This window comes from Winogradskyella wichelsiae (assembly GCF_013403925.1).
Lineage (GTDB): Bacteria > Bacteroidota > Bacteroidia > Flavobacteriales > Flavobacteriaceae > Winogradskyella > Winogradskyella wichelsiae.
Genome location: NZ_JABFDJ010000004.1, coordinates 230,685 through 410,713, shown reverse-complemented (window position 1 = coordinate 410,713; position 180,029 = coordinate 230,685). Strand labels below are relative to the sequence as shown.

Sequence of the window (180,029 nt, the reverse complement as noted above, 5' to 3'; positions counted from 1 at the left end):
CCAGAAATTACAAACCTTGAAAACGGTAAGAAAGTTGCAAAATTTTCAATCGCCACCAATGAATCTTACAAAGATTCCAAGGGAGAAAAAGTGACAGACACCCAATGGCACACTATTTTAGCATGGGGAAAGATTGCCGAAATCGTAGAGAAATATGTAGGCAAAGGAAAAGAGGTAGCACTAGAGGGGAAATTAACCTCACGCTCTTATGAAACCGCAGTCAGAGAAAAGAGGTACGTTACCGAAGTGGTCGTAGATGAAATCTTACTTTTAGGAATTAAAGGCGATAACGCTACGGAATAATTGAAAATTAAAAGAGAGCGTTCCTGTGGAAAGATGCGCTCTCTTTTTCATTATTAATCTTACTAAATAGTAATTACAATGAAGACACAAGTTAACAAAATAAAAGCCGATTTACAACATTTTTGCGGTACCGAAATGGTCTTTAAAATTCCATTAATTGGAACGCGTTTAACTGACGGATTAAAATATTTGGCTAATGAAGCGGAATGTTTTTGGCTGATAAAAGATGCATCCGTAATTGCAAAAAGTTTATCGCATAGAAGTGAATTTATTACCATTAATTTTAAACGACTTCCTGAAAAAGAACAGTTTGAAAAGCAATGCGAAGCCATCATAAATTATAGTGATGGAAATGGTACTATTTTTGAAACGCATCGCTATAGTGTAACTGATTTTCCTTTGGATGAACTGCGCTTATTTTTCGTAGATAATACACTGGTGCTTCCGAGCGAATATTAACAATTGCATGAGCTCAAAAGGCGGTCTGAAAAGGCAGTCTTTTTTGTTCCGATATTTTATATTCTGCAACAAAAAGAGCGGTTTGCTAAAGATACTTTTAAACTTCAAGAATAACAGTCTTAAAAGATCGTATTACAATTAGCAATCGTTAAAAAGCCATTACATTATGGATTTAATGGTATTTTTTTTGTCCAGCGCGCTGGACGAAAAGGAATAGCAAGAGGGTAACACGCTACGCGATGTTACTGTTTTTCAAATTATTGATTATTAGTGTTTTATATGTAGTTAAAAACTGGTTTAGAAATCATTTTTAGCGTAAAAATGCTCGCAGCCCAGTGAAATCAATAAAAATTTAGCGTAAAAATGGATAAAGGCTATGAAAAAGAACGATTTGAAAGTTTAAGCATCAAAAGTTCTGTAGTGAAGAAATTTAGAGATTATTCTAAATCAATTTCAAAATCGAACTCAATGACTTTGCTTTTGATGGTTGAGTTTTTTGAGCGTAATGAACTTTATCCAGGAGATGATTTGAAACCAGGCTTAATGGAAACTGAAAATCGGATTAAGAAAAGAATCAATGCGCTCATTGCCATTATAAAAGATATAGAAAAGAACCAATCTAAACCGACATTGGCAATGTTGCAATCTCTTTTTGAAGGATCTGAGCCAAAGCAAAAATTAATTCTTGCGAAAAGTTTTGAGGAGTTAGAGAAAGAAAGATTGAATAAAGAATTTAAATTGCGATTTAAAGAAAAAAGTGAATCTAATTTTAAAAATGATAGCGAGGATTTAAATAATTGAAAGCAGATATCAAATTAAATCAATTAGCATCAAATGCTATGAACACCTAAAAACACTTTAAATATGTTAATTTTAAGGGCTTTAAAATCATTTTTTCAAGCCTCGGCAATGTAGTTGTCCAGAATGATGAGATAATTGGTTAAATCATTTGTAAATTATCTTATTTTTGATTCTGAGTTGTAATTATAAACCAGATAAATAATTTAGAGTTTTTTGAAATAAAAAAAAATAATTTTAAATTATTGTTAGCTTAGTTTATAAATGTTTTCTTTTGTTTGTTAATGTTTATATATACATACCAATGCTTGTTCATTGCTTGTCCACTACTTGTTCAGTACTTGTACCGATTTTGATCATGTTCCAATCATATCGCAAAATTAATCATTTGATAGCAAAACTAATTAGGGTTAAAAGCACTATAAATTTCAGCTTTAAAATTGAATGTATTATTGGTTTTCTTTTCGGTCTTTTCTCTGGGTTTTCAGTTTCTCTTCAAGTATATTCATATCGTCACTCACTTTTCGATCGACTATTTTCGCATAATGTTGAGTCGTTCTTAACGATTTATGTCCAAGCATTTTACTAACGGTTTCTATTGGCACACCGTTCGTTAATGTTACAGTAGTAGCAAACGTATGTCGTGCCAAATGTGTGGTTAGTGGTTTTGTGATACCGCAGAGCATCGCTATTTCTTTTAAATAGGCATTAGATTTCTGGTTACTAAATACAGGAATTAAACGTTCACTTTTTAGCACTTGTGGGTCGTAGGCATACCGATTTAAGATCTCTTTCGCTATGGGTAACAACGGAATACTACTTCGTGTATTTGTTTTGGTTCGTTTGATATTTATCCACTGCTTGCCATCAATGCCAATAGTAATATCTGATTTTGAAAGTTTCTCAACATCAGAATAGGCGAGACCTGTGTAGCAGGAAAATACAAACATGTCTCTAACGACTTTCAGCCTATCAAAATGTAATTCTTTAGTGTAAAGTGTTTCTATTTCTTCAGTAGTTAGATATTCACGTTCTACAGCTTCAAATTGGACTTTGTAATTATAAAATGGATCGCGATCCATCCATTGATTGGCTAAAGCAATGCGAATGATTTTTTTGAAATTATTAATATATTTCAATGCCGAATTATGATTGCACTTTCTAGTCGTTTTTAAAAAGAACTCAAATTTGGTAATGAATCGATAATCTATATCTTTTAGTTTGTAATCTTCCAGTTTGTATTCCTCTTCAATAAATTGTTTTACATGATCGTAACACGTCCAATAGCGTTTTGCAGTACTGACAGAGATATTTTTCCCTGCTAATAAATCGGTTCTTTCATTATGTTCTTTGAATACTTCAAGAATAAATCTAATTTTCTTTCCACCACCTTTTAAAAGATTCATCATAGACCTAGCAGATATCAAATTATTCTCGTCCATGCATCTTTGATGAATTTTATATAGCTTATGTTTTAGATTATCAATGTGGTTATTAATTTCGATAGCCTCACGATTTGTACCCATAACTTTTTGGGATTTAGTACTCCAAAATTTTGGATCAATCTTCCTGCTAATACTATATTCAATGCGTTTATTGTCAACTGTTAATCGTAAATAAATGGGTGCTAATCCTCTACTATTTATCTTTGAATTGACAAGATGAAAATGGATAGAAAAGTCTGTTCTCATAATTATACAAATTTTAGGTCTCGCTAAAGTCCTAAAAGGTAGTAAATTAGAACTTAAAAACCTAATTCTTTTTTTTGTAAATAACTGAAAATGAGTAAATTATTGTGCATAGCGAGACCTATTTTAAAAATCGAAAAGGGGTCACCGAATTGGTCTCGATTGAGATGGTTTTAAATGATATCATTTAATATCAAATAAAATAAAAAACCCTGTAAATCAAATTATTACAGGGTTTTTGATGGGTTTTGATACCCAGTAAGTGGAGTCGGAGAGAATCGAACTCTCGTCCAAACAAGTAACCAAAAGGCTTTCTACACGTTTATTCTTTTCTTAGATTTTCGACTTGAAGCTGGTTAAAGACAACCCACTTTTAGCTTAGCTTCTTAATCTCGAAAAGGTATCGAAGCACTACCTAATCTAAGTCAATTTTTACGATGCCTAATAAAGAACGCCATTAACTAAGGCTTTCTCGAGACATTTAGCACTCCTACCTAGTAGGACGAGGCTTAATCTTACTATAATTCAGATTATGCAGCTAAAGCGTAGTTATTCTCGCCGTTTAAAATTTGGTCTAGCCTTTTACGTGTCTCAATGCCATTACACGACGTGCTTACCATTCGCTTAATCTCGCTGTCAAAACCAGTCGACCCCAATTTAATAGAATAGTATTTGCCAAGAAACAGATAATAAAGTTTCGAGGGCTGCAAATTTACTAAAAATACTAACGCAAAAGCTATATCAAATCCATTTTATAAACTTCTTAACTAATATTGTCAGCTTATAACATTCCAAATAGGCACTCTTTTTTGCATTTTTCTACATTTTCACCTAATATTTGTGTTGTATTGCCTACGTTCTATATAAAGTTTTTAGACTTAAAATTCAGTGAATTTTCATTTACTTTTTTGTTTGTTTTTACGCTTCAAGTCAGAGGCTTATAATCTTCTTTTTTTGATTTCAAAAATGACTCCTTAACAATTAGAATACATTATTAACAATGCCTTGGTGATCATTTAAAGTAATCTTAATAAGGTCTGTTAAGTTATTGTTTTTTAGGTTTTTGACAAAATACAAGAAACGAAAAAACGCACTTTAACGATGTTTTTTGCTTTTCAGTGGGGTCTCAATTTAATGCAGGAAGACGATGTTTTGTTAGAATTTCTACATTTGTTTCGAACTAAAAATAAGTGTTCTCGTGAAAAGAAAATTACATACTTTACTCTTAAATAATAGTATTTTTTTAAGTACAGTTTTATTCAAAATTATACTATCTATTGTTGTATTTATAAGCTTGTCTACAAAAGCATCTGCTCACGGAGATTTAACAAAACAAATAGCAATAAAGACACACCAAATTTCAGAAAGTCCAAACAATTTTAAACTGTATTACGAAAGAGGGTTATTATATCAACAGCATGTTGAATATCCAAAAGCAATGGAAGATTATTTAAAATCTAAGTCTTTAGGAAATACTGATAATGCATTACAATACCGAATTTCTGAACTTAATTATCTATCTGAAGATTATCCAATAGCTTTACAAAACATAACTTCTTATTTAGATATTACACCTACGGATGTAAAAGCTAAAAAGCTTGAAGCACAAATATTGTTTCATTTAAAATCTTACCAGAAATCCTTAAGTGCCTATAAATATGTTATGGAGCATATGGTTGATTTAAGACCAGAGGATATTTTAGAATATACAGACATAATTCTAGCCGAAAATAATGAAAATTATAAAGTAGCCTTAGAGGTTATAGAGTTAGGTTTAAAGAAGCTAGGTTCAAATACGCTAGCACTTCAACTTAAAAAACTAGACTATCTCAAGGCAGATCATCAAATAGAGGAAGCTTTAAAACAATACGATTATTTCATTTTAGAATACAAGAGGAAAGAGTTTTGGTACTATAAAAAAGCCAATTATTTAGCCCAATTAGATAGATCTAACGAAGCGAATATTGCTCTAAAACAAGCAAAGATTGCTATAGATCAATTGGATAACAAGTTTAAAAAAATGAAATCGATTACAGAATTAGAAGTCAAAATACAAGATTTAGAAAACACAATTAACAACTAAACAAATTATGATTAAGAAAAGTACTTTTATGTTAATGATGCTGCTGGTTACGGCGTATTCATTTTCTCAAACCGTATCGGTAGATATTCCCATTAATGGGAGTGCGGGTTCTGCTGAAGAAAATTTTAGTGGTAGTGGTGAAGTCTACACTGGTAGTTCGGATTTAGAATTATACCACGACGGAACGGATGAACAAGTCGTTGGTCTTTATTTTCAAAACATAGAACTTCCTCAAAATGCAGTTATTACTAATGCATACATTCAATTTCAAGTAGATGAAAATGGCGCAGGAGATGTTACTGTAAATGTAACAGGAGATGATACAGATAATGCATCAAGTTTTGTTGGTAATGCTGCTTATGGTGTTTCTTCAAGACCCTCTACAACAGCAAACGTAGATTGGGCTATTGCGAGTTGGGATGGACAAATTGGTCAGGCATCAACAGATCAAAGAACACCAGATATCAGTGCTATACTTTCAGAGATTACCTCAAGAAGTGGTTGGGCAGAAGGAAATAGTATGGTTTTTAAATTTACAGGAGTTTCCAGATCAGATGGTGCTTGGAGAGAAGCTGAAAATAATTCAGGAGGCACACCTTCATTACATATTGAATACACAGTTGAGCCTTCAGACGTTGTTATTTCTACAGTAAATATTACAGCTAATGAAGATGATGGTACGGCTGAAGAAGCGTTTAGCGGTAGTGGTTTTGTAAGTACTATTAGTTCCGATTTAGAATTATATTATGATGGAACTACAGAACAAGTTGTAGGGGTCCGTTTTGAAAATATTAATCTTCCACAAAATGCTGTGGTAACCAATGCTTATGTTCAGTTCGAAGTGGATGAAAACGGAAATGGAGATGTCACTGTAAATGTTACAGGAGATAATAGTGACGATGCTTCTGTGCTTGGATCTAATGGTAATTTTGGCCTTTCAACCAGAACAGCAACAACGGCAAATGTAGATTGGGCTATTGCGAGTTGGGTAGGGCAAATAGGTCAGGCTTCAACAGCGCAGAGAACACCAGATATTAGTGCTATTCTTTCTGAAATTACAGCAAGAAGTGGTTGGGAATCAGGGAATAGTATGGCATTTATGTTTACAGGAATTTCGAGATCTGATGGAGCTTACAGAGAAGCTTCTAGTGCATCAGTTTTGTTACATATTGAATATGAAACACCACCAGTTGAAATCGATATTACAGGAAACTCTATTTCTATTGAAAATGGAGATACAACACCAGATCTTTCAGATTTTACACAATTTGAAAACACAGGAATTAATGAAACATTAACCAGAACGTTTTCTATTACAAATTTAGGGGAGCAAGATCTAAACTTAACAGGTTCACCATTAGTTTCTATAACTGGTGATGCTGAGTTTACTATTCTTACACAACCAAGTTCTTCTATTGTAAGTGCTGGCGGAAGTTTAGATTTTGTAGTGCAATATGCACCAACTGCAGCAGTAACTAACACGGCAATGATTTCAGTTGCTAGTGATGATGCCGATGAAAATCCTTATACGTTTAGTTTACAAGCTACTGGTGAAACTGCTGTTATCGATTTAGATGTTTTAGGAAACGGAACATTAATTTCTAATGGAGATACGACACCAGATGTTTTAGATCATACAGATTTTGGTCCTACTTTTATTTCTATAGGAACAACAAAAACTTATACAATAGCAAATACAGGAAATAGTGTAATTACAATAGCTTCTATAATTAGTGACAACCCAGAGTTTGTGATTACTAATTCAGAGTCGACTATTAATGGAGGAATGTCTTCAACTTTTAATATCACTTTTATACCTACAAGTTCAGTTTCATCTACAGCGACAATCACTATAGAGAGTAATGATACGGATGAAAATCCATTCACATTTAATGTGCAAGGTGAAGGAGAAGAGGCTTCTTTCCCTGCTACAATTATGGCTGGTGATGATTGGTTCTACTTAAATGATGGTAGCGATCAAGGTACAGCATGGAGAACCTTAACGTTTGATCAAAGCAATTGGGAAGAAGGAGCTACGGAAATTGGTTACGGAGATGGAGATGAAGTTACCGATTTAGGAGTGCCTGCTACACCAAGACCTGTTACAACCTATTTTAGAAAGTACATTGATATGGAAAATATAGGAATGTATAATAGTCTAGATTTAGAAGCCGTTAGAGATGATGGGATTGTGGTTTATGTTAATAATGTTGAGGTTTGGAGAAATAACATGCCAACGGAAGGTCCTATAGCATTCGATGATGAGGCAATCACAGGAATTAGTGGGTCTGATGAAGATTTTTGGAATACACAAAATGTAAATTCTTTCCCGTTAGTTGAAGGAGTTAATATTATAGCCGTAGAAATTCACCAGAGTAGTGTAAATAGTGGAGATATTAGTTTTAATTTTAAATTAACACCTAGCACATCTATTGCACCAACTATTGAAGTAGAAAGAGGCCCTTATTTACAAAGTGGAACACCTACAAGTGTGGTTGTAAAATGGAGAACAGCAGTAGAAACGCAATCTGCGGTTAAATACGGAACAGCTTTAGATATGTTAACTTCAGTAGTTTCTAATTCAGAATTAACTACGGAACATGAAGTGACTTTAACGGGGTTAGATCCTAACACTACATATTACTATAATATTGGTAATGAAGATGAAGTACTTGCACAAAGCGAAACTGGAGATATGTTCATTAAGACAGCACCAGTTGCAGGAACAGATCAATTTGTAAGAGCATGGATTTTAGGAGATCCTGGAACAGGAAGTATTAATCAAAGAAATGTTAGAGATGCTTATTACAATTACGTTTCTACAGTAGAAACAAATACAGGTCAAACGGATATGATGTTGTTTTTAGGAGATAATGCTTACAGTAATGGTACTGATGCACAGCACCAAAGTTATTTCTTTAATGTGTATGACGACATGTTGAAAAAGGCCGTAGCTTGGTCTTGTTTAGGAAACCATGATGGTTTTACTTCAGATTTAGAAACTCAGTCTGGTCCTTATTATGACATATTTACATTTCCAACAGCTGCTGAAGCTGGTGGAGTTGCATCAGGGACGGAAGCTTATTATTCTTTCGATTATGCAAACATTCACTTTATAGTATTAGACTCTCATCAATCAGGTAGAGAAGTAGGAGGTAGCCAATACCTTTGGGCTCAAAATGATATTCAGAATACAACACAAGATTGGATCGTCACTTTATTTCATCACCCAGCATATTCTAAAGGATCTCACGATTCGGATTGGGAAGATAGATTGATTGAAATGAGAGAAAATTTTATGCCAGTATTAGAAGCTAACGGTGTAGATTTAGTATTAAATGGGCATAGTCATTCTTATGAGCGTTCTTACTTTATCAATGGGCATCAAGGATTTGCAAACACTTTTAACATCGATAATATAACTAATGGAGGTCATACTGTTGGAGCAACAGGAGATGGAGATGGTAAAGTTGATGGCGATGGTGCATACCAAAAAACTAGCGATGCAACAGAAGGAGCTGTTTATATTACTGCAGGTTCATCAGGGCAAATATCAGGAGGAGATTTAGATCATGAAGCCATGTTTTTATCTTTAAATCAACTTGGATCTTGTGTGATGGAAATTGAAAGTGATGGTAATGGTGGACAAAACTTAACGGTTAAGTTTGTAAGAGATACTGGTGCTATTGATGATTATTTTACCATCAGTAAAACAGGAGTAACACTTAGTGTTGATGATAACGAAACAGTAGAGAAAACGATAAAAGTTTTCCCAGTACCAGCTAACGATTTACTTAATATTAAAGTAAACCTTAATGAGCATGTTACAAATGTTAAATTTTATAACAGCACAGGAAAGTTAGTTAAAGAAAGTGATAACGAAACGATCAATGTAAGTAATATGGCAACAGGAATGTATGTTATTGAAATTGCTACAGATAAGAATACGTATTACAAGTCTATAATTATTGAATAATTTACCTAACTAAATTATTTATTAAACCTCAACACAATGCTGTTAATAGCAGATTGTAGTTGGGGTTTTTAATTTATCTATAAGTTGATAAAATTTAAAGGATTTCTAAGTTGAAAATCTAAGTGTAAAATGAAAAAAATAATCTTTTTAATCATCTCTGTTTTAATTTGTTCTTTAGTATTGTCTGGGAAAGAAGGCACAGAGCCTTTTGAAACCAATGCCATTACAGAAAATATAGGAGTCTTATACGCTTCTAATTTTTATAAATTTCAAACAGAAGTCAATACCTTGGTGAAGTTGACTAGTAATTCTAATAGTTCGAGTGAATTAAAAGCAATTAAAACTCAAGTTGAAAAGACAAGATTAGTCTATAAAAAAATCGAATTTATTTTTGATTACTACCAAACCTTTTATAACGGCACTTATATAAACGGAGCACCTTTACCTAAAGTTAGTGAGTATTATGAAGAAGGAAAAATTATTGAACCTTCAGGATTACAAGCCTTAGATGAAGCTGTAAATGAAGAGGCTTCAATTGAAAATATAGATTACATAAAAAATTTAGCAAACGAACTTAAAGCACATGTAGATTATGCTTCTGAGATTCATTTGCCAATTCGTCTAAAATCAAGTCAGGTTATAGAATGTATGCGTTCTGGTATGGTTAGGATTTTTACATTAGGTGTTACAGGTTTTGATACACCAGGTTCTGTAAATGCTTTAAAAGAAAGTTATGTGAGTTTGCAAAGTATGGAAACTGCATTTTTATATTTTGAAGAAGACATACAACCCAAAGCTAAATCTAAGTTCAGATCTATAAAAAAACATTTTAAAAAAGGGAAAAAGATACTTAGTGATAATGTTAGCTTTAATGATTTTGATAGAATGACATTTCTAAAAGAAGTCATTAACCCTTTGTATGCAGAATTGTTAGAGTTTCAAAATTTAAATAAAATTACACTTGAACCTTATAAAAAACACGCTCAGAATTATAAAGCGGTTAACCTTTTTCAATCCGATTTTTTAGATACTAAGTTTTATTCAGAATTGGTGTATTTACCATTAGATAATCCTAAAACTATTCAGTTGGGTGCGTTGTTGTTTAAGGACACTAAGCTTTCTAATGGTAATATAATGTCTTGTGTTAGTTGTCACCATCCTAACAAAGGTTTTACAGATGGTTTACCAAAAAGTTTAGCCAATAAGAAAGGGTTTTATACATCTAGAAATTCACCTACCGTTATTAATTCAGGTTATGCGTCGCGTTATTTTTGGGATTTGCGATCTTATGATTTAGAACGACAAGTCGGTCATGTTATAGATAATGATCTAGAGTTTAACACCACTTTTAAAGACATTGTAAAGAAATTAAAAACAAATCCTAATTATTTAAAGTTATTTAAAGACGCTTACGGGGGTATTGATAAGCAAGATATTAATGAGCGTTCTATCAGTAATGCAATTGCTGCTTATGTAAATTCTTTAAAATCTTTTGATAGTCCATTCGATAAATATGTTAGAAACGAGAGTAATGATTATCCTAAAGATGCCTTACGTGGATTTAATTTATTTATGGGAAAAGCAGCTTGTGGTACCTGTCATTTTGCACCGATGTTTAACGGAACTGTTCCGCCTTTTTATTTAGAGACAGAGTCTGAAGTTTTAGGTGTTACACAAGGTTTCGATACTATTAACCCTAAATTAGATACCGATATGGGGCGCTATGCTAATGGGTTAGATATTGATAAACAACCTTATTTTAGAAACTCTTTTAAGACCGTTTCTGTTAGAAATATCGCTTTAACAGCACCATATATGCATAATGGTTCTTTTAATACTTTAGAAGAAGTGTTAGAGTTTTATAATCTAGGAGGTGGTGCAGGTATGGGCTTAGATGTAGAAAATCAGACTTTATCTGATGCGCCGTTAGATTTAACAACTCAAGAAATTAAAGATATTATAGCCTTTATGGAATCTCTTACGGATACTTCTAGTTTTAAAACGGATCTTGATTACTAACTATAAAGCAAAATGTAGATATAATAAATTAAAGGGTGTTAGATTTATTTAAAAGTTTGTCAAAACTCCTACCAAAAAGCAAGAATATAATATTGTTGGTATTCTCCTTTGTGTTTTTACGGATAATCGAAAATGCTTTTGTTATTTGAGCTTCTACTGTTTTAATTGAAACGTTTTGGTATTCCGCAATTTCAATATTAGTTAATCCTTCTTGTTTACTTAATAAAAAAGTCTGCTTGCATTTTGGAGGCAGATTTTCTATTTCTGTTTTTACTAAATCAATTAATTTTTCAAAACGAGGTTTATTATCTTCTTCTAAAATAGTATCTAGAGCATCAATATATTTTTTCTCAAGAACCATTGTAGATTTCATTTTACGATATTGATCTATAAATTCATTATAGGTTAATTTATAGAGAAACCGTTGTATAACAAATTCACTTTTAAGCTTATGGCGTTGTTGCCATGTGCGGATGAATACATTTTGAACTATATCTTGAGCCAAATCATGATCATGCGACAAACTAAAAGCATAGACACATAATTTTTGGTTGTACTGCTTCACTAAAAAAGTGTAGGCATTTGTGTTTCCGCTTTTTAGCGCCTTAATTAACTTTGTGTTATCTCTTGAAAAATCTAGCATTATGTAAAATTTCTGCGGTAAATTAATAAAAATATTAAGAATAAGTAAGGGTAGTGAGAATTTCCTTCGTTATAGTATAAAGAAGTTGGAATAGATGATTTCAAAAAAAATAAAAAAGATAATAGTAAAGTACCTTACAAATAAGGCAACTTTAACAGAATTAGATACACTAACATTATGGTTAGATAATCCTGAAAATGTGAAGTTGTTTAATGATTTTGTAAAAGTTAATTATGCTATTAACTATAATATGAAAGCGTATGATTCTAAAAAAACAGAAACGTTTGTTTTAGAGTTTATAAATAAGGATAAACGTATTAAGCGTTTGGTTAAAAGAAAAACACCTTTCTTAAAATATGCTGCATTAATACTTGTTTTCTTGTCTTTAGGTTATGGTTATCTAGAATTGTATTCAACCAAAAATGATAAACTTATTTTTCCAAATGAAGTTATAACGCTTAAGTTAGATAATGGAAAAACTAAGACTATTGATGAAAACGATTCTAATGATATTGTAGATGAAGAAGGTAATGTTATTGGAATACAATCTGGAAAAAAAATAGAGTACTTTACTAAAGAAAAAAAATCAGTATTAGTTTACAATACGCTAACGGTTCCTTATGGTAAAAAGTTCGAAGTTAAATTAGCAGATGGTACAATTGTAAACGTAAACGCAGGATCCTCATTGAGATACCCAGTTAATTTTGTTGAAGGAAAAAACCGAAATGTATTTTTAGAAGGAGAAGCATTTTTTAAGGTTGCAAAAGATGCTAAGCACCCATTTGTAGTTAATGCAAATGAAATAGATGTGCGTGTATTAGGTACAGAGTTTAATATTTCGTCGTATCCAGAAGATGAAAATATAAACACTGTTTTAGTAGAAGGTTCTGTAAATGTTTATAAAGCTAATGCGGTTTACAATGAAGAAAATACAACATTATTAAAGCCGGGGTATAAAGCGGCTTGGAGTAAAGTGGATAGTAAAATACAAGTTTCTGAAACGGATGTAGAGACACATTTAGCTTGGCTAAATGGTAGGCTTATTCTTAAGGAAGTAGAGTTTAAAGCTATTTTAAAAAAACTAGAAAGACAATATAATGTCAAATTTATAAATCATAATAAATCATTAGAAAATAGATTTTTTACGGCAAAATTTGATAACGAGGATATCGAACAAGTTATGGAGAGCCTAAGCTACTCCGGAAATTTTACTTATAAATTCAATAAAGATACAATCATCATTAATTAAAAAAATAAAGCCTATGTAGTCAACATAAAATGTAAATATTACTATTTAAGTAAATCTACTTTTAATTTTATTATAGTAGCTTATTCTTTAGGCGATAATGAAAAAATCGGAAAATGTTGGAGCATTTCCCGATCTTAAAAAAAGTGATTTACATGTCTAACACATTAAAATCAAACCAAAAGTATGCAAAAAATTATCATTGAGATAGGTAAAATGCGATATCTCCCTAAACTAAGTTTAAAAATGAAGCTTACCTCCATTCTGCTTTTTTTAACTTTATTGCAAATCCATGCAACATCAAACTCCCAAAATGTTAAAATTTCTTTGGATTGTAATGCGATGAAATTGGAATCTATTTTAAGTCAAATAGAGAAAAAGACTGATTTTAAATTTTTGTATGAAAAAACTATTTTAGATAAGGATAAACTCCTAAATATTTCTGCAAAAAATGAGAAGCTATCTAGCGTTTTAAGAAAGATATTTAATACAACAGGCATAGACTACCGGGTTGTTAAAAACCAGATTGTTTTACGTAGAAGTCAAAAAAGTCAAAAGCCATTAAACAATACTGTATTTCAGAACCAGGTTACTGGAGTAATCACGGATGAAAATGGTATGCCTTTACCCGGAGCAACAGTACTAGAAAAAGGTACAAAAAATGGAGTAATTACTGATTTTGATGGAAAATACACTTTAAAAGTTTCTAAAACCCCTATAATACTGGTTATATCTTTCATAGGCTACGAAACAAAGGAGGTTGAAGCTAAAAAAGGAGATAATGTAAATATCATATTAAAAGAATCAATAACTGGGCTTGAAGAAGCAGTTATAATTGGTTACGGAAAAGTGAAAAGACAAAATTTAACGGGTTCAGTTGGTACTGTTGATATGAAAAATATTACGAGTCAAGCACCTACAGTAAATCTAGATAATGCTCTGCAAGGACAGATTGCAGGTGTTAATGTCACAAGCTCTTCAGGACAGCCAGGTTCAGCCGCTAAGATAAGAATTAGAGGAACGACGTCTTTACTGGGGTCAAACCAACCCTTATATGTTATTGATGGTATTCCTGTGGCTCCCAATAGTAATATTCCTACAGGAGGCTCTGAAGGTAATAATTTGGGCTCTGAATTAAATCAAGAAGGTATTAGCACACCTATCGGTAATATTAATACTTCAGATATTGAATCTATAAGTGTATTAAAAGACGCATCTGCAGCTGCTATTTACGGATCTAGAGCCGCTAATGGTGTTATTATTATAAACACAAAGCAAGGCGCGTTTTCAAGTAAAACAAAATTTCAATTTAATGTATCAACAAGTACGCAAAGTGCACAAACGTTAGACGTTTTAAACGCGAGTCAGTTTAGAAATGTTTTAACAACTGCTGTAGGGAATGGTACAAGAGATGATGCCTTTACTAGGTCTGTATTAGATGGTTCTTATTTTGGTGATGTAGATACAAATTGGGAAGATGAGTTAAGTCCTGGCGCTCCAATATCTAGCAACTATAATTTAAATGTAAATGGTGGTTCAGAAAAGTCGAGATACTCTGTGTCTTTAGGGGTAAATACTCAAGACGGTGTTTATGAAAATACAGGATTTGATAGATATAATTTCAACATTAATCTCGATACTAAAATTAGCGATAATTGGACCTTTGGTTCTAAGATAAATATTTCTTCTTCTGATCAAGACGCTGCAGATGGTGGGCTTACACAGCTTATTTATGATTTTAGGCCAGATGTTCCCGTTTTTAATACCGATGGAAACTATTCCTTCTCACCGCAGTATTCACAAGAAAATCCAGTAGCCCGTTCTAAGGCACTTAATAATAATAAAACATTCTTGTTATTAGGGTCTATATATACAGAAGTAAAACTAGCAGAGGGCTTAAATTTTAAAACTTTATTTTCTCTAAACTATAATGATGGGAATCAAAAAAGTTTTTATCCCGAATTTACGTTTGTTGGTGGTTGGGACCGTAATATAGGTAATGGAGATGGTTATGCTCAAGAAAGTAGAAGTCGTAGCTCTAGTTCTTTATTTCAAAATACGCTAACGTATGATAAATTAATTGGAAAACATAATGTTAATGCAGTAGTTGGGGCTTCTTTTGAAAAAAATAAAAGTTCGAATGTAAAAGTTTGGGGTGAAGGTTTTTCTAATGCAGTATTAACAAATATATCGAGTGCCTCTGTTTTTTCGGACGGATCATCTTATGAAACATATTCAGGCTTAGCTTCTTATTTTGGACGTGTTAATTATGATTATGATGATAAATATTTACTGACGTTATCTGCAAGAGTAGATGGTTCTTCAAAGTTTGCAAAAGATAATCAATATGCTTTTTTTCCTGCGGCAGCTGCAGCTTGGAGACTTTCGAATGAAGATTTTTTGATGGATGTTGATTTTATTGAAGAATTAAAATTAAGAGCAAGTATAGGAACTACTGGACAACAAGATTTCGGAGATTATGCATGGCAAACGCTTTTTGAAGGAGAAGATTATGGCCCAGACCCTTCAGTTATAATAACACAATTAGGGAATGATAATTTAAAATGGGAAAGAACTGAGCAAATAGATTTTGGCATCGATTTTACACTTTTTAGAGGAAGATTGAGTGGTGGTTTAGGTTATTATTCAAAAGAAACAAAAGATGCTCTATTTACTTCAATTACACCAGGAAATACTGGATATAACAGGATTATTGCTAATATTGGTAATACCAAAAATTCAGGTGTTGAGCTAGAATTAAAAGGAGACGTTATTGTGTCCAAAAATTTTAATTGGAATGTATCATTCAACATCAGTAAAAACGAGAATAAGTTAACTAAAATCTCTGATGATTTTAGAGATGAAGATGGTTTTTTAACAGGTTTTCCAGGAGGAGGACGCTTGAAAGAAGGTAGTCCCATTGGATTAATTTATGGTTATGTGTCAGAAGGAATTTTTCAAGATCAAGGTTCTATAGATGACTTAAATGCAGGTTCGTCTACTGGATTTTATCAAGATATTGAAACAGCTCCAGGTGATTTAAAATTTAAAGATTTAACAGGGCCAGATGGTGTGCCAGATGGTGTAATTACAAACTTAGATCAAACAGTTATAGGAGACACGCAACCAGATTTCTTTGGGGGCTTTAATAACACTTTTCAGTATAAAGGATTTGCATTGTCTACTTTCTTCACATTTTCCATAGGTAATGATATTGAAGCGTTTGGTCTAGCTAGAGGCAACAACTTTGGAAGTACATTTATCGGTGAAAATAAGGAAACTAGTGTTTTAAACGCATGGACGCCAGATAATAGAGATACTAATATACCTAGATCGGTTTATTATGATCCTAATAATAATGATAGAACATCTTCTCATTATGTTTATGATGCCTCATATATTAGGTTAAAAACCTTGAGCTTTAGTTATACGTTTTCAAAAAAAGAAATAGAACAATTGAAATTTTTAGATTCGATGTCTATATTCTTCTCTGCTCAAAACTTATTTACATTAACAGACTATCCAGGTGCAGACCCAGAAGCTTCTAATTTATTTAATAATGATATTAGTTCAGGTAGAGATAATAATCGTTTTCCTATCGCAAAAGTATTCACAATGGGTTTAAATATTGCATTTTAAAAACAATAACATTATGAAAAAAAGAATTTTTTATATCCTATTTATAGGTCTCTTTACATCTTGTGAATTAGTAGATGTTTTAGAAAATGACCCCCCAAATAATTTAGTGGAAGAAAATGTGGTAGAAAGCGAAACAGATGCAAGAGCGTTATTAAATGGTGTTTATACAACAATAACTTCTAATGCTAACGACAAGTATTATATGTTTTCAGAATTAATTCCAAGTGCTATGATAGGCTCTATGAGTGGTTCTGGATTAGGAACAAATCATATCCAATTTTCTAGTAATTCCTTAGTTTTTGATAACATCTATGTGAGAGATTATTGGTTAATGTTTTATAAAACAATGGATATTGCAAATAATACGATAGAACAAACCAACCAACTTTCTGGGGATTTAATTTCAGAATCTTCTAGAAAAGAAATTGTTGGAGAAGCACGTTTTTTAAGAGCAATGAGCACGTTTGATGCCCTTAGATATTATGGTCAGTTTTTTGATGAAAGCAGTAATTTAGGTATTGTTTTGCGTACTGAGCCTAGTAATTTTGTTACTAGAGATAAGGCAAGAAATACGGTTGCAGAATGTTATGAGCAAATACTATTAGATTTAGATGCCGCCATTTTAGATGCCCCAGATTATTCAGTAACCTATCGTGCCTCAAAAACAGCTGCAAAAGCTTTAAAAGCAAAAGTGCTGTTATATCAAGGTAAATATGCAGAAGCCGCAGCTTTAGCAGACCAAGTGATTAACGATGGTACAACAAGCTTAGAGCCCGATTTTGAATCTGTTTTTAGTCAAGGTTTAAATTCTTCAGAAATGATTTTAATGACGTACCGAGATGCAAATTCAGATACAGAAGATAACAATCGTAAACGCTTTTATTCTGGTATTCCTCCAACTGATAATTGGTTCACTACTATTATGGATACGGATCCTAGAAAGGATTTTACTTATAACGATTCTGATATTTTGAAAACAAATAATGAAGCGGTGTTTAGACCTACTTATTTTTTGCGTCTTGCAGAGATGTATTTAATAAAAGCAGAAGGCTTAGCTTTTAGTGGTGCATCTTTAGCTGATGCTAGTGCACCTTTAAATGTTATTAGAAATCGCGCAGGTATTGGTAATGCTTCAGCTGCAAATATCGAGGAACTTAAAGACGACATTTTTAATGAAATAGCAAGAGAGCTTGCGTTTGAGAACGGAAGTGAATGGTTTGCAGCGATTCGTTTTAATAAAGCGATGACGCTTAAACCTTCTATAATAAACTCTAACCAGTATATTCTGCCTATTCCTGAAGAGGAGATAAATGGTAATGGCTCCATTACATTTGCAGATCAAAACCCTGGTTACGAATAACTAAAATTGATTAGTCTCAATAGATTACCCCTAGCAGAGTTTTAATTTTCTTTTCGAAGAATTTAAGGCTCTGTTTTTACAAATGATTTATGTTTTTACTACGATGGATACTTACTAATTAAGCTATCCATTAGAATAATATTGAAAAATTTTAAGGCTTACAAATAATTTTAATAACAACAATTCATGAAAAATAGAACAGTAATTTTAATAACACTTTTGCTCTTTTTAAGTTTTAGTCTGTCGGCTCAAATGAAGGATTTAAAGCGTAAAATACCTACGGACCCAACAGTAAAAATAGGTAAACTGGCAAATGGGTTAACTTATTATATAAAGCAAAACTCAAAACCTAAAAATAAAGCAGAATTAAGACTTGTTATCAATGCAGGTTCTATTTTAGAGGAAGATGACCAACAAGGTTTAGCGCATTTTGTAGAGCACATGGCTTTTAATGGAACTAAAAGTTTCGAGAAAAATGAACTTATTAATTATTTACAAGGCCTTGGTGTTGAATTTGGGGCTGACTTAAATGCGCACACTGGTTTTGATGAAACGGTTTATAAATTATCTGTGCCAACCGATGAAGAAACGTTTAATACGAGTTTACAGGTTTTAAGAGATTGGGCAGATGGTATTACCTTTGAAGATGAAGAGATTGATAATGAAAGAGGAATTGTGGCAGAAGAGCTTAGAGCCAGAAGTGGTGCACCAATGCGTATGTATTATCAGTCTATCCCCAAAATAACCAATAATTCGAGATATGCTCAGCGATTACCAATCGGTACAACAGATGTTATTTTAAATTCTGAATATGATGCCATGAAGCGTTTCTACAAAGATTGGTATCGTCCAGATTTAATGGCTTTGGTATTAGTGGGAGATTTCGATGTGCTTAAAACAGAGAAAAAAGTAAAAGAATTATTCGGAGGTATTCAACTTACTGATACCCCAAAAGAAAGAGTTTATTATGAGATCCCTGATAACAAAGAACCTGTTATTACTGTAATTACAGATAAAGAAGCTTCGGGTGTGAGTATTTCTTTATATAGCAAAAAAGATGAAACAGAAGTAGTAACACTTAATGACTATCGTAATGAGGTCTTAAAATATTTGTATTCCGCAATGTTACGTCAAAGATTAAATGAAATTGGACTACAACCTGATGCACCTTTCTTAAGTGCAATAGCTGGTATTGGTAATTTTTTAGGGAATAAAGATGCTTTTTTATTAAAAGCGAGTCTTAAAGAAAATAATATACCAGAAGGTATCGAAGCATTATTAGTAGAGAGTGAACGCGTTAAAAGGTTTGGATTCACTAATACAGAGCTTAATCGTTTTAAAGAACAGTTGTTAAACGGTGCAGATATGCGTAGAAAAGAGACTGGTAAAATTTCAACAAAATATTATATAGAACAGTATATAGATAATTTTACAGATAATAAAGCCATTCCCAGTGATGAATTTATTTATCAGTTTTATAAAGAAATTTTTCCAACGGTTACAGTTGAAGAGATCAATAATTTAAGTAAAGAATGGATAAAAGAGGATAATGTGGCAGTCGTATTAAATGCTATTGACAAAGAAAATTTGAAATTACCTACCGAAGAAGACATTGAAGATATACTTAAAAAGGTTAGTCTACAACCTCTTGAAGCTTATGAAGACGAGCTTAGTGATATTAAATTAATGACCAATGAGCCAAAGCCTGGAAAAGTTATTAGCGAAACCTATAACGAAGATGTTGATGTTACGACGTGGAAACTAGCAAATGGAATCACTATAATTGCTAAGCCTACTAAATTTCAGAACGACTTAATTTCCATGAGTGGATTTAGACCAGGAGGAAGTTCTTTGGCCCCAGATTCTCTATATGTTTCAGCTAGAAATGCAGGAAATATTATAGGCTCTAGTGGTGTTAATGGAATATCTGAAACAGACCTCAACAAATTGAATATGGGGAAAACAGTAAAAGTTACTCCAAACATTACGTTCTACGATGATTTATTCTCTGGTTCAAGTTCGTCAAAAGACTTAGAGACCATGTTGCAAATGGTCAATTTGTATATCACAAACCCGAACAAGGACGAAGGTGTTTTTAATTCGAAAAAAGCAAACTTAAAATCCATTTATAAAGATCAAGATAAAAGTCCAGGGAATTTCTTTGATAATCAGATAAGTGAAATTATAACCAAAGGCCATCTTAGAGGAATGCCTTTAACAGTACAACAGATTGAGGATGGATTAAATATCGACGAGGCATTTGAGTTTTATAAAGAGCGTTTGGCATCAGCTAATGGGTTTACCTTTGTTTTTGTTGGAAGTTTTGATCTTAAAAATTTAAAAGAGTTTACAACAAAATACTTAGGAAGTCTGCCATCGGATCTAGAAAAAGAGAGCACATGGAAAGATATTGGAATGCGCTATACTAATACAGTTGTTAAAAAGACGTTTTTAAAAGGAGTTGAAGATAAAAGTATTGTAGACATGCGATTTACTAATAATTTTGACTTTTCTCTTAAAGAAAAGACGAAACTAAGTTTACTTGGTAAATTGCTTAAAATTAAACTTACTGAAGAAATGCGAGAAAAAATGTCTGGTGTTTATGGCGTACAAGTTGCTGGTTATGCATCCGACATACCTTACGGTTGGTATAGAATGAATATACGTTTTACTTGCGACCCAAATAATGTAGAGAAATTAGTGAGTAAAGTTTTGGAAGAAATTGAAAAAATCCAAAAAGATGGAGCTACAGAAGCGGATCTGCATAAAATAAAAGAGGCTGAATTAGCTAATTATAAAGAGTTCTTAGAAATCAATGCCTACTGGATAAATAAATTAAGAGAAGCAGTTAAATATGATTTAAAATTAGAATCTATTTTAGACTCTGAAGCAGAAATAAATAATATTGACTCTAATATGTTTAAAGATGCAGCTAATACTTATTTTAATATGAGTAATTATGCTGAGTTTATTTTAAAGCCAGAAGCTTCACAACAAGAATAAAATCATTCAAAAACATATTTTATTAAAAACCCAGTGAATCTAATGATCCACTGGGTTTTCTTTATAAACTCTTCTATAGATATATTTTTGTGTTAATCCTTTGTAACTCTTAACGTCTGTGTGTTATTTCCTGAAGAAACTTTTACTAAATAAAGCCCTTTAGATAACTCAGATAAGTTAACAGATGAATCTGTAATAGCATCTTTATCAAAATGAGCTACTGTTTGCCCTAATAAGTTAAATACAGTAACGTTGTCAATAGCTTCAGAAGATTTAATGTTTAAAATTCCAGAAGTTGGATTTGGATAAATGCTAGTCGCTTCAAATACATTATCCTCAATAGATAATGTGCTGTCCGTAGTGAAACTCCAAACAGTACCAGTAGTTGATCCCATGCAATTGGTGGCATCTACACTCCAATAATATGTTGTATCTGGTTCTAAATTTGAAAAAGAATCACCATTTTCAAAATCAGGGTAAGCTTGTGTTGGAGGATTTACAGTGTCTAAGTAAAATACACTTGTACCTTCAGTCGTAGAAGCTGTCCAATTAAAAGCTACAGAAGCATCAGTTGTTTGAAGTTCTACGTTAGATGCTAAATCAGTAGGACTAGGTGCTGTTGCCAGCTCTGGGGCAGTATCATTAGGGCAACAAGTTACGCATTGAATAGTGGTAAATGTAGATGTATCATCATTACCACAATCAGCATCAATATGCCAATAAATAGTAATTTCTGTCACTCCAGCCGGTGCCGTAAAAACTAAAGGATTCATACCATGAGCAATTACAGTATCATCATTTTCTGTAACAGTTATATGTATAGGGTTATCTCCAGAAATAGAATATTCATAGCCTGGTGTAAGATTTCCAATTAAAGAATACTCAGAATTTGGCCAAGTATCAATTACAATAGTTTCAGCATAACCTGTGTTTTCCATAGCAACAGTTCCGCCTGGCCAATGTCCACCAGAACCATCAAAACATTGTGCATTTGTAGTCAACGTTATTGTAATACATAAGATCAGTAATAAAGTAATTTTTTTCATTTTTTTTGTTTTAGTTAATGAACTCAAAACTACAATTGAGAACAAGCAAAGGGATTACTTTACTATTATATAAATGTTACTTTAACCTTTGTTATTACAGTGTTTTATCTAAATGTTAAGTGTAATTAATTTTGAAATAATGAGGTGTTTTAGTTCTTTTTTTTATTTCGAAATAAATCAACCTATTTCAAGAAATTTTATGTTGTATTCATTTGAATGATAAATGAATAAGAAGATACTTTGTTTATTTAATTGTGTATTGTTATTACTCTTTTTCTATCTCAAAAAAAGTTTTAGAAGTTGCTTTAAAATTGAAATACATTGAGGTAATTAGTATACGATGTTAAATAAGATTAATTTGCTCATAAATATTAATCACATTATTTTCGTGAAAACAATATATTCTATTTAATAAGAATATAAAACTCCATCTTTATATGACATTTGCTATTATAAAAGAACGTAAAAATCCACCAGATAGACGTGTGGTTTTTTCTCCAAAGCATTTAGCTGAAGCTAGAACACATTTTCCTGAAGCTACATTTATTGTTGAGTCTTCTGATATTCGCATATTTCCAGATGAAGCATATAAAGCTTTTGGTTTTGAAGTTTTAGACGATGTATCGTACGCAGATGTAATGATTGGAGTAAAAGAAGTACCGATTGAAAATCTAATTCCGAATAAAAAATATTTCTTTTTCTCACATACAATTAAAAAACAGCCTTACAACAGGGAATTGTTGAAGACTATGTTAGATAAAAATATAGAAATGTACGATCATGAAACTATTGTAAGAAAAACAGGAGCTCGTCTTATTGGTTTCGGTCGTTACGCAGGTTTAGTTGGTGCTTATAATGGTTTTAGAGCATTAGGTTTAAGAGATGGTCTGTTTACATTGCCAAAAGTAGAAACACTTGCAGATTTAGATGCCGTAAAAGCGGAATTAGATAAAATAACAATCCCTAATATTAAGATTTTATTATCAGGTACAGGTAAAGTTGCTAATGGAGCTAAAGAAATTTTAGACCATTTAGAGATTAAACATATTAGTGACGCTTTGTATTTAACATCGCAATTTACAGAGCCTGTTTATGGAACGGCTGATGTTATGGAGTACTCTAAACGCATTGATGGTAAAGTAGGAGATCGTTATAAGTTTTATAAAGATCCCTCGGGTTACGAAAGTAACTTTATGCCTTATGCAAAAGAAACAGATTATTTTATTGCAGGTCATTTTTATGGTAATAATGCACCATATTTTTTTACAAGAGAAGAAGCTAAAGATACTGATTTTAGAATTAATTTATTAGCTGATGTATCTTGTGATATCGATGGTCCTGTTGCAAGCACCTTAAGACCTTCAACAATTGAAGATCCTTTTTATGGTTACGATATTAAAACGGAAAAAGAAGTTGCTTATGATGCCGAAGGTGCTATAACCGTTATGGCTGTAGATAATTTACCATGTGAATTGCCAAAAGATGCGAGTGAAGGTTTTGGTGAAGCATTTTTAGAACATGTAATTCCAGCATTTTTTAATAACGATGAAAGAGAGATATTGAAACGCGCAAAAATGACCGAGAATGGTAAACTCACTAGGCGTTTTAATTATTTACAGGATTTTGTAAATGGAAAAGAGTAATATTTTATTAACAATCTAAAAAAAAAAAGACACCTACTATAACGTCATTCAAAAATTATAAACTTCATTAAAAAGGCTAATTTTTAAAAGACGTTATGTTTTTAAACATCCATAACCCAACCACTAAGAACATTCCAAAACCTAAAGTGAACAACCATGCATTTATGTTTTGAAAAGGTGTTATAATTATATTCAGAATATCCATAAATAAATAATGAGGTTGACTTATAATTTCCCAAGAATTATAACGTAAAAACCGACCTAGATAGACTCCAAATCCACATAGAAAGAGAATAGTTATAGTTATTGTTTTTATAGGAATTTTTTTAAACGTTGAATTCATTAATTTCTGCATATCTATAATAGAAAGATAAAAAAGAAATAAGCCACTCAAAGCAAAAGATAAAACGACTAAGACATCTAGCCATAAAAGAGATTTACTACCAATTCTAATATGAATAAGGTCTGTTATAATATATGGAGCATTAGGTAAAAATAATAACCAAATTACAAACCCAAAGACTAATTTTAATTTACTTAAATGAGTTTTAGTGCCGAGGTACATCGTAATTGTGTACGGTATAATGGCTAAAAATACATTCCAAATTAAAAATAGAAAGAAAAAAGATTTGTTAAGTTTCATACGTATCATTAATAAAATAATACTAAAACTCAGTGCAACAAGAATTAAGGCTAAGGTTTTAAACCGGGTTTGAATTAATGTTTTTAAGGCTTCCATAGTTTTGCGTTTTCTTTAGTTTCTAATTTTAAAACTTTGGTTTCTAGTATTAAAATGGTAATAACACCTAGTGTATAGGCTATTAAATCATTAAATTCAAAAGTGCTACCAAAAATTAATTTTGCAGTAAAACTGCGTTCTAAATTAAAGTAAGTTAGAAATGGTGTGAGTTGAAGACACTCTACAGTATAAGCAAAAATGAGTACTGCTAAGCTTGATGTCCAAACCCCTAAATTAGTACATCCTCTTAAAATAGCGTACAGTAAAATAACCACCAGATAATCGCCAAAGGTGTGACGTATAAAACCAGAATGAAGCGTAAATGCTATGGTTAATTCTATTAAAAATAAAGTAAGTGCTGTGATGAGGTATTTTTTATTGAATTGAAATTTCATATTTATATTTTTTAACTACATCTCGCTTTACTTTGTATGATAGAAGTAGAACGAGATGTTTTATTTATTATCCGTTATTCCAGTCAATTTTACGAGACACAAACATCACTATTGCTAAAATTAAGAATAGACCAACACTACCCACTAATAAAGCATAGTTTTCTAGTTGAATAATGACGTAGATAAAGGCGTATAAAGCTGTAAGTGATAAACCAATTAATGCCGAGAATTTAAAATTCTTGAGAATAGATTTAGAGTATAAGGTTATCAATAGTATTACGGAAACACCTGCAATTAAATAAGCTTTTAAAAAGTTACTATGTTCCGATATAGAAACTAATAAGGTGTAAAACATAATTAACGCCAAGCCTATCATGAGATATTGAAATGCATGAATATGAATTTTACTCATGGTTTGGATTAAGAAAAAGATTAAAAATGTAAGTCCAATGACTAAAAATCCATATTTGGCAGAACGTTCACTTTTTTGATATTCATCTACTAAGACCACAAATTTAGTTCCGAAGGCAAATTGGCTCAAACTCGGTACTTGATTTAAGTATTGTTGCGAAAATGCTCTATTGATCGCTAACACTTTCCAATCCACTTTAAAACCATCTTTGGTAATACTTCTTGTTTCGTCATCTGGTGAATAATTTCCAATAAATCCTGGATCGGCCCAATTAGAAGTCATTTCCATGGTAGTTGTCTTACCAACAGGAATCACTTGTATTTGCTCACTTCCGGCATAGGTTACATTCATATTAAAATTAAAATCACCTTTCAGTAAGTCTTCATTTAAAAATGCTGTTTCTAATTCATCTAAATTGTTTAAAGATGAGTTTTCGTTATAGCTGGTTTCAAAAGCATAAGATTTATCGTTAATAACTATAGCCATTTCGTTTTTAATACCTTTTAGATTACTTGTTTTAAATAGAATACTAGATTTTTCCCAAATAATATCTTCATTTTTAATTCCTTTTCCTTCAAGATTTATGGGGTGGTAACGTCCTGTTAAAGCCATGTCAGACGTAAAAACGGCAGACTCAAAATTACCTAAATACATGGTTTTAGATTTTACAGCGGCATCTACATGTAGTTTTTCTGGAAAAATATAAGCGTAATTAATTAGTGTTTTAGTTTCCTTTAAATAGGTTTTTGTCTTCTCATTAAAAGTAGAAGTTTCTGAATACGATTTGTAAGGTATTTTTATAATTGGACCATAAATTAAGACTTCATTTCCCCATTTCTGATTAATCTCATTAACCACATCTTTTTGTCGGTAAGAGCGTTCACTTATTAAAATATTCACATAACTTAAAGGAATAAGTAATACTAAAATTAAGGCTCCAACCATCATCATTCGGGCAGTAATAGACGTTTTTAGCCATTGCGAGAATTTGTTGGGTTGCTGAATTTGTTTTTGAGGTTCTGGTTTTTGGTTTTCGGTGCTGTTCATTATATATGGTTTTAGTTGTTGTAAAGTACTTTGTTTTTCAAAGTAAATATGTAAAAAAAAGATTTTATAAAAGTGAAAGGGTGCTAAGTTTTTCTGATTAATTTTTCAAGAGCTTCAATATGTTTTTTAAACTCTGCTTTTCCTAATGTTGTGGCGCTGTATCTAGTGTTAGGTTTTCGGCCTATAAATTGTTTTTCAACTAAAACATATTCTGCTTTTTCTAGAGCTTTGGTATGGCTGGCTAAATTACCATCGGTTGCACCCAGCAATTCTTTAAGCATATTAAAATCGGCATACTCGTTTACCATTAAAACAGACATGATTCCAAGTCTTATTCTATGATCAAAAAGTTTATTTATGTTGGTTATAATGCTCAAAATTCAGTATTCAATAGTTGTATTGCGTTCTCTTTATGCTTTTATGTTGAAGGATTATTTTCTGTCATATTTAAAATGCATCCAGGTCCCATAAATAATATGCATAACCCCAAAACCTATAACCCAAAGCCAAAATCCATAGCCAGGATATAACGTTGCAATAAGTCCTAAAGTGATCTGAATAAATCCTAAATATTTAATGTCACCAATACTAAATTTAGCAGCATTGACTAAAGCTAAACCATAGAAAATAAGCATAAGCCCACCAGTTTGTCCGTATCTGCCTTGAGATAAAATAATTAAGATGTATAAACCGCCAGCAATTAAAGGAATTAAGAAATTAAAGATTAGGCGCCTAGAGGATTTATCCCATATTTTCTCACCCGTTTTCTTTGCTTTTCTAGTGGTTAGTAAAATCCCCGTTGCTATACTAAACACTGCGACTAAAATTAAAACTAACATTACCGATCTAAAAATCCAACCGTCTAGCATTAATGTACCATAACTATAAGTGTCTACTAAATAATAAGTAATGGCAGCACCAATTAAGGCATAGATTCCGGCCATGATTCCAGATAAGCCACTCAATGAAATAAATCGAGAAGATTTATTCATCAGGTTTTTAATCTCGCTAATATCTTTTAAGTAATCCTTATCACTCATAATTAAAGTACTTTGAATTGCAAAGTAAATTAAATTATTCTATTGAAGCAAATTTATTTTTAATATTTTATTATTAGCCTGTGTATTTGTAAAAGTATCAGTTTTAAAAACTAAATTATACAAGATTTTAGATTAATTAATGCCTTTTAAAATTTCGCTTTTAGTCATCATGATTCTACAACTTTTTAAATTAATCAACAATCTTTCTCACTTATTAACAAGTATGATTTTTGTCATGTTTTGAGGTTTTATGTTCGCTAGCTTTGTAGTTATTCTAAAAATATTTCAAAATATATTCCGTTATGAATGAAACTGTTTCGTCCACAAAATCAAAGACTTATCAAAATGTTTTAAAAGCTTCTCTATCTTATTTTAATAACGATGAACTTGCTGCAACCACTTGGATTAACAAGTATTGCCTAAAAGATAGGCAGGGCAATTATTTGGAAAAATCACCAGATGATATGCATAAGAGAATGGCAAAAGAATTTGGTAGAATTGAAAATAAATATGCAAAAACAGAAACAATTTTAGAAAGTTTATCAGCGTACGGAAAAAATAGAGACCCATTAGACGAAACTAAAATTTACCAACTTTTTAAAGATTTTAAATACGTTATTCCACAAGGAAGTGTGATGTTTGGTTTAGGAAATAAGCAAGTCATCGCCTCTTTATCTAATTGTATTGTGGTGCCATCGGTTTTAGATTCTTATGGTGGCGTTTGCCATACCGATGAGCAATTGGCACAATTATTTAAAAGACGTTGTGGTGTTGGTGTAGATTTATCAGAATTACGACCTAAAGATGCTTTGGTATCTAATGCCGCTGGTTCTACAACAGGAGCCGTTTCTTTTATGAATCGTTTTTCTAATACAACAAGAGAGGTTGCACAAAATGGAAGACGTGGTGCTTTAATGTTAACTATGGACGTAAAACATCCCGATATAGAAGATTTTATTACCGTAAAACAAGATCTAACCAAAATAACAGGGGCTAATATCTCTATTCGTTTGTCAGACGAGTTTATGGAAGCTGTTGTTAACGATACTAAATTTACGTTGCAATGGCCAATAGATAGTAAAGATCCAAAATATACTAAAGAGATTGAGGCTAAAGATTTATGGAATAAGATTATTACTTGTGCACATAATACAGCAGAGCCAGGATTGATTTTTTGGGACAGACAGCATAAATATTCCACCTCTTCGGTATATCCAGAATTTAAAAATAGCTCTACCAATCCGTGTTCAGAAATTGCCATGCAAGGTGGCGATAGTTGTAGATTAATCGCTATTAATTTATTCAGTTTTGTAGATGAGCCTTTTACAAAACAAGCTAAATTCAACTTTAAGAAATTTTATGAAGTGACTTACGAGTCGCAACGTCTTATGGATGATTTGGTAGATTTAGAACTAGAAGCTGTTGAGCGTATTTTGGCAAAAATCGAAGCCGATCCAGAGCCAGATGCTGTAAAACGAACTGAAAAAGAATTATGGAACCTTCTCTATGAAACAGGAAAAAAAGGAAGACGAACTGGTCTTGGTTTTACAGCTTTAGCCGATGCTGTTGCTGCTTTAGGTCTAAAAATAGATACGGATGATGCGCTAGTTGCTGTAGGTGAAATTATGAAAACTAAAATGACTGCAGAGTTTGATAGCAGTATTGATATGGCGATTACTAGAGGTCAATTTGATGTGTTTAATAGAAATATTGAAGATACTTCAGAATTTGTTCAAATGCTAGCTAGCGAGTTTCCTGAAATCTATAATAGAATGATGGAACACGGTCGAAGAAATATTTCCATAAGTACAGTGGCTCCAACAGGTTCTTTAAGTATGTTGGCACAAGTTTCTTCTGGGATTGAGCCCGTTTTCTTACTCTCTTATGTAAGACGACGAAAAGTAAATACGAATGATGAAAACTCAAAAGTAGATTTTGTTGATGATTTAGGCGATGCGTTTGAAGAATTTACCGTCTATCACAAAAAGTTTGAAACTTGGATGAATGTCACAGGGAAAACTGAAATAGCAGATAGTCCATATGCAGGTGCAACAGCCCCCGAGATAGATTGGAAAAAACGAGTAGAATTACAAGCTTTAGTTCAAAAATATACCACACATTCAATTAGTTCAACTATTAATTTAGCTTCTGATGTTACCGTAGATTTGGTAGGGGATATTTATGTAGATTCTTGGCAAAAAGGGTTAAAAGGAATTACGGTTTATAGAGATGGTTCTCGAAGTGGAATTTTAGTTGCTACAAAAGAAGAAAAGCCAGAAGAAAAAAATAATGCTTCCACTGAAACTTTAATAGCAAAACGACCCGATAAAATAGAAGCAGAGATTGTACGTTTTCATAATGATTCTGAAAAATGGTTAGCTGTTATCGGTTTGGTAGAAGGACGTCCTTATGAAATCTTTACAGGAGAGATGAAAGATGCCTTTAATTTACCTCAATGGGTAGAAAAAGGTTGGGTTATTAAGCAACGAAATGATGATGAATCTTCAAGATATGATTTTCAATATATAGATAATGAAGGTTATAAAATAACGATTCAAGGTTTATCACGATCATTTAACAAAGAATTTTGGAATTATGCTAAGCTAATTTCTGGGGTGTTACGTCATGGTATGCCAATTCCGTATGTTGTTGGCCTAATTCATGATCTAAATTTATACGACGATCATATCAATACATGGAAAAACGGTGTAGCTAGAGCCTTAAAACGGTTTGTACCAGAAGGAACAGAAGCTGTGGATAAAAAGTGTCCTAGCTGTAATGATCCTGAAGGTTTAATATATGAAGAAGGATGTTTAAAATGTAAAAGTTGTGGGTATTCTAAATGCGGATAATAAAGTATTGTAAAAAAGACCTCATTTGTTATAAACTGATGAGGTCTTTTTTTTCTAAAATAAATTAATCCTAAATTTGAAAAGCATAAATAAAAATATAATTTGAATCCAGCAGAAGCACATATCTTAAAACAAGAAGAGCCTTACAAATCTATTTTAATGCATTTGCAAGTTTTAATAACACATACGTTACCTGAAGCAGAGTTGTTATATAAATGGAGATTGCCTTGTTATTATATAGGAAAAAGGCCAATCTGTTATATCAATCAGAGTAGAGATTATGTTGATGTTGGTTTTTGGCATTCGGCACATTTATCTAAAAAGTGGGATAAATATCTTATTTCAGGAAACCGTAAAGTCGTTAAATCATTACGTTACAAAACTGTTGAAGCTATTGATGAAACTAATTTTATTTCAATACTAAAAGAAGTCGAAGCTTTGAAGGAAAAAGGATTTTATAAGAGAGATTAGTTTTTTAGTCCACAGTTCACAGTTCACAGTTCACAGTTGATAAATAAAAGTAAGATTTTAAAGGTTTCCTAAAACGCTCTGTGAATCTCCGTGTAATCTCTAAATTCCTCAGTGTAATAATAGTCTATTTATCAAATCACAATTTCAATAAAATTACTTCACCAAAAACATACCTAAAAACACAGCTAAAAAGCCAACCACAAAACTAGCAATCGTATAAATCGCAAAAGTCATAAAATCACCCGATTTTAAAAACATATGGTTTTCATAAGCAAACGTAGAAAATGTGGTAAATCCACCACAAAAGCCAGTCGCTAAAAGTAAAGTTTGTCCTTGAGATAAAGTTTCATTTTTAGCAGCAAGGCCTAGGAAAATTCCTATTAATAAACTGCCCAAAATGTTAGCAGCAAAGGTGCCGTAAGGTATTCCTGTTTCTGCATTGTTAAGCCATTTTCCTATTAGAAAACGAAGAACACTACCACAACCACCACCAAGAAATACAAGTATAAGATGTTTCAATTTTATTATTAATTAAGGCATTAGAATTAATTGTGATTTTTAAATTTACTTTACTCCAACATAAATTTCAGTGACCCAATTCGCAGGGTTTGGTTCTGCTTGTGGATCTGTAAGATAGGTTTCGAGCATCGGACCACCTTCAATCATTTCTAAATTATTTTCTCCAATATAGTTCATAGTTACACTCCATGCTTCTTTCAAATTAGTGTAATTTCCTTTTAATACCGTTTTTACAGTTTTAAAAGATTCTAATTGACCAGTTAAAATATGTGGTTCTTCAGAAAGAATTCTAGAGTTTGTCGGTATACACGCTGAAAAAATAACAGCATTATTTTCTTCATCCCATTTATGGTACAAAACAAAAGGTTTTCCTGCCATGGTAACGTTGTGCGTTATTGCATAAGAACCTACCTGGCCTAGCATAGCGGTCATGTTATCTTTAAAATCATTAAATTTACAAGAGGTTGTGTTATATAAGTAATAACCACCACTGTGCTGGGTTACTCCTTCAGTCTTAATACTGTAAACTTTCATCTCTGCTTGTACTGCACTGTCTAATTTTTCTAAACTTTTTTCGTAATCCGGACCAATTTGTTTGTCCATTCCTCCAGAAAAAGCAACAAATATTTTAAATCCAAAAGGTAAATCCTTACCAGAAATACTCCAAGTAACATCAGTAGATCCATCTGTATTAGATTTAAATGTCCAATTGACATTAGATTTCGGATAATCGCCAAACTGCATTTCCTGAGTTATTGAAGTTTTTGGTACTGTAGCAGTTGTTTGTATCTGTCCCAACGTTTCATTATCATTCCAATTGTAAGATCCGCCAATACCCTCTGTTGTATCTCCTAATGTAATTTTTATATCGGGTTGTTTTTCTATCCAAGAGCTCCATGATTCCCAATTTTTAAAATCAATAACATTATCATAAATGACAGATTGAGGTGCATTAATCGTTCTAGTTCGTGTAACCTTAAACGAATTAGGTTGTACAGCTACATAAATTGAAACGCCAATAACGAGGATTAGCAGGAGTAACATGATGTATTTTAGAGCTTTCATTATTAGGGAATATTTAGAGGTTTTTCAAAGATAGTCATTTTATGATATGTGATATAAGTATTACATTTGTGAATAACAAAAAACTAATTAAATGAATTTAAAATCATTATTTAAAATTTGTCTTTTTGCCTTATTAATAGTGGCATGTAAAGACGATGTAAAAGTAGAACCTACAGAAGTAGTTGAAACCGTTGAGGCGGATTTTGAGGTTAATGTAGAGGAATTTGCTGATATTAAAATTTTGAGATATCAAATTCCAGGATGGGAAAATTTAAGCTTAAAAGAACAAAAATTAGTATACTACCTTACACAAGCTGGTTTAGCTGGTCGCGATATTATGTGGGATCAGAATTACAGACATAATCTTAAAATTAGACATGCTTTAGAAAATATTTACACCACATTTAATGGAGATAAAACAACAGAAAATTGGACTAATTTTGAAAGTTACTTAAAACGTGTTTGGTTTAGTAACGGAATTCATCATCACTATTCTAACGCTAAATTAAAGCCTGCTTTTGATAAAGCTTACTTAAATGAATTATTAACGGCAACTAACACAACTTTAGAAGGAGAAGCATTTGATATTCTATTTAATGATAAAGATGCTAAAAAAGTAAACCAAGCAAAAGGAGTAGATAATGTATTAGAGTCTGCTGTTAATTTTTATGGTCCAAATGTAACAAATAAAGACGTTGCAGATTTTTACAAAACTAAAGTGTCTCCAAATCCAGAGAAGCCATTATCTTATGGGTTAAACTCACAGTTGGTGAAAGAAGATGGTGTCGTAAAAGAACGAGTTTATAAATCAGGCGGTTTATACGGAGCAGCAATAGACGAAATTATAAAGTGGTTAGAAAAAGCAGAAGGTGTTGCCGAAAATGAAGCACAAGGTAATGCATTAGCTTTGTTAATAAAGTATTACAAAACAGGTGATTTACAAACTTGGGATGATTATAATGTAGCTTGGACAGCAGCAACAGAAGGAAATGTAGACTATATAAATAGTTTTATTGAAGTTTATAACGACCCTTTAGGTTATAGAGGTTCTTATGAAACTGTGGTGCAGATTAATGATTTTGATATGTCTGAAAAAATGGCTGTTTTATCCGAAAACGCACAGTGGTTTGAAGATAACTCACCTTTAATGGAGCAACATAAAAAGGATAGTGTTGTTGGTGTTACTTATAAAGTTGTTAACGTTGCTGGTGAGGCTGGAGATGCATCTCCAAGCACTCCAATCGGTGTTAATTTACCAAACGCTAACTGGATTAGAGCAGCAGTAGGAAGTAAATCAGTATCTTTAGGAAACATAATTAACGCATACAATAATGCAGGTGGTACAGGCCGTTTAGAAGAATTTGCAAACGATGAAGAAGAAATTCAATTAGAAGAAGAATACGGACAAATAGCAGATAAATTACATACAGCATTGCACGAAGTTATTGGTCATGCTTCAGGACAATTAAACCCAGGAGTTGGAGAAACAAAAGAAACGCTTAAAAATTATGCATCTACCCTGGAAGAAGGACGTGCAGATTTAGTAGGTCTTTATTATTTATACGATTCTAAATTACAAGATTTAGGCTTAGTTGAAGATTGGGAAAAAGTAGGGAAAGCTGCTTTTGATGGTTATATTAGAAATGGATTGATGACTCAATTAATTCGTTTAAATCTAGGTGATGATGTTGAAGAAGCACACATGAGAAACAGACAATGGGTTTCTGCTTGGGCTTTTGAAAAAGGAAAGGCAGATAATGTTATAGAAAAAATAACCCGAGATGGCAAAACGTATTATAACATTAATGATTATGAAAAACTACACCAACTTTTTGGTCAGTTACTAAAAGAAACACAACGCATTAAATCGGAAGGAGATTACGCAGCTGTTGAAGCTCTTGTAGAAGGATATGGCGTAAAAGTAAACCAAGATTTACATGCAGAGGTTTTAGAGCGTAATAAGCAATTTCCTTCACCACCTTACAGCGGTTTTGTAAATCCTATTTTAGTTCCTGAAACTAATGAAACTGGCGAAATTACAGCAATTAAAGTAACACAGTCAAAGGCATTTGCAGAACAAATGTTATACTATAGCAAAAATTATAATCATCTTCCAGATGTGAATTAATTTACAGAAATTATATTTTTTTGAAAAGCACTTACAGAAATGTAAGTGCTTTTTTTTTATGATAGAAAATTTGAAGATGATGTTTAATTTTAAAAGAAATTATTATTAAATATTGAGACCTAATTAAATTAGAAGAGCGTGTAGTGATAAAAAAACATTCAATCAACTCTACTTAATCTTTATATATATTATTTAAAAGAGTCTTTGTTATTCTTATAAAAAATCATTGGTTTTTATTCATTAACTTACGTACGACTAATGTGTTGTAATTCATGGGGAAAGAAATGAAGAACGAATATTAAAAGCATTAAGAAAATGATATTAAAGTTAGTTGCTTTGTTTACTAGTCTTAAATTTGTCTTCATAAAATATATAACTTCAAAAACGTAATTTTCAATAGGTATAAGCGTTCTTAGGAAGAAAAAAACAAGTTAAACACTAAATAAGCATTCAGTATTTGAAAATAATGAAAGACATAAAATATTATAATAAGCTAAAAAACTCAAATGAAACTCTTGTAGATTTATTAGCCAATGAATCTTGTTTTTCAGAAGTTCCAAATACTTGGCATGTTGTGGTCGTCGATATTTTAAATTCAACTTTAGCTGTAGATCAAGGAAAGCACCATCAAGTAAACTTAACTGCAACAGGCGCTATAATATCCGTTTTAAATTTTATAAGAAAAGAAAAGCAAAATATTGAAATACCTTATTTTTTTGGAGGAGACGGTGCTACTTTTATTATTCCAACGTTATTTTTAAATAAAATTATAAAGATTCTAGATAATTATAGTCTTCATATTAAAAAGAATACCAATTTAATATTAAGAGTAGGGCATATTTCTGTAGCCTACTTATTGACTCAAAAAACCAGTCTTAAAATAGCTAAACATCAACTAACAGACCAATTGTCAATCCCTATTGTGTTAGGTAATGGGTTGAAAAAAGCAGAAGAAATTATTAAAACTAACTTTGAAGAGAGTTATGCTACTAATTTCGAAAAAGCGCTTTTAAATCTGGAAGGTATGGAGTGTAGATGGAAAGAAATTAATCCTATTCAAACCCAAAAAAAAGTGGTTTGTTTGTTATTAGATGCTATTAATGAAGCAGATCAAAGACTTATTTATAGAGAAGTTATTAGTGAGATGGATACGTTCTTCGGTGCTTTTAATAACAGACAACCTATAAAATCGAATAATTTAAAATTAAATTTTAGTATTCTGAATATCTGGGAGGAGATGAAGATTAGCCTCACCAAACAAAATTTTGGTTATTTATTGAAAAAATGGTTTTCAACACTTGTGGGTAAATTCTATTTAAATCTTTCTAGTAATGGCAAACAATATTTAAAACAAATTGGTCAATTGTCACATACATTTATGCTAGATGGAATGATTAATACTGTTTTTACGGCAGAACAATCTAAAATTGATCTTTTTACAGATTATCTAAATCAATTGGAAAAAGACAAAAAAATCATTTATGGTATTCATATCACGCACGCTTCTGTAATGTCTTGTTATGTCTTAGACAGAAAGACGAAACACTCGCACTTTGTAGATGGAACAGAAGGAGGTTATACGTCAGCAGCCAAAATGTTAAAGCAAAAGTTGAAAAATATTTAATCTCTTTATTAGAAGTAAAAATACATTTAAAATTAGGCTTATTTTAATCAGTATGGGGTTTGTATAAAATTCTTCAGTTTGAATGAATTTTAAAATGGCAATTCAATATATTTTAATCCAGATGCTAAGGTTGGTTATTACAAACATTAAAAAAAAACGTGGATAAGAGAGATTAGATCTAAGTCTATTTTGTAGTTGCTTCAATACTTCTTTCTTTTATTTAAGATATACGTGGTTCTATGTACGGGGTTCTTCTTACTTTTTGTTAATTTTAGGAACTGTAAGAATAAAGTAGAAAAGAGATTATATACCTTATATAGGTTAGAATATCATTTACGTAAGTTTTATATAATGAGTTGTCAGTAATTTTAAAAAACAAATGAAAAAAATCCTAACGTTGCTTATATTTTTTGCTTTTCTATTTTCCTCTGCTCAAAATCCACAATTGGGTAAAACCAAAATAAACCTAAAGAACTTTCCATTACAAATTGACGTACATCACTTTTATAAAGAACAAATAGAAACATACAATAAATCTTTAGAATTATACAATCAAGGTAAAACAGACGAGGCGTATTCAAATAAATTATTAAAAAATTATAAAAATGTTGAAGGTATAGACACCTTATATATTGCTGATAGTGAGTATTTATTGTTATATGAAATGCAAGGAATGGAAACTAAAGACACATTAGCAACTTTTGGTGACATAAAATTTGAACAATTAAATATGATATCCAATAATGATAATGAATTTCAATCCTTGAGAGCTGTATCGTTCTCATATAAAGACGACAAAAAGAATTTTAAAGCGTTAAAAACTGTATTAGAAAAAGAATATGGTAGTCCTAAACTAATTAAAACGCATGAATCCGAGATCTATAGGTGGTTAGATAAAGATTTTATTAGGCTAATTACTTTGGTTACTCAGAAAGAGAATGATATTGAAACCTACTATTACGCTAATTATTTCTTAATTAACAGAAATGAATCAGACAAATTAAAAACAAATTTCAATAAAATTTCTGGATATTGGAATATAGATTGGAATTTAGTATTGTAAAAAATATTGGTAACTCATTATATAAAAAATAGCACGAGTCGTTACTAAAATAAAGGTTTGCGTATTTTTATAAGTCGCCAAAATTTTAAATTTTACAAACCCGCAAAAAATAAAATAATTAATAAAATTTATAAATTCGGCTTGTATTTAATCCGAAAATTATCGTTTATTTTTAGCGCTAGTTTTTATGTCTAAGACAGCCTTATAATAGATCGAGAAAGGCATGAAACAAATTATAGTAATATTATTTAGTCTTACATTATTTTTACTCAGTTGTAATAATTCAACTCAAAATCAAGGTCAACGTGAAATTGTTCCAAATCCTGAAAAATATGTTCAAGACGGATATTTAGAATTGTCCGATTCACTTAAACCTAAATTTAAACCAGACACTTTAATTGGAGAAATCAGTATTAATAATTCTAATCACGTAAATAAATATTTCGGAAAAGATGAATGGAAAAATTGATAGGTCCGTAGTTATGTCTAAAAATTCTCTAATATTTTCTATTAAGCTTGTATTTGCTTAACCACTTTACAAATTATGCACAAAACCGTAGCTAACCAAAAAAATAAAGAAAGATTCATTTTGCAAGCAGAAATAAAAAAGCCAAGACTAGCATGTTACAAATGCATGAACCCCAAAAGCACATGTATTTGTAAATATATTAGTCCTTTGCATACCAAAACGCGTTTTATTATCCTTATGCACCCAAAAGAGTACAAGAAAGAAAAAAACGGAACGGGACATATGACGAAGCTTCAACTTGAAAATTCAGAAATTATAGTTGGTGTCGATTTTACCAATAATAAGCGCGTAAATGACATACTGAATAATGAAAATAATAGTTCTTTTTTATTGTATCCAGGAAAAGATAATTTCAACTTATCTGTAAAAGATAGTTCAGAAGTAAATTCATTTATGGAGAATAATCCACAGCTCTTCATTCTAGATGGTACATGGCCTTGTGCTCGTAAAATGCTAAAACTAAGTAAGAACTTGCAAACTTTAAAACGAGTGAGTTTTGATAATACAATTAAGTCAAAATTTATAATCAAACAACAACCAGAATCACTTTGTTTAAGTACTATTGAGTCTGTATATACCGTCTTAAATTTACTTAAGAAAGGAGATGTTGAACATTGCGAGACCCAGGATTTTCTTATACCTTTTGAAAAAATGATTGCGCATCAACTAGATTATATGCTTAATCCAAACCATAAAAATTATCATTCTAAAGCGAGCAATGAGTTTGTTCCAAAAAACATGTATAAGAAAACTACAGAAAGAAATACTATTTTTGAGCAAAGGCGTTAAGCGTAGTTTTTTTGAGTGTTAGTTGTTAAAGATTTTACGTCTTAAAATCTTCACACAAAAACAAGGAAGTTTTATTAACTTCGCTGATAACTAATAAATTACTATAATGAAACAACCATGATTAAATTTTGATATAAAAGAGAATCATTACATGTATGTACCACATAACTTTAAATAAAGAATAAATAAAAACTCATGAAACTAAACCTATTATCCTGTGACGCACAAAGACCAGATAAAAGAGCAATTGCTAATTGTATTACAGAGATTTCTAATGTTAGTGGTGTTTTGGCTAACGAGTTTACGGATATTCTCTTAGAAGGAGATCCTATAGATATTGAGGTAAGCGACAAAAATTCGGGTTCGGCATTAAGAGCGTTACGTAAACTAGATATTGATTACGAAATTATAGCGTAGTAAAAACTGTATTTACTTTTTTTAAGATTTAAACGACCAATAAATCTTCTAAAGCAGGTTGTAAATTCACAAATTCAAAATTAAAACCTTCAGCTTCTATTTTTTGAGAACTGACACGTTGACTTTCAAATAATAAAATATGCATTTCACCTAATACTAATTTCATTACAAATTTAGGAATATTAGGCAATATTAACGGGCGTTCTAGTAAGGATGCAGCAAACTTCGTTAATTCCTTATTACTTACAGGGTTTGGTGCAACACCATTATAAACACCTTTAAAGTTGTGCTGTACTGCAAATACAAATAATGAAGCTAAATCTCTAACATGTATCCAACTTTGCCATTGTTTACCACTTCCAAAGGCAGCACCGAAACCGTATTTTATAGGTTTTACTATTTCAGGCAATGCACCTCCATCTTTGGCTAAGACTAAACCAATCCTAATTTTAGCAACTTTACATCCTAAGGTTTCAAAACCATCAACAGCAGCTTCCCATTCATGGACAACCTTTCCTAAAAACGTTTCTGAAATTTCGGTATTTGTTTCTTCGTAATAATTAATTAAACTGGTCGGGTAAATGCCTATTGCGCTGGCTGAAACAACTTGGTTAATCTTATAATTATATAAGTTAATGGTGCTTTGTAAAAGTTGAGCAGTCTGTGTTCTGCTTTCAAGAATTTCTTTTTTGTAGCTATCTGTCCATCGTTTAGATATTGATGCACCAACCATATTAATTATGGCATCTACACCTTGAAAGCAAAGATGATCAATCTGATTCTCCTTAGGATTCCAATAAAATCCTTTATAGTTAGGTTCTTTACTAAGTTTAGATTTCGAAGTCGTTAAATAGTGAATATTAATTTTTGCAGCATGACATTGTTTTACAATCTCTTGCCCTATTAATCCCGTTGCACCTGTAATTAAAATAGTCATTTTAGCTTTTAATGTAAAGATACAAAATGGTTATGGCAGATGTATAGAGTTTAATTATGATTTAACGTTTGAATAATCAGCTTTATAAGACTACTCAAACGATATCAAACGAAAAAAAGTCTTATACAAAATTCAGAAAAACGGAATTTTACGCTGAGTGATAATAAAACATCTAATCTTTATCTTATTGTTGGCTCATTGCTAGTTTCGTTGCCCTTAGCATTTCGCGTTTACCTGGAGGTCCAGGAAGGCGTTCTACTGTTAAGCCAACGGCTTGCATGGCACGTCTTACGCTTCCTTTTGCAGAGTAAGTAACTAAAACACCGTTTTCTTTTAAAGCATTAAACATAATTTCGAAAATAGCTTCAGTCCATAAATCAGGTTGAACACGGGCACCAAAAGCATCAAAATAAATAATGTCAAATTCATTTTTAACAGTGATATCTTTAAAGAATTTCTGCTGTTTTTCTAATTGAAAATTAGAGGTGATTGCGCTAGGTTTTTCCCAAGGTGTTTCATGTAGTTTTTCAAAAACAGATTTATGAGTTTCAGAAATAAGCTCTATATAATTAAGTTGCTGTACTTCTTCTAATTGAACGGGGTAAGCTTCAACACCAACATAATTGATGCTCTTGTTTAATTTTTCAGCTTCAATTAATGTTAAAAAAGCATTAAGGCCAGTACCAAAACCAATTTCTAAGATATGGATTTCTTCAGTATTATTTTCAGTTCTAAGATCAGAATAATAAAGCAAACCATGTTTCATAAAAACGTGATTTGCTTCTTGTATGGCACCATGTATAGAATGGTATTGTTCGTTCCATTCTTCTATTTGTATAGTTTTAGAACCGTCTGATGTGGTAATGATATTTCTCTTCAAATTTTATTGAATCATTAATTTTTTAATCTTTGGTATTGGGCCTGTGCACTCTGTTTTGTGACAATTAAGACAGTTGCTAATGGCAGCGTTGTAACGTTCTTTTATTTCAAAATTAGACAATGTATCTACAACTGCTTCTTGAGATGCAATAAATACATTTACAAAATTTTGCCAGTTTTGAGTTCTAGATTTTCCATTACTCATTTCTGCCGAGTGCAATTTAATAAGATCTAATGGTAAAGAACTAGGTTGGTCGCCTGCTATAATTTGTGCTTTTAACTGTAAATTATAAGCATACATAGTATTCATAAAACCAGCCATTTCAGAAGGTTGATACATTTGGTATTCAATATTTGTTTTAATAGGTTCTTTAATTATTTTTTCTTCATTTTTACAACTAGTAAGTATAAAAAGCCAAAACAATAAAACCCAAATAAATCTACTGTTTAAGTAAAACTCCATCAGCTTCAAAACGATATTCAAATTTAGGATCTGTAATTGCTGCGATTTCTTCTTCTGTTTTTCCTGCATCTTGTGCATAATGTCTTAACTCTTCTACAGACGTTTCTGCAACAAAAGCTTTACCATTAATTACAACATCTCCTTCAGCATTTAAAGGCATGAAGAATCCGTAATCTTTAAACTTAACCATTACTTCTTTTTCTCCATCAACATCTAAAGTCATCCAACATCCTTTTTTAGAACAAACTTCAATAATTTTCCCTTTCATTTTAGAATTAACTGTATCACCAGCTTTCAAATTTTTGTAATGTTCCATCATGCGCTCAGAAGATAAGGCATCAGTATCTGTGATTTCTTTACCAAAAGAAGCGTAAGCAATCTCTGGTTTTGTATCTTCAATTTTAGTTTCTACAGTCTTAGATTCGTTTTTACAAGAAAAAATAGTTAAGCTTATCGCTAATAGTAAAATGATTTTTTTCATTTTTAATAGATTTTGAATTGAATTGTTATCGAATCACAAATTTAGACAATTTAACGGAATATAACCTTTTATTAAAGCTGCTGATTACGTACTTTTGTGTGAAAATCATATATAATTATGGCTCAACATACAGAGAAGATTAGCATTGAAAAAGCTAAAACTTCTAAAATTGACACGGTAGATTTCAACAACTTAGACTTTGGTCGTTTGTTTACAGACCATATGTTTGTCTGTGATTATGAAGATGGCAAATGGCAAACACCAAAAGTAATACCATATCAAGCGATGAGTTATGAGCCTTCTGCGCGTGTTTTTCATTATGGACAAGCTGTTTTTGAGGGTATGAAAGCTTATAAGGGAGACGATGGAAAAGTTTTTCTCTTTAGACCAAAAGAGAATTTTGATAGAATTAATAAATCATCGAACCGTTTGGCAATGCCTTCTTTTCCTGAAAATTACTTTTTTGAAGGTTTAGAAGCGTTATTAAATTTAGATAGTGATTGGATTAAGCCTGGTATTGGAAACTCATTATACTTGCGTCCCTTTGTAATTGCAACAGAACCTGCAATTTCTGCTTCTCCAGCAAATAATTATAGGTTTATGATTATATGTTCACCAGCACAATCTTACTATAACTCACCAGTACGTGTTTTAATTGCTGAAGAATTTAGTCGTTCTGCAGATGGAGGTGTCGGTTTTGCAAAAGCAGCCGGAAATTATGCAGCGCAATTTTATCCAACGAGTTTAGCACAAGAAAAAGGTTTTCAACAAATCATTTGGACAGATGCTAGTACACATAGTTTCTTAGAAGAAGCAGGAACGATGAATGTGTTTTTTAGAATTGATGATACATTGATTACGGCACCAACTAGCGATAGAATTTTAGATGGTATTACAAGAAAAAGTATGCTTCAGTTGGCTGAAGATTTAGGAATTACTTGTGAGGTAAGACGTGTTACTGTTGATGAAATAAAAGCAGCAGCTAAAGAAGGTCGTTTGAAAGAGATTTTTGGAACAGGAACAGCTGCCGTGATAAGTATTATTTCTGCATTTGAGCATAAGGAAGAATTATTTGAAATTCCTGAAATAGAAGATTCTTATGCTAAATTATTTAAGAAAACATTATTAGATATTCAACACAATTTATCTGAAGATAAGCATGGTTGGAGACATGAAGTTAAGTAAACTTCTTATAACACAAATAAAAAAAAAGCAGCCAATTGGCTGCTTTTTTTTATGATTCTAATATTTCTTTTATATTCGGTTTAAAGTAATTAGGTCCCTTTAAAACTTTACCATCTTCGCGGTAAATTGGTTCGCCATCTGCTCCTAATTTACTCATGTTACTGCGTTGTATTTCTTCAAAAACTTCTTCGATTTTGTGCTGCATACCATGCTCTATAATGGTTCCGCATAAAATGTACAACATATCACCTAAGGCATCAGCAACCTCGACTAAATCATTAATTTTTGTTGCTTCTAGGTATTCTTCATTTTCTTCGCGCATAAGTTCGTAACGCAATAAGTTTTTGTTTAGACCTAAGTCGGCTTTTGGTGTTTCTCGATATCCTATTTTGTAAGCTGTATGAAATGCTTTTACAGCTTTTATTTTGTCTTGCATAGTTATGGTTTATTAATGTACTAATCCTTATTTTTGCATAAAAATAAGAAGATGTTTAGTACTGGTCAATTGATTTTTGGAATATTATTTTTTATTGCCTTTGTTATTGTTGTTGCTTTTCAGTACCGTAAAGATCTTAAAATTCATAAAAAATATTATAAAGGCACCATTTGGGTTCTTCTTGCTTTTATTGGTTTTATAAGTATGATTGCAGCTATCAAATATGTTTTCATATAATTTCTATTTTTAAATATCCTTCTCATAATCTTAATTTATTTTACTTTTTACGGCTTTTTTTTAAACTAAAATTTAGTGCTTTGTTTATGGTGTCTAAATATTTTAAATTAAAATTTTTAAGAAACTAATTAAGTTAGAATAATTTAGTGTGGTTTGGTTGTTTTAGTTGTAATTGTTTGTTGCTATGGTTTTTAATTTTTTTTAAAAAACTTTAAGAAGTCAATTATAATTTTAACTTCGCCATTAATCAACCCAAATTAAATTATGAAATACACAAAATTATTAAGCTTTTCAGTTCTGCTATTCACACTGAATTTATCTTATGGTCAAAGTTATGTTGGTCATTCTGTAGATAATTATTCAGGTGTTCAAGGTGTTATTTACAATCCATCTAGTATTGTTGGTTCTAATTTAAGAGCCGATGTTAATTTATTATCTGCAAGTGTCTTTGGCGGTAGTGATTATTTCGGAATTAATCTTAGCGATATCATGAGTTCTGATGGTGGCTTCGATTTTGAAGAAGACAGTGAAAAGTTTCCAAGTAATGCTAATAATTTCTTTTTTAATGTAGATGTTTTAGGACCTTCCTTTATGTTTAACATAAATAAAAAAAATAGTATTGGTTTAGTTACTAGAGTTAGAGCTAATATGAATATAAATCATATAAACGGTGAATTATATGAGGCTGTTGTTGATGATTTTGATGTTAATGATGATTTTAATTTCGATTCAAAAAACTTAAATGGTACGATACACGCTTGGTCAGAGATAGGTTTGGCTTATGGAAGAATCTTAATTGAAAAACCAAATCATGTTTTAAAAGGTGGTGTTACTTTAAAATACTTACAAGGTGCAGGTAGTGCGTTTATGAGTAGTCCAGGCTTGCAAGGTCAATTCTCTGCAAATTCAGAAACATTGGTAACTCAAGGGAACTTTAATTATGGTACAAGTCAAGATTTTGATGCAGACGATTTAGATTTTAGTAATTTAACATCTGGTGTAGGTGTAGATATTGGTTTTACATACCAGTGGTATAAAGAGAAGATTAATAATAATTTTCCAATTCATGAAAACCCATATAAACTAAAGGTGGGGGTTTCTATTACAGATATTGGATCTATTAGTTATGATGAAGCTAAAGTAAGTAGATACAATTTAGATGCCTCAGCAAGTACAGCAAATTATGAGGAGGATATAGAAGAGTTCTTGGATAATAATTACTTAGGCGTGGAAACAACCGAAACCGCTAAAATAAAATTGCCAACAGCGCTTCACTTGTTAGTAGATTATAGGTTATCTAAAAAGTGGTTTGTAAGTGCTCAGGCAGATTTATCGATGGTCAAAGATAACTCGGAGTTAAATACTTCAGTAATTAATACAGCAACCATAGCGCCAAGATTAGAAACGAAGTGGTTTAGCTTTTATGCTCCACTTAGTTTTAGACAGTATGGAGATGTGTCCTTTGGAGGCGGATTTCGCTTAGGGCCGTTAACGATAGGTTCGGGGTCTGTGTTTACTAATCTTTTATCAGACAGTTCTAAAACGACAGATGTTTACGTTGGACTTAAAATTCCTATATATAGATAATTAATATTATCTTCTAGTTTCAAAAAAAAACACTCTTATCATCTTATAAGAGTGTTTTTTCTTTATTAAATAAGAGTTAATTTTATTTAATTATTGAAGCATTAATAGCTATTTTTAATTCAATATCATTCTTGATAAACTTATCCCCTAAATCATCAAAAAAAGATTTTGAACCATATTTTACATTCCATTTAGAACGGTCTATAGTAAATGTCTCACTAGTTAAAGTCATAGTTTTATCATTTTCATTATATGTTGTTGTAATAGGAAAGCTAACATTGTTTGTAGTCTCTTTAATAGTTAAATTTCCTGATAATATAGTTGTTCCATTAGTTGTTTCTATTCCTGTAATTTTAAAAACAGCACCAGGATGCGCTTCAGTGTTAAAAAAATCATCGCTTTTTAGATGATTTGTTAACTTAGCATTACCTTCTTCTTCAACAGGAATATCATTTACCACGATGCTATTCATGTCAATTATAAAATTTCCTGCTTCAATGACTCCATTGTTAATGCTCAGTTTTCCTGCTTTTATGTCAATTGTACCGTAATGTGTACCTGTAGGTTTAAAGCCTTTCCATTCAATGGTAGACTTATCAGTGCTTACTATGTAGTTAGAGTCAGAAACAGCAACTTCAGCAGCTTTTTTAGTTTCTGCTTCTTTTGCTTTGTCTCCACAGCTCGTAAATGTAATTAGAGTAATTAAAGTAAATAAATTAAAAATTTTAGTTTTCATATTTGAGTTTTTATGGTTTGGTTTAAAAATACGAAGATAAGAAATAGGAGACTTAGACTGTAGAAAAAAATGTTAATGACATTTTGACATTTTTATAATAATGGCAGTACTTTTGTCAATATAATTGAAAGCAAAAAAAGAACTCAAAATGAGTAAAAAAGATAAAAATACAAATGTAGAAGATCCTAATATTGAGGATCAAACTTCTACTACGGCAGAAGCAGGTGTAGAAGAGCAAGAAGTTGTTAAATCTCCAGAAGAACAAATGCAAGATCAGTTAGTTGCTGAGAAAGATAAATTTATGCGATTGTTTGCTGAGTTTGAAAACTATAAAAAACGAACAACTAAAGAACGCATTGAATTATTTAAAACAGCGAGTAAGGATGTTGTAGTTGCTATGCTTCCTGTACTTGATGATTTTGAACGTGCTTTATCGCATATTGAAGATGACAAAGAAGCAGAAGAGTTAAGAAAAGGTGTTTTATTAATTTATAATAAGTTAGTAAATACTTTAGAACAAAAAGGGCTATCTAAACTAGAAGTAAGACAAGGAGACGTTTTTAACGCAGATATTCATGAAGCGATCACTCAGATTCCTGCACCATCGGAAGATTTAAAAGGAAAAATTATTGATGTTGTAGAACACGGTTATAAATTGGGTGACAAAATAATCCGTTTTCCAAAAGTGGTTATCGGACAATAAAAGTTAATTACAAGTTTGCGAGTTTCTGCAAAATATCACGAATAAATTAGTTGATGAAAGAAGATTATTACGAAATATTAGGAATAAGTAAAGGAGCATCTGATGCCGAGATAAAAAAGGCTTATCGTAAAATGGCATTGAAATATCATCCCGATAAAAATCCAGATGATACAGAAGCAGAAGAGAAGTTTAAAAAAGCAGCAGAAGCTTATGAGATATTAAGTAATGCTGATAAAAAAGCACGTTACGACCAATTTGGGCACCAAGCCTTTGATGGCAGCGGAGGCGGCGGCTTCAATGGAGGTGGCATGAATATGGATGACATCTTCAGTCAATTTGGTGATATTTTTGGCGGCGGCGGCTTTGGCGGCGGAGGCGGATTTAGTGGCTTTGGCGGCGGAGGTAGCAGACAGCGTGTTGTTAAAGGTAGTAACTTACGAATCCGTGTTACATTATCTTTAGAAGATGTCGCTAATGGCGTAGAGAAAAAGATTAAAGTAAAACGTAAAATACAAGCACCTGGTACAACCTACAAAACATGCAGCACTTGTGGTGGTGCTGGTCAAGTAACAAGAGTTACCAATACTATTTTAGGTAGAATGCAAACAGCTTCTGCATGCCCAACTTGTGGTGGCGCAGGACAATCTATTGATAAAAAACCAGCAGATGCTGATGCCCATGGTTTAGTGGCTTCAGACGAGACGGTTACCGTTAAAATACCAGCAGGTGTTGTAGATGGAATGCAACTTAAGGTTACAGGAAAAGGTAACGATGCACCAGGAAATGGTATTGCAGGAGACTTATTAGTTGCTATTCAGGAAGAAGATCATCCAACACTTAAACGTGAAGGTGATAACTTACACTATGATATGTATGTCAGTCTACCAGATGCCGTTTTAGGAAACTCAAAAGAGATAGATACTGTTACAGGTAAAGTTAGAATTAAGATAGAGCCAGGTGTACAATCAGGTAAGATTCTAAGATTGAGAGGTAAAGGTATACCTAGCATTAACGGTTATGGTACAGGAGATCTATTAGTTCATGTAAATGTTTGGACTCCAAAGACCTTAAATAAGAAACAAAAAGCATTTTTTGAAAGTATGAAAGATGATGAACATTTTGTGCCTAAGCCAGAAAGTTCTGATAAATCTTTTTTTGAAAAGGTAAAAGATATGTTTTCATAAACGTTTCTATTGAATAAAAATTAGTATATTTGATTTATCGCTAATTTATTAGCGGTAATTTTTCTTTTTCATAGCAATTTTTTCCCATCCTTATCTAACCATAAGGGTGGGTTTTGTTTTTCTACCAAATTGAGTTTTAAAGCTAACAGTCTTTACTTGTGTTTATTTTTAATGTGATATGAATTTCTCATACGAGTTAAAGAAATATTTTTTATTTACAGAAATAGTAGCGCATTGTTATTTTAAAAACTCTAACATTTAATATATTTACATACTAACCATATCCTTAAAATTAAGATTAATATGAATGACTTATTAGTTGCTAATTCTGTTTCTAAGAGCTACGGAAATTTTAAAGCACTAAATGAAGTATCTATAGCTGTGCCAAAAGGTAGCATCTTTGGTTTACTAGGCCCTAATGGCGCAGGTAAAACCACTTTAATTCGCATTATAAATCAAATTACAATGCCAGACGATGGTAACGTTATGTTAGACGGTCAGCCCTTAACAGCGGAGCACGTTAGAGATATTGGCTATTTGCCAGAAGAACGCGGATTGTACAAATCTATGAAAGTAGGTGAGCAATGTTTGTATTTAGCGCAGTTAAAAGGACTTTCAAAATCTGAAGCCAAAACAAGATTAAAATATTGGTTTGACAAATTAGAAATTGGGGATTGGTGGAATAAAAAAATTCAAGAGTTAAGTAAAGGTCAAGCCCAAAAAATACAGTTTATTGTAACGGTTCTTCATCAACCTAAATTATTGATTTTTGATGAACCCTTTTCTGGTTTCGATCCTATAAATGCCAATTTAATTAAAGACGAAATTTTACAATTACGAGATGAAGGAGCAACTGTCATTTTTTCTACACACAGAATGGAATCTGTTGAGGAGCTCTGTGATCATATAGCATTAATTCATCAATCTAATAAAGTTTTAGATGGAAAGTTGAATGATATTAAGCGCCAGTATAAAACAAATACTTTTGAAATAGGATTGGAATCCCTAGATAAGGAAAAAGTGTTTTCTGAAATTCAAGCTAAATTTGAAGTGCTACCAGCAACTTTTAAAAATTTAAATGATGATATTAAGTTGAATATTAAAACAAATGAACAAACATCGCCTAATGACTTGTTGTCATTCTTAACCTCAAAAGCTCAGGTTAATCATTTTGTAGAAGTTATTCCTTCAGCAAGCGATATTTTTATTCAAACTGTAAAAAACAACTAAATAATGAATCACTTACCTCTAATCATAAAACGTGAGTATTTTACAAAAGTGAAAAACAAATCATTTATTGTAATGACGTTTTTAAGTCCATTAATAATGATTGCGCTTATTGCAGTTGTGGCTTATTTATCTCAATTAAATAATGATAAACATCGTACTATTTCTGTTTTAGATGAAACAGGTTATTTAGAAGATGTATTTCAAGATACAGAAAATACTAATTACACTAACCTAAATGGCTTAAGTTTAGAAGATGCGATTGTATTAGTAAAAGAAAAAGAAGATTATGGTTTATTATATGTTTCTAAAGCGAATTCGCTTGATGATATTGAGGGGCATGTAAAGTTTTATTCAGAAGACTCTCCTTCTCTAAGTATCATATCTGGTATAGAACAACGTATAGAAAAAAGATTGAAAGAAAAGAAACTTGAATTAGACGGAGTTTCTATGGCACAAATAGAAGCCTCTCAGACAAATATTGATATTGCACAAGAAAGTTTTGACGGACAAAAAAGTTCTAAAATAGACAATGTTGTAAAGTTAGCATTTGGTGGAGCTGCCGGTTATTTGCTTTTTATGTTCATCATTATTTATGGTAACATGATTATGCGTAGCGTTATTGAAGAAAAAACAAGTCGAATTATAGAAGTTATCATTTCGTCTGTAAAACCTATTCAATTAATGATGGGGAAAATTATAGGGACGTCATTAGCAGGAATTACACAATTCATTATTTGGGTTATTTTAGGTGGGGTTTTAATGTTTATTGTATCGGCTATTTTTGGTATAGATTTAGCACAAGTACAGTCTCCACAGCAAGAAATGGTTAATCAAGCTATGCAAGCTGGTGACCCACAGGTTATGGCAGAAAACTTAATTACTGCAATAAGTAATTTGCCATTGTTAAATTTAATTATTGCTTTTCTCTTTTTCTTCATTGGTGGTTACTTATTATATAGCTCACTTTATGCGGCTATTGGGGCAGCTGTAGATAACGAAACGGATACACAACAATTTATGTTACCTATATTAATGCCTTTAATGTTAGCTGTTTATGTTGGTGTATTTACGGTAATTGAAGATCCTCATGGTACGGTTTCAACGGTGTTTTCTTTTATACCATTAACATCTCCTGTAGTAATGTTAATGCGTATTCCTTTTGGTGTACCACTTTGGCAGCAAGGATTATCTCTACTCCTATTAATAGGAACATTTGTTTTTGCAGTTTGGTTTGCAGCTAAAATTTATAGAGTAGGAATTTTAATGTATGGTAAAAAACCAACATACAAAGAACTTTTTAAATGGTTAAAATATTAATCGATGATTCAAGATTTAGAAAATATCGGAACTGAGAGTAGTGCCTGGGAATCTACTAAGTATTTTCTCAATCAGAATATGACTATTGGTGAAAACATAAGTATTTCAATACTTGATGTTATCATCGTTATCACTGCTATTTTTATCACTACAATTGTTTTACGAATTGTTCTTAAAATCATTACAAGAAACCTTCCTAATGAGAACAAAGGAAAGTTTAATGTCGTTTACGGTTATTTTCGTTGGTTAATATATGTAATAATTCTCTTTATAACATTAAGTAGTGTTGGTGTAAATGTAACAGCTGTTTTTGCTGCATCTGCGGCATTATTAATAGGGATAGGGTTAGCATTAGAAACATTATTTCAAGATATTATTTCTGGAGTTTTTATCTTAATAGATCAGTCTGTTCATGTAGATGATATTATAGAAATTGAAGGTAAGGTTGGTAGAGTTGTAGAAATAAAATTAAGAACTACAAGAGCGGTAACAGTAGATAATAAAGTACTAATAATACCGAATCATCTTTATTTAACCAACTCGCTCTATAATTGGACTCAAAATGGATCTACTACAAGAGAAAATGTAGAAGTAGGAGTTGCGTATGGTAGCGATGTGCAATTGGTTAAGCAGTTATTGTTGCAAGCAGCAAGTGCTCATGATAAAGTTTTACCAAGTCCCCCACCAACAGTGGTTTTTACAAACTTTGGAGATAGTTCTTTAGATTTTAAACTAGTATTTACATTAGGAGATAGTTTTACGGCACAACATCCTAAAAGTGATATCCGTTTTGAAATTGATCGGCTATTTAGAGAAAATAATATTGCGATTCCTTTCCCTCAAAGAGATATTCATATTATTGGTAATAAATCAATATAAAAACAAACAAATAAATAAATTAATGGCAATGAAGTCTTATAAGTTTCTAATTATTTTATTAACCTTGAGTTTTTCACAACTAGCAATAGGTCAGCTTACTGATTTAGCAAGATTAGAATATTCTTTTATTCCTAAAAGTAAATCAAGTGATCAATATACAAGACTCAGGGCTTTAGTAAATTACCCAATAGAATTTAAAAATGATAGTTATTTAGTTATTGGAGCAGAATACAACCGTGTAATTTTAAATCTAGAAGAGGATTATCCCTTTGATAATTCTTTATTTGAAAGCCTAAATATTATTGATTTAAATATCGCTTATACATTTAAAACTAGTGAACATTGGAGGTATGGAATTAAATTTAATCCACGTATCGCTTCAACATTAACAGACAAGGTTACAGGAGACGATTTATTTCTCAACGGTGGTATCTATACCATAAATGATAGAACAGATGATGAATCTGCAGAGAAACCTTACCGTTTAATATTGGGTATAACTTACAATTCTACAGCAGGAATTCCATATCCATTACCCTTTATAAGTTATTACAGACGCGTTAATGACTATTGGTCTTTTAGTGCAGGTGTTCCAAAATCTAATTTAAAATACTATTTCAATGAACAAAATATGGCACAAGTTTTTGTTGGTTTAGATGGGTATATGGCAAATTTACAACGACCATTAGATGTTAACGGTGAACAAGTAGACCATATATCAATGTCTGTAGCAGTAGCTGGTTTAGGATATGAATATTGTATTACAGACCATATAGTACTTTATGTTTATAGTGGCTATACTGTTAGATTTAAGAATATATTGAGAAATAACGATAGAGATGAAGTTTTTCAATTAGATGATTTAAACTCTTACTATTTAAGAACTGGATTAAAATTTAAAATATAAGTATGCCTAAAATATTAATTATTGAAGACGAAGCGGCTATCCGTCGTGTATTAGTTAAAATTTTATCAGAAGAAAACGATACCTATCAGGTTGAAGAAGCTGAAGATGGATTAGTGGGAATTGAAAAAATAAAAAATAACGATTACGATTTGGTGCTTTGTGATATAAAAATGCCAAAAATGGATGGTGTTGAAGTATTGGAGGCGGCAAAAAAAATTAAACCAGAAATTCCAATGGTTATGATCTCTGGCCACGGCGATCTAGATACCGCTGTAAACACAATGCGCTTAGGTGCTTTTGATTATATTTCTAAACCACCAGATCTTAATAGACTTCTAAATACTGTACGTATTGCATTAGATAGAAAAGAGCTCGTAGTAGAAAATAAAATGCTGAAGAAAAAAGTCAGTAAAAATTATGAGATGATCGGTGAGAGCGATAACATAGCTCGTATTAAAGATATGATCGATAAAGTTGCACCAACAGACGCACGTGTTTTAATTACAGGTCCAAATGGAACAGGTAAGGAACTTGTAGCGCACTGGTTACATCAAAAAAGCGATCGCTCTAAAGGAGCAATGATTGAAGTGAATTGTGCTGCAATACCAAGTGAACTAATAGAAAGTGAATTATTCGGTCATGTAAAAGGAGCATTTACATCAGCAGCAAAAGATAGAGCTGGTAAATTTGAAGCAGCTAATGGTGGAACTATATTTTTAGATGAAATTGGTGATATGAGTTTATCTGCTCAAGCCAAGGTTTTACGAGCATTACAAGAAAGTCGGATACAGCGTGTTGGGAGCGATAAAGACATTAAAGTTAATGTTAGAGTTGTAGCAGCCACTAATAAAAATCTTAAAAAGGAAATTGAAGAAGGTAATTTTAGAGAAGATTTGTACCACAGGTTAGCAGTGATTTTAATTGAAGTTCCTTCTTTAAATGAGAGAAGAGAGGACATTCCTCTTCTAATTAATTATTTCGCTGAAAAAATTTCGAAAGAACACGGAAACATTAAAAAAACATTTTCTGATAAAGCCATAAAATTACTTCAAAATTACGATTGGACAGGTAATATTCGTGAGTTACGTAATGTAATAGAACGTTTAATCATTTTAGGAGGAAATGATGTTAGTGAAAGTGATGTTCAAGCCTTTGCTTCAAAATAGAATTTAGCAGTTATGAAAGATATTAAAATAGAAGATTTCAAAATTTCATCTCAAATTAAGATTGAAGATTTACCTACAACTTATGATTTAGATGAAAGTGAAAAGAAGATTGAAAAGAAATTAAGAAAAGTAAGTGAAGATTTAGCTGAGATACAAAACAAAATGTATGCTCATGGTAAATATTCTGTTTTATTTTGTATCCAAGGAATGGATACAGCAGGTAAAGATAGCCTAATCCGTGAGGTGTTTAAAGAATTTAATGTGAGAGGAATTATTGCTCATAGTTTTAAAAAACCAACAGATTTAGAATTAAAACACGATTATCTTTGGAGGCATATTATAGCCTTACCTGCACGAGGGAAATTCGGGATTTTTAATAGAACACATTACGAAAATGTATTAGTTACAAGAGTGCATCCAGAATATTTAATGTACGAGAACATTCCGAATGTGTCTTCAATTGAACATGTAAATGAAGCTTTTTGGGAGAAACGATTCAATCAAATCAATAACTTTGAAAAACGTATTGCAGATAATGGAACTATAATTTTTAAATTCTTTTTGAATCTTTCAAAAGAAGAACAAAAAAATAGATTGTTAAGACGTCTTAATAAACCTAGTAAAAACTGGAAATTTTCACCAGATGATTTGGATGAACGTGAGCATTGGGATACGTACCAAAAGTGTTATGAAGATGCTATTAATAAAACATCAAAGCCACATGCACCTTGGTATAATCTTCCTGCAGATGATAAACCGACAGCGCGATATATCGTTGCTAAAATTCTTTATGATACCTTAAAAGAATATACAGATATTAAAGAACCTGAATTACCAGAAAGTCAAAAATCTAATATTGATGTATATAAAGCACAATTAGAAAGTGAATAATATTTTTTTGAAACTAAAAGAATTCAGAAACGACAGATAAAACATTAGTATTTACTTGTCGTTTTTTCTTTTATGGATGATTATAGTTGCTCTTCAGATTGACCATCAACAGACTTGCCATATTCTTGAGTATAGATTCTAACCAAAGCCATAAAAATACTTACTAAAAGTGGTCCAAAAATTAATCCAATAAACCCAAAAAGCGGTACACCAACAATAACACCGATAAGTGTAATTAAAGGGTGAACATCATCTAATTTTCTTAGGACATACAATCTAATAATATTATCAGTAGTGCCGACAACAACGATTCCGTAAATTAAAATTCCCCATGCTTGAAAAGTGTTACCTGAAGATAGACTTAATATAAATACAGGTATTATGCCAACAAAGGTTCCGATAAAAGGAATCATAGAGCCAATTGTAACAATAACAAACCAAAAGAATGGTTCTTCTACTCCAAATATTAAAAAACCAATTAAAGCAATAATTCCTTGAGCTATAGCAACTAAAGGAATACCAATAGCGTTAGATTTTACCATGGCTTGTATTTCTGATCCAATTTCACTTATATTATCTGCATTCATAGGAATGTAATCACGCAGAGATTGTCTTAATTCTTTTCTATTTGTTAGCATAAAGTAGAGCATAAAATACATTAAACTTATCGCTATAAATAAGTTAAATGTATCACCAGCCATGCTTTGTACACTTTCAGAAAGCCAAGTGGTTATTGAATCTGTATCAATTTGAGAATTAACGTCAATACCTGTTTCAAATTTTACTCTTCCTACTTGCTCTTTAAAAGCATCTATAACTTTTTCGCTATTGCCTGCTAGATCAGAAATTTTATTGCCCAACATAATTCCGAACCCAGAAAGCGGAATTAAAATAATAATAAAAGACCCAATCATTAATGCTAATGCAGCTAGTGCAGGCTTCCAATTGTACTCAGTAACTAAACGTTTCATTAGTTTTCTAAGCAATATATAAAAGGTAATTGCGCCTAAAACACCGCTCAAATATGGTAGCATTTCACTGAAAATTAAACTTCCTGAAAGAATAATTAAAAGTAAAACGAAAATTTGACGAATAATTTTAGGCGCAATTTGTTTCATATAGATAAGGTTTAAAACTAATCAAAGATAGTTGTAAAGGCCTTATCTAAGTGCTTTAAATAGACAAATAATTAACGCTATTAGTTTATTTTTAAAGTGTAATTTCAACTTGATTATTTATAATGTCATCAAAAGTTTCACGTTTTCTGATAAGTTGGGGTTTTCCTTTATATAATAAAACTTCAGCAGGTCTGTAACGCGAATTGTAGTTACTAGCCATAGAGTAGCAGTAGGCACCAGCATTTTTAAAACCAAGAATATCTCCTTCATTTATTTCTGCAATACGTCTGTTGTTTGCAAAAGTATCTGTTTCACAGATGTAACCCACTACAGAGTAAAAACGTTCTCGTCCTTTAGGATTAGAAATATTTTCAATTTCGTGTTGAGATCCGTAAAGCATAGGTCTAATTAAATGATTGAAACCTGAATCAATCTGAGCAAAAACAGTAGAGGTTGTTTGTTTAACGACATTAACTTTTGCTAAAAAAATACCAGCTTCACTCACTAAAAACTTTCCTGGTTCAAAAGCGAGTGTTAATTCTCTTCCATATTCTTTACAAAATTGATTAAAACGTTTGGATAATTTGTCACCTAATTCCTCAATATTTGTTTCGATATCACCTTCTTTATAAGGAACTTTAAATCCGGATCCAAAATCAATAAATTCTAGAGTTTTGAAATTTTTAGCCGTTTCAAATAAAATTTCACTTGCATATAAGAATACGTCAATATCTAAAATATCGCTTCCAGTATGCATGTGAATACCGTTGATATTCATTTTTGTATTTTCTACAATGCGTAACAAAAGTGGAATCTGATGAATTGAAATTCCAAATTTACTATCTATATGACCAACTGAGATATTAGTGTTGCCACCAGCCATTACGTGAGGATTAATACGAATACAAACAGGGGTTTTAGGATGCTTTGTTCCAAATTGCTCTAATATAGAAAGGTTGTCTATATTAATTTGAACACCAAGTTTAGCCACTTTTTCAATTTCTTCTAACGAAACACCGTTTGGTGTAAAAATAATATTTTCAGGTTTAAAGCCCGCTTTGAGTCCTAATTGTACTTCTTGTATAGAAACGGTATCAATACCAGAACCAAAAGAATTAAACAGTTTTAATATTGAAATATTAGACAGGGCTTTAACCGCGTAGTTTAGTTTTAAAGACTTTACCTTACTAAATGCTTTAGTTAATCGTTTGTACTGAAATTCGATTTTTTCGGCATCATATACATATACAGGACTTCCGAAATCCTTTGCAATTTGTAATAAGGTGTTTTGCTCCATCTTTTATTAAGTATTATTATTGGTTTAAGTTGTCAAAAGTAAATGTAATCCTTATTTAAAACATATAAATGTAAAAAAATAGCTATTTTTACACAAAATGTTAAATAGTTAACAAAATGAAAACCATTGCATCGTGTGTTCAAGAAATTATTATGTCTAGTCCATTTTTAGAAGAAGGCTTATCTCGAGAAATTATTAATTTTTCAGCTTTAGCTAAAGATTTAAATGAGCCTATTTCTAAAATGTTAAGAAAACCTGTTAAAGACGGGGCTATAATGATGGCACTTAGACGCTTTCAGCAGCCATTAAATCTTGAAAATAAAAACCGCCTGCAAAAGGTATTTAATCAATTAGGAGATATTACAGTACGTTCAAATTTAAGTGACTTTACGTTTCAAAATTCAAAAACACTTATAGAAAGTCATTCTAAAATATTAGATAGAATAAGCGCCAATCATCAAATTTTCTATGCCTTTACTCGAGGAATGTTTGAGAGTAATATTATTATATCAACTACCGAAAAGGAAAGTATTTTACAGATTTTTGAAAAAGAAACACAAATAGGATTACAAGATAAATTGTCTGCTATTAGTATTTATCTACCAAATGGCAATTCTAAAGTTGTTGGTTTATACTATCAAATTTTTAAACGTTTGGCCTGGGAAAACATTACATTATATGAAGTAGTTTCTACCACCAATGAATTTACAGTTGTTGTAGAGGATTATTTGGTAGATAAAGCATTTTCTGTGATAAAAGACTTAAAAATATAAAATTTAACTTGGTTAAATAAAAATAGATGGAGTGCTATATTGCAAAATTACAGCAGTTTAAATCTCTAATAAAAACTATTGCTAAAAACTATTAGTATGCTTATTTTTGTTGGACCAATAAATTTCTGATTAAAATGAATTTACACGAATATCAAGGAAAAGAATTATTAAGTAGTTTTGGAGTACGTATCCAACGTGGTATTGTAGCTCACAACGCTAAAGAAGCTGTAGATGCAGCAAAGCAATTAACAGTAGAGACTGAAACAGGTTGGCATGTTATAAAAGCACAAGTTCATGCAGGTGGACGTGGAAAAGGTGGTGGAGTAAAATTAGCCAAAAACCTAAAAGAAGTTGAAGAAATTGCAGGACAAATCATAGGAATGGATTTGGTAACACCTCAAACTTCTGCTGAAGGAAAACGTGTTCATCAAGTTTTAGTTGCTGAAGATGTTTACTATCCAGGTGAAAGTGAGCCAGACGAATTTTATATCTCTGTTTTATTAAACCGTGCTACTGGTAGAAATATGATTGTATATTCTACAGAAGGAGGTATGGATATTGAAACTGTTGCAGAAGAAACACCAGAATTAATACATAACGAAGAAATAGATCCTGCTACAGGAATTTTACCTTTTCAAGCGCGTCGTATTGCTTTTAACTTAGGTTTATCTGGTCTTGCTTTTAAAGAAATGACAAAATTTGTTACCGCTTTATATACAGCTTACGATAAATCTGATGCTTCTTTATTTGAAATCAATCCAGTTTTAAAAACTAGTGATAGCAAAATAATGGCAGTTGATGCTAAAGTAACCTTAGATGCAAATGCATTATATAGACATAAAGATTTAGCGGAATTACGTGACTTACGTGAAGAGAATCCAATTGAAGTTGAAGCAGGTGCTTTAGGTTTAAACTATGTGGATTTAGACGGAAACGTTGGTTGTATGGTAAATGGTGCTGGTTTAGCAATGGCAACAATGGATTTAATTAAGCAAGCAGGTGGAGAGCCAGCTAACTTTTTAGATGTTGGTGGTACTGCTGATGCGGCTAGAGTAGAAGCAGCTTTTAAAATTATATTAAAAGATCCTGCTGTAAAAGCTATTTTAATAAACATCTTTGGTGGAATTGTAAGATGCGATAGAGTTGCACAAGGTGTCATTGATGCTTATAAAAACATGGGTAATATTTCTGTGCCAATCATTGTACGCTTACAAGGAACTAATGCTGACATTGCAAAAGAATTAATTGATAATTCTGGTTTAGATGTGATGAGTGCAACTGAATTCCAAGAAGCTGCTGATAAGGTTCAAGAAGTTTTAGGATAAAATATTTTCTGAGAGGTTTTTTAATAACAAATTAGATATATAAATAAAAAAAAGAGCAACATTTTAATGTTGCTCTTTTTTTTATTTAGGGTTATTGACATCCTTCTTTTTTGGCATCGGACCTCTTAGGTGAATGATTAATCCGTTGAGAAAGTTTCTTAAAACTTGATCTCCACATTCCATGTATTTAGGATGGTCTTCATTTCTAAACATAGCGTTTAGCTCACTCTTTGATATTCTAAAATCTACTAATTCTAGAATTTTTACAATATCATCATCTCTTAGTTTGTGAGCAACTCTTAGTTTTTTAAATATATCGTTATTTGTCATAAGGTTTAATTTTGATTTTAAATTGAATAGAAATCGTATTTAGATTATTATTTTTAATATGTATCTTAAATCAGACTGAATATGCTTTTTCATAATTTTTATAGGTTGTAAAGAAATTCAACTAAATGATTTTAGGTATATAGATCTAGTTATTAATTGTTTTATTTAGTTCAATTGCTTGATTTTTAATTTCTTAAATAGGATGTTCTGTAGGTTTTAAAATGTGCTTTATAAAGAATAATAGCTTATTTGTTATGTTTTAATTACTGTTTTTTTTGACAAACGTTTAATAAAATCGACTAAGTACGTTTAATTTTTCGACAAGATACATTATATCAACGACAATAAAATAATGCACCTCTGTAACTTTACGGTATAATTTAATCCATTAAAATTATGACCAATCGCGTAGAAAAATTGAGTTTACTTTCTGAGATGATTGCATTTGCCCAAACTGAAGATAGCGTAAATTCTATTGAATATAATTTTTTATATAGTATTGCAAAGCAGTTAGATATTACAAAGGAAGATTTTCAATATCTATTTAAACATCCTGTAACTTACTTACATTTAAAATCACATAGTGAGCGTATTGTTCAGTTCCATAGATTAGTTCTTCTTATGAATCTAGATCATAAAGTGGCACCTAAACAATTGGTTAAAATTCATAATTTTGGTTTACGTATGGGCTTGAGTCATGATTCTATAAATAGAGTTCTTGATTTAATGGAGAGTTTTCCAAATAAAATGGTACCACCAGATTTTCTAATTGATATTTTTAAGGTACAATACAATTGATCTTAAAAGTAAAGTGTAAAATGCTCAAAAAATAAAGTGATGAGAGCATTTATTTTACCTGCTCTAGTTTACTCTGATAAGCTGTAATTTGATCTCTAAAATGCGCAGCTTCTAAAAAATCTAAAGCTTTTGCAGCTTGCTCCATAAGTTTACGGTTTTCTCTGATTTTCTTTTCGAGCTCGCCTTTCGTTAAATAATCACTTTCTGGCTCTGCGGCTATTTTGGCATCTAATTCTGTTCTATAAGTACTGACAGAGTTTTGTGTTAGTGCACTATTTAAACTCTTATTTAAAGCTTTTGGTACCTGATTATGTTTGGTATTATACGTAATTTGCTTTTCACGACGATAATTAGTTTCGTCCATAGTTTTTTGCATGCTTTTGGTAATCTTATCAGCATACATAATAGCTTTTCCATTAAGGTTTCTTGCAGCTCTACCAACCGTCTGTGTTAATGAACGTGCAGAACGTAAAAAACCTTCTTTATCTGCATCTAATATAGCAACTAAAGATACTTCTGGTAAATCTAAACCTTCTCGTAATAAGTTAACACCGACTAAAACATCAAAGACTCCTTTTCGTAAATCTTGCATGATTTCTACACGTTCTAAAGTGTCTACATCACTGTGAATATATCTAGTTCGGACTGAAATTCTAGTTAAGTATTTCGTTAACTCTTCAGCCATTCTTTTGGTTAAGGTGGTCACTAAAGTTCGTTCATCTTTTTCTACACGGATTTGAATTTCTTCAATTAAATCATCAATTTGATTTAAACTTGGTCTAACTTCAATAATTGGGTCTAATAAACCTGTAGGACGAATGATTTGTTCAACATAAATACCGTCGGTTTTTTCCATTTCGTAATCTGCAGGAGTTGCAGAAACATAAATAACCTGATTTTGAAGTGCTTCAAATTCTTCAAATTTTAAAGGTCTGTTATCCATGGCTGCAGGTAAACGAAAACCATAATCTACAAGGTTAACTTTTCGGCTTCTATCACCGCCATACATAGCATGAACTTGAGAAACAGTAACATGACTTTCGTCAATGACCATTAAAAAATCATCAGGAAAATAATCGAGTAAACAGAAAGGACGCGTTCCTGGCATTCTTCCATCTAAATATCTAGAGTAATTCTCAATTCCTGAACAATAGCCTAATTCGCGAATCATTTCTAAATCGAATTCTGTACGTTCTTTAAGTCGTTTGGCTTCAAGATGTTTACCTATCTCTTTAAAATAATCATACTGTTTTACTAAATCGTCTTGAATATCTTTTATAGCTCCATTTAAAACATCTGGTGATGTTACAAACATGTTTGCTGGGTAAATATTAAGACGGTCGTAGCGCTCTATAATTTCATTTGTTCGGGCATCAAAGGCTTCAATTTCTTCAATTTCATCTCCAAAAAAATGAACTCTAAAGGCGTGATCTGCGTAACCAGGAAAAATATCTACGGTATCTCCTTTTATTCTAAAGTTACCATTTTTAAACTCAGCTTCAGTCCTAGAGTACAAACTTTGAACCAATTGATGTAATAACTTAGTCCGAGAAATTACTTGATCTCGTTCTATAGAAATGACATTTTTCTGAAATTCTACAGGATTTCCAATACCATATAAACAAGATACAGAGGCAATGACAATAACATCACGACGACCAGAAAGTAGGGAAGAGGTGGTGCTTAAACGCATCTTCTCAATTTCTTCGTTAATAGATAAATCTTTTTCTATGTAAACACCAGAAACAGGAATGTAAGCTTCAGGTTGGTAATAATCATAATAAGATACAAAATATTCAACGGCATTTTCTGGGAAAAACTGTTTAAACTCAGAGTAAAGTTGTGCTGCTAAGGTTTTGTTATGAGCTAAGATTAGCGTTGGTCGTTGCACTTCTTCAATAACATTGGCAACGGTAAATGTTTTACCAGAACCTGTAACACCTAAGAGGGTTTGGTATTTTTCTTTATCTGTGATGCCTTTGGCCAGTTTTTGTATGGCTTGTGGCTGATCACCTGTAGGTTTAAATTCAGATTCAATTTTAAATCGCATAATGCAAAGTTACAATAATGAACTTATACTTTTAATGCAATCTGCGTTACAATGGTGTTAAAACAATTTAGGTATTATTGATTAAGGTTAACCAAACCTGTCATTGGTTTAGAGCTAATAGTTGTGTCGTTTAATTAGAGAACATAGAAATAAGTTACTACAGGTAAAACATGACTTGTTTTTATTAAACCTTTGTTTGCTATTTCGTACCATTTTATATTATGACCTATAAAAAAATAATATACCATAACGTTTATAAATTTCTAATTTGGAAAAATACCATAAGGACCTTTTTTTTGATTCATAAATCTCGTCGGTTATGTTATAATTTGTAGTTAGTTAAGAGTGGCAAAAAGTAAAAGAATAAGCGATTATAGAAAACAGGATTGTATTTTTATATAGTATGAATTCAATCAGTTGATTAATGATTTTTTAACATCATAAAATACTTTTTATTTTGGCTTGATATGTATATTTGCCTTCCCTTAAAAATAAAAATGAAACTAAAGAGCATCTCCCTTTTAATTGCCCTTCTATTTACGTTATTGAATTCTGCACAGAATATTTCGGTAGATAGTCAAACCTATACGCCTCAACAACTTATTGAAAACATACTTATTGATAGTGATTGTATTGACAATGTTATTGTTAATAATGTTTATGGTGGTGATTTTGGTGGTTCTGACCAGAGTTATGGCTTTTTTGATGCATCAGGGACAACTTTTCCTTTTGAAAGTGGTTTGGTTTTAAGCACGGGTAGATTGCAAAATGTTCCAGGACCAAACAATAGCTTAAGTGATGACGATGCCTCTAATTGGATTGGCGATACAGATTTAGAAAATGCATTGAATGAATCGGGTACTATTAACGCAACAATTTTAGAATTCGATTTTACATCAGTAGCTTCACAAATAAGTTTTAGATATCTATTTGCTTCAGAAGAGTATCAAGAAGGAAACCCTAATAGTTGTAATTACTCAGATTTGTTTGGTTTTTTAATTCGGCCTGCTTCTGGTCAAGTGCAGTATGAAAATATAGCATTAGTTCCAGATACAAATACACCGGTAAAAGCAACCACAGTGACGCCAGGGGTTCAAGGTAGTTGCCCACCTTTAAATGAAACTTATTTTGGAAGTTATAACGATACAAATTCTTCCATAAATTTTAACGGACAAACGGCGATTTTAACAGCTACAGCAAATGTTATTCCTAATGAAACATACCATGTAAAACTCGTAATTGCAGATGAGCAAAATTATAGATATGATTCAGCAGTATTTTTGGAAGCGGGGAGTTTTCAATTGTCTACAGATATTGGTCCTAATCGGTTAGTTGCAACGCAAAATTCGCTTTGTGAAGGTGAAACTTTAGAATTAAGTGTTAGTGAACCTGGATCACCATCTTATGATTGGTTTAAGGATGGGGTCCTAGTCGAATCACAACCTAGTAATTGTGTCAATTGTGGAGTTTATACTGTAACTGACGCTGGTACATATAATGTTGAAATTGGTTTAGCAAACGGCTGTATTTCTTATGGTGAAGTTGTTATTGAATATAGCTCAGTACCTGTGGGAGCTGATGCAGTTTTAATTGAATGTGATGTTAACCAAGATGGATTAACAACATTTAATTTATATGAAGCTTCAAATGATCTGACCAATTTTGATAATACTTTAAATGTTATTGATTTCTTTTTAACAGAAACAGATGCTTTAAGCTATTCAAACCCTATTCTTAATGCTAATAATTTTCAAAATACTATACCGTTTCAAAAGGTGTATGGCTATATTGTTAATAATTCTAACTGCTATGATGTCGTAGAATTAGAACTTCAGACGTCTAATAATATATTAGTAATTCCTGATTTAGAAGGTTGTGATGGTGATGTTATCGATGGAATTTCAACTTTTAATTTAAGTGATATAGAAATAGTGATTCAAAATCAAATTCCGTTAGGTGCATCACTATCTTTTTTTGAAACTGAAGCAGATGCTTTTAATGAAACTAATGTATTGGTCAATACATATACTAATACAGCTGTAGATTTTCAAACTATATACGTGAAAGTTAAAGATGGAAATCAATGCTTTAGTATTTCAACTGTTAACTTAATAGTTACTTACACGCCGGCATTAGAAGCAGATGAAACGGTAATTTATTGTGCAGATTTATTTCCTGAAACTATTACACTTTATGGAGGCGTGTTAAATGATTTACCTAATAATTATTATTATGAATGGTTATTTAATGGAGAACCAACAACCGTAAATACGACATTTAATGAGGTGAATGAAATAGGGACATATACCGTTATTGTTACGGATCCTAACGGTTGTTCTTCTAGTCGTACTATTACTGTAAGTCCGTCTAGTAGTGCTGTTATTGAGAATGTAGAAGTTGTAGGTGTTGCTCCCAATAATACAGTAACAATAAATGTTTCTGGAGATGGGGATTATGAGTTTGCAATAGGGGATGGTCTTTACCAACAAAGTAATGTGTTTTCTAATCTTAGAGAGGGCTTTTATTCGGTATTTGTAAAAGACAATAATGGCTGCGAAATTGTAGAACGAGAGATTTCTGTTTTAGGTTTTCCAAGATTTTTCACGCCGAATGCTGATGGTGATTTTGATACTTGGCATGCTATTGGAGAAAATTCACAATTTAGATTATTAGAAACGATTGAAATATTTAACCGCTATGGGAAATTAATAGCAGTACTAACATCAAACAATGAAGCATGGGATGGTTCGTTTAAAGGCAAAGACTTAGCTAGTGACGACTATTGGTTTGTTGCTAAGTTTGTTGAGGGTGATAATTACACAGGACACTTTGCGCTAAGGCGTTAGCTATTTTTTTATCTTATGTGTAATATTAAATTAGATAAGATATAAGAATTAGAACTGTCAAGTGGTGTGATTATTGCGACCAATTCAATTCCTAATAAATTGTGTTATTCTTTAATGCTTTAATGTAAAATGACCTTTAACTTCAAATGCTATTGAGCCACGTTTTACATCAGCAATAAACCAAAAGTCACTTGTTGGAAGTATCTTACCATTATAATAACCATCCCATCCAGGAGAACTAGATGTTAATTGTTTTATCAGTTTTCCGTAGCGATCAAAAATATGAATAACAGTTCCTGGTAATGTTTCTATACCAACAATATGCCAAGTATCAAAATCACCATCAGCATTTGGTGTAAAGAATTTAGGAATATCAACTACTAAAACCTCTTTTGTAATGTTGGCACAACCATCTAAGTCTATTATAGTTACTGTATGGTAACCCATTGCTATATTATTGAAAAAATTAGATTCTTGAGGTTCAAAATCATCCAATTGATATAAGTAATTTCCTATTCCGCTAACAGTAACAGTGATGTTATTTGGGTCTGAAAAATCTAAAATTTCTGTTGTTTCTATTGTTGCAGACTCTGATTCTGTGACTCCAAAATATTTAGTGTTTTCACAGCCAGACTGAGATGTTACTGTAACCCAATAATTACCAACTTCTGTAACGTCTATTTCAGGGGTTGTTTCGCCTGTAGACCATAGATAGAGGTCTGTAGCGTAATTTGTATTTGCAGATATAAGCAAAGGTAGATTATCTATACAGATCACTTGGTCGTCTAAATCTATAACAGGTATAGGGTTTATAATCGCTAAAAACGAAGTAATGCTGTAACAGCCTGTAGTATTATTTTCTATTCTAGAGTAAATCACTTCACCATCAAAAGCCATATAAACCATGTCTAATGGAGAATTACCTGCATTAGCCTGTAGCTCCGTATTATAATAGCTTATTGCAAATAAATTAGGGTTTTGACTCCCTAATATACTAGAATTTTGTTGCGATAAATCGAAATCTAGAATACCATCAAAATCATCATCGCATGCTATTAAATTGTTTGGTTGGTTTGCAACAGGCAAGGGGTCTACTTTTAAATTAAATTGATAATAAGCAGAACAATGTGTGGTACTTAACTCAGTTCTAACATATAAAATATCGTTGTTAGTCTGATAAATGTAATTAGTATCTAAAGCATTTGTGTTTGCTATGGCATCTGCTTCATTAGAAAAATAACTGTATAAAACATTATAGCTATTATCAGTTGCTGTCGAATTGATTTCAGTTAAGTCTATATTATTAGTTTCATTAGCACATATGGCATAGTTTTGAAAATTATTAATGATAGGGGGCTGATTTACTGTTAATAGAATAGGCATTGCAACATTACAACCAGATATAGAATTAGTAACTTTCATATAAACTGTCTGAGGGTTTGATGTATTAATGTAGTTTTCAGGATTTATAATTGGATTACTCTCCGTTTCAGAGTCTTCAAAATTTGCGTAATAGTCTATTACAATATTTTGTTGTCTAACATCTAGTATATTAGATTCCGCTGTAGTTAGGTTAAACTCTTCAAAGCCATCTCTATTATTATCACAAACAGTTATCGGTGGTGCTGTAGAGACATCTGGTATTGCAAAAATATTGATCACAAAAGAGGTTATGGATTGGCAAAGGGAACCATTATCGATATTAACATATATTTGTTGTGGATTTACAATGTTTTCATATTGAAACGGTAAAGCATTAATATTATCCTGAGCATCACTTTCTGAAGCGTAAAAGGTAACATCTTGTATGTCTGGTATTCCTGCAGATATTTCTTCAGCTTTAGAAGATAAATCAAAAAGCATGACTCCGTCATTAGATAAGTCGTCACAGGCAAACCAATTTGTTGGCTCGTTATAAACAGGGTTTGTTCCTACTTCAATTGAGAACGAAGAGGTTGTATAGCAAGTTTCATCTGTAATATTTTCAACTCTAATAAAAATGTTTTGCGGATTACTTGTGTTTTCGTAAATACTCGTTTTATCAATAGGATTCGTTTTATTTAAAGCATCATTTTCATTAACATAATAAGAAACTGTTTTTCCTATTTGATTATCTATAGCTTCACTATCCTTATTTTCAAAAATAAACTCACCAACACCATCGGATGCATTTTCACAGTAAATATAATCATCAATATTATTCGATAAATCTCCTATATATGGTAATGTATTAACTATAATGTCTAATTCTTCTAAACTGTAACAACCAGAATTTGTATTTTCTATGCGTAGATGAACTGTTTCTGTTTGTGCATCATAATTTATAATGTTTGTAATTTCGTTGGTTGCTGACTGTGCATCTTCTATATTATTATAGAAATTAACCGTTCTGTTTGGAGTTATTAGAATTGAATTTGGAATGGTATTATTTAAATTTATCTGAGAAATTCCATCTCTATCTTCATCACAGATAATAATGTCTGTAGGTTTTTCTGTTTCTGGCGCTGGCAAAACAGTAACTTCAAATGAATTATAATCAAAGCAGCCTGTTTGAGCAAATGTAATCCTAGGAAATAGAGTAAATGGATTGGTGGTATTTGTATATTCGTTAGGAACTTGGTTAACATCATCTATTGCATCTTGTTCCGTTAAGAAATAAGTAACATCGTAACCCGCTTCTCCACCTGTAATACTATCACTTAAGTCAGATAAATTAATTGTTGTAAAACCATCCTGATCCTCATCGCAAACAGGTATATCAACTACAGATTCAAATTGAACAATAGGATATAATACCAAATTAAATTGAGCAACCTCTGAACATGTTGGGTTTTCTAAAGTAATATAGATAGTTTGAGGATTACTAATAGAACTGTATCCAACCGTTGGATCTATAGGGTTAATTCCATTATCTCTGTCCGTTTCATTTTCGTAAAATATAATGTCAACATCTGGTAAAAGATTGATAATGCCTACGGCAATGTCATCAAAATTAAAATCTTCAGTACCATCATCATCTATATCACAAGCACTAACTTCTCTAATATTTGTAGCAGTTAGTAATAGATTAGTATGAATTTCGATAGGTGTTGTTGTGGCACAACCAGAAGAGTCATCTTCTACTCTGATGTATATTATTTGTTCTCCTGAGTTAATATTTGCATAATTGCCATCATCAATAATAGCGTTTACTCCTAATAAAGCATCTTCTTCCGTACTATGAAAAGTAACAGAAACTCCAGTTAGACCTTCTAAAACTTCAGGTATAATAGAGGTGAGATCAAAATTAGAGTAGCCATTAAGATCGCTATCACAAGCATCAATATAATGTGGCTCTGTATTTATCACTGGACGGTCTGTAACACTAATGCTTAAAGTAGAAGTACTAATACAACCTGTTTCAATATTTTTAACACTAACAAACAATTGTTCTGTAGGATTAGTATTTGTATAAGGCATTGGGTAAGCATTAATTCCTTGTGCAGCATCTGAAAGTGAACTATGGTAGCTAACAATAAGATTTGGTTGCTCCATTGTAATTTCACTATCAGCAAGTATATTAAGATCCATAGATGTTAAACCATCAGAGATATTATCGCTGTCACATACAGTTAAAGGTTCTGGGTCTACAATTATGGGTGATTCATTTACAACCAAATTAAAATTGGAATATGTTAAACAACCAGTAGCTGTGTCTTCTATTCTTACAAAAATAGGTTGTAGATTTTCTGTATTCTCAATAGGGTTTGCTATAGAGTTATTATGGGTTGTTGCATCGTTATTAGTATAATGATAAGAAATAGTATAGGTCGCTGTTGGCATAGCAGCTAATATTTCATCGTCTTTAATTGTTAAATCAAAAGTTTCAGTACCATCACCACTAGCATCGTCACATAAAAGAAAATCTGAAAGTTCAATAGTACCAGTAGCGTTTAATGTTATACTTATTTCATCTTCAATAACACAAGAACTTCCTGCAAGTGGTAGTTGAATTTCAACACGATAGTCACCAGATAAAGATGCTGTTAACAGTGCTTGGTTTTCATTTGGTAAAAGTGTGTCATTATAATACCATTGGTATGTGGCATTAGCATTGTCTATATTTCCATTTAATTCTACACTAGCGGTACAGGTTGTGTAATCTTCTCCTAAATCGACAGAAGCATCAAAACTATTACCTTCAATAAAAACAGCAGAATCATAATTCTCATCGTTTTGATCCGCAATAACCAGTTTAATTTGATATTGTGTATTAGGTTGAATTGTGGCTGTTGCAGAAAGTACAGTAGTTCTTCCGTTGTAATTGGTATCACCAATGTTATAGCCTTCAAAGTAAGCTTCATTTGAAGCCGAACAGAAACCCGATATTTCGTTGTGAATGGTTTGTGTATTAACAGGAGTTGTTGTTCCTGGTACTAAAGCGATATTAGTATAAGAATTATTTGAGCCAGACTCTCTAATTAAAAAAGCAAAACCATCTGAATTTTCACAAGGAAAATTTCCAAAGTATTCTTCTGAAGCTAGAATATAATTAAATTGAATTTGATTTGAAATTGAAATAAATTCAAATTCTATGGATGTTGCGTTCATTGTACCTGAAATCCCTAAGGCAGTTTCAAGATCTTCATCGGTTAACCAAGTATCGTTTCCTTCATTTAAAATAGTATTGCTTTGTCCATTACCTGCAGAAACTGCATTTCCGGTTGTAAGCACAATACCATTTTCAAAAGGGAAATTTGATGTGTTTCTTTCAAAATATCCATAACTGCCAATTCCGATAGAAGACCCATTGGAAGGAGATGAAATATTAGAAACTTCTACACAGCCTTGTATTAAAGTATTTTGAATTAAATCTTGTGATGAAATAGAATTATCTACAGTAATTTGTTGAGCGTATGAAATACTATAAATTAGACTAATAAATAAGAGGAGGGATTGTTTTAAATAATTCATTTATAGCGGTTAAGTTTAATTAACAAATGAAGGGGGCCATTTGGAGTCAACACAAACATGTATTATAATTTGGTCGAAAGGTAGACCGTATTAAGATGAAACACAAAAAAATACGACGAAAAGCACTAAATGTTAACGTTTAGAGTCTTAAAATGGCCATTTATACTCTAAATAGAAGCGAAAAGATACATTCTGTACTGTTTGATTATCAGATGTTTCCTGATTTTATGTGAGAAAAATCGTAACAATTAGATTTCTGATATCTTATTATTAGACTATAATACTTAATTATTTGATTCAACAGGATTTATAATTTAATTTTTTGAGCGATTTTTAATTGGAGGGGATAAACAGCTAAAACCTATTAACGGTTATAAATTTATAGTTAATGAAGTGTTTGTAAAAAAAAGAAGAACAGATTAAAATTTTTAATAATTTACGTAAACCCAACCTACAAATGGCTTATAATTTGAGTCATTTAAATTTAAAATATAATAATAAGTGCCAACAGGTACTGTATTATCTATATTATTTAAACCTCTATTCGTTTTTCCATCCCAAGGTTGGTTATTATTACCAACAAAGATTAATTCTCCATAACGGTTGTAAATTTGTAATTCATGATTTGTGAAAATATCATACAAGTTTTGAATATTAAACCAATCATTTTTAGTATCACCATTTGGTGAAAAACCTTCAGGAATATGTGGAGGACAATTCTCAGTAGTTAAGTCAAATTGATAAATTTCGTAACATGGTGTACTTTCTAAACGAATAAATAATGTTTCAGGATTGGAAAAGTTATTGTAATTCGTCGGAATATTTATACTATTTAACCCTGATTCTAAATCTTCTATAGACCTATAAAAAGTGATATTTTCTAAGTTATAATCTATAGTTTCAAGGGCATTAAATAAGTTGTATGTTGAAGTTTCAAATCCTTCATTACATCCAAGAAGATTTGGGAGTAATGTTATTTCTGGAATAAGTAGTAAATCAATGTCTGCATATGTACTGTTGTTATTCTCATTAGATTCTGTAACGATACCATTTTGCTCACCATCATCATCTACTACAGCTATAATTATAATAGAAGCGCCTAAATCTTCAGGTATGTCTAGAGTAATTGAGCCGCTTTCATTTGTATTTATCTCTAAATCACCTAATGTTTCACTGCTATCAATAAAAATACTATTACTATAAAAAGCAATGGGAGTATTGGCAGGGAGAACTGCAGTACTATTGTTATTGTAAACGGTATAGAAAACTTCAATAGAATGGTCTCCGCAACTTATAACGTAGCTATCGATAATTATTGTTGCGTCTGGTAATTGACTATTTAAAACAGTAATTATATTATTTATCATTACAAAGTCCTGATCAGAGGTTAAGGCTATAGTTGCAGAGCTGTCTCCAATATTAATCTGATTTTGAATACTATACACATCAATATCCATATTGTAGAGATTAGACGCGCCTGTAAAGGAATTGGTGCCGTTAAATGCATTATTTGCTGGATTTAAAGGATAATTACTAATAACATTTCCATTAATTGTTAGCTGTTCATTTATGGCAATAGAGCTGTCTCCTTCCCATGCAATAAAACCTATTTTAGCATTGTCGTTATCAAGAACATTAAGGTTGTCTAGGGTGATACTTAAATACTCTGGTACACTTTGCAATCCGTCGTAAACATTAAGTTGATTGAGTGGGAGATTGCTGTCTTCATAAATTACTGTAATCGCCCAACCTCCAAAGTTAGTACCTGAAGAGCAGTAAGGAGCAATAACACTATTAAGATCAAAATCAGAGACGGTATAATCAGTACTGCCTTGGTCTAAAATAATTGAGGTTACATCTGCAAAAGCAGCGAAAAAGACACGATCAGCATCTATGGCATCGCTAAAAGTTCGTTCTGCAATGATATTAATATTATTTAATGATATTTCGAAATCTCCAGTATGCGTGCCTGCCCAGTACAAATAGGCTGCAATTACATTTTGATTGGTGTCTAATGATAAACTTGCCGATGATGACGTTAAAATAGTACAAGGACCTGTTGTACCATTCTCTTGGGAGTTCATTGTATTACCCAAAGCTGTATAATCATACCTTCCATTAAATTGTTGGTATAGCGCTATGTCTTGAGCATGTGTTTGAATTATGATGCCAAATAAGAAGCAATATAATATGTAATAGAATCTTTTCAAAAGTAGTGTTTGAGACACTAAAATACATTTTTTTATGTTAGCGTTTCAAAGAAAAATGTCCTGTAAAGGTTCTTTCATCTTGTAATTTAACTTTAAACCAATAATCACTAGTTGGCATTATTTTACCATTAAATGTTCCGTCCCAACCAGCACTTAAGGGATCTAGCTCTTTTATAAGTTTGCCATAGCGATCAAATATTAATATAGATGAATCTGCTTGAAATAATGCAGAAATACCTTTTACTTGCCAAAAATCATTATTGTCATCGCTATTTGGGGTGAAAAATTTAGGAAAACCAATTACAGAAACTAAGGCATCTGTAGTTCCACAATTATTTTTATCTCTAATATAAACAGTATACAGTCCGGGTTGCACGTTATTAAAAACATTAGAATCTTGGTAAGGACCATTGTCATCATCAAGGGCATATTCATAATCACCTTCTCCACTTACTAGAACGGATACCGTATTGTTTTGGGTGGCATCTATTACTTCTATATTAGTTACTGTAGCTATATTTGAAGGGGAAACTGTAATTGTTCGATCTTTAAAACAACCATTAGTATTGGTTACTCTTACGGTATAGATTCCTGGAGCATTAATTTCTATAGTTGATGTGTCCTCTCCAGTAGACCATGAATAATAATAGTTATTTGGTAAGTCGTCAATAATACCTCCGCTCAGCGTCAATGTTTCAGGGGAAAAATTGAGGCAATATTGAGTTTCTAATACAGTTTCAATATTGGGTAATTCAAAAACAGTAAGTGCTATTTCGCTTATACCATAACATGCATTTGCGTTTTCAACACGTCCGTAAATCGTTTGGTTATAGGCTGTAGTATTTGTAAAAGTTGTGCTAAGAGGATTGGTTTCTAATAAAGCATCTTCATACGTTTCGTAGTAATACAAATCTAAACCTGCTGGTGCACCTATTAAAATGTCGTTGTTAGCATCCGTTAAATTAAACTCCGTAAAACCATCTTCAGTACCATCCGTATCACATACTGCTAGGGCTGCATTGTTAGATGATGTAGTACTAACCATTAAACTAACTTCACTAAAATTAATACAGTTTGTGAAGTTGTGAATTACTCTAGTGTAAATTATTTGTGGGTTGAAGAAGTTCTCAAAAGAATTACCATCTATTTCATTTTGTTGATTTTGAGCATCTAATTGAGATAAGTAATACTCAACGGTTGTATCAGGTATTCCTCCTGTTATTTCATCGGCTATTTCAGTAATATTAAAAGTTGTAAAACCTTCAGGGATGCCGTCTTCATCACACTGTAATAATGAAACATCGTTAGCTATCGGTTTTGGCGCTACATTAATATTGAATGAAGTAGTACCTATACAACCTGAACCTAAATCTTGAATTCTAACAAAAATTTCTGTTGGTGTAGGAGCAGTATTGGTATAGTTAATGGGTAAGGGATCAGTTGCCGTTTCGGCATTAGTTTCACTTAAATAATAAGTAATATCATAATTTACGCCAGTTATACCATCAAGAATTTCTTGTGTTTTAATACCAAAATTAAAAGTCGAAATTCCATTTTGGTCATCTCCGTCTAGGTCATCATCACAGATTTCATAATCCGATGCTGCGTTAAAATTGGTTAGAGCGGTAACACTAATAGTTACGTCATTTATAATATAACAACCTGTAGTTGTGTTTTCAACTCTAATATAAATTATTTCATTGCTAGAAGTGTTATTGAAAATTTCATTTATTGGATCTAAACTTATATTAGCATCACTTTCTGAATAATGATAACTAACCACAACGTCAGACTCTCCATTAATGATATCTTGAGATAATTGGGTAAAATCGAATTCTCTAATATTATCATCGTAAGGTGCTAAGTCGTCACAGACATCAATGTTGGGTAAACTGGTGGATATAGCGCTTGTCGTTAAAGTGTTTGATGGCGCATCTGGAAAAGTAGCAGTACCCGTCCATTCTATTGAAAAAGGACTATTTCCTATTGGTCTATCTATAACAATAAAATAGCTATCACCAGCAGAAGCATTGATAGCACTTACAAAGCTATCACCATCTGCACCTGGACCTTCGTCAGGATCAGGATCTGTGGAGTTCAGACCTGTTAAATTATTACCTTGGTTGGCTGCTGCAGGATTTGTTGTAGAACATCTAATAGCTTGTCCGAGGCTTCCACAACTTACATTAGGTCCAAAAATAAAGAAATCATAATCTTCAGTAATGCTTGAGCTACTCGGTGTTAGCGTAAAGGCAAGTGTACCTGCTTCTGCAATATTAACTTCTAGCCAAATACTATTATTTTCTTGACTAGAACACGTGTTCGATCCGTTTAATTCTTGAGTGCCAACACCATTTACATCGAGACTAAAACTAGAACTTCCACAAACAGTAACTGCATATTGACAATCGTTTGGTTGCTGTGCATATGTTATAGAGTTAACAGCAACTAAGCAAAATAATATAATTTTAGTAGAAATAGAGCGAGTTTTTATCATTGTTTTAAGGTAATAAGAATGGTGTATGTTTGTCAGATAATTTACTTGAAGAATCTTCGAAAAGCCTAGTACCACCAAAATAATCTCCATTCTGCATTATTTGATGATTCCTATTCCAAACGGTTCTGCCATCAGAATAAAAAAGTAAGTTTCCGTCTTCGTCAGCGATGGATGTACAGCCTTCTAAAGTATTTATTTGACCATCAGTTATTGCTGTAACAGTGCTCGACTGTGCATTAAAGCGCAAGCCTGCATTGTACCCAAAATACCAAAATGAAGCTTCACTTTGTGCAAATAAGTGGGTACTAGTAGAAAGTACTAGTAAAACTAAAAAGATCTTTTTCATAAGAGCGGTAAGTGCAAAATACACAAAATACAAACAATATTAAGTTAAGAGCTTAAAACTTCTTAACTCTATATTGTTTGTATAGGTCGCAATTATTTCTAGGGTATTATAAATCTCTCTTTTTTAGTAGTTGAAGAGATAAAAAAACAAAAATAGCAGTCCATCCTAAAACAATAACAATCTCATACCAATGGAGAGCAAAGTCGTAAACCATATCTGTATTATCTGGAAATTTGGTCATTATAATTCTTTGAATAGGCTGTTCTATAAGATTCCACATCGATTGTAACGGAAAGAAATCATGAATTTTATCAGCAATATTTCCGTCGATTAGCCATTTCATTAAGCCATAAATAATAGATTCTGAAATGAATAATATAAATAGAAAACCTAAAGCAAAAGCAGATCTTTTTACGAGCATTCCTAAAAATAAACACAAACTAAAGAAACCAACAAGTTTTAGAAAATAAGCAAGTAAGAAATCAACCTCTCTAAATATTATTGAGGCTTCCGTATAGCTTGAATAATACATCCCTATAGCAAATGTTGCTAAACCAATTAAAACGGTAGCACATAATGAAAAGAAAACAATGGTATAGAATTTAGAAAGGATAAATTCTTTTTTACTTAATCCGTCAATAAGATTCTGTTTTAAAGTTTTGTTGCTGTATTCATTACCAATCATACTTACCACAACGATAGCGAAGAAAAATTTAAATTGAGCAGCAAAAAAGGTTGTAATATGCCATATAATCGGGAAATTAAAGATACCTAACTCACCAAGCTCTAAAGTGAAAAAACCAAAGAAATTAATTTTTATTGACGAAAGGATTAAAACGGTAAAAGGTAGAATAAACGATATTATAATTAAGACTCTACTAGCTTTATTAAGCCAAAGTTTTTGTAATTCGAGTTGTATAAGACGTAACATATAGGATGAGTTTTACATATCCCTTAAGGTAAAGGAATGCTATTATTTTTTGGATTGATTTTATTTGGTGTCAGTCAATTGTAAAAATTGTTCTTCTAAACTTTCTTTTCGTTTAACAAGATGAGAAAGTAGAATGCCTCGATCAAACATTAATTTATTAAACTCTGAAGCTGACATTGGCTCATTTAAAAATGCGGTAATTAACTCGCCTTCAACTTTTGTTTTCTCAATATTAGAATGTGTTTCTAAGACCCCTAACAATTCATCATGCTTTTCAGCTTTTAATTCAAAAAAGCCATGACTGTTAATCATTTCGTCTACACGACCAGAATATAATTTTTCACCTTTCCGCAAGACCACAACATGAGTACACACTTTTTCTACTTCATCTAATAAATGAGATGCTAGAAGAATTGTTGTACCATTGGCGGCAATATCCTTTATAATTTGACGTATTTGATGAATTCCTTGCGGATCTAAACCGTTGGTTGGTTCATCTAAAATTAAAATTTCAGGATCATTAAGTAGGGCAGAAGCAATGGCTAAACGCTGCTTCATACCTAAAGAATAAGTTCTGAATTTATGTGTTTTTCGGTCTAATAAACCTACTATTGCAAGCTTTTCGTCAATTTTGCTGTGGTCAACCCCTTTTATACGACAAACAAGCTTTAAGTTTTGTTCAGCTGTCATGTAAGAGTAAAAATTTGGACGTTCTATAATTGCTCCAACCTTTTTTAACGCGTCGTGTGTAGAGATGTTGCCATCAAACCAATGAAAGTCCCCTTGTGTTTTATTTACTACATTAAGAACAATACCTAATGTTGTAGATTTTCCACTTCCATTTGGGCCTAAAATGCCATAGACATTGCCTTTGTTAATGGTGAAAGTTAGATTTTTAACAGCAGTTAAATAGCCGAATTTCTTTGTAAGATTACTAATGGTAAGTATTGGTTCCAAATTGATAAAGATTGGTTAGTTATAAAATAAGACGAACTAATAGTGATATTGTTACAGCATAAAAATAGAAAGTATTAATTTAGTTCTGAATTTAATGTTATGGAAGATTTAAAAATTTCAAAAAAGAAACCGTCATACCCAATAAGCCCTAAGCTGCAATCATATTTGGAAAGATATGACAGAAATATGCGTTCGCCTATTGTTTATGATGATTTAATGCGTTTTCAAGGTTCTATTGTTGTTTATGACGAGGATGATGAAGATACGTTATGGGTTAGAGTGTATTACAATGAATTTGAAAGAGAAGAAATAGATTTTGCCTTAAAACGGGTGTATTCTAACTTGATTTCTGATGGAAATGAATACATTTTTAAGTATTTAAATGTCGATTCTATTGATTTTTGCACCTTCGGTAATTCTCAGCCTTTTAGAATTAAAGTTCGAAATATTTTGAATGATAATTATACTAATTTCTATGTTAAGAAAGCCGATGCATCTCGAGTTTATGGTCTAGAATTAGAACATATGTTGTCGCCTTATTATCTTAACTTTTTGGTATATAAGGATACGCTAGTAGAAGAACATATAGCGGGAATTCCTGGTGATGTTTTTATGAAAGATATGCTGCCAAAATGTACCCCTGGCGAACAATCTCAAATAGCTAAAGAATTTGTGAAGTTTAATGAGCGTTGTTTAATTAGGCTTTTAGGTGATATGAGATCTTATAATTATGTCATTGTGCCAACACATGATTTTGATCATGTTGTTTATAAAATTAGAGCTATAGATTTTGATCAGCAAAATTATGAAGGAAAACTAAATATTTACAGACCTCAGTTTTTTAAAGAGAACTATGACATGGTAAAACTGGTGAGAAATAAAATTCAAAAAGAATCAGTTGATCAATATAAAATTGAAGAGCGCTCTATTGTTGCAAGACGTATGATTAGTTTTAATAGCCGAATAAATTTACTGTTAGATTGTATGATAAATGATACGCTTTCTACGCAAGAACATATTGAAATGTTACGAGAAGAAATTTATAATTTCACTCACGATTTAGAGTTTAGACGAAGTGAAGGTATGGGTAGTATACTAAAAAATGCCTTAGATTTCGTGAAACGAAATTACCAAGGCATTAATATGAAAAATTTTCTTTAGTTTATTTTAATTCCAATTTTCATCAAAATTTAAATTATCGTAATCGTCAAGATCTAAATCATCGTCAAATTCGTTATACTCATCTTCGTCCTCTTCAGCTTCAAAAGTTTTTTCTGGAGCTTCATCAGGGATTTGACCATGTACAAACATTAAATTTGGGTAATCGGTACCTTCAGCTTCTTCTACAATTTCACCTAATTCTACGTAGAATGTCCACATGTTCATAAAATCGTAAACGTATATTAAACGTGTTGCAGCTTCGTGAATCAAAGAATTAATGATGGTTTCGTTCATCATTTTTACTTCATTTCCAGCTTCACTCATGTCCATCATAGCGATTTCTTCACCTTGATTCCATTGGTCATCACTAACATAAAACGAGGCCATTTGCATACCATCAAACCCAAAAGATTGAGTAATAGTATTATGTAGGTCTTCCATGGTATCGCTTTCGCGGATTTCTATATCGCGGAATACATCTTCTTCTGTATCGTTGTCTAGTATAATTCTAAATCTGTAAATCATGCTGCAAAGTTAAATATTTTTTAATTATTTAGTAAAGCGATGTAGGGTAAAAGTCATTGCACTTAATAAAATAAAAGCACCAACTTGATGTAGAACACCTAACATAACCGGAACTGCAAGAACTAAGGTTAAAACCCCTAATAAAAACTGAACACCAACCATTATTAAAAGCAAGTTGATCCCTTTAGTTTGCAAAGCAGTTAATTTAGTTCGTTTTGCCTTATACCAAATTGCTAGGATAAAAATTACCACAACATAAGCCATCGTTCTGTGTACAAATTGAACACCACTTTTACCTTCAAAAAAGTTAAGGTAAACAGGGCTGTATTCAATAAATACAGTTTCGTGTATCCATTTACCATCACTCATTAATGGCCAATGGTTATGAATCCAACCAGCGTCTAAACCAGCGACAAAAGCGCCATAAATAATTTGAATAATAAGAACGCCTAAACCAATTCTTATAAAGTTTCTTAATTTTTTGTCAATCACTTTTTTCTCAGGAAGCATTAAATCTAAAGCAACCCAAAATGTGTAAGCAAAGGTTAAAAATGCTGTCGTTAAGTGTGCTGCTAGTCTAAAATGACTCACATTAGGCTCATCTACTAAACCAGATTTTACCATATACCATCCTAAAAAACCTTGAAAACCTCCTAAAATAAGTAGAATAACAGATTTTTTGACAGTAGATTTAGATAGTCGTTTTTTAATTAAGAAATAAATAAAAGGAATGATAAAAACCATACCGATAAAACGACCAATCACTCTATGAATCCATTCCCAGAAATAAATATCTTTAAATTCTTCTAAGTTGAAGTGATTGTGTAATTTTTGATATTCAGGATACTGCTTGTAAAGTTCGAAGGCTTCATTCCATTCTACTTCATTCATTGGAGGAATTGTTCCTGAAATTAATTTGTAATTGGAGATTGATAAGCCAGAATGTGTTAGTCTAGTGATACCACCGACAATAACCATAATGAAAATTAAAGCACAACCTGTCAATAACCAGTAAATAACTGCCTTATTTTCTTTAGTTTGATGAGCCATAAATACAAGAATTAATATTATTTTACTGTTTACTGTTTACTGCTTACTGCTACAAGTCCTAAATCCTTCCCTCGTTTTAGCATCAACTCAAAAGCGGCTGCATGTTCATTAGGGATTTCACCTTCTAAAATAGCTTCTTTTATAGTCTCTTTAATTAATCCAATTTCTCTTGAAGGTTTTAAATTAAAGGTTTCCATAATTTCTTCACCTGAAACAGGTGGTTGAAAATTTCGAACTTGATCGCGTTCTTCAACTTCAACAATTTTATCTCTAACTTTCTGAAAGTTATTATGATATTTTTTAAATTTCTTTGGATTTTTAGTTGTGATATCTGCTTCACAAAGCGTCATTAAATCTTCTACATTATCTCCTGCATCAAAAACCAAACGTCGTACGGCAGAATCTGTAACTTCTGAAGCTAAGACAATAGGTCGAGAACTCATAAAAACCATTTTCTGAACAAATTTCATTTTGTCATTCAATGGCATTTTTAAACGTTTAAAGAGTTTGTAAACCATTTTAGAACCTACAAATTCGTGCGCATGGAAGGTCCAACCAATTTTTTTATGAAATTTTTTAGTTGGTGCTTTTCCTATGTCATGTAACAATGCAGCCCAACGTAACCAAAGGTTATCCGTAGTTTTAGCAATGTTATCTACAACTTCTAAAGTGTGATAAAAATTATCTTTATGGCGTTGGCCTTCAATTTCATCAATACCTTTAAGCGCTGTTAATTCTGGTAAAATATATTGAAGAAGTCCTGTTTGTTCTAAATGAATAAAACCAATAGAAGGTGTTTTACTTTCTAAAATTTTATGGAGTTCAACAACAATACGCTCTTTGGTAATAATTGTAATGCGATCTTTATTATCAGCAATGGCTTTTAGCGATGTCTCTTCAATTTTAAAATTGAGTTGGGTAGCAAAACGAATAGCACGCATCATGCGTAACGGGTCGTCGCTATAAGTAATATCAGGATTTAAAGGTGTACGAATAATTCCTTTGTCTAAATCACTAAGGCCATCAAAAGGATCTAAAAGTTCTCCAAAATTGTTTTCATTTAAGCTTAAAGCTAAAGCGTTAATCGTAAAATCGCGTCGGTTTTGGTCATCTTTAAGCGTGCCATTTTCAACAACAGGATTTCTACTATTTTCGTTATAACTTTCTTTACGTGCACCTACAAATTCAATTTCAATATCATCATAACGTAACATTGCTGTTCCGTAAGTTTTAAAAACCTGAACTTTAGGATGGTTTGGTAAATTTTTAGCGACTTGTTTAGCTAATTCAATACCGCTACCTACAGCAACCACATCAATATCTTTTGCATCACCTCGTTCTAAAAGATAGTCGCGTACAAAGCCGCCAATGACGTAGCTTTCTACTTGCAATTCTTCTGCAGATTGAGTGATGTATTTAAATATGCTGTGCTTTAATGCTTGTTTGTGATTCATAGGATAATTGAAAGTACAGAGGCTCTAAAATGAATTAAAAAGGAACTGTATTTTTTAGCTGCGCAAAGATACGACACAAGGCCAATTTTTTAAAATGAATATTACCCTTTTTAACATAGAAGAATAAATTAGAATTAAAATATTTTAATAATCCTCAAAAAGACCTGTAAAAAGGCTAAAGTTTTAGACGCTTTATGTCTTCTTGTGCTTTTTTAAAATCGTCGTGTTTACCAATATCTAACCAATAATCTGAAATTTGGTAATTGCTGATTTTTTTACCCTTCTCTAATAAGGTTTCAATGAGATCTGTAGCGTCAAAAAAAGTGTTTTCTGGAATAAAATCTAAACAGTCTTTTTTAAAAATGTAAATACCTGCGTTTAAGTTATACGAGTAAGAATGTTTCTTTTTAAAATTAGTAACTAATCCTTTTTTTATTTCAACCAAATCATGTGGAATAACTACGTTGTAAGGAACAGTTGCGATTAATGCATCACTTCCTTTTGAAATAAAATCTTTAAAAATAGAGTTGAAATTTACATTAGTAAGTAAATCGGCATTCATTACCAAGAGGTAATCTTTACTAAAGTTTTTAATTAATTTTAGGGCACCAATTGTACCTAAAGATTTAGGCTCTTTAATGTAATTAAAGTTAATTTGATGCTTATTGTTTTCTTTGAAATAAGCAATGATTTGGTTGCTTAAATAATTGACGGTAATGTTTATATGTTTAATTCCGTATGAAGCTAAACGGTCGGTGCAGTATTCAATTATAGGTTTGTCTCCAATCTTTAAAAGGGGTTTTGGTGTGTTTGCGGTTAAAGGCATTAAACGCTCTCCTTTACCACCAGCCATAATTACAACTTCTATTTTATGATGCATCCGTTACATTTTATGGTCTAAATATTTACCTGTTTCTTTGTGGGTAAAGTTCGGTAATGTTTTATGGAATAAAGTGATTAAATCTTCCTTTGTCCAACTTTTTTCTGCTTTTAAATGATTTATAGACTTGGTGAATGCTATTATTTTATCATTAATATTCAGTTCCGAATTGGGCTTAATAATCCCTATAGAATTAAAACGATTTAAGTCTAAAGTTTCATTCTCTGTAAAAAATAGTTCTATTTTTTTTTCGCCAGTGGTGTCACTTTTTGTTAATAAATACGGCCATTTACCAGAGAGCGGTAAAGTTTTAGCAAAGGCTCTTGCTTCATCTTCATCTTTGCATAAATAAGGCTCGTAGTCTAAGTTTTTAATAAAGTTTATAGCTATATCGGAGAAGCTAGATAGTTTAAATTTTTCATTCAATTTAGGAAAAAAAATATCGTTATTATTTCCAAATAAACAAGACATTAAGCAGAGTTGACCAGATTCTTCAGGACTTATAAAATAACGCTTAACATCGTTTGGAGCTACAATTGGTTGTTGCTTTTTAATACGTTGTTCAAAACCATGTAATAAAGAACCATCGGAAAATGCTACATTAGCAAAACGAGCTGTAGAAATACTAATTTCTTTACTTTTTTTGAATAAAAAAAGTTCCATAATTCGTTTTGAAGCTCCCATCATATTAACAGGGTCGCTCGCTTTATCTGTAGAAACACAAAAGTATTTTTTTACACCATTTTCAATGGATTGTTGAATGGTTTTTTCGGTATTAAAAATATTCACATCAATCATTCGCATTAATGTAAACGGATCTTCTTCACTCCGAACGTGCTTTAATGCTGAAAGATTAAGAACGTAGTCGTATTTTCCGTCGGCGTTAATAAATGCATCATACGTAATAGAGCCAATATCTAGAGCAAAGGTTTTAAAATCACCATTAATATAGCCGTAAGAACTTCGTAAATCTCTCACTAATTCTACTAAATTGTTTTCGCTAATGTCTACGACATGCAGTTTAGCGGGGTTATGTTTAAAAATTTCCTTAGTAACGGCTTGTCCTATCGAACCAGCTCCGCCAAGCACTAAGAATCTTGAAGATGAGACAATTGTATTTAATTTGTTATGATATTTATTGACATCACTTTTAAACAATTCATCTTCTCTATTGATGAGGTTTAGTATGTTGTTTTTGTTGGCTTGATTGTAATTCATAAGAGTAATTAAAACGACATAACTGTGTTCTATGGTATTGTAAAGATACGATTCGGAACCAATGTTTGAAAATTCATTAATTTATCACCAATCAAATGATATTGATTTGAAAATACTTCATTATTTATAAAATATAGTAAATAACTATTAATATTTTTGTCATTCAACAAATCGAGCTATTTTAATATGAATTTTTTTAAAAAAAAATATTATCAAATACTTACAAAGTATCTGCAGAATAAACCTAATAAAGTTGTGGAGTATTTAAAAAGCTCATATTATTTGAAAAATGAGAAGGATCTCAATATTGAAAACCCAAAAGAGATTTCTGAAAAAATTCAATGGTTAAAATTGAATTTATATACAGAAGCATACAAAGATTATGTAGATAAATATGAAGTTAGGTCTCATATAAAAAAAGTTTTGGGGCCTGAATATCTCGTTGATATCATTGGTGTTTATGATAATGTAGACGATATTGATTTTGAAAGCTTGCCAAATAAATTTGTTATGAAAGGAACACATGGTTCTGGTTATAACATAATCGCAGAGGATAAAACTAGCTTAGATTGGCAGAAAACGAAAAGAGAGCTTAATAAATATTTATCATTGAATTATTACGATAAATATAAAGAGCTTATATATAAAGATATAAAACCTAGAATTCTAGTTGAATATTTTTTAGATCAGCTTGGTGATGCGGCTATTGTAGATTATAAATTTTTGTGCTTTCAAGGAGAACCAAAATATATATATGCTAAAGCAGAAGAGGATGGTATAAGAAAGAGGTCTTATTATGACATGGAGTGGAATAAAATAGAGTTGCCATCTGAAAAATCAAATTATTTAAGGCGCGCATTAGATAAACCAGAGAACTTTGATGAAATGGTTGAGACAGCTAGAAAACTAGCTAAGGATTTTATTTTTATACGTGTAGATTTATACTCTATACAAGGGAAAATATATTTTGGTGAATTAACTTTTTTTCCAAAGAGTGGTATGAAACGCGTTATGTCAGAACCTCTTAATCAAATAATGGGGGACTTGATACAACTGCCTAACGAAGCTCATGCTTAAATAATTCATCAAACATTTTTTTAGCAATAACCGATTTAGTGAAATTATCTAAAAGATACTGGTAACCATTGGTTGTTAACCTGTCTTGAAGTGCTTTATCATTCATTAATAGCGTTACTTTAGAGGCAAAATCTTTTGGATTACCAACTTTTGCTAAAAGACCAGTTTCTCCATCTACAATAACTTCTGATATTCCTCCGGCATCAGCAGCAACAATTGAAACTTTACACGCATAAGACTCTAATAGTACGCCACCGGTAGGCTCATTGTTAGAAGTGAATAGAAACAAATCAAACTCAGGTAAAATCTCAGGAACATCGCGTCTAAAACCAGTAAAGATTATATGCTCTGTTAAGCCTTTTTCATCAACATAATTTTTGATGTCTTGTTCCATGCTGCCTTTTCCAACTAAGATGTATTTAGCTTTAAAGGCATTTTCTTTTGCTAAAATTTCAACAGTATCGACCCAAGTATAGTGATCTTTAAAACCTGTGAATTCAGCAATGTTTCCAATTAATTTATAATCTTCAGAGATATTAAATTCTTTATGTAACAGTCCTGTAGGTGCTTGTTTCTGAAATTTATTAATATCAGTAACACTACCAATAACAGAAAGTCTGCTATGATCTTTAACGGCAAATTTTAAAGATTCTACAACAGGCTGAGACACGCAAATAATTTTTTTAATGCCTTTATAATTGTATTTCCATTTTCTAAAAAAGTTAGTGTCTACACGTTTTATAAGTGTACGACAAAGGACTAGAGGTACTTTCATGCCGTAAATAAAATGAGAAAGTACAGCCAATGTATGTGCCTTACTACTATGAATAAATATAACGGTTGCTCTTTTTTCTTTTGCTAATTTTTTAAATGTTTTTGCATAAGATAAACTGTATTCCGATTTATATTCAAACGGAATAACTTGCATTTCTTTCTCGGTTGCAATACGATATAATTCAGAATCGATAGGGCAAACAATCCATTGATCTTCTACATGTCCTTCAGCTTTAAAAGCTTCATATAAATAGATGATTTTTTGTTCGTGTCCACGCCAACCATTAGAGGCTGTAAATTGTATTAATCGCATTGATGAGATGTTTGATTGTAGTGATTGATGTAAAAATAAGGATTATAAGCTTACTTAATCTTATATAAACCTGCTGCTTTTTTTAATTTTTTACTCATTAAGACGTAATTAACGTAAAGCTTGTTTTTAAAACTTAAGTAGCGCCATTCTTTATGAGGAATAATATTTTTTGAAACCTTTATATTGATTTCATCTGAAACAATAAAGTCGGTTTTTATATCATCCCAACTTACATTATCGTAACCATCAAATTCGTTCACTTTATTTTTTTCGTGAATAATAGACATCCATAAACGTTGATTTGCAATTTCTATACGTCTCGATTCTTTTTTCCACATGTTATGGTCGCTGAACCAAACGGTTTTTGGTGTCTCATTTTTTTCAATCAGACTAATAAAAGGGTTAAAAATATGTTCTTTCTTACCTAACATGATGTCTGGTGAAACTTGAAGCGAATAACCTTTTAATATATCAATAGCCATAAAATCTTGTGATTTAAACTGCTGTTGAATGGTTGAGATATAATCCTTGTGAATACAGTCGTCATTATCAATTCGAGATGTAATAATATAAGGACTGTCTTTACTATCTTCAGTTATATATGATTTTATAGACGAATGAAAAGCATCCATTCCGTCAATATAAAAAGCCTTAAAATGTGGGAAAGGTTTTAAAAGTGCTTCAATTTCAGTCTTAAAATTAGCATCTGTTGTGGCGTCAAAAAAAAGTAACCATTTAAAATTGGTATTGGTTTGACTAGCAACTGAAGGAAGACAAAAATTACTAAATAATCCAATTCTATGCGTCATCCATTCACGTGTTAATAACGTTTCGTTATTCTTAGTGACATCCCAATTTTTATTTTTGAGATTAAAACGAGTGATGAGATAGTGTTTAAACATTGAAAATTATTAAGTGTGGACAAATTTACAGAAATATTTGGAAGTCTTTCGGCTATAATTGAAGCGGCTTTTAATCTTTCGTCCAAAGAATTAAATACCTACTTTTGCAGCCAAAGATTACTATTGTTTATTATATGTCTGTAACCGTAAAAATTCAAGATAATTCAACATTAACGAAAGAACAGTTAATGCACGCCATCGAAAACTTTGACCAACAAGGTGAAATGATTGGTAATGGTTACCGAAATGTCATAAAAATATTGACGATTGGCGGTGAACGCTATAATATTAAGGAGTTTAAGGTGCCTAACTTGGTAAATAAAATTGTTTATCGTTTTTTTAGAAAAAGTAAAGCCGAACGTTCTTTTTTATACGCAAAACGCTTACTTAAGGCAGGGATTTTAACACCAACACCAGAGGCTTTTGTTGAGTATAAATCCGCTTTTACCTTTGGAAGTAGTTATTATATTAGTAAGCAGTTAGAATATGATTTTACAATTAGAAAGCTTGTAGATGATCCAACATGTGATGATTACGATAATATTCTAAGAAAGTTTACACAGTTTACTTATCGCTTGCATGAAAACGGAATTCATTTCTTAGACCATTCGCCAGGTAATACGCTAATTAAAAAAGAAGGTGATGACTATAAATTTTATTTGGTAGATCTTAACCGAATGGATTTTAAAACTTTAAGTTATGATGAGCGTTTAGCTAATTTTGCACGTTTATCACCTAAAGATTATATGCTTGAAGTTTTAAGTGATGAATATGCCAAACTTATTGGTAAACCTCACGATGAAGTTAAAGAACGCATGTTGTTTTTCTCTCAAAAATTTTCACTAAGCTTTAAAAAGAAAGAAGCTTTTAAGAGAAAGTATTTTTTCTGGAGAAAGAAAAAACATTAAGATTTTTTATTCAACTCGCGTAATTTTGCATACTTCAAAAAGCGAATATGAGCAGTTTGTACAGAAATATAGAAACCATTAAAGCCATCTAAAAAGCCTAGTTTTATTACATAAGATTGAAAAAAGGCCCAAGTCGGATTTACAATAATTTTAAAAAGTGATGATTTTTTTCCTTTATCGTAATAAGCTTGAGCAGAAATTGATGTGAATTTTTCAATTTGTTGATTGTGCTCAGAATACGACTGATAATTACTATGTAAAATATCGCCTTTTAATTTTCCGACTTTCGAATCTTTAGAGTTTAGGTTAACCGTTTCGTGTATTTTATAGCCAGACCAAGATGCTTTTGTTTTATCAAAAACACGTATTTTTTTTTCAGGATACCAAGTGGTGTGCTTAATCCATTGACCACAAAAATTATTAAAACGATTAACGTAATACCCATCAAATTTCCAATTAGATTTCAGATTTATAATCGATTCCTGAAGCGTTTCAGATAAGGCTTCATCTCCATCTAAAGCTACTACATGATTATGTGTTGTTTGCGATAAAGCAAAATTCTTTTGTTCTGTATACCCTAAAAATTTTTGCTCAATAAAAGTGACGTTATACTTTTTGCAAATACTTTTAGTTTTATCGGTAGAAAAAGAATCTACAACTATTATTTCATCTACAACATTAGCCAGAGATTTTAAACATTTTTCAATATTTAATTCTTCGTTAAATGTAATTATAACTCCAGATAGTTTAAGCATAGTTGTGTTTTTACAATTGTAAAAATAGTATTTTTGTGCTATGGAATCTAATACTAAAGCTACTGTAATTATAAGTACGTACAATAAACCAAATTGGTTAGCAATGGTGCTTTATAGTTATAGCTTACAAACGATAACTGATTTTGAAATTGTTATAGCAGATGATGGTTCAGATGAAAAAACAAAAACCGTAGTTGACCAATTTTCTTCAGAAACAGAATTAAAAGTGATTCATGTTTGGCATAAAGATGAAGGATTTCAGAAAACTAAAATTCTGAATAAAGCTATTACGGCTTCGAATTCAGATTATCTCATTTTTACTGATGGCGATTGTATTGCAAGACAAGATTTTGTAGAAACACATTTACGTTTGCGCAAAAAAAACAGAGCGCTTTCTGGTGGCTATTTTAAGTTGGTAGAAAGTGTTACAGAATTAATGAGTAAAAGCGTTATTTCTAAACAACATTGTTTTAATAAGTCTTGGCTTATAGAAGTAGGTCAGCCCAAAAGTTTTAAGCTCAATAAGCTAACCAAATCCAGGCAGAAAGCTATTTTTTTAAATACAATTACACCAACAAAAGCCACTTTTGATGGTATGAATGTATCGTGTTACAAAGCAGATATTTTAGCGGTGAATGGTTTTGATGAACGTATGGAATATGGCGGATTAGATAGAGAAGTAGGGGAGCGCATGATGAACAATGGTGTTAAATTTAAACAAGTACGTTATAGTTGTATTTGTGTACATTTGCATCACGATAGACCTTATAAAAATGAAAAAGCTTTAGCTTTAAATCAGCAAATAAGGAAAGAAACAAAACAGAATAAAGCAACCTATACCAATTTTGGTATAATAAAAGCATAGACAATGGCACTACCTAAAATAACAGTGATTATTGCAACCTATAATAAAATAGATTGGTTAGAGAAAGTTCTATACGGTTACAGTGTACAGACTTATAAAGATTTTGATATTATTATTGCAGACGATGGTTCTACCAATGAAACCAAAGTTCTTATTGATAAATTTAACGAAAATTACCCAGTAAATATTACACATGCTTGGCATGAAGATAAAGGATATAGACGTCAAAAAATATTGAACGAAACTATTGTTATGGCTAAAAATGAATATATTTTGTTTACAGATGGAGATTGTATTCCGCGTGAAGATTTTGTAGAAACACATGCCAAATTTGCAGAAAAAGGTTATTTCTTATCTGGCGGATATTGTAAACTTAATATGGATTTAAGTGAAACTATTTCTGAAGATGATATTACATCTCACAATTGTTTTGATGTAAAATGGTTAAAATCTAAAGGAGAATTAGGAAGTAAAAACACGTTAAAATTATCTGTAAAAGATGGTTTAGCTAGTTTTTTAGATGTCGTTACACCAACAGGAGCAACGTTTAATAACTGTAATTCTTCTGCATGGAAAGCAGATTTAATTGCTATTAATGGTTACGATGAGCGTATGCAATATGGTGGGCCAGATAGAGAATTAGGAGAGCGCTTAGTAAATTTTGGAATGAAGACGAAGCAAATTCGTTATAAAGCAATCGTTTTACATTTAGATCACGCAAGAGGTTATAAAACTCAAGAATCTTTAGATAGAAACTTAGCGATTAGAGCTAAAGTGAAAAAAGAAAACTTGAAATGGACAGAATTCGGAATTAAGAAAGCCTAATTCAATCGCTTTAAAAATTCTTTTAATTCACTTTCAAAATAAGAAGGCTTAAAATCTAAATATAATTCTGAAGCTTTTGATTTTAAGATTTTTGGGTGTTTAATATTTTGATAAGGCGCTTTATTATAATCTTTAAGATGGGTAGAAACATGTTTTTGTCCATCATCAAACATATTCCAAGCTTCTTTTTTAATCCAAGGAGAAAATATAGTAAATGTTGGTATATATAATGCTTTTGCCATATTAATTGCGCCACCTTCATTTCCTATTAAAGCATCGCAGTAAGATGTAATTGCTAAAAAGCTTCTTAAACTTTTTCCGAAAACTTTAAAATAAACTTTCTTTTTAGTTTCTGCTGTGCATAAATCTAAAATGGCTTTAGCGTCAGCTTCTTGTTTAGGAATGTAATTAAATAAAATTTGACTATCAGGTTGCTCTAAAACAATCTGATCTATCACTTTTGCCATGTATTCAAAAGGATAGGTTTTGTTACTTCCGCTACCTAAAACGCCAATCATAAATAATAGTTTCTCTAAATCTATATGATTAGATTCTAAAAATAGTTTGGCTTCATTTTTTTCATTCTCTGTAAGATATATTTTTGGCCTTACAATTTTTAAAGGATCAATATCTAAAGGGGTTAGTAGTTGTAATCGATTTTCAATAGCTAAACCAGCATTGGTGTCAGCTTTTAATTTATGTTTAAAAGTGTGATTGTAGATTAAGGATTTTTGACCTTTATTAATTGATATTTTAGTTTTAGCTTTAGATAAAAAAGTGATTAGTTTACTCGATAATTTGATGTAAACATCAATAACAACATCAAAACTTTCTTTGTTTAAATCTTTAGCAAATTTGAAAAGTTTTAATTTACTCTTTTCATGCTCTGGAGTGAAAAAATGAAAGTAATCAACAAAAGGATTATTTTCAACTACAGGAAATGTATGTGAATTAATCACATAATGTAATTCTGAATTTGGATATTTCTGTTTAATGGCTTCAAACAAAATACTTGTTGCCAAAACATCACCAATCATTTTCTGTTGAATAACTAAAATTTTCATACTTAAAGTTAAAAAAAATCCAACTGCAAATCAATTTATCACAGTTGGATTATTATATTTTTTCAATTTAGTAACGTATTATACAGCTACATCATATTCACGTAAAGCATCATTTAAAGAGGTCTTTTTATTAGTGCTTTCTTTACGTTTTCCTATAATTAATGCACAAGGCACTTGGAATTCGCCAGCCGCAAACTTTTTAGTGTAACTACCAGGAATCACTACAGAACGTGCAGGTATAACACCTTTAGTTTCTACAGGTTTGTCTCCAGTAACATCTATAATTTTAGTGCTCATTGTTAAAACAACGTTAGCACCTAAAACAGCCTCTTTTTCTACGCGTACGCCTTCAACAACAATACAACGAGAGCCAATAAATGCACCATCTTCAATAATTACAGGAGCAGCTTGTAATGGTTCTAAAACGCCACCAATACCAACACCTCCAGAAAGATGTACATTTTTACCAATTTGAGCACAACTACCCACAGTAGCCCATGTATCGACCATAGTTCCTTCGTCTACGTATGCACCAATATTTACATAACTTGGCATTAAAATTGTGCCAGAAGAAATGTAAGCACCATGTCTTGCTACTGCGTTTGGTACAACTCTAATTCCTTTAGAGGCATAACCACGCTTTAGTGGAATTTTATCATGATATTCAAAAATGCCAACTTCAAAAGTTTCCATTTTCTGAATTGGGAAATATAAAACTACCGCTTTTTTAACCCATTCATTAACTTGCCAACCATCGGTAGTAGGTTCTGCTACACGTAATGTACCAGCATCAACTAAATCTACGACACTTCTAATAGCATCAATGGTTACTTTATTTGTTAAAAGAGAGCGATCGTCCCAAGCATTTTCTATTACAGACTGTAGTTGTTTCATAAAATCAATAGTTTTTTTGTCAAAGATACTTTTATAATAACTGAAGCTAAAATACTTTAAGAAAAAAATGTGACCCATCAGAAAATGTAGTGTCTTAATAATAGTTAAGAGTATGATTTATTTTTTAGAGGGAGTAGATCATTACATTAATTCGGTTAAATTGATTGTTTAAAAACGCTTCCTTATTATAAGGAAGCGTTTTTTATTACCTTATCTTTGTATAATGGGAAGAATATTAGCTATAGATTATGGTACAAAACGAACAGGATTAGCTGTTACAGATGAAATGCAAATTATAGCATCTGGACTTACTACTGTAGATACAAAACAATTGCTTGAGTATTTAAAAAAATATGTTTTAGCAGAAAAGGTTGAAAAAATTGTAGTGGGTTTACCAAAACAAATGGACAATACACCTTCTGAAAGTGAGGTTTATATTCAAAAATTCTTAAAACAATTGTTAAAAGAAATTCCTCAAATCCCTGTTGATCGCGTCGATGAACGTTTTACATCAAAAATGGCATTTCAGACGATGATTGATAGCGGATTGAAGAAAAAACAACGTAAAAATAAAGCATTAGTTGATGAAATTAGTGCGACGCTTATTTTACAAAGTTATCTTTCTAGTGCACAATAATAAGAGCCTTTGTTATAGCCCTAATTTAAACTTAGAATAATTTCAAATTAAGTTTTAGGCTATTAAGCAGTAATGTTTTAGATATAAAGCTTTAGAATTTAGTTTTTGAAATTCTGAATATTATCAGAGAATTTGGTACTTTTGCACCCGAAAATAAAAGAATTATGATTTTACCTATCGTAGCCTACGGCGATGCTGTTCTAAAGAAAGAGGCTAAGGAAATTGACAAAGATTATCCTAAAATAAATGAACTTATAGACAATATGTACGAAACCATGTATGGTGCGTACGGAGTTGGTTTAGCGGCACCTCAAATAGGTTTAGCAATTCGTTTATTTATAGTAGATACAAGTCCTTTTGCAGATGATGAAGATCTTTCTGAAAAAGAAAGTGAGCAAATGAAGAACTTCAAAAAAACGTTCATAAATGCTCAGATTTTAGATGAAGAAGGTGAAGAATGGGCTTTTAATGAAGGTTGTTTAAGTATACCAGATGTAAGAGAAGACGTTTTTAGAAAACCAAAAATTAAAATTCAATATCAAGATGAAAATTTTGAAACCCATGTTGAAGAATATGATGGTTTAATTGCTCGAGTAATTCAGCATGAATATGATCATATTGATGGTATTTTATTTACAGATAAATTATCTTCATTTAAAAGACGATTAATAAAAGGAAAACTTACCAATATTTCAAAAGGTAAGATTAAAATAGATTACAGAATGCGTTTTCCTGCAATGAGCAAAAAACGCTAATAATATATATATGAGTTTAGACAAAATTTTATCAATATCAGGTAAGCCTGGTTTATACCAAATAGTAGCACAGACAAGATCTGGTGCTGTTGTAGAATCTTTAGTAGATAAAAAGCGTATCACTGTTGGTGCACACAGTAATATCAGTATTCTTAGCGAAATCGCTATTTATACATTAACAGAAGAAGTACCATTAAGAGAAGTTCTTAAAAAAATTAAGGAAAAGGAAAATGGTGAGCCAACTTCTATTAGTCATAAAGATGGTAAAGATGCTTTAGAGGAGTTTTTCTTTGAAGTTTTACCAGATTATGATGAAGACCGTGTATACCCTTCAGATATTAAGAAGGTTATTCAATGGTATAATTTACTTCAAAAAAATGAACTTTTAGGATCATTAGAAGAAATAAAAGAAGAAAAAGAGACTTCAGAAGAAGAATAAAAATGTCTGACAAAAAAGCCCAATTAAAAGCCTTTGAGCGTTTGTTAATTATCATGGATGAGTTGCGAGAGCAATGTCCGTGGGATAAAAAACAAACTATGGAAACCTTACGTCATCTTACTATTGAAGAAGTTTACGAACTTGGTGATGCCATTTTAGATGATGATTTAGAAGAGGTTAAAAAGGAATTGGGAGATGTCTTACTTCATATTGTTTTTTATTCTAAAATAGGAAGTGAAACAAATACTTTTAATATCGCAGATGTTTGTAATAGCATCTGCGATAAACTTATAAGTCGCCATCCTCATATTTACGGCGATGTTGTTGTTAAAGATGAAGCTGAAGTAAAGCGGAATTGGGAACAATTGAAGTTAAAAGAAGGTAAAACTAGTGTTTTAGAAGGTGTACCAAGAAGTTTGCCTGCTATGGTAAAAGCGAGTCGCATACAAGAAAAAGTAGCTGGCGTTGGTTTTGATTGGGAAGAGCCACAACAAGTTTTTGCAAAAGTAGAGGAGGAGCTCGAAGAGTTGCGAGTTGAAATTGAAAAAGGTGATCAAGACGCTATTGAAAGTGAATTTGGGGATGTAATGTTCTCGATGATTAACTATGCACGCTTTCTTAATGTAAGTCCTGAAAATGCATTAGAGCGCACCAATAAGAAATTTATAAAACGCTTTCAATACCTTGAAAGCAAAGCAAAGTCTATGGACAAATCTTTAAAAGATATGACACTTTCTGAGATGGATGTCTTTTGGGAAGAAGCAAAGTTACTCTAATACTTTGCGATTTTTTACTGCTTAATTAGAAACTCAAGCATTTAAAATATACTTATTATTAAGTCTTAAAATAATTATAGATAAAATTCACTTTGAGGTGTTTTATCTATAATTTTAATAAGATGTAGCTTCATATTTAGATGAAATTACAACCTGAATAATTAGTGATTTGTTAAATTCATTAAAAAGTTTCGAACTAAACATCCAAAACTATTTTCTGTACGTAAATACTGTATATAAGAACTACCAAAGTTTTTATAATCTTAGTAGGATATCTTAATTATTATTTAAGCGGTTATAATTAAGATTAATTTAGTTTAGTTAGGGCAAAACCCATCTGTTGAATCAGATGGGTTTTGATATTTTTAACCTTTTTTTATATTAAAAAAAACTATTTTTTATTCAGTGACTTCACCCCAGTTCTCCCCAGTTTTTATTCTGTAGAGTTGCATCTCAGAAATCCCGAATTGCTTCGCTATCATCTTAAGTCTTGTTCTACGATTAGGATCGTTTATCTTCCGTTTTATGAACTTAACTTTAGTCTCTGTTAGTTTAGCTGTTGAAGGCTTTTTTCGTTTAATATTTTTAAATTGTGGGTTTTTAAACTGATGTAATTCTTTCTCTCTTTTGGTAGCCCATTTTAAATTTTCTACACGATTATCAGTTTTATCATAATTTAAATGAATGACAAAAATTCCGTCGTTTTGTTCTAAAAAATGCTGTGCAACAAGCTTATGAACATATCTACTTGTTAATTTTCCATTTTTCTTTTGTTTGAGCGGTAAATTTTGGTAACCATTAATATAGTATTTCTTAACTAGAAAATCCTCTTCAGTTTTACAGTTAATAAGTCTACCATAATTAGAAATTTTAAATTTCTCTTTTTCTGAAATGTTTTCATCAAAAATTATGGTCTTCCATTCCTCTTTCCAGTTGTCTCTTATCATTTTGGTTTTATATTATAGCGCTAATTAAAAAACTAGCTATACATTCCACGTACTTTAGTCAGCTTTGCTTTCCAAGTATCTAAATCAGTTTTATGTTTTGCAATGTTTTTATGAACATCTTTAACTAACGGATTATCTGATTTTACGTTAGAAAAGAACTGTAAGTTATTTTCTAATTGGTTAATTTCAGATTTAATTTCGTCAATACGTTTTTTAATAAAATTATATTCGTTATCAAGTAATCTTGTATCATTAGGATCTGCTAAATTTTCAAGCTTGCTTTCAAATTTAATCATTTCAACTTTAGACTTGTCCATTTTAACTTTGTCAAAAGCGTCATCTATAGCCTTGTAGAATTTACCATCAATATAACGTTTGTTTTGTGGTACATATCCGATCTCTTTCCACTCAGCGATTTTATCTTGTAACGTTTTAATATCAGCTTTAGGATCTTCAGTAAGTTCTAAAGTTTTAAGTTGATCTAAAAGCTTTACTTTTTTATCAAACGCATCAAACAAATGTTGATCTTTTGCTTTACGTTCTTGGTGCATTCTGTCAAAATAATGGTTACAAGCTTTTTTAAACTGTTTCCATATTTTGTCACTATCACGTCTTGGAACATGTCCTATTTTCTTCCATTCATCTTGAATTTTCTTCATTAATGGAGTAATAGTTGCAAAATCTTCACCGTCTTTATTGTCTTCTGCAATTTGAATTAAATCTTTTTTCTTTTTAAGATTATCAAATTGATCTTTCTTTAAATCTTTATAAAAGCTATTTTTTCCTCTATTGAAAGTTCTAACAGCTCCTTTAAATTTAGCCCAAGTACCTTCATTAACTTTTAATGGTACTTTTCCAGCTTTAAAGAAGGCGTCTCTTAAAGTTTCGATTTCTTTAATATTGTTTTGCCAAGCACTATGAGACGTACTTTTCTTTTCTGCGATAGCAGTTATTTGTGCAATAATTTCTTCTTTACGCTCTAGATTTTTTTCGTGCGCTTTATCCATATCAGCAAAATAAGCTTGGCGCTTATCGTGGATTGCTTTGGTGGCTTTACTAAAACGTTCCCAAATTTCTTCTCTATGTTCTTTACCTACAGGTCCAAGTTCTTCTTTCCAAAGTTTATGTAAAACTTGTAATTCCCTAAAAGAACGATTGGTGTTTTCGTCTTCCGCTAATTCTTCAGCACGTTCTATGATTTTTAATTTCTGATCATAGTTGTGTTTGAAATCCATATCTCTCAAATCATTATTGAGATGTAAAAAGTCGTAAAAGCGTTCTACATGATGGTGATAGGTGTTCCAAGCATTGTTATACTTATCTCTAGGAATAGGTCCGGCTGTTCTCCACTTATCTTGTAACTCTTTGAAGTTTTTATAAGTTGTACCCATGTTTTCTTCAACACCAAGTAAACCTTTAATATCTTCAATAATTTGCAATCTATTTTCAAGATTTTGCTTAAGGTTCTGCTCGCGTTCCTTGTAATAAGCATTTATATTTTGCTTATAATCTTTATATAATGAATTGAATTGCTTTTTGGTATCGTTGGTATAATAAAAGTCTATTTCATTACCACCTTCTTCAATGAATTCTTCTTTTTTCTCGTCTAGAAGTTCACTAAATTTAGCATTAAACTCGCTTTTTATCTCATTGATATGTTTAGATATCGTTTGAACTTTGTGTCTTTCTAAAAGTCTACTTGTTTCTGCAACTAACTCATCCATTGTCATGGCATGATAGTCTTTCTCTTCAACTTCATGACGTTCTGCATTAGATTCGTCTTCAGCATCTTCTGCATTAGAAGCTTCAATCTCATCAACTAAATCATCTTTAACGACTTCAGTTGTGTGTTCTGTAACTTGTTCTTCACTGCTCGTTTCTTCTTCTAGTTTTTCAATTTCTGAAGGAACTTCAGTTTTTATTTCAGTTTGTACTTTTGGAGTAGCTTCTGTTGATTCTACTTCTTTTTTTCCATCTGCGTCTTGCAGGTTATCATTCTCAGACATGTGTCAATTTATTTAATAATAAGTTGTTAAAGATACTAACAAGTGGCTTAACTACAAAGGAAATGCCCTATTGGTTATATTTTAGTGTTTATTCCAGATTTGCCAAGATTTTTCGGCTTGTAACTTAAGCATTTCAGCTCCATTTATTGTGGTGGCTTCTTTTAAATGCCCACAAGCTAAAAATTTTGTTTGTTGGGGATTGTATATTAAATCGTACAAAATGTGTTTTTTTGTAATAGCATCATATGGAATGTTGGGACACTCATTAACATTAGGAAATGTGCCAATTGGCGTACAATTAATTATGATGGTGTGTTTAGCGATTATTTTGTCATTTAAATCAGAATAAGTATAAGTGACACCTTCTTTTTTAGTACGAGATACATAATCGAATTTGATTTTAAGTTTTTTAAGCGCATACGCTATGGCTTTAGATGCGCCACCTGTGCCAAGAATTAATGCTCGTTTATGATATTTTTTTAAATGTGGTTTTAATGAGTTTTTAAAACCATAGTAATCGGTATTATAGCCTATTAATTTGTTGTTGCGTGTTATTTTTATAGTGTTAACAGCACCAATTTTTTTTGCACGTTTGTTTAGGTCATCTAATAAAGGAATTACTTCTTCTTTGTAAGGAATAGTAACGTTTATGCCTTTTATATTTGATGTGCTACTCAGAACTTCATTGAGGTCCTCAATATTAGGTAAATCGAAGTTTACGTAAGTGTGTGGTAAATTTTCTTTTTTAAATTTTTCAGCAAAATATCCTCTTGAAAAAGAGTATGAGATATCGCGACCTAAGAGTCCAAATTTATATTTTTTGTTGTTGTCTTGTTTGTTTTCCATACCATTCTAATCCTAAAACTATCAGGATTCCTAGGGCAATATAAGCAATTGCGATATAAGTTTGGGTGTTCAATTCAGGTAAAAAACGACGGTAATTAGTAATGATTTGTCTTCCAGCAGAATCTAGTATTAAAGAACCACTACTTTGTGTCTTGTATATTGTTTCTTTCCATGGCCAAACGACTCCAAGAGATCCTATAATAAACCCCATGATAGCTGCAAGTGTAATATACTTATAATGTTTAAGAATATAATTTAGTATGTGAGAAAATGTTACTAAACCTACCACTGAACCTAAAGTGAATACCGATAAGACTTTGAGCATTCTGATACGGACAACATTATGAATAAATTCAAAATTACCACTAAAAATGTCGAGAATAGTGTCATAAAGTGCATTGACTGAATCGACTAATAATAAAACATAATTGCCTAAAAGAATAAGTATAAATGATCCAGAGAAACCAGGTAAGGTCATTCCTGAAACACTAATAATACCACAGAAAAATACAAAAAATAAATTATCATTTTCTGTTGCGGGGTCTAAAAAACTTGTGCTAATACCTGCTAATACTCCAAGAGTTAAGGATAGAAGTGTTGTTTTATTCCATTCTTTAAAGTCTTTACTGAGGTAGTATATTGAGCCTAAAATCATTCCAAAGAAAGTACTCCAAACATAAAGTTCATAGTGCACAATGAGATAATCTAATAATTTTGAAACACTAAAGTAGCTTACTATCATTCCTAAGAATAATAAGCTTAAAAATTTACCATTTATATATTGATAGAAACTTTTAAATCTAAAGTTAATTAAAAGCTTAAAAGCATTTTTGTTAACGCGTTGCAATGAGTAGATAAACTCTTCGTAAAAACCAGCTACAAATGCCACAACACCACCTGAAACACCAGGGACTTTATTTGCAGCTCCCATGGCCAAACCTTTAATGACCAAAAATATGCGATCTATAAGGGTTCTTGTGCTTTGCATTAAACGTTATTTTTTTGTTTTCCTAAACTTTCTAATACGAGGATTGCAGCAAAACCAATAACAATAAAAACGATGGCCATTGCCAATTCGTTATCTCCGGCGTAAGATGTTGGTAGTATACTTTTATCAAGTAAGGTAACGACCTCTCCTTCAGAATTTATACGTGTTTTTAAAATTTCTTTCCATGGCCAAATTTTATTTAAAGAGCCAATCATAAAACCAGTTAATATAGCTAACGTCAGATTCTTATGATGCTTAAACATCCAATTTAAGGCTTTAGAAAATACCTTAAGTCCAATAATAGCTCCAACGGCTAATAGTAAAAAATTTAAGAATGCGTCTTTAAAGAGTTCCATGTTGGCTGTTAATAACCCGTCTCTTAAATTATTAATGGTATCAATAGCAGTTTGGTAAGCTCCTAAAATCAATAGAATAAAAGCACCTGAAACGCCAGGTAAGATCATTGCTATAATAGCGATAAAACCACAGAATAAAAGATAAAAAGGACTATCTGGTGAGGCAAATGGTTCTGCTAATGTTATGTAAAAGGATAGAATAGATGTGATTATTATAGCGACAACTAATTTTATAGACCAATCTTTAATTTGTTTAGCAATGTAGAGAATACTAGCTAAAACAAGTCCGAAGAAGAAGGACCAAAGTAATATAGGCTCGTTATGTAATAACCATTTTATTAATTTGGCTAAGGATAGTATACTAATAGCAATACCAGAGAAAAGCGCTATTAAAAAATTACCGTTAAAAGAGTTCCAAGCTGCTTTAAAACCCTCTTTTTTCCATATTTTTAAAACGCCTAAGTTAACTTTATCTATGCTTTCAATAAGCTCTTCGTAAATACCAGAGATAAATGCAATTGTTCCGCCTGAAACACCAGGAACAACATCGGCGGCTCCCATGGCGATACCCTTAAAAGTAATGATTAAATAATCTAAAAATCTTCTCTGCATTTTTTATTAAATATGAAATGCTAAGATAAGATTATTTTCTTTTAGTTAGAAGCCTTTTTAGCTTCTGAAATTATAGCTCTAATCATCGGTCTGTCGATTAGTTGAGGGAATAATTCTGAAATTATAAAGTTATAATCAATATTAAGTCGAGTGGCATTCTTTAAATGAAAACGCCCTTCTTCAGATTGATGCGTAGCAAAATATAAACCAGCTAAACGGTATTCTACTTCTGCGCTTTCTGGGTAAAATTCAGAAGTTTGAATTAAATTATAAATTGCAGTATTGTATTCTCCTAAAGTCGTTAATACATCAGATCTGTTTAACCAAGTATCTAGTTCAAAGTTGCCTAAATCTAAAGCTTTTTTGTAACCTCGTTCTGCTTCTTCTAAAAAGTTTAAGCGTTTATTTACCGTAGCATATAGTTTCCAGTAGACCACATTATCTCCATCAACAATCACGGCTTTATTAATGTAATATAAAGCTTTTTGATAATTAAGACGTTTCATGTAAAACTTAGTAATGGCAATCCATCCTTTGTCTAGCATTGGATCTTCATCAATAGTCTTTTTAAAGAATTGTATGGCTAAATCTTCTTGTTCTAATTTAGCATAGCATTGTCCTGTACGCAATAATGCAAAAGAAGTAGGATCATCTAAAGCTAGTGTAATTTTATAGTTTTCAATAGCTTCTTCGTATTTTTTTAACTTCTCTAAAACCTTTCCTTTTTCAATATAAGCACCTACAAAAGTATCATCTGAAATAATTGCAAAGTCAAAAGCAGAACTTGCCTTAGCATATTCTTTTATCGTAAAATACTGTCTTCCTAACTGGTGCCAGGCAACTTCGCAATAAGGATTTAAATCTAAGTATGAATTTAAATATTCTATAGCTTCAGAATTCTGATCTAAAAAATCATAACAATATACTATATTATGAAGAGCAGAATAATCTGCTGTATCGCTTTCTAGACATTTTTTAAAAAATACAATCGCATTTTCAAATTGATCTAAAAATAGATATTCCATGCCAACCAATGCGTATAAATCAGCATCATCTTCTGGCGTATTAGAAAGATCTATGGCAATGAGTAAAGTGTTTATGGCTTTTTGATGCTTATCTTGTTTAGATAATACGTTTGCCTTTTGTATAAAAATTTCTTCGTTTGTCGGTTCTAAATTATGCAAACGATCTAAAAGATCATCAGCTTCCTGAAATTTGTCTCCTAAAATAAAGATTTCAACTTGAAATAATCTAAGGTTTACAGAACTAGGGTGCTGAGATAGACCTAGCTTAATGGCGCGTTTAGCCAATGCAATCTTACCATTTTCTAGGTAATGATGAATAATGTTTTCAAACTCGTTAGAGTCAAAGAACAAAATATTATTTGTCTTTAACATCGACTCGAATCGAGTAAGAGGGAAATTTTCGTCTTCTTGACTATATTGCATAAATGGTTTTATAATTCGCTGAAATAAAATTACAGTTATAGTTTGTGCAACATCGTTTTTTTGATAAATGTTCTTAACAAATTAATTAACACTGTAATATGAAATCTTGTTTTGTGTTTAAGTAGTTGATTTTTATTGTTTTAATGTGTGTTTTTTTTGTTTAAATTTTATCTAAAATAGATTTTATTAAACGACAACCTTCAATAATCTCATCATTAGAAATAGTTAATGGCGGCGTAATACGAATTGCTTTGGGTTCAAACAACAACCAAAATAAAATTAAACCTTCTTTTTGAGCGCTTAAAATAACCTCGCTAGTAATTTCTGTACTTTCTGTAAAAGCAGCCAACATTAATCCTCGACCTCTAATTTCTTCAATATGCTTGTGTTGAAGCTGTTCTCGTATTATTTTTTCTTTTTCTAAGGTCTCAGCTATTAAATTAGACGATGTAATTTCTTTTAATGTTGCTAATGCAGCAGCTGCAATAACGGGATTACCTCCAAAAGTTGTAATATGACCTAGTTTAGGATTGTCACTTAATGAGTCCATCATTTCTTTAGATGCAGTAAACGCTCCTATTGGTAATCCGCCTCCTAAGCCTTTACCTGTAACAACGATATCTGGTTGACAGTTATAATTCTCAAATCCAAAGAGTTTTCCTGTTCTCCCTATTCCTGGTTGTATTTCATCTAAAATAAAAACAGCTCCAACCTCATTACAACGTTTTTGAACTTTTGTTAGATAGTCATCGGTAGGTTCTATAAAACCTGCACCACCTTGAATGGTTTCAAGGATAACGGCAGCTGTTTGTTCTGTGATTTTATTTATATCACTTTCTAAATTAAACGTTATGTGCTTAATATCTGGTATAAGAGGTAAAAAGGGCTTCTTACGTTCGTCGTAATCCATTAGGCTAAGCGACCCCATTGTATTACCGTGATAAGCATTTTTTGCGGCAATAATTTCTGAACGGCCAGTAAAACGTCGTGCTAATTTAAGGCTTCCTTCAATCGCCTCCGTTCCTGAATTAACTAAGTAAGTAACTTCTAAAGGTGCTGGTAAATGGTATGCTATTAATTTCGATAATTCTAAAGCAGGAGTTTGAATGTATTCTCCATAAACCATCACATGAAGATATTGGTCTACTTGATCTTTAATTGCGCTCACTACTTTGGGATGCGAATGTCCTAAACTACACGCTGAAACTCCAGCTACAAAATCGAGGTAAGCTTTGCCTTTGGTATCATAAATATAAGATCCTTTTGCATGACTTATCTCCATAGCTAATGGATGAGGTGTTGTCTGAGCTTGATATTTTAAAAAATCTGTTTTCAATTATTCTTTCTCTTTAATACCGTCGCTTTTTGAAGTTTGACTTTTTAGTGGTATTGTTTTTAAAGGTGCAACTGTTGTGGATTTGGGTAAATTCCTAGCTGCTTTATTCTTTTTTTCTGGTGTTTCTTTTCCTGCTTTTTCAATGCGTTCTGTAGCTTCATCATCAATAAACTCTTCTGAAGGGACATAATCATCTAAACCTTTAATAATAGGTAAATTTAATGGTGGATCATCACTAAATAAATCTTCAACCGAGAGTGGTTGTTCTTCTCCACGCCAATCGAAACCTCTAAATTTTCTTCCACTTTTAGGGAAGTCAGAATCTGGGAAAATATTTCCATCAATCTGATTTATAAATCTTACTTCATCAATGGCCTGATCTATAATTTGAACATTAATACTTCCTGATTTAGATTTTTGAATTCCAATTAATTCAGTGTCGTCATTTCTTAGGTAACGAATCGTTTCTGCATTTTTAATGACATCGACATTATACAGTTCGTTATTTCTAAATAAGCCAATTAATCGTTGTCCTTTTATTTGATTAAAAGCATCATTGCTAATGGTATCTTTATTGATTAAGAATGCGTTTTGAAATACTTTTAATGAATCTAATTGTTCTGTTTTAGGGTTTGAAATTAAATGAATTGTATCACCAGTCATTTGGTTACCAATATTCCAAAGTACAGGTTTACGTTGAAGGGCAAAAGCATCATTAGAATTATATCTACTAAGATTAATCATTTGCGTTAAACCTAATTTATGGTCAACGTGAATGGAATCTGATTTCCCAGCTAAATCACTTTTAAAGAGTCGGGCGTTGTTATAAGCACGTGTAATTCTATTTTCAGGTTTGCCAGTGACCATTAAGGTGTCTGCATGCATGTAAATAGAATCTCTGTCCTGAACTGTGATAGCTAAAGCTCTTTTTGTAATAAACATAGAATCTTTAGCTCTCCAAACTTCGGCGTAATGACCTTTTGCAATACTTTTATTTAAAGTATCTGTTACTGTTATATTATTTGTAGCTGAAGCAAAACTTTTTGCGCGATCAAAATATAGACTATCACCTTCGACGGATCTATTATCATAATCTATTTTTGCATTTCGTTGAAAATTTCCTATATCTTTATTTGTGTCATAAAAACCGCGCTCGCAATATACAGTGCTTGTTTCTCCAACGATAGTTGATGGTCCAAAAAGATAAGCATGTCCATTTTCGGTAAAGAAATCGAGACGTTCAGTATTTAAAGTGTATTTAGGATTTACTAACTCTACATCTTTTACAAATTGATATTTGCTAGCATTCATATAGTAACGGCCAATCTGACTTGTAATTGTTCCTGATGAATCTCTTACTACAGTTCCACCTGTATTATAGTAGGCTTGTTGTTTTATTCTGTCAAAATGAAGTGTGTCTGTTTTAAGTGTAGATTTTGGCTCTGTTAAAACAACATCTCCACTAGCAAAAGCGAGCTGAGATATTCCGCTATATTCTACATATTTAGCCACCATATTAATAGTGTCGCCTTGTTTCATTACTACATTACTATAGGCTTCTATAAAGTCTTGATCTTCATAGTAAACAGCTTTATCGCACCACATGTTAATTCCTTTGTGTACAAAATGAACTTGTTGCGATTTATCTCTAATAAATATTTTTGCACCCGCTTCAAGATCCTTGTCTGTGAATAATTGCCCAGCATATTTAATGGTAATGTTTTCTTTTTCTTGACTAAAACTAAAGAAAGCAATAGAGAAGAAAATTAGGACTAAAAGTTTTTTAAATTGTTTCAAAAGGCATACGTTTTTTACAAAATAACACTTAATAGTATTGCTTTAGTGTGTATTACATTTTCTTTAACAGAAGAGTGTCGTTTACAGACTATTGAGGTGTATAAAAACATTGGTTTTTCCGTGAAATATCTTAAAGCTAAGATGCTATATCTACACTTTAAATTTCACAAAAAAACCAATTAATTTGTAGAACTCTTATTAAACCGTTTTACGGATAATTGTTTGTTTACGGTCTGGACCTACAGATACTATGGTAATAGGTAAATTAAGTTCTTTTTCTAAGAATTCAATATATCCATTTAAGTTTTCTGGCAATTCTGATGCTTCAGTCATTCCTGTTAAATCAGCAGCCCAACCTTTAATTTCTGTATATATTGGTGCAATATTTTCTTCTTCAATATTATAAGGTAGGTGTGTAATTGTTTCTCCTTTATAATTATAAGCAGTACATACTTTTAAAGTTTCGAAACCAGAAAGTACATCTCCTTTCATCATAATTAATTGTGTAACACCATTAACTTGACAAGCATAACGAAGCGCAACTAAATCTAACCAACCACAACGTCTAGATCTTCCTGTTGTTGCTCCAAATTCTTGACCAACACGGCCCATAGTTTCTCCATCTTCATCAAATAATTCAGTAGGGAATGGTCCAGAACCAACACGAGTAGTGTAAGCTTTAAAGATACCGAAGACTTCACCAATTTGGTTAGGAGCAACACCTAAACCTGTACAAGCACCAGCGGCAGTAGTATTAGATGATGTTACAAAAGGATAAGTTCCGAAATCAATATCTAATAAAGAGCCTTGAGCTCCTTCTGCTAAAATTGTTTTACCAGATTGTTGTGCTTGATAAATATATTCTTCAGAATCAATAAATTTTAAAGATTTTAAAGTTTCTATAGCTTCAAAGAAATCTGCTTCTAATTCCTTAAGATCATATTCAATATCAGCATTATAAAATGCAATCATTGCTTCGTGCTTATCTGCTAAAGCTCTGTATTTGTCTTTGAAATCTGCTAATTCAATATCACCAACACGGATACCATTTCTACCAGTTTTGTCCATGTAAGTTGGACCAATACCTTTTAATGTAGAACCAATTTTAGCCTTTCCTTTAGAAGCTTCGCTTGCAGCATCTAACAAACGGTGCGTTGGTAAAATGATGTGTGCTTTACGAGAAATACAAAGTGATTTTTTGTAATCTACGTTTTGCTCTTTTAATTTATCTAGCTCTTTTTTGAAAATTACGGGGTCTATAACAACACCGTTTCCAACTAGATTTACTTTGTCTTCATGAAATATACCAGATGGAATGGTATGTAATACATGTTTTTTGCCGTTAAACACCAAAGTGTGTCCAGCGTTTGGCCCACCTTGAAAGCGTGCAATAATGTCGTAATTAGAGGTAAATACATCGACAATCTTTCCTTTGCCTTCATCTCCCCATTGTAATCCAAGTAGTAAATCTACTGCCATTTTTAAATTGAGTTAGTCGTCCTTTTTACGATTACCGTAAAAATATAATGAATGATTTGTTATCTGAATATCAAAAACCTCTTCTATGGTTTTTTTGATGGATTGAATGCGTGGATCACAGAATTCTATGACTTCTCCTGTATCTGTAAGAATCACATGATCGTGATTCTTATCAAAATAAGATTTTTCATAATGTGCCTGACTTTGTCCAAACTGATGTTTGCGAACCAAGGCACATTCTAAAAGTAATTCTATTGTATTATAAAGCGTAGCTCTACTTACGCGATAATTTTTGTTTTTCATTTTGATATATAAAGACTCAATATCAAAATGTTCTTTGTTATCGTAAATTTCTTGAAGTATAGCGTAACGCTCAGGTGTTTTTCTATGACCTTTATCTTCAAGGAATTGTGTAAATACACGTTTTACAATTTCCTGATTACTTTCTTCTGTGGTTGCATTCATAATAAGGAGCAAATTTAAACAAATTTTATAGGATATGAATTATAAAAAGTAGGATTAAAAAAAGAAAGAAATGAACAAATTTTAAATTAATGGTTGATAACAATTTATACGCGTGTTACTTTGTCAATTCCGTTTATTTTTTTAAGCTTATTAATAAGTTTTTTAAGCATGGCTTGATTTTTTACTTGAACGGTAATTTTTCCTGTAAAAATGCCATCGTCACTAGAAAAGCTAATACTTTTCATATTAACATGCATGTTTTCTGAAATAAGTCTAGTGATTTCATTTACTAAGCCCATATTATCGATACCAGATAAAATAATTTGAGAGGTATAAACTTGTTGTGAAGAATCGATCCATTTTGCCTGCATAATTCTGTAGGCATAATTAGATTGCAAACTTAGCGCATTAGGACAATTCATTTTATGCACTTTTAAGCCATCATTTATAGTTAAGAAACCAAATACTTTATCTCCAGGAATAGGATTACAGCAATTTGCTAATGTATAGTTTAGTTTTTCTTCTTCTTTACCAAACACCAACATATCATATTTAGAAGTTATTTCTTCTTTATGAATATCCTTAGGGACGTTTGGTTTATATATTTTGTTTTTAAAATAACTAACAAAAGCATTACTTCTAGAAGCTGTAAATGCTTTTAATTTAGGGTTGTCAATGGTGCCAATGCCAACACGGTAAAACAAATCTAAGGATGTGTTTAACTTGAAATAACTAACAAGTTCATTTACAGAGGATTCATTTAGTGTAATTTTAAGTTGCTTTAATTTTCGTCTTAAAATTTCTTTCCCTTCTTCTGCTATTAATTTAGTGTCCTCATTTAATGCCGATTTAATTTTAGTTCGCGCTCTAGCTGTGGTAGCATAATCTAACCAATTAACGTTAGGTTTTGCATTATCAGAAGTCATGATTTCTACACGATCTCCACTTTGCAGAATATGGCTTAAAGGAACTAATTTGTCATTCACTTTTGCTCCACGTGTTCTTAAACCAACTTCGGTGTGTATACCAAAAGCAAAATCTAATGGTGTTGCTCCTTTAGGTAAAGATTTTAAATCTCCTTTAGGCGAAAAGACAAAGATTTCTTTAGAGTATAAATTGAGTTTAAACTGCTCTACAAAATCTACAGCATCCGCTTCGTTGCTTTCTAAAGCTTCTTGCAAGCGATTAATCCAAAGGTCTAGATTATCTTCTTTGGCGTCCGCATTTTTGTATTTATAGTGTGCAGCATAGCCTTTTTCCGCAATTTCGTTCATACGTGCACTACGGATTTGAACTTCTACCCAACGGCTTTTTGGTCCAACAACGGTAATGTGTAGAGCTTCGTATCCTGTAGATTTTGGTGATGATATCCAATCTCTAAGTCTAATTGGGTTAGGAGTGAAGTGATCTGTAACTATAGAATATATTTTCCAAGCTAAAAATTTCTCGTTAGCTGTATCGGAGCTATAAATAATTCGGACAGCAAATTTATCATAGACTTCATCAAAAGAAACGCCTTGTTTTAGCATTTTTCTTCTAATACTGAAGATTGATTTTGTTCTTCCTTTTATTTCATAGTTTAGGCCTTCTGTGTTTAACGAGTCTTCTATAACTTTAGAAAAGGCTTTAATATAAGCATCTTGATCTTCTTTACTATCTTGAATCTTTCCTAAAATGTCATTATAAACTTCAGGTTCAGTATATTTTAAACCTAAATCTTCTAGTTCATTTTTAATATTGTAAAGGCCGATTCTATGTGCTAAAGGGGCATAAATGTATAAGGTTTCTGAAGCAATCTTAACTTGCTTGTCAGATCTCATGGAGTCCATCGTTTGCATGTTATGCAAACGGTCTGCTATTTTAATAATGATTACTCTAACATCATCATTTAGAGTTAGTAGCATTTTTCTAAAATTCTCAGCTTGTAAAGAGACATCCATATCTTTCTTTAAAGAAGATATTTTGGTAAGGCCATCTACGATTCTAGCAACAGCTTCACCAAATAACTGTTCCATATCGTCTATGGTATAATTTGGATTGTCTTCAACAACATCATGTAGCAAAGCTGCAGCAATAGATGTTGCATCCATTCCAATTTCTTTTGCTACAATTCTAGCAACGGCAATTGGATGAAAAATATAAGCTTCACCAGATTTTCGTCGTTGATCTTTATGGGCATCAACAGCAACATCAAAAGCATGTCGGATTAATTTTTTATCCTCATCAGTTAAGGTACGATAGCTTACTTTTAGTAATTCTTTATAAGCTTTGGCAATGGCTTTGTTTTCTTGTTCTATAGCTTCCTCTGTCATGTATCTAATGTAGTGAATCCGTTTTTAATGGGCAATAATTTTTTTGAGGATAATGAGAAAAATTAAATATTATAGATCTTTGGTGAATTTTGATTTTAATTTTTTTTCAACCATTGAGATTAAAAATATTATAGCAGAAAGTAATATGCATAAGCCTAATATTGTAGCAATATTTTCTGATGGTTGATAAATCCATCCGATCAAAGCGCTAAAAGCTAGTGAAGTACCAATTTTCATCATTTTCTTAGAGGAATAGATTTGGGCAAAATCCCATCGTTCTTGATTTTTCATTGAGGCATTAGTTCTGTAGCCATAAATACTATTAATTTTTTTTGGTGGAAATTTGAGCATAATAAAGCCCGCAATTATAAAAATGACACCTGAAGAAAAAGGAATTAGGAATAAAGAATTTTCTGGTAGCATTTCTTTTTATTTAAAATTATAATATCAGTTATTGTGGTTTAAGAACTCTAAGATAATTAAAATTATATGATTTATTAAAACAACAAAACCTACAGTTAATGCAGGTTTAATTGTTTTTAATATTTAAAATTAATTACGGGTTAGTAGACCATAATGAAGCATTTGCCATCATAGCTCTTCTTGGTAATTTTAAGCCAGCAATAATTAGTTCTGCAAAATCTTCGGGTTGTAAAACGCTATCTTCAGAATCTTTATTGGCTATTCCCAATTCTATAGACATATCTGAAGCGATTGTACTTGGTGTTAAGGTACAAACTCTAATATTGTTTTTACGAACCTCTTTCATCAATGATTGAGACATTCCTATAACTGCAAATTTTGAAGCAGAATATGCTGAAGTTGTTGCATTTCCGTTTAATCCAGCTGTAGAAGAAACGTTAATAATTTCACCTTCGTTCTTTTCTATTAAATAAGGAAGAACTTCTTTAGTGACATAATACATACCCATAACATTGGTTTGTATAATTTGGCTCCATTGGTCAACTTCCATATCATTTAAAGTTCCAAAGGCAGCGATACCTGCATTGTTAACTAGAATATCGATAGTTCCAAGTGTTTCAACGATAGTTTTTATGCTCTTTTGAACCTCTTCATAATTACTAACATCAAATACAGAATAAATAGCATTTACACCTAAAGCTTTTATCTCAGAAACTGTTTCTTTTAAAACCGCTTCATTTCTACCTGTAATGGCAACGTCAATTCCTTCTTTTGCGAAAGCTAAAGCAGTTGCTTTTCCAAGGCCTCTTCCGCCTCCAGTAATTAGTGCCTTTTTATTTTTTAATTCAGTCATTATTTAATGTTTTAAGTCCTTAACAAAGTTAAGGAAATTCAATTGTTTATAGGATGAAATCAGTGAGATTTACTTTAATAAATTGTTAATACGTTCTAAAAGTGTAGGCGATGATGATTAAATTGAGAGGTTTTAAATAGTGTAAATTAGATGAATTTTTAAAAATTTAATTGAAACATTAAAATGTGATTAACTATGTTTTTCCCAATACGATTCACCATAACCACAAAACAGCTCTTCTCCTGGTTCTATGTTTCTGGAAGCTTTTATGCAAACATTATGATCCTCATCTAAAGTAATTGTAGTGTTGTTCTTAAATTTGCTAGATGTAGATAAACCTTCAGCGTCATTAGCATATTTGGCGTAGCAATCCGTATGCATACTATCCATAATAGTATCATCTAATAGGTTGATGAAATACTTATCGTTATTCTGTTCTGCTCTTAATTTAGCTTCGTCATTGTTTATAATTTCACCTTTAAATAACGAAATGATTTCATCTTCATAGATTTCCATAGCGGTAAATAAACCATTACCTGCATTTTTAATTTGTGAAGGTTGAATATATAAATAATCAGACTCAGGTGCTTCAATAGCATTTGTGTTTACATAAGAATCTTCTATGTCTGTATTATTCAAGATTTTTAATTTTGATGATTTACAAGTATTTTACTTCTTCAAATTTTCAACACGTTCTAAAAGCGTAGGATGCGAATAATGCATAAATACATAAGCTTTATGAGGTGTTAAATTACTCAAGCTATTTTTAGATAGTTTCTTTAAAGATGTAATTAAAGGTTCTGCTTTATAAGTGTTTTTTACATAATCATCAGCTTGGTATTCAAAAACACGAGAGGCGTAATTCATTATCAAACTTGTAAGTTCAGAAATAGGTGAGTAGAGTAACCCAAAAGCAATTAGTCCTACATGAAAACTTGGAACCTCTACACCAATAGCATTTGATAATAAGGGGTTAGAAATAAAGATAGATAAGATGAAAAGTGTGAATCCGGTGAGTAGGATAGAAGTCACCAAATTAAAAATGATGTGTTTCTTTTTATAATGACCAACTTCATGCGCTAAAACGGCAACGATTTCTTCGTCATCTAAATCATTTACTAATGTGTCATAAAGCGTTACCCGTTTTTCGTTTCCAAAACCTGAAAAGTAAGCATTGGCTTTAGTGCTTCGTTTAGAACCATCAATGATAAATATTTTGTCGAGATTAAAACCAACCGATTCGGCATAAGCTGAAATTTTGTTTCGTAAGTCGCCATCTTCTAAAGGTGTTTGTTTATTGAATAGTGGCACAATAAGTTTAGAATAAAACATATTCATAAAGACAGTAAATACGGTTATAATTCCCCAAGCGTATAACCAAAATTGATTTCCTGTAAGTTGATAAAACCAAATGATTAATGAAATAATACCACCACCAATAATAGTCATCATAACTAAACCTTTCAACTTATCTAAGATGAAGAGTTTTTTTGTTGTTTTATTAAATCCAAATTTCTCTTCAATCACAAAAGTTTTATAATATGAAAATGGTGTGGTAATAATATCGCTAGCAATCATAATAATTCCGAAGAAAATTAAAGCGATAAGAATTGGGTTTTCGGTATAACTTCTGGCCATATTATCGACGTATTCAAAACCATCTAAAAGTAAAAAACTTAACGTTAAGGCAAATGAAAACAATGATGTCCAAATTCCAAATTTGTAATTAACGGTTTTGTAAGCTTGCGATTTTTTGTATTCTTCGGTATCGTAAACATCATTTAATATTTCAGGAATTGGGTCACTGTAATGTTTGGCATTTATAGCATCGAGGACTTTATCTTTTATAAAATTGATGATGATAATGGCTATAATGATGTAGAAAAGTATTTGTGCTGTCATTATGATGTTTTATGTGTGTTTCTGTCACTTCAAGTTAAATTCCTTTTTTAGGAATTTTGTATAGAGAAGCTTTCTAGTAATAATGGTTCTCGATACAATTTTCTTATACTTCGAAAATCACTCGAACTGATGTTTATAATTATTTAAAATCGCGTTGTCGCTTAGCTTCAAAAATAAGAATTCCTGCTGCTACAGAGACATTCATAGAGTCAATTTCGCCTTGCATAGGGATGCTAATGTTTTTGGTAGCTGCTTGTCGCCATTCTTCGGTTAAACCTGTTGCTTCTGTACCTACTACAATTGCGGTTGGTAAAGTATAATCTTGGGTATGATACGGTTCCGATTCTTGTAAAATAGCAGAAAAAATATTGAAATTATATTTTTTTAGAAAAGCAATAGCGTCTTCGCTACTTCCCATAGCAATTTCGGTGGTAAATACACAACCCACACTAGAGCGAATGATATTAGGATTGTATAAATCTGATTTAGGATTCGCAATAATAACGGCATCTACATTGGCAGCATCTGCGGTACGTAATATAGCACCGATATTCCCTGGTTTTTCGGGTGCTTCAGCTACTAATATTAATGGATTTTTGTTTTGAAGTTTTAAAGCTTCAAGTGTATGGTCTTTAGTTTTTACTACAGCGATAACACCTTCAGTAGTGTCTCTGTGTGCTAATTTTTGAAATACATCTTTTGAAATTTCAATACAATCTATTTCATGTTGTGATAGCGCATTGGCTTCGCTTTCTGAAAATAATTCAGGATAAAACAATAAGGTATCAATTTTATAATTGCCTTTAATAGCAAGAGATAATTCGCGCTTTCCTTCAATTAAAAACTGTCCTGTTTTTTTACGTTGTCTCGATTTTTCTTTAAGTAAAACAAGTTGTTTTATAAGTGGATTTTGAACGCTAGATATTGATTTATACATTATTATATTATTTAATCTATATTTGAGAAATACAAATTTAACCTATTATGAAACAAAAACTACTTAACCTATTTCTATTCTTAATAATCAGTATAACTTCATTTGCTCAGGTGGCTAATCAACCAAATGATTACGTGGTTTGCGATGATGACAATGATGGTTTTGCTTTATTCGATTTAACTTATGTAGATGTACAAGTTTTAGGAAGTCAAAGTGCCGAAGATTATACGATAACATATCACGAAACGCAGAGTGATGCCATTAATGGAATTAATGCGCTTTATTATCTTTATGTCAATAATACTGATTGGTTACAAATTATATATGTGCGATTAGAAGATAATAATACAGGAAGTTATGATACTACTGAATTATCATTGGTTGTAAATCCAACACCTATAGTTACGGCATCAACGTCTTTGGAGTTATGTGATGATGATGCCGATGAGATTGCTGTATTTGATTTAACGATAAAAGATGCTGAGATTACCAATGGTAATACAGATTGGTCCGTAACTTATTATGAAACCAATGCAGATGCACAAGCACAGACCAACGTTATTACAAATCCAACGGCATATACAAATAATTCAGTAAATGGATATGGAGCTAATCCACAAACTTTATTTGTTGTAGTGACTGATATTAATACAGGTTGTTTAGGTTTTACAACTTTAACTATTAGAGTATTACCAAATCCAACACCTAGTAATACAATACCAGATCTAGTTTTATGTGATGAAATTAATACAGGAGATGAAGTCGAAGTGTTTGATTTAACAGTAAATGAACTTCTTATTTTTAACGGAGAACCAGGAACATCAATTACCTATCATGTCAGTGAGTCAGACGCGTTTTCGGGTTCTAATAGTATTTCAGACCCAACGCAATTTTCTAATACAGTTTCACCACAAACTATTTATGCTAGAGTAACAAACAATACTACGGGCTGTTTTGCAGTAGTTGATTTTGATATTTATGTAGATTCGTTACCTGATTTAAATTTTGAAAGTAGTTATTCTTTTTGTGTCGGAGATACATTGGTAATAGATTCAGAATTATCTACTTTAGATTATAGTTTTCAATGGGCATTAAATGGTAATCCTATACCAGATGAAACGCAAGCGTCTCTTACAGTAACACAATCAGGTTTTTATGAAGTTTCAGTTATTTCTTTATTAGGATGTGGAACAACTATAATTTTGATTAATGTTGAAGAAATAGTTTGTACAGATAGTGATGACGATGGCGTTATTGATAGTGATGAAGATATAAATGGCAATGGAGATTTAGAAGATGACGATACCGATGATGATGGTATTCCAAATTATTTAGATAGTGATGATGATGGCGATAACGTAGAAACCATAGATGAAATTACTTTAATTTCAGGACGATCAAGTAACAATACAATACATCAATTTATCGATACGGATGAAGATAGCATAGAAAACTATTTAGATGACGACGATGATGGTGATGGCATTCTAACGATAGACGAAGATTATAATAATAACGGAGATCCGACGGATGATGATACAAATAGCAACACGATTCCAGATTATCTTGAAAGTTCAGTAGCGCTGAATGTTAATCAATTTAGTACTATTGAATTTAAGCTGTTTCCTAATCCAACTAAAGATGAAGTTTCTATTCAATTTAATATTTCTCAAGTTGAAACTATAAAAATTAAGGTTTACGATGTGCAAGGTAAACGTGTGAATGTTTCTCATAACACAGATGAAAATAGAACAATACTAAACACTTCACATTTAAGCTCTGGTTTATATTTTGTAGAACTTCAAAATGGTGCAATTAAAAGTATTCAAAAACTGATAAAAGAATAAAAAATTAAATTTTATACCTTATTAAAAAGCTTCAAGTAATTCTTGAGGCTTTTTTTTGTAATGCTTTAAAATAAATTTCGTCAAAGACGTCAACTTAAAACTCTATTATGAAAAAAACAATTTACGTATTCCTTTTGGCTGTATTTGCAATGGCTTGCAAAAATGAAACAAAACAAGAAGCAACAAAGTCTGTTGAAGTTGAAGAAATGACAACAGAAGATGTGAGCACAAGTATCTATCCAGAATCTATAACTAAAGTTTTTGATGCACATGGTGGTATTGATACTTGGAATAAAATGGAAACGCTTTCTTTTTCTATTACAAAACCTACAGGAATAGAAAAGACGACTAAAAATTTGAAAACCAGAGCCGAATTAATTGATACACCAACCTATACACAAGGATTTGATGGTGAAACCCTTTGGATTAATGAAAAAGATGGAAATGAATATAAAGGAAAACCTCAGTTTTATAAAGGCTTGATGTTTTATTTCTATGGAATGCCTTTCGTTTTTGGGGATGATGGTATTTCTTATGCAGAGACAGAGCCTTTAGTTTTTGAAGGAAAAACATATTCAGGAATTCTAATTTCTTTTGAAGCTGGAGTAGGAGAGTCTTCAGACGATCAGTACAAGATTTTTTATGATGCAGAAACAGGCCAAATGCAATGGTTGGCTTATACGGTTACTTTTGGAAAAGCAGAAGGAAATCCAGATTTTCATTTTATCAGATATAATAATTGGCAAACGGTTAATGGTTTAGTAATACCTAAAAGTATAGATTGGTATAACGTTGAAAACAACTTGCCAACTGAAAAACGAAATACAGTTGAGTTTACAGATGTAATGCTTTCTGAAAAAACATTAGATAAATCAATGTTTTCGAAACCAGAAAGTGCTAGGGTTATAGATTAGTAATATCAATATTTATAAAACATAAAAAAAGCGAGCCATTTGGCTCGCTTTTTTTATTAATCTACTTGACTAGGTTTCTCAGAATAGCGTTTCCAAAGTTCCGTTTGGTGCGTTTCTAAACTTAGCTCTCTACCATCTATAAATGCTTTGGTTAAAATATTGGTTCGCATATCTAGCGCGTCACCTTCACTTATAAAAAGAGTAGCACTTTTTCCAACTTCTAAAGTGCCGTACAAATCATCTATACCCATTATTTTTGCAGGGTTTTCTGTAATGAGTTGTAAAGCTTGTGCTTTTGTTAAACCATGAGCAACTGTTGTACCAGCATAAAATGGAAGGTTACGAGAATTCATACGTTCCATTTGTCCGCTCGGTTCTAAGGCGACTAAAACGCCAGCGTCGACTAGTTTTTTTGCCAATTTGTAAGGTAAGTCATAATCGTCATCTTCTAATTCAGGTCTAGAGTGTACACGTCTTAAAAATACAGATACCTCATTTTGTTTTAAAAACTCAGCTAAATTTCCAGATTGATAAGCACCAACAATAGTGATATGAGCCACATTTTGAGATTTTGCAAAGTTTACAGCATCTGTAATGGCTTTTTCATCATTGGCATTGATGTATAAATGTTTAGAACCATCAAACAAACCAGCCATAGCTTCATAAGGTAAATGGCGTTCGGCTTTACTACCGTTGTTATAGCTTTTAGATTCGTTAAAGTAATCGTTTAGTTCTTTAACTTGTTTGGCGTAATCGTCATTCGGTTTTAAACCTGGATCTTCTCCCAACCATCTGCGGCCACGTTTAAATGTACTTGGCCAATTAATGTGAATACCATCATCTAATTTAATGGCTGCATCTTCCCAGTTCCAAGCATCATATTGCACTACAGATGAGGTTCCTGAAATTCGTCCACCTCTCGGTACAACTTGCCCAAGCAATACACCATTTGGTCGCATAGATTCTGTGACTTTAGATTCCGTATTATAGGCAATAATACTCCTTATATGTGGATTAAAAGTTCCCATTTCAGATAAGTCATTAGAGGCTTTTACGGCATCTACTTCTACTAATCCTAAGGTTCCATTAGCAACAATAAAGCCTGGGTAAATATGTTTACCTTTTCCGTCAATAATATCCATAGCTTGTTTGGTCAGTGGCGTAGAAGCCTCAGGTCCTATGGTTATAATTTTACCATTACTGACTACAATAATGCTATTTTCTATAGCCTTACCATTTCCTATATGAGCTGTGGCTCCAACAATAGCAAAATCTTTAGTTTGCTTTGGTGCTGGTGTTTGTTGTGCGAATCCTAATGAGATACACAACAAAAACAATAAGGTGTTTATTTTATTTAAGTTTTTCATTTTTAAATAGTTTTAGTTGTGAGAATCCATAGAGTCACAATGTAAATCGTGATGCTCTTTTTTCTTAATAGGTTGCGTTTTTACACCTTTGTTTTTATCTTGAAGCATCAAATTAATAAGCTCACTTTTTTCTTTTTTAATAGCGTCTCGCATTTGCATATCTTTTTCTAAATCAAAATAGGTAACACCTTCAATAATTGTTTTTTCAGCTTTAGCATAGATAGATAATGGGTGGTCTGTCCATAAAACCACATCAGCATCTTTTCCTACTTTAAGACTACCAACTCTGTTATCAAGATGTAAAAGTTTTGCCGGATTTAAAGTCACAAATTTCCAAGCCTCTTCTTCACTAACGCCTCCGTATTTTACAGATTTAGCAGCTTCTTGGTTTAATCGGCGAGACATTTCAGGATCATCACTATTAATTGCTACTGTAATCCCTGCGTTATGCATAATGGCAGCATTGTACGGAATAGCATCATTTACTTCGTATTTATAAGCCCACCAATCACTAAATGTAGATCCGCCTGCGCCATGAGCTTTCATTTTATCTGCTACTTTATAACCTTCAAGAATATGTGTGAAAGTATTGATTTTAAAATCGAATTGATCTGCAACTTTCATCAACATATTAATTTCACTTTGTACGTAAGAATGACATGAAATAAAACGCTCACCGTTTAAAATTTCGGCAAGTGTCTCCATTTCTGCATCGTATCTATAAGGTTTGTCGCTTTTCTTTAATGCATCATAAGCTTTGGCTCGTGTAAAATAATCAATAAAAACTTGTTCTACACCCATACGAGATTGAGGAAAACGTGCATTGGTGCTATATCGAGATTGTTTTACGTTTTCTCCTAAAGCAAATTTTATAAACTTAGGGGAATCATCATAAATTAAACCATTTGCTGTTTCTCCCCATTTTAATTTAATAATAGCAGAGCGCCCTCCAATAGGATTTGCTGAACCATGTAAAACTTGAATAGAAGTTACGCCACCTGCTAAATTGCGATAAATATTAATGTCTTTTTCGTCTAAAACATCTTCAATCGTTACTTCTGCAGAAGAATTCTGACCACCTTCGTTTATAGATGAAGTTGCAATATGCGAGTGCTCGTCAATGATACCTGCGGTAATGTGTTTTCCTGTAGCATCAATAACTTTTGCATTTCTACTAGAAAGATCTTTACCTATTTTTGAAATCTTTCCGTCTTTAATTAAAACATCTGTATTTTCTAAAACCCCCTCTTTTTCATTGGTCCAAACGGTCGCGTTTTTAAATAGTAAAGTTTCAGATTTTGGTTGTTCTGTAAATCCATAAGCTAAATTAGGATAGGTTATAGGGTACATTGAAGCTTTGTTAACAGTTTCATCCTTCTTTGCTTTAGCCCCTTTTTTGTCTGCTGCTTCTTTATCTTTTTTAAGGGCAACAAAAGAAATTTCATTACCATCTGGTAATATTGCTTTTCCGCTTAAGGTTTTTAGATTCGTAATTTTAGCGACAACTCTAGTATATTCATTTTTAGTACTATCAGTTGTTTTAAATATAAGATTTAGCCAATCGTCTGAATAATTGATTTTTGTGCCTAAATTTTTGTCATTGCTTTCTAGTTTAGCTTTAGGCTTACTTGTACTTCCAGAGATGGATAGCTTAAAATCACTTCCTGCAAGTTTAAAGGTGTAATCTCCATCAATATCTTTAGTATTTATATCTTCAAGAATATTTGCTTCTCCTTGTACCCAATTTTCATAAAGCTTTGTTTTCTTTTCAAAAATATCACCATCTGTAATTAAAAAATTAGCGTAGCTTCCTGTTTTTAAAGTCCCTAAAAGATCAGATTTCCCTAATAATGCAGCAGGAACTGTAGTTAATGCCTCAAGTGCTTTTTGTTTAGATAATCCACTTTCAATCGCTTTTATTAAGTTAGAAGAAAATGATTTAGTAGATTTTAATCCGTGTGTTGTTAAAGCAAATTTAATTCCGTTTTCTGCTAATAATCCTGGATTGTGTGGTTCCTGATTCCAAGCACGCATATCACTTAACGTTAATGTGCTTGCTAAAAATGGATCGTCAACATCATAAGCGAGTTTAAAATTGATGGGTAAAATAATTGTAGCATTTGTGCCCTTAACTTCATCAATACGTTCATATTCATCACCACCACCAAGAATAGTGTATTGAATATTAAATGCATCACCCACTTTGTCAGCTCGCATTAAGTTTGCTCTGCTGCCTGCTTCAAAAATTTGAAGTAAGTTTTTATGGGTGTTTAAAGCTTCTAGAGATAAATCTTTAGTGTCAATGTGGCCTGCTTCGTACCATTTGGCATCACTATACATCTGGCGTAATAAGGCCATACTTCCCATAATAGAAGAAGGATAACGTTGTTGTGACTTCACACTTTTGCTGAATGATAAATGCTGCGATGCTTTGCTATCTATAATTCGCATAGAATTATCTGCATTATTATTCAGAGCAATTAAAGCTCCTGTACCACGAACAACACCATCTGGCATATGTGTATTTACCACTCCAAAACCTAATTTTTGTAATTCGGTTGCTGTTTTTTCATCGTATTTAAAACTCGTCATTACGTCTTGTTCTGGCATAATGTGGTCATTCCAATAAAAACCACTTCTGCTCGGGCCATATTGTGGTCCGTTACCACCTCGTTTGGGTTTTTCGACACCAAATGTGGTATGTAAATCAATAAAAGAAGGGTAAATCGTTTTTCCTGAAAGATCTATTTTAGTTGTGTTTTTAGGAATATTTACTGATTTCCCTACGCTAACTACTTTTCCATCTTTAATAAGAAGTGTAGCGTTGTCAATAGTTTCGGTTGGTGATACGTGAATTGTTGCATTAGTAAAAGCCGTATAGTTAGTGTTTTTGGCTATTACTCCAGTATTACTAGGAAAGTAATCTTGTGCAAATAATGAAAAACTGCACATGAAAATGAGCAGCCGTAAATGTACTTTAATCATATTGTGGCTGGTTTTGTTAGAATTTTAAATATAGGAATTTAAGCGTTTCAGTTCTTGTAATCTAAAGGTTTTAACATTTTTAGAACTTTGCTTAATTTGTTTAAAAACACTCAGTTTTATTATTTATAAGCTTTTATCTTCATAATAATTCACTAAAAGTGCAACAACATAGCTATAACTTTTCATGCCTGCAGATTGATTATTCGCTTTTAAGAAATTATCGAATGTTTTTTCAAAAATAGGCTCGATAGGGTTTTCGTAAGATTTCCAAAAATCTTGAGACTCTTGGTAATTTATAAGAATACCTTTGTTTATAGATGGCAAAATTGTAGCATAAACTTCAGGATCGCGTCTAAATATTTCGCCTAAACAATACCGAAGCGCAAAGGTATAACCCGAATATTTAAAATATAAATCATCGTTATGTATAGCTGCTAAACTACCAATAAAATTAGCTTCATTTTCTGCTGCATAACCCAACTGATGTGCTACTTCGTGACAAGATGTTGTTGGATATTTATACGTAGAAATTAATCCGTTGACTTGAGCTTCATTTGTAAATGGGTTTATATATCCCGAAAATCCCATGTAGGTTAAAGGTAAACTGTAAATTGATTTTTTAATACTTACGGGGTCATATTCAAGATGTGGATAAACTTTAGCTAACGATTTATAGCCATTTTCTACTTTATTAAAAATTTCAGATTTTGTATATGGCGATTCAACTTTTAAGGTGTCATTTTTAACCAATTGAAGTTGTAATTGATTCGATTTTTTAATTAAACGTTCCGTAAAAGATAATAATTGCTCGGAAGAATATTCTGCTTCTAGATTTAAAGACTTGTAGAGAGGTTGTCGGTAATAATTAAAAGCCCAAAGCATGTGAAAGGTAAAATAGGCAATAGATAAAGTAGCACCAACGTCTAAAAGCCAGTTTTTTGTGTCTTTAATAATGCGTTTTCGGTTTACAATTATCCATCTTATAATGTAAATCCCACCTAAAGTGTAAAATAGGTCACCAACAGAAAACGGAAGCCAGCCAAAAATATAACGTGATAATTTTGATAAAAACACATAAAGTCCGTTGCTGTAAAATTGCTCAATAAATTCGGGATAATGTTTCAATTGTGATAAGAAGAGTAATTGAATTCCGAAGAAAATAACAAGGATGAGTTTTATGTTTTTTCGCATGTATCAAAAATAGGAAAAAGATTGGACTGGTTAATTATTTTGTACAAGAGAAACAAGTTGTAAATGGCAATAGAGAGATAATCGTATTTTGTACCTTTGCACATCTAAAAACAAGATTTATGAGTTCAGAAATAAGAGCCTTAGAGCCAAAACAACTTTGGAATAAATTCGCAGATTTAAATGCCGTGCCAAGACCTTCTAAAAAGGAAGAGCGTGTGATTCAATTCATGAAAGATTTCGGAGAAAATTTAGGTTTAGAAACGCTAGTAGATGAAGTAGGAAATGTAATTATCCGTAAGCCCGCATCTAAAGGGATGGAAGATCGTAAAGCTATTGTATTACAATCGCATTTAGATATGGTACACCAAAAGAATAACGATACCGTTTTTAATTTTGATGAACAAGGTATTGAGATGTTTATTGAAGGTGATTGGGTTAAAGCAAAAGGAACGACACTTGGTGCAGATAATGGTTTAGGTGTTGCAACAATTATGGCTGTTTTAGAAAGCGATACTATTGTACACCCAACATTAGAAGCTTTATTTACCATTGACGAAGAAACAGGAATGACAGGAGCTCAAGGTTTAAAAGGAGGCATACTTAAAGGTGAAATTCTTTTGAACTTAGATACGGAAGAAGATGACGAAATAGGAGTTGGTTGTGCAGGTGGAGTAGATGTAACTGCAACACGCGAGTATAATGAAGAAGAAACACCTGAGTTTAAAATCGGTTATACTGTTACAGTAAAAGGATTGCAAGGTGGACATTCTGGAATGCAAATTCATGAAGGCTTAGGGAATGCTAATAAATTAATGAACCGTTTATTATTTGATGGGTTTGAAAATTATGGACTTCGTATTTCTGAAATAAATGGAGGTAGTTTAAGAAATGCTATTCCAAGAGAAAGTAATGCTGTGGTTGTGATTGATGCAATACATGAAGCACTTTTTGAAGCAGAGATGAAAACTAAAGCTGATGAGCTTAGATTTGAATTCAAAACAATGGAACCAGATTTAGAAGTTGTTATTTCTAAAACGGAAACTCCAGAAAAAATAATGGACTTAGGTGTGCAAGAAGGTTTAACAAGAGCTTTGTATGCGGCGCATAATGGTGTTTATCGTATGAGTCCAGATATTGAAGGTTTAGTTGAAACGTCTAATAACATTGCAAGAGTTATTATAAAAGAAGGCGCCGTTAAAATTGGTTGTTTAACGCGTAGTTCTGTAGATAGTACAAAACAAGATTTAGCCAATATGTTACGTGCAACTTTTGAATTAACAGGTTGTGAAGTTGAGTTATCAGGTGATTACCCTGGTTGGGCCCCAAATATGGATTCTGCTATTTTAAAAGTATTGGTGCCAATTTACGAAGGTTTAAATAATGGCGAAAAACCTCATGTTGCAGCTTGCCACGCAGGTCTTGAATGTGGGATTTTAGGAACCAATTATCCAGAAATGGATATGATTAGTTTTGGTCCTAATATTAAAGGAGCACATTCGCCAGATGAGCGTGCTCAGATTTCATCAGCACAGAAATATTGGAAATTTGTTTTAGAAATATTGAAGAATATTCCGAAAGCATAAGTTTTATAAATCGATAAGATAATTTTTTTTATTGAGTATATTTCATAAAAAAAGCAGCTATAATTTATAGCTGCTTTTTTGGATTATAATAAGGAGTGTTATTTAATACTTACCAATTCAATATCAAAGATAAGGTTGGCACTTGGTGGAATCACTGGTGGATTTCCTCTCTCTCCATAACCTAAATAGTAAGGAATAAATACTCTTGCTTTATCTCCAATTTTCATGTTAAGCATAGCTTCTTTAAAACCAGCAATTAAACCAGCAGTTTCATTGTATTGCATATCAAAAGGATTATAACGACCAGCTTTATCTTGTCCTTCATCATATTTGCCATTTTTCTCAGCGACTTCTTTTAAAGTCGTCCAGAAAAGATCTCCATTTTCTAAATACCCAGCACAATCAATGTTTACACGATCAGTAGAATTTGGTTTTACACCATTACTTTCATTTAAGAAGATCATAGCCATTCCTGTTGGTGATTCAATTTTTCTACCTTTTAATTCTTCGTTCTTTTTTAAGAACTCAATCTTAGCAGCATCAGCTTTAGCTTTAGCAGCTAATTTAGCTTCTTCAGCTTTTTTATCAGCTTCAAGTTTTGCAGCAGCAGCTCTTTCCTTAATTTTAGGTAATTCTTCTGTAAATACTTTAGGGGCATCAAACTTTTTAGCATCGGTACCAATTCTAATAATATTTAATTTTGTAATTACAACATCTTCTAATGGTTTATTAGAGCCTGGCTGTACTTTTACATTAGAGATTGTATCTAAAACATTTAAGCCTTTTACCAACTCACCAAAAACGGCGTGGCAAGATACTCTTGGATTAGAACAATCTTTTAAATTTCCGTTAGCATCATAGCCATCTAACCAAGGTGTTGCTTTTTCAATAATAAAGAATTGACTTCCGTTAGAGTTAACACCCGAATTAGCCATAGATAACATACCTGGCTTATCATGTTTTAAGTTGTTTACAAGTTCATCTTCAAATTTGTATCCAGGATCTCCAGAGCCCGTTCCTGTAGGATCGCCACCTTGAATCATAAAATTATTCATAACACGGTGAAATGTTAATCCATCATAATAAGGTTTTCCTTTTAATTCATCAGTTATTAAAGGATGATCTCCTTCTGCTAATGCTACAAAATTAGCAACCGTTACAGGTGCTTGGTCGTAAAATAATTTTGCAACCATTGTGTCTTTAGAGGTTATAAATTCGGCATAAATACCGTCTCCTAATTCAGAATAGCGTTCTTGGCAAGATATGTTTACCAATACTAATAGTACAACGAATGCAGTAAGTGCTTTTTTAATCATTTTTTTTGGTTATAGTGTTTAAAGTTACTTTACAAATTAAGGGAATGTTGGTTCCTATTTTATAGTCATCTCCATAATAACCAAAAGCTTTTTGGGATGGAAAAATAAAGGTTGCTGTTTCCGTTGGCTTTAAAAGTTTTAAGCCTTCTCGCAAACCTGTAAATAATTCTTCTTTATCCATTATATAGGTTTTAGAAGTATTATCATAAATTTTATCACCTTCAATATTAGAAACATCAAATGTAAAATGAATTTCGTCTCCAAATTCTGGTTGTATGGTATCGTTTTCAATTTTGGTGTTGTAATGGTACCAAAATCCGCTTTCCGAAGCAATGTATTCTTTATTTGGGTTATCTTTTATGATTTTCTGAATCTGTTTGCGCTCTGATAGGTTTAATTTTTTGTTGCGTTCTACAGATGCTTTTAGAAATGAGCCAGATTGCACGGACTCAGGTAAGCGAGCATCAGGTGATTTGCAACTGAAACATAATAGAGTTAGAATAGCTATTATATGTAGATTTTTCATTTTCTAGGTTGTTATTCGCTGTTAATTCAGCAGTTTTATTGGGACAAATTCTCTTTATACTGCGGTAATATACTAATAAAATTATTTATGGTAGTTTGCATATCTTCTTCGCTACGGCCTCCGGCAGCATTTGTATGACCGCCTCCATGAAAGTGTGCTCTAGAAAATTCATTTACAGAAAACTCTCCTTTACTACGTAGTGATATTTTTATTATTTGATCTTGTTGACTTTCAATAAATATTGCAGCAAAAATGATATTTTTTAATGATAACGCATAATTTACGAAGCCTTCCGTATCTCCTTTTTTATAGTTGAATTGATCCAGTTCTGCCTGAGATAATGTAATGTAAGCAGTTCGTAATTCTGGAATCACTTTTAAGTTCTGTAAAGCTCTACCTAATAATTGTAATCTACTATAACTATTGGTGTCAAAGGTGTTATTATGTATTTCTGAATTATCGGCTCCTTTTGCAATTAAACTTCCAATAACTTCATGAGTTCTACTTGTTGTTGCTGGAAAACGGAAAGAGCCAGTGTCCGTCATAATACCTATATATAGACACGTTGCGATATCGGCATTAATTTTTTCTACATCATTAAGCATTTCAATGAAATTATAAACCATTTCACAAGTAGAAGACATGCTAACATCTGAATAAGTATATTTAGCATAATCATCAGGTTGTTGGTGATGATCTATCATAATCATTGTTGCAGTTGCTTTTTCTAAAGCTTCAGCCATCAGGTTTCCTGTACGATGAAAAGCATTAAAATCTAATGTAAAAATTAAATCGGCATTACCAAGAAGCTTATTGCTTTCTTGTTGTTGCGTTTCAAATTTTAAAACAGCATTTTCACCAGGTAACCACTTTAAAAAATCAGGATAATCGTTAGGCGTAATAATTATAGCATTATGATTATATAATTTTAAGTAATGACACAAAGCAAGTGTAGAACCCATAGCATCCCCATCTGGATTTCTATGTGGTACAATAACAATGTTTTTAGGAGTACTTAATAAGGTTTTTATTTCTGAAATTTGTGCGTCTATCATAGAAAGCGAAGATACGTTTTTTAGCTATTTTGAAAATGGTTTTATCATGAAATTAATAGATTGTTTTAGTTAATCGAAGGGAATACGGTGATAAGTTGTTGAATTATCTTTGGGTAATTTCATACTTTGGGTTGTCTAAATTATCTTAAAATTTAAAAATTATAGTTAATTAACATCTAACTAAAGCGTATAAATACATGTTTTAATATTTGATTACTAGTGAGGTGTGTAAATAGATATTTGTGGGGAAATCTTAGCAGTGACACTTGTTTAGTAACACTAAATTAATAAATGCAGTTGTTGATAAATAAAAGAAATAGATTACTTTTGCACCACATTTAAAAAAAGATACATGGCAACTAACAGAACATTTACAATGTTAAAGCCTGATGCTGTTGAAAAAGGACACATTGGCGCAATATTAGAAAAAATTACAGCTTCAGGTTTTAGAATCGTAGCGATGAAATTAACGCAAATGACTAAAGCTGATGCTGAGGAATTTTACGCAATACATAACGAGCGTCCATTTTTTGGAGAATTAGTAGAATATATGACTCGTGGTCCTATTGTTGCAGCTATCTTAGAAAAAGATAACGCTGTTGAAGATTTTAGAACTTTAATTGGTGCTACAAACCCTGATGATGCAGCTGAAGGTACGATCCGTAAATTATATGCAGCTTCTATTGGAGAAAATGCAGCTCACGGAAGTGATAGTGATGAAAATGCAGCTATTGAAGGTGCTTTCCATTTTTCAGGTAGAGATATGTTTTAAGCTAAAACATTATATTATATTTAAAAGACCATCTTTACGGATGGTCTTTTTTTTGGAATAAACTCAAAGGTTCTATAAGCGTTCATTGCTATTCAAATTAGAAATAATAATAAAAAAAAACACCCACTCTTTCGAGCAGGTGTTTCACCAACAAAAAAACTCAAAAACATCATGAAAACTTCATGATTTGATTAATCTCAAACACAGATCAATCTTTTTCGTTAGCTAACAATCAACAATACTTAATCTGCTTCCCCACAAATTAAGCGTTGAAAGTTTTTAAAATCTGTAGCTAACTGTTCCTTTTATAAAGAAAGGTGTACCAGGTGTAAAATGTATTTCTTCAACAGATTGTGCTTCACCTTGTAAACGAGATTCTGTAGCGAATTGTGTTTCATTCCATTCTACATCAAAAAGATTTTCTATAGCAAGCCCTAGTGTTACTTTATTAAAACTGTAATTCACATTAAAATCTGTTACCATATAACCTTCAGCTACAATTGAATTATCTTCATTAGCGGCTCTGTCATCTAAATATCTAAAACGTAAGCCTCCTGAAAAACCATTAAGATCATCTATAGACACACCACCGACTAAAGTAAAATCTGGTGCTAAAGGAATGTAATCTTGTCCGTCTGCTTCATCAATACTTCTTGCATTGGTAAGTGTAGCATCTGTATCTAAAAATAACCAATCAGTTAACTGGTAACGTAAACCTAAATCTAAGCCAAAACGTCTTGTTTTGCCGCTTGGTTCTACAATACCTGCATCACCTACGTAAACAAATTCTTGTTCTAAAAATAAATACCAAAGTGCAGAGTTTACAACTAACTTAGGGAATGGTTTCCATACGGTTCCTAAATCAGCTCCGTAAGAACGTGGTAAAATATCTTCACCGCCATTGGCTACAACAACTCTTGTGTCGTTAGAGTGAAAACCTAATCCTGATTTAAGATATAATTGTAAATTATCTTGAGCGTTGTAGAAGAAATTTAACTTAGGACTTAAGATTGTTTTAGTTTCAGATAAGGTTGTATAATTAGTTTGAAGTGCATCGTTGTACATAAACTTAAAATAGTCTAAACGCAATGCTGGTGCTACTTTAAATTTTCCGAATTCGAATTCAGCATTTACAAAAGCATCAATATTTGTTTGGTTAATGTCTCCTAACTGAATATTCTCTAAAGTTGTGCTTCTATTTAATGTTCTAGATAATTCTACATCATCAGAAATATCATGTCTTAAGCCAATACCAGACGTTAATGTGAGTTCAGTATCCCCTAAATTAGTATTGTGTGTGATTGCAGTATTTAAACCAATAATATTTCGATCTTCTTTTTGAAAAATTTGATCTCCATTAATAGGGTCTTCTAAAAAGAAGGTAAAGTTTGAATACAACTCAAAAGCATAATGAGAATAAAAAGCATTGGTGCTTAATTTGGTGTTATCATCAATATATTTATCGAAAGTTACATTCAGATTGGTACGTTCTGTTTGCCCTCCTTCAGTATCATCAATAGCACCAAAACGTGTAATGTTTCCGTTGTCAACTTCACGCTGTGGAATTTGGCCTGAAGCATCCCAACGACTCGTAAAATGCGATGCTGTTAAAGTTAGTTTATCATTCTCTGGTGAAAACATAACATACTTACCAAATAGATTAAGTCGGTTAAAATTCTGTGGAGATTCAAAAGGTCCATCAGTGTTTATATATTCTAAAGCGACATAAGCATTTTGATTTTTTGTGTTTTCTAAAAGATCAAACAAACCTACAGTTCTCATGGTGTTGAATTGACCTACTGTAAAAGAAATTTCACTTTCTTTTAAATAGTCTTTTGTTTTAAAGTTAACATAGCCAGCAGTATTAAAATCTCCTTCTTGTGCGTAATAAGCACCTTTTCCGAAATCAATTTTATTTACAGTTTCAGGGATTACAAAATGTAAATCACTATAACCTTGACCATGTGCATGAGAAACCATATTTACAGGCATTCCATCTACAGAGATTGAAACATCGGTTCCGTGATCGATATCAAAACCACGTAAAAATAATTGTTCTGCTTTTCCGCCTCCGGCATGCTGACCAATAAATAAACCTGGTACTTTTCTTAAAACTTCTTGAGTAGAATTTACAGGTGTAATATTTAGATCTAATCTAGAAATTGTACTTACGGTATTTAATTCTTCCGTAATCATCATTTCATCTAATTGAAACGCTTTTTCTTCAAGTGTAATTTTAAAATTCTCAGAAGATTCTAATTTAATAATTCTAGTTTTATAACCTAATAATCCAATTCTTAAAGAATCTCCTACTTTGGTGTCTTTTATTAAGAACACTCCGTTTTCAGTAGAGTGGGCGTGGCTTTCTGTACTTTGGTTGTATATATATGCAGCTTCTAAGGGCTGGTTGAGTTCGTTTTGTACTATTCCTTTTAAATTTTGTGCCCTCGTGACTAATGAGAAGCAGCATAAAATAGTTAATGTTAAGATTTGTTTCATAATTGATAGGTATAGGTTGGTTTATAATTGGTTTATTTTTTGTTCCATTAATGGACCTAATTCATAAAGGCTCGCTAATAATTCTTCTTTTATAGGTTGAATTTTATCTGTTTTACCTGCAGCTTTATAAATTTCTGCTACATGGTATAAAACAGAAGGTTCAAATGTTTTACCGATTACAAACTCTTCAATTATGTTGTTTGCTTTAGTTATTTCACCTTTCTTAAAATAGCTCCATGCTAATAAGTCATAAGATTGTGGTGTTGCTCTATTTTCGATTTCTTTTTTTGCTATTTCTAATGCGCGATCTGGCATAGCTAAATCATCAGTAAAAAGCATAACACTGTACTTGTTATACATTTCACCATACAATTTGTTGTTAGTGGCGGCTAAATAATTTTTTAATGATTGTGATTTTAAAGTTTTATCATTTTTATATTCAGCGATTTCTGCCTTTAGTAAATCATAATCTGGTGAATTATGATAAGTAGTAATATGATTTAAAATGTTTAAAGCTTCTTTTGGATTATTTTCATAAGAATAAGCGATCCAAGCGATTCCTTTTTTTGCATATGCATTATTAGGGTCTAACTCTAAAGATTTTAAATAGTAAGCGTATGATTTTTCTATTTCACCTGCATGACCATAAAAATCTGCAATATTAGTATAAGACCAAAGTTTCATTCCTTTAGTATTTGATGATTCTGCTATTGCCATGGCTTTTTCCATGTTTTCAATAGCTCCATCAAGATTACCTTTATGATCCTCTAATTTTGATAAACGGATGAGGTAATCAAAGTTTGAATTGTTTTTTATTTCATCTAAATAAGCTTCTGCATAGATGTAGTTTCCTAATTCTAAATGAACATCGAATAGCATCTTTTTTGTGCCATTCAATTTTTTACCATTAGCTTCTGCCTTTTTTAATAAAGCTAATGCTTCTTTAAAGCGGTGTTGTGAAATATAATTACCTGCTAGGTTTTTTAGAAGTCCAGCATCAGTATCTTTAACAATGGTATTAGCGATAAGTAAATCTTTTTCAGCTTCAATTAAATAGTTGATTTCTCCTGTGATATTAAATACTTTTGTGTTGGCATTCGCTCTACTTATTAAATAAGAGTAAGAGCTTGAGCTATTTTCAATTTTATTGGTCCAAAAGTTAACGTCTTCTAATAGATCAGGAGTATTAATGTTAGTAGATAGGTATTGGCTGTAATCTGATGCTTTTGTAACTGTTTTAGTATTGCAACTCAGCATTGTTGCCAATAAAAATAGGGGAAGGATGTTTTTAATGTGCATAATAATTTGTTTTTGAGATTTTATTATTGTGTGTTATGCATTTGCAAATAAACTAAAATGAGATGTCATTAATCTCATTTTAGTCTACTAAAAATTTATTTACCAAGGAGACGCTAGGTAAGGGAAAGAAGTTAAAAAGTCTTTGTCGTTAGAAGCTACATTATCGCTTGTTAAACCTGGGAATTCTGGATTAGTTAGTCCTTCTTCTCCACCAAAGATTAATATTAATTCTACATCGATAACATCATCTGTTAAATTTCTACCAGTTAATATGTTAGTTCCGTCAAAAAATGTTGTTGGTGCATCTAATGATACCGTAAGTACATCTGTAGCTAATACACTTGTAAATTGTGCAGCAGTAAACCCTAAAGCATTAGCATCATCTGGAGATGCAGGATCGTAAGCAGGACTTAAAGTTTCTAATTTAGTTTGAAATGCACTTTGAAAAGCTGCACTCATATCTGAAGGAATTGTGGTGTTAAAAGTATCTTTCATACCATCATTTACAAATACCGTGTTAATTGCAGGTCGCCCCATTTGGTCTTCTTGTACATATGTTCCTGTAAAGTTAAGTCCTTCTGGTTCGGTTGTATTGTCATCGTCATTGCTACAGTTAAAAGCCGTCATAGACGCTAAAATTGCAACAGCAAATAATTTTATATTATTGATTTTCATCTTGTTATTTTTTAAGGTTATTTCAATCAATTATAACATGTTTAATTTTCAATACAGGTGTTATAATGTGACTATTTTTTTAAATTAATATTGTTTTAATGTTATGCGTTAAATCTATTTTAGATTTATTGCTTTCTCTTAGATTCTACCCATGTATTAATAGTTCCAGAGGTTCCTATCATAGATTTTGGTACTTCAACAACTACAGATAATACATTACTTCCTGCAAATGTATCGTCACCAGGATTATCAAAACCAGAAGCATCACCAGCAATAATTTCAGTATACTTGTTGAAATCGAAAAAGAAAGGATCATCTCTTGGTCCTGCAAAGAATTTCATACCACCAAATTCTTCAATAATTGCAGTTTCTCCGTAATTTGTAATATCAACAATACCGGCATTAGCAGATGTTGACATAATAGAACTGTTTAAACCTGTTTGTGATGGAGCCGTTGGTCCAAAGAAATACATTTTACCATCTCTTGGAGTTGCTTGTATTACTAAATCTTCAACATTATCGCCATCAATATCAATATTAAATTCTAATAAAACGTTTTCATCAAAAGAAGCACTACTTGTTGCACCAGGTGTTAATAACCCTTGTACGTTAGCAACTAAAACTAAGTTAGATTGATCTTCTCCTCTAAAGGCATAAAAATCTGTAATGTCACTTGTACCTCCTTGTACTGCAGGTGCATCAATATGATCGGCTGCAATGGCAACGAATGTAGCAATACCTAATACTGCTGTTGCGATTAAAATTTTTGTTTTTTTCATAATTTTTGAGATTTAGTTAATTATTTATTTTGTCTCTGGTCTACCTACGACAAAACAAGAAAGATGGTTTTGTTAAAATTTTGTTAACTAAATAAATTCATGATAATTCGTTATAAAAATTTAACTTTGAATTTTTAAATATTACGCTATGAATCCATCAGCAAACGGCTGGATAAAAAAATTGCTTAATGAAGTTTCTGAAACAATGTATTCTCAGACCGAGGATGAAACGTATTATAGAAATCTTAAACGTGCAGGATTTATATACGGAAGTAATATTAGGGTGGTATTAGATATTGTGAAACCCTTTGATCTTACTGAAGAAGAACGATGTAAAACTAATTTGCTACTCACCTTTTATTTTATATATAATAAGGAAAAGCCTGAGGAGGAATTTACAGAGAGTCTTATACGGTATTATAAGACTATTAGTGACCAAAAACGATCGTTTTTTGAGGATTTATTTAGTGACAAAAAAGCTGATAGTTTATTAGAGAAAATCATTCATAAACGAATTCATATCGATGACAATATCATTTCTAAAAGTTTTAATTATTTCTTAATTAATGCACTTTTGTTTGTTGATGTATTAGGTTACCATCGCTTTTTAAAAGAAGAAAAAGATGTTAAATCTTATGTTACTAATATTGAATCTGCTCTTGAAACGATCGTTTTTTCGGTAATTGAAAACAAGTCTGAAAAATCGGAGTATGATAATAACCTTATTCGATTATTTGAAAGTTCTATTCGTAATAAAAATGAAGATCTTTTAACTTATAGAGATGCAATTTCTTTTATAAATCAACCTTTAGAGAAGCTATATGTCATAGATTTAGTTTGTATGGCATCTTGGACCGACAAGGTTATAGATAATGAAGAGCAGAATTTTTTAAATCAACTAAAAATAGATCTGAATGTAGAAAACACGGTGATTGTAAAATCTATAAATGATATTAATCTATTTTACGACGAGCATAAACATGATGTTGCTTTTTTAAGTTCTAAAAATTTAGCACAAAGTTTTTACGACAATAGCACAAAAGTTGTTTTTAAACTTATTAAAAGAAATAGTAAACGATTAATTAAAGAATTATCGGAAAGCAAAGAGGCTTTGTATCTATTAACACAATCTACGCAACGTAACTTAACAGACGAAGAGCAGAAAAAAATTCAGACACAACTCATGGATATTTTTAAATCCATACCAAGTTTGGCTATTTTTATGTTACCTGGAGGTATGTTGCTTTTACCTTTATTTATAAAGTTTATCCCTACTTTATTACCATCTGCTTTTGATGATAATAGAATAGACGATAAGCAATAAACTTATTCTAACCAGGTTTTAAAATCCTTAACACGCTCTCTTGCTACAATAATATTTTGCTCATTAAAACGGTTTAGTTTTATTTGTAATCTAGAATTGGTGTAACTTACCATATCTTTAATAGCATTAATATTTACATAGAATTTTCTACTGATTCTAAAAAAAACATCTGGTTCTAATTCTTTTTCTAATTGGTCTAAAGTAACATCTAAAAGATAGTTTCTTCCTTCATTAGTAAAAGCATAGGTTCCTTTATTTTCACTATAAATGCATTCGATATCTTCTATATTAATAAGTTTTAAATGTTGCCCTACTTTAACTGAGAAACGTTTTTTATATTCTCGTTCAATCGGATTAACTAGCAGGTTTTTAATATCATTAAAGTCCAGTGTAACAGATTTTTTTTGCGGTAATCTTACTTTGTACTTTTCTACAGCAGTTGCTAAATCATCGTCGTCAATTGGTTTTAATAAATAATCTATACTATTGAGTTTAAAAGCTTGTAAAGCATATTCATCATAGGCTGTTGTAAAAATAACGGCCGACTTAATATCTATAGTTTCAAAAATCTCAAAAGATAATCCATCACTCAATTGAATGTCTAAGAAAATTAAATCGGGATGTTCATTGTTATTAAACCACTCTACAGATTCCTCTACAGAATGCAACATCGTTTCTGCTTCTATATCTAAAGCTTTCAACATACGCTGCAAACGTCTTGCAGATGGTTTTTCGTCTTCTATAATAATTACATTCATATGCTTTAAATTATATTATTCTTTATTGAGTCGTAGAGATTTTTATTCCCAGTTCTGTTCTTCTTTGTGTATAAACTCATCGATTTTTCGTTGTTCCCAACTGGTTCCAAAAAAGAAATCTGGACCAAAAACTCCTAAAAAATGAAAGAATAACCCAATTCCCCAAAAAATTGCGGTAGCATAAGTTCCAAAACCTGTAAACCCCTCTTCTGAATTTACACCAATTAGTATAATTAAAAACAAATTTACCACTACATAACTTACCAAATGCCAGTAAAAACCAACTATAGCATCTACTTTTTTCTTTGCTCTTAAATAAGCCTCTTCTTTTCTGAAATCAGAATTGATACTAACATCATTTTCTATATCAGACTCTATATGATACTTTTCCATATTATTTCTTTTTAATTATTAGACAATTCATCATCCATCAACTTTTTAATTTTTCGCTCTCTCCATTCTTCACCAAAAAACACCAAAATGTCAAATGCAGAAAGGCCATGCAACACAATGGCAACTCCCCAAATTAACCATGACATTGAGGTAGATAATTCAAAAAAAGCTTCCATAAAACTTTTTCCATTGTTCATATAACTTATAATCTTAATACCAGAAATAGACGTATTAACAATAAAATAAACCGAAAGATGTGTGTAGAAAGCTTTTAGTTTTTCAACTTTCTTCTTTGCTTTCAAATATTTTAAATCTGAGTTATCTATTTTCATAATTCAATAAATTAATTCCAACGTTTAGTTTCCTCTTCTTTACGCAGGTATTCTTCAATTTTTCGTTCTTCCCATTTAGAACCGAAAGTTCCATCATTTACAAAAACTTTATAAGCTTGAAATGCTAAACCAATTCCCCAACCTGCCATCGGGAACCAAAACCATTGAATGGTATAATAAGAGTATTTGTACCAAATAAAAATTAAAAAAGGAATAACTAAACAATAAGACACTAAACTGTAGTAAAAAGCTTTTAACTCTTCTACACGCTTACGAGCTTTTACATAATGGTCATTAATACGTACTTGCGATTTTTCTATACTTCTCATAACTGTAACTTGTTTTTTTAGCATAGGTATAGCTACTGCAAAATCTTTTTCTCTTTGATTAATTTGCACTTTTTTATTGGTAAGCAGCGCGTACCGCTGTTCAATATTTTCTAAACCAACGCCACTACTTTTTTTTACAATTTGTTTAAGTTGAAGATTATTCATTACCACCAAATTATCTCCATCTTCATAAATTATAATATGTAATGGTTTTGTAGAAGTTACCATGTTATGTTTTACTGCATTTTCCAAAAGTAATTGCAAGGATAATGGCACAACTTTATTTTCAGGATTGGATGCTTTATCCGGAATTTCGAAAATGATACTATCTTCAAATCGCATTTTTAAAAGCGACATATAGGTTCTTGCAAATTTTAATTCTTCATCTACAGTAACTAATTCTTTACTTTTTTGCTCTAAAACATAGCGATAAACCTTAGATAATGATGTTGTAAATTTCTGAGCATTAACAGGGTTTTCTTCAATTAAACTCGTTAATACATTTAAACTATTAAATAAAAAATGTGGATCTAATTGATTTTTTAAAGCATCAAACTTGGCACTTGCCGTACCTGCGATAACCTTTTGTTCTTTAATTTTGTTTTTCTGATAGCGATTATAGTAATAAACCAAATGGAAAACAGTAACTATAACTATAGTAACCCACAGACCAAAAGTATAGCCACGCCAAGATTCACGGCTTAAAAACGACTTTAACTCTAAATCATAAATCACGGTCGCTGTAAAAACTCTTATAAAGAACAAGCCAATTAGCGTAAGTGTTGTACTTCCTATAATTCCATAAATTAAACGTTTTATGGTATCATCAGTTTTCCATTCACGACTTCCCATATAGGCGAAAAACGCCATATTTGAATACCCTAAAACAAAGGCATACAGTTGATAAAACCCAAAGTCAATTAAAAAGTCATTAATCGTTTTGTATTGAAAACCTGAGGAAATTAAATTCCCTACAACATAAACCACAGTCCCAATTCCGAACGTTAAAAGTATTTTTTTTAATGACTTTTTCATATGCTATTAAGCTTTACATTGCTTTGATACAGCTATTGCACGTTCTTTGCCCCAGTTTGGATGAAGTGCACTCTTTGGATTAAAGGTATCAAAAAGTTTAACAGAAGCTTTAATCGCCTTACAATAAGGTGCTGTATCTTTTCCAAAGTATTTTGCGCTTCCCATTGCCCACTCTGCTTTACCAAAAGCAACTCTTGGGTTTATAGCATCTATAAGTGTTGCTTTTGCATACAATTCCGATATTTTTGCGCTATACTTCATACCATAAGTCATACCATCAAAAGCAACCCAATTGGTTAAAATATAAGCTTGCATTACCAATAATTCCGCGTTATTTTCACTTTTAAGCATTGCAGTATCTAAATGCGCTTGCGCCTTATCTAGTTGAGCTTTTAAGACTACTTCATCTTTTTCTCCCCAGCTTTTTAGACTATTAATTTGAGCAATGTAATAATCAGGCAGCCATTCCTTTGGTTCTGCTTTTGCTATGCGCTCAAACATATTTTCGGCTTTGTCTATTTCACCCTGTTCCCAAAGTTTAAAAGCCTTTGTCATTCCTTTTTCAAAATCTGTTTGTGTTTGCGTTACGGTAGCTAGTACAAATAATAAAGCGGTGATGATTGTTTTCATAATAAGATTTTTATGGGATTAAATAGATATGTTTACAGTCTTATTTTCTTTTATCTGAAATTTAGCATCCTCCCATTTTGGTGGTCCCATAAACCCTTTGGCATCATTTGAGCATCCATAAGCTTCTTTGGGGATGTGCATAAAATTAGTATCCATTATTCCGTTATCATTTTCATCATGAAAAACAGAAATAGCGTAAGTTCCTTGAGGAATATTATTAAAAACAACCGTGCTAGAATTGTTTTCAATACTACTTATTGAATTTTTGTAAGGTTTTTTTAAAAAATTAGTTTCGATATTGTAGAGCGCAATAAACATTTTCCTTCATTGCTAGTAGCCTCATCTACACTTATGGTAATGGTGAAATTATTTTGAGCTTCTGTTGAAAAACTAAAAAAACAAATAATTAAAATAGTAGTTAATTTTGCGAGTGCATTCATGATTCTTCCTTTTGTGTCTTACAAATATGTAATACATCTCATCGTTTTGAAAATAGAAAGCACTGAAATGTAATTTTTAAAGGACGAATTGTTGTTTTTTTTAGAAAAAAGAAGAAATACCTAACTTTACTTTAGAAATGATGAAGGTCGGTTTAATGATTCAAAGTACTAGAAATAAACTATCATATAGGTGAGACAATGAAATTCAGCAAAGACAGAATATAATTTTAGTAAATTATATAAAAATTGGTGTTTTCAAAACGATGGGGTATTTTTGTTAGTAGTGATGTACTATCTTAAAACCAATTTCTTTACAACTTCTTTTCTCAATGATTCATTAAGCATTTTAACTATTTTTTCAGTTCCATAACTTAATTCTTCGCGGAGTACACTAGAACTAAGTTGTACGTAAAGTGTATCGTGTTTTAATTCTATAGCTGTAGTATAATTATTAACTCCATTACCCATAAGATTAGCCCATGCTTCTCTCACATCAACTTTATCTAAACCTGATTGTAAATTATTAGTTTTTACAAATTCTTTTAGAACATCTTGTATAGATTGATTATCGTTATTACGTTTAGCCATGTTATATATCTTTACTGTGGTAGCTTATTTCTAATTATATTTTATTCTTCTAAGTCTAAATTTATAGGAATATATCGTTTGTATAAATAGATGTTTTCAGCATCATTCATAATCTTAAGATGCTCTGTAGTTGCTTCTAATACTGTTTCTTTCCAGTTTGCATAAGGTGTAGAATAATAAATATTTAATGCATTATCTTCAATTTTTAATTGAATGTTTTCTGCATCGTCAGAGGTATAATACGTATCGTTTATTCCTGGTGTTAGTTTTTTTCTAAAACCTTTTAAACTATCATTCACACTTATAAAATCGATCGTTTCATTGTATTTGTATTCTTTTTTGCTGCCATCTGCCATAGTAACTTCTTGAATTTCCCAATAACCTTGTAAGTGTTCTATATTAGTCTCTGGGTTTTGAGAACAACTTAAAATAAAGAGACAAATGAGCCAGAAATAGTTTTTCATAATTTAAAAATTTTATAAGACTGATGTGTTTGTTTTATAACGTTTTCTGTACGTTCAGCATGAGTGTCACTAATAAAAATTTGACCGAAATGTTCGTCATCGACTAAGTTAATAATTTGAGAAACTCTACTCTCATCTAATTTGTCAAAAATATCATCTAAAAGTAGAATAGGCGAGACACCACTTTGTTCTTTTATAAAATCAAATTGTGCCAATTTTAAAGCCACTAAAAATGATTTTTGTTGTCCTTGACTTCCAAATTTTTTAATAGGAAAATCATCAATTAAAAAGACCAAATCATCTTTATGCGTACCAACACTAGTGTAGTGTAAAGCTCTATCTTTATTGATATTATTAGTTAGTAGATTTTTTAATTCATTATCAAATAAATCACTTTTATATTGTAAATCGATAACCTCTTTACTTTGGCTAATGGCTTGGTAACGCGCTTTAAATATAGGGATAAAGGTTTTTAAAAAAGCATCTCGTTTTTTAAAAATTTCGGTACCATAGGTATGGAGTTGCTCGTTATATATAGCAAGCGTATCTGTATTAAAAGTATTATTAAGTGCAAAATATTTTAAGAGTGCATTTCTCTGAGATAATACCTTGTTATAATTAATGAGCTCAAGAAGGTAATATTTATCGCTTTGCGAAATAACGCTATCTATAAATTTACGTCGTGTATCACTTCCTTCTATAATAAGGTCACGATCCGCAGGCGAAATAATAACTAAAGGAATAAAACCAATGTGTTCACTAAACTTTTCATAGGCTTTAGCATTTCGTTTAATTACCTTTTTTTGTCCACGCTTTAATGAAACAATAACTTTCTCAGTACGCTCATTTTTTGTGAAATTACCATCGACAACAAAAAACTCTGCATTATGATTTATATTTTGAACAGCAATAGGATTAAAGTAGCTTTTTCCGAAGGCTAAATGATAAATAGCATCAAGTGCATTTGTTTTTCCGATCCCGTTCGCACCAACAAAACAATTTATTTTGACGTCGAAATCGAAAACTTGACTTTCAAAATTTTTGTAATTAACTAAAGATAGTGAGTTTAGATTCATGAAAAGTTAACGTTATGCTTGGTTTTACTACTGTGAAGGTACATTTGAGTGAGTTATTAATTATTCAAAAATAACAAATAAATAGGCTTTTAAATCCCAATAAAAATTTTATTTTTGCGCACGCACAAAATGACAGATTATGGCAACGTATAAGAAAAGAGGCTACAAACCTAAAACGAAAAAAGAGAAAGAGCAAGAGGAAATTATCGATGATAGTGAATCTACAACAGCTGAAGTATTTAATACTTTAGACGAAGGTGCTTCTAGAACAGAGGAATGGGCTGTGGCAAACCAAAAATATATTTTAGGTATTGTTGGAGCAATTGCTGTAATAGTCTTAGGGTTTTTAGGATACAATAAATTAGTTGCAGAACCACAACAAAAAGATGCAATGAATGAAATGTATACTGCTAAAAAGTATTTTGACGATGCTGTTAGTGGTGTATCTTCAGATTCATTATATAGAATGTCTTTAGAAGGTGGTGAAGGTAAATATGGTATGGTAGATATCGTTAATGAGTACAGCGGAAGTCCTGCTGCTAACTTAGCGAACTATTATGCAGGTATGGCATACTTAAACTTAAAAGATTACGAAAACGCAATTACGTATTTAAGTGATTTTTCTAGTGATGATAAAATGTTAAACCCTATTGCTAAAGGTGGTATTGGTGATGCTTTTGTGCAACTAGATCAAGACTCTGATGCTTTAGGTTATTACGAACAAGCTTTTAAAGCTAACGTTAATGATTTTACTACACCTTTATATTTAATGAAAGCTGCACGTGTAGCAATTAGTTTAGGTGAAAATGATAAAGCTTTAGAGTATTTAAAGCGTATTAAGTCTGAGTTCTCTGCCTCAACTGAAGCTGAAAACGTAGATGTTTTAATAGGGAAAGTAGAAGCAAGCTTGTAATATATGGCAACTGCAAATCATAATTTATCGGAATACGATAAAACAACAATCCCAAATGCGAAAGATTTTCGATTTGGGATTGTTGTTTCAGAATGGAATGACGAGGTTACGGAAGGTTTATGGCAAGGCGCGTTTGACGCTCTTTTAGACTGTGGTGCAATTAAACAAAATATTGTTCGTTGGAATGTGCCAGGAGCATTTGAGCTCACTTATGGTGCAGCACGAATGAGTAAGAGTATTTATGCAGACTCTGGAATGTTAGATGCTATAATTGTTATTGGTTGTGTTATTCAAGGAGAAACAAAACATTTTGATTTTGTTTGTGAAGGTGTAACTCAAGGCATAAAAGACCTTAATATGAAAGGAGATATACCTGTTATATTCTGTGTGCTTACAGATAATAATAAACAACAATCTCTTGACCGCTCTGGTGGAATACATGGAAATAAAGGTACAGAAGCTGCGATCGCTGCTATTAAAATGGCCGCTTTACGCAAAGATTCAGAATAAATTAAGTTCCTCTTTATTAATATAAAGATTACTATTTTAAAATAATCCACATCAATTATACTATTGGTGTGGATTATTTAATGTTAGAATACTACGTACTGCCATTCTACTCTTGGCACCCTTTTTGTTAATAATTTTAAGGAATCCTTAAGGGTTATTTCCTTGTATTTTCAGTACTTTTGAGATTAATTAAGTTTAAAATTAAGAGGCATTTGTTTAATCAAAGAAAAAATAAACGTTTTACTTACAAATCGCAACTTCAGGATTCCGATAAAAGCAAGTCGAAAGACGACTTCGAAACACTATGGAATGAAGCTAATGGTGGTAACAAAAAACACGGAAGTGTCTTAAGAACGTTACCGGCTTTAATTATTATATTAGTTTTAATTCTTGTTTTAATTTATGTCCTTAACGGATATATTGAATAAAGATATTATGGGACCAATAAAATTCACTTTAATTAAAAAATTACCTAGAAATAAAAGGTTTAATTATACACCTAGATATTATAAAGGTAAAGAAGAAGTTGAAGGATCACAGTATGCATCAAAATTCGATGCGTATGCGGATACCTATAATAAAAACGACTTTTCTGGAAAATGGCATGAGAACAGAGTTAATTTAAGAAACCGAAATAATACTGGTTTTAATAAAACGATTTACATCTTAATTGCATTTTTTATTTTAGTCTTTCTCTTTATCATAGATTTTGATTTATCTATATTTCTCATCAATCGCTAATGTCAGATATTATACAGCTTTTACCCGACCATGTTGCTAATCAAATTGCAGCTGGTGAGGTAGTTCAACGTCCAGCTTCTGTAGTTAAAGAACTATTGGAAAATGCTATTGATGCTAATTCAACAGAAATAAAACTTATTGTTAAAGACGCTGGTAAAACACTAGTTCAAGTTATAGATAACGGAAAGGGCATGAGTGTTACTGATGCTCGCTTAAGTTTTGAGCGCCATGCGACTTCTAAAATTAAAAGTGCCGAAGACTTATTTTTATTAAATACAAAAGGGTTTAGAGGAGAAGCTTTAGCTAGTATTGCTGCGATTGCACATGTGGAGTTAAAAACAAAACAAGCGGATGATGATTTAGGAACCACTATTGAAATAGAAGGGAGTGTTATTAAAACTCAAGAAGTTTCAGTAACACCTACTGGTACTTCAGTTGCTGTGAAACATTTGTTTTTTAATATTCCAGCAAGACGAAACTTTTTAAAATCAGATACCGTAGAATTACGCCATATTACAGATGAATTTCATCGTGTGGCTTTAGCACATCCTAATATTGCATTTTCATTTTATCATAATGGAAGTGATATGTTTAATGTACCAGAAGAGAATTACAGACAACGTGTTGTTCATATTTTTGGAACCAAAACGAATGAAAAATTAGTACCTGTTGAAGAAGAAACTGAAGTTTTAAAGATTTCAGGATTTGTCGGTAAACCAGAATTTTCAAAGAAAACAAAATCAGAACAGTTTTTCTTTGTTAACCAACGCTTTATAAAAAGTCCATATCTTAATCATGCTATAAAATCGGCTTACGAAGGTTTATTAAAAGATAGTTATCACCCAAGTTATTTTTTGAACTTAACAGTAGATCCTAAAACGATTGATATAAACATTCATCCTACAAAAACAGAAATTAAGTTCGATGATGAGCATACACTTTATGCCATTTTAAGAGCCGCTGTAAAGCATAGTTTAGGACAGTTTAATATTGCACCAATCTTAGATTTTGAACATCAGACTAATAATTTAAATACACCATACGATTATAAAAATAAGTCGGCTTCCACACCTGCTATAGAAGTAGACCGGAGTTTTAATCCATTTGCTGAAGATTCTGGTTCTAGAGTTTCTGGTAATGGAACAAGACAATCTGCCAAAAGCCCTAATACCGGGTTTAAATCGGTACCTACGGCTTCGTGGGAAAGTTTATATGTTGGCTTAGAATCTAAAGGAAATAATTCCGAATCAGATTTTAGTCAAGTAACTTTTGAGAGTGAAGCAAAGAATACTTCAATTTTTGATGAAGCTGCCATTGAAACAACAAAAACAACGTTTCAATTACAACAAAAATATGTAGTGAGTACTCTAAAATCTGGAATGTTAATTATAGACCAAAATAGAGCGCATCAACGTATCTTGTATGAGAATTTCTTAAAACACATAACGATTAAAGAAGCGACGAGTCAGCAATTATTGTTTCCGTTAGAATTGCATTTTACGCCTAATGAGATTAGTATTATTGAAGATTTAAAATCCGATTTAGAACATACAGGCTTTGTGTTTTCAGAGTTTCAAAATAAAACAGTTACTATAACAGGTGTTCCTGTAGGAGTGCCAGAAAGTGAAGTGTCTATTATTTTAGAACAGTTGATTAGTGACGTAGAAAATGATGTGCCAGACACAAATTTTAGTACAACAGATTTATTAGCTAAATCTATGGCTAAAAGTTTAGCCATTAAAAATGGTCAATCTTTAAATAGTGCAGAACAAGAACATATGGTAAATAGTTTATTTGCCTGTAAAGAACCTAATGTGTCACCAGCTAATAGACCAACATTTATTACTATGGCTGTAGATGATATTGAAAAAAAATTCATGTAATTTATGAGACAAGGAATAACAGATGCTGTAAAGCATTTATTGATTATAAATGTCGTAATGTTCATAGGTACGATATTTGTTGGAAATGGAGCATTTTATCAGTGGTTTGCGTTGTATTTTCCTCCGAATCCAAATTTTCAACCATGGCAAATTTTAACGCACATGTTTATGCATGGAGGAGGTGATTTGAAAGAGTTTAGTATCATGCACATAGCCTTTAATATGTTTGCTTTATGGATGTTTGGTACTGCTGTAGAACAAATATTTGGCTGGAAGAAATTTATTATATTTTATTTACTTTCTGGTTTTGGTGCAGCTATTATACAAATTGCTTTTCTATATTTTCAGTATAATATGGGGTTAACAACCTTAATAGATTCTGGTGTTTCTCAAACAGAAGTGCTTAGTATTTTAAGTGAAGGAAAATACAGTACGGCTTGGTTACCACTGTTAGGAGATCAATTTGATAGTTTTATTGGTGCATTTAATGGTACTATGGTTGGTGCTTCTGGTGCTATAATGGGTGTTTTAGTCGCTTTCGGAATGTTGTTTCCAGAGTCTAAGTTGATGCTTATTTTCTTACCTGTACCAATAAAAGCGAAATATTTTATTCCTGGCATTATTGCATTAGATCTATTTTCTGCAATTTCAGGGAGTTCTATATTTAGTCCTAGTAATACAGCATACATGGCACACGTAGGTGGGGCACTTACAGGTTTTCTTTTAATGTATTTTTGGAAGAAAAACGAAAATGATAAATACCGTTGGAATTAATTATGAGCACTGTTAATGATTTAAAATATAAGTTTAAGAATCTTGATGTTTTTGGTAAAATAATAGCCATAAATGTTGTTATATTCTTTATTAGTCTCGTTTTTAAATCATTATTAAGATTTAATTTGTTTACCTATTTTGAGTTGCCATCGGGAATCATGGATTTTCTTTTTCAACCATGGTCACTTATCACTTATGGTTTTTTACATAATGGATTATTTCATGTGGCATTTAATATGTTGTTTCTTTATTATTTATCTCAAGTCACAACCAATTTATTTCGCTCAAAAATGGTTCTTAATATTTATTTTTTAGGAATTATTTTCGGTGGCTTAGCCTACTTAGCCTATTCTAACTTATTACCATCTTCCCTGGTGAATTCTAATGGTGTTTTAGTTGGGGCTTCAGCAGGCGTTAGTGCATTATTACTATTTGTAGCAGCCTATATGCCTAATAGCGAAATTAGATTATTCAATATGTTCAATGTAAAATGGAAACATGTTGCTATGGTTATCGTAGGCCTAGATTTATTCAGAATGATTTCAGGGATGAATCAAGGTGGTTATGTTGCGCATTTGGGAGGTTATATTCTGGGATATGTTTACGCAACTCAACTTGTAAAAGGAAGCGATATAGGAACAGGGTTTGAACGTACTATGGATAAATTTATGAATTTATTTAAACCGAAATCTAATTTAAAAACGGTTCATAAAAATAAATCAAAGGGTAGTACGGTTAATAAGACTAAAAAGTCAACTAATACGTTAGATAAACAAAAGAAGATTGATATTATTCTCGATAAGATAAGTAAGAGTGGCTACGAAAGTTTGACCTCTGAAGAAAAGTCTTTTTTATTTAAAATAGGTAAAGATTAAAAACGTGAAAGGGTTAAAGTTAGGTAGTAAAATTTTGTTCTTCATCAACTCGTTGGTGGCATTTTTATTGCTTATATCTTATATATTACCATATATTCCACCCAAAAATTTTGCTTCATTATCTGTTTTAAGTTTAGGTGTGCCTTTACTCATTCTATTTAATATTGTTTTCTTTTTGTATTGGTTATTAAGAGTGAAAAAGCAAATGCTACTATCACTTTTTGTATTGTTATTGGGATGGAGTTATATTAATTCGATGTATAAGTTTTCTTCTTCAGAAGATGTTGTAGACGATGATAATTTTACCATAATGTCTTTTAATGTTAGACTTTTTAATCGATTTGGATGGTTACCAAAAAAGACCGTCAAAGAAGATATTTTAAATTTTATTGAAACGGAGAACCCTGATATATTATGTCTTCAAGAGTATAGAAACGGTGATCCAGTAGAATTAGAAGGCTACTATAATTTTAATGCAAAGCATACAGAAGGTGTTAAGTCTGGACAGACAATATTCTCCAAATTTCCGATTATTAATTCTGGATCTTTAGAGTTTCCTAATACATACAATAATGCCATATTTGTAGATGTAGTAAAGCAAAAAGATACTATTAGAATTTATACGATTCATTTGCAATCTTCAGGAATTCAAACTGATGTAGAAAAACTTAAAGAAGAGACATCAGGTCATTTATTTAAGCAGGTTAGATCGACGTTTAAAGAACAACAAAATCAAGTAGAATTGTATTTAGAACACAAGTCTAAATCTAATTATAAAACGATTGTTACAGGTGATTTTAACAACACTCCTTATTCTTATATATACAGAATGGTGAAAGGTGATGATCTAAAAGATACGTTTGAAGATGCAGGAAATGGTTTTGGGAAAACCTATGATTTTAAATACTTTCCAATGCGAATCGATTTTATTTTGGCAGATAAAGATTTTAAAGTAAACAGTTTTAAAACTTTTGATATAAAATTATCAGATCATTATCCGATAAAAACAACTTTAAAATTACATTAACCAACAGTCTGCAGTATCAGCGATAATGTGAATAGATAATCCTAAACCCATCAGTCTGGTCTTCTTTGGAACTAAAAGAAGTAAATAAAAGGCAATGGCATAATAGGAGTGGAGGGGGTGAAAATTAATACTACAACGATTGGGATCAAAAATAGGATTGGCCAATAAGTGATCTAAATCTATAAGTATTCCCAAAATCATAATTCCGTAGGCTTTTAACCAACACGACTTATAGAATACAATGGCGACGACTAACGGCAATCCAAAATGTATACCGTAATGGATTATAGATTGTAACATCTTTGTTCTATTTAATTATTACAAAAACTTAGTGTTGAAATTAAAAATATAACCATATTTTACCTGAATCAAGCTTTAGATCAGTTATAATTGTTGTCTTTTTAAATAGAGCTCTGTATTTGGTCCTTCATTAAATAAGAGATCTAAAATACTAAGATTTGATATAAATCCATGTTTTTCAGTAAATACTTGCGTGTATTGTTCTAACATATTCACCTCTGTATTTCGTTTTACAAGCGGTCTAAAGTCAGATTTATCTTTAGCATTTTTTTCAAAATCAATAGTGAATTCTGGTGCAATATCTAATTGTATACAATTGGATATAATTTCAAAACTCTTTAAATTAAAATCTAAAATATAGTTGAATTTAGTTTCAAAAAGTGCCATCATATCATCAATGTAGTATTCAAAAAAGGGAGACATACTATAAGCAGATTGTAAAGACTTTAGTAATAAAAGCTGCCATTGTTCTTCATTAGCAATTTTTACATCCTTATAAAGTTGTCTATTCTTTTGAGTGTACTTTACAGGGATTGTAAGGGCTAATTTACCATTAGCGCCATAAATCTCAACACGATTTCTATACGATTGTTTTTGGTAGTTGTCACTCACTTCAAAGCAAATAGTATCAGAATGCACTATAGCTAAAAAGTGAGCAATATTAGGGAAACAAGTTGGATATATAAGGCTATTCAAAATCTAGCTTTGTTTAGCTTTTTTCTTTTTTCGCCATTTGTTGAAAAAAGTTATTCCTAAAATAAGGACTATAAAAGGAATTAAGAATGATGTTCGTTCTTTTCCTCCACTAACAGTGGTGAAGATTCTATCCCATCTAAATTTCCAATTTTTAAGGCCATCATTTATACCATCAATACTCATCCATATAAATACAGGTTTACCAAAAATATGATCATTAGGTACAAATCCCCAATATCTACTGTCAATAGAGTTGTGTCTGTTATCTCCCATCATCCAATAGTAATCTTGCTTAAAAGTATAAGATGTAGCAGGTTGATCATCTATAAGAATCTGATTTCCTCTTGTAACGACTTTATGACCTTCGTATTCTGATATAGCACGCTTGTATATCGAAATATTTTCAATGCTTAATTGTAATGTCTCACCAGCTTTAGGAATCCACATAGGCCCAAAGAAGTCTGTATTCCATTTATAATTAGGATCTCTAGGAAAAATATTATCTATTTCACCTTCTATTTGTTTAATTGGTGAAGCAGAAGCCACTTCTGGATGTAATTTTAATTGAGCTATTGCTTCGTCAGTCGCTGCAGGAACGATGTATGAAAATTCTAAAGAGCCATATCTAGGATAATCTGTAATATCATATTTTTTCAGGATTTCCATGATTCGGGCAGGCTGAAGATTTCTTTTGAAGACTATTTCATAAGAAAACTGAAGATGCGATCTTGGTGGTAACTTATTTTGTTTTCCGTTAATAAATACATATCCATTACGTATCTCTAAGGTATCACCAGCAACACCAACACATCGTTTTACTAAGTTAGTTTTTTTATCTATTGGTTTGTAATAATTACGATCTGGATTAAAATCGTTCATGTCTAACAAGGTGTCAGCAGGCTGGTTAAAGACTACAATATCGTTGCGTTCAACATTTTCAAAACCAGGTAATCTTAAAAAAGGTAACTGAAGCTTATTGATCCAAGAGGTCTTTCTATCTTCAAAATTATCATCAAATAAATAAGATTTTTTTCCTAATACAGGAATTGTATCATGAACCATTGGTGCTCCAACAGTAGTCATTGGGGTACGCGCTCCATAATGTAACTTACTTACAATAAGAAAATCCCCAACCAATAATGATTTTTCTAATGAAGAAGATGGAATTACAAAAGGTTGAAAGAAATAGGTGTGTACAATTGTAGCTGCAACTATAGCAAATAGTATGGAAGTTATCCATTCTCCAGAGGCTGTTTTTGGTTTAAGTACTCTATTTTCAATGTAATTAACGTCTGCTACATAATTGAGGTAATATAAATAGAACCCAAGAGTAACAATACATAAGAGCGCATCTATTTTACTGTCCTTTCCATAAGCACGAGCCGTTTCTACCCAAGCCGCAGGAATCATTATTAAGTTTACAATTGGTAAAAACATTAAAATAACCCACCACCAAGGGCGAGAAATGATTTTCATCAATATTACAGCGTTATAAATAGGTACAAATGCTTCCCAAGCTTGTCGACCAGCTTTAATATATAATTTCCATGTCCCTGCTCCATGAACGATTTGTAAAACTAATATAAAAATAAACCACTGTGTCCAGTTCATAATCTTGTATTTTGTATAATGTAGTACAAATAAATTTCAGATAAATATTATTTTCTAAAATGAATTTGAAGTAAGTTGAAAATTATTTTAATTCGTTAAAATGCAATTGCAAATTAACCAATGTTTAACACATCTTTCATGCTAAAAACACCTTTTTTATCTTTTATCCACTCTGCAGCAATTACAGCTCCCATTGCAAAACCTTGTCTGCTATGTGCGGTATGTTTAATACTTATAGAATCAATTTCTGAGTTATAGGTAATTTCATGAGTGCCTGGAACACCTTCAATACGTTTAGCGTCTATATGAATCTCATGATTGTTAGGATGCTCTAAGGTCCAATTGTTATAATCGGTTTTAGCAATGATTTCTTCAGCCAAAGTAATTGCTGTTCCGCTAGGGGCATCTAATTTTTGAGTATGATGAATCTCTTCAATTTTTGTTGTGTACTCAGAAAAACCAGACATTAATTCGCTTAATCGCTTATTTATTTCAAAAAAAATGTTGACCCCTAAACTAAAATTTGAAGCGTATAAAAATGTTCCGTTTTTAGAATTACAATAAGCTACAATAGCATCGTATTCATCTAACCAACCAGTTGTTCCAGAAATAACAGGAACACCTGCATCTAAAGCTTTTTTTATATTAGATACTGCTGCTGTTGGTATGCTAAAATCTATAGCTACATTAGCATTTGTGAGGTCATAATTAGCATCTGTATTAGATACTTTAAGTACAATACTATGATTGCGTTCTACAGCGATGGCTTCAATACTTTTTCCCATTCTGCCATAACCGAGTAAAGCTATTTTCATATTAAAATTGATAATTAAGAGTTAGTCCTAGATCTCCAGTGTTTTCCAATTGGTTATACTGATAATGAGGACTAAGGCTTAGATTTTCGTCGACGTTAAATTGAAGCAAGTGGGCATCAATATTGGCATCTAAAATATTTAGTGCATATAAACCAATTGTAACTAATAGCGATAATTCTTTATTTTGTCTAAATTGATCTTGTGCTCTTATCAGTCCGTCGTCAGAAATTAAATCATAAAACTCATCATCCTTAAAGCCTGCTAAACGTCTTTTATAAGCATCTCTATAACGATTGTATTGTTTGCTATTGCTAGAGTAGAAATAAATTCCTGTACCTATGGCTCCCCAAACAATTGGAATTTTCCAGTATTTTTTATTGTAAGCCTGACCCAAACCAGGAAGTATAGCAGAATAAAATGCTGCTTTAGAGGGACGTAAAGGATCAATCTCTTTTTTTACTAAACTGTCTTTAATAATTATAGGTCCATTTTCTAAGACAATATTTGTGCTGTCTTTTTCTTTTTGAGAAAATGAATTTAAAACTGAAAACAGGCAGAGTAAAAGAGTGTAAAAGCCTTTATTTATCACGCTGAACTAATTTTTGAATACGGTTAAAATCTTCTTCAGAATGAAAAGGAATTGTTATTTTTCCGCTTCCACTCTTAGTTACTTTAACGTCTATTTTATGACCAAAGTATTCAGAAAAATCTTTAACTCCACTTTTAATGTGTTTAGGAATTATAAATTCTTGTGACTCTGGTTTTGCAGGCAATTCAGAATTTAAGTTCTTAATTAATTGTTCTGTAGCTCTAACTGAAAGTTTATTGGTGATTATTTTTTCGTATACCTCAATTTGGTCTAATGGGTTCTCTATATTAACCATAGCTCTACCATGACCCATACTTATAAACCCATCTCGCATCCCAGTTTGAATGATTGGGTCTAATTTTAATAAGCGTAAATAATTAGCAATAGTAGAACGTTTTTTTCCAACACGTTCGCTCATTTGCTCTTGTGTTAATTGAATTTCATCAATTAAGCGTTGGTAGGATAATGCTATTTCAATAGGATCTAAATCTTGACGTTGAATGTTTTCTACCAATGCCATTTCTAAAGACTCTTGGTCATTAGCAATTCTTATATAAGCAGGTATGGCTTCTAATCCTATTAATTTTGAAGCTCTAAAACGACGTTCACCAGATACTAATTGGTATTTGTTAAAAGCTAATTTTCTAACAGTTATAGGTTGAATAACACCAAGTTCGCGAATAGAAGACGCCAATTCTTTTAATGAATCTTCGTTAAAATTGGTTCTTGGTTGAAAAGGGTTAACCTCAATACTTTCTAAATCAAGTTCTACAATATTACCAACCACTTTATCCGCATTTGTATCTTCAGCAGAATTTATATCATTCTCTGGATCTTTCAATAAAGCTGAAAGTCCTCGTCCTAATGCTTGTTTTTTAGTTGCCTTAGCCATCTATTATAATTCGTTTTTCTTTATAAGCTCTTTCGCTAAATTTAAATAATTTACTGCACCTTTACTTGTTACATCATAGTTTATAATGCTCTCACCATAACTTGGTGCTTCTCCTAAACGTACATTTCGTTGTATAATAGTATCGAAAACCATATCGCTAAAGTGTTTTTGCACCTCTTCTACAACTTGGTTTGAGAGACGTAAACGCGAATCAAACATTGTAAGTAATAAGCCTTCAATATCTAATGTTGCATTATGTATCTTCTGCACACTTTTAATAGTATTTAACAATTTACCTAAACCTTCTAGTGCAAAATATTCACATTGAATAGGGATAATAACAGAGTCTGCAGCAGTTAAAGCATTTAATGTTAACAGTCCTAAAGACGGCGCACAGTCTATTAAAATATAATCGTAATCTGATTTTAAATCAATAATTGCTTTCTTAAGCATGTACTCGCGTTCTTCTTTGTCAACGAGTTCAATTTCAATAGCAACAAGATCAATATGCGCTGGTAAAACATCTACATTTGGTGCGTTAGAAACAACAATAGCTTCTTTTGCTGTAGCTGTGTGTTCCAGTACCTGATACGAACCTATTTCAACCGCATCGACGTCTAGACCTAAACCTGAACTTGCGTTGGCTTGAGGATCTGCATCTATTAGTAACACTTTCTTTTCAAGAGCACCTAATGAAGCCGCTAAATTTACAGAGGTAGTGGTCTTACCAACTCCTCCTTTTTGATTTGCTATTGCAATGATTTTACCCATTTTATATCTTGGATTCAATTTTTATCTTACTGCGGTATGGTCTAAAAAGCAAAATCTATTGGTTTCAGAACCGAATAATACACTAATAAGTTCACGGTAAAAATACGATTATTTACGACTTTAAGAAATTGAAGTTGTTAACACTTGTATAAAAAAAACAACCTTCATAATGGTGTTATGAAGGCTGCTAGAAATTAGATATTTAAGTTTATTACTCTGGGTTATGGATACCAGTGATATGACCTTGAGTTAAATATTTTTTTGCAACATTATGTAAATCTACAAGCGTTAAACTGTTTACAGCGTCTTCAAACTTTAAGATATTGTGCGCATCTTTTTTTAGATAGTCAGCATTTTTAAGTTGTCCTAACCAAAAACGATTTGTTTTTAAATCTTCTTTATAATCTAAAATTTGAGCTTTTTTTACTTTTTCTAAATCTTTTTCAGTTGGACCTTCTTTAATTAATAAATCGACCTCTTTAAGTGTTGAAGCTATTAATTTATCTACATTTTCTGGACCACAAGGAAAGCTAATGTTAAATCTAAACCAATCGTATGGCATATTACTGATGCTAGCGCTGGCACCAGCTCCGTATACACCACCTTCTTCTTCTCTTAATTTTTCGACAAGTTTTATGGTTAGTACTTCTGCTAAGCTTTTTAGAGCATGAGCTTCTTTTTCATTATAATCAGTTGGGCCGTGATAAGTTAGTCTAACTGAACTTTTTGGATCTTCTCCTTTTTCAATGATTTTTTCATGAGAACCTGTTAAAGGTCTAAAATTAGATACCTTATAGGTTTCATTACTATTTGTTGTAGGCAAACTAGCTAAGTAAAGTTCAGAAAATTCTATTATTTTTTCTTCGTCTATATTTCCTACAAAGTAAAAATTGAAATCTCCTGCATCAGCAAATCGTTCTTTATATTTTTCATAAGCTAAGTCATAATCTGCATTATCCATGTCTTCGGCTGTAGGGAAACCTGTATATCGTGGGTTTGCTCCATAAATAAATTGAGATAATTGATCTTGAAAATAATATTGTGGATTTGATAATAAGTTTCCTAAAAATGCTTTCTGCTTATCGGCAAAACTTCTAAATGCTTTTTCATCTTTATTTAATGCTGTAAAGTAAAGGTGCGTTAATTGAAATAATGTTTCTAAATCTTTAGGTGTAGTATTTCCTGAAAAACCTTCACTATAAGTACCTATAGAGAGTCTTACATTGGCTATTTTTCCAGACATCATTTTTCCTAATTCAATCTTATCAAATCCATTTACACCAGCTTCAGTTAAACCTCCATTAGCGTTATTGGTTGCTTTGTAATCTTCAGTTGAGTATAAAGATGTACCACCATAACTAAAAGCATCAAACAAGATTTCGTCATTTTTAAAATCAGTTTTTTTGTAAGTTACCGTAGCTCCATTACTTAACGTTAATGTTGTTGTGCCGAGCGTATCATCAGTTTGAGAGTCTGTGATGCTTCCTTTTGTTGGTGTTTTAGTAATTAGTGACGTTGCAACAGCTTTATCTTCATAAGGTTTTAAATCCATTGCTTTTACAGAATTTAATAGCTCTAATACTTGAGCTTCTTTAACTTGTTCTAAATCTTCTTTATCTGGACCTGTAAGAATTACAACACGGTTATCTTCCTTGATATAAGATTTTATTAAAGCATTAACTTCTTCTAATGTTATTGTTGGAAGTTGCTCATTCATAAAATCGAATCTCCAATCCATACTGGGAATAGGGTTTTGTTCTAAAAAATTATTGACATAACTGCCTACAAGTCGCTCTGATTCCATTTTATCTCTGTCTTTGTATGCGCGTTCCATATTGGCAATCAAATCTTTTTTTGCACGACTAAATTCCCCATCGAAAAAACCAAATTGGCGTACGCGTTCATTTTCTACTAATAATGTTTTTAGAGCTTCTAATTGTCCTGTAGGGCTTGTCATAGCAAAAGATTGAAATGCGTTTTTAGTACGGGCATAAGTACCTCCATAATAAGTGTACCCATATACAAAAGGTGGATTATCGCCATTTCTTATTTCATCTAAACGGTTATTTATCATTTGAGAAAATAAATTTTCTATCATCGATTTTCTGTAATCAGCGTAAGTTAAATCTGGCTTAGCGTTTACTTTATCTTTAAACATTAAGCGCACATTAGAAAATGGTGCTTCTTTATCCGATTCTATGGCTACAAAGGTTTCATTGTGGTTTGGTAAATCAAATGAAGGTCTAGCTTTTGAATTTTTAGGATTTTTTATATGACTAAAATGTGATTTTATTTTTTCTTCAAGTGTTGCAACATCAATATCTCCAACGGCAATTACAGCCATTAGGTCAGGTCTGTACCAATCTTTGTAAAAGCGTTTTAAACTTTCGTATTTAAAGTTTTCTAGATTTTCTTTTGTTCCAATAGGAAGACGTTCTGCATACATAGAGCCATGCATCATCTTTGGAAGGTATTCTTGCATCATACGCTCGTCAGCACCTTTACCTAAACGGTATTCTTCAAGTACAACACCGCGTTCATTGTCAATTTCTTCATCTGTTAACAACGCATTATGTGCCCAATCCTCAATAATTTGAAATCCTTTTTCTAATTTTTCGGGATCATCACTAGGAATTGGAAGAATGTACACTGTTTCGTCAAAGCTTGTATAAGCGTTAAGGTGCGCTCCAAATTTTACACCAATGCCTTGAAGGTAATCTACAAGTTCGTTTTTTTCAAAATTTTTAGTCCCATTAAAGTTCATATGTTCCATAAAATGAGCCAGACCTAATTGATCTTCGTCTTCTAAAATAGAACCTGCATTAATAACTAATCTTAATTCTACTTTGTTCTCTGGTTTGGGATTATTTTGAATATAATAGGTAAGTCCATTTTTTAGAACACCTGTCTTAACATTAGGATCTGTTGGTATAGGATCTGATGGATTGTAATTTAATTTGGTTTCTGATTTTGTGGCTACAACTTGCGCATTTAAAGGAAATGCTAAGGCAAGGCACATTATAATTAATGTACTAAAAACTAATTTTTTCATTGATTGACTGATTTAATGAATTATTATTAATTAAAAATATGCCTGTAATTTATGTATAAAATAATGATAATTAAAGGAATAACTTAATTTTAACTAATAGTTTAGTTGAAAGTGGAGGCTTGTTTGTTTAAAAAGAGTAAGACTGAATTAAAATAGGCATCACCGCCAACCTGCCATAAGTCGGAGTGACCTGCTTCTTCAATCTCTAAGAATTTTTTGTCTTTACTTTTAATATTATTATAGTTTGCTCGTCCTTCCTCAATAGGAATTTGTTTGTCTTTTCCGCCATGTACCACAAGAATTGGTTGGGTAATATTTTTACTAGATTTATAGGGGCTTGCTTCGTCAGCATCAAAATCGCCAATGCTTCCAGATCTGTCCACGAGATAATCGCTAAAAATCGCCAAACTAAATCCTGCGTGACGTTTAAAGAAACTCTGAACATTTGATTTTAAACTTGTATAAGAGCTTTCCGAAATTCCGTATTTTATACGCTTTTCTATTCCCATAGTTTGAAGAACCAATGCCCCACCTATAGATTGTCCCCAAATTCCAATATGATCAAAGCCTTCTTTATTAATTAAGTGATCGATGAGTATTTGAATATCCTTAGATTCTTTAACTCCGTAAGTAAAGAATTGACCTTCACTTTCTCCAAAACCTCTAATATCAAGAGCTACAGAGTTAAAGCCATTTAAAGAAAGAAACTCACTTAATTCTAAAAAATGTTCTTTTTTGTGACTGCTACCATGCAATAAAATAATTGTGCTTTTAGGAATTTCTGATTTTGAATACGTTAAGAGCGCAGATAGTTTAACGTCATCAAAGGATGTAACCGTTAATTTCTTTCTTTTAACTTTAGTGTTCTCATTGATTAGTACTTCTGTATTAACGACTTTTTGATTCTTAAATAATGCAATAATAGGATTTCTGGTTTCTGTTATTAAACGAGGAAAAATGAAATGAACAATAATTAATCCTATAATAATTAATACTATAAAACCACGCTTCAAGAACTTGGTTTTTTTCATTTATTAATGAATTAAAATTTCTAAAATCTGAATAGCGGCATCACTAATTTTAGTCCCAGGTCCGAATACAGCAATTGCGCCCGCATCTATTAAATATGGATAATCTTGCTTTGGGATAACGCCACCAACAATAACCATTATATCCTCACGGCCATAAGTCTTCAGTTCTTGAATAACTTGGGGTACTAAAGTTTTATGTCCAGCAGCTAAGGAGGAGATACCTAAAATATGCACATCATTTTCAATGGCTTGCTTTGCAGCTTCTTTAGGGGTTTGAAATAAAGGTCCGATATCGACATCAAAACCAACATCTGCATAACTGGTTGCAATGACTTTTGCACCTCTATCGTGCCCGTCTTGTCCCATTTTTGCAATCATAATTCGAGGTCTACGACCATCTTGTTCAGCAAATTTATCAGCAAGTTCTTTTGCTTTTTGAAAGCTTTTATCGTCTTTAATTTCTTTACTGTACACTCCTGAAAATGATTTTATTTGTGCTTTGTAACGTCCAAATTCAACTTCTAAAGCATCGCTTATTTCTCCTAATGTTGCTCTTTTACGTGCTGCATCTATGGCTAAAGCTAATAAATTTTTATCACTTGTTTTAGTAGCTTCTGTTAATTTTAATAATGCCTCTTTGACTTCTGTCTGATTTCGAGTCGCTTTTATAGTATTTAAGCGTTCTATTTGTTGTAATCGTACAGATTGGTTATCTACTTCTAAGGTAGAAATGGGATCTTCTTGTTCTAACCTGTATTTGTTAACACCTACAATAATATCTTGTGTAGAATCTATTCGGGCTTGTTTACGAGCGGCGGCTTCTTCAATTCGTAATTTAGGTATGCCAGCTTCAATGGCTTTGGTCATGCCTCCTAATTTTTCAACTTCTTGGATTAAACTCCAAGCTTTTTCTGTAATATCAGCGGTTAATTTTTCAACATAGTAACTACCTGCCCATGGATCTACAGTTTTTGTAATATGTGTTTCTTCTTGTAAATAAATTTGTGTGTTTCTGGCAATACGCGCAGAGAAATCTGTAGGTAAAGCAATGGCTTCGTCTAGCGCATTGGTGTGTAAACTTTGTGTTCCACCAAAAGCTGCTGCAGAAGCTTCAATACAGGTTCTTGCTACATTATTAAAAGGATCTTGCTCGGTTAAACTCCAACCCGAGGTTTGGCAATGTGTTCTTAACGCTAATGATTTTTCATTTTTAGGATTAAATGGTTTCACTAATTTTGCCCATAGCATTCTTGCCGCTCTCATTTTAGCAATTTCCATAAAATGATTCATGCCAATAGCCCAAAAGAAAGATAGACGAGGGGCAAAAGTATCAATGTCCATACCTGCAGCTAATCCTTTTCTAATATATTCTAATCCATCCGCTAAAGTATAAGCTAATTCTATATCACATGTGGCGCCAGCTTCTTGCATGTGATAACCAGAAATACTTATACTGTTGAATTTAGGCATGTTTTTACTTGTATATTCAAAAATATCAGAGATGATTTTCATTGAAGGTGTAGGTGGGTAGATGTAAGTGTTTCTCACCATAAATTCCTTTAAAATATCATTTTGAATTGTTCCTGCTAAGTCTTTAGTTTGTACACCTTGTTCTTCTGCAGCTACAATATAAAACGCCATAATTGGTAATACAGCTCCATTCATGGTCATTGAAACCGACATTTTATCGAGAGGAATCTGGTCGAAGAGTATTTTCATATCTTCAACAGAATCGATGGCAACACCAGCTTTACCAACATCTCCAACCACGCGTTCGTGATCAGAATCATAGCCTCTATGTGTTGCTAAATCGAATGCTACAGATAAGCCTTTTTGTCCTGCAGCGAGATTTCGTCTGTAAAAAGCATTACTTTCTTTAGCCGTTGAAAAACCTGCATATTGCCTAATAGTCCAAGGTCTTCTTACATACATTGTAGAGTAGGGGCCGCGAAGGTTTGGTGCTGTTCCGGCAACAAAATTGAGGTGTTCTAATCCTTTTATGTCTTCTTTAGAATACGTTGATTTGATAACAATACCTTCAGCTGTAGAAAAGTTTTTTTCTTTGTCCTTAGTCAAGGATTTTACTTCTGGTTTTAAAGCTATATGTTGAAGATTTTTTCTTGACATTAAGTTAAAGGTTAGAGATGAAAAAGAACTATAGAGTTGATTTCTATTTAGTGTTCTTCGTTATTTAGTCTTTTAATTTCTGTATTCTCAGATAATCTTTTTTGAATTATCGGAACAATTAAAGTTTTACGCTTTTCGATTTTTAAAAACGGACTTTTTTCAATTTCATTTTTCATTTTATCAGCAGAATTAGGATGTTTATTTGTTCCTAATAAAACTAATTTTTCAGTATCAAAATCAACTTGTTCTTTTGCCGCACTTTCTTTAATTTTTCTCTGAATAGTACCTTCTTTTAGTTGACTTAAAAACCCTCCATTGGCTTCAATGTCTTTGAAAAGATCTAGCGCTTTTTCTGCCAATTGTTTTGTAATATTTTCTATATAATATGATCCATCTGCAGGGTTATTTACCTTATCGAAATAACTTTCATTTTTTAATATTAAAAGCTGATTTCTAGCAATACGCTCTCCAAACTCATTAGGTTTATGGAAAAGAGAATCGTAAGATGAATTACAAATCACATCAGATCCTCCTAGAATAGCACTCATGCATTCCGTAGATGTACGCAACATGTTAATGTTGTAATCGTAAATGGTTTTGTTACGTTTACTCGGTATTGCTATAATTCGGCAAGTGTTATTAATGTCATATTCTGGTGCTAGTATTAACCATAATTGACGAAGTGCTCTAATTTTAGCTATTTCGAAAAAGTAGTGAGAGCCAATTGCAATATTAAATGTAATTTGAAGTGATTGCTTGGCTTCACTAGAAATACTAGTGTCTAATTTATTTAAGTATTCATTGGCATGAGCTAAGCCATAAGCGAGTTGCTGAACCATGGTGGCACCTGCATTTTGATATAAATCTAAATTAACACTTAATTGATTAGATGTTTTTACAATTTTTTCAAACTCACTATAATCAGCATTAAGATTTTTATACCAATTTCCTGTTTGAGCAAGTTGACCAATAATATCTGTTTGTATGTTTATTGAAGAAGCTTGAGGTGCTTTTTTTATAAAATTTTTAGATAAAAAATTGCATTTTAAATCAACGCTTGTAGTATCTAAATCAATATTTTGAAATAGTTCTTTAAGTGATATCGATTCTGATTCTATATTAAAAATAATATTTTCAACTCCACGTTTAATGACGTCTAAAGCTTTTAAGTTACTGATTTTAGAATCTGTAACATTTATAGCTTGACTGATTTTAAAATTAGTCGCTCTACTTTTAGAAACTTCAGGTAATATTTTAAATTCATCGGCATGGTAAAACGGTTTTACATTGATGTTCTCATTGGTTTTCCAAATAAGTGTTTCGTTGTAATCTGCTCCTTTAAGATCAAATTGAATCTTTTGTTTCCACGCTTTTGAAGATACGGCTTCAAAATCCTTAAATAATGACTTACTCATCTCGTTTTTGTTTCGCGATACTGTCTTCATACTCTATAATAAAAATGTCTTCATTAGACTTTTTCATGTAATAGGTTTCTCTTGCTGTACGCTCAATACCCTCGTCTGTGCTCAGTTCTTTAATGGCTTTGTTATCTTTAGCCATTTCGTTTCTGTAATGTTCTTTTTGATATTCTAATTCTTCAATATCATTATTTAATTCATGATGAAATAACCATGAATGTGCATCAAAAAAGAACATCCAAACCAAAAACACGGCAAGAACAATAATGTAAATGTTCTTAAAAGGTTTTAGATATTTTTTATTGAATTTTGGCATTATAAACGTTCGTTAATGATGGTTTTAACGATATCTACAGCTACCGTGTTGTATTTGTTATTTGGAATAATAATATCAGCGTATTCTTTCATTGGTTCAATAAATTGCTGATGCATTGGTTTCAATGTGGATTGGTAACGTTGAAGTACTTCGTTGATGTCTCTTCCACGTTCTGTAATATCTCGTCTAAGCCTTCTAATTAAACGTTCGTCTGAATCAGCATGAACATAAATTTTAATATCAAAAAGATCTCGAATTTCAGCATGTGATAAAATTAAAATACCTTCTACAATCATTACTTTTCGTGGCTTAGTAACAATGACATCTCCCGTTCTATTATGTTTTACAAAAGAATAAACAGGTTGATTAATGGATTTCCCTAGTTTTAAGTCTTCAAGATGTTCTCTAAGTAGTTCAAAATCTATGGATCTTGGATGATCAAAATTGATTTTTACACGTTCTTCAAAACTTAAATGTGTAGTGTCTTTATAGTAAGAATCTTGAGAAATTACACCAACTTCTCCTTCTGGTAGTTCATTTAAAATTGTGTTGACAACTGTTGTTTTTCCACAGCCTGTACCACCTGCAATTCCTATTATAAGCATATTTAATTTTAATTAGTTTTACGGTGCAAATTTATATTTTTTAAGTTGTATTGTGTTTATAATTCTGAAACTTTCTCAGGGGTAACAAAGTTATCAATCTTATTTCCCCAACTGTTATTAATATAATTAATAACATCAGCAACTTCTTTATTAGAGAGTCCTAAAGCCGACATTACGCTATTGTATTCTATGTCATTAACTGTAATCTTACCCGATAATCCATGTTTAGCAGCTTTAATACTTTCTATTTGATTTTCTCTTAAAAAGTCTGAATTTGCTAATGGTGGAAATATTCGAGGCACACCTTTACCCTCCGCCAAATGGCAAGTAATACACAAATCGTTATAAACTATTTTACCACGCTCTGCACTTTTTTTTAATAAAGGTAAATTTTGCTCAGTTACATTGTTATTTTGAGCTATTTCTTTGGTTCTTTTCTTATTTGAATTACATGCTAGTAATGCGAATAGAGAAATGCTGAGGATTATTATTTTTTTCATTCTTTAATTAGTTTTACGATACCAAAATTTTCTATACCAACATAAATATAGCCATCAGGTCCTTGTTCTATACTTCTTACGCGTCCTAATCCATCGAGTAGGCGTTCTTCTTTTACTACTTTATTATCTTTAATAGTGCACATGTCTAAATATTGAAATTTTAATGAGCCTACAAGAAGATTTCCGTTCCAATTTCCATATTTGTCACTATTAATAAAAGCCATTCCGCTTGGTGCTATAGACGGATCCCAATAATGAATAGGTTGTTCCATACCTTCTTTTTTAGTAATGTCTGTAAATTTTGTTCCAATGTAATTAAAACCATAGCTAATAATTGGCCAGCCATAGTTTTTACCAGCATCAATAATATTTATTTCATCACCACCTTTCGGACCATGTTCATGGGTCCATATTTTTCTGGTTTTTGGATGAATTGTCAGGCCTTGAGGATTTCTATGACCATAAGAGTAAATTGCCGTTTTTGCTTGATCATTATTTACAAACGGATTATCGTCGGGGATTGATCCATCATCATTGATACGATAAATTTTCCCACCATCTTTAGTAATATCTTGCGGATTCACGTCTCTATTTCCACGATCACCGATGCTAAAATATAAATAGCCTGCATCATCAAAAGCTAAACGCGATCCAAAATGTTGTCCTTTACTTGTATCTGGTGTTGCTTTGTAAAGAACTTTTAGATCCATTAGTTCGTTTTCTTTAAGTTTTGCTCTAGCTATAGTTGTATTGCCACCAGAATCACCATCATCGGAAGATGCGTAAGAGAAATAGACCCAATTATTGTCTCTAAAATTAGGATGTAAAATAACATCTAATAACCCACCTTGACCACGAAGATAGATTTCTGGTAACCCAGTTATATTTGTTTTTTTTCCATTTTTGAAAAGAATGAGCTCTCCTGATTTTTCAGTTATTAATAATGATGCGTCTGGTAAGAATGCAAATGCCCAAGGGATATTAAGGTCTGAAACTATAATTTTATAAGTATTTTCTTTGTTTTTAGGATTCTTATCTTGAGCACAACTTATTGTGCTAGTAATAATTAGAGTAATAATTAGGTTTATTATTTTCATGATATAAAGTTCTAAATAAAAATAAGAATTTAAAGTTATAAAAATGTAGTTAGATATTAAATAAAAGTCATATATTTGCAGTCCGAAATTGGGAATACAAATTCGGGGTGTAGCGTAGCCCGGTTATCGCGCCACGTTTGGGACGTGGAGGCCGCAGGTTCGAATCCTGCCACCCCGACTACTTTACCTCAAATAAAAACTCTGTAAGTCTAAAGATTTACAGAGTTTTTCATTTTTTAGAGTTTTGAGTTATTGATTATTAAGATGGTTTAATGTTTCTTATCAAAAAAAAAATGCTTTCTAAAGTTAATAGGAAAGCATTTTTATAAATTATCTGTTAGTTTTTTATAAGTCGATGTTGACTTACTTTGCCATTTAACGCAATTCTAACTAAGTAAATACCACTTTTAAGTTCTGATATTTGAATAGCATTATTAGAGTTAACTTCTTTTGAAATCATCATTTTACCAAGAATATCATAAATACTTACATCTACTTTTTCAGTAGAATTGATGTGTAATTCATTTGAAGCAGGATTAGGGTAGATAGAGATTGCTGAATATTCTTCATCATTAATACTTAAAGATTGTTGATTAATAACACCGATACCGTCTAAATCAAATCCACTAGAATAAAATGGCGTTGAAAAAGGATCATTGATGGCATTACCAAAACTATCATATCTAGCGTAAGCAGGATCGATGCTTCCCACAACATCAATAATCTTTACGTGTGTAATATTATTTTTGTTTAATAAAACATCATCTTCTATGTCAGATAAGTCAAAAGGTGTTCCGAATAACCCTCTGTATTTTCCTGCAAGATTATTTAGATATGTGGGGTCAACACTTCCAAATCCACCTACTTGTGTTTCTGTTTGTGTTTCGCTATGAGATGGAAATCTAAAATAATTAACACCATCAGAGCTTACTTCAACAAAAGCTAATTCTAAAAATGTATCGCTAAAACTGTTTTCAAAAACAGCAAAATCAAAACCATCTTCATTAGCTATTGGTGTTTCAAAGGTTAATATTGCTTCGCCGGCATCTCCTAAACTTACTACATTATTAGTCGCTATACCTAAGGCGTCTTCTGCAACTCCATAAGTTGCGTAATTACTACCTTCATATTCTTGTGAAGGATTAGAGATATTTACATATCCACGTTGTAGTTCTATGCTAGTTGCCCAAGCTATAAAAACATCGCTGTCTGCAGCAATTGCTGTAGATCCAGGTTGTCCCGCAGCAGGTGCGTAATTTTGTGCTTGTAAAACAAAACTAGAACATAAGAAAAGAAAGATTACTTTGATCATTTTACAATTAATTTTAAAGTTGTTGAATTTCCTTTTACTTCGACATTAACTAAGTACATACCTGTTTCTATACCGTCTAAAGATATTGGCTGTGTATTTGTGTATTTTACAGCTTTTACTAATTTACCAGAGACATCATACATTTTGATATTCGCATTTTCAGTAAGGTTTAATTCAAAACTTCCTGATGCAGGGTTAGGATATAAGGTTGTTGTTTCAAAGGCATAATCATTCACGCTTAAAGTTCCTTCATTTTTATAAACTCCATTAGGTAATGGTCCTACAGTATATTCTGTTAGTAAACTTCCGCTTTCATCATATACAAATACTTTTCCTGGGCTCACATAATCTATTGCATCTAATAAATAGAGTTTGTCGTCTATCTTATCGAATCCATAAGGTAATTGTGCATTATTAGATGAATTAAAAGCAACTGTTGGAAGTGTTGTATCAGTTAAAGCCATTTTATATATATCACCATTGAGAACGTAATATAAATCAGTAGCATCTACTGCTAAATAGCTTGGATGTTCAGTAGTTTGAAAATCAATTGTAACATGGTTATTATAATCTGATAAATCAATTTTATGAATACTACCGAGAGTTTCATCACCTGTCCAAGCTTGTTTACCAGTAGAAAGAACATATAAGTAATCATCGTCAACTTTTATTGTTGTTGGTACATCACCTACAGTGATTGATTCCACAGTACTCGTTGCTATATCAATTACAGAAACAGAATTACCGTATCCGTAACCCCCTTGATGCGCTACAAATAGTTTTCCGTCTTTCTGTACGATTTCTTCAGCTCCTTCAGCAACTGAGATTGTTGAGGTAACAGTATTTGTAGTTAAATCGATTACAGCAACATAGTCATCAGTAGTGTCAAAACCATCTCCCCAATTTGTTACATAACCATTTCCGTTATAGAAAGTAATGTTTCTAGGGTTGCTTATTTGATCTGTTATACTGGTTACAAATGCAAAAGTAGTACTGTTAATGATTTTTATTTCATTACTACCATTAAGTACCACGTAAGCATAATCGTCATTAAAGCCCATACCTTGTCCTGTATTTCCTAAAGTCATACTAGGGTTTTGAGTCGTGAAAATATCATTTTCTAAGGTTCCACTGGTATCAATATGTGAAACGGAAGCTGTATTTGTGCCAAATAAACCTTCGTTCAAAACAAATATACCATTAGAATAGTCTTGCGCATAGCTACTAGCAGAAAGTAGAATTGCGGTTAAAATGTAAAATGTTTTTTTGTAATTGTTTTTCATAATTTAATTGTTTTTAATTAGTTATAGATTGTTGAAATAAAATGCATTTGGAATAATTTGAACTGAAAATTGGTTTTGTAAATCACCATTTAGATTGTAAATAAATGCTTCTCCATTAGAAGTGTAATCTTTGGCATCAGCGATATAGATAGCGCCTTCATGCACCTCAAAACCATAAAGAATCTCAACACCATCTGCAGGGGGTGAAAAAGAAGGGGTTTCAGAAAGCTGAAAATTATTATGATCTATAGTATAGACTTCATTATCTAAGGTGTAATACAGCATTCCATTTTCAAACTCTAAATAGCTAGGGTGTTGTTCTGCTGAAAAATTAAGTACTATGGTTTCGTTAGTGTTAGATAGGTTGATCTTAAAAAGTTTTGCAAGGGTTTCATCTCCTGTCCATGATGCTTTACCAGAGCACATCACATAAAGAAAACCGTTGTCAATAACTATTCCGTCGGGTACATCTGCTACAGTAATAGTATTCAAAACACTTTGTGATGCTAGATCAATAACACTTATAGTGTTGCCATAGCCATAACCTCCTTTGTGAGTTACGTAAAGTTTACCATTATCTAGTAGTATTTTTTCAGGACCTTCCGCTACCGGAATTGTAGCTTCTATAAGATTTGTATCTAAATTTAAAACGGCAACATAATCGTCATTAACGTCATTTGGATCTCCCCAATTGGTTATATAACCTTTATTGTCACTAAATTCAATATATCTAGGATTTATAATCATATCGCTCACCGTTGCTATAAATTCAAAAGTATAACGGTTAACAACTTCTATAGTAGCCGAATTATTTACTACGAGATATGCATTTTCACCATAAAACCCCATGCTTTGCGCTGTATCACCAAGACCCATTCCGTTTACTTCAGAATAAATAGAATTATAAACTTCACCTGTGTTTTCAAAAAATGAAACAGAAGCATTAGAGTATCCAAAACCACCTTCATTCAAAATAAAAATTCCATCAGTGTAATCTCCAGATGGAGGTTGTACGGAAATAGGATCGTCTCTATCATCACTAGTACATGATGTCATAGTGATTAAAACTAACATTAGCAGACTTGCGAGTTTGTAAAAATATTTTTTCATTATTTAAAATTTTAGATGTAAATAGAAATTGAAATTCCGACCAGGCATTGGGCGGTTGAGAACGCTTTCGTAAGATTCGTTCCAGAAGTTTAATATTTGCGCTCCTATTTTATAGTCACGATTTTTTCCTAATGTGTATTCGGCTCCTAAATTTGCAACCATATAACTATCTAAAATATGTTCGGTAGCATGATCTGTGGTGGTAAAAACCTCATCGTTATTAAGGTATTGATAATAGGCCGAAATTCTTTTATAATTATACCCAAAAGAAGCCGTGAATTTGTAAAACGGAACATAGATGAGCTGTTTCCCTGTTTCTTTATTTTCTGAAACAGTATAAGCAAAGGTTGCTGAACCCGTGAATTTGTGATTTCCAAATGATTTCTGAGCTGTAACGACAGATTCTAGTCCGTAAATCTCCACTTTATTAGTGTTCTCTGGTCTAAAAATACCAGAGCTGTCAGGCACCCAGCGTAATAAGTTTTCTACGTAATTATAATAACCTGTTAAGGAAATAGAAAGGTTTTTAAAATTGAAATTATTGCTAATTTCACCTTGATAAGATTCTTCTGGTTTTAAGTCAGGATTCCCAACACCTTGCCAATACAAATCGTTATAAGTCGGGATTCGGAAGTTTTTAGACGTATTAACTTTTAGTTGATAAAAATCGGTAAGCTTAGTACTAAAACCTGCAGAATATAAAAGTGGATTTCCATATTGTTCATTCGTTTCTTGGCGTAATCCTAATTCATAAAGAAACGTTTCTGAAAGTACATGTTTAAAACTGATTAAAGCAGCCGATAAGTTGCGTGTTTCTGAAGCAATATTAGAACCTTGACCATCATTGTGTGTGTAATTAATTCCTGCTGTAAGCAATATCTTATTAGAAAGAGCAAAGTCTAGGCCGTATTTAGAAATAAAACTCGTCACTTTTCCGTAGGTGTAAAAATCATTGTCTATGTTACCAAAATAACGGTATTCTTCTGTTGTGGTTGCTATTTTTAGATTGGACTTAAACTTACTGAAATGACTTTCCCATTCTACAAGAGAGCGTGTGTTAAAGTCAGTATATTTTGTTTTTAATGCGTTTGGTGTTGGTACTGAAAAATTTCGTCTACCATCATAAACATTCGCAAAAACTTTTAGGGTGTTATTTAAATTTAATTTAGAAGTTGCAGCTAAACTGATATTAGTATTATGATACTGGCCATTAATATTGATGCGGTCAGTTTCTGGGTAGGGATAATCATTATCAGAAGCATTTCTGGCAATGCCTAAAAGCACACTAAATTTTTCTGATGAATAATTGGTTTGGTAATCTATACCATAGGTGTTAAACTCTCCGTAGTTAGCAAAAAGTTCATTATGAAATCCTTTATTAAAACCGAGTTCATTTACCAGATTTATAGAGCCGCCAATAGCGCCACTTCCATCGGCAACACTAGAGCCGCCTGGCTTTATTTCTATTTTATTATAACCACGTGTATTTATGGTATTAAAATCGGTTTGTCCGGTGGTTTGTGAGTTAATGTTAATACCATTCCAAAGTACAGAGGTTTGTGATGCTGTTGTACCACGAAAAGAGGGTGAAGAAACCATACCTAAACCATTCTCCTTAAAATAAACTGTGCTATTAAAGTTTAGAAAATTAGTTAGAGAAGCTTGATTTTGTTTTAAGACACTATCTTTTACAATAGTTACATTTCTTGTATAGGTAGAATCTTTAAGTCGGTAAGCGATAAGGCGTACCTCTCTCAAAGCCGTGATGGAGTCGGTTTGCGAATGAAGCATAGACGAAAAACCTATGCAAAATAATATGGTGCATACAAAATATCTCATAAACCCGATGCTTTTTACCCGAAAGCCGCTGTGTTAATTGTTGGTAAAACTGGCAGGTCTCCTGACTCGTGTCCGACTAATGTTCCTTCCCATTCAAAAAGAACAGTGGATGTTGAAGATTTTCATTAGTGGCATCCCAAAATGGGACTAAACTTACAGTTGCGGGAACAGTTCAGGATTATTTAGTTAACAACTATTTTACCTGATTCCCTTTTAATCATATCTATAAAAGCACAGACATAAACCAATAGAGCGTAAAGGTAAATAATTGTATTTGAATTAAGATCAAAACAATCTCTTAATTAGTGAAAAAAAATCAGTTGATTTAAAGATGAATTAGATTCATTTTTCTTAAGCTCTAATCTATGTTTTAATAAACAAGATGCTATCGATTATTTATATATTGAGATAGTTGAGGTTTTACAATTTAATTAGAAAGGTTAATAACCGATTTTTGAACTTTATTTCTCAAATAATTAAACCTTAAAAAAGCTAAAACATACCCAACTAACAATAATGCAAGAAGGTGAATAATTTCATTATTATACAACTGACTATCCAGACCCATAATCGTTTGTTTTTTTAGGAATTCAAAATAAGGTCTCAGTGGTATAAGATTAGCGATACTTTGTAAAAAGAGAGGCATTTCTTTAAAAGACCAAGTAATTCCGGTAATTAAAAATACGGGATAAGAGGTAAATGCCATAATTTCCATAGCACTCGTTTGAGATTTAAAGAAGGAGGATATAAACCAAGTATAAAATATGGTGGCTATAAAAAATAAAAAGGTTACTGTAAATAACGCAAATAAGCTACCGTTTAATGGTAAGTTTAAAGCCGGATAAGCAACTAGAAAAGTCAGTGTCATATAGGCGAAATAGAGTATCATGTAGAAACCTGTTTTTCCTAAAAAATAATTAAAAAAACTAAATTTGCTGTCTTTAAAATTAATAAGAATTTGATTGTTTTTACAGTCAGAAGCTATACTTTCAGATAAGCTAATTAATAAAGTTTGGTGTAGAATAAGTATCAATAATGCAGGTAATAAAAAATTACCGTAATTATTAGTCGGATTGTAAACTGCATGAATTTGAGCTGTAACAGGCTTTGCTTTGTTTTTGGCCGTTGAAGGGTTTATTCCTTTCGATTCAAAAAACTGTTGGCGTGAGTCAGAAGCATATTCCATAGCTACTATATTAACAGCTTTGTTAATGTCGTTAGAGGATAGAAACTTAGAGTTATTAAGAATTAAACCAATTGGTGCACTTTCTTTATTAATTAATTTTTTTTCAAATCCATTAGGGATTTCAACTATGGCTTGAACATCAAAATTATTGAATCCTTTTTCAGCTTCACCATGATTTGTATACGTATCAGTAATATTTATTTTTTGAGTCGCATTAAGTTTTGTTAAGAACGCTTTACTGCTTTTAGAGTGATCTAAATCTACAATACCAACATTTACTTTTTCTTCATCTTTATTCATGTAGGTAGTTCCCATTAAAGCAAAATAGAGTAGAGGTGCTGCTAATAATGCTAATAGAATACTATGATCGGTTTGTATGAGTGTTGCTTCTCTTTTTAGCAATCTCCATATGATTTTCAGATTCATATTGCACTTGTTTTTGGTTGTAGAAAAATGATTTTTCTATTAATTATTAACCCTGTAATAATTATTAAAATACCAACGACGAGGAATATTGTAAGTTTTCTTAATTCAGGGACAATAGAATAGAAGGGCGTATCTAGTTGGTAAATTTTAAGAAAGGCAGTTAAAAAATGGGTGTAAGGTATCGCTTGTGCGTACATGCTATTAAACCAAGGCATAGCCCAAATTGGAAATGTAAATCCACTAAACACAAATGCAGGTGAATTGTAAAAAATGGCCATGTCTAAAGCAATAACTTCAGATTTAAAAATTAAAGAAATTCCGAAACCAAGACATATATTAACCGTAAGGAATAGTAATAATAAGAGTAATAAATAGCCTATGTTACCATAAATAGGAATACCGAAAACAGGAAATACAATAGCAAATATTAATCCACATAAACTTAAGCTATAAATCATATAAGCTAAGTATTTTCCGAAAAGTATAGCTAATATATTGCCGTTAGCAGTACGATGCAAATCTTCATAAGTTCCTTTTTTCCATTCATTATTAAAAGCTCTTGTGGCAGCAAAAAAGATGATCATTTGCAATAAAACGGTAGCTAATCCAGGTAATAAATAATAGACATAATTATATTGTGGGTTGGCTAAAACTTTGGTGTTAACTTTAATTGGTAAAACGGTTCCTAATATTTTATCTGGATTAATTCCTAAAGGTGCAATGCTTTTAACCACAACTCCTGCGCTTACTAATTGTGTAATTTGTTCAGCTGATTTATACAGAAGATTTCCGAAAACAATATTGGTAGAGTTGGTATATATTTTTAATTGAACAGGAATACTTTTAAGGACATCTTTATGAAAATCTTTAGGGATATAAAATATACCTTGAACTTCATTTTTAACAAAAACATCTTCAATAGCATCGTTTGAAGACATATAATAACTCACTTTTAGATTTGGTGAAGCTTCTAAATATCGAATATAAGTTCTACTAAGTTCACTATTATCATTATCATAGACAGCTACTGAAACCTCTCTTAATGCGCCTTTATAATATATTGAGCCTAGCACAAAGAAAACTATTACGGGAACTATTATAAATAAATTCCGAGTCGATTTTAGGCGTGCTAACCTGAGCATTTCTCGTTTGAAAATATGATAAAAAGGCAAATTCATGCTTTTTGGGACTTATTTTATTATTTGAATAGACATTCCAGGACGTAATTCTGAAATACGTTCTTGTGGTTTAAGGTGAATTTCGAAAGATTTCAATTCATATTCTCCTTTTGCTTTTATAGGAACCCACGTTGCAAAATCTGCCATTGGCGAGATATATGTCACTTTAAATTCTAAGGTGTCATTGCTTAATCCTGGGATTTTAGCTTTGTAGATTGTTCCCATTTTAAAGTCTGCCAAATGATCTTCTCTAACATTAAAAATAGCATAGATATCTTCAGGTTTTTGAATGGTTAAAATAGGATAACCAGCAGCCATAACTTCACCTTCTTCAGCAATTTGATTGCTAATAACACCTGCGGTAGGGGCAACAATTTCTAGTTCATCATAAAAAGCTTCCATTTCACTATAGGCACCTTGAGCGCTTTCGTAGCTTCCATAAGCGGCTTTAATATCCTCTTTTCTTGTACCGCTTTTTCCCATGTTCCACATAGATTCAGCAGCGTTCATTTGTTCTTTTGCAGCATCATATTTAAATTGAATTTCGTCCATTTCTTGTTTAGAAATAATACTGTCATCATAGAGTGCTTGGTATCTTTTATATGTTTTTTCGGCAAAATCAAATTGACTTTTCGCCATTAAATATTGGTTTTTAAGAGCATTGACTTCCTCTTTACGTGCACCAGATTCTGCTTTTTCAATTAAAGATCGTGCCGCTTTAACCATCCCTTCAGCTTGTCCTTTTTTAGCATCTAAAACATCGGTTTCTAAAGTAGCTAATACTTGCCCTTTTTTTACGGTACTTCCCTTTTCTATTAAAATAGTATTGATTCGGCCTGCTATTTCAGAAGCAACGTTTACTTCTGTAGTCTCAAGCATACCAACGTATACGTCTTCTTTAGGTGTGGTAGCGCCTATTAAAAAATAGACAATAGAGAAGATGATTATTAATATAGGAATTGATAATACGATGTACGATTTTTTCATGGTAAATATTGGTTACTTAAAATTGGGATTATTTTTTCGGGTTCGCCTATGGCAGTGTATAAATTAGCGATGGCCTTATAATAACCATCAAGAGCAACGAGTTGTTCTATTTTAGATTTTTCGTAGAGTAGAGAAGCATCAATGACATCAATAGATTTTCCTATGCCTTCTTCAAAACGTCTTCTGTTTATTCTAAAGTTTTCTTCTGCTAAATCTACGGTTGTTAATTGGCTATTGTATAATTTTTGTTGATTAAGTGTATTCCTATAATTACTTTCAACAAGAAGTTTAATTTGTTGGGTAGCGTATTGCTTTGCGTTTTTTACTTCCTCTTGAAGATGTTTACTCGCCTTTAATTTATTAATATCCTTAAACCCATTAAAAATGTTGATTTGCGCTTGTACACCAACAATGAATTTTGAAGGAATAATGGGTAAATCTTCACGAAACATATTATAAGTACCAAAAGCAGCGATGTTAGGCATGAATTTGGATTTCTCTAATGCATGAGATTGTTTAGCCATCACTTCTTTTTGATTGATGAGTTCTAAAGCAGGTTGATTGGTATTTGCAGTTTCTAAAAGCTTACTGAAATCAAAATATAGATTTTGATAACCAATACTATCTATTGTTTTTAAGACTGTAGAATCGGGTAAATTCATTGTTGTACGCAATGCCATTTCTGCTAATTCAAGTTTGTTCTTATCATTGTTAAGATCCTTTTCAGCATTGGCTACAGCGACTTTTGCTCTTAATAAAACATGTTTGGCAAGGATTTCTAATTCAATAGCGCGTTCGGTTTGCTCTTGGTGTTTTAGCATGCCTTCATATGCTTGTTGGCGTGTTTTTATCACTTGTTTTAAAAGGACTACGGTAAGATAACGGTCTATCAGTTCGTTAGCTATTTCGTTTTTAACTTGTTTTAATTCTATTTCTGATGATTCTAATTCTGCTTTTGCATAACGTTTTGCGGCAATAATTTTTCCACCTGTAAAAATGGGTTGTGTAGCTGTAATAGCAGCCGTTGGAATGTTCTGATTATCGACAACTAAATTGTAAGAAGGCAGTTGAGATAAAGAACTAACAATTGTGCTATAAGCAGATTCTGCAGGTAATGCTAAGCCTAATTCTTCACCATAAGCACTAATAAAAGCGGTTCCGTATTTACCAGCCAAGTCATCAATAGAGCTTTTAACTTGAGAGGTGTTAATTTCCATATTTTCGCTGAGGTACGTGTAACCACCTATAAGATTTACGGAAGGTAAAAAGTTTCCTTTAGCAGCTTTATCTTCAAATATTTTTTGCTGAACACGTTCTTCATAACGTTTTATTTTCTCATTGTTGTTGTAACTTATTTCTAAGGCCTCAGAGATACTTGTTACTTTTTCTTGTCCGTAAGTGTAATAGGAACAGAGCAAAGTAATAAGGCTAATACGCAGAATTTGAGTTGTTTTTTTTGAAAACATATATGTCTTATTGATACAAAATTGAATAATGAATTTTTTGTAAAATTACGTTGTAGTATCAACAATAAATATGACCTAGGTCAGTGTTTGAGGTGATTTGATTATGATGACTAATTTATAAATAAAAAAGTGCCAATATTTTATTACTGGCACTTTAAGTAAACATAAAATGGACTAATTCAAATTATATTTGTACTAGGGGTAGTTTTGTTATTCAATAATCTTAATATCAATAGAGGTTCTACTTTGCCAACCAGTTACATCTGTTACGGAATAAGCACAGTGGTAATCTCCGGTGTCAATATCATTAGGAATAGTTATGCTGATATCAATTTCATAAGTGGTTAATCCTTCTTCAATATTAAAATTCTCCATATATATGAAAGGATTTACAGCTACTTTTATAGGTTCTAAATCACATGTTTCACCTTGGTCATCATGCGTGTGATGGTCAAAATTATGGTGAAGATCTAAACTGTAAGAAGCTAACGATCTGTTGTCTGTTACTTGTGCTTTAAAAGTGTAAGTTTCCCCTTTTACAAGTTGTTCGCATGCCTGTGGAAAACCTTCTGTGTAGTTAATCGTAATTGTTGGTTTTTCTTCATCTATATTAATACTATCATCACTAGAACACGATGTAATTAGTAACATTATAGAAAATACGAAGTAAAAATAAGTTGATGTTAATTTCATTTTATAGAGTATAAAACCGCATAGCATATTTAGTATACTATGCGGTATAATAATGTATTAAGACGCTGTAATATCTATGTGTGTTTCGTAAGATTTTGTGTTTCCATCTTCATCCTCAACAGTAAAAGTAACATGATATTCTCCGGCAGGTGCAGTTGCTGGTACGTCAATATGCTCATGGAATTCAACGTCTGTTAGGTCATGGTAACCTTCTGAAAATACAATTTCTTCATCCCATTCTATTTCACCATCACCAACAGGAAGATCATGAGCGTGAATATCTACCGTTATATTATGGATGCCGTTTAAAGCACTTATCATAAATTCAGCATGAAAATCAGTGCCTTTAGCAGCTGTAGTATCTACAGAGTAATCACTTAATGTAATGTGATCTAAAATTTCTAAATGACCTTCAATTTCAGTGCTATTCCCTAACTCATCTATTACAGTTAATTCAATATGATATTCACCAGCTGGTATATCTGTTGGTACATCTACATGTTCGTGGAAGGTTGGGTTTATTACTAGGTAACTAGCATCTGTGTATTCTTGGAAAAAATCCCACTCAACTTCACCATCTGCAAGCGTTAAATCGTGTGCATGGATAGAAAGCGTAATGCTGCTAACTACAGCTTCAGCATTAATTTCTGCTTCTAAATGAATGTCAGAACCTTTAAAAGCAACTTGGTCTGTTGAGTGTACGCTGCCTTCACCGTATTCAAAACCGGTTATTTCTGGTGCATTTAAGCTAGATGATCCGTTGTCATCATCACTGCTACATGAGTTTAAAAGGATTCCGAAAAAAGCGATAATCGCTAGAAATTTAAAATTTGATTTCATAATGTTTGTTTTAATGTTTGTTTTCATGGTTGTTAATTTATTATTGATTGTTTTAAAAGGTTTGTGTTAATGCAATTGAAATATTTCTACCTGCTTCGGGCACATCGATTAAGCGGTAAAAGCTGGTATGGTCATAATATTTAGTATCGAAAACATTATTGAGCTTAAACTTTACATCTAATGGACGTTTTGTTTTAAAGAGCTCAATTTGTGTTAAAAGCGACATGTTTAAGACTTGATAACCATCCGTTTTTTCTTCTGGCGGAACAATTTCATTTTGTTTTGCTGTAATTCTGTAGTCAGCAATAAGTTGTGGTTGTTTTAAAAAGAATAAATCTTTAAATTGGTAATTAGCAGAAAATAATCCTGATAATGGTGGTGAAAACGGAATAGTAAAGCCTTCTTTTGGTCCACTAGTTTGTCTTGAGTAGACATATTCTGCAGAAGCATTTAATTGAAGATTGTTGATTATGTTGGTGCTTGCTCTTAATTCTCCTCCAACTCTAAATACTTTGTTTTGAGTATACTCATAAATTTGTAATGTCTCGTAATAGTTAGACGTTGGATTTAAATAAATAAAGTTTTCGAAAAAATTAACAAAAGGACTGATACCAAAGCTGTAGTTTTTTGTGGTATGATCTATGTCAATATCTAATTGATAAGATTCCTCAGGATCTAAATCTAGATTTCCTTTTTCATAACGGTACATGTGGTAATTAACACCATCAGAAGCTAATTCATTAGCTAATGGCATTCTAAAACTTTTACCAATATTTATTTTGAAAGTTGTGTTTTTAACAAGGTAACTTAAACCTAAAGAAGCACTGATGTTTCCAAAATTCAGAATTTTATCTTGTGCTCTTTGTAAATACACATACGATGTAGAACCGTTGGCATTGTTGATGGTTGACGGATACCAATCAAAATAAGATTTGCTATTTATTTGACCATAATCATAACGTACACCTGCTAAAAGGTGTAAATCTGAATTGATTTCGAATTGATCAAAAGCAAAAGAACCAATGGTAAAACGGTTATATTCAGGGATTAAAAATCCCCATCCACCAATCGTATTGTTTTGATATTCTAGGTTTATACCAGCAACAATATCGTGTTGTTCATTAGGTTTAAAAGCGTCTTTAATATTTAGAGAAAATGTGTTTTTATTAAAACTTCGCTCTTTGCTATTAGAAGGTGTTGGCATAAAACCATGCGGTACAGGTTCTGAATGTTCTTCTCTAATATTATTTTGAAAGCCTAAATCAGCATGAATAGTGTGTTTGTCTAAAGCTAATGAGGTGTTATTTGTAATTTTAAAATGGTTAACTTTATGATAGGGAAGGTCAATATCTCTGTTAGAGCTATCATAGTCTATACTAGATGTTCTAACTTCTAAACCATGTGCATTGGCAAAAAAACCGTTTTTAGCGTTAACGTTACTAATCGTCGTTTCTGAGTTGAATTTATCAGTGACATAACCGAGACTTATACTAGCGTTAGCTTCTCGTCCAGCTGTATTACGTAAATTATTATCGTATAACTCAAAGATATAATTCTCGTAATTTATTTTATCTGTGGGTACTTTGTAGTCGCCATAATCTCTGTATGTAATACGTCCACGATAAAACCATTTTTCTTTTCTTGCTTGGATTCCTGCTGAAATTCCTAATAAATCATTATTACTTTCACCTAATACATTTACTTCACCACTAAAAGAATTAATAAGGGGTACTTTATTGGGTTGAATATCTACAACACCAGCAATAGCATCAGAACCATAAACTAAAGAAGCAGGCCCTTTTACAATCTGTATATTTTCAATTCCATATTGATCAATTTCTAACCCATGATCATTTCCCCATTGTTGAGCTTCGTGTTTTATACCATTTTGAACTACAGCCACTCTGTTAAAACCTAAACCTCTAATGACAGGTTTAGATTGTCCGGATCCAATTTTAATAGTACTGACACCTGGAATTTTACTAAGCGTTTGCATCAGGCTATTCTCTCTGTTATTAGAAAGAAATTCTTTAGTTACTAGCTGTGAAACTACAGGTGATTCATTACGTTCTCTTTTTTTTGTTTTTCCATTAATTTCAATTTTATCAAGCGCAGTGGTAGATTCTTCTAAGAAAATTTTATGTGTTTCTTGATCGTTTCCTACGTTAACAGTTATAGTCTTAGAAGTAAAACCTAAATGCGATATGGTAAAAGTATAGTCGTCTTCAGAAATATTCTTTAAAGTAAAAAATCCTGTAGATGATGATGTAGAAAATGAACCTTTACCAATAATATTGGCACCTTCAATAGGTTGTAAGGTTTTTGCGTTTGCTACAATTCCTTTTATTTGAAAAGAATCTTGCGCAAACCCTATGAGGCTTAGGCTAAAGCATAGCCATAAACTCAGTGTTCTGTAAAACATAATGAAATACTATAAAATTTAATTAACTGTTCTTAAGATTGAACTTTAACAAAGCCTATATTTATTCGTATCAAATAGTTGCATCAATTACAATAATTTATAAAATCAACGTTGTTGAAATCTATAATGTAGCTTGAAGCGTTAAGTAGTTAAACGAAACTTATTTTAATAAAAAAGTATAGGATAATTTATAGTGAATAGGGTGGAGGCCGACCAAATAATTGGTTAGAAGCAATGGTATTAGAAGTTACAAAAGAGAAATGCTTTATTGTACTTCTATTGATGATTAGCTCGGTATTTTCAATTGAAAATTCTTGAGGTTCTAGTATAAAAGCAGGCGTTAAATTATGAATTGTTGCATTATCACAAACAACACAATGTGTAGCATCATCTTTATCATCTTCATGCGTTAATGCATGAAGTCCTACCAGCTTAATGGATAGAAAAAGAATAATAAAGAAATATGTGATGCTGTTTTTCATTTAAGACTAGAAATATTTAAGGTTTTTGAGTTTATTACAATGGTTTAAAATGTGCTAAAGTTGTGATTTACTGTTTTTGTTTCGCTATTCTTCTTAATAAATTCCAATTAATATAATGCGCAAAAGCGATTAAAGTAGCGCCAATAGCTGTATTGCTAACTTCCCATAAATTCGTTAAGTGAAGTCTACTTATTGCTAAAAGTAAAAAACCTAATAAAGCGACTTTTAAAGGCTTCCTGTTATGGTGAGTGTTTTTATAGCTAGGCCAAAGCGAAGTGAATATAAACACAAGGCCAAGGCAAATAAAGGTCCACTCAATCATTGGGTTATTTAAAAAATATAAACTGCTAAAAGATGAAAACGAAAGCAATATTGGCAGAAAAGCACAATGAATAGCACAAACTAATGAACTTGTCATTGCTATAATATCTAGGGGATTATTTTTTGTTCTACTCAATTTATTAGACTTGCATTAATTTGTTAAAGCGATATTGTCGCGTTATAAGGTTTTGCAAATATATTATTTATTTATAATATTGCAATGTTGTTGCAGTAAATTATTGCAAATAAATCGCATTAGTAATGAAAAGAAGAAATACTCCTAGTAAACAAGCTGTTTTAAGTGTTATAACTAAGGCTGGCAAAGCGATGAGTCAAGATGCGATTGAGGAAGAAATTGCTATTGATATTAATAGGGCAACCATCTATCGTGTTTTAAATCGATTTTGTGATGATGGTGTACTTCACAAAGTCATGGCGGAAGATGGTAAACAATATTTTGCTTTGTGTGAAACTTATGACACCAAAGCCGCAACACATCAACATTTTCATTTTAAATGTACAAAATGCGATACCGTAGAATGTCTTCCTAATCAAGTTAATTTTTCTATACCAGATGGTTATTTGGTTGAAAGTGTAAATTGTGTTTTAACTGGGGTTTGTAAGAATTGTTCTTAATCATCAAGACCTACAAATTCAGAATCACTTAAAGTTTTCATAAACGCTATCAGATCTATTTTTTCTTGTGCTGTAAGTGGAATTCTATTGTCATTATCTTTTAAAATAGGATCAAGATTATCAGCTTCTAAAACACCATTATCTAAATAATTGAGTACACCTTCTAAAGTCGCAAATTGACCAAAACTTCCGTAAGGTGCTGTGTATTCAATATTTCTTAAACTAGGCACACGGAAACTCATGTAATCTTCAGTACTACCCGTAATTCTTGCACGTCCAGCTTCTTCAGTATCCGGGTTTATAGGAAATCCGATATTTCTATAGGTTTGATCTGTAAATAATTCTGTGCTATGACAACTGATACATTTTTCTTGAAAAACTACAAATCCTTGCGCTTCACTTTCTGTGAATGTTTCACCTTCATTTCGTTTTACTTTATCGTATTTACTGTTTGTTGAAATCAGTGTGTATTCATATTGTGCTATACTTTTATAAATTCCATCTGCAGTAATTCCTTCGCCATTAAAGGCATTCTTAAATAATTCAATATAAGATTCATCATTTTCAATTTTACCAATAACTTCTAAAATAGAAGAGTCCATTTCTTCATGTGTAATAATAGGGACTAATGGTTGATCTTCGAGTTGAAGCTTATTTCCATCCCAATTATAAACTTGCATAAATGCCATATTTTGAACTGGTGGTGCATTACGAAGTCCTATTCGTCCTTCAATACCTATTCCTTTTGGGTTGTGATCTGCAAAGGCACTTTCTTGTATGTGACAACTAGAGCACGAAATCGTATTATCTGTACTTAAACGTACATCAGTAAATAGTTTTTCACCTAACTCTACACCAAATTCTGTAGGTATATTGGTGTAAAATGAACTGTTTAGTTCAGGGAAATCACTAGGGATATTTAATGACACCTCAGGATTGTTATAAGAAACAAGCTCTGAATCATCATTGCTACACGAAGACAATAACAGTACAATAAGTAAGGTTCTTATGAGATTTTTCATTTGTAAGATATATGATGAAGAATAGTTAAAAAAGAGTCGGCTTGAGTTTTTCATCAAAACCGACTCATAAAATATAGATTTAGTTTTCTACAGAAGTAATAGAAAACATTCCTGTTGTATCAGTTGTTCCGTTGCCTCCAATATTCTCTACAAACTTCATCATTTCAGTTGCTGTATGAGCACTAGGTGTAGCGTTATTAGTAATATCTTCAGTAGTAACTAATGTTATAGTATAGTTTTCTCCACTTAATAAATAATCAAAATTAGCGTTAATAGCAATTGTTGGTGCACTATTACCAACAGTTGCTGTAGTAGGAAGACTTAATGTGATATCTCTATAAGCATCAACACCTTGTGTGTAATTACCTTCTTCTCCTTCTAAAGTACTTCCAGAATGGAAAGACAATTCTTTATTATCGGTATCGTAGAAACCTTCAATTTTAGTAAAACGGTATCCTGTTCCCCATTCCCAATGCATTTGTGTTTCATTAGATCCTGCGTTATCATAAAATTCAGGGAAACTAACTTGGTCTAAATCATTTAAATCAGATTTTACACCTAAACCAAACTTTATTTCAGTGTAATCTCCAACTGGGATATCACTTAATACATAGCTTAACGTTTCAGTATTTGCTTGGTTTATTACTGTTGCACCATTGTCTAAATCATTTACATTATAAGGAATTTCGGTTCCATCAGCTTTTATAAGACGAATGTTACTTACAACATATTTTAATTCAGAAAAATGGTGAACTTGTCCCATTTCAGAAGTGTTTTCTGTGGCATCTGCAGAAGTTGCATCTCCAAGAACAATTGTTGTATTGTTAAACGTGTTTGTAAATTCTAATGTCACATTGTTTGCAACGGCATCGTTATCATCACTACTACATGACATAAAACCGACTAATACTGCTGCTGATAAAATATAATTTTTAAGATTTTTCATTTTTGAAATTTTGTATTTATTGATATGCGTGTTTTTATTTTTAGTATGCTACAAAAAACTAAACATATATGGGTGGTGGCACTAAAATTTCTAAATAAGGTTCTTTGTGTTGGGTTTCTTGGTAAATGACTAATTCTTTTTTCTTGATGATTTTTTTTATGTCTATATGATATTCATAATTTGGATTGAGAACCAAATCAAAATTCTTTGTGTTAATTATTTTTTCGGAATCTTTATGTTCTGTTTTTTGTAATTCTTTATGTAAATAACACTTTCCGTTACATTGTAATTCGGGTTTATCTTGGTTAACACAGAATTGTTTGGCGATAATTTTTTGGTTGAGTTTAAAGTGCACCATAACGACTGCGCGTTGTGAAATCACAAGCAGAAACAGAAATGTTATAAGTAAACTAAAAACTCTTTTCATCTATTTTAGAAATTGAATTTTAAAGAAGTGAAAATATTACGACCCATCCGTGGAATGTTTCCCCAATCTGCATACGTACTGTAATATTCATTTAATACATTCTCTGCAC

At 31.7% G+C, this 180,029-nt stretch carries 159 protein-coding genes, 1 tRNA gene, 1 other RNA gene and 1 riboswitch (1 of these 162 only partly in view); of the genes, 57 read left to right on the top strand and 104 right to left on the bottom strand.

The features are described from left to right. The 3 genes from HM985_RS11020 to HM985_RS11010 form a co-directional block, all read left to right on the top strand. The coding region (locus tag HM985_RS11020) for a single-stranded DNA-binding protein (RefSeq protein WP_179376301.1) at positions 1–303 on the top strand (303 nt) is incomplete at its 5' end. A 78-nt stretch (positions 304–381) separates the two neighbouring features. Further along, the gene (locus HM985_RS11015; RefSeq protein ID WP_179376300.1) at positions 382–762 is read left to right on the top strand and encodes a DUF6876 family protein; all 381 of its coding nucleotides are present in this window, start codon (positions 382–384) and stop codon (positions 760–762) included. A gap of 363 nt (positions 763–1,125) precedes the next feature. Beyond that, the gene (locus tag HM985_RS11010) at positions 1,126–1,563 is read left to right on the top strand and encodes a BfmA/BtgA family mobilization protein (protein WP_179376299.1); all 438 of its coding nucleotides are present in this window, start codon (positions 1,126–1,128) and stop codon (positions 1,561–1,563) included. 446 nt (positions 1,564–2,009) lie between these two features. On the opposite strand, the gene HM985_RS11005 is transcribed toward HM985_RS11010, so the two are convergent. Together HM985_RS11005 and ssrA are read right to left on the bottom strand one after the other, a co-directional pair. Then, on the bottom strand, positions 2,010–3,251 hold the full coding sequence (locus tag HM985_RS11005; protein WP_179376298.1) for a site-specific integrase: 1,242 nt from the start codon (positions 3,249–3,251) through the stop codon (positions 2,010–2,012). Positions 3,252–3,508: 257 nt separating this feature from the next. Next, positions 3,509–3,902: a transfer-messenger RNA gene (gene ssrA / locus HM985_RS11000) on the bottom strand. A 544-nt stretch (positions 3,903–4,446) separates the two neighbouring features. On the opposite strand from ssrA, the gene HM985_RS10995 reads away from it, so the two are divergent. The 3 genes from HM985_RS10995 (at position 4,447) to HM985_RS10985 (ending at position 11,326) form a co-directional block, all read left to right on the top strand. After that, complete coding sequence (locus HM985_RS10995; RefSeq protein WP_179376297.1) at positions 4,447–5,331, top strand: tetratricopeptide repeat protein; 885 nt, start codon at positions 4,447–4,449, stop codon at positions 5,329–5,331. 7 nt (positions 5,332–5,338) lie between these two features. Beyond that, a complete protein-coding gene (locus HM985_RS10990) occupies positions 5,339–9,307 on the top strand; it encodes a choice-of-anchor D domain-containing protein (protein WP_179376296.1) in 3,969 nt (1,322 codons plus the stop codon). A gap of 129 nt (positions 9,308–9,436) precedes the next feature. Continuing rightward, positions 9,437–11,326, top strand: coding sequence for a cytochrome-c peroxidase (locus HM985_RS10985; RefSeq protein ID WP_179376295.1), 1,890 nt, complete (start codon positions 9,437–9,439; stop codon positions 11,324–11,326). A 28-nt stretch (positions 11,327–11,354) separates the two neighbouring features. Here HM985_RS10985 and HM985_RS10980 read toward each other — a convergent pair whose 3' ends face one another. Then, entirely contained in the window at positions 11,355–11,969 is a 615-nt protein-coding gene (locus tag HM985_RS10980; protein WP_179376294.1) for an RNA polymerase sigma factor, read from the bottom strand. A gap of 94 nt (positions 11,970–12,063) precedes the next feature. Between HM985_RS10980 and HM985_RS10975 the strand changes: the two genes are divergently transcribed. The 4 genes from HM985_RS10975 to HM985_RS10960 all read left to right on the top strand — a co-directional run bounded on the left by HM985_RS10975 (position 12,064) and on the right by HM985_RS10960 (position 21,217). Next, a complete protein-coding gene (locus HM985_RS10975; RefSeq protein WP_179376293.1) occupies positions 12,064–13,218 on the top strand; it encodes a FecR family protein in 1,155 nt (384 codons plus the stop codon). Between the two features lie 183 nt (positions 13,219–13,401). After that, positions 13,402–16,854, top strand: coding sequence for a TonB-dependent receptor (locus HM985_RS10970; protein WP_179376292.1), 3,453 nt, complete (start codon positions 13,402–13,404; stop codon positions 16,852–16,854). A 13-nt stretch (positions 16,855–16,867) separates the two neighbouring features. Then, positions 16,868–18,214 (top strand): RagB/SusD family nutrient uptake outer membrane protein, encoded by a 1,347-nt coding sequence (locus tag HM985_RS10965; RefSeq protein WP_179376291.1) that lies wholly within the window; start codon positions 16,868–16,870, stop codon positions 18,212–18,214. A gap of 186 nt (positions 18,215–18,400) precedes the next feature. Further along, entirely contained in the window at positions 18,401–21,217 is a 2,817-nt protein-coding gene (locus HM985_RS10960; RefSeq protein WP_179376290.1) for a M16 family metallopeptidase, read from the top strand. A gap of 92 nt (positions 21,218–21,309) precedes the next feature. Here HM985_RS10960 and HM985_RS10955 read toward each other — a convergent pair whose 3' ends face one another. Continuing rightward, positions 21,310–22,263, bottom strand: a complete 954-nt coding sequence (locus HM985_RS10955; RefSeq protein WP_179376289.1) for a T9SS type A sorting domain-containing protein — start codon at positions 22,261–22,263, stop codon at positions 21,310–21,312. 437 nt (positions 22,264–22,700) lie between these two features. On the opposite strand from HM985_RS10955, the gene HM985_RS10950 reads away from it, so the two are divergent. Then, positions 22,701–23,906, top strand: coding sequence for an NAD(P)-dependent oxidoreductase (locus HM985_RS10950; protein WP_179376288.1), 1,206 nt, complete (start codon positions 22,701–22,703; stop codon positions 23,904–23,906). A 76-nt stretch (positions 23,907–23,982) separates the two neighbouring features. Here the strand turns inward: HM985_RS10950 and HM985_RS10945 are convergent, their stop codons facing one another. The 5 genes from HM985_RS10945 to HM985_RS10925 form a co-directional block, all read right to left on the bottom strand. After that, a complete protein-coding gene (locus HM985_RS10945; RefSeq protein ID WP_179376287.1) occupies positions 23,983–24,645 on the bottom strand; it encodes a DUF1361 domain-containing protein in 663 nt (220 codons plus the stop codon). After that, positions 24,633–25,040 (bottom strand): ribosomal maturation YjgA family protein, encoded by a 408-nt coding sequence (locus HM985_RS10940; RefSeq protein ID WP_179376286.1) that lies wholly within the window; start codon positions 25,038–25,040, stop codon positions 24,633–24,635. The genes HM985_RS10945 and HM985_RS10940 overlap by 13 nt, the downstream gene beginning before the upstream one ends. Before the next feature lie 67 nt (positions 25,041–25,107). Then, complete coding sequence (gene creD, locus HM985_RS10935; RefSeq protein ID WP_179376285.1) at positions 25,108–26,499, bottom strand: cell envelope integrity protein CreD; 1,392 nt, start codon at positions 26,497–26,499, stop codon at positions 25,108–25,110. Between the two features lie 83 nt (positions 26,500–26,582). Further along, positions 26,583–26,876 carry a winged helix-turn-helix domain-containing protein gene (locus HM985_RS10930; RefSeq protein ID WP_173586614.1) on the bottom strand — a complete coding sequence of 98 codons (294 nt, stop codon included), beginning with the start codon at positions 26,874–26,876 and terminating at the stop codon, positions 26,583–26,585. Positions 26,877–26,930: 54 nt separating this feature from the next. Beyond that, a complete protein-coding gene (locus tag HM985_RS10925) occupies positions 26,931–27,539 on the bottom strand; it encodes a hypothetical protein (RefSeq protein WP_173586615.1) in 609 nt (202 codons plus the stop codon). A gap of 302 nt (positions 27,540–27,841) precedes the next feature. On the opposite strand from HM985_RS10925, the gene HM985_RS10920 reads away from it, so the two are divergent. Further along, a complete protein-coding gene (locus tag HM985_RS10920) occupies positions 27,842–30,391 on the top strand; it encodes an adenosylcobalamin-dependent ribonucleoside-diphosphate reductase (protein WP_179376284.1) in 2,550 nt (849 codons plus the stop codon). Between the two features lie 102 nt (positions 30,392–30,493). Continuing rightward, positions 30,494–30,862 carry a DUF1801 domain-containing protein gene (locus HM985_RS10915; protein WP_179376283.1) on the top strand — a complete coding sequence of 123 codons (369 nt, stop codon included), beginning with the start codon at positions 30,494–30,496 and terminating at the stop codon, positions 30,860–30,862. Positions 30,863–31,015: 153 nt separating this feature from the next. Here HM985_RS10915 and crcB read toward each other — a convergent pair whose 3' ends face one another. Next, positions 31,016–31,381, bottom strand: coding sequence for a fluoride efflux transporter CrcB (gene crcB / locus HM985_RS10910; RefSeq protein WP_179376282.1), 366 nt, complete (start codon positions 31,379–31,381; stop codon positions 31,016–31,018). Positions 31,382–31,426: 45 nt separating this feature from the next. Next, positions 31,427–32,446 carry an SRPBCC family protein gene (locus HM985_RS10905; RefSeq protein WP_179376281.1) on the bottom strand — a complete coding sequence of 340 codons (1,020 nt, stop codon included), beginning with the start codon at positions 32,444–32,446 and terminating at the stop codon, positions 31,427–31,429. A gap of 91 nt (positions 32,447–32,537) precedes the next feature. Here HM985_RS10905 and HM985_RS10900 point away from each other — a divergent pair, with 91 nt between their 5' ends. From HM985_RS10900 to HM985_RS10875, 6 genes are all read left to right on the top strand, one after another. Next, positions 32,538–34,574 carry a dipeptidyl-peptidase 3 family protein gene (locus HM985_RS10900; protein ID WP_179376280.1) on the top strand — a complete coding sequence of 679 codons (2,037 nt, stop codon included), beginning with the start codon at positions 32,538–32,540 and terminating at the stop codon, positions 34,572–34,574. 466 nt (positions 34,575–35,040) lie between these two features. Further along, positions 35,041–36,198: a DUF3095 family protein gene (locus HM985_RS10895; protein WP_179376279.1), complete on the top strand. Its 1,158-nt coding sequence runs from the start codon at positions 35,041–35,043 to the stop codon at positions 36,196–36,198. Between the two features lie 379 nt (positions 36,199–36,577). Beyond that, positions 36,578–37,261: a hypothetical protein gene (locus HM985_RS10890; protein ID WP_179376278.1), complete on the top strand. Its 684-nt coding sequence runs from the start codon at positions 36,578–36,580 to the stop codon at positions 37,259–37,261. A gap of 223 nt (positions 37,262–37,484) precedes the next feature. After that, entirely contained in the window at positions 37,485–37,730 is a 246-nt protein-coding gene (locus tag HM985_RS10885; RefSeq protein ID WP_179376277.1) for a hypothetical protein, read from the top strand. A 75-nt stretch (positions 37,731–37,805) separates the two neighbouring features. Continuing rightward, positions 37,806–38,579: a tRNA-uridine aminocarboxypropyltransferase gene (locus tag HM985_RS10880; protein ID WP_262886522.1), complete on the top strand. Its 774-nt coding sequence runs from the start codon at positions 37,806–37,808 to the stop codon at positions 38,577–38,579. A gap of 195 nt (positions 38,580–38,774) precedes the next feature. Next, complete coding sequence (locus HM985_RS10875) at positions 38,775–38,996, top strand: hypothetical protein (protein ID WP_179376275.1); 222 nt, start codon at positions 38,775–38,777, stop codon at positions 38,994–38,996. Positions 38,997–39,024: 28 nt separating this feature from the next. Here the strand turns inward: HM985_RS10875 and HM985_RS10870 are convergent, their stop codons facing one another. From HM985_RS10870 to HM985_RS10855, 4 genes are all read right to left on the bottom strand, one after another. After that, a complete protein-coding gene (locus tag HM985_RS10870; RefSeq protein ID WP_179376274.1) occupies positions 39,025–39,933 on the bottom strand; it encodes a TIGR01777 family oxidoreductase in 909 nt (302 codons plus the stop codon). A gap of 184 nt (positions 39,934–40,117) precedes the next feature. Continuing rightward, the gene (gene mnmD / locus HM985_RS10865) at positions 40,118–40,813 is read right to left on the bottom strand and encodes a tRNA (5-methylaminomethyl-2-thiouridine)(34)-methyltransferase MnmD (RefSeq protein WP_179376273.1); all 696 of its coding nucleotides are present in this window, start codon (positions 40,811–40,813) and stop codon (positions 40,118–40,120) included. A gap of 3 nt (positions 40,814–40,816) precedes the next feature. After that, the gene (locus HM985_RS10860) at positions 40,817–41,275 is read right to left on the bottom strand and encodes a hypothetical protein (protein WP_179376272.1); all 459 of its coding nucleotides are present in this window, start codon (positions 41,273–41,275) and stop codon (positions 40,817–40,819) included. After that, positions 41,253–41,756, bottom strand: a complete 504-nt coding sequence (locus HM985_RS10855; RefSeq protein ID WP_179376271.1) for a DUF4920 domain-containing protein — start codon at positions 41,754–41,756, stop codon at positions 41,253–41,255. The genes HM985_RS10860 and HM985_RS10855 overlap by 23 nt, the downstream gene beginning before the upstream one ends. A gap of 117 nt (positions 41,757–41,873) precedes the next feature. Between HM985_RS10855 and HM985_RS10850 the strand changes: the two genes are divergently transcribed. Beyond that, positions 41,874–42,941 (top strand): branched-chain amino acid aminotransferase, encoded by a 1,068-nt coding sequence (locus HM985_RS10850; RefSeq protein ID WP_179376270.1) that lies wholly within the window; start codon positions 41,874–41,876, stop codon positions 42,939–42,941. A gap of 49 nt (positions 42,942–42,990) precedes the next feature. Here the strand turns inward: HM985_RS10850 and HM985_RS10845 are convergent, their stop codons facing one another. Continuing rightward, a complete protein-coding gene (locus HM985_RS10845; protein ID WP_179376269.1) occupies positions 42,991–43,377 on the bottom strand; it encodes a pyrophosphohydrolase domain-containing protein in 387 nt (128 codons plus the stop codon). 501 nt (positions 43,378–43,878) lie between these two features. Between HM985_RS10845 and HM985_RS10840 the strand changes: the two genes are divergently transcribed. Next, complete coding sequence (locus HM985_RS10840) at positions 43,879–45,201, top strand: DUF5723 family protein (protein WP_179376268.1); 1,323 nt, start codon at positions 43,879–43,881, stop codon at positions 45,199–45,201. Positions 45,202–45,283: 82 nt separating this feature from the next. Here HM985_RS10840 and HM985_RS10835 read toward each other — a convergent pair whose 3' ends face one another. Then, complete coding sequence (locus HM985_RS10835; RefSeq protein WP_179376267.1) at positions 45,284–45,937, bottom strand: YceI family protein; 654 nt, start codon at positions 45,935–45,937, stop codon at positions 45,284–45,286. 148 nt (positions 45,938–46,085) lie between these two features. Between HM985_RS10835 and HM985_RS10830 the strand changes: the two genes are divergently transcribed. The 8 genes from HM985_RS10830 (at position 46,086) to HM985_RS10795 (ending at position 54,214) form a co-directional block, all read left to right on the top strand. Then, a complete protein-coding gene (locus tag HM985_RS10830) occupies positions 46,086–46,640 on the top strand; it encodes a nucleotide exchange factor GrpE (RefSeq protein ID WP_179376266.1) in 555 nt (184 codons plus the stop codon). Between the two features lie 53 nt (positions 46,641–46,693). After that, the gene (gene dnaJ / locus HM985_RS10825) at positions 46,694–47,824 is read left to right on the top strand and encodes a molecular chaperone DnaJ (RefSeq protein WP_179376265.1); all 1,131 of its coding nucleotides are present in this window, start codon (positions 46,694–46,696) and stop codon (positions 47,822–47,824) included. Between the two features lie 303 nt (positions 47,825–48,127). Continuing rightward, positions 48,128–49,054, top strand: a complete 927-nt coding sequence (locus tag HM985_RS10820) for an ABC transporter ATP-binding protein (protein WP_179376264.1) — start codon at positions 48,128–48,130, stop codon at positions 49,052–49,054. 3 nt (positions 49,055–49,057) lie between these two features. Continuing rightward, complete coding sequence (locus HM985_RS10815) at positions 49,058–50,371, top strand: ABC transporter permease (RefSeq protein ID WP_179376263.1); 1,314 nt, start codon at positions 49,058–49,060, stop codon at positions 50,369–50,371. Between the two features lie 3 nt (positions 50,372–50,374). Further along, on the top strand, positions 50,375–51,250 hold the full coding sequence (locus tag HM985_RS10810; protein ID WP_179376262.1) for a mechanosensitive ion channel family protein: 876 nt from the start codon (positions 50,375–50,377) through the stop codon (positions 51,248–51,250). Between the two features lie 28 nt (positions 51,251–51,278). Next, positions 51,279–52,157, top strand: a complete 879-nt coding sequence (locus tag HM985_RS10805; protein WP_179376261.1) for a DUF6268 family outer membrane beta-barrel protein — start codon at positions 51,279–51,281, stop codon at positions 52,155–52,157. Between the two features lie 2 nt (positions 52,158–52,159). Then, positions 52,160–53,323, top strand: coding sequence for a sigma-54-dependent transcriptional regulator (locus HM985_RS10800; RefSeq protein ID WP_179376260.1), 1,164 nt, complete (start codon positions 52,160–52,162; stop codon positions 53,321–53,323). Positions 53,324–53,335: 12 nt separating this feature from the next. Next, positions 53,336–54,214, top strand: a complete 879-nt coding sequence (locus HM985_RS10795) for a PPK2 family polyphosphate kinase (protein WP_179376259.1) — start codon at positions 53,336–53,338, stop codon at positions 54,212–54,214. Between the two features lie 80 nt (positions 54,215–54,294). Here the strand turns inward: HM985_RS10795 and HM985_RS10790 are convergent, their stop codons facing one another. Beyond that, positions 54,295–55,332: an AI-2E family transporter gene (locus tag HM985_RS10790; protein WP_179376258.1), complete on the bottom strand. Its 1,038-nt coding sequence runs from the start codon at positions 55,330–55,332 to the stop codon at positions 54,295–54,297. A gap of 91 nt (positions 55,333–55,423) precedes the next feature. Continuing rightward, positions 55,424–56,629, bottom strand: a complete 1,206-nt coding sequence (lysA, locus tag HM985_RS10785) for a diaminopimelate decarboxylase (protein WP_179376257.1) — start codon at positions 56,627–56,629, stop codon at positions 55,424–55,426. A 116-nt stretch (positions 56,630–56,745) separates the two neighbouring features. Between lysA and HM985_RS10780 the strand changes: the two genes are divergently transcribed. Together HM985_RS10780 and sucC are read left to right on the top strand one after the other, a co-directional pair. Continuing rightward, the gene (locus HM985_RS10780; RefSeq protein ID WP_179376256.1) at positions 56,746–57,402 is read left to right on the top strand and encodes a hypothetical protein; all 657 of its coding nucleotides are present in this window, start codon (positions 56,746–56,748) and stop codon (positions 57,400–57,402) included. A gap of 134 nt (positions 57,403–57,536) precedes the next feature. Then, complete coding sequence (gene sucC / locus HM985_RS10775; RefSeq protein ID WP_179376255.1) at positions 57,537–58,727, top strand: ADP-forming succinate--CoA ligase subunit beta; 1,191 nt, start codon at positions 57,537–57,539, stop codon at positions 58,725–58,727. A gap of 81 nt (positions 58,728–58,808) precedes the next feature. Here the strand turns inward: sucC and HM985_RS10770 are convergent, their stop codons facing one another. Next, complete coding sequence (locus HM985_RS10770) at positions 58,809–59,057, bottom strand: DUF1456 family protein (RefSeq protein WP_179376254.1); 249 nt, start codon at positions 59,055–59,057, stop codon at positions 58,809–58,811. 396 nt (positions 59,058–59,453) lie between these two features. Here HM985_RS10770 and HM985_RS10765 point away from each other — a divergent pair, with 396 nt between their 5' ends. Further along, entirely contained in the window at positions 59,454–59,855 is a 402-nt protein-coding gene (locus HM985_RS10765) for a TerB family tellurite resistance protein (protein ID WP_179376253.1), read from the top strand. A 49-nt stretch (positions 59,856–59,904) separates the two neighbouring features. Here HM985_RS10765 and uvrB read toward each other — a convergent pair whose 3' ends face one another. Continuing rightward, the gene (gene uvrB, locus HM985_RS10760; protein ID WP_179376252.1) at positions 59,905–61,905 is read right to left on the bottom strand and encodes an excinuclease ABC subunit UvrB; all 2,001 of its coding nucleotides are present in this window, start codon (positions 61,903–61,905) and stop codon (positions 59,905–59,907) included. A gap of 497 nt (positions 61,906–62,402) precedes the next feature. Here uvrB and HM985_RS10755 point away from each other — a divergent pair, with 497 nt between their 5' ends. Continuing rightward, positions 62,403–64,751, top strand: coding sequence for a T9SS type B sorting domain-containing protein (locus HM985_RS10755; protein WP_179376251.1), 2,349 nt, complete (start codon positions 62,403–62,405; stop codon positions 64,749–64,751). 111 nt (positions 64,752–64,862) lie between these two features. Here HM985_RS10755 and HM985_RS10750 read toward each other — a convergent pair whose 3' ends face one another. The 6 genes from HM985_RS10750 to HM985_RS10725 all read right to left on the bottom strand — a co-directional run bounded on the left by HM985_RS10750 (position 64,863) and on the right by HM985_RS10725 (position 76,645). After that, positions 64,863–69,704, bottom strand: a complete 4,842-nt coding sequence (locus HM985_RS10750; RefSeq protein ID WP_179376250.1) for a T9SS type B sorting domain-containing protein — start codon at positions 69,702–69,704, stop codon at positions 64,863–64,865. 428 nt (positions 69,705–70,132) lie between these two features. Continuing rightward, the gene (locus tag HM985_RS10745) at positions 70,133–71,914 is read right to left on the bottom strand and encodes a gliding motility-associated C-terminal domain-containing protein (RefSeq protein WP_218843407.1); all 1,782 of its coding nucleotides are present in this window, start codon (positions 71,912–71,914) and stop codon (positions 70,133–70,135) included. 37 nt (positions 71,915–71,951) lie between these two features. After that, entirely contained in the window at positions 71,952–74,411 is a 2,460-nt protein-coding gene (locus tag HM985_RS10740; protein ID WP_179376249.1) for a T9SS type B sorting domain-containing protein, read from the bottom strand. 4 nt (positions 74,412–74,415) lie between these two features. Beyond that, a complete protein-coding gene (locus HM985_RS10735) occupies positions 74,416–74,757 on the bottom strand; it encodes a hypothetical protein (protein ID WP_179376248.1) in 342 nt (113 codons plus the stop codon). Between the two features lie 106 nt (positions 74,758–74,863). After that, positions 74,864–75,688: an ABC transporter permease gene (locus HM985_RS10730; protein ID WP_179376247.1), complete on the bottom strand. Its 825-nt coding sequence runs from the start codon at positions 75,686–75,688 to the stop codon at positions 74,864–74,866. 60 nt (positions 75,689–75,748) lie between these two features. Then, on the bottom strand, positions 75,749–76,645 hold the full coding sequence (locus tag HM985_RS10725; RefSeq protein WP_179376246.1) for an ABC transporter ATP-binding protein: 897 nt from the start codon (positions 76,643–76,645) through the stop codon (positions 75,749–75,751). Between the two features lie 99 nt (positions 76,646–76,744). Here HM985_RS10725 and HM985_RS10720 point away from each other — a divergent pair, with 99 nt between their 5' ends. Beyond that, on the top strand, positions 76,745–77,806 hold the full coding sequence (locus HM985_RS10720) for a hypothetical protein (RefSeq protein ID WP_179376245.1): 1,062 nt from the start codon (positions 76,745–76,747) through the stop codon (positions 77,804–77,806). Between the two features lie 6 nt (positions 77,807–77,812). On the opposite strand, the gene HM985_RS10715 is transcribed toward HM985_RS10720, so the two are convergent. The 5 genes from HM985_RS10715 to HM985_RS10695 form a co-directional block, all read right to left on the bottom strand. Continuing rightward, positions 77,813–78,331 (bottom strand): IS1096 element passenger TnpR family protein, encoded by a 519-nt coding sequence (locus HM985_RS10715; protein ID WP_173588034.1) that lies wholly within the window; start codon positions 78,329–78,331, stop codon positions 77,813–77,815. 24 nt (positions 78,332–78,355) lie between these two features. Further along, a complete protein-coding gene (locus tag HM985_RS10710) occupies positions 78,356–79,381 on the bottom strand; it encodes a COX15/CtaA family protein (RefSeq protein WP_179376244.1) in 1,026 nt (341 codons plus the stop codon). A 29-nt stretch (positions 79,382–79,410) separates the two neighbouring features. Next, positions 79,411–80,835, bottom strand: a complete 1,425-nt coding sequence (locus HM985_RS10705) for a CCA tRNA nucleotidyltransferase (RefSeq protein WP_179376243.1) — start codon at positions 80,833–80,835, stop codon at positions 79,411–79,413. 175 nt (positions 80,836–81,010) lie between these two features. Further along, complete coding sequence (locus tag HM985_RS10700) at positions 81,011–81,715, bottom strand: nucleotidyltransferase family protein (protein ID WP_179376242.1); 705 nt, start codon at positions 81,713–81,715, stop codon at positions 81,011–81,013. 3 nt (positions 81,716–81,718) lie between these two features. Next, positions 81,719–82,933, bottom strand: a complete 1,215-nt coding sequence (locus tag HM985_RS10695; protein WP_179376241.1) for a UDP-N-acetylglucosamine 4,6-dehydratase — start codon at positions 82,931–82,933, stop codon at positions 81,719–81,721. 186 nt (positions 82,934–83,119) lie between these two features. On the opposite strand from HM985_RS10695, the gene HM985_RS10690 reads away from it, so the two are divergent. Next, the gene (locus tag HM985_RS10690) at positions 83,120–84,010 is read left to right on the top strand and encodes an ATP-grasp fold amidoligase family protein (RefSeq protein WP_179376240.1); all 891 of its coding nucleotides are present in this window, start codon (positions 83,120–83,122) and stop codon (positions 84,008–84,010) included. Here the strand turns inward: HM985_RS10690 and HM985_RS10685 are convergent. Next, a complete protein-coding gene (locus tag HM985_RS10685; protein WP_179376239.1) occupies positions 83,991–85,097 on the bottom strand; it encodes a glycosyltransferase family 4 protein in 1,107 nt (368 codons plus the stop codon). The two genes, HM985_RS10690 and HM985_RS10685, sit on opposite strands and share 20 nt — an antisense overlap. A gap of 50 nt (positions 85,098–85,147) precedes the next feature. Then, a complete protein-coding gene (locus tag HM985_RS10680) occupies positions 85,148–85,999 on the bottom strand; it encodes a glycosyltransferase (protein WP_179376238.1) in 852 nt (283 codons plus the stop codon). Positions 86,000–86,133: 134 nt separating this feature from the next. On the opposite strand from HM985_RS10680, the gene HM985_RS10675 reads away from it, so the two are divergent. Next, entirely contained in the window at positions 86,134–86,907 is a 774-nt protein-coding gene (locus HM985_RS10675) for a lipopolysaccharide kinase InaA family protein (protein ID WP_179376237.1), read from the top strand. Here HM985_RS10675 and HM985_RS10670 read toward each other — a convergent pair. Further along, complete coding sequence (locus HM985_RS10670; protein ID WP_179376236.1) at positions 86,904–87,662, bottom strand: glycosyltransferase family 2 protein; 759 nt, start codon at positions 87,660–87,662, stop codon at positions 86,904–86,906. The two genes, HM985_RS10675 and HM985_RS10670, sit on opposite strands and share 4 nt — an antisense overlap. A 40-nt stretch (positions 87,663–87,702) precedes the next feature. Here HM985_RS10670 and HM985_RS10665 point away from each other — a divergent pair, with 40 nt between their 5' ends. Together HM985_RS10665 and HM985_RS10660 are read left to right on the top strand one after the other, a co-directional pair. Beyond that, positions 87,703–88,527, top strand: coding sequence for a glycosyltransferase family 2 protein (locus HM985_RS10665; RefSeq protein WP_179376235.1), 825 nt, complete (start codon positions 87,703–87,705; stop codon positions 88,525–88,527). A 3-nt stretch (positions 88,528–88,530) separates the two neighbouring features. Further along, the gene (locus tag HM985_RS10660) at positions 88,531–89,352 is read left to right on the top strand and encodes a glycosyltransferase family 2 protein (RefSeq protein ID WP_179376234.1); all 822 of its coding nucleotides are present in this window, start codon (positions 88,531–88,533) and stop codon (positions 89,350–89,352) included. Here the strand turns inward: HM985_RS10660 and HM985_RS10655 are convergent. Beyond that, positions 89,349–90,416, bottom strand: coding sequence for a glycosyltransferase family 9 protein (locus HM985_RS10655; protein WP_179376233.1), 1,068 nt, complete (start codon positions 90,414–90,416; stop codon positions 89,349–89,351). The two genes, HM985_RS10660 and HM985_RS10655, sit on opposite strands and share 4 nt — an antisense overlap. Before the next feature lie 78 nt (positions 90,417–90,494). Continuing rightward, entirely contained in the window at positions 90,495–91,310 is an 816-nt protein-coding gene (locus HM985_RS10650; RefSeq protein ID WP_179376232.1) for a 2,3,4,5-tetrahydropyridine-2,6-dicarboxylate N-succinyltransferase, read from the bottom strand. Between the two features lie 223 nt (positions 91,311–91,533). Here HM985_RS10650 and ruvX point away from each other — a divergent pair, with 223 nt between their 5' ends. The 4 genes from ruvX to mazG all read left to right on the top strand — a co-directional run bounded on the left by ruvX (position 91,534) and on the right by mazG (position 93,917). Beyond that, a complete protein-coding gene (gene ruvX / locus HM985_RS10645; protein WP_179376231.1) occupies positions 91,534–91,947 on the top strand; it encodes a Holliday junction resolvase RuvX in 414 nt (137 codons plus the stop codon). A gap of 164 nt (positions 91,948–92,111) precedes the next feature. Further along, positions 92,112–92,702: a peptide deformylase gene (def, locus tag HM985_RS10640; protein WP_179376230.1), complete on the top strand. Its 591-nt coding sequence runs from the start codon at positions 92,112–92,114 to the stop codon at positions 92,700–92,702. 10 nt (positions 92,703–92,712) lie between these two features. Continuing rightward, entirely contained in the window at positions 92,713–93,141 is a 429-nt protein-coding gene (locus tag HM985_RS10635; protein WP_179376229.1) for a DUF5606 family protein, read from the top strand. A 2-nt stretch (positions 93,142–93,143) separates the two neighbouring features. After that, positions 93,144–93,917: a nucleoside triphosphate pyrophosphohydrolase gene (gene mazG, locus HM985_RS10630; RefSeq protein WP_179376228.1), complete on the top strand. Its 774-nt coding sequence runs from the start codon at positions 93,144–93,146 to the stop codon at positions 93,915–93,917. A gap of 398 nt (positions 93,918–94,315) precedes the next feature. Here mazG and HM985_RS10625 read toward each other — a convergent pair whose 3' ends face one another. The 16 genes from HM985_RS10625 to HM985_RS10550 all read right to left on the bottom strand — a co-directional run bounded on the left by HM985_RS10625 (position 94,316) and on the right by HM985_RS10550 (position 112,624). Further along, positions 94,316–94,864, bottom strand: a complete 549-nt coding sequence (locus HM985_RS10625; RefSeq protein ID WP_179376227.1) for an HNH endonuclease — start codon at positions 94,862–94,864, stop codon at positions 94,316–94,318. Positions 94,865–94,896: 32 nt separating this feature from the next. After that, positions 94,897–96,870 carry a DUF349 domain-containing protein gene (locus HM985_RS10620; protein WP_179376226.1) on the bottom strand — a complete coding sequence of 658 codons (1,974 nt, stop codon included), beginning with the start codon at positions 96,868–96,870 and terminating at the stop codon, positions 94,897–94,899. An 81-nt stretch (positions 96,871–96,951) separates the two neighbouring features. Then, positions 96,952–97,716 carry a shikimate dehydrogenase family protein gene (locus HM985_RS10615; RefSeq protein ID WP_179376225.1) on the bottom strand — a complete coding sequence of 255 codons (765 nt, stop codon included), beginning with the start codon at positions 97,714–97,716 and terminating at the stop codon, positions 96,952–96,954. Next, the gene (locus HM985_RS10610) at positions 97,682–98,704 is read right to left on the bottom strand and encodes a DUF368 domain-containing protein (RefSeq protein WP_179376224.1); all 1,023 of its coding nucleotides are present in this window, start codon (positions 98,702–98,704) and stop codon (positions 97,682–97,684) included. Before HM985_RS10610 ends, HM985_RS10615 begins: the two co-directional genes overlap by 35 nt. After that, on the bottom strand, positions 98,704–99,672 hold the full coding sequence (locus HM985_RS10605) for a DUF368 domain-containing protein (protein WP_179376223.1): 969 nt from the start codon (positions 99,670–99,672) through the stop codon (positions 98,704–98,706). The genes HM985_RS10610 and HM985_RS10605 overlap by 1 nt, the downstream gene beginning before the upstream one ends. Before the next feature lie 41 nt (positions 99,673–99,713). Then, the gene (locus HM985_RS10600; RefSeq protein WP_179376222.1) at positions 99,714–101,120 is read right to left on the bottom strand and encodes a tetratricopeptide repeat protein; all 1,407 of its coding nucleotides are present in this window, start codon (positions 101,118–101,120) and stop codon (positions 99,714–99,716) included. 160 nt (positions 101,121–101,280) lie between these two features. Beyond that, positions 101,281–102,456 carry an aspartate aminotransferase family protein gene (locus HM985_RS10595; RefSeq protein ID WP_179376221.1) on the bottom strand — a complete coding sequence of 392 codons (1,176 nt, stop codon included), beginning with the start codon at positions 102,454–102,456 and terminating at the stop codon, positions 101,281–101,283. Further along, positions 102,457–104,253 carry an OstA-like protein gene (locus tag HM985_RS10590; RefSeq protein WP_179376220.1) on the bottom strand — a complete coding sequence of 599 codons (1,797 nt, stop codon included), beginning with the start codon at positions 104,251–104,253 and terminating at the stop codon, positions 102,457–102,459. It lies immediately after the preceding gene. 198 nt (positions 104,254–104,451) lie between these two features. Continuing rightward, the gene (locus HM985_RS10585) at positions 104,452–105,732 is read right to left on the bottom strand and encodes an adenylosuccinate synthase (protein ID WP_179376219.1); all 1,281 of its coding nucleotides are present in this window, start codon (positions 105,730–105,732) and stop codon (positions 104,452–104,454) included. Between the two features lie 12 nt (positions 105,733–105,744). Continuing rightward, complete coding sequence (locus HM985_RS10580) at positions 105,745–106,197, bottom strand: Fur family transcriptional regulator (RefSeq protein ID WP_092468045.1); 453 nt, start codon at positions 106,195–106,197, stop codon at positions 105,745–105,747. 104 nt (positions 106,198–106,301) lie between these two features. Beyond that, positions 106,302–108,509: a RelA/SpoT family protein gene (locus tag HM985_RS10575; RefSeq protein WP_179376218.1), complete on the bottom strand. Its 2,208-nt coding sequence runs from the start codon at positions 108,507–108,509 to the stop codon at positions 106,302–106,304. A 69-nt stretch (positions 108,510–108,578) separates the two neighbouring features. Further along, a complete protein-coding gene (locus HM985_RS10570; protein WP_179376217.1) occupies positions 108,579–108,932 on the bottom strand; it encodes an SdpI family protein in 354 nt (117 codons plus the stop codon). Positions 108,933–109,065: 133 nt separating this feature from the next. Next, a complete protein-coding gene (locus tag HM985_RS10565; protein ID WP_179376216.1) occupies positions 109,066–109,785 on the bottom strand; it encodes a 3-ketoacyl-ACP reductase in 720 nt (239 codons plus the stop codon). A 189-nt stretch (positions 109,786–109,974) separates the two neighbouring features. Beyond that, complete coding sequence (locus HM985_RS10560) at positions 109,975–110,424, bottom strand: SET domain-containing protein-lysine N-methyltransferase (protein ID WP_246284996.1); 450 nt, start codon at positions 110,422–110,424, stop codon at positions 109,975–109,977. A gap of 30 nt (positions 110,425–110,454) precedes the next feature. Next, positions 110,455–111,687, bottom strand: a complete 1,233-nt coding sequence (locus tag HM985_RS10555; protein ID WP_179376215.1) for a M48 family metallopeptidase — start codon at positions 111,685–111,687, stop codon at positions 110,455–110,457. A 139-nt stretch (positions 111,688–111,826) separates the two neighbouring features. Then, complete coding sequence (locus HM985_RS10550; RefSeq protein WP_179376214.1) at positions 111,827–112,624, bottom strand: TrmH family RNA methyltransferase; 798 nt, start codon at positions 112,622–112,624, stop codon at positions 111,827–111,829. 47 nt (positions 112,625–112,671) lie between these two features. Here HM985_RS10550 and HM985_RS10545 point away from each other — a divergent pair, with 47 nt between their 5' ends. Further along, entirely contained in the window at positions 112,672–114,471 is a 1,800-nt protein-coding gene (locus tag HM985_RS10545) for a T9SS type A sorting domain-containing protein (protein WP_179376213.1), read from the top strand. 107 nt (positions 114,472–114,578) lie between these two features. After that, entirely contained in the window at positions 114,579–115,385 is an 807-nt protein-coding gene (locus tag HM985_RS10540; RefSeq protein WP_179376212.1) for a DUF6503 family protein, read from the top strand. 56 nt (positions 115,386–115,441) lie between these two features. Here the strand turns inward: HM985_RS10540 and HM985_RS10535 are convergent, their stop codons facing one another. The 3 genes from HM985_RS10535 to HM985_RS10525 all read right to left on the bottom strand — a co-directional run bounded on the left by HM985_RS10535 (position 115,442) and on the right by HM985_RS10525 (position 120,928). Next, complete coding sequence (locus HM985_RS10535) at positions 115,442–116,752, bottom strand: amidohydrolase family protein (RefSeq protein ID WP_179376211.1); 1,311 nt, start codon at positions 116,750–116,752, stop codon at positions 115,442–115,444. Between the two features lie 12 nt (positions 116,753–116,764). Continuing rightward, complete coding sequence (locus HM985_RS10530) at positions 116,765–119,737, bottom strand: amidohydrolase family protein (protein WP_246284995.1); 2,973 nt, start codon at positions 119,735–119,737, stop codon at positions 116,765–116,767. Positions 119,738–119,860: 123 nt separating this feature from the next. After that, a complete protein-coding gene (locus HM985_RS10525; RefSeq protein WP_179376210.1) occupies positions 119,861–120,928 on the bottom strand; it encodes a DUF3810 domain-containing protein in 1,068 nt (355 codons plus the stop codon). A 119-nt stretch (positions 120,929–121,047) separates the two neighbouring features. On the opposite strand from HM985_RS10525, the gene HM985_RS10520 reads away from it, so the two are divergent. Further along, a complete protein-coding gene (locus HM985_RS10520; protein WP_179376209.1) occupies positions 121,048–122,511 on the top strand; it encodes an aminoacyl-histidine dipeptidase in 1,464 nt (487 codons plus the stop codon). A 98-nt stretch (positions 122,512–122,609) separates the two neighbouring features. On the opposite strand, the gene HM985_RS10515 is transcribed toward HM985_RS10520, so the two are convergent. Genes HM985_RS10515 through HM985_RS10505 form a run of 3 tightly spaced genes read right to left on the bottom strand, consistent with a single transcriptional unit; the run spans position 122,610 to position 125,408 of the window. Then, a complete protein-coding gene (locus HM985_RS10515; RefSeq protein WP_179376208.1) occupies positions 122,610–123,827 on the bottom strand; it encodes a peptidylprolyl isomerase in 1,218 nt (405 codons plus the stop codon). Further along, positions 123,820–124,353, bottom strand: a complete 534-nt coding sequence (gene gldI, locus HM985_RS10510; protein WP_179376207.1) for a gliding motility-associated peptidyl-prolyl isomerase GldI — start codon at positions 124,351–124,353, stop codon at positions 123,820–123,822. The genes HM985_RS10515 and gldI overlap by 8 nt, the downstream gene beginning before the upstream one ends. Before the next feature lie 35 nt (positions 124,354–124,388). Further along, positions 124,389–125,408 carry a DHH family phosphoesterase gene (locus HM985_RS10505; RefSeq protein ID WP_179376206.1) on the bottom strand — a complete coding sequence of 340 codons (1,020 nt, stop codon included), beginning with the start codon at positions 125,406–125,408 and terminating at the stop codon, positions 124,389–124,391. 352 nt (positions 125,409–125,760) lie between these two features. On the opposite strand from HM985_RS10505, the gene HM985_RS10500 reads away from it, so the two are divergent. Next, positions 125,761–126,180 (top strand): nucleoside-diphosphate kinase, encoded by a 420-nt coding sequence (locus HM985_RS10500; protein WP_173588079.1) that lies wholly within the window; start codon positions 125,761–125,763, stop codon positions 126,178–126,180. A gap of 279 nt (positions 126,181–126,459) precedes the next feature. Here the strand turns inward: HM985_RS10500 and HM985_RS10495 are convergent, their stop codons facing one another. The 4 genes from HM985_RS10495 to HM985_RS10480 all read right to left on the bottom strand — a co-directional run bounded on the left by HM985_RS10495 (position 126,460) and on the right by HM985_RS10480 (position 131,432). Then, the gene (locus HM985_RS10495) at positions 126,460–128,679 is read right to left on the bottom strand and encodes a TonB-dependent receptor (RefSeq protein ID WP_179376205.1); all 2,220 of its coding nucleotides are present in this window, start codon (positions 128,677–128,679) and stop codon (positions 126,460–126,462) included. Positions 128,680–128,700: 21 nt separating this feature from the next. Next, positions 128,701–129,978, bottom strand: coding sequence for a tetratricopeptide repeat protein (locus HM985_RS10490; protein ID WP_179376204.1), 1,278 nt, complete (start codon positions 129,976–129,978; stop codon positions 128,701–128,703). A gap of 99 nt (positions 129,979–130,077) precedes the next feature. Beyond that, positions 130,078–130,653: a DUF4331 family protein gene (locus HM985_RS10485; RefSeq protein WP_179313810.1), complete on the bottom strand. Its 576-nt coding sequence runs from the start codon at positions 130,651–130,653 to the stop codon at positions 130,078–130,080. A gap of 125 nt (positions 130,654–130,778) precedes the next feature. After that, positions 130,779–131,432: a DUF4331 family protein gene (locus HM985_RS10480; protein WP_179376203.1), complete on the bottom strand. Its 654-nt coding sequence runs from the start codon at positions 131,430–131,432 to the stop codon at positions 130,779–130,781. A gap of 148 nt (positions 131,433–131,580) precedes the next feature. On the opposite strand from HM985_RS10480, the gene HM985_RS10475 reads away from it, so the two are divergent. Then, positions 131,581–132,756, top strand: a complete 1,176-nt coding sequence (locus HM985_RS10475) for an LETM1-related biofilm-associated protein (protein ID WP_179376202.1) — start codon at positions 131,581–131,583, stop codon at positions 132,754–132,756. 2 nt (positions 132,757–132,758) lie between these two features. Here the strand turns inward: HM985_RS10475 and HM985_RS10470 are convergent, their stop codons facing one another. The 9 genes from HM985_RS10470 to recF form a co-directional block, all read right to left on the bottom strand. Continuing rightward, positions 132,759–133,514, bottom strand: coding sequence for a LytR/AlgR family response regulator transcription factor (locus HM985_RS10470; protein ID WP_179376201.1), 756 nt, complete (start codon positions 133,512–133,514; stop codon positions 132,759–132,761). A 42-nt stretch (positions 133,515–133,556) separates the two neighbouring features. Beyond that, positions 133,557–133,907 carry a 2TM domain-containing protein gene (locus HM985_RS10465; RefSeq protein ID WP_179376200.1) on the bottom strand — a complete coding sequence of 117 codons (351 nt, stop codon included), beginning with the start codon at positions 133,905–133,907 and terminating at the stop codon, positions 133,557–133,559. An 11-nt stretch (positions 133,908–133,918) separates the two neighbouring features. After that, positions 133,919–134,239, bottom strand: a complete 321-nt coding sequence (locus HM985_RS10460) for a 2TM domain-containing protein (protein ID WP_173586710.1) — start codon at positions 134,237–134,239, stop codon at positions 133,919–133,921. 11 nt (positions 134,240–134,250) lie between these two features. Continuing rightward, a complete protein-coding gene (locus tag HM985_RS10455; protein ID WP_179376199.1) occupies positions 134,251–135,603 on the bottom strand; it encodes a histidine kinase in 1,353 nt (450 codons plus the stop codon). 6 nt (positions 135,604–135,609) lie between these two features. Further along, on the bottom strand, positions 135,610–136,233 hold the full coding sequence (locus tag HM985_RS10450; protein WP_179376198.1) for a hypothetical protein: 624 nt from the start codon (positions 136,231–136,233) through the stop codon (positions 135,610–135,612). An 18-nt stretch (positions 136,234–136,251) separates the two neighbouring features. Next, positions 136,252–136,551: a DUF2141 domain-containing protein gene (locus HM985_RS10445; protein ID WP_246284994.1), complete on the bottom strand. Its 300-nt coding sequence runs from the start codon at positions 136,549–136,551 to the stop codon at positions 136,252–136,254. A gap of 413 nt (positions 136,552–136,964) precedes the next feature. Continuing rightward, entirely contained in the window at positions 136,965–137,261 is a 297-nt protein-coding gene (locus HM985_RS10440; RefSeq protein ID WP_179376197.1) for a DUF721 domain-containing protein, read from the bottom strand. Positions 137,262–137,302: 41 nt separating this feature from the next. Continuing rightward, positions 137,303–137,725, bottom strand: a complete 423-nt coding sequence (locus HM985_RS10435) for a hypothetical protein (protein ID WP_179376196.1) — start codon at positions 137,723–137,725, stop codon at positions 137,303–137,305. Further along, positions 137,722–138,801, bottom strand: a complete 1,080-nt coding sequence (recF, locus tag HM985_RS10430; protein WP_179376195.1) for a DNA replication/repair protein RecF — start codon at positions 138,799–138,801, stop codon at positions 137,722–137,724. The genes HM985_RS10435 and recF overlap by 4 nt, the downstream gene beginning before the upstream one ends. Positions 138,802–138,940: 139 nt before the next feature. Between recF and HM985_RS10425 the strand changes: the two genes are divergently transcribed. From HM985_RS10425 to HM985_RS10390, 8 genes are all read left to right on the top strand, one after another. Beyond that, complete coding sequence (locus HM985_RS10425; RefSeq protein WP_179376194.1) at positions 138,941–139,714, top strand: tetratricopeptide repeat protein; 774 nt, start codon at positions 138,941–138,943, stop codon at positions 139,712–139,714. 3 nt (positions 139,715–139,717) lie between these two features. After that, on the top strand, positions 139,718–140,224 hold the full coding sequence (gene ribH, locus HM985_RS10420; protein WP_179376193.1) for a 6,7-dimethyl-8-ribityllumazine synthase: 507 nt from the start codon (positions 139,718–139,720) through the stop codon (positions 140,222–140,224). 212 nt (positions 140,225–140,436) lie between these two features. Continuing rightward, positions 140,437–140,652 (top strand): hypothetical protein, encoded by a 216-nt coding sequence (locus tag HM985_RS10415; protein ID WP_179376192.1) that lies wholly within the window; start codon positions 140,437–140,439, stop codon positions 140,650–140,652. A gap of 7 nt (positions 140,653–140,659) precedes the next feature. Then, complete coding sequence (locus HM985_RS10410) at positions 140,660–140,965, top strand: hypothetical protein (RefSeq protein WP_179376191.1); 306 nt, start codon at positions 140,660–140,662, stop codon at positions 140,963–140,965. Continuing rightward, positions 140,965–142,848 (top strand): DNA mismatch repair endonuclease MutL, encoded by a 1,884-nt coding sequence (gene mutL / locus HM985_RS10405; protein ID WP_179376190.1) that lies wholly within the window; start codon positions 140,965–140,967, stop codon positions 142,846–142,848. The genes HM985_RS10410 and mutL overlap by 1 nt, the downstream gene beginning before the upstream one ends. A 3-nt stretch (positions 142,849–142,851) precedes the next feature. Continuing rightward, positions 142,852–143,622 carry a rhomboid family intramembrane serine protease gene (locus HM985_RS10400; protein ID WP_179376189.1) on the top strand — a complete coding sequence of 257 codons (771 nt, stop codon included), beginning with the start codon at positions 142,852–142,854 and terminating at the stop codon, positions 143,620–143,622. A gap of 2 nt (positions 143,623–143,624) precedes the next feature. Then, positions 143,625–144,497 (top strand): rhomboid family protein, encoded by an 873-nt coding sequence (locus HM985_RS10395; protein ID WP_179376188.1) that lies wholly within the window; start codon positions 143,625–143,627, stop codon positions 144,495–144,497. Between the two features lie 4 nt (positions 144,498–144,501). Continuing rightward, positions 144,502–145,524 (top strand): endonuclease/exonuclease/phosphatase family protein, encoded by a 1,023-nt coding sequence (locus tag HM985_RS10390; protein WP_179376187.1) that lies wholly within the window; start codon positions 144,502–144,504, stop codon positions 145,522–145,524. Here HM985_RS10390 and HM985_RS10385 read toward each other — a convergent pair. From HM985_RS10385 to HM985_RS10315, 15 genes are all read right to left on the bottom strand, one after another. Then, the gene (locus HM985_RS10385; protein WP_179376186.1) at positions 145,516–145,824 is read right to left on the bottom strand and encodes a DUF6122 family protein; all 309 of its coding nucleotides are present in this window, start codon (positions 145,822–145,824) and stop codon (positions 145,516–145,518) included. The two genes, HM985_RS10390 and HM985_RS10385, sit on opposite strands and share 9 nt — an antisense overlap. An 84-nt stretch (positions 145,825–145,908) precedes the next feature. Then, the gene (locus HM985_RS10380) at positions 145,909–146,520 is read right to left on the bottom strand and encodes a WbqC family protein (RefSeq protein ID WP_179376185.1); all 612 of its coding nucleotides are present in this window, start codon (positions 146,518–146,520) and stop codon (positions 145,909–145,911) included. A 3-nt stretch (positions 146,521–146,523) separates the two neighbouring features. Then, a complete protein-coding gene (lepB, locus tag HM985_RS10375; protein ID WP_179376184.1) occupies positions 146,524–148,131 on the bottom strand; it encodes a signal peptidase I in 1,608 nt (535 codons plus the stop codon). Between the two features lie 113 nt (positions 148,132–148,244). Next, positions 148,245–148,946 (bottom strand): 4-hydroxy-tetrahydrodipicolinate reductase, encoded by a 702-nt coding sequence (gene dapB, locus HM985_RS10370; protein WP_179376183.1) that lies wholly within the window; start codon positions 148,944–148,946, stop codon positions 148,245–148,247. A gap of 1 nt (position 148,947) precedes the next feature. Next, entirely contained in the window at positions 148,948–149,535 is a 588-nt protein-coding gene (locus tag HM985_RS10365; RefSeq protein WP_179376182.1) for a DUF5683 domain-containing protein, read from the bottom strand. Next, complete coding sequence (locus tag HM985_RS10360) at positions 149,525–150,427, bottom strand: ParB/RepB/Spo0J family partition protein (RefSeq protein ID WP_179376181.1); 903 nt, start codon at positions 150,425–150,427, stop codon at positions 149,525–149,527. Before HM985_RS10360 ends, HM985_RS10365 begins: the two co-directional genes overlap by 11 nt. Positions 150,428–150,430: 3 nt before the next feature. After that, positions 150,431–151,198 carry a ParA family protein gene (locus HM985_RS10355; RefSeq protein ID WP_179376180.1) on the bottom strand — a complete coding sequence of 256 codons (768 nt, stop codon included), beginning with the start codon at positions 151,196–151,198 and terminating at the stop codon, positions 150,431–150,433. Positions 151,199–151,409: 211 nt separating this feature from the next. Further along, the gene (locus HM985_RS10350) at positions 151,410–154,250 is read right to left on the bottom strand and encodes a M16 family metallopeptidase (RefSeq protein WP_179376179.1); all 2,841 of its coding nucleotides are present in this window, start codon (positions 154,248–154,250) and stop codon (positions 151,410–151,412) included. A 101-nt stretch (positions 154,251–154,351) separates the two neighbouring features. Further along, positions 154,352–155,281: an alpha/beta hydrolase gene (locus HM985_RS10345; protein ID WP_179376178.1), complete on the bottom strand. Its 930-nt coding sequence runs from the start codon at positions 155,279–155,281 to the stop codon at positions 154,352–154,354. A 3-nt stretch (positions 155,282–155,284) separates the two neighbouring features. After that, positions 155,285–157,408: a methylmalonyl-CoA mutase gene (gene scpA, locus HM985_RS10340; protein WP_179376177.1), complete on the bottom strand. Its 2,124-nt coding sequence runs from the start codon at positions 157,406–157,408 to the stop codon at positions 155,285–155,287. A 47-nt stretch (positions 157,409–157,455) separates the two neighbouring features. Then, positions 157,456–158,823, bottom strand: a complete 1,368-nt coding sequence (locus HM985_RS10335) for a methylmalonyl-CoA mutase subunit beta (protein ID WP_179376176.1) — start codon at positions 158,821–158,823, stop codon at positions 157,456–157,458. After that, on the bottom strand, positions 158,816–159,142 hold the full coding sequence (locus HM985_RS10330) for an FtsB family cell division protein (protein WP_179376175.1): 327 nt from the start codon (positions 159,140–159,142) through the stop codon (positions 158,816–158,818). Before HM985_RS10330 ends, HM985_RS10335 begins: the two co-directional genes overlap by 8 nt. After that, on the bottom strand, positions 159,142–159,747 hold the full coding sequence (udk, locus tag HM985_RS10325) for a uridine kinase (protein WP_179376174.1): 606 nt from the start codon (positions 159,745–159,747) through the stop codon (positions 159,142–159,144). Before udk ends, HM985_RS10330 begins: the two co-directional genes overlap by 1 nt. Before the next feature lie 56 nt (positions 159,748–159,803). Continuing rightward, on the bottom strand, positions 159,804–160,247 hold the full coding sequence (locus HM985_RS10320) for a c-type cytochrome (protein WP_179376173.1): 444 nt from the start codon (positions 160,245–160,247) through the stop codon (positions 159,804–159,806). Next, positions 160,244–161,344 carry a PQQ-dependent sugar dehydrogenase gene (locus tag HM985_RS10315; protein ID WP_179376172.1) on the bottom strand — a complete coding sequence of 367 codons (1,101 nt, stop codon included), beginning with the start codon at positions 161,342–161,344 and terminating at the stop codon, positions 160,244–160,246. Before HM985_RS10315 ends, HM985_RS10320 begins: the two co-directional genes overlap by 4 nt. A 103-nt stretch (positions 161,345–161,447) precedes the next feature. On the opposite strand from HM985_RS10315, the gene HM985_RS10310 reads away from it, so the two are divergent. Next, positions 161,448–161,522, top strand: a tRNA-Pro gene (locus HM985_RS10310). Positions 161,523–161,681: 159 nt separating this feature from the next. On the opposite strand, the gene HM985_RS10305 is transcribed toward HM985_RS10310, so the two are convergent. From HM985_RS10305 to HM985_RS10245, 13 genes are all read right to left on the bottom strand, one after another. Further along, entirely contained in the window at positions 161,682–162,656 is a 975-nt protein-coding gene (locus tag HM985_RS10305; RefSeq protein ID WP_179376171.1) for a T9SS type A sorting domain-containing protein, read from the bottom strand. Next, positions 162,653–163,939, bottom strand: coding sequence for a YncE family protein (locus tag HM985_RS10300; protein ID WP_179376170.1), 1,287 nt, complete (start codon positions 163,937–163,939; stop codon positions 162,653–162,655). The genes HM985_RS10305 and HM985_RS10300 overlap by 4 nt, the downstream gene beginning before the upstream one ends. A gap of 21 nt (positions 163,940–163,960) precedes the next feature. Beyond that, on the bottom strand, positions 163,961–165,049 hold the full coding sequence (locus tag HM985_RS10295; protein WP_179376169.1) for a YncE family protein: 1,089 nt from the start codon (positions 165,047–165,049) through the stop codon (positions 163,961–163,963). Between the two features lie 3 nt (positions 165,050–165,052). Then, complete coding sequence (locus HM985_RS10290; RefSeq protein WP_179376168.1) at positions 165,053–166,888, bottom strand: TonB-dependent receptor plug domain-containing protein; 1,836 nt, start codon at positions 166,886–166,888, stop codon at positions 165,053–165,055. Positions 166,889–166,922: 34 nt separating this feature from the next. Further along, positions 166,923–167,152, bottom strand: a riboswitch (cobalamin riboswitch). Between the two features lie 163 nt (positions 167,153–167,315). Next, positions 167,316–168,500 (bottom strand): ABC transporter permease, encoded by a 1,185-nt coding sequence (locus HM985_RS10285; RefSeq protein ID WP_179376167.1) that lies wholly within the window; start codon positions 168,498–168,500, stop codon positions 167,316–167,318. Then, positions 168,497–169,642, bottom strand: a complete 1,146-nt coding sequence (locus HM985_RS10280; RefSeq protein WP_179376166.1) for an ABC transporter permease — start codon at positions 169,640–169,642, stop codon at positions 168,497–168,499. Before HM985_RS10280 ends, HM985_RS10285 begins: the two co-directional genes overlap by 4 nt. A gap of 48 nt (positions 169,643–169,690) precedes the next feature. Then, positions 169,691–170,665 carry an HlyD family secretion protein gene (locus tag HM985_RS10275; protein ID WP_173586777.1) on the bottom strand — a complete coding sequence of 325 codons (975 nt, stop codon included), beginning with the start codon at positions 170,663–170,665 and terminating at the stop codon, positions 169,691–169,693. Then, the gene (locus HM985_RS10270; RefSeq protein WP_179376165.1) at positions 170,662–172,131 is read right to left on the bottom strand and encodes a TolC family protein; all 1,470 of its coding nucleotides are present in this window, start codon (positions 172,129–172,131) and stop codon (positions 170,662–170,664) included. Before HM985_RS10270 ends, HM985_RS10275 begins: the two co-directional genes overlap by 4 nt. A gap of 210 nt (positions 172,132–172,341) precedes the next feature. Then, complete coding sequence (locus HM985_RS10265; protein WP_179376164.1) at positions 172,342–172,824, bottom strand: DUF4625 domain-containing protein; 483 nt, start codon at positions 172,822–172,824, stop codon at positions 172,342–172,344. 57 nt (positions 172,825–172,881) lie between these two features. After that, a complete protein-coding gene (locus tag HM985_RS10260; RefSeq protein WP_179376163.1) occupies positions 172,882–173,664 on the bottom strand; it encodes a DUF4625 domain-containing protein in 783 nt (260 codons plus the stop codon). A 52-nt stretch (positions 173,665–173,716) separates the two neighbouring features. Beyond that, positions 173,717–176,086, bottom strand: a complete 2,370-nt coding sequence (locus tag HM985_RS10255) for a TonB-dependent receptor (RefSeq protein ID WP_179376162.1) — start codon at positions 176,084–176,086, stop codon at positions 173,717–173,719. Between the two features lie 188 nt (positions 176,087–176,274). Next, entirely contained in the window at positions 176,275–176,568 is a 294-nt protein-coding gene (locus tag HM985_RS10250; protein ID WP_173586782.1) for a hypothetical protein, read from the bottom strand. A 67-nt stretch (positions 176,569–176,635) separates the two neighbouring features. Beyond that, on the bottom strand, positions 176,636–176,986 hold the full coding sequence (locus HM985_RS10245; RefSeq protein ID WP_179376161.1) for a MerC domain-containing protein: 351 nt from the start codon (positions 176,984–176,986) through the stop codon (positions 176,636–176,638). A 164-nt stretch (positions 176,987–177,150) separates the two neighbouring features. On the opposite strand from HM985_RS10245, the gene HM985_RS10240 reads away from it, so the two are divergent. After that, positions 177,151–177,525 carry a Fur family transcriptional regulator gene (locus HM985_RS10240; RefSeq protein ID WP_179376160.1) on the top strand — a complete coding sequence of 125 codons (375 nt, stop codon included), beginning with the start codon at positions 177,151–177,153 and terminating at the stop codon, positions 177,523–177,525. Here the strand turns inward: HM985_RS10240 and HM985_RS10235 are convergent. The 4 genes from HM985_RS10235 to HM985_RS10220 form a co-directional block, all read right to left on the bottom strand. Continuing rightward, positions 177,522–178,547 carry a cytochrome-c peroxidase gene (locus tag HM985_RS10235; RefSeq protein WP_179376159.1) on the bottom strand — a complete coding sequence of 342 codons (1,026 nt, stop codon included), beginning with the start codon at positions 178,545–178,547 and terminating at the stop codon, positions 177,522–177,524. The two genes, HM985_RS10240 and HM985_RS10235, sit on opposite strands and share 4 nt — an antisense overlap. A 79-nt stretch (positions 178,548–178,626) precedes the next feature. Continuing rightward, on the bottom strand, positions 178,627–179,493 hold the full coding sequence (locus HM985_RS10230) for an MbnP family protein (RefSeq protein WP_179376158.1): 867 nt from the start codon (positions 179,491–179,493) through the stop codon (positions 178,627–178,629). A gap of 58 nt (positions 179,494–179,551) precedes the next feature. Then, positions 179,552–179,920, bottom strand: a complete 369-nt coding sequence (locus HM985_RS10225; RefSeq protein ID WP_179376157.1) for a hypothetical protein — start codon at positions 179,918–179,920, stop codon at positions 179,552–179,554. Between the two features lie 5 nt (positions 179,921–179,925). After that, on the bottom strand, positions 179,926–180,029 hold the 3' portion of the coding sequence (locus HM985_RS10220) for a TonB-dependent receptor plug domain-containing protein (protein WP_179376156.1). Its footprint extends 1,885 nt past the window's final position; 104 of the gene's 1,989 nt are visible here — the last part of the coding sequence; the start codon falls outside the window, past its right edge — the gene reads right to left on this strand; its stop codon occupies positions 179,926–179,928.

Bases quoted from the DNA above. Each gene is read 5' to 3' on its own strand.
- HM985_RS10805 (WP_179376261.1), top strand. From the start codon at position 51,279: ATGAAGTCTTATAAGTTTCTAATTATTTTATTAACCTTGAGTTTTTCA.
- HM985_RS10670 (WP_179376236.1), bottom strand. From the start codon at position 87,662: ATGCTTAAACTATCTGGAGTTATAATTACATTTAACGAAGAATTAAAT.
- HM985_RS10655 (WP_179376233.1), bottom strand. From the start codon at position 90,416: ATGAAAATTTTAGTTATTCAACAGAAAATGATTGGTGATGTTTTGGCA.
- HM985_RS10265 (WP_179376164.1), bottom strand. From the start codon at position 172,824: ATGAAATTAACATCAACTTATTTTTACTTCGTATTTTCTATAATGTTA.
- HM985_RS10485 (WP_179313810.1), bottom strand. From the start codon at position 130,653: ATGAAAATCAATAATATAAAATTATTTGCTGTTGCAATTTTAGCGTCT.
- HM985_RS10395 (WP_179376188.1), top strand. From the start codon at position 143,625: ATGAGCACTGTTAATGATTTAAAATATAAGTTTAAGAATCTTGATGTT.
- HM985_RS11005 (WP_179376298.1), bottom strand. From the start codon at position 3,251: ATGAGAACAGACTTTTCTATCCATTTTCATCTTGTCAATTCAAAGATA.
- HM985_RS10270 (WP_179376165.1), bottom strand. From the start codon at position 172,131: ATGTTTTCAAAAAAAACAACTCAAATTCTGCGTATTAGCCTTATTACT.
- HM985_RS10315 (WP_179376172.1), bottom strand. From the start codon at position 161,344: ATGAAAATAATAAACCTAATTATTACTCTAATTATTACTAGCACAATA.
- HM985_RS10495 (WP_179376205.1), bottom strand. From the start codon at position 128,679: ATGAAACAAATCTTAACATTAACTATTTTATGCTGCTTCTCATTAGTC.
- HM985_RS10675 (WP_179376237.1), top strand. From the start codon at position 86,134: ATGTCTGTAACCGTAAAAATTCAAGATAATTCAACATTAACGAAAGAA.
- HM985_RS10550 (WP_179376214.1), bottom strand. From the start codon at position 112,624: ATGTATAAATCAATATCTAGCGTTCAAAATCCACTTATAAAACAACTT.
- HM985_RS10660 (WP_179376234.1), top strand. From the start codon at position 88,531: ATGGCACTACCTAAAATAACAGTGATTATTGCAACCTATAATAAAATA.
- gldI (WP_179376207.1), bottom strand. From the start codon at position 124,353: ATGAAAAATCTACATATAATAGCTATTCTAACTCTATTATGTTTCAGT.
- HM985_RS10900 (WP_179376280.1), top strand. From the start codon at position 32,538: ATGAATTTAAAATCATTATTTAAAATTTGTCTTTTTGCCTTATTAATA.
- HM985_RS10235 (WP_179376159.1), bottom strand. From the start codon at position 178,547: ATGAAAAATCTCATAAGAACCTTACTTATTGTACTGTTATTGTCTTCG.
- HM985_RS10350 (WP_179376179.1), bottom strand. From the start codon at position 154,250: ATGAAAAAATTAGTTTTTAGTACATTAATTATAATGTGCCTTGCCTTA.
- HM985_RS10240 (WP_179376160.1), top strand. From the start codon at position 177,151: ATGAAAAGAAGAAATACTCCTAGTAAACAAGCTGTTTTAAGTGTTATA.
- HM985_RS10410 (WP_179376191.1), top strand. From the start codon at position 140,660: ATGGGACCAATAAAATTCACTTTAATTAAAAAATTACCTAGAAATAAA.
- HM985_RS10880 (WP_262886522.1), top strand. From the start codon at position 37,806: ATGCACAAAACCGTAGCTAACCAAAAAAATAAAGAAAGATTCATTTTG.
- dnaJ (WP_179376265.1), top strand. From the start codon at position 46,694: ATGAAAGAAGATTATTACGAAATATTAGGAATAAGTAAAGGAGCATCT.
- HM985_RS10730 (WP_179376247.1), bottom strand. From the start codon at position 75,688: ATGTTACGTCTTATACAACTCGAATTACAAAAACTTTGGCTTAATAAA.
- HM985_RS10680 (WP_179376238.1), bottom strand. From the start codon at position 85,999: ATGTTTAAACACTATCTCATCACTCGTTTTAATCTCAAAAATAAAAAT.
- HM985_RS10445 (WP_246284994.1), bottom strand. From the start codon at position 136,551: ATGTTTATTGCGCTCTACAATATCGAAACTAATTTTTTAAAAAAACCT.
- HM985_RS10770 (WP_179376254.1), bottom strand. From the start codon at position 59,057: ATGACAAATAACGATATATTTAAAAAACTAAGAGTTGCTCACAAACTA.
- mazG (WP_179376228.1), top strand. From the start codon at position 93,144: ATGTCTGACAAAAAAGCCCAATTAAAAGCCTTTGAGCGTTTGTTAATT.
- HM985_RS10225 (WP_179376157.1), bottom strand. From the start codon at position 179,920: ATGAAAAGAGTTTTTAGTTTACTTATAACATTTCTGTTTCTGCTTGTG.
- HM985_RS10385 (WP_179376186.1), bottom strand. From the start codon at position 145,824: ATGTTACAATCTATAATCCATTACGGTATACATTTTGGATTGCCGTTA.
- ruvX (WP_179376231.1), top strand. From the start codon at position 91,534: ATGGGAAGAATATTAGCTATAGATTATGGTACAAAACGAACAGGATTA.
- def (WP_179376230.1), top strand. From the start codon at position 92,112: ATGATTTTACCTATCGTAGCCTACGGCGATGCTGTTCTAAAGAAAGAG.
- HM985_RS10650 (WP_179376232.1), bottom strand. From the start codon at position 91,310: ATGAAACAACTACAGTCTGTAATAGAAAATGCTTGGGACGATCGCTCT.
- HM985_RS10920 (WP_179376284.1), top strand. From the start codon at position 27,842: ATGAATGAAACTGTTTCGTCCACAAAATCAAAGACTTATCAAAATGTT.
- HM985_RS10835 (WP_179376267.1), bottom strand. From the start codon at position 45,937: ATGAAAACTAAAATTTTTAATTTATTTACTTTAATTACTCTAATTACA.
- HM985_RS10810 (WP_179376262.1), top strand. From the start codon at position 50,375: ATGATTCAAGATTTAGAAAATATCGGAACTGAGAGTAGTGCCTGGGAA.
- HM985_RS10245 (WP_179376161.1), bottom strand. From the start codon at position 176,986: ATGACAAGTTCATTAGTTTGTGCTATTCATTGTGCTTTTCTGCCAATA.
- HM985_RS10435 (WP_179376196.1), bottom strand. From the start codon at position 137,725: ATGAAAAACTATTTCTGGCTCATTTGTCTCTTTATTTTAAGTTGTTCT.
- HM985_RS10905 (WP_179376281.1), bottom strand. From the start codon at position 32,446: ATGAAAGCTCTAAAATACATCATGTTACTCCTGCTAATCCTCGTTATT.
- HM985_RS10870 (WP_179376274.1), bottom strand. From the start codon at position 39,933: ATGACTATTTTAATTACAGGTGCAACGGGATTAATAGGGCAAGAGATT.
- HM985_RS10515 (WP_179376208.1), bottom strand. From the start codon at position 123,827: ATGATTAAAAAAGCACTTACTGCATTCGTTGTACTATTAGTATTGGTA.
- HM985_RS10635 (WP_179376229.1), top strand. From the start codon at position 92,713: ATGAGTTTAGACAAAATTTTATCAATATCAGGTAAGCCTGGTTTATAC.
- HM985_RS10330 (WP_179376175.1), bottom strand. From the start codon at position 159,142: ATGCCAAAATTCAATAAAAAATATCTAAAACCTTTTAAGAACATTTAC.
- creD (WP_179376285.1), bottom strand. From the start codon at position 26,499: ATGAACAGCACCGAAAACCAAAAACCAGAACCTCAAAAACAAATTCAG.
- HM985_RS10955 (WP_179376289.1), bottom strand. From the start codon at position 22,263: ATGAAAAAAATTACTTTATTACTGATCTTATGTATTACAATAACGTTG.
- HM985_RS10780 (WP_179376256.1), top strand. From the start codon at position 56,746: ATGAAAACCATTGCATCGTGTGTTCAAGAAATTATTATGTCTAGTCCA.
- lysA (WP_179376257.1), bottom strand. From the start codon at position 56,629: ATGGAGCAAAACACCTTATTACAAATTGCAAAGGATTTCGGAAGTCCT.
- HM985_RS10875 (WP_179376275.1), top strand. From the start codon at position 38,775: ATGAAACTAAACCTATTATCCTGTGACGCACAAAGACCAGATAAAAGA.
- dapB (WP_179376183.1), bottom strand. From the start codon at position 148,946: ATGAAAATAGCTTTACTCGGTTATGGCAGAATGGGAAAAAGTATTGAA.
- scpA (WP_179376177.1), bottom strand. From the start codon at position 157,408: ATGTCAAGAAAAAATCTTCAACATATAGCTTTAAAACCAGAAGTAAAA.
- HM985_RS10735 (WP_179376248.1), bottom strand. From the start codon at position 74,757: ATGAAAAAGATCTTTTTAGTTTTACTAGTACTTTCTACTAGTACCCAC.
- HM985_RS10300 (WP_179376170.1), bottom strand. From the start codon at position 163,939: ATGAAAAACAATTACAAAAAAACATTTTACATTTTAACCGCAATTCTA.
- HM985_RS10665 (WP_179376235.1), top strand. From the start codon at position 87,703: ATGGAATCTAATACTAAAGCTACTGTAATTATAAGTACGTACAATAAA.
- HM985_RS10295 (WP_179376169.1), bottom strand. From the start codon at position 165,049: ATGAAAAAATATTTTTACAAACTCGCAAGTCTGCTAATGTTAGTTTTA.
- HM985_RS10605 (WP_179376223.1), bottom strand. From the start codon at position 99,672: ATGCAGAGAAGATTTTTAGATTATTTAATCATTACTTTTAAGGGTATC.
- ribH (WP_179376193.1), top strand. From the start codon at position 139,718: ATGGCAACTGCAAATCATAATTTATCGGAATACGATAAAACAACAATC.
- HM985_RS10355 (WP_179376180.1), bottom strand. From the start codon at position 151,198: ATGGGTAAAATCATTGCAATAGCAAATCAAAAAGGAGGAGTTGGTAAG.
- HM985_RS10555 (WP_179376215.1), bottom strand. From the start codon at position 111,687: ATGACAGCACAAATACTTTTCTACATCATTATAGCCATTATCATCATC.
- HM985_RS10755 (WP_179376251.1), top strand. From the start codon at position 62,403: ATGAAACTAAAGAGCATCTCCCTTTTAATTGCCCTTCTATTTACGTTA.
- HM985_RS10985 (WP_179376295.1), top strand. From the start codon at position 9,437: ATGAAAAAAATAATCTTTTTAATCATCTCTGTTTTAATTTGTTCTTTA.
- HM985_RS10795 (WP_179376259.1), top strand. From the start codon at position 53,336: ATGAAAGATATTAAAATAGAAGATTTCAAAATTTCATCTCAAATTAAG.
- HM985_RS10570 (WP_179376217.1), bottom strand. From the start codon at position 108,932: ATGCTACCAGAAAATTCTTTATTCCTAATTCCTTTTTCTTCAGGTGTC.
- HM985_RS10815 (WP_179376263.1), top strand. From the start codon at position 49,058: ATGAATCACTTACCTCTAATCATAAAACGTGAGTATTTTACAAAAGTG.
- HM985_RS10260 (WP_179376163.1), bottom strand. From the start codon at position 173,664: ATGAAATCAAATTTTAAATTTCTAGCGATTATCGCTTTTTTCGGAATC.
- HM985_RS10765 (WP_179376253.1), top strand. From the start codon at position 59,454: ATGACCAATCGCGTAGAAAAATTGAGTTTACTTTCTGAGATGATTGCA.
- HM985_RS10320 (WP_179376173.1), bottom strand. From the start codon at position 160,247: ATGAAAAAAATAATAATCCTCAGCATTTCTCTATTCGCATTACTAGCA.
- HM985_RS10275 (WP_173586777.1), bottom strand. From the start codon at position 170,665: ATGAAAAAATCGTACATCGTATTATCAATTCCTATATTAATAATCATC.
- HM985_RS10960 (WP_179376290.1), top strand. From the start codon at position 18,401: ATGAAAAATAGAACAGTAATTTTAATAACACTTTTGCTCTTTTTAAGT.
- HM985_RS10740 (WP_179376249.1), bottom strand. From the start codon at position 74,411: ATGATAAAAACTCGCTCTATTTCTACTAAAATTATATTATTTTGCTTA.
- HM985_RS10830 (WP_179376266.1), top strand. From the start codon at position 46,086: ATGAGTAAAAAAGATAAAAATACAAATGTAGAAGATCCTAATATTGAG.
- HM985_RS10700 (WP_179376242.1), bottom strand. From the start codon at position 81,715: ATGCATCATAAAATAGAAGTTGTAATTATGGCTGGTGGTAAAGGAGAG.
- HM985_RS10715 (WP_173588034.1), bottom strand. From the start codon at position 78,331: ATGATTTACAGATTTAGAATTATACTAGACAACGATACAGAAGAAGAT.
- HM985_RS10545 (WP_179376213.1), top strand. From the start codon at position 112,672: ATGAAACAAAAACTACTTAACCTATTTCTATTCTTAATAATCAGTATA.
- HM985_RS10525 (WP_179376210.1), bottom strand. From the start codon at position 120,928: ATGCGAAAAAACATAAAACTCATCCTTGTTATTTTCTTCGGAATTCAA.
- udk (WP_179376174.1), bottom strand. From the start codon at position 159,747: ATGCTTATAATAGGAATTGCAGGTGGTACAGGCTGTGGAAAAACAACA.
- HM985_RS10250 (WP_173586782.1), bottom strand. From the start codon at position 176,568: ATGAAAAACAGCATCACATATTTCTTTATTATTCTTTTTCTATCCATT.
- HM985_RS10975 (WP_179376293.1), top strand. From the start codon at position 12,064: ATGATTTCAAAAAAAATAAAAAAGATAATAGTAAAGTACCTTACAAAT.
- HM985_RS10800 (WP_179376260.1), top strand. From the start codon at position 52,160: ATGCCTAAAATATTAATTATTGAAGACGAAGCGGCTATCCGTCGTGTA.
- HM985_RS10710 (WP_179376244.1), bottom strand. From the start codon at position 79,381: ATGGCTCATCAAACTAAAGAAAATAAGGCAGTTATTTACTGGTTATTG.
- HM985_RS10990 (WP_179376296.1), top strand. From the start codon at position 5,339: ATGATTAAGAAAAGTACTTTTATGTTAATGATGCTGCTGGTTACGGCG.
- HM985_RS10480 (WP_179376203.1), bottom strand. From the start codon at position 131,432: ATGAAAAAAACAAAAATTTTAATCGCAACAGCAGTATTAGGTATTGCT.
- HM985_RS10465 (WP_179376200.1), bottom strand. From the start codon at position 133,907: ATGGAAAAGTATCATATAGAGTCTGATATAGAAAATGATGTTAGTATC.
- HM985_RS10895 (WP_179376279.1), top strand. From the start codon at position 35,041: ATGAAAGACATAAAATATTATAATAAGCTAAAAAACTCAAATGAAACT.
- recF (WP_179376195.1), bottom strand. From the start codon at position 138,801: ATGAATCTAAACTCACTATCTTTAGTTAATTACAAAAATTTTGAAAGT.
- HM985_RS10620 (WP_179376226.1), bottom strand. From the start codon at position 96,870: ATGTCTGAGAATGATAACCTGCAAGACGCAGATGGAAAAAAAGAAGTA.
- HM985_RS11010 (WP_179376299.1), top strand. From the start codon at position 1,126: ATGGATAAAGGCTATGAAAAAGAACGATTTGAAAGTTTAAGCATCAAA.
- HM985_RS10625 (WP_179376227.1), bottom strand. From the start codon at position 94,864: ATGATAAGAGACAACTGGAAAGAGGAATGGAAGACCATAATTTTTGAT.
- HM985_RS10860 (WP_179376272.1), bottom strand. From the start codon at position 41,275: ATGGAGTTTTACTTAAACAGTAGATTTATTTGGGTTTTATTGTTTTGG.
- HM985_RS10505 (WP_179376206.1), bottom strand. From the start codon at position 125,408: ATGATAGACGCACAAATTTCAGAAATAAAAACCTTATTAAGTACTCCT.
- HM985_RS10685 (WP_179376239.1), bottom strand. From the start codon at position 85,097: ATGCGATTAATACAATTTACAGCCTCTAATGGTTGGCGTGGACACGAA.
- HM985_RS10925 (WP_173586615.1), bottom strand. From the start codon at position 27,539: ATGAGTGATAAGGATTACTTAAAAGATATTAGCGAGATTAAAAACCTG.
- HM985_RS11015 (WP_179376300.1), top strand. From the start codon at position 382: ATGAAGACACAAGTTAACAAAATAAAAGCCGATTTACAACATTTTTGC.
- HM985_RS10940 (WP_179376286.1), bottom strand. From the start codon at position 25,040: ATGAAATTTCAATTCAATAAAAAATACCTCATCACAGCACTTACTTTA.
- HM985_RS10850 (WP_179376270.1), top strand. From the start codon at position 41,874: ATGGCTCAACATACAGAGAAGATTAGCATTGAAAAAGCTAAAACTTCT.
- HM985_RS10440 (WP_179376197.1), bottom strand. From the start codon at position 137,261: ATGGCTAAACGTAATAACGATAATCAATCTATACAAGATGTTCTAAAA.
- HM985_RS10285 (WP_179376167.1), bottom strand. From the start codon at position 168,500: ATGAATCTGAAAATCATATGGAGATTGCTAAAAAGAGAAGCAACACTC.
- HM985_RS10845 (WP_179376269.1), bottom strand. From the start codon at position 43,377: ATGCAAGACAAAATAAAAGCTGTAAAAGCATTTCATACAGCTTACAAA.
- HM985_RS10705 (WP_179376243.1), bottom strand. From the start codon at position 80,835: ATGAATCACAAACAAGCATTAAAGCACAGCATATTTAAATACATCACT.
- HM985_RS10345 (WP_179376178.1), bottom strand. From the start codon at position 155,281: ATGAAAAAAACCAAGTTCTTGAAGCGTGGTTTTATAGTATTAATTATT.
- HM985_RS10535 (WP_179376211.1), bottom strand. From the start codon at position 116,752: ATGAAAAACTTAAATAAAATAAACACCTTATTGTTTTTGTTGTGTATC.
- HM985_RS10540 (WP_179376212.1), top strand. From the start codon at position 114,579: ATGAAAAAAACAATTTACGTATTCCTTTTGGCTGTATTTGCAATGGCT.
- HM985_RS10460 (WP_173586710.1), bottom strand. From the start codon at position 134,239: ATGAAAATAGATAACTCAGATTTAAAATATTTGAAAGCAAAGAAGAAA.
- HM985_RS10820 (WP_179376264.1), top strand. From the start codon at position 48,128: ATGAATGACTTATTAGTTGCTAATTCTGTTTCTAAGAGCTACGGAAAT.
- HM985_RS10475 (WP_179376202.1), top strand. From the start codon at position 131,581: ATGAATCCATCAGCAAACGGCTGGATAAAAAAATTGCTTAATGAAGTT.
- HM985_RS10980 (WP_179376294.1), bottom strand. From the start codon at position 11,969: ATGCTAGATTTTTCAAGAGATAACACAAAGTTAATTAAGGCGCTAAAA.
- HM985_RS10520 (WP_179376209.1), top strand. From the start codon at position 121,048: ATGAGTTCAGAAATAAGAGCCTTAGAGCCAAAACAACTTTGGAATAAA.
- HM985_RS10855 (WP_179376271.1), bottom strand. From the start codon at position 41,756: ATGAAAAAAATCATTTTACTATTAGCGATAAGCTTAACTATTTTTTCT.
- HM985_RS10790 (WP_179376258.1), bottom strand. From the start codon at position 55,332: ATGAAACAAATTGCGCCTAAAATTATTCGTCAAATTTTCGTTTTACTT.
- HM985_RS10400 (WP_179376189.1), top strand. From the start codon at position 142,852: ATGAGACAAGGAATAACAGATGCTGTAAAGCATTTATTGATTATAAAT.
- HM985_RS10695 (WP_179376241.1), bottom strand. From the start codon at position 82,933: ATGAATTACAATCAAGCCAACAAAAACAACATACTAAACCTCATCAAT.
- mutL (WP_179376190.1), top strand. From the start codon at position 140,965: ATGTCAGATATTATACAGCTTTTACCCGACCATGTTGCTAATCAAATT.
- HM985_RS10360 (WP_179376181.1), bottom strand. From the start codon at position 150,427: ATGGCTAAGGCAACTAAAAAACAAGCATTAGGACGAGGACTTTCAGCT.
- HM985_RS10500 (WP_173588079.1), top strand. From the start codon at position 125,761: ATGGCAACTAACAGAACATTTACAATGTTAAAGCCTGATGCTGTTGAA.
- HM985_RS10305 (WP_179376171.1), bottom strand. From the start codon at position 162,656: ATGATCAAAGTAATCTTTCTTTTCTTATGTTCTAGTTTTGTTTTACAA.
- HM985_RS10890 (WP_179376278.1), top strand. From the start codon at position 36,578: ATGAAAAAAATCCTAACGTTGCTTATATTTTTTGCTTTTCTATTTTCC.
- HM985_RS10580 (WP_092468045.1), bottom strand. From the start codon at position 106,197: ATGAATGCAACCACAGAAGAAAGTAATCAGGAAATTGTAAAACGTGTA.
- HM985_RS10470 (WP_179376201.1), bottom strand. From the start codon at position 133,514: ATGAATGTAATTATTATAGAAGACGAAAAACCATCTGCAAGACGTTTG.
- HM985_RS10965 (WP_179376291.1), top strand. From the start codon at position 16,868: ATGAAAAAAAGAATTTTTTATATCCTATTTATAGGTCTCTTTACATCT.
- HM985_RS10600 (WP_179376222.1), bottom strand. From the start codon at position 101,120: ATGCAATATAGTCAAGAAGACGAAAATTTCCCTCTTACTCGATTCGAG.
- HM985_RS10575 (WP_179376218.1), bottom strand. From the start codon at position 108,509: ATGACAGAGGAAGCTATAGAACAAGAAAACAAAGCCATTGCCAAAGCT.
- HM985_RS10950 (WP_179376288.1), top strand. From the start codon at position 22,701: ATGACATTTGCTATTATAAAAGAACGTAAAAATCCACCAGATAGACGT.
- HM985_RS10840 (WP_179376268.1), top strand. From the start codon at position 43,879: ATGAAATACACAAAATTATTAAGCTTTTCAGTTCTGCTATTCACACTG.
- HM985_RS10230 (WP_179376158.1), bottom strand. From the start codon at position 179,493: ATGAAAAATCTTAAAAATTATATTTTATCAGCAGCAGTATTAGTCGGT.
- HM985_RS10280 (WP_179376166.1), bottom strand. From the start codon at position 169,642: ATGCTCAGGTTAGCACGCCTAAAATCGACTCGGAATTTATTTATAATA.
- HM985_RS10690 (WP_179376240.1), top strand. From the start codon at position 83,120: ATGAATTTTTTTAAAAAAAAATATTATCAAATACTTACAAAGTATCTG.
- HM985_RS10585 (WP_179376219.1), bottom strand. From the start codon at position 105,732: ATGGCAGTAGATTTACTACTTGGATTACAATGGGGAGATGAAGGCAAA.
- HM985_RS10750 (WP_179376250.1), bottom strand. From the start codon at position 69,704: ATGAATTATTTAAAACAATCCCTCCTCTTATTTATTAGTCTAATTTAT.
- HM985_RS10945 (WP_179376287.1), bottom strand. From the start codon at position 24,645: ATGGAAGCCTTAAAAACATTAATTCAAACCCGGTTTAAAACCTTAGCC.
- HM985_RS10720 (WP_179376245.1), top strand. From the start codon at position 76,745: ATGGAAGATTTAAAAATTTCAAAAAAGAAACCGTCATACCCAATAAGC.
- sucC (WP_179376255.1), top strand. From the start codon at position 57,537: ATGAATTTACACGAATATCAAGGAAAAGAATTATTAAGTAGTTTTGGA.
- HM985_RS10335 (WP_179376176.1), bottom strand. From the start codon at position 158,823: ATGAGTAAGTCATTATTTAAGGATTTTGAAGCCGTATCTTCAAAAGCG.
- uvrB (WP_179376252.1), bottom strand. From the start codon at position 61,905: ATGCGATTTAAAATTGAATCTGAATTTAAACCTACAGGTGATCAGCCA.
- HM985_RS10455 (WP_179376199.1), bottom strand. From the start codon at position 135,603: ATGAAAAAGTCATTAAAAAAAATACTTTTAACGTTCGGAATTGGGACT.
- HM985_RS10610 (WP_179376224.1), bottom strand. From the start codon at position 98,704: ATGCAAAGCACAAGAACCCTTATAGATCGCATATTTTTGGTCATTAAA.
- lepB (WP_179376184.1), bottom strand. From the start codon at position 148,131: ATGAACTGGACACAGTGGTTTATTTTTATATTAGTTTTACAAATCGTT.
- HM985_RS10450 (WP_179376198.1), bottom strand. From the start codon at position 136,233: ATGAAAACAATCATCACCGCTTTATTATTTGTACTAGCTACCGTAACG.
- HM985_RS10425 (WP_179376194.1), top strand. From the start codon at position 138,941: ATGGCAACGTATAAGAAAAGAGGCTACAAACCTAAAACGAAAAAAGAG.
- HM985_RS10490 (WP_179376204.1), bottom strand. From the start codon at position 129,978: ATGCACATTAAAAACATCCTTCCCCTATTTTTATTGGCAACAATGCTG.
- HM985_RS10615 (WP_179376225.1), bottom strand. From the start codon at position 97,716: ATGGAAAACAAACAAGACAACAACAAAAAATATAAATTTGGACTCTTA.
- HM985_RS10255 (WP_179376162.1), bottom strand. From the start codon at position 176,086: ATGTTTTACAGAACACTGAGTTTATGGCTATGCTTTAGCCTAAGCCTC.
- HM985_RS10290 (WP_179376168.1), bottom strand. From the start codon at position 166,888: ATGAGATATTTTGTATGCACCATATTATTTTGCATAGGTTTTTCGTCT.
- HM985_RS10565 (WP_179376216.1), bottom strand. From the start codon at position 109,785: ATGACTGAATTAAAAAATAAAAAGGCACTAATTACTGGAGGCGGAAGA.
- HM985_RS10885 (WP_179376277.1), top strand. From the start codon at position 37,485: ATGAAACAAATTATAGTAATATTATTTAGTCTTACATTATTTTTACTC.
- HM985_RS10530 (WP_246284995.1), bottom strand. From the start codon at position 119,737: ATGATTAAAGTACATTTACGGCTGCTCATTTTCATGTGCAGTTTTTCA.
- HM985_RS10970 (WP_179376292.1), top strand. From the start codon at position 13,402: ATGCAAAAAATTATCATTGAGATAGGTAAAATGCGATATCTCCCTAAA.